The organism is Streptomyces sp. NBC_00876, from assembly GCF_045207435.1.
In the GTDB taxonomy this organism is placed as follows: domain Bacteria; phylum Actinomycetota; class Actinomycetes; order Streptomycetales; family Streptomycetaceae; genus Streptomyces.
This window is the reverse complement of the sequence record NZ_CP108800.1, coordinates 1258609-1489294: the sequence shown is the minus strand read 5'-3', so window position 1 is coordinate 1489294 and position 230686 is coordinate 1258609. Positions and strand designations below refer to the sequence as shown.

General features: G+C 71.1%; 197 protein-coding genes, 7 tRNA genes and 1 riboswitch (2 of these 205 running past the window's edge). Of the genes, 137 read left to right on the top strand and 67 right to left on the bottom strand.

Features of this window, described 5'->3' with window-relative positions:
* Positions 1–722: the 5' portion of a LysR family substrate-binding domain-containing protein gene (locus tag OG782_RS06485; protein ID WP_406448433.1), read on the bottom strand. Its footprint begins 82 nt before the window's first position; 722 of the gene's 804 nt are visible here — the first part of the coding sequence; the start codon lies at positions 720–722; its stop codon lies beyond the left edge, outside the window.
* 58 nt (positions 723–780) lie between these two features.
* Here OG782_RS06485 and OG782_RS06480 point away from each other — a divergent pair, with 58 nt between their 5' ends.
* Positions 781–1185, top strand: a complete 405-nt coding sequence (locus tag OG782_RS06480; protein WP_406448432.1) for a DUF5997 family protein — start codon at positions 781–783, stop codon at positions 1183–1185.
* Positions 1186–1308: 123 nt separating this feature from the next.
* Here OG782_RS06480 and OG782_RS06475 read toward each other — a convergent pair whose 3' ends face one another.
* The 3 genes from OG782_RS06475 to OG782_RS06465 form a co-directional block, all read right to left on the bottom strand.
* On the bottom strand, positions 1309–2763 hold the full coding sequence (locus OG782_RS06475; RefSeq protein WP_406458879.1) for an FG-GAP and VCBS repeat-containing protein: 1455 nt from the start codon (positions 2761–2763) through the stop codon (positions 1309–1311).
* Positions 2764–2956: 193 nt separating this feature from the next.
* Complete coding sequence (gene gap, locus OG782_RS06470) at positions 2957–3955, bottom strand: type I glyceraldehyde-3-phosphate dehydrogenase (protein ID WP_406448431.1); 999 nt, start codon at positions 3953–3955, stop codon at positions 2957–2959.
* A gap of 105 nt (positions 3956–4060) precedes the next feature.
* Entirely contained in the window at positions 4061–5017 is a 957-nt protein-coding gene (locus tag OG782_RS06465; RefSeq protein WP_406448430.1) for a GlxA family transcriptional regulator, read from the bottom strand.
* Positions 5018–5167: 150 nt separating this feature from the next.
* On the opposite strand from OG782_RS06465, the gene OG782_RS06460 reads away from it, so the two are divergent.
* Both OG782_RS06460 and OG782_RS06455 read left to right on the top strand, forming a co-directional pair.
* Positions 5168–5845 carry a HEAT repeat domain-containing protein gene (locus OG782_RS06460; protein WP_406448429.1) on the top strand — a complete coding sequence of 226 codons (678 nt, stop codon included), beginning with the start codon at positions 5168–5170 and terminating at the stop codon, positions 5843–5845.
* 3 nt (positions 5846–5848) lie between these two features.
* Positions 5849–6853 carry a MerR family transcriptional regulator gene (locus tag OG782_RS06455; protein ID WP_406448428.1) on the top strand — a complete coding sequence of 335 codons (1005 nt, stop codon included), beginning with the start codon at positions 5849–5851 and terminating at the stop codon, positions 6851–6853.
* An 82-nt stretch (positions 6854–6935) separates the two neighbouring features.
* Here the strand turns inward: OG782_RS06455 and OG782_RS06450 are convergent, their stop codons facing one another.
* Complete coding sequence (locus OG782_RS06450; protein ID WP_406448427.1) at positions 6936–7688, bottom strand: VOC family protein; 753 nt, start codon at positions 7686–7688, stop codon at positions 6936–6938.
* A gap of 212 nt (positions 7689–7900) precedes the next feature.
* On the opposite strand from OG782_RS06450, the gene argC reads away from it, so the two are divergent.
* From argC to OG782_RS06425, 5 genes are read left to right on the top strand one after another with little or no spacing between them, the layout of a single operon-like run.
* Positions 7901–8929: an N-acetyl-gamma-glutamyl-phosphate reductase gene (argC, locus tag OG782_RS06445; RefSeq protein WP_406448426.1), complete on the top strand. Its 1029-nt coding sequence runs from the start codon at positions 7901–7903 to the stop codon at positions 8927–8929.
* On the top strand, positions 8926–10080 hold the full coding sequence (argJ, locus tag OG782_RS06440) for a bifunctional glutamate N-acetyltransferase/amino-acid acetyltransferase ArgJ (protein ID WP_406448425.1): 1155 nt from the start codon (positions 8926–8928) through the stop codon (positions 10078–10080). Before argC ends, argJ begins: the two co-directional genes overlap by 4 nt.
* Positions 10077–10979, top strand: coding sequence for an acetylglutamate kinase (argB, locus tag OG782_RS06435; protein WP_406448424.1), 903 nt, complete (start codon positions 10077–10079; stop codon positions 10977–10979). The genes argJ and argB overlap by 4 nt, the downstream gene beginning before the upstream one ends.
* Positions 10976–12172 (top strand): acetylornithine transaminase, encoded by a 1197-nt coding sequence (locus OG782_RS06430; protein ID WP_406448423.1) that lies wholly within the window; start codon positions 10976–10978, stop codon positions 12170–12172. The genes argB and OG782_RS06430 overlap by 4 nt, the downstream gene beginning before the upstream one ends.
* Positions 12173–12182: 10 nt before the next feature.
* A complete protein-coding gene (locus OG782_RS06425) occupies positions 12183–12719 on the top strand; it encodes an arginine repressor (protein ID WP_351074245.1) in 537 nt (178 codons plus the stop codon).
* Positions 12720–12721: 2 nt separating this feature from the next.
* On the opposite strand, the gene OG782_RS06420 is transcribed toward OG782_RS06425, so the two are convergent.
* The 3 genes from OG782_RS06420 to OG782_RS06410 form a co-directional block, all read right to left on the bottom strand.
* Complete coding sequence (locus tag OG782_RS06420) at positions 12722–13429, bottom strand: L,D-transpeptidase family protein (RefSeq protein WP_406448422.1); 708 nt, start codon at positions 13427–13429, stop codon at positions 12722–12724.
* A 64-nt stretch (positions 13430–13493) separates the two neighbouring features.
* The gene (locus OG782_RS06415; protein WP_406448421.1) at positions 13494–14087 is read right to left on the bottom strand and encodes a pyridoxamine 5'-phosphate oxidase family protein; all 594 of its coding nucleotides are present in this window, start codon (positions 14085–14087) and stop codon (positions 13494–13496) included.
* 43 nt (positions 14088–14130) lie between these two features.
* Positions 14131–15537 (bottom strand): hypothetical protein, encoded by a 1407-nt coding sequence (locus OG782_RS06410; RefSeq protein WP_406448420.1) that lies wholly within the window; start codon positions 15535–15537, stop codon positions 14131–14133.
* A gap of 261 nt (positions 15538–15798) precedes the next feature.
* Here OG782_RS06410 and argH point away from each other — a divergent pair, with 261 nt between their 5' ends.
* Positions 15799–17232 (top strand): argininosuccinate lyase, encoded by a 1434-nt coding sequence (gene argH, locus OG782_RS06405; RefSeq protein ID WP_406448419.1) that lies wholly within the window; start codon positions 15799–15801, stop codon positions 17230–17232.
* Positions 17233–17297: 65 nt separating this feature from the next.
* Positions 17298–18269, top strand: a complete 972-nt coding sequence (locus OG782_RS06400; protein WP_406448418.1) for an aldo/keto reductase — start codon at positions 17298–17300, stop codon at positions 18267–18269.
* 34 nt (positions 18270–18303) lie between these two features.
* Here the strand turns inward: OG782_RS06400 and OG782_RS06395 are convergent, their stop codons facing one another.
* Positions 18304–18825, bottom strand: coding sequence for a hypothetical protein (locus tag OG782_RS06395; protein ID WP_406448417.1), 522 nt, complete (start codon positions 18823–18825; stop codon positions 18304–18306).
* An 83-nt stretch (positions 18826–18908) separates the two neighbouring features.
* On the opposite strand from OG782_RS06395, the gene OG782_RS06390 reads away from it, so the two are divergent.
* Positions 18909–19460, top strand: a complete 552-nt coding sequence (locus tag OG782_RS06390; RefSeq protein ID WP_406448416.1) for a TetR/AcrR family transcriptional regulator — start codon at positions 18909–18911, stop codon at positions 19458–19460.
* Positions 19457–21001 (top strand): MFS transporter, encoded by a 1545-nt coding sequence (locus OG782_RS06385; protein WP_406448415.1) that lies wholly within the window; start codon positions 19457–19459, stop codon positions 20999–21001. The genes OG782_RS06390 and OG782_RS06385 overlap by 4 nt, the downstream gene beginning before the upstream one ends.
* A gap of 157 nt (positions 21002–21158) precedes the next feature.
* Here the strand turns inward: OG782_RS06385 and OG782_RS06380 are convergent, their stop codons facing one another.
* Positions 21159–21830 carry a 1-acyl-sn-glycerol-3-phosphate acyltransferase gene (locus OG782_RS06380; protein ID WP_143626073.1) on the bottom strand — a complete coding sequence of 224 codons (672 nt, stop codon included), beginning with the start codon at positions 21828–21830 and terminating at the stop codon, positions 21159–21161.
* A 233-nt stretch (positions 21831–22063) separates the two neighbouring features.
* On the opposite strand from OG782_RS06380, the gene OG782_RS06375 reads away from it, so the two are divergent.
* From OG782_RS06375 to OG782_RS06365, 3 genes are all read left to right on the top strand, one after another.
* Positions 22064–23233, top strand: coding sequence for a glycerophosphodiester phosphodiesterase (locus tag OG782_RS06375; protein ID WP_406448414.1), 1170 nt, complete (start codon positions 22064–22066; stop codon positions 23231–23233).
* 131 nt (positions 23234–23364) lie between these two features.
* Positions 23365–23913: a sigma-70 family RNA polymerase sigma factor gene (locus OG782_RS06370; RefSeq protein ID WP_406448413.1), complete on the top strand. Its 549-nt coding sequence runs from the start codon at positions 23365–23367 to the stop codon at positions 23911–23913.
* A gap of 37 nt (positions 23914–23950) precedes the next feature.
* Positions 23951–24454 carry a GNAT family N-acetyltransferase gene (locus OG782_RS06365; RefSeq protein ID WP_406448412.1) on the top strand — a complete coding sequence of 168 codons (504 nt, stop codon included), beginning with the start codon at positions 23951–23953 and terminating at the stop codon, positions 24452–24454.
* Positions 24455–24461: 7 nt separating this feature from the next.
* On the opposite strand, the gene OG782_RS06360 is transcribed toward OG782_RS06365, so the two are convergent.
* Together OG782_RS06360 and OG782_RS06355 are read right to left on the bottom strand one after the other, a co-directional pair.
* Positions 24462–24899, bottom strand: a complete 438-nt coding sequence (locus OG782_RS06360; protein WP_406448411.1) for a hypothetical protein — start codon at positions 24897–24899, stop codon at positions 24462–24464.
* Positions 24900–24901: 2 nt separating this feature from the next.
* Positions 24902–25261 (bottom strand): hypothetical protein, encoded by a 360-nt coding sequence (locus tag OG782_RS06355; RefSeq protein WP_406448410.1) that lies wholly within the window; start codon positions 25259–25261, stop codon positions 24902–24904.
* Positions 25262–25909: 648 nt separating this feature from the next.
* On the opposite strand from OG782_RS06355, the gene OG782_RS06350 reads away from it, so the two are divergent.
* The 9 genes from OG782_RS06350 to OG782_RS06310 all read left to right on the top strand — a co-directional run bounded on the left by OG782_RS06350 (position 25910) and on the right by OG782_RS06310 (position 37369).
* Positions 25910–26983, top strand: coding sequence for a methionine ABC transporter ATP-binding protein (locus tag OG782_RS06350; RefSeq protein ID WP_406448409.1), 1074 nt, complete (start codon positions 25910–25912; stop codon positions 26981–26983).
* A complete protein-coding gene (locus OG782_RS06345) occupies positions 26980–27651 on the top strand; it encodes a methionine ABC transporter permease (RefSeq protein ID WP_406448408.1) in 672 nt (223 codons plus the stop codon). The genes OG782_RS06350 and OG782_RS06345 overlap by 4 nt, the downstream gene beginning before the upstream one ends.
* Positions 27652–27724: 73 nt before the next feature.
* A complete protein-coding gene (locus OG782_RS06340) occupies positions 27725–28591 on the top strand; it encodes a MetQ/NlpA family ABC transporter substrate-binding protein (RefSeq protein WP_406448407.1) in 867 nt (288 codons plus the stop codon).
* Between the two features lie 101 nt (positions 28592–28692).
* Positions 28693–29370, top strand: coding sequence for a GNAT family N-acetyltransferase (locus tag OG782_RS06335; protein WP_406448406.1), 678 nt, complete (start codon positions 28693–28695; stop codon positions 29368–29370).
* A 107-nt stretch (positions 29371–29477) separates the two neighbouring features.
* Positions 29478–30716 carry a precorrin-6y C5,15-methyltransferase (decarboxylating) subunit CbiE gene (gene cbiE, locus OG782_RS06330; protein ID WP_406448405.1) on the top strand — a complete coding sequence of 413 codons (1239 nt, stop codon included), beginning with the start codon at positions 29478–29480 and terminating at the stop codon, positions 30714–30716.
* Between the two features lie 333 nt (positions 30717–31049).
* A complete protein-coding gene (cobT, locus tag OG782_RS06325) occupies positions 31050–34577 on the top strand; it encodes a nicotinate-nucleotide--dimethylbenzimidazole phosphoribosyltransferase (RefSeq protein ID WP_406448404.1) in 3528 nt (1175 codons plus the stop codon).
* Positions 34578–34859: 282 nt separating this feature from the next.
* Positions 34860–36113: a uroporphyrinogen-III C-methyltransferase gene (gene cobA, locus OG782_RS06320; RefSeq protein WP_406448403.1), complete on the top strand. Its 1254-nt coding sequence runs from the start codon at positions 34860–34862 to the stop codon at positions 36111–36113.
* 64 nt (positions 36114–36177) lie between these two features.
* Complete coding sequence (locus OG782_RS06315; protein WP_406448402.1) at positions 36178–36996, top strand: TrmH family RNA methyltransferase; 819 nt, start codon at positions 36178–36180, stop codon at positions 36994–36996.
* Between the two features lie 85 nt (positions 36997–37081).
* Entirely contained in the window at positions 37082–37369 is a 288-nt protein-coding gene (locus tag OG782_RS06310; protein WP_406448401.1) for a hypothetical protein, read from the top strand.
* 80 nt (positions 37370–37449) lie between these two features.
* Here OG782_RS06310 and OG782_RS06305 read toward each other — a convergent pair whose 3' ends face one another.
* Positions 37450–38739, bottom strand: a complete 1290-nt coding sequence (locus OG782_RS06305) for a serine/threonine-protein kinase (protein ID WP_406448400.1) — start codon at positions 38737–38739, stop codon at positions 37450–37452.
* A gap of 205 nt (positions 38740–38944) precedes the next feature.
* Between OG782_RS06305 and OG782_RS06300 the strand changes: the two genes are divergently transcribed.
* From OG782_RS06300 to OG782_RS06285, 4 genes are all read left to right on the top strand, one after another.
* Positions 38945–39205: a hypothetical protein gene (locus OG782_RS06300; RefSeq protein ID WP_406448399.1), complete on the top strand. Its 261-nt coding sequence runs from the start codon at positions 38945–38947 to the stop codon at positions 39203–39205.
* A 186-nt stretch (positions 39206–39391) separates the two neighbouring features.
* Positions 39392–39601: a hypothetical protein gene (locus OG782_RS06295; RefSeq protein WP_406448398.1), complete on the top strand. Its 210-nt coding sequence runs from the start codon at positions 39392–39394 to the stop codon at positions 39599–39601.
* Positions 39602–39946: 345 nt separating this feature from the next.
* On the top strand, positions 39947–41014 hold the full coding sequence (locus tag OG782_RS06290) for a phosphotransferase (protein WP_406448397.1): 1068 nt from the start codon (positions 39947–39949) through the stop codon (positions 41012–41014).
* Between the two features lie 68 nt (positions 41015–41082).
* Positions 41083–41367: a zf-TFIIB domain-containing protein gene (locus OG782_RS06285; protein WP_406448396.1), complete on the top strand. Its 285-nt coding sequence runs from the start codon at positions 41083–41085 to the stop codon at positions 41365–41367.
* 104 nt (positions 41368–41471) lie between these two features.
* On the opposite strand, the gene OG782_RS06280 is transcribed toward OG782_RS06285, so the two are convergent.
* The 5 genes from OG782_RS06280 to OG782_RS06260 form a co-directional block, all read right to left on the bottom strand.
* Positions 41472–41546: transfer RNA gene (locus OG782_RS06280), tRNA-Val, on the bottom strand.
* A gap of 23 nt (positions 41547–41569) precedes the next feature.
* A tRNA-Val gene (locus OG782_RS06275) sits at positions 41570–41641 on the bottom strand.
* Between the two features lie 19 nt (positions 41642–41660).
* A tRNA-Val gene (locus OG782_RS06270) sits at positions 41661–41732 on the bottom strand.
* A 1-nt stretch (position 41733) separates the two neighbouring features.
* A tRNA-Cys gene (locus OG782_RS06265) sits at positions 41734–41807 on the bottom strand.
* Between the two features lie 37 nt (positions 41808–41844).
* Positions 41845–41917 (bottom strand) — tRNA-Gly (locus OG782_RS06260).
* Positions 41918–42080: 163 nt separating this feature from the next.
* Between OG782_RS06260 and OG782_RS06255 the strand changes: the two genes are divergently transcribed.
* From OG782_RS06255 to OG782_RS06245, 3 genes are all read left to right on the top strand, one after another.
* Positions 42081–43118: a chorismate-binding protein gene (locus OG782_RS06255; RefSeq protein WP_406458877.1), complete on the top strand. Its 1038-nt coding sequence runs from the start codon at positions 42081–42083 to the stop codon at positions 43116–43118.
* Positions 43115–43936: an aminotransferase class IV gene (locus OG782_RS06250; RefSeq protein WP_406448395.1), complete on the top strand. Its 822-nt coding sequence runs from the start codon at positions 43115–43117 to the stop codon at positions 43934–43936. The genes OG782_RS06255 and OG782_RS06250 overlap by 4 nt, the downstream gene beginning before the upstream one ends.
* A gap of 95 nt (positions 43937–44031) precedes the next feature.
* Positions 44032–44868 (top strand): GNAT family N-acetyltransferase, encoded by an 837-nt coding sequence (locus OG782_RS06245; protein ID WP_406448394.1) that lies wholly within the window; start codon positions 44032–44034, stop codon positions 44866–44868.
* Positions 44869–45003: 135 nt separating this feature from the next.
* Here OG782_RS06245 and OG782_RS06240 read toward each other — a convergent pair whose 3' ends face one another.
* On the bottom strand, positions 45004–45519 hold the full coding sequence (locus OG782_RS06240; protein ID WP_406448393.1) for a DsbA family protein: 516 nt from the start codon (positions 45517–45519) through the stop codon (positions 45004–45006).
* Positions 45520–45698: 179 nt separating this feature from the next.
* Here OG782_RS06240 and OG782_RS06235 point away from each other — a divergent pair, with 179 nt between their 5' ends.
* The 4 genes from OG782_RS06235 (at position 45699) to OG782_RS06220 (ending at position 48789) form a co-directional block, all read left to right on the top strand.
* Positions 45699–46154, top strand: a complete 456-nt coding sequence (locus OG782_RS06235) for a hypothetical protein (RefSeq protein WP_406448392.1) — start codon at positions 45699–45701, stop codon at positions 46152–46154.
* A 228-nt stretch (positions 46155–46382) separates the two neighbouring features.
* Positions 46383–47402 carry a LacI family DNA-binding transcriptional regulator gene (locus tag OG782_RS06230; protein ID WP_406448391.1) on the top strand — a complete coding sequence of 340 codons (1020 nt, stop codon included), beginning with the start codon at positions 46383–46385 and terminating at the stop codon, positions 47400–47402.
* Between the two features lie 72 nt (positions 47403–47474).
* Positions 47475–48446, top strand: coding sequence for an acetylxylan esterase (locus OG782_RS06225; RefSeq protein WP_406448390.1), 972 nt, complete (start codon positions 47475–47477; stop codon positions 48444–48446).
* Between the two features lie 187 nt (positions 48447–48633).
* Entirely contained in the window at positions 48634–48789 is a 156-nt protein-coding gene (locus OG782_RS06220; protein WP_250970762.1) for a hypothetical protein, read from the top strand.
* A gap of 4 nt (positions 48790–48793) precedes the next feature.
* Here OG782_RS06220 and OG782_RS06215 read toward each other — a convergent pair whose 3' ends face one another.
* Positions 48794–49372, bottom strand: a complete 579-nt coding sequence (locus tag OG782_RS06215; protein ID WP_406448389.1) for a CGNR zinc finger domain-containing protein — start codon at positions 49370–49372, stop codon at positions 48794–48796.
* A 345-nt stretch (positions 49373–49717) separates the two neighbouring features.
* Positions 49718–50131, bottom strand: a complete 414-nt coding sequence (locus tag OG782_RS06210) for an SsgA family sporulation/cell division regulator (protein ID WP_003959770.1) — start codon at positions 50129–50131, stop codon at positions 49718–49720.
* Between the two features lie 190 nt (positions 50132–50321).
* Between OG782_RS06210 and OG782_RS06205 the strand changes: the two genes are divergently transcribed.
* The 7 genes from OG782_RS06205 (at position 50322) to OG782_RS06175 (ending at position 57692) form a co-directional block, all read left to right on the top strand.
* Positions 50322–50813, top strand: a complete 492-nt coding sequence (locus tag OG782_RS06205) for a TIGR02611 family protein (protein WP_406448388.1) — start codon at positions 50322–50324, stop codon at positions 50811–50813.
* Between the two features lie 54 nt (positions 50814–50867).
* Positions 50868–50939: transfer RNA gene (locus OG782_RS06200), tRNA-Val, on the top strand.
* A gap of 176 nt (positions 50940–51115) precedes the next feature.
* On the top strand, positions 51116–52399 hold the full coding sequence (locus tag OG782_RS06195) for an ABC transporter substrate-binding protein (RefSeq protein WP_406448387.1): 1284 nt from the start codon (positions 51116–51118) through the stop codon (positions 52397–52399).
* A 12-nt stretch (positions 52400–52411) separates the two neighbouring features.
* Entirely contained in the window at positions 52412–53401 is a 990-nt protein-coding gene (locus tag OG782_RS06190) for a carbohydrate ABC transporter permease (protein WP_406448386.1), read from the top strand.
* On the top strand, positions 53398–54261 hold the full coding sequence (locus OG782_RS06185) for a carbohydrate ABC transporter permease (protein ID WP_406448385.1): 864 nt from the start codon (positions 53398–53400) through the stop codon (positions 54259–54261). The genes OG782_RS06190 and OG782_RS06185 overlap by 4 nt, the downstream gene beginning before the upstream one ends.
* A 7-nt stretch (positions 54262–54268) precedes the next feature.
* Entirely contained in the window at positions 54269–54850 is a 582-nt protein-coding gene (locus tag OG782_RS06180) for a hypothetical protein (protein ID WP_406448384.1), read from the top strand.
* A 97-nt stretch (positions 54851–54947) separates the two neighbouring features.
* A complete protein-coding gene (locus tag OG782_RS06175) occupies positions 54948–57692 on the top strand; it encodes a Tat pathway signal sequence domain protein (protein WP_406448383.1) in 2745 nt (914 codons plus the stop codon).
* 36 nt (positions 57693–57728) lie between these two features.
* Here OG782_RS06175 and OG782_RS06170 read toward each other — a convergent pair whose 3' ends face one another.
* Positions 57729–60239 (bottom strand): SCO7613 C-terminal domain-containing membrane protein, encoded by a 2511-nt coding sequence (locus OG782_RS06170; protein ID WP_406448382.1) that lies wholly within the window; start codon positions 60237–60239, stop codon positions 57729–57731.
* A gap of 83 nt (positions 60240–60322) precedes the next feature.
* Between OG782_RS06170 and OG782_RS06165 the strand changes: the two genes are divergently transcribed.
* The gene (locus tag OG782_RS06165; RefSeq protein WP_406448381.1) at positions 60323–60769 is read left to right on the top strand and encodes an SRPBCC family protein; all 447 of its coding nucleotides are present in this window, start codon (positions 60323–60325) and stop codon (positions 60767–60769) included.
* Positions 60770–60808: 39 nt separating this feature from the next.
* Positions 60809–60880: transfer RNA gene (locus tag OG782_RS06160), tRNA-Val, on the top strand.
* 96 nt (positions 60881–60976) lie between these two features.
* Here OG782_RS06160 and OG782_RS06155 read toward each other — a convergent pair.
* Positions 60977–61702 carry a 3'-5' exonuclease gene (locus OG782_RS06155; protein WP_406448380.1) on the bottom strand — a complete coding sequence of 242 codons (726 nt, stop codon included), beginning with the start codon at positions 61700–61702 and terminating at the stop codon, positions 60977–60979.
* A gap of 190 nt (positions 61703–61892) precedes the next feature.
* Between OG782_RS06155 and OG782_RS06150 the strand changes: the two genes are divergently transcribed.
* From OG782_RS06150 to thrS, 3 genes are all read left to right on the top strand, one after another.
* Positions 61893–62459, top strand: a complete 567-nt coding sequence (locus tag OG782_RS06150) for a DUF4365 domain-containing protein (RefSeq protein WP_406448379.1) — start codon at positions 61893–61895, stop codon at positions 62457–62459.
* Entirely contained in the window at positions 62459–63760 is a 1302-nt protein-coding gene (locus tag OG782_RS06145; protein ID WP_406448378.1) for a hypothetical protein, read from the top strand. Before OG782_RS06150 ends, OG782_RS06145 begins: the two co-directional genes overlap by 1 nt.
* 78 nt (positions 63761–63838) lie before the next feature.
* A complete protein-coding gene (thrS, locus tag OG782_RS06140; protein ID WP_406448377.1) occupies positions 63839–65815 on the top strand; it encodes a threonine--tRNA ligase in 1977 nt (658 codons plus the stop codon).
* Between the two features lie 28 nt (positions 65816–65843).
* On the opposite strand, the gene OG782_RS06135 is transcribed toward thrS, so the two are convergent.
* Positions 65844–66521, bottom strand: a complete 678-nt coding sequence (locus tag OG782_RS06135) for a potassium channel family protein (RefSeq protein WP_406448376.1) — start codon at positions 66519–66521, stop codon at positions 65844–65846.
* Positions 66522–66587: 66 nt separating this feature from the next.
* Here OG782_RS06135 and OG782_RS06130 point away from each other — a divergent pair, with 66 nt between their 5' ends.
* On the top strand, positions 66588–67148 hold the full coding sequence (locus OG782_RS06130; RefSeq protein ID WP_406448375.1) for an HIT family protein: 561 nt from the start codon (positions 66588–66590) through the stop codon (positions 67146–67148).
* A 105-nt stretch (positions 67149–67253) separates the two neighbouring features.
* Here OG782_RS06130 and OG782_RS06125 read toward each other — a convergent pair whose 3' ends face one another.
* Positions 67254–68924 carry a hypothetical protein gene (locus OG782_RS06125; protein ID WP_406448374.1) on the bottom strand — a complete coding sequence of 557 codons (1671 nt, stop codon included), beginning with the start codon at positions 68922–68924 and terminating at the stop codon, positions 67254–67256.
* A gap of 147 nt (positions 68925–69071) precedes the next feature.
* Positions 69072–71297: an elongation factor G-like protein EF-G2 gene (locus OG782_RS06120; protein ID WP_406448373.1), complete on the bottom strand. Its 2226-nt coding sequence runs from the start codon at positions 71295–71297 to the stop codon at positions 69072–69074.
* Positions 71298–71728: 431 nt separating this feature from the next.
* Between OG782_RS06120 and pgsA the strand changes: the two genes are divergently transcribed.
* From pgsA to OG782_RS06045, 15 genes are all read left to right on the top strand, one after another.
* Positions 71729–72370, top strand: coding sequence for a phosphatidylinositol phosphate synthase (gene pgsA, locus OG782_RS06115; RefSeq protein ID WP_406458875.1), 642 nt, complete (start codon positions 71729–71731; stop codon positions 72368–72370).
* Entirely contained in the window at positions 72367–73296 is a 930-nt protein-coding gene (locus OG782_RS06110) for a phosphatidylinositol mannoside acyltransferase (protein ID WP_406448372.1), read from the top strand. Before pgsA ends, OG782_RS06110 begins: the two co-directional genes overlap by 4 nt.
* A 239-nt stretch (positions 73297–73535) precedes the next feature.
* Entirely contained in the window at positions 73536–74696 is a 1161-nt protein-coding gene (locus tag OG782_RS06105; RefSeq protein ID WP_406448371.1) for a glycosyltransferase family 4 protein, read from the top strand.
* Between the two features lie 73 nt (positions 74697–74769).
* Positions 74770–75315: a hypothetical protein gene (locus OG782_RS06100; protein WP_406448370.1), complete on the top strand. Its 546-nt coding sequence runs from the start codon at positions 74770–74772 to the stop codon at positions 75313–75315.
* Positions 75316–75507: 192 nt separating this feature from the next.
* The gene (pdxS, locus tag OG782_RS06095; RefSeq protein ID WP_406448369.1) at positions 75508–76428 is read left to right on the top strand and encodes a pyridoxal 5'-phosphate synthase lyase subunit PdxS; all 921 of its coding nucleotides are present in this window, start codon (positions 75508–75510) and stop codon (positions 76426–76428) included.
* 6 nt (positions 76429–76434) lie between these two features.
* On the top strand, positions 76435–77028 hold the full coding sequence (gene pdxT, locus OG782_RS06090) for a pyridoxal 5'-phosphate synthase glutaminase subunit PdxT (RefSeq protein WP_406448368.1): 594 nt from the start codon (positions 76435–76437) through the stop codon (positions 77026–77028).
* Positions 77029–77089: 61 nt separating this feature from the next.
* The gene (locus OG782_RS06085) at positions 77090–77842 is read left to right on the top strand and encodes a YebC/PmpR family DNA-binding transcriptional regulator (RefSeq protein WP_406448367.1); all 753 of its coding nucleotides are present in this window, start codon (positions 77090–77092) and stop codon (positions 77840–77842) included.
* Positions 77843–77975: 133 nt separating this feature from the next.
* On the top strand, positions 77976–78545 hold the full coding sequence (gene ruvC / locus OG782_RS06080) for a crossover junction endodeoxyribonuclease RuvC (RefSeq protein ID WP_406448366.1): 570 nt from the start codon (positions 77976–77978) through the stop codon (positions 78543–78545).
* Positions 78542–79168, top strand: coding sequence for a Holliday junction branch migration protein RuvA (ruvA, locus tag OG782_RS06075; RefSeq protein WP_406448365.1), 627 nt, complete (start codon positions 78542–78544; stop codon positions 79166–79168). The genes ruvC and ruvA overlap by 4 nt, the downstream gene beginning before the upstream one ends.
* A 79-nt stretch (positions 79169–79247) precedes the next feature.
* The gene (ruvB, locus tag OG782_RS06070) at positions 79248–80321 is read left to right on the top strand and encodes a Holliday junction branch migration DNA helicase RuvB (RefSeq protein ID WP_406448364.1); all 1074 of its coding nucleotides are present in this window, start codon (positions 79248–79250) and stop codon (positions 80319–80321) included.
* Positions 80322–80485: 164 nt separating this feature from the next.
* The gene (gene yajC / locus OG782_RS06065; RefSeq protein WP_406448363.1) at positions 80486–80971 is read left to right on the top strand and encodes a preprotein translocase subunit YajC; all 486 of its coding nucleotides are present in this window, start codon (positions 80486–80488) and stop codon (positions 80969–80971) included.
* Positions 80972–81117: 146 nt separating this feature from the next.
* Positions 81118–82842, top strand: coding sequence for a protein translocase subunit SecD (gene secD, locus OG782_RS06060; protein ID WP_406448362.1), 1725 nt, complete (start codon positions 81118–81120; stop codon positions 82840–82842).
* A gap of 1 nt (position 82843) precedes the next feature.
* A complete protein-coding gene (gene secF, locus OG782_RS06055; protein ID WP_406448361.1) occupies positions 82844–83950 on the top strand; it encodes a protein translocase subunit SecF in 1107 nt (368 codons plus the stop codon).
* Positions 83947–84498, top strand: coding sequence for an adenine phosphoribosyltransferase (locus tag OG782_RS06050; RefSeq protein WP_406448360.1), 552 nt, complete (start codon positions 83947–83949; stop codon positions 84496–84498). The genes secF and OG782_RS06050 overlap by 4 nt, the downstream gene beginning before the upstream one ends.
* Positions 84499–84668: 170 nt before the next feature.
* Complete coding sequence (locus OG782_RS06045; RefSeq protein WP_406448359.1) at positions 84669–87233, top strand: RelA/SpoT family protein; 2565 nt, start codon at positions 84669–84671, stop codon at positions 87231–87233.
* A gap of 77 nt (positions 87234–87310) precedes the next feature.
* Here the strand turns inward: OG782_RS06045 and OG782_RS06040 are convergent, their stop codons facing one another.
* Both OG782_RS06040 and OG782_RS06035 read right to left on the bottom strand, forming a co-directional pair.
* Entirely contained in the window at positions 87311–88540 is a 1230-nt protein-coding gene (locus OG782_RS06040; RefSeq protein WP_406448358.1) for a DUF349 domain-containing protein, read from the bottom strand.
* 194 nt (positions 88541–88734) lie between these two features.
* Positions 88735–89529, bottom strand: coding sequence for a peptidylprolyl isomerase (locus OG782_RS06035; RefSeq protein WP_406448357.1), 795 nt, complete (start codon positions 89527–89529; stop codon positions 88735–88737).
* Between the two features lie 147 nt (positions 89530–89676).
* Between OG782_RS06035 and OG782_RS06030 the strand changes: the two genes are divergently transcribed.
* The 4 genes from OG782_RS06030 (at position 89677) to OG782_RS06015 (ending at position 94185) form a co-directional block, all read left to right on the top strand.
* Positions 89677–90363 (top strand): MBL fold metallo-hydrolase, encoded by a 687-nt coding sequence (locus tag OG782_RS06030; protein WP_385281197.1) that lies wholly within the window; start codon positions 89677–89679, stop codon positions 90361–90363.
* Between the two features lie 13 nt (positions 90364–90376).
* Positions 90377–91639, top strand: a complete 1263-nt coding sequence (hisS, locus tag OG782_RS06025; RefSeq protein WP_406448356.1) for a histidine--tRNA ligase — start codon at positions 90377–90379, stop codon at positions 91637–91639.
* A 425-nt stretch (positions 91640–92064) separates the two neighbouring features.
* Positions 92065–92700, top strand: a complete 636-nt coding sequence (locus OG782_RS06020; RefSeq protein WP_406448355.1) for a vitamin K epoxide reductase family protein — start codon at positions 92065–92067, stop codon at positions 92698–92700.
* 93 nt (positions 92701–92793) lie between these two features.
* A complete protein-coding gene (locus tag OG782_RS06015) occupies positions 92794–94185 on the top strand; it encodes a replication-associated recombination protein A (RefSeq protein ID WP_406448354.1) in 1392 nt (463 codons plus the stop codon).
* Positions 94186–94202: 17 nt separating this feature from the next.
* On the opposite strand, the gene OG782_RS06010 is transcribed toward OG782_RS06015, so the two are convergent.
* Positions 94203–94904 (bottom strand): DUF2470 domain-containing protein, encoded by a 702-nt coding sequence (locus OG782_RS06010; RefSeq protein WP_406448353.1) that lies wholly within the window; start codon positions 94902–94904, stop codon positions 94203–94205.
* Between the two features lie 188 nt (positions 94905–95092).
* Between OG782_RS06010 and rpsD the strand changes: the two genes are divergently transcribed.
* A complete protein-coding gene (rpsD, locus tag OG782_RS06005) occupies positions 95093–95707 on the top strand; it encodes a 30S ribosomal protein S4 (protein ID WP_136327444.1) in 615 nt (204 codons plus the stop codon).
* A gap of 18 nt (positions 95708–95725) precedes the next feature.
* Here rpsD and OG782_RS06000 read toward each other — a convergent pair whose 3' ends face one another.
* Entirely contained in the window at positions 95726–97966 is a 2241-nt protein-coding gene (locus OG782_RS06000) for an ATP-binding protein (protein WP_406448352.1), read from the bottom strand.
* Between the two features lie 229 nt (positions 97967–98195).
* On the opposite strand from OG782_RS06000, the gene OG782_RS05995 reads away from it, so the two are divergent.
* From OG782_RS05995 to nusB, 14 genes are all read left to right on the top strand, one after another.
* Positions 98196–98636, top strand: a complete 441-nt coding sequence (locus OG782_RS05995) for a DUF948 domain-containing protein (RefSeq protein WP_406458873.1) — start codon at positions 98196–98198, stop codon at positions 98634–98636.
* A gap of 7 nt (positions 98637–98643) precedes the next feature.
* Positions 98644–98997 (top strand): DUF6167 family protein, encoded by a 354-nt coding sequence (locus OG782_RS05990; protein WP_406448351.1) that lies wholly within the window; start codon positions 98644–98646, stop codon positions 98995–98997.
* Entirely contained in the window at positions 98997–101666 is a 2670-nt protein-coding gene (gene alaS / locus OG782_RS05985; RefSeq protein WP_406448350.1) for an alanine--tRNA ligase, read from the top strand. The genes OG782_RS05990 and alaS overlap by 1 nt, the downstream gene beginning before the upstream one ends.
* Positions 101667–101674: 8 nt before the next feature.
* Positions 101675–102148 carry a Holliday junction resolvase RuvX gene (gene ruvX, locus OG782_RS05980; RefSeq protein WP_406458871.1) on the top strand — a complete coding sequence of 158 codons (474 nt, stop codon included), beginning with the start codon at positions 101675–101677 and terminating at the stop codon, positions 102146–102148.
* Positions 102149–102243: 95 nt separating this feature from the next.
* Positions 102244–103995, top strand: a complete 1752-nt coding sequence (gene mltG / locus OG782_RS05975) for an endolytic transglycosylase MltG (RefSeq protein ID WP_406448349.1) — start codon at positions 102244–102246, stop codon at positions 103993–103995.
* On the top strand, positions 103992–104828 hold the full coding sequence (locus OG782_RS05970; protein ID WP_406448348.1) for a shikimate dehydrogenase: 837 nt from the start codon (positions 103992–103994) through the stop codon (positions 104826–104828). Before mltG ends, OG782_RS05970 begins: the two co-directional genes overlap by 4 nt.
* Before the next feature lie 118 nt (positions 104829–104946).
* Entirely contained in the window at positions 104947–105429 is a 483-nt protein-coding gene (locus OG782_RS05965) for an acetyltransferase (protein ID WP_406448347.1), read from the top strand.
* A gap of 232 nt (positions 105430–105661) precedes the next feature.
* A complete protein-coding gene (gene aroC, locus OG782_RS05960; protein ID WP_406448346.1) occupies positions 105662–106846 on the top strand; it encodes a chorismate synthase in 1185 nt (394 codons plus the stop codon).
* A gap of 8 nt (positions 106847–106854) precedes the next feature.
* Entirely contained in the window at positions 106855–108501 is a 1647-nt protein-coding gene (gene aroB, locus OG782_RS05955) for a 3-dehydroquinate synthase (protein WP_406448345.1), read from the top strand.
* Complete coding sequence (gene aroQ / locus OG782_RS05950; protein ID WP_406448344.1) at positions 108498–108938, top strand: type II 3-dehydroquinate dehydratase; 441 nt, start codon at positions 108498–108500, stop codon at positions 108936–108938. Before aroB ends, aroQ begins: the two co-directional genes overlap by 4 nt.
* A 138-nt stretch (positions 108939–109076) precedes the next feature.
* Complete coding sequence (locus OG782_RS05945) at positions 109077–109952, top strand: Pro-rich N-terminal domain-containing protein (RefSeq protein ID WP_406448343.1); 876 nt, start codon at positions 109077–109079, stop codon at positions 109950–109952.
* A 101-nt stretch (positions 109953–110053) separates the two neighbouring features.
* On the top strand, positions 110054–111160 hold the full coding sequence (locus tag OG782_RS05940; protein WP_406448342.1) for an aminopeptidase P family protein: 1107 nt from the start codon (positions 110054–110056) through the stop codon (positions 111158–111160).
* 50 nt (positions 111161–111210) lie between these two features.
* The gene (gene efp / locus OG782_RS05935) at positions 111211–111777 is read left to right on the top strand and encodes an elongation factor P (protein WP_406448341.1); all 567 of its coding nucleotides are present in this window, start codon (positions 111211–111213) and stop codon (positions 111775–111777) included.
* A 2-nt stretch (positions 111778–111779) separates the two neighbouring features.
* Entirely contained in the window at positions 111780–112211 is a 432-nt protein-coding gene (nusB, locus tag OG782_RS05930) for a transcription antitermination factor NusB (protein WP_207315353.1), read from the top strand.
* Positions 112212–112412: 201 nt separating this feature from the next.
* Here nusB and bldD read toward each other — a convergent pair whose 3' ends face one another.
* On the bottom strand, positions 112413–112913 hold the full coding sequence (gene bldD / locus OG782_RS05925) for a transcriptional regulator BldD (protein ID WP_311313503.1): 501 nt from the start codon (positions 112911–112913) through the stop codon (positions 112413–112415).
* A 222-nt stretch (positions 112914–113135) separates the two neighbouring features.
* Between bldD and pyrR the strand changes: the two genes are divergently transcribed.
* From pyrR to OG782_RS05855, 14 genes are all read left to right on the top strand, one after another.
* Positions 113136–113720, top strand: a complete 585-nt coding sequence (pyrR, locus tag OG782_RS05920) for a bifunctional pyr operon transcriptional regulator/uracil phosphoribosyltransferase PyrR (protein WP_406448340.1) — start codon at positions 113136–113138, stop codon at positions 113718–113720.
* Between the two features lie 86 nt (positions 113721–113806).
* Positions 113807–114796: an aspartate carbamoyltransferase catalytic subunit gene (locus tag OG782_RS05915; RefSeq protein ID WP_406448339.1), complete on the top strand. Its 990-nt coding sequence runs from the start codon at positions 113807–113809 to the stop codon at positions 114794–114796.
* A 2-nt stretch (positions 114797–114798) separates the two neighbouring features.
* Positions 114799–116085 (top strand): dihydroorotase, encoded by a 1287-nt coding sequence (locus tag OG782_RS05910; protein WP_406448338.1) that lies wholly within the window; start codon positions 114799–114801, stop codon positions 116083–116085.
* Positions 116082–116660: a hypothetical protein gene (locus OG782_RS05905; RefSeq protein ID WP_406448337.1), complete on the top strand. Its 579-nt coding sequence runs from the start codon at positions 116082–116084 to the stop codon at positions 116658–116660. Before OG782_RS05910 ends, OG782_RS05905 begins: the two co-directional genes overlap by 4 nt.
* Entirely contained in the window at positions 116657–117799 is a 1143-nt protein-coding gene (gene carA / locus OG782_RS05900) for a glutamine-hydrolyzing carbamoyl-phosphate synthase small subunit (protein ID WP_406448336.1), read from the top strand. The genes OG782_RS05905 and carA overlap by 4 nt, the downstream gene beginning before the upstream one ends.
* A complete protein-coding gene (gene carB, locus OG782_RS05895; RefSeq protein ID WP_406448335.1) occupies positions 117792–121100 on the top strand; it encodes a carbamoyl-phosphate synthase large subunit in 3309 nt (1102 codons plus the stop codon). Before carA ends, carB begins: the two co-directional genes overlap by 8 nt.
* A 55-nt stretch (positions 121101–121155) precedes the next feature.
* Positions 121156–122265, top strand: a complete 1110-nt coding sequence (locus tag OG782_RS05890; protein WP_406448334.1) for a quinone-dependent dihydroorotate dehydrogenase — start codon at positions 121156–121158, stop codon at positions 122263–122265.
* A complete protein-coding gene (pyrF, locus tag OG782_RS05885) occupies positions 122262–123101 on the top strand; it encodes an orotidine-5'-phosphate decarboxylase (protein WP_406448333.1) in 840 nt (279 codons plus the stop codon). The genes OG782_RS05890 and pyrF overlap by 4 nt, the downstream gene beginning before the upstream one ends.
* A 245-nt stretch (positions 123102–123346) precedes the next feature.
* Positions 123347–123670, top strand: a complete 324-nt coding sequence (locus OG782_RS05880; RefSeq protein ID WP_018524251.1) for an integration host factor — start codon at positions 123347–123349, stop codon at positions 123668–123670.
* Between the two features lie 38 nt (positions 123671–123708).
* Positions 123709–124326 carry a guanylate kinase gene (gene gmk / locus OG782_RS05875; protein WP_406448332.1) on the top strand — a complete coding sequence of 206 codons (618 nt, stop codon included), beginning with the start codon at positions 123709–123711 and terminating at the stop codon, positions 124324–124326.
* Between the two features lie 83 nt (positions 124327–124409).
* The gene (gene rpoZ / locus OG782_RS05870) at positions 124410–124682 is read left to right on the top strand and encodes a DNA-directed RNA polymerase subunit omega (RefSeq protein ID WP_003970369.1); all 273 of its coding nucleotides are present in this window, start codon (positions 124410–124412) and stop codon (positions 124680–124682) included.
* A 144-nt stretch (positions 124683–124826) separates the two neighbouring features.
* The gene (coaBC, locus tag OG782_RS05865; protein WP_406448331.1) at positions 124827–126029 is read left to right on the top strand and encodes a bifunctional phosphopantothenoylcysteine decarboxylase/phosphopantothenate--cysteine ligase CoaBC; all 1203 of its coding nucleotides are present in this window, start codon (positions 124827–124829) and stop codon (positions 126027–126029) included.
* A 229-nt stretch (positions 126030–126258) separates the two neighbouring features.
* A complete protein-coding gene (gene metK, locus OG782_RS05860) occupies positions 126259–127467 on the top strand; it encodes a methionine adenosyltransferase (RefSeq protein ID WP_406448330.1) in 1209 nt (402 codons plus the stop codon).
* 130 nt (positions 127468–127597) lie between these two features.
* Positions 127598–129757 carry a primosomal protein N' gene (locus tag OG782_RS05855; protein WP_406448329.1) on the top strand — a complete coding sequence of 720 codons (2160 nt, stop codon included), beginning with the start codon at positions 127598–127600 and terminating at the stop codon, positions 129755–129757.
* A 564-nt stretch (positions 129758–130321) separates the two neighbouring features.
* On the opposite strand, the gene OG782_RS05850 is transcribed toward OG782_RS05855, so the two are convergent.
* The gene (locus tag OG782_RS05850; protein WP_406448328.1) at positions 130322–130861 is read right to left on the bottom strand and encodes a hypothetical protein; all 540 of its coding nucleotides are present in this window, start codon (positions 130859–130861) and stop codon (positions 130322–130324) included.
* A 230-nt stretch (positions 130862–131091) separates the two neighbouring features.
* On the opposite strand from OG782_RS05850, the gene fmt reads away from it, so the two are divergent.
* From fmt to OG782_RS05830, 4 genes are all read left to right on the top strand, one after another.
* Positions 131092–132024, top strand: a complete 933-nt coding sequence (gene fmt / locus OG782_RS05845) for a methionyl-tRNA formyltransferase (protein ID WP_406448327.1) — start codon at positions 131092–131094, stop codon at positions 132022–132024.
* A gap of 79 nt (positions 132025–132103) precedes the next feature.
* Positions 132104–133537, top strand: a complete 1434-nt coding sequence (locus OG782_RS05840) for an RsmB/NOP family class I SAM-dependent RNA methyltransferase (RefSeq protein WP_406448326.1) — start codon at positions 132104–132106, stop codon at positions 133535–133537.
* Positions 133538–133657: 120 nt separating this feature from the next.
* Entirely contained in the window at positions 133658–134341 is a 684-nt protein-coding gene (gene rpe / locus OG782_RS05835; protein ID WP_406448325.1) for a ribulose-phosphate 3-epimerase, read from the top strand.
* A gap of 166 nt (positions 134342–134507) precedes the next feature.
* Positions 134508–135524: a sugar-binding transcriptional regulator gene (locus tag OG782_RS05830; protein WP_406458869.1), complete on the top strand. Its 1017-nt coding sequence runs from the start codon at positions 134508–134510 to the stop codon at positions 135522–135524.
* Between the two features lie 84 nt (positions 135525–135608).
* On the opposite strand, the gene OG782_RS05825 is transcribed toward OG782_RS05830, so the two are convergent.
* On the bottom strand, positions 135609–136631 hold the full coding sequence (locus OG782_RS05825) for a terpene cyclase (protein ID WP_406448324.1): 1023 nt from the start codon (positions 136629–136631) through the stop codon (positions 135609–135611).
* A 306-nt stretch (positions 136632–136937) separates the two neighbouring features.
* On the opposite strand from OG782_RS05825, the gene OG782_RS05820 reads away from it, so the two are divergent.
* The 5 genes from OG782_RS05820 to OG782_RS05800 all read left to right on the top strand — a co-directional run bounded on the left by OG782_RS05820 (position 136938) and on the right by OG782_RS05800 (position 143461).
* Positions 136938–138404, top strand: coding sequence for a GuaB1 family IMP dehydrogenase-related protein (locus tag OG782_RS05820; protein WP_406448323.1), 1467 nt, complete (start codon positions 136938–136940; stop codon positions 138402–138404).
* A 196-nt stretch (positions 138405–138600) separates the two neighbouring features.
* Positions 138601–140058, top strand: coding sequence for an aldehyde dehydrogenase family protein (locus OG782_RS05815; RefSeq protein WP_406448322.1), 1458 nt, complete (start codon positions 138601–138603; stop codon positions 140056–140058).
* A 138-nt stretch (positions 140059–140196) separates the two neighbouring features.
* Positions 140197–140652, top strand: a complete 456-nt coding sequence (locus OG782_RS05810) for an Lrp/AsnC family transcriptional regulator (protein WP_018103925.1) — start codon at positions 140197–140199, stop codon at positions 140650–140652.
* Positions 140653–140909: 257 nt separating this feature from the next.
* A complete protein-coding gene (locus OG782_RS05805; RefSeq protein WP_406448321.1) occupies positions 140910–141707 on the top strand; it encodes a carbon-nitrogen hydrolase family protein in 798 nt (265 codons plus the stop codon).
* Between the two features lie 53 nt (positions 141708–141760).
* Positions 141761–143461 (top strand): flavin monoamine oxidase family protein, encoded by a 1701-nt coding sequence (locus tag OG782_RS05800; RefSeq protein ID WP_406448320.1) that lies wholly within the window; start codon positions 141761–141763, stop codon positions 143459–143461.
* A 13-nt stretch (positions 143462–143474) separates the two neighbouring features.
* Here the strand turns inward: OG782_RS05800 and OG782_RS05795 are convergent, their stop codons facing one another.
* From OG782_RS05795 to OG782_RS05750, 10 genes are all read right to left on the bottom strand, one after another.
* Complete coding sequence (locus OG782_RS05795; protein WP_406448319.1) at positions 143475–144323, bottom strand: fumarylacetoacetate hydrolase family protein; 849 nt, start codon at positions 144321–144323, stop codon at positions 143475–143477.
* Between the two features lie 49 nt (positions 144324–144372).
* On the bottom strand, positions 144373–145398 hold the full coding sequence (locus OG782_RS05790; RefSeq protein WP_406448318.1) for a hydroxyacid dehydrogenase: 1026 nt from the start codon (positions 145396–145398) through the stop codon (positions 144373–144375).
* The gene (locus OG782_RS05785) at positions 145382–146437 is read right to left on the bottom strand and encodes a dihydrodipicolinate synthase family protein (protein WP_406448317.1); all 1056 of its coding nucleotides are present in this window, start codon (positions 146435–146437) and stop codon (positions 145382–145384) included. Before OG782_RS05785 ends, OG782_RS05790 begins: the two co-directional genes overlap by 17 nt.
* Before the next feature lie 8 nt (positions 146438–146445).
* Positions 146446–147474, bottom strand: coding sequence for an NAD-dependent epimerase/dehydratase family protein (locus OG782_RS05780; protein ID WP_406448316.1), 1029 nt, complete (start codon positions 147472–147474; stop codon positions 146446–146448).
* Positions 147475–147480: 6 nt separating this feature from the next.
* Positions 147481–148428: a carbohydrate ABC transporter permease gene (locus OG782_RS05775; protein ID WP_406448315.1), complete on the bottom strand. Its 948-nt coding sequence runs from the start codon at positions 148426–148428 to the stop codon at positions 147481–147483.
* A 2-nt stretch (positions 148429–148430) separates the two neighbouring features.
* Positions 148431–149336 (bottom strand): sugar ABC transporter permease, encoded by a 906-nt coding sequence (locus tag OG782_RS05770; RefSeq protein ID WP_326668918.1) that lies wholly within the window; start codon positions 149334–149336, stop codon positions 148431–148433.
* 105 nt (positions 149337–149441) lie between these two features.
* On the bottom strand, positions 149442–150695 hold the full coding sequence (locus OG782_RS05765; protein ID WP_406448314.1) for an extracellular solute-binding protein: 1254 nt from the start codon (positions 150693–150695) through the stop codon (positions 149442–149444).
* Positions 150696–150736: 41 nt separating this feature from the next.
* A complete protein-coding gene (locus OG782_RS05760; protein WP_406448313.1) occupies positions 150737–151993 on the bottom strand; it encodes a Gfo/Idh/MocA family protein in 1257 nt (418 codons plus the stop codon).
* Positions 151994–152036: 43 nt separating this feature from the next.
* Positions 152037–154211 (bottom strand): peptidase C14, encoded by a 2175-nt coding sequence (locus tag OG782_RS05755; RefSeq protein ID WP_406448312.1) that lies wholly within the window; start codon positions 154209–154211, stop codon positions 152037–152039.
* 208 nt (positions 154212–154419) lie between these two features.
* The gene (locus OG782_RS05750; RefSeq protein WP_406448311.1) at positions 154420–155277 is read right to left on the bottom strand and encodes an IclR family transcriptional regulator; all 858 of its coding nucleotides are present in this window, start codon (positions 155275–155277) and stop codon (positions 154420–154422) included.
* Positions 155278–155665: 388 nt separating this feature from the next.
* Between OG782_RS05750 and OG782_RS05745 the strand changes: the two genes are divergently transcribed.
* The 6 genes from OG782_RS05745 to OG782_RS05720 all read left to right on the top strand — a co-directional run bounded on the left by OG782_RS05745 (position 155666) and on the right by OG782_RS05720 (position 163293).
* Positions 155666–157036 carry an aspartate aminotransferase family protein gene (locus OG782_RS05745; protein WP_406448310.1) on the top strand — a complete coding sequence of 457 codons (1371 nt, stop codon included), beginning with the start codon at positions 155666–155668 and terminating at the stop codon, positions 157034–157036.
* Complete coding sequence (locus OG782_RS05740; RefSeq protein ID WP_406448309.1) at positions 157036–158223, top strand: mandelate racemase/muconate lactonizing enzyme family protein; 1188 nt, start codon at positions 157036–157038, stop codon at positions 158221–158223. Before OG782_RS05745 ends, OG782_RS05740 begins: the two co-directional genes overlap by 1 nt.
* Positions 158220–159065: an amidohydrolase family protein gene (locus OG782_RS05735; RefSeq protein WP_406448308.1), complete on the top strand. Its 846-nt coding sequence runs from the start codon at positions 158220–158222 to the stop codon at positions 159063–159065. The genes OG782_RS05740 and OG782_RS05735 overlap by 4 nt, the downstream gene beginning before the upstream one ends.
* A gap of 233 nt (positions 159066–159298) precedes the next feature.
* Complete coding sequence (locus OG782_RS05730; RefSeq protein WP_406448307.1) at positions 159299–160138, top strand: SDR family NAD(P)-dependent oxidoreductase; 840 nt, start codon at positions 159299–159301, stop codon at positions 160136–160138.
* A 75-nt stretch (positions 160139–160213) separates the two neighbouring features.
* Complete coding sequence (locus OG782_RS05725; protein WP_406448306.1) at positions 160214–162364, top strand: peptidase C14; 2151 nt, start codon at positions 160214–160216, stop codon at positions 162362–162364.
* On the top strand, positions 162361–163293 hold the full coding sequence (locus OG782_RS05720) for a GNAT family N-acetyltransferase (protein WP_406448305.1): 933 nt from the start codon (positions 162361–162363) through the stop codon (positions 163291–163293). Before OG782_RS05725 ends, OG782_RS05720 begins: the two co-directional genes overlap by 4 nt.
* Before the next feature lie 53 nt (positions 163294–163346).
* On the opposite strand, the gene OG782_RS05715 is transcribed toward OG782_RS05720, so the two are convergent.
* From OG782_RS05715 to OG782_RS05695, 5 genes are all read right to left on the bottom strand, one after another.
* Entirely contained in the window at positions 163347–164723 is a 1377-nt protein-coding gene (locus OG782_RS05715) for an alpha-L-fucosidase (RefSeq protein ID WP_406448304.1), read from the bottom strand.
* On the bottom strand, positions 164723–165559 hold the full coding sequence (locus OG782_RS05710; RefSeq protein ID WP_406448303.1) for a carbohydrate ABC transporter permease: 837 nt from the start codon (positions 165557–165559) through the stop codon (positions 164723–164725). Before OG782_RS05710 ends, OG782_RS05715 begins: the two co-directional genes overlap by 1 nt.
* Entirely contained in the window at positions 165556–166410 is an 855-nt protein-coding gene (locus tag OG782_RS05705) for a carbohydrate ABC transporter permease (RefSeq protein ID WP_406448302.1), read from the bottom strand. Before OG782_RS05705 ends, OG782_RS05710 begins: the two co-directional genes overlap by 4 nt.
* Positions 166411–166521: 111 nt before the next feature.
* Positions 166522–167805 (bottom strand): ABC transporter substrate-binding protein, encoded by a 1284-nt coding sequence (locus OG782_RS05700; RefSeq protein WP_406448301.1) that lies wholly within the window; start codon positions 167803–167805, stop codon positions 166522–166524.
* Between the two features lie 68 nt (positions 167806–167873).
* Positions 167874–169055 (bottom strand): ROK family protein, encoded by a 1182-nt coding sequence (locus tag OG782_RS05695; protein WP_406448300.1) that lies wholly within the window; start codon positions 169053–169055, stop codon positions 167874–167876.
* Between the two features lie 310 nt (positions 169056–169365).
* On the opposite strand from OG782_RS05695, the gene OG782_RS05690 reads away from it, so the two are divergent.
* On the top strand, positions 169366–171645 hold the full coding sequence (locus tag OG782_RS05690) for a discoidin domain-containing protein (RefSeq protein WP_406448299.1): 2280 nt from the start codon (positions 169366–169368) through the stop codon (positions 171643–171645).
* Positions 171646–171716: 71 nt separating this feature from the next.
* On the opposite strand, the gene OG782_RS05685 is transcribed toward OG782_RS05690, so the two are convergent.
* Together OG782_RS05685 and OG782_RS05680 are read right to left on the bottom strand one after the other, a co-directional pair.
* A complete protein-coding gene (locus OG782_RS05685) occupies positions 171717–173105 on the bottom strand; it encodes a uracil-xanthine permease family protein (RefSeq protein ID WP_406448298.1) in 1389 nt (462 codons plus the stop codon).
* Positions 173106–173230: 125 nt separating this feature from the next.
* On the bottom strand, positions 173231–174457 hold the full coding sequence (locus tag OG782_RS05680) for an MFS transporter (protein WP_406448297.1): 1227 nt from the start codon (positions 174455–174457) through the stop codon (positions 173231–173233).
* A gap of 122 nt (positions 174458–174579) precedes the next feature.
* Here OG782_RS05680 and OG782_RS05675 point away from each other — a divergent pair, with 122 nt between their 5' ends.
* Positions 174580–175758 (top strand): ROK family transcriptional regulator, encoded by a 1179-nt coding sequence (locus OG782_RS05675; protein ID WP_406448296.1) that lies wholly within the window; start codon positions 174580–174582, stop codon positions 175756–175758.
* A gap of 506 nt (positions 175759–176264) precedes the next feature.
* Here OG782_RS05675 and OG782_RS05670 read toward each other — a convergent pair.
* Positions 176265–178607, bottom strand: a complete 2343-nt coding sequence (locus OG782_RS05670; RefSeq protein ID WP_406448295.1) for a chitinase C-terminal domain-containing protein — start codon at positions 178605–178607, stop codon at positions 176265–176267.
* Between the two features lie 265 nt (positions 178608–178872).
* A riboswitch (FMN riboswitch) is annotated at positions 178873–179003 on the top strand.
* A 155-nt stretch (positions 179004–179158) separates the two neighbouring features.
* Here OG782_RS05670 and ribD point away from each other — a divergent pair.
* The 10 genes from ribD to OG782_RS05620 all read left to right on the top strand — a co-directional run bounded on the left by ribD (position 179159) and on the right by OG782_RS05620 (position 187692).
* Positions 179159–180259 (top strand): bifunctional diaminohydroxyphosphoribosylaminopyrimidine deaminase/5-amino-6-(5-phosphoribosylamino)uracil reductase RibD, encoded by a 1101-nt coding sequence (gene ribD, locus OG782_RS05665; protein ID WP_406448294.1) that lies wholly within the window; start codon positions 179159–179161, stop codon positions 180257–180259.
* A complete protein-coding gene (locus OG782_RS05660; RefSeq protein ID WP_406448293.1) occupies positions 180260–180877 on the top strand; it encodes a riboflavin synthase in 618 nt (205 codons plus the stop codon).
* Complete coding sequence (locus OG782_RS05655) at positions 180874–181518, top strand: nicotinamide riboside transporter PnuC (protein ID WP_406448292.1); 645 nt, start codon at positions 180874–180876, stop codon at positions 181516–181518. Before OG782_RS05660 ends, OG782_RS05655 begins: the two co-directional genes overlap by 4 nt.
* A complete protein-coding gene (locus OG782_RS05650; RefSeq protein WP_406448291.1) occupies positions 181515–182813 on the top strand; it encodes a bifunctional 3,4-dihydroxy-2-butanone-4-phosphate synthase/GTP cyclohydrolase II in 1299 nt (432 codons plus the stop codon). Before OG782_RS05655 ends, OG782_RS05650 begins: the two co-directional genes overlap by 4 nt.
* A gap of 49 nt (positions 182814–182862) precedes the next feature.
* Positions 182863–183348, top strand: coding sequence for a 6,7-dimethyl-8-ribityllumazine synthase (gene ribH, locus OG782_RS05645; protein ID WP_406448290.1), 486 nt, complete (start codon positions 182863–182865; stop codon positions 183346–183348).
* Positions 183349–183382: 34 nt separating this feature from the next.
* A complete protein-coding gene (locus tag OG782_RS05640; protein ID WP_018524273.1) occupies positions 183383–183655 on the top strand; it encodes a phosphoribosyl-ATP diphosphatase in 273 nt (90 codons plus the stop codon).
* A 64-nt stretch (positions 183656–183719) separates the two neighbouring features.
* Entirely contained in the window at positions 183720–184568 is an 849-nt protein-coding gene (gene hisG / locus OG782_RS05635) for an ATP phosphoribosyltransferase (protein ID WP_406448289.1), read from the top strand.
* A 22-nt stretch (positions 184569–184590) separates the two neighbouring features.
* On the top strand, positions 184591–185043 hold the full coding sequence (locus OG782_RS05630; protein WP_406448288.1) for a PH domain-containing protein: 453 nt from the start codon (positions 184591–184593) through the stop codon (positions 185041–185043).
* 184 nt (positions 185044–185227) lie between these two features.
* On the top strand, positions 185228–186598 hold the full coding sequence (locus tag OG782_RS05625; protein ID WP_406448287.1) for a hemolysin family protein: 1371 nt from the start codon (positions 185228–185230) through the stop codon (positions 186596–186598).
* Positions 186595–187692, top strand: a complete 1098-nt coding sequence (locus tag OG782_RS05620; RefSeq protein ID WP_406448286.1) for a hemolysin family protein — start codon at positions 186595–186597, stop codon at positions 187690–187692. Before OG782_RS05625 ends, OG782_RS05620 begins: the two co-directional genes overlap by 4 nt.
* A 67-nt stretch (positions 187693–187759) precedes the next feature.
* Here the strand turns inward: OG782_RS05620 and OG782_RS05615 are convergent, their stop codons facing one another.
* Both OG782_RS05615 and OG782_RS05610 read right to left on the bottom strand, forming a co-directional pair.
* A complete protein-coding gene (locus OG782_RS05615) occupies positions 187760–189676 on the bottom strand; it encodes an AAA family ATPase (RefSeq protein WP_406448285.1) in 1917 nt (638 codons plus the stop codon).
* Between the two features lie 359 nt (positions 189677–190035).
* Positions 190036–190665 (bottom strand): uridine kinase, encoded by a 630-nt coding sequence (locus OG782_RS05610; RefSeq protein WP_406448284.1) that lies wholly within the window; start codon positions 190663–190665, stop codon positions 190036–190038.
* Positions 190666–190837: 172 nt separating this feature from the next.
* Here OG782_RS05610 and OG782_RS05605 point away from each other — a divergent pair, with 172 nt between their 5' ends.
* On the top strand, positions 190838–192208 hold the full coding sequence (locus tag OG782_RS05605) for a peptidase C39 family protein (protein ID WP_406448283.1): 1371 nt from the start codon (positions 190838–190840) through the stop codon (positions 192206–192208).
* Between the two features lie 291 nt (positions 192209–192499).
* Here the strand turns inward: OG782_RS05605 and OG782_RS05600 are convergent, their stop codons facing one another.
* From OG782_RS05600 to OG782_RS05575, 6 genes are all read right to left on the bottom strand, one after another.
* Complete coding sequence (locus OG782_RS05600) at positions 192500–193999, bottom strand: serine/threonine-protein kinase (protein ID WP_406458868.1); 1500 nt, start codon at positions 193997–193999, stop codon at positions 192500–192502.
* A gap of 2 nt (positions 194000–194001) precedes the next feature.
* The gene (locus OG782_RS05595; protein WP_406448282.1) at positions 194002–194808 is read right to left on the bottom strand and encodes a serine/threonine protein kinase; all 807 of its coding nucleotides are present in this window, start codon (positions 194806–194808) and stop codon (positions 194002–194004) included.
* Positions 194809–195193: 385 nt separating this feature from the next.
* On the bottom strand, positions 195194–197212 hold the full coding sequence (locus tag OG782_RS05590) for a glycosyl hydrolase family 32 (RefSeq protein ID WP_406448281.1): 2019 nt from the start codon (positions 197210–197212) through the stop codon (positions 195194–195196).
* Between the two features lie 55 nt (positions 197213–197267).
* Positions 197268–198737 (bottom strand): hypothetical protein, encoded by a 1470-nt coding sequence (locus OG782_RS05585; RefSeq protein WP_406448280.1) that lies wholly within the window; start codon positions 198735–198737, stop codon positions 197268–197270.
* Between the two features lie 37 nt (positions 198738–198774).
* The gene (locus OG782_RS05580) at positions 198775–200295 is read right to left on the bottom strand and encodes a peptidoglycan DD-metalloendopeptidase family protein (protein ID WP_406448279.1); all 1521 of its coding nucleotides are present in this window, start codon (positions 200293–200295) and stop codon (positions 198775–198777) included.
* A 14-nt stretch (positions 200296–200309) separates the two neighbouring features.
* The gene (locus tag OG782_RS05575; protein WP_406448278.1) at positions 200310–201299 is read right to left on the bottom strand and encodes an alpha/beta hydrolase-fold protein; all 990 of its coding nucleotides are present in this window, start codon (positions 201297–201299) and stop codon (positions 200310–200312) included.
* 834 nt (positions 201300–202133) lie between these two features.
* Between OG782_RS05575 and OG782_RS05570 the strand changes: the two genes are divergently transcribed.
* Positions 202134–202286 (top strand): SCO1431 family membrane protein, encoded by a 153-nt coding sequence (locus tag OG782_RS05570; protein ID WP_406448277.1) that lies wholly within the window; start codon positions 202134–202136, stop codon positions 202284–202286.
* A gap of 69 nt (positions 202287–202355) precedes the next feature.
* Here the strand turns inward: OG782_RS05570 and OG782_RS05565 are convergent, their stop codons facing one another.
* A complete protein-coding gene (locus OG782_RS05565) occupies positions 202356–203630 on the bottom strand; it encodes a glycoside hydrolase family 18 protein (RefSeq protein WP_406448276.1) in 1275 nt (424 codons plus the stop codon).
* A gap of 371 nt (positions 203631–204001) precedes the next feature.
* Here OG782_RS05565 and OG782_RS05560 point away from each other — a divergent pair, with 371 nt between their 5' ends.
* A complete protein-coding gene (locus OG782_RS05560; protein WP_406448275.1) occupies positions 204002–205174 on the top strand; it encodes an acyl-CoA dehydrogenase family protein in 1173 nt (390 codons plus the stop codon).
* Between the two features lie 452 nt (positions 205175–205626).
* Here OG782_RS05560 and OG782_RS05555 read toward each other — a convergent pair whose 3' ends face one another.
* Positions 205627–206022: a hypothetical protein gene (locus OG782_RS05555; protein WP_406448274.1), complete on the bottom strand. Its 396-nt coding sequence runs from the start codon at positions 206020–206022 to the stop codon at positions 205627–205629.
* Positions 206023–206225: 203 nt separating this feature from the next.
* Between OG782_RS05555 and OG782_RS05550 the strand changes: the two genes are divergently transcribed.
* The 4 genes from OG782_RS05550 to fxsA all read left to right on the top strand — a co-directional run bounded on the left by OG782_RS05550 (position 206226) and on the right by fxsA (position 210293).
* The gene (locus OG782_RS05550; RefSeq protein WP_406448273.1) at positions 206226–206666 is read left to right on the top strand and encodes an Lrp/AsnC family transcriptional regulator; all 441 of its coding nucleotides are present in this window, start codon (positions 206226–206228) and stop codon (positions 206664–206666) included.
* A gap of 47 nt (positions 206667–206713) precedes the next feature.
* Complete coding sequence (locus OG782_RS05545; protein WP_406448272.1) at positions 206714–208354, top strand: amidohydrolase; 1641 nt, start codon at positions 206714–206716, stop codon at positions 208352–208354.
* A 527-nt stretch (positions 208355–208881) separates the two neighbouring features.
* Positions 208882–209649, top strand: a complete 768-nt coding sequence (locus OG782_RS05540) for a polyprenol monophosphomannose synthase (protein WP_406448271.1) — start codon at positions 208882–208884, stop codon at positions 209647–209649.
* Positions 209650–209717: 68 nt separating this feature from the next.
* Entirely contained in the window at positions 209718–210293 is a 576-nt protein-coding gene (gene fxsA, locus OG782_RS05535) for an FxsA family membrane protein (protein ID WP_406448270.1), read from the top strand.
* Between the two features lie 377 nt (positions 210294–210670).
* On the opposite strand, the gene OG782_RS05530 is transcribed toward fxsA, so the two are convergent.
* The 4 genes from OG782_RS05530 to OG782_RS05515 all read right to left on the bottom strand — a co-directional run bounded on the left by OG782_RS05530 (position 210671) and on the right by OG782_RS05515 (position 214162).
* Positions 210671–211045 carry an RNA polymerase-binding protein RbpA gene (locus tag OG782_RS05530; RefSeq protein ID WP_007262928.1) on the bottom strand — a complete coding sequence of 125 codons (375 nt, stop codon included), beginning with the start codon at positions 211043–211045 and terminating at the stop codon, positions 210671–210673.
* Between the two features lie 274 nt (positions 211046–211319).
* Positions 211320–212693: an MFS transporter gene (locus OG782_RS05525; protein WP_406448269.1), complete on the bottom strand. Its 1374-nt coding sequence runs from the start codon at positions 212691–212693 to the stop codon at positions 211320–211322.
* 45 nt (positions 212694–212738) lie between these two features.
* Positions 212739–213503 carry a glycerophosphodiester phosphodiesterase gene (locus tag OG782_RS05520; RefSeq protein WP_406448268.1) on the bottom strand — a complete coding sequence of 255 codons (765 nt, stop codon included), beginning with the start codon at positions 213501–213503 and terminating at the stop codon, positions 212739–212741.
* A complete protein-coding gene (locus tag OG782_RS05515; RefSeq protein ID WP_406448267.1) occupies positions 213500–214162 on the bottom strand; it encodes a YitT family protein in 663 nt (220 codons plus the stop codon). The genes OG782_RS05520 and OG782_RS05515 overlap by 4 nt, the downstream gene beginning before the upstream one ends.
* A gap of 102 nt (positions 214163–214264) precedes the next feature.
* Between OG782_RS05515 and OG782_RS05510 the strand changes: the two genes are divergently transcribed.
* Positions 214265–215764, top strand: a complete 1500-nt coding sequence (locus tag OG782_RS05510) for a PLP-dependent aminotransferase family protein (protein ID WP_406448266.1) — start codon at positions 214265–214267, stop codon at positions 215762–215764.
* A 68-nt stretch (positions 215765–215832) separates the two neighbouring features.
* Here OG782_RS05510 and OG782_RS05505 read toward each other — a convergent pair whose 3' ends face one another.
* Positions 215833–217425 carry a hypothetical protein gene (locus OG782_RS05505; RefSeq protein WP_406448265.1) on the bottom strand — a complete coding sequence of 531 codons (1593 nt, stop codon included), beginning with the start codon at positions 217423–217425 and terminating at the stop codon, positions 215833–215835.
* Positions 217426–217463: 38 nt separating this feature from the next.
* Positions 217464–217658: a hypothetical protein gene (locus OG782_RS05500; RefSeq protein WP_018103962.1), complete on the bottom strand. Its 195-nt coding sequence runs from the start codon at positions 217656–217658 to the stop codon at positions 217464–217466.
* 314 nt (positions 217659–217972) lie between these two features.
* Here OG782_RS05500 and OG782_RS05495 point away from each other — a divergent pair, with 314 nt between their 5' ends.
* From OG782_RS05495 to OG782_RS05470, 6 genes are all read left to right on the top strand, one after another.
* Positions 217973–218365: an ankyrin repeat domain-containing protein gene (locus OG782_RS05495; protein ID WP_406448264.1), complete on the top strand. Its 393-nt coding sequence runs from the start codon at positions 217973–217975 to the stop codon at positions 218363–218365.
* Positions 218366–218583: 218 nt separating this feature from the next.
* Positions 218584–220005 carry a HEAT repeat domain-containing protein gene (locus OG782_RS05490; RefSeq protein ID WP_406448263.1) on the top strand — a complete coding sequence of 474 codons (1422 nt, stop codon included), beginning with the start codon at positions 218584–218586 and terminating at the stop codon, positions 220003–220005.
* A 182-nt stretch (positions 220006–220187) separates the two neighbouring features.
* A complete protein-coding gene (locus OG782_RS05485; RefSeq protein WP_406448262.1) occupies positions 220188–223802 on the top strand; it encodes a hydantoinase B/oxoprolinase family protein in 3615 nt (1204 codons plus the stop codon).
* A gap of 166 nt (positions 223803–223968) precedes the next feature.
* The gene (locus OG782_RS05480; RefSeq protein WP_406448261.1) at positions 223969–225495 is read left to right on the top strand and encodes a hypothetical protein; all 1527 of its coding nucleotides are present in this window, start codon (positions 223969–223971) and stop codon (positions 225493–225495) included.
* Positions 225496–225625: 130 nt separating this feature from the next.
* Entirely contained in the window at positions 225626–226543 is a 918-nt protein-coding gene (locus tag OG782_RS05475; protein ID WP_406448260.1) for a hypothetical protein, read from the top strand.
* Positions 226544–226621: 78 nt separating this feature from the next.
* Positions 226622–230686 carry the 5' portion of a hypothetical protein gene (locus OG782_RS05470; RefSeq protein WP_406448259.1) on the top strand. It continues 786 nt past the right edge of the window, so the window shows 4065 of its 4851 coding nt (coding positions 1–4065); it begins with the start codon at positions 226622–226624; its stop codon lies off the right edge, out of view.

The window sequence follows — 230686 nt, the reverse complement described above, 5'->3', positions numbered from 1 at the left end:
CCGGAACCGCTGCGGGCGCCCTTCCCGGCCGGTGAGCCGGCCCCGGGCTTGCGCCGGGCGCCGCCGGTGTCCGGGGCCTTGCCCTTCGTCTTCGCGGGCGCGGGCGCCGTGCTGCGGCCGCGGGTGCTGTTCACGGTCCGGCCCCGGACGATCCCGATGAAGTCCTCCACGAGATCGGTGGTCCGCTCCTGCGGCCACGACAGCGCGATGCGCGACTCGGGGGCGCCGGAGAGCGGCCGGTACGTGAGGTCCTTGCGGTGGTACAGGCGGGCGAGCGACTGCGGGACGGCGAGGACGCCCACCCCGGCCGCCACCAGCTCGATGGCGTCCTCCGTCGTGGCCGGGCGCTCGATCGCGGGACGGCCCGGCAGCCGCTCCCAGCCGAGGGTGTCGTCCAGCGGATGCAGCACGATCTCGTCGGCCAGGTCCTCGACGGAGACCTCGTCGACCGCGGCCACCACGTGGTCCTTGGGGATCACGACCACGGTCGTCTCGGTGTACAGGGGGATCGCGCTGAGATCCTCCCCGTCGACCGGCAGCCGTACGAAGCCGGCGTCGGCGTCACCGCCGCGCAGCAGGGCGGACGCCTCGGCGGCGGGGACCGCGACGAGCGTCAGGGGGATGCCGGGCAGGCGCTCGTTCCAGATCCGCACCCACTTGGTGGGTGTCACCCCCGGGACGTACGCGAGCCGGAACGAAGGGGTTGCTTCCGGGCCTGTCACCCCGCCAGGTTACCGGTCGTGGTCAGCGGCGGCGCACACGCTCGATACTCTTGACACCATGACGTCGCACCAGAGCGCCCAGACAATGAAGCCCGCGACCGCGGCGAAGAAACTGGGTGTGTACCTCGAGGCCACCCCCACCGAGTTCCAGGAGGGTGTCGTCTCGCGCACCGAGCTGGCGGCACTCCAGAGCGATCCGCCCCAGTGGCTGCAGGATCTGCGGAGCACGGGCCCGCACCCCCGGCCGGTCGTCGCGGCCAAGCTCGGCATCTCCATCTCCGGTCTCGCACGCGGTGGCGTCACGGACGCCCTCACCACGGAGCAGATCGACGCGCTGAAGCAGGACGACCCCGAGTGGCTGCGGAAGGAACGCGCCACCCAGGCCGAGGTCCGCAAGGAAACGGTGCGCATCAAGGAGCGGAACGCGGAGCGCAGCGGCAAGGCGCAGGAGCCCCGTTCCTGACCCGCCGCTGAAACCGCGATGTGGGTGGGCCCCGTTCCCTTCGAAGGGAACGGGGCCCACCCCTGTGTCATCGCGGGGCCGGGGAAACACCGCCGGCGGCTGTGGCCCCGTGCCCTCACGGGCTCAGCCGAAGTTCGGCCCGTTGTCGCCGGACAGGTCCAGGCCGAACCGGGCCCCGGGTACCGGAGCGCCCAGGTCGACCGGGTTGAAGGCGAGGGCACCCGTCGTGGTCAGGCCCGTGGAGGCGCCGCGCAGGGACCACACCGCACCGCCGTCCGCGACCGCGCCGAGGTTCTCGTCGGGTGCGCCGGCCGAGAGGTCCGCCTTCCCGTCCCCGTCGGTGTCCAGCAGCCGGACCGATCCGCCGAAGTGGTCACCGCTCTCCGCCACGCCCGGCATGCCCGCGCTGTCCTGGTGGAAGGACTTCGCGCCGGTGCCGCTCAGACCGCCCGGACCGCCCTTCAGCAGCACCACCGCGCCCGCTCCCCTGACCGACTCGATGGCCTCGAAGGGCACCCCCACGGCGAGGTCGGCGTACCCGTCGCCGTTCACGTCACCCGCGTTGAGCCGCGCCCCGAACTGGTCGCCCTTCTCGCTCGCCCCGGGCACGCCGGTGGTGTCCTGCGTGATCGTCTTCGTCCGGGTGGTGCTGGGGCCGGTCGCGGAGCCGTAGTAGACCTTGACGGTGCCGGGGTCGGTGGGCAGGTCCTCCGTGATGCCGTTCGGGATCACCCGGGTGGCGAGATCGGCCTTGCCGTCCTTGTCGAAGTCACCGACCGCGGTGGCCGCGGCGCCGGGGAGCCGGGTGGAGACCGACGACAGGCCCTGCGGGGTGCCCAGCCACAGCTTGCCGCCCTCGGCGTGGTTCTCGTACACGTAGAAGGTGCACAGGTCGTCGATACCGTCGCCGTTGAAGTCGCCGGCCGCGGTGTTCGACATGGAGTTGTCCGTGTCGAACATGTTCACCTCCTGCTCGCGGGAGGGTGCCCCGGCGCGGGTGAACGGCCCGTACAGCACGCTGCGCAGGTCCCAGTCGCCGCTGTGGGACATCATCAGGTCCGTGTTGCCGTCGCCGTCGAAATCACCGGCGGTGAGGTTCTCGCCGATGATGGCGGCGGCCGGAGCCGCTACCCGCACGGCGCCCTGTCCCGTGATGCCGCCGCTGCGGCCCCACAGGACGACGACCGAGCCGAAGTTGTCCGTGGCCGCGATCGACTCGTTGGTCACGAGGGCGAGGTCGGTCAGGCCGTCGTGGTCCAGGTCCTCGGCGAACATCCGGTAACCGAAGCCGTGATCGTCGCCGGGATCGCCGGGGACGCCCGGGGTGTCCTGGTCGATGACGGTGGTGTGTGCCGTGCTCAGCCCCTGGTCGGAGCCGTAGGCGAGGGTGATGTAGCCGGCCCAGGAATGGCCGTTGACGGTGCCGGCGGGAGCGGCGACGGCCACGTCCTGGTAGCCGTCCCCGTTGAAGTCCTCGCGCACGGTGGTGGTCGCCGTTCCCCCGGCGGTACCCGCTGCCGTCGCGGCGGCGGCGCCGCCCGTAAGTGCCGTGACCGCGCAGACGGTCACGGCCAGCATGGTGCGTATGCCCACCATTCCTCCTTGGTCGCGTACGTCGAGCCAGTGGCGTACGAGGTGTGAGGGCTCATGGGTGAGACATGCGCGAGGGGCGGAAGGTTGTCCGGTGAACACGGGGTGAACTCGGCCGGGCGGCAAGGGAGTCCACGCCGGGGGCCGCCGGCAGGGGCGGTGGGACCGCCCCCGCGGCCGTTCAGCGGGTGGCGAGCAGCGTGAGCGTGTCGATCACACGGTTGGAGAAGCCCCACTCGTTGTCGTACCAGGCGGCCACCTTGATGTGGCGTCCGTCGACACGGGTGAGCTCCGAGTCGAAGATCGACGAGGCGGGGTTGCCCGTGATGTCGGACGACACCAGCGCGTCCTCCGAGTACTCGAGCACGCCGGCCAGCGGCCCCTCGGCGGCGGCGCGGTACGCCTCCAGCACCTCTTCGCGGGTCACGTCGCGGGCGACGGTCGTGTTGAGCTCGACGATCGAGCCGACCGGCACCGGTACGCGGATGGAGTCGCCCGACAGCTTGCCCTCGAGGTTCGGCAGCACGAGGCCGATCGCCTTCGCGGCGCCCGTCGTGGTCGGCACGATGTTGACCCCGGCGGCGCGGGCGCGGCGCGCGTCGCGGTGCGGACCGTCCTGGAGGTTCTGCTCCTGCGTGTAGGCGTGCACGGTCGTCATGAAGCCGTGCTCGATACCGGCGAGATCGTCCAGCACCGCGGCCAGCGGGGCGAGCGCGTTGGTCGTGCACGAGGCGTTGGAGATGACGGTGTGCAGGGCCGGGTCGTACGCGTCGCTGTTCACGCCGTACGCGAGCGTGACGTCCGCGCCGTCCGACGGCGCGGCGACGAGCACCTTCTTCGCCCCTGCGTCGAGGTGGGCGCGGGCGGCCTTGGCCGAGGTGAAGCGGCCGGTCGCCTCCAGCGCGATGTCGACACCGAGCTCCGCCCACGGCAGCTGCGCCGGGTCGCGCTCGGCGAGCACCTTGATGCGGCGGCCGTCGACGACGAGGGTGTCCCCGTCCACGGTCACCGGGCGGCCGAGCCGGCCCGCCGTGCTGTCGAAGGCCAGCAGCCGCGCGAGTGCGGCGGGCTCCGTGAGGTCGTTGACGGCGACGACCTCGAGGTCGCTGCCGCGCTCGAGCAGCGCGCGCAGCACGTTGCGTCCGATGCGGCCGAATCCGTTGATGGCGATGCGAGTCATGTGAGAGTCCCTTCTCTTCGCCCCTTCAGCATCGCGCTCGCCCGACGCCCCTGACAGCGGCGCGATCGCCATGGTCCGTAAGGATCCCGCCACCCGGGCTGCGGGCTATTCGCCCTGGGCGAAGGTGCGCCGGTACTCGCTCGGCGTGGTGCCGAGGATCCGCTGGAAGTGCAGCCGCAGATTCGCACCGGTGCCGAGGCCGACATCGGCGGCGATCTGCTCCACACCCCGCTCCGAACGCTCGAGCAGTTCACGGGCCACATCGACCCGGGCCCGCATGACCCACTGCATCGGCGTGTACCCCGTGTCCTCGGCGAAGCGCCGCGAGAACGTGCGCGGCGACACCGCCGCGTGCCGGGCGAGCGCGTCGAGGGTGAGGGGTTCGCCGAGCCGGTGCAACGCCCACTCGCGGGTGGCGGCGAACCGCTCACCGAGCGGCTCGGGCACGCTGCGCGGCACGTACTGCGCCTGGCCGCCGCTGCGGTACGGGGCCGCGACCAGGCGCCGGGCCGCGTAGTTGGACGCCGCCACCCCGAGGTCGCCGCGCAGGATGTGCAGGCACAGGTCGATGCCCGAGGCGGCACCCGCCGATGTCAGGACGGTGCCCTCGTCGACGAACAGGACGTTCTCGTCGACCCGGACGAGCGGATACTTCGCCGCGAGCGAGCGTGTGTAGTGCCAGTGGGTCGTGGCGCGCCTGCCGTCGAGGAGGCCCGTGGCCGCGAGTGCGAACGCCCCCGTCGAGATGGCGGCGAGCCGCGCGCCCCGGGCATGGGCGGTGACCAGCGCGTCGATGACGGCCGGGGGCGGGTCCTCACGGTCCGGGAACCGGTAGCCGGGCACGAAGACGATGTCGGCCCATTCGAGCGCGTCGAGGCCATGGGTGACGTAGTACGACAGCCCGTCGCCGCCGGTCACGAGGCCGGGCGCCGCGCCGCACACCCGTACCTCGTACGGCATGCTGGCGCGGGTCGTGAAGACCTGCGCGGGAATGCCGACATCGAGCGGCTTCGCACCCTCGAGCACGAGGACCGCGACGTGATGCAGGCGGGAGGCTGGCATGGGGCACGAGGGTACCCAAGAGCGCCCCTGACCCGTTCCTTCCTGCCTCCGCGCGTCGGGCCCGCTGCGAGCGGTGACGCCCGGGGGGTGGCCCGGCTTGACCTTGACACGGTGACAAGGCCTTCACTGCATCGCGAGGAGGTGGTCTCGATGACGGTCACGAGGCAGAACACGGATGCGGAACGAGCGCTCCAGGCGCTGGAGGACGACCGTGCGTCCGTGCGGTTGCGGGCTGCCCTCGCGGTCGGTACGGAACCCGACCCGCGCTTCGTCGACAAGCTCGTCGAACGGAGCGCGATCGAGCCCGAGTTCTTCGTCCGCGACATGCTGACCTGGGCGCTCACCCGCCACCCCGTGTCCCTCACGCTTCCCGAACTGGTCCGAGAGGTCCGCTCGGAGCGTGCGCAGGCCCGGAGCCAGGCCCTGCACACGCTGTCCAAGATCGGGGACCGCCAGGCGTGGCCGGCGATCACACGGGCCTTGTTGTCCGACGCCGACGACGAAGTGGCGCGGAGCGCTTGGCGGGCCGCGGTCGTGCTCGTACCGGAAGGCGAGGAGCCCGGCTTGGCCGCGGCGCTGGCGACGCAGCTCGGGCGCGGTGAGCGGGAGACGCAGCTGAGTCTCAGCCGGGCGCTGGTCGCACTGGGAGAGGCCGTCGCGCCGGCTCTGTGTGCCGCTGCCGCGACGACGGTCGCCGACCCGCGCGTGCGCGCCCACGCGCTCGCCACACGACGGCTGCTGCGCGACCCGGACGCCGGATTCGAGTTCGCTGTCGAGGAGGCGAAGCGCGCCGTGGCCCTCGGCGGGTCCGGCGAGGAGGGACGATAGGGCGTGTTGATCGGTGAGGTGGCGCGACGGTCCGGGGTCAGTTCCCGCATGCTCCGGCATTACGAGTCGCTCGGCCTGGTGCGGCCTGCCTGCCGTACCGGCGCCGGCTATCGGGAGTACTCCGGACAGGACATCCGGCGGATCTTCCATATCGAGAGCCTGCGGTCGCTGGGGCTGTCGTTGAGTGAGGTCGGGCGGGCACTCGACGATCCGGACTTCACGCCCGCGGCGCTCGTCGGCGACCTCATCGGTCAGGCGCGCGAACGCATCGCGGCCGAGACCGAGCTGCTCACCCGGCTGCGCCGGATCGATGCCGCGGACCCTTCGGGCTGGGAGGACGTTCTCCAGGTCGTCGCTCTCCTCCAGGCACTGGCCTCGAAGAACCCCGACGCGCGCCAGGGAGCGGCCCTTTCCTCGGGCAACGAGGTTCCGGTGCCGGTGGAAGCCCTGGTCGAGGCGGTACTGAGCGAGACGGAACCGAACGTCGCCGGAGCGCTTCGATGGGCGCTGGCACGCTCGGGCGACGGCGGCGCGGAACTGCTGGCGGAGGGCCTCGGCTCACCGGTGGCCGCGGTGCGGGAACGTGCCGTCCAATCCCTCGCCGAGATGCCGGGCGACGAGGCGACCGCGCTGCTGCGGCAGGCCCTCGCGAACCCCGACGGCGTGGTCCGCAGGTACGCGGCTCTGGAGCTCGGGACACGTGGAGTGGCCGATGCCGTTCCGGCGCTGATCGACACGATCGTGGAGGGAAGCAACGACACCGACGCGGCCGATGCTCTGAGCGTGCTGGCGAGAGACACCGCGACGGCGGACCGGATCGCGACCGGGCTCGTCGAACGCCTGGCTCACGTCACCGCCGGAGCCTCTGCCCGCGGCCGGCTGACCCAGGCACTGGCCGCTGTTCCGGGGGCAGAGGCGTCCCGTGCCCTCGTGGAGCTGTCGCGCGACCAGGACCGTGCCGTCGCACTGACCGCGACGTACCTTCTTCAGCTGCGCGACGCAGGGTGACGCGGCCTTCCTGGCATGTCACGCAATCGGCTCGTGGGCCCGGTCCCGGACACATCGCCGTCAGCGTGTCGTCGACGCTCCGTCAGGACGGGGCCGAGGACGGGCTGAGGACGCAGAACTCGTGACCCTCCGGGTCGGCCAGGCACCTCCACGGGACATCGCCCTGACCGAGATCGATGCCGGTGGCGCCCAGGGCCATCAGCCGGGCCACCTCCGCGCCTTGATCGTCACCGGGGTACGGAAGCAGGTCGAGATGGACACGGTCCGGCACGGTCTTCACGCCCTTGCGGAGGAACTCGAGGTACGGGCCGACACCCTCGGCGGAGCGCAGCACCGCGGACTCGTCGGTCACCTCGTGCAGGGTCCAGTCCACCGCCCCGTCCCAGAACCGGGCCATCGCCCGCGGATCCGCGCAGTCCACGACCACCGCGGCGATCGGCCCGGTGTCCCGGTAGATCTGCCGCGGCTCCAGCACACAGAACTCGTTGCCCTCGGGGTCGGCGAGGACCGTCCACGGCACGTCGCCCTGCCCCACATCGGCATGCGTGGCACCGAGAGCCAGGAGGCGCGTGACCAACTCCTCCTGATGGGCCGCCGAGCTGGTGGCGAGATCGAGGTGCACACGGTTCTTCGTCGCCGCCTTGGGTTCCGGTACGGCGACGACGTCGATGCAGACGGCGACCGGGTCCGGCCAGACGAACCCGCCGCCGGGTTCCACGTTGGTCACGCCGGGCCCCTCGCTGGAAACGCCCCAGCCGAGCGCCTCCGCCCAGAACCGGCCGACCGCCGCGTCGTCGAGAGCCTTGATGTTCACCTGGACAGGTCGCAGTGCCATGCCGGCGATCCTATGCACCCGCTCCGCCGTGTCCTCCCGGCACCGGAGCCGGCGCCGTCCCCGTCCGGCCCGGGGGCGCCCCGACCCGGGCCCCGGCGATGGCCGGCCGTCGGATCGGCTGCCCGGTCCCGGCCGAGCGGCCGCGCCGATCCATTCCTTTGCATAAAAGTGCAAGGATGCGTATAGTCATGCCATCGACGAGGAGGATTTCGATGGTGGTACGTGCAGCAGTGGCAGGGGCGAGCGGATACGCCGGCGGGGAGCTGCTCCGCCTTCTGCTGGTCCACCCCGAGGTCGAGATCGGGGCTCTCACCGCGAACTCCAACGCGGGACAGCCCCTCGGAGCATTGCAGCCGCATCTGCGGCCGCTCGCCGGACGGGTGCTTCAGCCGACCACGCCCGAGGTGCTCGCCGGGCACGACGTGGTCTTTCTCGCGCTGCCGCACGGGCAGTCCGCCGCCGTGGCGGAGCAGCTCGGTGACGAGGTGCTCGTGGTGGACATGGGGGCCGACTTCCGGCTCGAGGACGCCGCCGACTGGGAGAAGTTCTACGCCTCGCCGCACGCGGGAACCTGGCCGTACGGGCTGCCCGAGCTGCCCGGTGGGCGGGCCGGGCTGGCGGGGACCAAGCGTATCGCGGTGCCCGGCTGCTACCCCACGGCCGTGTCGCTCGCGCTCTTCCCGGCGTACGCGGCCCAGCTCGCCGAGCCCGAGGCCGTGATCGTCGCCGCTTCCGGGACCTCCGGCGCGGGCAAGGCGGCCAAGCCGCATCTGCTCGGGTCCGAGGTGATGGGCAACATGTCGCCGTACGGTGTCGGCGGCGTCCACCGGCACACGCCCGAGATGATCCAGAACCTCAGCGCCGCGGCCGGCGAGCCGGTCACCGTCTCCTTCACCCCGACCCTCGCGCCGATGCCCCGCGGCATCCTCGCCACGTGCAGCGCGAAGGCGAAGCCGGGCGTGAGCCCCGAGTCGCTGCGCGCCGTGTACGAGAAGGCCTTCGCGGACGAGCCGTTCGTCGATCTGCTGCCCGAGGGGCAGTGGCCCGCCACCGCCGCGGTGTACGGCTCCAACGCCGTGCAGATCCAGGTCGCGTACGACGAGTCGGCGGGCCGGATCGTCGTCATCAGCGCCATCGACAATCTCGCCAAGGGCACCGCGGGCGGCGCCCTGCAGAGCATGAACATCGCCCTCGGGCTCCCCGAGGACACCGGACTTTCCACGATCGGAGTGGCACCGTGAGCGTCACGGCAGCACAGGGATTCTCCGCGGCGGGCATCGCCGCCGGAATCAAGGACAGCGGCAACCCGGACCTGGCCCTCGTGGTCAACAACGGTCCGCGTCGCGCCGCCGCGGGCGTCTTCACCTCCAACCGTGTCAAGGCCGCCCCGGTCCTGTGGTCGGAGCAGGTCCTCAAGGGCGGCGAGGTCTCCGCCGTCGTGCTCAACTCCGGTGGCGCCAACGCCTGTACCGGGCCGCAGGGCTTCCAGGACACCCATGCCACCGCCGAGAAGGCGGCCGAGGTCCTTCAGGGCCACAGCGCCGGTGAGATCGCCGTCGCCTCGACCGGGCTCATCGGCCTGCTGCTCCCCATGGACAAGCTCCTGCCGGGCATCGAGAAGGCCGCGGCCGCCCTGAGCGAGCACGGCGGCGAGAAGGCCGCCATCGCCATCAAGACCACCGACACCGTCCACAAGACCGCCGTCGCCGGCGGAGAGGGATGGACCGTCGGCGGCATGGCCAAGGGTGCGGGCATGCTCGCACCGGGCCTGGCCACCATGCTCGTCGTCCTCACCACCGACGCCGACGTCGCCGCCCCCGCGCTCGACGCCGCGCTGCGCGAGGCCACCCGGACCACCTTCGACCGGGTCGACTCCGACGGCTGCATGTCCACCAACGACACCGTGCTCCTGCTGGCCTCGGGGGCCAGCGGAATCACCCCGGAGCAGGGGGAGTTCGCCGAGGCCGTCCGGGCCGTCTGCGACGACCTCGCACGGCAGCTGATCGGTGACGCCGAGGGCGCCTCCAAGGACATCCGGATCGAGGTCGTGAACGCGGCGACCGAGGACGACGCCGTCGAGGTGGGCCGCTCCATCGCCCGTAACAACCTCCTCAAGTGCGCCATCCACGGCGAGGACCCCAACTGGGGCCGGGTGCTCTCCGCGATCGGCACGACGAAGGCGGCCTTCGAGCCGGACGAGCTGAACGTCGCGATCAATGACGTGTGGGTGTGCCGCAAGGGCGGGGTCGGCGACGACCGCGACCTCGTCGACATGCGCTACCGGGAGGTCAGGATCACCGCGGACCTCGCCGCCGGCACCGAGTCGGCCGTCATCTGGGCCAACGACCTCACCGCGGACTACGTCCACGAGAACAGCGCGTACAGCTCATGAGCACCGCGCGGAAGCACACCGCACTCCCGAAGGCGCAGATCCTCATCGAGGCGCTGCCCTGGCTGACCCGGCACAACGGCAGGACCGTCGTCATCAAGTTCGGCGGCAACGCCATGATCGACGAAGAGCTGAAGGCCGCCTTCGCCCAGGACGTCGTCTTCCTGCGGCACGCCGGCCTCAAGCCCGTCGTCGTGCACGGCGGCGGCCCGCAGATCAGCGCCCAGCTGGACAAGCAGGGCCTGGTCAGCGAGTTCAAGGCCGGGCTGCGCGTCACCACGCCCGAGGCGATGGACGTCGTACGGATGGTGCTCGCCGGGCAGGTCCAGCGCGAGCTCGTCGGCCTGCTCAACCAGCACGGCCCGCTCGCCGTCGGCATGACCGGCGAGGACGCCCACACCATCACCGCGGTCCAGCACCGCCCGGTCATCGACGGCGAGGCCGTCGACATCGGCCGGGTCGGCGAGATCACCGCGATCGACACCGGGGCCATCCAGGCACTGCTGGACGACGGCCGCATCCCGGTCATCTCCTCCATCGCCCGCTCCGCCGACGACAACCACGTCTACAACGTCAACGCCGACACCGCGGCCGCCGCACTCGCCGCCGCGCTGAACGCCGAGACGCTGATGGTCCTCACCGACGTCGAGGGCCTGTACGAGGACTGGCCCAACAGCGACGACGTGATCAGCCGCATCACCGCCACCGAACTGGAGAAGCTCCTGCCGGAGCTCTCCAGCGGCATGGTGCCCAAGATGCAGGGCTGCCTGCACGCCGTGCGCAACGGCGTGGAGACCGCCCGGGTCATCGACGGCCGGGTCCAGCACTCGATCCTGCTGGAGATCTTCACCGACGAGGGAATCGGCACGATGGTCGTGCCCGACGCACAGGGGGAAGCATGACCAACGCCGAGCTCTCGCAGCGCTGGAAGTCCGCGCTGATGGACAACTACGGCACCCCGAAGGTGTCCCTCGTCCGCGGTGAGGGCGCCCGTGTGTGGGACGCCGACGGCACCGAGTACCTCGACTTCGTCGGCGGTATCGCGGTGAACGCGCTGGGCCACGGCCACCCCGCCGTCGTCGAGGCGGTCTCCACCCAGATCGCCTCCCTCGGCCATGTCTCCAACCTCTTCATCGCCGAGCCGCCCGTCACGCTCGCCGAACGGCTGCTCCAGCTCTTCGGCCGCACCGGCAAGGTCTACTTCTGCAACTCGGGGGCCGAGGCCAACGAGGCCGCGTTCAAGATCGGCCGGCTGACCGGGCGGACCCACATGGTCGCCACCGACGGCGGCTTCCACGGCCGGACCATGGGCGCCCTCGCGCTCACCGGCCAGCCCAAGAAGCGCGAGGCCTTCGTCCCGCTGCCCGGCGACGTCACGCACGTCCCGTACGGGGACGCCGAGGCGCTGCGGGCCGCGGTGACCACCGACACCGCGCTCCTGATCATCGAGCCGATCCAGGGCGAGAACGGTGTGGTCGTCCCGCCCAAGGGCTATCTGGAGGCGGCCCGGGAGATCACCCGGGCCACCGGCACCCTCCTCGTCCTCGACGAGGTGCAGACCGGCATCGGCCGCTGCGGCAACTGGTTCGAGCACCAGGCCCACCAGGGCGTGGAGCCCGACCTGGTCACCCTGGCCAAGGGGCTCGGCGGCGGACTGCCGATCGGCGCCACGGTGGCGTTCGGCGCGGCCGCGGATCTTCTCGCACCCGGTCAGCACGGCACGACGTTCGGCGGCAACCCGGTCGCCTGCGCCGCCGGTCTCGCCGTCCTGGACACCCTGGCCGCCGACGGTGCGCTCGACAACGTCAAGCGGCTCGGCGAGCGGATCCGCGACGGGGTGGAGGGCCTGGGGCACCCCCTGGTCTCCCATGTCCGCGGCGCCGGTCTGCTGCTGGGTATCGTGCTCACCGAGCCCCGGGCACCCCAGGTGCAGGCGGCGGCTCAGGGAGCCGGACTGCTGGTGAACGTGCCCGCCCCCGATGTCGTGCGGCTGATGCCGCCGCTGATCATCGGTGACGCGGAGGTGGACGCGTTCCTCCAGGCGCTGCCGGCCGCTCTCGACGCGGCATACGGGGACGGACGATCCGGAGAATGAGGCGACGACGATGACCGAGGCGCAGGAATCCGAGCACGGCGGGCCGTCCGTGCCGCAGACCCGCACGGCGCGCCACCGCCGGATCGTGGACATCCTGAACCGGCAGCCGGTGCGCTCGCAGAGCCAGCTGGCCAAGCTCCTCGCGGACGACGGGCTGAGCGTCACCCAGGCGACGCTCTCCCGGGATCTGGACGAACTGGGTGCGGTGAAGATCCGTAACACCGGCGGCGAGCTGATCTACGCGGTGCCGAGCGAGGGCGGATTCCGTACCCCGCAGGCGCCGCTCGGCGGGTCGGCCAAGGAGGAGCGGATGCGCCGCCTCTCCGCCGAACTGCTCATCTCGGCGGAGGCCTCGGCCAACCTCGTGGTGCTGCGTACGCCGCCGGGCGCGGCCCAGTTCCTCGCCTCGGCGATCGACCAGGCCGAACTGCACGACATCCTCGGCACCATCGCCGGCGACGACACCCTGATGCTGATCAGCCGCGACCCGGCCGGCGGGCAGGCGCTCGCCGACCATCTGCTGCGGCTCGCGCAGAACGAGCGCTGACGTCAGTAGCGCGTGATCGCGGTCGGGCCCGAGCGGGTCCCGATCGCGAGGTGCGGACGGCGGGCCGGATCGGCCCAGGCCAGGATCCGGTCCATCGCGGCCGCCGGCACGGACACACAGCCGGCGGTCGCTCCGCGCCCGTTGACGTGCAGGAAGATCCCGGCGCCCCGGCCCCGTACCGGCCGGTCGTAGTTGAAGCCGACGACGAGTGCCCGCGCGTACTGCGCCGGATACGCGATCAGGTGCTCGGCCTCGGCGGCCCGGCAGTCGGCGGGCCGCGGTTCCACCCACCGGTTGTATCCGCGCGCCGCGTTGTCCTGGCACCACCACGAGCGGTCGTTGACCCGGCGGTACGGATAGCGCGTGCCGGCCGGGGCCGCCTTCACCCCGAAGGCGTACGGCAGACCGTACAGACCGGTGGGCGTGGTGTCGGTCCCCTGCTTGCGCGAAGCCCCCTCGGTCAGCCCGTTCGCCCCGAAGCGGGCGGGCGCCGACCCGGCCGCCACCCACCGCCCCTCGCGCAGACTCCACCAGGTGACCGTGCCCGTGGTGGACCCGGTGGAGGACGCCAGGGCCGTGATGAGCTGGCTGCCGCCGCCCGTGTCGGCCAGCCGCACGGGCAGCGGCGCCGTCGCCAAGGGGGGCCGCCCGGCGCCGGTCAGACCGGCGAGAGCGAGCAGGACCGAACCGGTCACCAGAAGTCTGCGCATGCCCCGGACCGTAGACCGCCCGCCGCCGGGCCACACGCGCGCATGCTCCGTACGGCCCAGCCGCTCACATGGCCTGCGGCATGGCCGGCAGCGGGAGCGGCAGCCCCGGCAGCCCGTCGATGCTGGTGGCGATGTGGTCCTTCTTCTCGAAGTAGGCGCTGAGCGAGGCGTCGTCGTCCCGCGCGAACCGCTGCCCGTGCAGGGCCCTGTCCTCGTCGTACGTCATATAGGGGACGGCGAACCCGCAGCTGTCCCGGATCAGTTCGGCCGTCACCACGATGACGGCCCGCAGCCCGTGCCGCGAGGGATCGACGCCGTCGAAGCGCCCGAGCAGTTCCGGGAACCGGGGGTCGTCACGGAAGACCGGCTCACCGCGGCCGTGCACGCGCACGATGTTCGGCGGTCCCTGGAAGGCGCACCACATCAGGGTGATGCGTCCGTTCTCGCGGAGATGGGCGACGGTCTCGGCCGTGCTCCCGGCGAAGTCGAGATACGCCACACGCTGCTCGTCCAGCACGACGAAGGAACCGCTGACACCCTTGGGGGAGAGGTTGACCGTGCCGTCCCCGTCCAGCGGCGCGGTCGCCGTGAAGAAGATGTGCTGCTCCTCCATGAAGGTGCGCAGCCGCCCGTCGATGCGTTCGTGCGTTTTTCCCATGGAACGAATTATCCGTTGCCGAATGCCGTTGCACGTAACGATTTCATCCACCGGAACCGGCGGGCGGCCGTTCGTAGCGGGCGCGTTGGGCCTCGTGGGCGACTTCGGGGTCCTCGTCGTCCTCCAGTTCGGCCAGTACGCGTTTGCGCAGGGCGGGGCTGTGGGCGCAGAGCAGACGCAGACCGGACCGCCGCAGGTGCCGGGGGCGGCCGGGGGCCACCAGGCCTGCCAGCCACTCCTCCGGGACGAGCAGGACGTACGGGACGAGCGCCTTGCGGGCGGTGCGCACCACCGGTGGATGGGGGTCTTCCATGGCGGCCATCAACTCGTCGGGGGAGACCGCGTCCAGCATGCGCAGCGCGGCGAGAGCCGCTGCGCGCACCCGGCCCTCCTGATGTGCCGTCAGCGGCCGCAGCAGGGCTGCGGCGTCGGGCGCGGCGGTTTCGGCCAGGCCGAACAGCGCTCCGGGCGGCAGGCCGGGAGCGGCGGGGCCGGCGCACAGGGCGCGGTAGTGCTCCCGGGGGTCCTGGCCCTCCATCCGCAGGACCAGGCGGGCGGCGGCGCGCACCCGGGCCGATGGATCGGTCAGGTGGGACACGGCCTCCGGGCCGCGGTCCGCCCGGTGCAGTGCCGTGACCGCGGAGGACCGTGCCACGGCCGAGGAGGCGGTGAGCAGGGGGTCGAGGAGCCGCTCGGGATCGCCTGAGGTGACCCGGGCCAGCAGTGCGCCGGTGCACAGGTGGCGGACGGCCGGGTCCGGGGCGGTGAGGACGAGGTCCGTGAGCTCCAGGGGCGTGAGCAGCTCCAGCTCCAGGGACAGCCGTGCCCCGAGGATCCGGACCTGCGGCATGTGGCTCGCGCGGAGCAGGTCCGGCAGTCCGGCCGGGCGGGGTCCGGCGGCGGCCAGGATCCGCTTCAGGGCCCAGCCTCCGTGCGGGCGCGGGCCCAGGCGCAGTGCGAGGGGCGCCAGTTCCGCGGGATCCGCCCCCGGCTCGCGCAGGGCCGCATCCAGCATGCGGCGGGCCCGCTCCCGTACCCCCTGCTGCTGATCGGCGCAGCGGACCAGCAGCAGAGGCAGGAGGGCGGGCCGTCCCGGGGCGAACGCCAGGGCGGCCCCGCGCACCTGCCACCGGTGGTGACAGAGGGCGATCGCGGTCTCCGCCTCACCCGGCGGGAAGTGTGACCAGGTGACGTCCCGGGCCTCCTCGTCCCACTGGGGTGCGGTGGCCCAGTCGACCGATCCGTGCCCGCCCCCACGACGGTCCTGTACCAGGGACCGCAGCGGCAGGACGCCAGGGCGCCGCGCGGTCGCTGTCGGTACCTCCCGGCCGAGGTCGGCCCACGCCTCCGGATCGGCCGTGTCCAGGGCCACGGCCAGGGGTTTGCCCCGCAGGAGGCGGTCCCGCGGGGGGAGGTACAGAGTGGGGGACAGGGGGATGAGGTGTCGCATGAGCGCAGCCTAGAGAGCGCCGGGGTCTCTCGTTTGGGTCAGGCCGGATCCAAACGAGAGGCCCTGGCCGCTCCCACCAGCAACTTTGACAATTCATGCAGAGGACTGCATAGTTATGCCTTGTCGGGATCGTCGGTCCTTCCCCGAAGATCGCGGCCGAGCGCGACCTCGCCCGATTCCCGGCGTCACCGCCGCATCCCCTCCGTACGCGTGCGGGGAAGCAGCCGCGCATTCAACCCTTGCACTCCCGAGGAGCACGCAGTGAGCAACGGCAACGGCAACGGCGACGTACGTCTGTGGGGCGCCCGCTTCGCGGACGGTCCGGCCGAGGCGCTGGCCCGCCTGTCCGCGTCCGTCCACTTCGACTGGCGGCTCGCGCCGTACGACATCGCCGGCTCCCGCGCCCACGCGCGCGCCCTCAGCACGGCGGGCCTGCTCACCGAGGACGAGCTGAACCGGATGACGGCCGGGCTCGACCAGTTGGAGGCGGATGTCGCCGACGGCTCGTTCACCGGCACCATCGCCGACGAGGACGTCCACACCGCCCTCGAGCGGGGACTCCTGGAGCGGCTCGGCCCCGACCTCGGCGGCAAGCTGCGCGCCGGACGGTCCCGCAACGACCAGATCGCCACGCTCTTCCGGATGTACCTGCGCGACCACGCCCGCATCATCGGCGGCCTGATCGCCGAACTCCAGGACGCACTCGTCGGCCTCGCCGAGGCCCACCCGGACGTGGCCATGCCCGGCCGCACCCACCTGCAGCACGCCCAGCCGGTGCTCTTCGCCCACCATGTCCTGGCCCATGTGCAGCCCCTGTCCCGGGACGCCGAGCGGCTGCGGCAGTGGGACGAGCGCACCGCGGTCTCGCCGTACGGCTCCGGCGCACTCGCCGGCTCCTCGCTCGGGCTCGACCCCGAGGCGGTCGCCGCCGACCTCGGCTTCGAGCGCGGCTCGGTGGGCAACTCCATCGACGGCACGGCCTCGCGCGACTTCGTCGCCGAGTTCGCGTTCATCACCGCGATGATCGGCATCAACCTCTCCCGGATCGCCGAGGAGATCATCATCTGGAACACGAAGGAGTTCTCCTTCGTCACCCTCCACGACGCCTTCTCCACCGGCTCCTCGATCATGCCGCAGAAGAAGAACCCCGACATCGCCGAGCTGGCACGGGGCAAGTCGGGGCGCCTCATCGGCAACCTGACCGGGCTCATGGCCACGCTCAAGGCCCTGCCGCTCGCGTACAACCGCGACCTCCAGGAGGACAAGGAGCCGGTCTTCGACTCCTGCGACCAGCTCGAGGTCCTGCTCCCCGCCTTCACCGGCATGATGGCCACCCTCACGGTCAACCGCGAGCGCATGGAGGAGCTGGCCCCGGCCGGTTTCTCGCTCGCCACCGACATCGCCGAGTGGCTCGTCAAGCAGGGCGTGCCGTTCCGTGTCGCCCACGAGGTCGCCGGTGAGTGCGTCAAGGAGTGCGAGCACCACGGCATCGAGCTCGACGAGTTGACCGACGAGCAGTTCGCGAAGATCTCGGAGCACCTCACCCCGGAGGTCCGCACGGTCCTCGACGTGGCCGGCGCGCTCGCCTCCCGCAGCGGCCGCGGCGGCACGGCGCCCTCGGCCGTCGCCGTCCAGCTGGCCGAGGTAAAGGCGGACCTGGCGACGCAGCACGCCTGGGCGGCGGCCCGTAAGTAGCCGGACCGGCATCGCGGGCTACGTTGGGGGCAGTCGAGTTTCCTGCCGACCACAAGGAGCCCGCGATGCCGTTCGCCCGACTCGCCACAGCGACCACCCCGACCGCCCACATCGGGCTCGGCCTGGCAGCGGTCGGCAGGCCCGGCTACATCAACCTCCACCGCGACCGGGACCTGCCGGACGACCGTTCCGTCGAGGCGCTGCGCGCGCGTACGCACGAACTGCTCGACGCGGCCTACGCGCAGGGCGTCCGCTACTTCGACGCGGCCCGTTCCTACGGCCGCTCCGAGGAGTTCCTCGCCGAGTGGCTGACCGCGCGGCCGGAGATCGGCGACGTCGTGGTCGGGAGCAAGTGGGGCTACACCTACACCGCCGACTGGCGCGTCGACGCCGAGGCGCACGAGGTCAAGGACCACAGCCTCGGTACGTATCTGCGGCAGCGAGCCGAGACCGGTGCGCTGCTCGGCGACCGGCTCGACCTCTACCAGATCCACTCGGTGACCCCCGACAGCCCGGCGCTCACCGACAAGGAACTGCACGCCCGCCTTGCCGCGCTCGCCGCCGAGGGGGTCAGTGTCGGCGTCTCCACGAGCGGGCCCGCGCAGGCCGACGCCATCCGGGCCGCCCTCGCCGTCACGGTCGACGGCGAGCCCCTCTTCCGCACGGTCCAGGCCACCTACAACGCGCTGGAGACCTCGGCCGCACCGGCTCTCGCCGAGGCCCATGACGCGGGGCTCACCGTGATCGTCAAGGAAGCCATGGCCAATGGCCGGCTCGCGGGAACGGAGGCCCCCGCCGTGATGCGGGAGATCGCCGGCGAGGAGGGGCTGGGCAGCGACGCCGTCGCCCTGGCACTGGTGCTGCACCAGCCGTGGGCCGGGGTCGTGCTCTCCGGCGCGGCGACCGTCGGCCAGCTCGCCGGCAACCTCCACGCGGCCGTCCCCGTCCTGGACGAAGAGCGGCGGGCCCGGCTGGACGCGCTGGTCGAGGAGCCGGAGGCGTACTGGCAACGCCGCGCGTCGCTGCCGTGGGGCTGAGCGCGTCCGGCAGGTCCGCCGCGGGCAAGGCCTGTCAGCCGGCTGCCCGGCCGTCCGCCCAGGCGGCCAGGGCGTCGAAATCGGCGCGCTCCAGACCGACCCGTGGGTCTATCCGCAGCAGCAGACTCGCCCCGCCCGCTCCCTGGCCGGCGACCCACGTCCGGTCCCGGTCGCCGATCTCGTCGTCGACCCACGCGAACGGCCGCCCGGCCGCGTACTCCACGACGTACTGCGTCTTCCAGTACGTCCCGTCCGGAGCGCTGCCGTGCATGGCCGGCCAGTCGATGTACGGCAGCGGGGGCAGCCCGAGATGCGGACCGATCCACTCGTTCGCCTCGTCCTTCCAGGTCGTCGCCCAGATCAGCTCGTAGCGCCCGGCCAGGGCGAGCAGCTCCTGGCCGTGGCCGTGATTGAGCAGGACCGGCAGCGGCGGCCCGGAGGTCCACCCGGTCGGCCGCATCCGGTGCCGGGTGTATCCCTCCGGCGTCCGGCGCCGGGACAGCGCTGCGTACGGATTGAGCGGACCGTCGATATCGATCAGCAGCAGCGGCTTCATGACGCCATGGTCCCCGGCCCCGGCGGCCGGGGCGAGAGGTTAACGATGAGACATTGATGTCTCAAATGGGTTAGTGTCGTCTCATGACTCTTGATCGTGAGCAGGTGCTGCGCAGCGCCGCCGCCCTGCTGACCCGTAAGTCGACCGCCACCATGGACGAGGTCGCCAGAGCCGCAGGCATCGGCCGGGCCACCCTGCACCGCCACTTCGCCGGACGGGACGCCCTGGTCAGGGCGTTGGAGGAGCTGGGGATCCAGGAGTTCGAAGCGGCGCTGGACGCCGCGGCGCTCGACGAGGGCACCTCGCACGAGGCGCTGCACCGGTTCGTCGTCGCCGTCGAGCCGAGCGCCGGGCTGCTCTCCTTCCTCGTGACCGAGAATCAGCTCTTCGAGGGCGACGAGCAGAACGCCGGCTGGGACCGGCTGGACGCCCGCGTCTCCGCCTTCTTCCGGCGCGGCCAGGAACGCGGCGAGCTCCGCATCGACCTGACCCCCGCCTGGCTGACCGAAGCCCTCTACGGGCTCATCAGCAGCGGCGCCTGGGCCGTCCAGGTGGGCCGGGTGGCCGCACAGGACTTCCCGTACATGATCGTCGAGTTGCTGCTCGGCGGCGCACGCCGGAGCGTGGAGCAATGAGCAGCATGGAACAGCAACCGGAGCCGGCGCCCGAGCTGTACCGCCCCGGGCGGTGGATCGCGCTGTCCGTGCTCGTGCTCGCCGTGCTGCTGGTGGCGGTCGACGCCACCGTGCTCGGCCTGGCGACCCCGTTCCTCAGCGAGGACCTCGAGCCGACCGCCACCCAGCTGCTCTGGATCGGCGACATCTACTCCTTCGTGATCGCCGGGCTCCTGGTCTCGATGGGCAGTCTCGGTGACCGCATCGGCCGCAAGAAGCTCCTGCTCTGCGGCGCGACCGCCTTCGGTGCGGTCTCGGTGCTCAACGCGTACGCGAACTCGGCCGAGATGATGATCCTGGCGCGGGCCCTGCTCGGTGTCGCGGGTGCCACCCTGATGCCGTCCACCCTCGCCCTGATCCGCAACCTGTTCCACGACCCCCGCGAGCGCAGTCTGGCCATCGGCATCTGGGGCGCGATGGCCTCGGCCGGCGCGGCCGTCGGGCCCGTCGTCGGCGGATTCCTCCTGGAGCACTTCTGGTGGGGCTCGGTCTTCCTGATCAACCTGCCGGTCATGGCCGTGCTCGTGGTGGTCGGGATCAAGATGATCCCCGAGTCGAAGAACCCGGCGCCCGGACCGTGGGACGTGGCGAGCGTGGGGCTCTCCCTGGTCGGCATCATCGGCGTCGTCTACGCCATCAAGGAACTGGCCGCACACGGCGTGAGCTGGGAGGTGGCGCTGTCGGGCGTCGGCGGCGCACTGGCACTCGTCTGGTTCGTACGCCGGCAGTTCCGGCTCCCCGCACCACTGCTGGACATGCGGCTCTTCCACCACCGGGGCTTCTCCGGCGCGGTCCTCGCCGACCTGCTGACCATCCTCGGTCTCTCCGGCCTGGTCTTCTTCCTCTCCCAGTTCCTGCAACTGGTGCAGGGGCGCGGACCGCTGGAGGCGGGCCTCGCGGAACTGCCCGCGGCCATCGGCGCGGTCACCGCCGGTCTGCTGGCCGGAACCACCGCCCGCCGCTTCTCCGTACGGGTGGTGGTGACCGGCGGTCTCGGCGCGATCGGCCTGGCGCTGGCGGCGGTCGCCGCCGTCCACAAGGACACCGCCTATCCGCTGATCGGCGCCCTGCTGCTGGTCGTCGGCGTGGGCGCGGGATTCGCCTTCACCGTGACGTCCGACGTGATCCTCTCCAGCGTCCCCAAGGAGCACGCCGGCTCCGCGTCGGCGGTCTCCGAGACGGCGTACGAGCTCGGCGCCGCCCTCGGCATCGCCCTGCTCGGCTCCATCGTCACCAGCGTCTACCAGGACTTCACGGCACCCGCGGGAACGCCGCCCGATGTCGCGTCCGCCGCCCATGAATCACTGGGCGGCGCCGTCGAGGCATCCGCGGCCCTGCCCGAACACCAGGCGACCGATCTGGTCTCAGCCGCCCAGGACGCCTTCGTCCACGGACTGGGACTCGCCTCGAGCATCGGCGCGGCCGTCCTGCTGGCGACGGCGGTCGCCGCCTGGTTCCTGCTGCGCGGCCAGGAACTGGAGGAAGGCATCGTGCACGACTGACCACCCCGTGCGCGGCCGTCGTGAGCGTGGCCGGCGAGGCCCGATGTCACCCGTCCGGCGGCCCGGCGAACGGGAACGGACACGCCGAAGGGCCCGTACCACCAACCGGGGTACGGGCCCTTCCCTGTCGTTCTGTGCCACGCCGTCGGGCTCCGGTTCAGGCGGCCTTGGCCTTCGTCGCATACATGTCGACGTACTCCTGACCGGACAGCCGCATCACCTCGGCCATCACGGAGTCCGTCACCGCCCGCAGCACATAGCGGTCGCGGTCCATGCCCTCGTAACGCGAGAACTCCATCGGCTCACCGAAGCGGACCGTGACCTTGCCCGGCCGGGGCAGACCGGAGCCGCCCGGCTGCAGCTTGTCCGTACCGATCATCGCGAACGGCACCACGGGGGCGCCCGTCATCAGGGTCAGCCGCGCGATGCCCGTACGGCCCCGGTAGAGCCGGCCGTCGGGGGAGCGGGTGCCCTCCGGGTAGATCGCGAAGGCCTTGCCCTCCTCCAGCACCCGGCGCCCCGTCATCAGCGCCGCCACGCCGCCGCGGCCGCCGTCCCGGTCCACCGGGATCATGCCGACGCCCGTGAAGAACCAGGCCATCAGACGGCCCTTGAGCCCCTTGCCCGTGACGTACTCGTCCTTGCCGATGAAGAACACCGGACGGTCGCAGCAGATCGGCATGATCATCGAGTCGATGAACGTCAGGTGGTTTCCCGCCAGGATCACCGGCCCGGAGCCCGGAATGTTCTCGATGCCCTCCATCCGCGGACGGAACATCAGACGCAGGATCGGTCCGAGCACTGCCTTGATGAGTGCGAGTCGGGACAACGGTTCCTCCGGTGTAGTGGCCGGGCCGGCCGAGCGACGGATTGAGAGGGTCCATGCAGGTGAGGACGATACTCGCGGGTACTCGCTGATCGCACATCGGGTTCACTCAGTGGATACGCAGTGTTGACCTGTGTTTGCGCCATGTTCGTCCAGGTGCCGCCGTCCGGACCATACCGCTGCTTACGCTCGGTCCTCGCCCGACAGGTGCCGGACATCACATGCGAGGAGTATTCATGACAGAGCGTGCGCAGGCCGGTCCCGGACGACGGACCGTCATGGGCGTGGGGGCCGCGGTACTCGGCAGCGCGGCCCTCGGCCTCACCGGGACGGCGCAGGCAGCGCAGAACACGGCGGGGAAGTCCGGCGGGCACGGCGGCGGTCACCGCCTCGACCTGCCGGTGCCGACCGTCATCGGGCACCGGGGCACGAGCGGCTACCGCCCCGAGCACACGCTGGGCTCCTACCAGCTGGCCCTCGACATGGGCGCCCATGTCATCGAGCAGGACCTGGTCCCGACCAGGGACGGACACCTCGTGTGCCGCCACGAGAACGACATCACCGCCACCACCGATGTCTCCGCCCACCCCGAGTTCGCGAGCCGCAGGGCGACCAAGACGGTCGACGGCATCCCGCTCACCGGCTGGTTCACCGAGGACTTCACTCTGGCCGAGCTGAAGACACTGCGGGCCAAGGAGCGCATCCCGGGCAACCGCCAGAAGAACACCCTGTACGACGGCCGCTGGGAGATCCCCACCTTCGAGGAGGTCCTGCGCTGGGCCGACCGCGAGGGCCGCCGGCGCGGAAAGCCCGTCTGGCTGTACGTCGAGACGAAGCACCCCACCTACTTCCGCGGCCTCGGCCTCGGTCTGGAGGAGCCGCTCGCCAAGCTGCTGCGCCGCTACAACCGCCACCGTGCGCAGTCTCCGCTCATCCTCCAGTCCTTCGAGCCCGGCAGCATCCAGCGGTTGTCGAGGCTCGTCGCCACCCCGCGCGTCGTGCTGCTCTCGGGCGCCGGCACCAGGCCCTGGGACTTCGTCGCCTCCGGTGACCCGCGCACCGTCGACGACCTGGTCAAGCCGGCGGGGCTCAAGTGGATGGCGTCCTACGCCCAGGGCATCGGCCCCACCCTGGACCTGATCATCCCCAAGGACGGCGCCGGCCGGCTCACCACACCCACCACCCTGGTACGGGACGCACACGCGCAGGGCCTGATCCTGCACCCGTACACGATGCGCAACGAGAACACCTTCCTGCCCGCCGACTTCCGGCGCGGCACGGACCCCAACGCGTACGGCGACGCGTTCGGCGCCTTCGCCGCCTACTTCGCCACCGGCATCGACGGGATCTTCTCCGACAACCCGGACACGGCGCTGCTCGCGGCGGCGGACTTCACCGGCAAGTAGCGCTCACGCCCCGGCCGTCGTTCGACACCGGGGCCTGCCGGGGACGTCAGCATCCGGCCGGGGCGTGCCCCGGTCGGGTGGTGCCCGCCCGGTTCGGAAACCGGTGGCCGGTGCCGGACGTCGGGTGGGGCATGACGCTTCTCGATCTTCCGGTCCCCGCGACCGTTGTCAGCGCCCTCCGTCCGCTGGTCAGCGCGGAGGCGACGGCGGAGGCCGCCGCGGCCGCCACCGGCGCGGCGGTCGACCCCGCCGATCTCGAACAGGCCGTCTGGCTGCGGCTGCTGGAACGGCTGGCGGACCAGGGGCCACCCGCGGACGCCGCCCGCTGGGTGCGGGACACCGTGCGGGCGGAGGCCCGCCGGGCGCGGCGCACCACCCGTCGCGAGCGCCCCTACCGCGACGAGCACACCCCCGATCCGGCCGGCTGCCCGGAACGTGCCGCCGTCGGCGCGGACGAACGCCGGGTCCTGCGCGCGGCGGTGGAGCGGCTCCCCGGCCGCTGCGCACAGTTACTGGGTGCCTTCCTCGCGCCGGGCGATCCCACCTACCGCCAAATCGCAGGGAAGTTGGGTATGTCACAGGGGAGTTTGGGTCCGATCCGTTCCCGATGCCTTGGATGTCTGCGCAGAATGCTGGCGGCGGAGGTTGTAGCTCCTGAACTGCGGGGAAAGGAGCGGTAGACAACCGGCGGATCAGGTGAGCGGGAGGCATGCGCACATGGGCATGAGCGTGATCATCTCGGCGGCGAGCGCACAGGACGCCGAAGAGATCTTGAAGCTCCAGTACCTCTGTTTTCAGAGTGAGGCGGAGCTGTACGGGAACTACCGGATCGACCCGCTCGTCCAGACCCTCGACTCGGTGCGCGCCGAGATCGCCACGGACGTGGTGCTCGTCGCTCGGCTCGGCGAGGAAGTCGTCGGTTCGGTACGCGGGTCGGCGGATCAGGACGGCACCGGCCGGATCGGCAGGCTCTGCGTCCACCCCCGGCTCCGGGGCCACGGCCTCGGCGCCCGGCTGCTGGGCGCGGCGGAGGCCGGACTCGCCGACCAGCGGGCGGCCACCCGCTTCCGGCTGCACACCGGACACCGCAGCGAGGGCAATCTGCGGCTCTACCGGCGGGCGGGATACGCCACCGTGGGCAACGCCACCGGCCGGGACGGGGTCAGGATGATCCTCCTGGAGAAGGAGGCCTCCGCGCCCGCCTACGTGGCCAGCGCGTAGGAAGGACCTACGCGGTCCTCGCGCGGCGCAGCCACATCATCCCGGTGACCGGCAGGATCACCGGGATGAACAGGTAGTCCCTGCCGAAGTACGACCAGACGGTGGCGTCCGAGAACGCCGAGGGCTCGATCATGGTCCACGTACCCACGATCAGCACCCCGGCGAGCTCGGCGGCGCAGCACACCAGCGCCGTCCGCCGAGCCTTCTCGCCACCGCGCACCAGCGAGTACGTGATGAAGCCGTATACGGCCGCGGCGCCGGCCGACAGGACGTAGGCCAGGGGGGCCTTCCCGAAGTCCAGGATCATCTGGACGACCGCCCGGGACGCCGCCGCCACGGTGAACACGCCGTAGAACCAGACCAGTACCCGGCCCGGACCGGTGCCCAGATCGAAGGGCTGCCTCTCGTCGGCGGCCGCTGCGGGGGTGCGATCGGTTTCGGTCACGGTCAGTTTCCCCAGATGTCGTAGAGCCGTACTTCGAGGACGGCCAGCACGACCGCGCCCGCCGCCACCGTCACCGAACCCCACCGGGTCCGCTCGCTCAGCGACAGGAAGCCTGCCGCCGGTACGGCGAGGAAGGCGCCGATCAGATACGCGATGAAGATGGTCATGCCCTGCTCCGGCCGCTCGCCGCGGGCCATCTGCACGACGCCCACCACCAGCTGGGCCAGCGCCAGCAGCGAGACCACGCCCATCCCGATGAAGTGCCAGTCCTTGGTGGGCTGGTCCCGGTAGGCGGCGAATGCGCACCAGGCGGCAAGGGCGAGGGCGGCCACGCCGACCGCGATCGTCAGGGCGTCAAGCATGAACCGAGGGTATTACGGGCCGAAGCGCCCGCTGCGTGCGCCCCCGTGCCCGGCCGCCGGGACCCGCGGGACGGGCGGCCCGCGCGCAGAGAGACCCGCGGGGCGGGCGGCAGGGCGGGCGGAGCCGGGGCCGTGGTCTTGGCCACAACGCCACAAAGTTCCGGACTGGCGGCCAGGGGTGTCACCCAGGGTCACTGCATCCGTATCAATGCAGGTCACAGCCGTGTGGTGGTGACGTGTCGCAGCGGGTCGGGCGGCACCGCCGCGCCATCCACGGCTGTCCGCTATCCGGACGGCGGGTTCAGGCGGAACGTTACGTCTGTTTTACTTGGGCCCATGACCACGACGAGCAGCCGCATCCTTGCGACCGAGGCGATCACGACGCCCGGTGCTCGTTGTATGGGTCGAATGCGCGCCTTCTGAGGGCCCCCGCCTGAGCCTCGCGCCCCGAAGCGAGACCGAGCCCGTGCCGTCCGCACCCAGCGGAACGAGCCCGTCCGAGCACGTCGCCCCGCGGCCGTCGCCGCGCCGGGCTGTGCCGGACCCCGCTCGAACGTCCGATCGAAACGTCCGAAGAGCCTCATACCGGACGCATGCCCCGTGCCCGGCGGACACCGCGCCGCGCACTCGACAGTGACGGAAACCCCTGTGATCACCACTACGGGCCTCACGAAGGTCTACCAGTCGCGCGACCGCGAGGTCACCGCTCTGGACGGCGTCGACCTGCATGTCCGCGAGGGCGAGGTGTACGGCGTCATCGGTCAGAGCGGCGCCGGCAAATCCTCCCTGATCCGCTGCGTCAACCTGCTCGAGCGCCCCACCTCCGGCACCGTCACCGTGGCCGGCCAGGACCTCACGGCCCTCGCGGGCCGGGGCCACCGGGCAGGCAGGGAACTGCGCGAGGCGCGCAGCCGCATCGGCATGGTCTTCCAGCACTTCAACCTGCTGGCCTCCCGCACGGTCCAGGGCAACGTCGAGCTCCCCCTGGAGATCCTCGGCGTCACCGGCCGCGAGCGGTCCCGCAAGGCGCTCGAACTCCTCGACCTCGTCGGCCTCGCCGACAAGGCCAAGGCCTACCCCGGTCAGCTCTCCGGCGGTCAGAAGCAGCGCGTCGGCATCGCCCGCGCACTCGCCGGCGACCCCAAGGTGCTGCTCTCCGACGAGGCCACCTCGGCCCTGGACCCCGAGACCACCCGCTCCGTTCTCCAGCTGCTGCGCGACCTCAACCAGCAGCTCGGCCTCACCGTCCTGCTCATCACACACGAGATGGACGTCGTCAAGACGATCTGCGACTCGGCCGCGCTGATGCAGAAGGGACGCATCGTCGAGTCCGGCACCGTCGGCGACCTGCTCGCCACTCCCGGCTCCGAACTCGCCCATGAGCTGTTCCCGGTCGGCGGCAGCGCCTCCGGCCCCGACGCCACGGTCGTCGACGTCACCTTCCACGGCGACGCCGCCGCCCGCCCGGTGATCTCGCAGCTCTCCCGTACGTACAACATCGACATCTCGATCCTGGGTGCCGCGATGGACACCGTCGGCGGCAAGCAGATCGGGCGGATGCGCATCGAGCTGCCCGGCCGGTTCGAGGAGAACGTCGTCCCGATCGGCTTCCTGCGCGAGCAGGGCCTGCAGGCCGAGGTCATCGATGACGCGCAGAGCACGGACGCCGCCGCCGAACCCGCACTCATTCCCGCACCGCTCACCAAGGAGGTGACGAAGTGACCTGGTCCGAAATGCAGCCGCTGCTGACGCAGGGCACCGTCGACACCCTCTACATGGTCCTGTGGTCCGCGGTCGTCACCGTCCTGGTCGGACTGCCGCTCGGGGTCCTGCTCGTCCTCACCGACAAGGGCGGACTTCTGCGGAACACCCCGGTGAACAAGGTCATCGGCGTGATCGTGAACATCGGCCGCTCGCTGCCCTTCATCATCCTGCTGATCGCCCTGATCCCCTTCACCACCTGGGTCGTCGGCACCTTCATCGGCCCGACCGCGATGATCGTGCCGCTCGCCGTCGGCGCCATCCCGTTCTTCGCCCGGCTCGTCGAGACGGCGGTCCGCGAGGTCGACCACGGGCTCGTCGAGGCGGTCCAGTCCATGGGCGGCTCCATCCCGACGATCGTCCGCAAGGTCCTGCTCCCGCAGGCGCTGCCGTCCCTCGTCTCCGGCGCCACCACCACCGTCATCGTGCTCATCGGCTACTCCGCGATGGCCGGCGCGGTCGGCGGCGAAGGGCTCGGGTCCAAGGCCGTCACCTACGGATTCCAGCGCTTCGACAACCGGTTCATGCTCATCACCGTCGCGCTGCTGATCGTCATCGTGACCGTGATCCAGCTGATCGGTGACGGAGCGGTACGCCTGCTGGCCCGCCGCGGCCGCACCACCTCCTGAGACTTCCTTTCCCCACAAGCCCGCACTCCTTGTCCGGGCGCACCACCATCACCACCTGAAAGAGGCACTCTTCGTGCGTAAGAACATCAAGATCACCGCTGCTGCCGCCGCCACCGCCGCACTCGCCTTCGGCCTCACCGCCTGCGGTACGGACTCCGACCCGGCGTCCAAGGCCGGGACCGGAGCCAAGGCCGACACGTCCAAGGCCCTCGTCGTCGCCGCGTCCCCGACGCCGCACGCCGACATCCTGGGCTTCGTCAAGAAGAACCTGGCGGCCAAGGCCGGGCTCAAGCTGGAGGTCAAGGAGTTCACGGACTACGTCCTGCCGAACACCGCCACCGAGACCGGCCAGGTCGACGCCAACTTCTTCCAGCACCAGCCCTACCTCGACGACTTCAACAAGAAGAACGACACCCACCTCGTCTCCGTCGGCACCGTGCACCTGGAGCCCCTCGGCCTCTACTCCAAGAAGGTCAAGGACCTGGGCGACATCAAGTCCGGCCAGACCATCGCCGTGCCGAACGACACCACCAACGAGGGCCGCGCGCTCCAGCTGCTCGCCGAGAACGGCCTGATCACCCTCAAGGACGGCGTCGGCACCAGCGCCAAGCTGAGCGACATCACCGACAAGAAGGGCCTGGAGTTCAAGGAGCTGGAGGCCGCAACCGTCCCCCGCGCCCTGAACGACGTGGACGCCGCCGTCATCAACGGCAACTACGCCATCGAGGCCGACCTCAAGCCCGCCACGGACGCGCTGGCGCTGGAGAAGGCCGACGGCAACCCGTACGCCAACATCATCGCCGTGAAGAAGGGCAACGAGAAGGACGCCCGCGTCCAGAAGCTCGTGAAGCTCCTCCACTCCGACGAGGTCAAGAAGTTCATCGAGGACAGCTACCAGGGCTCGGTCATCCCGGCCTTCGGTACCGCAGCCAAGTCCTGACCCCCGCACGGCACTTGCCCGACGAGCCCCGTACACCCCGCCCGGGTGTGCGGGGCTCCGTCGTGCGGACCCGCCCATGCGCAGGGCCCGTGTGATGCTGCATGCTGTGCCTTTACACGGTCTTCGGCATGGAGCTGCGCATGACTTCCATCTTTCCGGACATCTCCATCAGCACGGATCGGCTGGTGCTGCGCCCGTTCGACATGGCCGATCTCCCCGCGTACATCGAGATGATGAACGACGAACTGGTCACCGCCTGGACCGACGCACCCCACCCCTACACCCAGGTCGACGCCGAACGCTGGGTCCGCAGGATCGCTCCTGCACAGCGCACCAAGGGTGACGGCATCGTCCTGGCCGTCACCGAGTTCCTCACCCAGCGCCTCGTCGGCTCTGTGCGGCTGCGCAACACCGACTGGCGCACCCTCGCCACCGAGGCCGACTACATCACCGCCCCGTGGGCGCGCGGCGAGGGTTACGCCACCGAGTCCGTGCTGGCGCTGGCCCAGTGGCTCTTCCGCGACCGGGGCTTCGAGCGGATCGAACTGCGCACCGCCGCCGACAACACGGCCTCCCAGCAGGTCGCGCAGAAGCTCGGCTGCATCAGCGAGGGCATCCTGCGCAACGCCCGCATAGCCCGGTCGCAGACCGAGGACGGAGGATGGACCGACATCAGGACCGACCTGATCGTCTGGGGTCTGCTCCCCGAGGACCTCGAAGGCGTAGCCGAACAGCTCGCCGACGCCGGCGGGTACGGCACGTACAACGACTGGAACTGACCTGCGCCGGGGCCCCGGAGCCGCACTGGTACGGACCAGGTAGCCTCACCCTGCCCATCCCGGGCAACCAGCCCCCACCTGCGACGACTCCAGGAGACTGACAACAGATGGCCGACCGGGTCACAGTGATCGGCTGGGACGGCTCACCGCTGACCAGAGCGGCCACCGCCGCGCTCTCGGCCGCCACCCTGGTCGCCGGAGCCGCCCACCACCTCGCACTGCCCGAAGTACCGAAGGCCGCGGAACGCATCCGCCTCGGCTCGGTCGACCTGGCCGCCCGCCGCATCGCCGGCCACCGCGGCAGCGCCGTGGTCCTCGCCGACGGCGACCCCGGATTCTTCGGCGTCGTACGCACGCTGCGCGCACCCGAACACGGCCTCGAGGTCGAAGTGGTGCCCGCCGTCTCCTCCGTCGCCACCGCCTTCGCCCGGGCCGGCATGCCGTGGGAGGACGCCCAGACCGTCGTCGCCCACCCCCGTACCCTGCGCCGCGCCGTGAACGTCTGCCGCGCCCACCACAAGGTCGCCGTCCTCACCTCGCCCGGCGCGGGCCCCGCCGAACTCGCCCTGCTGCTCGAAGGTGTCCACCGCACCTTCGTCATCTGCGAGGAGCTCGGCACGGACCGCGAACAGGTCACCGTCGTCACCTCCGACGCGGCGGCCGATCACGTCTGGCGCGACCCCAACGTCGTCATCGTCATCGGGGGCGGCCCCGAGCGGCGGGCCGAAGGGGCCTGGATCGCGGGCCGTCACCCCGCCTACCCGCAAGGCGTACGCGGCTGGGCGCTGCCCGCCGACGCCTACCGGGGCGCCGGGCAGGACGCCGAGGGGGAGAGCGGCGAGGGCGAGGCCCCCGGACTCCGCGCCGCTCAGCTGGCCCATCTCGGACCCCGCACCGGCGACCTGCTCTGGGACATCGGTTCCGGCAGCGGCGCCCTGGCCGTGGAGGCCGCCCGCTTCGGCGCGGCGGTCCTGGCCGTCGACAGCGACCCGGCCGCCTGTGCGCGTACCGCCGCGGCCGCACGGGCCTTCGGGGTCCAGCTCCAGGTCGTCGAGGGGCGGGCCCCGCATGTGCTGGAACGGCTGCCGGAGCCCGACGTCGTACGGATCGGGGGCGGCGGTGTACCCGTCGTCACCGCCGTCGCCGACCGCAGGCCCGAACGGATCGTCACCCATGCCTCGACCCGCGACGAGGCCGAGGCGCTGGGAGCAGCCCTCGCCGAGAACGGATATACGGTCGCCTGTTCGCTCCTGCAGTCCGTCGAACTCGACACGTCCGCATGGTCGGAGCGCGAACGCTCGGTCGTCTTTCTGCTCTCCGCACTGCGTTCGGACCTCGCCCCCTGACCCTGCCCGGACACGGCGCGAGGTAGGCTGGCCGATCGTTGCACCGCGCCCGGACGTTCGTCGCTTCGTTCGTCAATGTCCGGAAAAGGGGACCGTTTTGGCCCTCGTTGTGGTACGGCAGAACCGGGGGACGCGCAACGTGGCGCAGTCCACAGCGAGCCGTGGCGAAATGACATGCCGCGGCGGCGAACGAGCGCGAGAATGCAGTATGTCCGCGACCGATTCGTGCCGCGCGGCGCACCCGCTCGTTCCACTGGACGAGCACCGGCGTGCCGTGTTCGGGCGTCCCGGGCGAAGGGCCGAAGGAGCACTGACGATGGGCGAGGGGTACGCATGAGTGACACCGGCCAGATCCCGGGCGAGGGACTGCCGGAGAGCGCAGGCATGGTGGAGCAGCCGGGCATCCCCGCCCCGGATGCCTACACCTTCCTCGATCCCTCCGAGCACGCGTCCGAGGACGACGACCTTCTGCTGATGCCGAGCTCCCAGGGCGCCTGGAGCGAACCCCAGGGCGCCCCGGTGCCCCTGCCCGAGCAGGGCGGCGGGTTCCAGGCCGTGCCCGCCCCGCAGCCGCAGTACCAGGTGCAGGGCGACGCGCAGGCCCAGGGCCCGGTGCAGTTCCAGGAGCAGGTTCCGGCGTACGCCATGCAGCAGGCCGCCGCCGGACCGCTCCAGGAGACCGGCCGGGGGACCCACGAATCCGGTGGCCGCGACTCCGGCCATGTCGACCTCGGCGGCGTACGCATCCCGTCACCCGTCCCCGCGCACGCACAGGCCCAGGTTCCCGTGGCCCAGGCCCAGGCACCTGCGCGCCGCCCGCTGCACCGCGGCCCGGCCTCAACCGAATCCGGCCCCTCCTACGGGGGGACCTCCGGCGGCGGTGTGGTCCGTTCCCTGGCCGACCGCGGCCCGGCGGGTGCGCCCCAGCCGCAGGCACAGCCCCAGGTGCAGGCAGCCGTCCAGGCGCCGGCACGGCACGCCGGCCCGGCCACGGCCGAACCCGAACCCGAGTACTACGAGCTGCCGGCCGACGACGCGGCCGCGCTCCCGGGCCCCCAGCTCGGCGAGATCCCGCCGCAGGGCGCGAGCCAGTGGGCGGCCCAGACGCCGCAGCAGGCCGCCGTACCGGCCGCGGCGGAGACGACCGCAGCAGAAACGGTCGTGCCGGAGCAGGCCGCGCCCGAGGCCGTGGCTCTTGTGCAGACCGAAGAGCAGAGCCAGACGGAAGCGCAGAGCCAGACCCAAGCACAGATTCAGACCGAGGTGCAGGCGCCCGTCGAGCCCGTGACCGAGTCCCCGGCCGTGGTGCAGGCCGTGCAGGCGGAGGTACAGACCGAGGTGCAGGCAGTGGAGCCCGCGCCCGTCGTCGTGCAGCCTCAGCCTCAGCCCTCCGAGCCCGTGGCCGTCGTCGAGGAGCCCGTACCCGCGCCGGTGGCGGCAGCGATTCCGGCCGAGGCTCCCGCCGGAGCGACCGGGGCCGAGGCCCCGGCGGAACCCGCATCCGTGTACGCGGCACCGGTTGAGGCCGCGCCCGCCGAAGCCGCGCCGGTCGAGGCCGGGGCTGTCGAAGCCGCAGCAGTGGTGGAGCCGTCGGCCGAGCCGGTTGCGGACGAAGCGTCCCAGGGCCGGCCGGCCCGTCGGTTCGTACCGGTGTCGGAACTGCTGCCGACCACCCCGCACCCGGCCCCGACGCCTGTGGCGGAGCAGCCGGCGGAGCCCGCTCCGCAGGCCGTGGCACCGGTCGCGGAGATCGCGGAGCTCGCGCCGGCCGATGTGGTGGAGGCGGCAGCGGCCGTCGAGACCGCCGCTCCGGAGCCGGTGGCCGTGCTTGAGCCGGAGACGGGCCCGGAGTTCATCGAGACCCCGGACCTGACGGACAGCCTGCCCGTGGCCGAGGAGCAGACCGCTCCGGAGCCCGCACCGGACGAGACCGTCGCCGGGCCCGGGACGGAACCCGAGGCCCCGGTCGCCGCACTCCCGGAGACCACCGGGCCCGTTCCCGAAGCGACCGCACCGGCCGAAGGCGAGAACGCTCCCGCCGAGGTCTCAGAGGTCTCAGAGGTCTCAGAGATCTCCGACCCCCCGGCCCCCGAGGCCGCGGCCGAGGCCGAGGAGGAGCCCGTCAGCTCACCCCCCGCCCCCGGATACGACGACGCCGAGCGCGAAGCCGTACTGCGTGTCATGCGGGAACGCCGCGACATCCGCAACGGCTTCCGCAGCGATCCCATCCCTCACGAGGTCCTGCTGCGCGTCCTGGAGGCCGCGCACACGGCGCCGAGCGTGGGGCACTCCCAGCCCTGGGACTTCGTCGTCATCCGTTCCGCGGAGACCCGGCGTTCCATGCACGAACTGGCGCAGCAGCAGCGTGACGCGTACGCCAAGTCGCTCCCGAAGGCCCGGGCGAAGCAGTTCAAGGAACTGAAGATCGAGGCGATCCTCGACACCCCGGTCAACATCGTCGTCACCGCGGACCCGACTCGCGGCGGCCGCCACACCCTCGGCCGGCACACGCAGCCGCAGATGGCTCCGTACTCCTCGGCACTCGCTGTCGAGAACCTGTGGCTCGCCGCCCGCGCCGAAGGGCTCGGGGTCGGCTGGGTCAGCTTCTTCGACGAGCGGGAGATGGTCCGTGCCCTGGGCCTGCCCGAGCACCTCGAGGTCGTCGCGTACCTCTGTGTCGGTTACGTCGACGAGTTCCCGGAGGAGCCCGAGCTGATGCAGGCGGGCTGGTCCAAGCGGCGGCCGCTGTCCTGGGTCGTGCACGAGGAGACGTACGGCCGTCGCGCCCTGCCCGGCGAGGAGCCGCACGACCTCCTCCAGGAGACGATCTCCAACATCCGGCCGCTCGACGCCAAGGCGCTCGGTGAGGCGTGGGAGCGCCAGAAGCGGATGACCAAGCCCGCCGGTGCGCTCGGCATGCTGGAGATCATCTCGGCGCAGCTCTCCGGGCTGTCCCGGATGTGCCCGCCGCCGATCCCGGAGCCCGCGGCCGTCGCGATCTTCGCGGGCGACCACGGGGTGCACGCCCAGGGCGTCACGGCCTGGCCGCAGGAGGTCACCGGCCAGATGGTCGCCAACTTCCTCGGCGGCGGCGCCGTCTGCAACGCCTTCGCCGCCCAGGTCGGCGCCGAGGTGTGCGTGGTCGACGTCGGTGTGGCCTCCGAGCTGCCCGCGACGCCCGGTCTGCTGCCCCGCAAGGTGCGCGCGGGAACGGCGGACTTCACGACCGGACCCGCGCTCACCCGTGAGGAGGTCCTCGCGGCGATCGAGGTCGGCATCGAGACCGCCCGCGATCTGGTCGCGGCAGGCAACAAGGGCCTGCTGACCGGCGAGATGGGCATCGCCAACACCACCGCGTCCGCCGCCCTGATCTGCGTGTACACGGGGATGGACCCGGCCGAGGTGACCGGCCGCGGCACCGGCATCAACGACGAGATGCACGCCCGCAAGGTCGACGTGGTGCGCCGTGCCCTGGATCTGCACCAGCCGGACCCGGCCGACCCGATCGGCGTCCTGGCTGCCGTGGGCGGCCTGGAGCACGCCGCGATGGCCGGGTTCCTGCTCGGCGGGGCGTCGCTCCGTACGCCGGTCATCCTGGACGGGGTGAGCGCGGGCGCGGCGGCCCTGGTCGCCCGCGCCATCGCGCCGGAGGCCCTGGCCGCCTGCATCGCGGGCCACCGCAGTGCCGAGCCCGGCCATGTCGCCGCGCTCAACAAGCTGGGCCTGCGCCCGCTGGTCGACCTCGACCTCCGCCTCGGCGAGGGAACCGGCGCACTGCTGGCGCTGCCGATCGTGCAGAGCGCGGCCCGTGCGATGCACGAGGTGGCGACGTTCGACTCGGCGGGCGTCACGGAGAAGTAGCGCAGCCGCGGGGGTTTTCGGGGGCACCGCCCCCGGACCCCCGCTCCTCAATCACCGGAGGGGCCTGAAGTACGCAGCCTCGCCGGCGTTTGAGGTACCGGGGTCCGGGGCGGAGCCCCGGTAACGGGAAGGGGCGAGTAGGGGAACAAGCCCGCCGCAGGCGCCCCCGCCCACCCCCGCACCGCACCCCGTATCGTGAACCCCGCCCCACACCCGCACGTCACAGCCGCTCCACCGCCGCAGCGGCCGCAGCCCCGCATCGCACGAGGAGCCCGCACCGCCATGGCCGAGCACGCCGATCGCCCCGCCTACCCCGTTGGACTCCGCCTGAGCGGGCGCCGCGTAGTCGTCGTGGGCGGCGGTCAGGTCGCGCAGCGCCGCCTGCCCGCACTCATCGCGGCCGGCGCCGACATCGTCCTCGTCTCGCCGTCCGCCACCCCGTCCGTCGAGGCGATGGCCGACGCCGGCGAGATCCGCTGGGAGCGCCGCCCGTACGCCGACGGGGACCTGGCCGACACCTGGTACGCCCTCATCGCGTCCGACGACACCGCGGCCAACGACGCCGCATCCGCCGAGGCCGAGCGCACCCGCACCTGGTGCGTCCGCAGCGACAACGCGGACGCCGCCACCGCCTGGACCCCCGCCACCGGCCGCAGCGAGGGCGTGACCGTCGCCGTGCTCACCACCGACGCGCACGGCCGGGACCCGCGCCACTCCGCCGCCGTCCGCGACGCCATCGTCGAGGGCCTGCGCGACGGCACCCTCGCCGCCCCCCACCACCGCACCCGGGCTCCCGGCGTCGCCCTGGTCGGCGGCGGCCCCGGCGACCCCGACCTGATCACCGTCCGCGGCCGCCGCCTCCTGGCCGAGGCCGACGTCGTCATTGCGGACCGGCTCGGCCCGCGCGACCTGCTCGACGAACTCCCGCCGCACGTCGAGGTGATCGACGCCGCGAAGATCCCGTACGGCCGCTACATGGCGCAGGAGGCGATCAACAACGCGCTGATCGAGCACGCCAAGGCGGGCAAGGCCGTCGTCCGGCTCAAGGGCGGCGACCCGTTCGTCTTCGGGCGCGGCATGGAGGAGGCCCAGGCGCTTGCCGCCGAAGGCATCCCGTGCACCGTCGTCCCCGGCATCTCCAGCTCGATCTCGGTGCCCGAAGCGGCCGGCATCCCTGTCACCCACCGCGGTGTGGCCCATGAGTTCACCGTGGTCAGCGGCCATGTCGCCCCCGACGACGAGCGCTCACTGGTCGACTGGGCGGCCCTCGCCCGGCTGCGCGGCACCCTGGTTCTCCTGATGGCCGTCGACAAGATCGGTGCCATCGCCGCTACGCTCATCGCCCATGGGAGGTCCCCCGAGACCCCGGTCGCCCTCGTCCAGGAAGGGACCACGGCGGCCCAGCGCCGCGTCGACGCGACGCTCGCGACCGTCGCCGAGCGGGCCGTGGCCGAGGACGTCCGCCCGCCCGCCGTCATCGTCATCGGCGACGTCGTCGCGGTCGGCCCTGCGACCGCCGGCCGATCCGCCGAGTAACCAGCGGTAACGGATCTTCCTCCAGACCGTTGGCACCACACACCGGACAAGGCAGTATCAACCTGTGGCTGATCTCATCACCGTCGACGACCCCGACGACCCCCGCCTGAGCGATTACATCGGTCTGACCGATGTCGAGCTACGACGCCGGCGGGAGCCGGCCGAGGGCCTCTTCATCGCCGAGGGGGAGAAGGTGATCAGACGCGCCCGGCACGCCGGGTACGAGATGCGCTCCATGCTGCTCTCGGCGAAGTGGGTCGACCTGATGCGCGACGTCATCGACGAGGTCCCGGCGCCCGTCTACGCGGTCAGCCCCGAACTCGCCGAACGCGTCACCGGCTACCACGTGCACCGCGGCGCCCTCGCCTCCATGCAGCGCAAGCCCCTGCCGACCGCCGACGAACTGCTGCGCACCACGCGCCGCGTGGTCGTCATGGAGGCCGTCAACGACCACACGAACATCGGGGCGATCTTCCGCAGCGCCGCCGCGCTCGGCATGGACGCCGTCCTGCTCTCCCCGGACTGCGCGGACCCGCTCTACCGGCGCTCCGTGAAGGTCTCCATGGGCGCGGTCTTCTCCGTCCCGTACGCCCGCCTCGACACCTGGCCCAAGGCTCTGGAGACCGTACGGGAAGCGGGCTTCAAGCTGCTCGCGCTGACGCCCGACGAGAAGGCCCGCAGCATCGAGGAGGCGGCGCCGCACCGCATGGACCAGGTGGCCCTGATGCTCGGCGCGGAGGGCGACGGACTGTCCACCCAGGCCCTCGTCGCAGCGGACGAATGGGTACGCATCCCGATGGCCCACGGCGTCGACTCGCTGAACGTGGGCGCGGCGGCCGCGGTCGCCTTCTACGCGGTGGCCACGGGCCGCCCGGAGAACTAGGGCCTCTCGTTCGGATCATGCGGGGCTCAGCCCGGGCTCGCGCCTGTGGCGGCCGCCTCCGGCGCTCGCGTGAGATCATCCGTCCATGAGCGGCGACCTGGAAGTAAGTGCTCTGGCGATCAATGTCACGATCCCGCAGTCGCTCCGCTGGACGGACACCCGACGCGGTGAAACGTTCACGCTGACCACACTCAACGTCCGGCTCCTCCCCGACGGCCGCCTCGCCGCGAAGGCGTACGGCCGGCCGGTCAGCGGTGGCCGGGGCGGATACGTCTCGTTCACCGTCCCCGACAGACCCGAGCTGGCGGCCCTGATCGCCGACGCCGCCGGCCGTGCCGGGGCACTGTGGGCCGCCCACCGCGGTCTCGGCTGAGCTCGGTTCGACGCCCGGTCCGACGCCCGGTTCGACCTGAAGCCGGACGGTGGCCCGTTCCGGACGGCAGGGCCCGGCGGTTACCGCTCGCTCTGGGTCTGGCTCTGGGGCTGGCCGTGGCCCGTGCCGAGCCCGCGCGCCGGCCCCTGGCAGCCCTGGGCCGCCGCGATCCCCAGCGCCACCAGCAGCGTCACCACGACGAAGACGACGAGCCGCTGCCGCAGCAGCCGCGGATTGGCCGGACGCCGGCCGGTCGAGGTGGTACGCGGCCCCGGCCGGGTCCCCGGCCTGGCGTTCGTCCCCTTGGCTCCCTGCGGCCGCCTGCCCGAACCCGTCGTCCCGCGCGACTGCTGCTGAGCCGGGCGCGACCCCCCGGTACGGGGCGAGGCGGGACGGGGCGCCGCCGGCCGGTTCTGCGGACGCGCCGCCGGAGCCGGACCGGCCGCCCGACGGGTCTGCTGCTCCGTGTACGGGCCGTCCAGACGTCCGGTCGGCCGGTCCGCCTCCTGCGCCGAACGCTGGGCGGGCGGCCGGCTCTCGTGCAGCCCCTGGGCCTCCCTCGCCGCGATCTCCTTGAGGCGCATGGAGAGCTGGAGCGTGCTCGGCCGCTCCTCGGGGTCCTTCGCCAGACAGGCACTCACCAGGGGAGCGAGCGCGTCGTGCACGTCGTACAGCTGAGGCTCCTCGTGCACCACGCGATAGAGCATGACCTCGGAACTGCCGTGCCCGAAGGGCGAATCGGCCATGGCCGCGTACGCCAGCGTGGCCCCGAGGGAGAAGACGTCCGTCGCGGGCGTCACCGCCGCGCCGCGCACCTGCTCGGGCGCCAGGAACCCGGGCGAGCCCACCGCCGTACCGACATGCGTGAGGGTGGACGCCCCGGTCGCCCAGGCGATCCCGAAGTCGATGATCCGCGGGCCCTTGGGGGAGAGGAGGATGTTCGACGGCTTCAGGTCACGGTGGACGACACCGGCCTCGTGCACCGCCACCAGGCCCTCGGAGAGCGCGGCCCCGATCGAGGCCACCTCGGCGGCCGACAGCGGGCCCTCCTCGGCCACCTTGTCGTGCAGCGAGGGCCCCGGTACGTACTGCGTGGCGAACCACGGGCGGTCGGCCTCCAGATCGGCGGCCACCAGCCGTGCCGTGCAGCCACCGCGGATCCGCCGGGCGGCGGACACCTCGCGCGCGAACCGCGAACGGAACTCCTGATCCTCCGCCAGGTCAGGGCGGATCACCTTGAGCGCCACCCGCTGGCCCCGCCGGTCCGAACCCAGGTACACGACACCCATGCCGCCCGCCCCGAGCCGCCGGTGCAGCCTGAACGAGCCGACGACACGCGGGTCCTCGCGCCGGAGCCGCATCATCGCCATGTCTGCCCATCCCCGCTGCCTGGTCCGCCTGACGAGGCACAGCTTACGTACCCGCCGCCCGGGGCGCTCAGAGGCCGCGCCCTCGCCGGAGAATCGATTGTCAGTGCCGGGTGGGAAACTTGAGGAGTGGTCAGGGAGCCGCAGATCCACGCTCCCGGGCCCGTGCGAGATCTCAAAGGTCCGTCGCAGAAGGGGGATTGGATCAATGAAGGGCGATCGAGTCGAGATAGTCGTGGACGCCGGGGACACGACCCGTACCTACGAAGTGGTGGCCTCCAGAGCAGGCCGGCGGGTGGAGACCGCGGTCCGCCGAGGGGTCGTCGAAGTGAGTGAAGTCACGAGGAACGGGTCGGTGGTGCGCACCGCCCGCTTCATGGCGACCAGGGTCCTCGCCCTGGTCGAACAACCGATACCCAGGGAGGACACCTCCGAGCGTTCCCTCGGGGATGACCCCAACGCCGGGTAGTCCCGTCTCCACCCAGGGGAGTACGCCGACCACCCACGGCTCATCCTCCGGGAGGCCCGGCATTCGGTACGCGGGCATGACGCCGCCCGCCCGCCGGATACCTAGTGTTGAAGTCAAGCAGCGGGCGTTGCACTCGTCCCCCGAGGTCACACGCCCGCTGCTCCAGATCAGGTCAGGAGAGGAACCATGGCGGACACGGCAACGCGGACCATGATCCGCGCGCAGGGACGCAGGGCCTACGCCTCGTTCGGCAGCCGTCCGTCCTCCGGCAAGCGCCACCCCTTGGTGGCGACGGCCATGGTTCTTCCTCTGGCGGCCCTGCTCGTGGTCGTCTTCGGCGGCTGGGAAGCGGTGGTCACACAGGCGTCGTCCGTGGGCGTGATGCTGGGGCGCTGAGCGGCGCCCCGGGTCCGGAAGAGCGGTTCGGACCGGGACATCCGGCCAACAACCCCGTGGGGACGGGGGTGCGGCGGGCGGCAGCGTTTGTCCGGTCAGCTGGGGAGCTGACCGGACATCGCGCTGTCCGGGGCCGAACCGATTCGCACGGTCGCCGACGCGTCGCAGGCGTGCGCCAGGGAAGGCGACCGGTTCCATCGAGCGGTTCCGGGCCGGACCGGCTCGCGTGGTCGCCGGCGCAGCGCACCCGGGCCCCGGGCAGGCCTCTGCCCCATCCGCGTACGCTCGGCGGGTCCGGGCGAGGCGCCGCCCGGACCCGCCGAGCCCGCGCCACCGGGGGAGACCGTGACCACCGCAGTCGTACGCGCGCTGGGCGTCCTCGCCCACGAGGCGGCCCACAGCCACCATGGCCCCGGCTGCTCCTGCCCTCCACCGGCCGTCCTCGCCGACCGGGCGGACGGCACCGTGGTCCGCAGCGGTCCGGTCGTCGCCAAGGCCCACGCCCCCGGCACGGACACCGCCGCCCTGGCCGCACGCCTCCGGCTGGCGGCCGATCCGGCCCTGGCCGGCATCCTGCTCGCGCCCCTGCCGGTACGGCCCGCCCCGGACCCGTCGCCGGCCGCCGGGCCCTCCGCCGGCCCGCCGCACCTCACCGAACTGCACGGCCGCCCGGTCACGCTGTGGCCCCACGGGGAGCCGGTGAATCCGGACGACCCGGACAGGGCTCCGTGGGAGGAGGCCGCCACGCTTCTGGCACGCCTCCACCGCACCGCGATCCGGCCGCCCCACCCCTCGCCGCTGCGCCCCGCGGCAGCGCCCGGACCGTCTGCGGTGGCATCACCGGCGGGACTCCCCGCCATGCGGGGGCCGGCGAAGGCCGCCCTCGCCGTGGCCCGGATGCGCGCCGTACCGGCGGCCGGTCCGGCCGCCGCCCCCGTGCTCGCCGCCTGGCGCGGGCTGCCGGCCTGGGCCCGCGACGAGGCGCCCGCTCCCGCACACCGGGCGCACCACCTCTGCCACGGCGATCTGCACCTGGGCCAGCTCGTCCGGCACCCCGCGCCGCACGGGCCCTGGCTGCTGATCGACGTCGACGACGCGGGCCTCGGTGACCCCGCCTGGGACCTCGCGCGCCCCGCCGCCTGGTACGCGGCCGGGCTGCTGCCCCCCGAGGTCTGGCTCCGCTTCCTGGACGCCTACCGGACCGCGGGCGGTCCCGCGGTACGCGCCGAGGGGGACCCGTGGCCCGAACTGGACGCCGCCGCCCGCGCGCTGACCGTACAGACCGCGGCGCTGGCCCTGGCCAAGTCCGCGGCGGAGGGGCGCACTCCGGATGAGGTGGAACAGGTGATGATCGACGCCTGTGCCCGAATTGCCTCTCTCCCGCCCGAGTTGGCCGCCGAACACTCGTCGTAGGGTGAACCGACCGTCGGCGGGCACGCATTCCGGCGACGGCTACCCGACGGCGAGGAGTGAGCCCGAACATGCAGTGTCCCAAGTGCCACGCACAGATGCACACGTACAACCGCAACGGCATTCAGATCGAGCAGTGCAGCGGCTGCCGGGGGATATTCCTGGACTACGGCGAGCTGGAGTCCCTGACCCGCATGGAGTCGCAGTGGACCCAGCAGGCCCCGCCCGCGCCGCCGGCCCCGCAGGCCTACCCGGCCGCCCCCGCGCCCGCCTGGGGCGCCCCGCAGCAGCACGGCGGTCACCACCAGGGGCACTACCGGCAGAAGAGCTTCGGCCGGATGCTCTTCTCGTCCTGACGCAGCTCGCCGCACTGCGGCCCGGACGCGTGCCGTCCGGGCCGCAGTACCGGCGTGTGCGGCAACGACGAAGCCCCGGTCGTCGAGACGACCGGGGCTTCAGATGGTGCGCGATACTGGGATTGAACCAGTGACCTCTTCCGTGTCAGGGAAGCGCTCTCCCGCTGAGCTAATCGCGCAGGGTGAACCTGCGTGTAATGCGTGCGCGATACTGGGATTGAACCAGTGACCTCTTCCGTGTCAGGGAAGCGCTCTCCCGCTGAGCTAATCGCGCGGGGATCCTTGCGGATCAGTGGACGATACTGGGATTGAACCAGTGACCCCTTCCGTGTCAGGGAAGTGCTCTCCCGCTGAGCTAATCGTCCTTGGAGGTGGAGACGGGATTTGAACCCGTGTAGACGGCTTTGCAGGCCGTTGCCTCGCCTCTCGGCCACTCCACCAGGGGTAGGGGCTCGGGAAGATCCCCTACCTTCTGCGAGCGGACGACCAGGTTCGAACTGGCGACCTCAACCTTGGCAAGGTTGCGCTCTACCAACTGAGCTACGTCCGCGTGTCGGTTCCGGTTCACTTGCGTGTCCCGGCGACGTGTTGAACTCTAGCGGATTCCGGGGCCAGCACAAAAACGCGTTTGTGCAGCGTGCTGAGGTGCGCTCGGCCCGGCGCACGTCGCCGCGCGCCGATTTAGACTCACCGACGTGCACGACCTCGCTCCAATGGCCCGCTTCGGCGGCCTCGTCGCCTCCGATCTGCAGGACGTGACCAGTGATCCCGCAGCCCTCGACTCGTCCGGCTTCTGGGCCGTATGCGCCGATTTCGAGGGCCGTCTCGTCTGCGCCCGCTTCGCCACCGTGCGCACCGCCGCCGTGCCCGCGCCGGTGCGGGGTGCCTGGCGCGGCCCCGCCGCCGACGACTGGAGTTCGTCCCTCGACCGCGTCGCCTACACGGCGGGAGTACGCCGCATCCGTGCCTGCATCGCGAAGGGTGAGGTCTACCAGGCCAACCTCTGCCGCGTGATGACCGCGCCGCTGCCCGATCCGGCGGCGGCGGATGTGGACGCCCTCACCGCACTGCTGGCCCGCGGCAACCCGGCCCCGTACGCAGGAACGATCCGGCTGCCCGGTCACGGCGTGGAGATCGCCACCGCCTCGCCGGAGCTGTTCCTGCGCAGGGACGGCCGTACGGTCGAGTCCGGGCCCATCAAGGGCACCGGCCGCACCGAGGCCGATCTGCTGGAGAAGGACCACGCAGAGAACGTGATGATCGTCGACCTGGTACGCAACGACCTGGGCCGGGTCTGCGCCACCGGATCGGTCACCGTTCCCGACCTGTGCGTCGTCGAGAAGCACCCGGGCCTCGTCCACCTCGTCTCCACCGTGCGCGGCCGGCTCGCCGACGGCGCCGGCTGGCCGGAGCTCCTGGCCGCCGCCTTCCCGCCCGGCTCGGTCACCGGGGCGCCCAAATCCAGCGCGCTGAGGATCATCGAGGAACTGGAGACCGCCCCGCGCGGCCCGTACTGCGGCGGCATCGGCTGGGTGGACGCCGACCGGGCCACCGCCTCCCTCGCCGTGGGCATCCGCACCTTCTGGACCGACCGCACCGGCGACGTACCGGTGCTGCGGTTCGGCACCGGGGCCGGCATCACCTGGGGGTCCGATCCGGAACGTGAATGGGAGGAGACCGAGCTGAAGGCGTCCAGGCTGCTCGCTGTAGCGTCGGGCGCATACGAAGCAACCGGAAGGACCGCACCATGAGGATCTGGGTCAACGGCGCGCTGCGGGCCGCCGACGACGCCCGGGTGTCCGTGCTCGACCACGGGCTGACCGTCGGCGACGGAATCTTCGAGACGGTCAGGACCACCGGCGGCAGGCCCTTCGCGCTCACCCGCCATCTCGACCGGCTCACCCGCTCCGCCCGGGGCCTGGGCCTGCCGACGCCCGACCTCGACGAGGTACGCCGGGCCTGTGCCGCCGTCATCGAGGCCAATCCGGCCGCGCTCGGCAGGCTCCGCATCACCTACACCGGCGGGATCTCACCGCTCGGCTCGGACCGCGGCACCGCGGGACCCGGCCTGGTGGTCGCCCTCGGCGAGGTGGCGCGCCGCCCGGACACCACGGCCGTCATCACCGTTCCCTGGACACGCAACGAACGCGGCGCCCTCACCGGGCTCAAGACCACCTCGTACGCGGAGAACGTCGTCGCCCTCGCCCGCGCCCACGAGCAGGGCGCATCCGAGGCACTGTTCGCCAACACCGTCGGACAGCTCTGCGAAGGCACCGGATCCAATGTCTTCGTCGTCCTGGACGGGCAGCTGCACACGCCGCCGGTCGCCTCCGGCTGCCTGGCCGGGATCACCCGGGCACTGGCCGTGGAGTGGACCGGGGCGCAGGAGACGGAGCTGCCGTTCGACGTCCTGGACCGGGCCGAGGAGATCTTCCTGACCTCCACCCTCCGCGACATCCAGGCCGTCCACCGGGTCGACGGCCGGGAGCTTCCCGGCGGGCCGGGGCCGGTGACCGCCAAGGCCATGCGCGTCTTCGACGAGCGGGCCGGCAACGACCTGGACCCGTGACGGGAACGCCTGCCGGTGCCGCCGTCGCCGCTGGAGCGGCCGGCCGGCCCGTAAAGCGGATGACTGGTCAGCGCCCAGCGGGTAGAAATCCTCTGATGACCACCACACTCCGGCCGTCCGGGCCGATCGAGTCAGGCGCCGACGGCGCGCAGAGCCGCGCGTACGACGTGTGCGACAACGGGCGCCCGGTCGGCTCCCTCGTGATCGGCACCGAGGCCGGGGCGGCCGGGCGAACGGGCCTGCTGCGGTCCCTGCGGATCGACGAACCCGTCCGCAGGCGTGGCCGCGGCACCATCGCCGCGCTGGCGGCCGAAGAGGTTCTGCGCGGCTGGGGGTGCACCCAGGTGTGCGCGGAGGTCACCGCAGGCAACACCGCGGGGCAGCGTCTGACCGCCGCACTCGGCTACACCGAGCGCAGCAGGAACATGGTCAAGACGTTGCCCTCCGGCCCGGTGCCCCTGGCGGACGGGCTCACCGCACGCCCGATGACGCCCGAGGAATTCGCGCGGTGGGAGGCCGGGGCCATCTCCGCGTACGCGCAGAGCCTGGTGGCCCGGGGCGCCCCGCAGGAGACGGCCCTGGCGGCGGCCCGAGCCTCCCACGCCCGGCATCTGCCGCACGGCCACGCCACCGAGGGGGCGCGGCTGCAGTACCTGGTCCTCGAGGGCGAGACGGTCGGGTACCTGTGGGTGGCGCCGTTCGAGATGCACCCCGGTCTGCTGGTCGGTTACGTCTTCGACGTGGAGGTGGACGAGCGGTTCCGGGGCCGGGGGTACGGAAGGGCTCTGATGCTCCAGGCCGAGCGGATCGCTCTCGAGGCGGGCGACGAGAGGATCGGCCTGCACGTCGTCACGGCCAACACCCCGGCGGTCCGGCTCTACGAATCGCTGGGCTATGCACCGACCCAGTACAACCTGGCCAAGCCGCTGTAGGTGTGATCCGGGCAGCCTGTCCGAGCCGCTGTAGGTGTGATCCGGGCAGCCTGTCCGAGCCGCTGTAGGCGTGATCCGGGCAGCCTGTCCGAGCCGCTGTAGGCGTGTTCCGGCCGGGCCGGTGCCGGCCGCCGCTCAGTCCTGTTCTGCGAGCAGCCGGTCGGCGATCTGCTCGATCCGCTCCCGCAGCCCGTCCTGGCTCCTGCCGCCGTCCAGCCGCTCGCCGCCGATGACATAGGTGGGCGTGCCGGTGACCCCGATCGCCTTGCCCTCGGCCTGGTCGGCGTCGACGATCAGCATGTGCCGGCCGTCGATCAGTGCGGTGTCGAACTCCTCCGCGTCCAGGCCGAGTTCACCTGCAACCTCGATCAGCAGCGGCTCGCCTGCGCGGGCGAGGCCAGCCGTGCGGGCGAGCACCGCCTCGATGTACGGCCAGTCCTTGCCCTGCGCCGCGGCCTCCTCGACGGCCTGCGCCGCGGCGTAGGCGTGCTTGTGCTTCTCCAGCGGGAAATGCCGCAGCCGGATCTCCATCCGGTCGCCGTACCGGGCGCGCAGGGCGTGCACATCGGCGAGGGCCTGGTGGCAGTCGGGGCACTGGAGCTCGCACCAGATGTCGAGGACGACCGGTGTTGCGGAGGTGGAATCGCTCATGGGGCCAGTCTCGCAGGGAGCAGGCGGGGATACCGACCGGCACCGGCCGGGGCCGGTCCTACGGCACCTGGGGAGGATCCCGGCCCTGAAATGTCCCTGATGCGGGCCGGGAGCGTGGCCTCCCGCCCGGTGACCGGTGCAGGATGGAAGGGACGTTTCCCCTGCGCCTGGAGGCACTGATGCTTGCCGAGACGATTTGTTCCGCGGCGTCCGCGGCGGGCCTGGGTATCGCCGCCGTCACCGCGTACCGGAAGCGGTTCCTCACTGCGGCCAGGATCGCCGCGTACTCACTGGTCCCGATCGGCCTGGTGCTGACGGGGGTCGTCGAGTGGCTGGCGGGCATCGCCTTCAAGCCGAGCGTCTGGCTGGGCTTCGGGGTGCTGGGGGTGGCCTGGCTCCTGTTCATGACCACCCGCGCGATCGAACGCCGCGGCGGGGGCAGCCGCAAGGAACGCAAGGCGGCTGCCCGTGCCGCACAGGGCGACGCCGTGGCGCCCACCGCCTCCGCCCCGACGCTGGGGGCGGGCGCCCCCGCCGGCCGGACCCGGCCGCAGCCGAAGAAGCAGGCCGCCTCGGCAGAGCAGGGTGAGGACTTCGATGACATCGAGGCCATTCTGAAGAAGCACGGCATCTGACCGCCGGCCCGTCCCCGCACCCGTCCCGCATCCTTCGGGTGCGGGACGGGAGCCGTTGGGCGCCGGACGGGAACCATGTGTTATGAATCGATTCAGTCATGATCCTTGACGGTGCCCGGTGATCGGGCTAGCGTCCCGAGCGCGTTGAAACAATTCATTCACGCCGTCCGTACGATGGGGTGACGCCGCTTGACGAGTGCGGCCAGGGGCACCAGTGGGGCAGGACGAGTGGCGCGTGTGGCAGGGATCAAGGATGTGGCCCGGCAGGCCGGGGTCTCCGTGGGCACGGTCTCCAATGTGATCAACCGGCCCGAGGCCGTGCTGCCCGAAACCCGTGCCCGGGTGCTGGCCGCCATCGAGGAGCTCGGATACGTCCGCAGCGAGTCCGCGCGGCAGCTCAGGGCGGGCCGCAGCCGGATCATGGCGCTCCTCGTCCTGGACATGGGCAACCCCTTCTTCGTCGACGTGGCCCGCGGCGCCGAGCGCGCCGCCCGGCAGGCGGGCCTGGGCGTCATGGTCTGCAACAGCGGTCAGAGCCCCGCGGAAGAGGCCGAGTACCTCGGCCTCTTCGCCGAACAGCGCGTGTGCGGGGTGCTGGTCACACCGGCCGACGCCTCCGGCCGCAACCTCGAGTCCTTCGCCCGCCACCGGATTCCCTACGTCCTGGTGGACCGCGTGGCCTCCGGCACGGGGACCTGCGCGGTCTCCGTCGACGACGTGCGGGGCGGCGCGCTGGCCGTCGGGCATCTGATCGCCGCCGGCCATCGCTCGGTGGCCTACGTCAGCGGACCGGGCGACCTGCACCAGATCAGGGACCGACGTGAGGGCGCGCTGACGGCCCTCGCCGAGGCCGGGCTGGATCCCGCGGCACTCGTCGAGATCCCCTCCGACCGCCTGGACGTGGCGGCGGGCCGTGACGCCGGGGCCCGGCTGCTCGGACTCGTGCCACGCCCCACCGCCGTGTTCTGCGCCAACGACCTGCTCGCCCTGGGTGTGCTGCAGGCCCTGTATGCCGCCGGGGTGCGCGTGCCGCAGGACATCGCCATCGTCGGATACGACGACATCGAATTCGCCGCCGCCGCTGCCGTACCGCTCACCTCGGTCCGCCAGCCCGCGGTCGTGATGGGCCGGATGGCCGCCGAACTCCTGCTGGAGGAGGCCGACGACGAGGACGGTCACCACGAGCACCGAAGCGTGGTGCTCCAGCCGGAACTCGTCGTGCGCGCATCGAGCTCCACACCCCGCTGAGGCCCGGCCTGCCTCGCCTGTGCCCCCTGGCCGCCGATCCCTTCCCTTCCGCATGCCCGAAACGGAGATGCCGTGACCCTGTTCGACCTCCCCCTGGATGAACTCCGCACGTACCGGCCCGAGTCCGGTGAGCCGGACGACTTCGACGCCTTCTGGCGGCGCACCCTCGACGAGGCGGCCGCGCACCCGCTGGACGCCGATTTCACCCCGTACGACGCGGCGTTGAGCACCGTCGACACATATGACGTGTCGTTCGCCGGCTGGGGCGGACACCGCATACGCGCCTGGCTGAACGTGCCCGCGGGCGCCGATGGCCCCCTGCCGACCGTCGTCCACTACCTCGGCTACGGCGGCGGCCGCGGACTGCCGCACGACCACCTGGTCTGGCCCGCCGCCGGCTGGGCCACCCTCCTCGTGGACACCCGGGGCCAGGGCGCCGTCAACGCTCACTCGGCAGGCTCCACCCCCGACCCGCACGGCGGCGCCAATCCGCAGGCGCCCGGATTCATGACCCGCGGCATCCTCGACCCCGACGAGTACTACTACCGCCGGGTGTTCACCGACGCGGTGCGCGCCGTCGAGGTGGCCCGCACCCACCCCTCGGTCGACCCGGACCGGATCGTCGTGCACGGCGGCAGCCAGGGCGGCGGCATCGCGCAGGCGGTGGCGGGGCTCAGCCCCCACGTCACGGCCGCGCTCGTCGACGTACCGTTCCTGACGCACTACCGGCGGGCCGTCGAGATCACCGACAGGGACCCGTACCAGGAGATCGTGGGCTTCCTGTCCACCCAACACGGCGCCGCCGACCAGGTGTTCCGGACCCTCTCGTACTTCGACGGCATCAGCTTCGCCGCCCGGGCGGACGTTCCTGCGCTCTACTCGGTGGCCCTGATGGACCCCGTCTGTCCGCCGTCCACGGTCTTCGCCGCCTACAACCACTGGGCGGGCCCCAAGGAGATCGAGGTCTACCCCTGGAACGGCCACGAGGGCGGCGCCTCCGCCCACCGCCAGGTGCAGCTGCGCATGCTGCGCGACCTGGGCTGACACGACAGGGGGGCGGGGGGAGCGCGACCGGGGCCGGGGGAGGGCGTACGGGGTCCGGCGGTTCCGAAAATATGCCGGGTGATCGGACGCCGGAGCGAATCGGCTCGCCCGGCGAGGAGTGAACTCCCGTCACAAAAAGGCGTGTTGATCGTCGGCGGGAGCCGCTCTGCGTCATGATCGTCCCGAGATGGTGGACACCTCCCGGGGCGATGCCCCCGCACCCCCTGCCGAAGAGCCGCGTGGCTGCCTCTTCGCGCTTTCCCAGCCCCCTCTGATGATCTTCCTCACGGTGATCGGCAGCCTGCTGCTGATGGCCGCGTTGCACGATCTCTTCGTGCTGTGAACGGTCAGCCGGCCGCTTCCCTGCGACGCGCCCGGTACGCGGCGACGTGCAGGCGATTACCGCAGGTGCGACTGGAGCAGTAGCGCCGCGAGCGGTTGCGCGAGAGGTCGACGAACGCGTGCCGGCAGTCCGGCGCCTCGCAGCGCCGCAGCCGCTCCGTCTCGCCCGCCACGATGATGAAGGCGAGAGCCATCCCGCAGTCGGCCGCCAGGTGGTCTGCGATCGAGGCGTCCGGCGCGAAGTAGTGCACATGCCAGTCGTAGCCGTCGTGATTGCTGAGCTGCGGTGTGGTGCCCGCGGCGGCCACGAGGGAATTGACGAGCGGTGCGGCGGTCCGCGCGTCCTCGGCGGCGAAGACCTCGGCGAACCGTGCCCGTACGTCGTGGACGGCCCGGAGGTCCTTCTCGTCGAGCTCGCCCACCCCGCTCACCCGATGGCGTCCGGCGAACGCGTACAGCGCCGCGGTGTCGGCGAGCCCGTCGGCCGGTGAGGAGCCGCCCTCCGGCTGATCGCTCTCCGGCGCGGTGTTCACCAGATCGACCACCATGTCGAGGGCGATCCGGGTGTCGTGGGGGATCAGCACGCTTCCGCTCCCTGGCCTCCGGCGGGCGGGTGTCCGCCGATGCCGGCTGACTCTACTGGCTCGGCAGTGGCGGACAGGGGGCCTGAGGGGCTCCTGGGGCTCCCGGGGCGCACTTACCGGCCAATCCCCCGGTGCGACCGGTCCTCGGGCGCCTGGCGGGGCCGCGGATGCCTCGGCGGGGGCGCCCCGCGAGCGGGTGGGCGCGGAGATGTGCGGGCGGGTGAACGCGGACGGCGCCGCCACCACGGTGGATTCCGTGGTGGCGGCGCCGTGTCTGCCGTATGAGGTTGTCTGCGCGGCGCCGTCTCCCCGAGTCGGACGGCGCCGTGCAGCTCTCGGCCTGGCTCAGCTCTCGGCCAGGATGTGTGAGAGCTCCGTATCGAGATCGAAGTGACGATGCTCGGTGCCAGGCGGTACCGCGGCGTCGGTCCTCTTCAGGAACGACTCCAGGGCCCTTGCCGGGGCCTCGAGCAGCGCTTCGCCCTCTGGGGAGCTCAGTGCGATACAGACGACGCCCTGGCCGTGACTTCGGGATGGCCAGACGCGGACGTCTCCGGTGCCGGTGGGCCGGTGCAGCCCCTCGGCAAGGAGGTCGCGGGCGAAAACCCACTCGACCGTTTCCTCCGCTCCGGTGTGGAAGGTGGCGTGCACGGCATACGGATCGGCCGTGTCATACCGCAGGCCCGCGGGTACAGGCAGTGAGGACTCGCTCGACACAACGAGGCGCAGGTGCAGCTCGCAGCTGACCGTGGTGTTCATAAGCGCCAGGGCCTTTCGCTCAGTGTGCGCTCGGGGATTCGCACGTCGGCGAAATCGACATGCCACCTACGGTGGCGTTGTAAACCCCTCTGACCGTTTTGTGATCCTTCAGGTAGCTCGTACAGCGGTGTGTAACTTTGGGTTATGCGGCCATTCCGGTGACGGCGGGCGTTCCGGTAGGTTGGCGACCATGAATGCGGAGAGTGACGAGCGGGACGGGGCCGCCGCACCGGCGGATCCGGCGCCCGTAACGGGGGATGTGCCGGAGAGCGTGACGGGGGACGTCACGGAGGGTGTGACGAAGGAGGACCGGGAGCTCGGCTCCAGGGCGCCGGGGTTCATCAAGGCGTCCAGGACGCTGCACCTGAGCTGGCAGGTCGGTGTGTTCGTGGTCGGCCTCGCCGTGGTGGGGGCGGGCATCGTGATGCTGCCGCTGCCCGGTCCGGGCTGGCTGGTGATCTTCGGCGGCATGGCGATCTGGGCGACCGAGTTCGTCTGGGCGCAGCTGGTGCTGCGCTGGACGCGGCGGAAGGTCACCGAGGCTGCCCAGCGTGCGCTCGATCCCAAGGTCAGACGGCGCAACATCGCGCTCACGGTGATCGGGCTCGTGATCATCGCGGTGCTGATGGGGATCTATCTGTGGAAGTTCGGAATCGTCATGCCGTGGAAGATCCACGAGTGACCCGGAGGTGGTCGGGGGGCGCCGCTGACATGGGGTAATGTTTGGCCTGCGCCCGGGCGATTAGCTCAGTGGTAGAGCGCTTCGTTCACACCGAAGAGGTCACTGGTTCGAACCCAGTATCGCCCACCCCGGACCGACGGCCCGGAAGCTTCTTGAAGCTTCCGGGCCGTCGGCGTTTCCGGGTGTCCCGTTCAAGCGCTTCGATCGATTTTCGTCCCAAGTGTTGACGTCGCCGGTGGCGCTCCCTACTTTGACCCGGCAAGCGCTTTCTAAAACGATTCAATCAAGCGTAGGGGCGAACTATGTCTCGGAACCAGGGCATGGACCGGCGGCAGATGCTGAAGCTCGCGGGCTTCTCGGCTGCCGGTCTCGGGCTGACCGCGGCCGGCTGCGGTTCGGGCGGCGGCTCGAACGGGCCGGTCACCATCCGGCACGCCTGGTGGGGCGCCGACGACCGGGCCAAGAAGGTCCAGGAGTGCGTCAGGCTCTTCGAGAAGAAGCACCCGAAGATCAAGGTGAAGACGGACTTCCAGCAGTACCCGGACTTCTGGAAGAAGTTCAACACCCAGGCGGCCGGCGGCAACCCGCCGGACGTCATCCAGAACGCGGTGACCTTCCTGCGCAAGTACGAGGCGAAGAACGTCCTGCTCGACCTCGGCCCGCAGGCGAAGAAGGGCAACCTCCAGCTGGACGGCTTCCGCGCCGGACTGGAGAAGTTCGCCGAGATCGACGGCAAGCTCCTCGGTGTCCCGGTCGGCAGCAACTCGATGGCCCTGGTCATCGACGAGAAGGTCTTCGAGAAGGCCGGCGTCGACCACAGCCTCGGCTGGACCTGGGACGACTGGTACGCCGGACTGCGGAAGATCAAGTCCGGTCAGGGCGTCGCCGGCGACTCCGGCCCGCACGGCGTCATGTACCTGTACGACCTGGTGCTGCGGCAGAACGGAAAGGCGTTCTTCACCGAGGACGGCATGGGCTTCGGCGAGAGCGAACTGCTGCCCTACTGGACCGAGGCGCTCGCCCGGGTCAAGTCCGGCATCTACGCCGACCAGAAGAAGGTCGAGCAGATCAAGCCGGCCTCCGCGCTCGCCAAGGGCCTCTCCGCCGGTGAGTTCACCTGGGACAACTTCTCCGTCCGCTACAGCGCGGAAGGCAAGAGCAGCTACAGCCTCGCGCCCATACCGAGCACCGACGGCAAGAAGACCGGCCAGTACCTCGGCTCCCTGATGCTGAGCGGCACGGCCCGCACCAAGCACCCCGCCGAGGTCGCCACCTTCATCAGCTTCATGACCCACGATCCCGCGGTCGCCCGGATCATGGGCTACGACCGCGGAGTCCCCGCCACCACCGCGCAGTTCGAGGCCTTCCAGCCCACCGACGCCCCGAGCAAGGCCATCGGCGCGTACGAGACCGAGATCGCCGAGGCGGGCGTGCTGGAGCCCATCACCCCGCACCCGGCCGGCGCCGATGTCGTCGAGGCGGCGTTCCTGCGCATCGCCGGTGACATGTCCCTGGGCAAGGCCTCACCGGAGGACTCCGTCAAGCAGTTCTTCTCCGAGGCGAAGACCGCCCTCGCCTCGAACTGAGAGGAGAACGCGGTGACTCACATCCAGACGTCCACGAGCGGCCCGGTCCTCGACACGGACCTCGCCGCCGTGGAGCGGAGCGGCGCGGGACGCAAGACCCGCCCCGCGCCGCAACCGCGGGGCCGCCGCGAGAATCTGACCGGCTATCTCTTCATGTCGCCCTGGATCGCGGGCTTCCTGTTCCTGATCGCCGGGCCCATGGTGTTCTCGCTGTACCTCGCCTTCACCGACTACAACCTGTTCGACGCCCCCAAGTGGGTCGGTCTGAAGAACTTCACCGACATGTTCGCCGACCCCCGCTGGCGCCAGTCGGTCAAGGTGACCTCCTGGTACGTGGTGATCGGCACCCCGGTCAAGCTGGCCGCCGCCCTCGCCGTGGCCATGCTGCTGGCCCAGAAGCGCTGGGGCCAGTCCTTCTACCGGGCGGCGTTCTACGCACCGTCACTGATCGGGGCGAGCGTCTCGGCGGCCATCGTCTGGCGCGCGCTGTTCTCGGACGGCGCCGTCGTCGACCGGGGGCAGCAGCTGTTCGGCATCGACGCGGGCGGCTGGATCGGCGACCCGCAGATGATCATCTACGCGCTGGTGGCCCTCACGGTCTGGCAGTTCGGCGCCCCGATGGTGATCTTCCTGGCCGGCCTCAAGCAGGTCCCGAGGGAGCTCTACGAGGCGGCGAACGTGGACGGCGCGGGCTCCTGGCGCAAGTTCTTCAACATCACCCTGCCGATGATCTCGCCGGTGCTGTTCTTCAACGTCCTGCTGGAGACCATCCACTCCTTCCAGATCTTCGCCTCCGCCTACATCGTCAGCAACGGCAGCTGCGGCCCGGCCGACGCGACGCTCGTCTACACCTGTTACCTGTACGACCAGGGCTTCGCGAACAGCCGGATGGGCTTCGCCTCGGCCATGGCATGGCTGCTGCTCGTCGCGGTGGGCCTGGTCACCGCCGTGCTGTTCTGGTCCCAGAAGCGCTGGGTGCACTACGAGGAGGGGGGCCGATGACCCCGATGGACACCACTGCCGTACGACGCCGGCTTCCCGCCTCCCTCGCCTGGCACATCGGCGCGCTCGTCCTCCTGGTGGTGATCCTCTACCCGGTGGTGTGGACGATCGGCGCCTCGTTCAAGCCGAGCGAGGACATCGTCGGCGCGCTGAACCTCTTCCCGGCCGACCCGGTCACCGACAACTACCGGCGGCTCGCCGACGGCATCGCCGACATCCCGATCTGGAAGTTCTTCCTGAACTCCGCCTACATATCGGTCGGCTCGGTCATCGGTGTCGTCCTCTCCTGCTCGCTCACGGCGTACGCCTTCACCAAGGTCCGCTTCGCCGGGCGCAACGCCATGTTCGCCATCATGATCGGGACGCTGCTGCTCCCGTACCACGTACTGATCATTCCGCAGTACGTGATGTTCCAGAAGCTGGAGCTGATCAACACCTTCACTCCGCTCTTGATCGGCAAGTACCTGGCCACCGACGCCTTCTTCGTCTTCCTGATGGTCCAGTTCATGCGCGGACTGCCCAAGGAACTCGACGAGGCCGCCCGGCTGGACGGCTGCGGGCACCTGCGGATCTACTGGTCGATCGTGATGCCGCTGTGCCGGCCCGCGCTCATCACCAGCGCCATCTTCACCTTCATCCAGGCCTGGAACGACTTCATGGGCCCGCTGCTCTATCTCAATGAGCCGGACAAGTACACCGTCTCCATGGGGCTGCGGATGTTCATCGACCAGGACGCCGTCGCCGACTACGGCGGCATGATCGCGATGTCGCTGGTGGCCCTGCTGCCGGTGCTCGCCTTCTTCCTCGCCTTCCAGCGCTACCTCATCGACGGCATGGCCACCTCCGGCCTGAAGGGCTGAGCACCCCGTGGCGACCAAATCCGGTACCGCGCCCAGGACCTCCTTCGTCCGGGAGCGATTCAGCGTCTTCTCCGAGTGCCTGCTCACCGGCGTGTGGATCACCGTCGCCGCCCTGCCGCTGGTCACGTTCCCCGCGGCGTTCGCCGCGGGGAGCAGCCACCTGCGCCGCTATCTGGACGGTGAGGCGGGCGGGGTGCGGGAGTTCGCCGCCGACGTACGGGAGGCCTTCCGCGGCGGCTGGCGGATCTCCCTGCTGTGGTGGGCGGCACTCGCCCTGCTCGCCTTCGACTGGCAGGTCGCCCGCTCCGGCCTGCTGCCGGGCGGCCCCGCGCTCGTCGCCGTGAGTCTGCTGGGACTTCCGGCCGTCGCCGTCTGGGGGTTGCGTACGGCCGCTGCCTGGCAGCCCGGTACACCCTGGGCGCAGACCGTACGGACTGCGGGACGTCGGACCTTCACCGACCCGGCCGGATCTCTGCTGCTCGTCGGCGGGTTCGTCGCCCTGGCCCTCACCGCCCGGCAGATCCCGCCGCTGGCCGCACCCGCACTCGGCTGCCTGGCCGCTGCGGCGGTCGCCGCCGACCGCCGCTGACCCGGTCCCACCTACCGCACCACATCTCACCACGCGTCAGCGTGCGATCAGTCATGCCCATTTTCGCCACGCATTCTCGCCACGAACTGGAGTCGTGATGTCCCCGATCCCCCGCCGTACCGTCCTCAAGGCAGCCGCCGTCGCCGGCGCGGCCACCCCCTTCTCGTGGGTGCTGAGCGACACCGCCCAGCAGGCCACCGCCGCCACCGGGAAGGCCGATGAAGGCCCCGTCGAGATCGGCTGGCTGGAGGAGGCCGGCCTCGGTGCGGCGCCCGGCTCCACCTTCGGCGTCCCGTGGGCCAAGGGCCGCTTCCCCGCCGACCAGAAATTCGCTCTCGCCACCGCCGACGGCAAGGACATCCCCGTCCAGACCTGGACCACCGCCAAATGGCCCGACGGCTCCCTGAAGTGGACCGCTCACGCGGTCGGCCCCGAGGCGGGCGGCGCCAAGAAGTTCACCCTCACCGCCGGTGAGCCCGCCACCCCTGCCGGCAAGGTCACCGTCAAGAACAGCGGCGGCTCGATCACCGTCTCCACCGGAGTCGTCACCGCGAAGATCGGCAAGAGCGGCTCCTCGCTCATCACCTCCCTCACCCGCGGCTCCACCGAGATCGCCAAGGACGGCCGCCTCGTCCTGATCCGCCAGGGCGAGATCGAGGACGGCGACCAGGGGCAGGAGAAGTACGAACGTTTCGAGAGCGCCATCAGCAGGACGGAGGTCGAACAGAGCGGCCCCGTCCGCGCCGTCGTCCGCATCGACGGCAAGCACCGCCGCGGCAACCGCTCCTGGCTGCCGTTCTCCGTCCGGCTCTACTTCTACGCGGGCGCCGAATCGTTCCGCATGATGCACACCATCACCTTCGACGGCACCCAGGAACCCGGAAAGGCGAGCGGCGACTTCATCCGCGGCCTCGGCGTCCGCTTCACCGTCCCGATGCGCGACGAGACGTACGACCGGCACATCCGGATCGGCGGCGACGAGACCGGCATGCTCCGCGAGGCCGTCAAGGGCATCACCGGACTGCGCCGCGACCCCGGCGCGGCCGTCCAGGCAGCCCAGTTCGAGGGCACGAAACTGCCCGACCCGGCCACCTGGGACCAGCGCGTCACCAGCCGCCTCCCGCTCATCCCCACCTGGGGCGACTACACCCTCAGCCAGCTCTCCGCCGACGGCTTCTCGCTGCGCAAGCGGACCAAGAAGGGCCACGGCTGGATCGCCGCGGGCGGCGGCCGGCGTGCCTCCGGCTTCGGGTACGTGGGCGGTGCGAGCGGCGGACTCTCCTTCGGGCTGCGCGACTTCTGGGAGAAGTACCCCGCCCAGCTCGACATCCGCGGCGCCGACACCGACGCCGCCGAGGTCACCATCTGGCTCTGGTCGCCCGAGGCCGAACCGATGGACCTGCGCTTCTACCACGACGGGCTGGGTCAGGACACCTTCGCCGAACAGCTCCAGGGTCTCGAGATCACCTACGAGGACTACGAGCCCGGCTTCGGCACCCCGTACGGCATCGCCCGTACCAGCGAACTCGTCTTCTGGGCCAATGACTCCACCCCCAGTGCCGAGGCGCTCGCCCGGCAGACCCGCACCGTGCGCACCCTCCCGCAGCTCGCCGCGCCGCCGTCCCAGCTGATCGGCGCGGGCGTCTTCGGCGGACTCTTCTCCCCGGTCGACCGCTCCACCCCCGCAAAGGCGAAGATCGAGGACCACCTGGACTTCCTCTTCACGTACTACAAGGACCAGGTCGAGATGCGCCGCTGGTACGGCTTCTGGGACTACGGCGACATCATGCACTCCTACGACCCCGCCCGGCACCAGTGGCGCTACGACGTCGGTGGCTATGCCTGGGACAACTCCGAGCTCTCGCCCGACCTCTGGCTCTGGTACGCCTATCTGCGCTCCGGACGCGCCGACATCTTCCGCTTCGCCGAGGCCATGACCCGCCACACCGGCGAGGTCGACGTGTACCACCTCGGCGACTGGGCCGGCCTCGGCACCCGCCACGGGGTCCAGCACTACGCGGACAGCGCCAAGCAGCAGCGCATCGCCAACACCACCTACCGGCGCTTCTACTACTTCCTCACCGCGGACGAACGCGTCGGCGACCTGATGCGCGCCAACGTCGACTCCGACGAGACCTTCCTCGGCCTCGACCCGCTGCGCAAGATCCGCACCGAGCCCTACACCCCGGACCGGCACGCCCTGTCCGTCGGCTTCGGCACCGACTGGAGCGGACTCGTCTCCGCCTGGCTCACCGAATGGGAGCGCGGCGGTCCGCAGGCCGAGAAGGCCAGGGCCCGGGTGCTCGGCACCATGGAGACGATCGCCGCGCAGCCCAACGGATTCGTCCAGGGCAGCGGCCTCTACGACCTGGACACCGGGAAGTTCGCCGTCGCCACCGAGCCCGTCGTCAGCGTCTCCCACCTGTCCGGCGTCTTCGGGCTCAACGAGCTGTGCGCCGAACTCATCGGCCTGGTCGACATGCCGGAGTTCAAGGAGGCGTACCTCGACTACTGCCGCTACTTCAACGCCACCAAGACCGAACAGGCCGCCCGCTACGGCTCCAACTTCGGCACCCTGCTCCTGTTCCAGGGCCACTCCCGGATGGACGCGTACGCCGCCGTGCAGACGGGCGACGAGAAGCTCGCCGCCCGTGCCTGGGAGAAGTTCTACAACAGCGACGGATACAAGGAATCCGCCCCCTGGAAGACCGAGAAGGTGAGCGGCCCGGTCACCACCGTCCCGGGCAGCGAGGCCAACTGGGTCTACACCAACGACACCGCGCTCTACGGACTCGCCGCCATCGAGAACCTCGCGCTGGTCGGCGACCGCATGCCGGGCTGAGGCCCGTGAGGGCGCCCTGGGCCGGCATGCGGAACCTCACCGCATCCGGCCCAGGGCGTCCCTCAGCCGACGGGCATCGCGCAGCCTCTTCTCGTACGTCGCCCCGACGGCGAGCAGCAGCACCCCGGCGAGCGCGGGCGCCACCCAGCGCGGCATCGCGCCGACGACCTGGACCACGTACGGCGCGAGTTCGTGCACCGCGTCCAGGGCCAGCACCGCACCGCCCAGCACCAGAAGCGCCTGGAGCCCCATCCGCGCACCCAGCAGTGTGATCACCAGCGCCGCCGCCCCGAGCAGCAGCGGCCGCAGCCAGTGCGGATCGGCCCAGGCGGCGAGGAGCGAAGGCACCAGCGTCGCCGCCAGGCCCGCCCCGTACGCCGTCCACGAGGACGCTTCGGGATCGCGTCGCCGGCGAAGCGCACCGATCACCAGCGCCGGCACGGTCACCGGCAGGGTGTACGCCTCAGGGGACGACACCCCGGCCGCCGAAAGCCTGACCCACGCCGCCAGCACGAACAGGGCCGTCGCCAGATACCCGGCCACCGGCCGCCGCTCGGCGCGCAGCGCCGTGCCCGCGGCCAGCACCCCGCACAGCGCCAGCACGAGGGCCAGGAACCGCCCGTCGCCCAGGGCCATGCCGACGGCCACCAGCCCTGCCGCCGCGCCGGTCAGCTCGACCGGCAGCGCCACCGATCGCCCCTTCGGCCAGGCACCCAGCAGCACCGTGACGGCAGGAACGGCCAGCAGAAGGGGCGCCGCCTCGTACACCGCCAGCTCCAGCGACGCGCCGAGCGCACCCGCCGTCACCGCTGCGCAGACCACGGCCGCGCACGCCGCGACCGCCTGCACCGCCACGAGAGCCGGAGTCCTGGACGCGACCACCGGCGCGTCCAGCGCCGCCGCCGCACCGGCGAACACCAAGAGCAGCACACCGAACACGGCGTACGTGGCCGGCTCCGTGCCCAGCGACAGTAGAGCCACTCCCACCGCACCGGCCGCCCCGATCACCCCCGCGGTCAGCGCCGCCCCTGTCAGGCCGCGCCGCAGTCCGTACACGGAGAGGGCGAACACCGCCGCGACCAGGGTCAGCTGCACAGCGACGGCCGCCGCGTACGAGAGGTCCAGAGCGGCCGGCAGGACGGTCAGCCCCGCCCAGCCGAGCACCACGGCCCCCGCACCGGCCGAGCCCCGCCACGTGGGCCCGGGGCCGATCGCGGACCCGGCCCACCGCACCACACCCTCCCACGACCGGTACACGGCCCCGAGTGCCGCGGCCACCAGCAACAGCACCACCGGGGCCGCCGCCATCTGGGACCACGGCAGTCCGGTCGCACCGACCGCCTCCCGGGCCCCGCCGCGCGGCGTGCCCGCCCACATCCGGCCCAGCTGCGTCACCGGGCCCACCAGCACCACGGCGACCGGGGTGACCGAGAACAGCACCGAACCCGCCGTCACCAGCCCCGAGGCCCACACCAGACCCTGACGGGCCGGACGCGCCAGCGGAGCCCGCACCCCCGGCAGCAGCGCCACGCCGCACAGCAGATACCCCACGACGTCCCAGCCGCCGGACAGCCCGGCGCCCAGCACGCCGCCCACCGCGGCCACGGCCGCCAGCCCGGCCACCGTGCCACCGGCCACCGCGAACCCCGCCGGGGCCCACCGGGCTCCCGTCAGCGCGATGACCGCACCGGCCAGCAGCAGCGCCCCCGGCGCCACCGCCCCCGCCGGCCCCCCGGCCGACAGGGACTGCGCCAGGGCCACCAGCAGCCCCGCGGCCCCGGTCACCGCGAGACCCGCACACGCCGTGATCCGTACCGCGACACCCTTGAACCGCACGGCGATCGCGCAGTCCAGCGCCGCCGTCGCCAGCAGCGCACCGGAGAACACCAGCGGGCCCGCCCCTTCGGCCCACGCCCACAGCACCAGCGGCAGCTGCGCGCTCAGCACCGCCAGCGGCAGTGGCAACCGCAGCCGGCCGAGGAGCAGACCGTAGGCCGCCCAGAGCACGGCCAGTACGGCCGAGGCGGTCGCCGCGTAGCCGAGCCCGCCCGTCTCCGGCACCGCCACCCGGTGCAGGGCGTAGGCGTCGAGCACCATCAGGACCGACGCGAGGGCCGCGAGCGACTCGGCCGTCGCGGACAGCCCGCGGCGCAGCAGCGCCGCCGGCGCCGCCAGCGCACCGGCCGTCACGGCCGTCAGGACCGCACTGCGGCCGCCGATCCCCATGTGACCCCAGCTGACCAGCGTGAACGCGAGTGCCGCGATCGTCAGCAGAAGACCGCCGAGCGTCAGCAGCACATTCTGTGCGCTGCGGGAGCGGGCCGGGGGAGCGGCCGGCGCGAACGGGGGCGTGAACGGGGACGACGCCCGGCCCGGAGGCGGCGGGAACGACGGTCCGGGCGGCGCGGCCGGCAGCGGCCCGGGCGCCTGGAGCACGCTCACCAGCCAGACACGACGGGTCAGCAGCTGGGACCGGCGCTGGTCCAGCCGGGCGAGCTCGCGATCGAGGAGCGCCAATTCCTCGGCAGGTGGCGGCACATGTTCCATGGACGCGAGTGTGGCGGGACCCACGGAATCGGACATGCGCACGGGTACTCAGTTCCCGGACTGAGTATGGGCATCCTGGGGACATGGACTGGAGTCACTACCGATTTGTCAGCGTCTGGGACCTGTCCGCACCGCCCGGCACCGTCTACGAGCACCTCGAACGCGTCGAGCACTACCCCCAGTGGTGGCCCCAGGTCCGGGAGGTCACGCCCGTCGACGACACCTCCGGCACCACCCGGATCCGCTCCCTGCTGCCCTACGACCTCGTCGTGACCGTGCGCGAACGCCGCCGCGACGCACCGAACGGCGTCCTCGAAGTGGCCCTCACCGGCGACCTCGAGGGCTGGGCGCGCTGGACCGTCACCCCGCACGGCACCGGGAGCCGGGCCACGTACGAACAGGAGGTGGTGGTGCGCCGCAGGCTGATGCGCGTCCTCGCCGTGCCGGGACGCGCCGTGTTCCGGGCCAATCACGCCCTGATGATGCGGGCCGGCCGCCGCGGACTCGCGGCCCGGCTGGAAGCGGTTTGAACCACACCCGCCCGGCCCTGTATGGTTCAACCCGTTCCCGGGCGATTAGCTCAGTGGTAGAGCGCTTCGTTCACACCGAAGAGGTCACTGGTTCGAAACCAGTATCGCCCACCCCGGGAGAGGCCGGTCCGTCAGCAACAGCGACGGACCGGCTTCTGCGTGTCCGGCTGCCGGACCCCGCCCGTACAGTCCGGGCGGAGCACCCGCTCACGCCGCCGCGCGCAGCTCCGGGCGCAGCGGCCAGGCCGGATCCACCGTCTCCGGCGTCCCGCTCCTGGTGAACCAGGCCTGCAGACCACGGGCCTGGGCGGCGTGCCACACCGCCTGCAGTGTGTGCAGCTCCGCCGGCGACAGCCGCTCAAGACGCGTGGCGAACCGCCGCCCCACCGCCCGGACCAGCTCCAGCGAGGCCGCGGCGTCGGCCGCCGCGTCATGCGCCCCGTCCAGCACCACCCCGTACAGCTCGCACAGATCCGTGAGCGTGCGCCGGCCCTTGCGGTAGCGGTCCAGGTGCTTGTCGAGCACCCGCGGATCCAGCACGCACAACGACGACTGCTCCAGATACGCGGCCAGCGACGACGTCCGGTGCCGCTTCAGCTCCCGGTCCAGCAGCGTCAGATCGAACGGCGCGTTCATCACCACCAGCGGCCGGCCCGCCGCGCACTGCTCGGCCAGCGCCCGGGCTATCTCCTCCACCACCGGCGCGGGCCACCGCCCGTTGCGCTGGAGGTGGTCATCGGTCAGCCCGTGGATCTCCGTCGCCCCCGCGGGCACCGGCACCCCCGGATTCACCAGCCAGCGGGTGACGCGCATCCGTCCGCCCGCACTGTCCTGGACGACGAGGGCCGCCGAAACGATCCGGTCCTCCTCGACGTCCACTCCCGTCGTCTCCGTGTCGAAAGCGGCCAACGGCCCTTCGTACCAATGAGTCATCCCCGAACTCCTCGCACCCGCGCGGCAGATGGCGTGATTCCCCTGCCCGGTTCGGTGATACCCGCACCCTTTGCCTGATACGCCGTTTGCGGGGCGCTCGCTGCGGTGACAACACAGGTGACGGGGACGGAAGTTGACACACCTCCGCCTCCGGCAACCCATCGGCACAGCCCGGAAGGCATACGGAGCCATGGCGCTCGCGCAGCCCGAACCGAGTGGGCTGCTGCCCCAGCGGACCGCACCGCTGCGCGGCGCACTCGCCACCACCGCCTGCATGGAGACCCTCCAGGTGGGCTACTTGCACGCGGTCGCGGCCGCGGCGGGGTGCTCCCTGTCGCAGCCCTTCCCCGACAACGGCATCGACTGGCACGTCAGCCACGGCGCCCCCGGGCACGTCGTCGACGACGAGGTGACCATCAAGGTCCAGCTGAAGTGCACCTACCAGATACCGGCCCGCCCGCCCGGCGCGACGTTCGCCTTCACGCTCGACAACGCCCACCTCGTGAAGCTCGCCCGGACGCCCGTGTCGGTGCACAAGATCCTGGTCGTGATGCTCGTCCCGCGCAGCCAGGACGACTGGCTGCGGGCCGGGCACGACCGCCTCGACCTGCGGCACTGCTGTTACTGGACCAACCTGGCCGGCCACGCCGTGACCGGCCGGCACCGGACCACGGTACGGATCCCGACCTCGCGCATCTTCGACGACCGAGCGCTCTGCGAGATCATGACCCGTGTCGGGGCGGGAGGGAGACCCTGATGCACCGGCCGATGGACGAGTCCGTCAACGAAGCGATCCCGTCAGCCATCCGACCCCACCCCACCGGGCCGGCCGGACCCTGGCCCGCCGGTTCACCGCCGGCCGGGGGCCTCCCCGACCCGGCGCGCGTCGACCCCGTGGTGCTCGCCACCCTGCTCGCCCGCCACGGCTGGCAGCGGCGCGGCGGCGCCGCCGGACGCTACAGCCGCTGGACCCCGCCCGGACCGCCCGCCCCGGCCGGCGGGCCCACGAGTCTGCTCCTGCCCGACACCACCGCTTTTCCCGACAGCGCGGACCTGCTGGGGGAGGCGCTGACCGCCCTCGCCCGCAGCGCCGCCCCCTCCGCCCGCGACATCCTGGTCTCCCTCACCGTCCCCAGCGACGAGATCCGCTGGTGGCGCGAGGTGCCCGAACCGGCCGCCGGAGCCGCCGGAGCGGCCAGCTGGACCGGGGCCGAGCAGCTGCACGGCGCGGCCCGGCAGATCCTGCTGGCCGGGGCGCTCGCCGTGCGGGGCCGGGCCGGCTACCACGGTGCCCGCCACCGTCGGCGCGCCCTCGCGGCGCTCGGCTCCGTCCTGATAGGACCCGCACCCGGCGGCCGCGACCTCACGGCGTTCGTCCCCGTGGAGGCGGGCCGTCCCGTCGCCGTACGGCTCTACCACGCCCTGCACGCCGCCCGGGAGGCCGTCGACTACCAACGCGCAACCGGCGGCATGGAGGCCTTCGACACCGCCGTGGAGGCGGGCGTCAGCCGTGAACTGACCGAGGCCGTCGTCGCGCTCGTCCGGGGCTCGGAAGGAGCCGGGATCGCCCTGGAATGGGCGCCCGCCGCGGGAACTCCCTACGGCTGCCCGGCACGCCCCGAGCCGGTCGAGTTCTCCCCGGGCGACCTGCCGGCCCTGCGCCGGGCGGGCGCCCGTTACCTCAGGGACGAGCCCGCGGTGCCGGTACGGATCACCGGCGCCGTCGTGCGGATGCGCCGCTCGGGACCGCGCGGAGCCGGAATCGTACGGCTGCGGGTGCTCGCCGGAGCCGAGGTGCCGCACGTACGGCTGGAGCTCGACGAGGAGGCGTACCGGATCGCGGGCCACGCCCACCTGGTGGGGCTGCCCGTCCGGGTGGAGGGCAGGCTGGAGAGCCGGGGCGGCTTCCGGCGGCTCACGAGGGCCTCGCAGGTGGTGCCGGTGCAGGTCGACGAGGAGGAACGGGACCGGCTGATGAAGTCGCTCCAGGAGAACGTCGACTATTTCGAGGAGGCGTGCACGGGGGAGCAGCGGGGCGCAGGCGGTCCATTTCGCTAAGGGGGCCGTCGGCTCGGTACGATTCCCCTTGCGTCCGCCATGGGAATGCGGGTGCGCCCCCTCAGTCAGGAGAGACCGGTGTCAGACGTCCGTGTGACCATCCAACGCGATTCCGAGCGGGAAGAGCGCGTGGTGACGACGGGCACTACGGCAGCCGAGCTCTTCCCCGGCGAGCGCACCGTCGTCGCCGCCCGCATCGCCGGTGAGCTGAAGGACCTCGCGTACGTCCTCGCCGACGGCGAGACCGTCGAGCCCGTCCTGATCTCCTCCGAGGACGGCCTCAACATCCTGCGGCACTCCACCGCGCACGTGATGGCGCAGGCCGTGCAGGAGCTCCACCCCGAGGCCAAGCTCGGCATCGGCCCGCCGGTCAAGGACGGCTTCTACTACGACTTCGACGTCGAGAAGCCGTTCACGCCCGAGGACCTCAAGGCCATCGAGAAGAAGATGCAGGAGATCCAGAAGCGGGGCCAGAGGTTCTCCCGCCGGGTCGTGACGGACGAGGCGGCCCGCGAGGAGCTCGCCGACGAGCCGTACAAGCTGGAACTCATCGGCATCAAGGGCTCCGCCTCCTCCGACGACGGCGCGGACGTCGAGGTGGGCGGCGGCGAGCTGACCATCTACGACAACCTCGACCCGAAGACCGGCGAGCTGTGCTGGAAGGACCTCTGCCGGGGCCCGCACCTGCCGACCACCCGGTTCATTCCGGCGTTCAAGCTGATGCGGAACGCGGCTGCCTACTGGCGCGGCAGCGAGAAGAACCCGATGCTCCAGCGCATCTACGGGACTGCCTGGCCGACCAAGGACGAGCTGAAGGCGCACCTGGAGTTCCTGGAGGAGGCCGCCAAGCGCGACCACCGCAAGCTCGGCAACGAGCTGGACCTCTTCTCCTTCCCGGACGAGATCGGCCCCGGCCTCGCCGTCTTCCACCCCAAGGGCGGCATCATCCGCCGGGCCATGGAGGACTACTCGCGGCGCCGCCACGAGGAGGAGGGCTACGAGTTCGTCTACTCGCCGCACGCCACCAAGGGCAAGCTCTTCGAGAAGTCCGGCCACCTGGACTGGTACGCCGACGGCATGTACCCGCCCATGCAGCTCGACGACGGGGTGGACTACTACCTCAAGCCGATGAACTGCCCGATGCACAACCTGATCTTCGACGCGCGCGGCCGCTCGTACCGCGAACTGCCGCTGCGTCTCTTCGAGTTCGGCACGGTGTACCGGTACGAGAAGTCCGGCGTCGTGCACGGTCTGACCCGCTCGCGCGGCTTCACGCAGGACGACGCGCACATCTACTGCACCAAGGAGCAGATGGCCCAGGAGCTCGACAGGACGCTCACCTTCGTCCTGAACCTGCTCCGCGACTACGGTCTGACCGACTTCTACCTGGAGCTCTCCACCAAGGACCCGGAGAAGTACGTCGGCAGCGACGAGACCTGGGAAGAGGCCACGGAGACGCTCCGCCAGGTCGCCGAGAAGCAGGGGCTGCCGCTGGTCCCGGACCCGGGCGGGGCCGCGTTCTACGGCCCGAAGATCTCGGTGCAGGCGCGGGACGCCATCGGCCGGACCTGGCAGATGTCGACCGTGCAGCTCGACTTCAACCTGCCGGAGCGTTTCGACCTGGAGTACACCGGCCCCGACGGCACCAAGCAGCGCCCGGTCATGATCCACCGAGCCCTGTTCGGTTCCATCGAGCGCTTCTTCGCCGTGCTGCTCGAGCACTACGCGGGTGCGTTCCCGGTGTGGCTGGCGCCCGTCCAGGCGGTCGGCATCCCGATCGGCGACGCGCACATCCCGTACCTCCAGGAGTTCGCGGCCCAGGCGCGGAAGAAGGGTCTGCGCATCGACGTGGACGCTTCGTCGGACCGGATGCAGAAGAAGATCCGGAACCACCAGAAGGCCAAGGTTCCGTTCATGATCATCGCTGGTGACGAGGACATGGCCAACGGAGCCGTCTCCTTCCGCTACCGCGACGGTTCGCAGGAGAACGGCATCCCCGTCGAGGACGCCATCGCCAAGATCGCCAAGGCCGTCGAGGACCGCGTCCAGGTCTGATCCGTGCCCGGCAGGGGCCCCCGGTGAGCTACGCGCTCGCCGGGGGCCCCTTCTCGTCCTCCCGCCGGAACACCTGGATCAGCCACGACGAGAACGAACCCGTCACCGCCCCCAGCAGGGCCAGCCCGCAGACCATCAGGAACGCGGCGATGACCCGGCCGACCGGGGTCACCGGCACGGCGTCCCCGTACCCCACCGTCGTGAGGGTCGCGCACGCCCACCAGGCCGAGTCGCCGAACGTACGGATCGAGGCGCCCGGTGCGTCGTGCTCCTGGTGGTAGACCGCGAGGGAGGCGGAGAGGCCCAGCAGCAGGGACGTCAGGCCGGCGTACGACATCACCCGGGCGTACAGGCTCAGCCGCGGTTCGTCGCGGCGTTTCTGGACGGCCGTGTAGACCTTGATCAGGCGCAGCGGGCGCAGCAGCGGCAGGAGGAGCACGATCGTGTCGAGCCAGTGCACCCGGACGAAGCGGTGTCCCAGGCCGCTGAGCCGGATCCGTACGGCGTAGTCGATGGCGAAGAGCAGCCAGGTGGCGCCGACCAGGGCGAGGGCGAGGTCGTGCCACGGTTCGGCGTCGTGGGGGGCGAGGACTCGGGCCGCGTAGCCGAGCATGAACAGCAGTGAGGCGGCGAAGAGCGGTACCTCGGTGCGCTGCTCCCAGAGGGTCAGGGCGGGTGAGGGCCGGTCCGGGGTGCGGTCGCTCATCGGCCCAGCATCGCGGTGGGTGAACGGGATCGGCCCCGGCGACACGCTTCTCGCGGGGTACGCAATATGCTGATCGGCATGACGAGTGAGCCGGAGCAGCAGATCGGAGTGGGGACGCCCGACGCGTTCCAGCGCCTGTGGACGCCCCACCGGATGGCGTACATCCAGGGCGAGAACAAGCCGACCGGTCCGGAGGCCGGCGACGGCTGTCCGTTCTGTGCGATTCCGTCGAAGTCGGACGTGGACGGGCTCGTCGTCGCGCGCGGCGAGAAGGTCTATGCCGTGCTGAATCTGTATCCGTACAACGGTGGGCATCTGATGGTGGTGCCGTACCGGCATGTCGCGGACTACACCGAGCTGGACGGTCCCGAGACGGTGGAGCTCGCCGATTTCACCAAGCGGGCGATGACGGCGCTGCGTGCGGCGTCGGGGGCGCACGGCTTCAATATCGGGATGAACCAGGGTGCCGTGGCCGGTGCGGGTATTGCCGCGCATCTGCACCAGCACCTGGTGCCCCGCTGGGGCGGTGACACCAACTTCATGCCGGTGGTGGGTCACACCAAGGTGCTGCCGCAGCTGCTGGCCGACACGCGGGCGATGCTGGCCGACGCCTGGCCCGCTGCCTGATCCCTGATCTGTTCCGCGTGGGGCGCTCCGGTTCTCCGGGGCGCCCCACGGGTGTTCGCGGCGGTACGAGAGGCCGGCGGTACGCGCTGCCGACGACGAAAGGCCCTAGACGTCGTACAGGTCGGCCTTGCGCGGGGTGGGGTCCTGGACCAGTCCGCTCAGTATCGTCGAGCGGTTACCGAAGCGTTCGGTGTCGACGCCGTTGTCGTCGAGGACCTTCATGGCTGCGTTGTGCACGACGCGCAGTACGGGTGTGGCGGCGCGCATCGCGTCGTCGGCCATGAAGCGGTGGCGCCACGGCTTCTCGGCCCAGGCGTGCCGCAGTCCGAAGGGTTCGGGCAGGGCGATCTTGCCGCCGAGGTAGTCCAGGAGCGGCGGGTACCAGGTGAACGGGGCGCGCAGGGCCAGGCGGACGACTTCCCTGGACTCCACGAGTGCCAGTGTTATGTCGCGGGTCTCCCAGAACCTGACGGTCTTGTTGACCGTCTTCTTCTTGGCTTCGGGCTTGCTGGTGAACAGGGAGTGCACCGGTCCGAGCGCGTGCCCGGTCACTTCGATGCGCAGGGTCTCGAAGAGCACCGTGACGGTGATCATCATGGTGATGACCAGCTGGCCGTCCCAGAGGGTGAACTGGACGCCGAGGTAGTGCCGGTCTCCGCCGCCGAACTGCTGGTGGTTGCAGATGCGCTGTATCTCGTGGGGTTTGACCTGGAAGGTCGCGACGTCCTCGCCGGCGGGGCGGGAGACCGAGTCCGCGTTCTCGCCGACGGGCGAGACGATCCAGTGGGTGACCGAGGGAGTGGGGAATCCGCCGGTGTTCAGCGGGCCGCGTTCCAGCATCTTGAGCTGGTCGTGGATGACGCGTATCAGGTCCCAGCTGCGGAACTGGTGGAACTCCTTGCCCGGCTCCTTGGACACGAGGTCCTCGGCGAGCTGCCAGCTGCCCCAGCGGGTGCCCATGCCCAGGATTCCCTTGGGGCCGGCGTAGAAGACCGAGTTGGACTGCTGTTCGGCGGAGAGCTTCTCCAGGCCCTGGCGGAGTGCCTCGCGGGCGGTTTCGTTGGGGTTCTTCGGTACGGCTTCGGGGATCTTGGCGACGACGCCGCCACCGGAGAGGAGCCCTTCCCACCGGGCGCGCATGTCCTGGGCGGACTTCTCGGCGATCCGTTTGGCGATGAGCCAGCCGATGACGGGGGCGATGACCATCGCCCGTACGTACAGCCCCAGGAGTCCGTTGAGGGGTGCCTTGATCAGCAGGAAGAGGGCTGCGATGCCGATGATGGGCAGCAGGGCGTTACCGAGGGCGCCGAGGGCCTTGTCCTTGGTGTTGCCGAGGCCGTCGCGCAGGCGGAACGCGATGACCCACATCAGCATGCCGGGGAGGAAGGCGAAGCCGAACAGGGCGGTCACGGCGGTGAGTTTGGTGTCGCGGGCCTTGCGGAGCCGGGTCGCGGAGAGGCAGTGCTCGACGACGGTCTGCGGGTCGCTGCCGAAGGACTGGATGAGGGCCTTGCGGGCGCCGCCCAGGGTGCGTTCCTGGACGGCGCGGGAGAAGGCCTCGCCGAGGTTGGGCTTGAAGTAGTCGGACTTGAGGATCTTCGAGCTGCCCGCCTTCACCTCGGACTTGTGCCACTCGCTGTTGGCTTTGAGGATCTCCTCCACCGGGCTGTCGCGGTACGCGGCGGAGGCGAGGGCGTTGGTCGCCACCGCCGCTCCTGCCGACCCCTGGAGCGGAATCTGCGCTCCGGGAGAGAAATCGAATCCGTTGCTGGCCACTGTCGCCCCCCACTCGCCGTCGACGAACCGCTCCTGCGGCTGTTTCCCAACTGCCGTGCCCGGCACACTTTCTGAGCTGGCACCACAGCGTATCGTCCGGATCAATAGGCCGTCGGGACCTGTGGACAACCAGGGTGCTCCGGTGGCTCATGAGTCGTTCGTGGCGTCTTCCTGCTGTTCGCGGATGCGGTCCGCGAGCTGTGGGGGCATGGCCTCGTGGCGGGCGTAGGAGCGGTCGAAACGGCCGGTGCCGTGGGACAGGGAGCGCAGATCGACCGCGTACCGGCCGATCTCCAGTTCCGGTACCTCGGCCCGTACGAGGGTGCGTCCGGGCCCGGACTGCTCGGTGCCGGTCACCCGGCCGCGGCGGCCCGAGAGGTCGCTCATGACCGGGCCGACGTAGTCGTCGGGGACCAGGACGCGGATCTCGGCGACGGGTTCGAGGAACCGGATCCGGGCGTCGGCGGCGGCCTCGCGCAGGGCCAGGGCGCCCGCTGTCTGGAAGGCGGCGTCGGAGGAGTCCACGGAGTGGGACTTCCCGTCCCGCAGGGTGACCCGGACGTCGACGAGCGGGTGTCCGGCGGCGACGCCGCGGGCGGCCTGGGCGCGGACACCCTTCTCGACCGAGGGGATGAACTGGCGGGGGACCGAACCGCCGACCACCTTGTCGACGAATTCGATGCCGGATCCGGGCGGCAGCGGCTCGACGTCGATCTCGCAGATCGCGTACTGGCCGTGGCCGCCGGACTGTTTGACGTGCCGGCCGTGTCCGGTGGAGGGCCCGGCGAACGTCTCGCGCAGGGCGACGCGGTGGGGGACGGCGTCGACCTGTACGCCGTAGCGGCTGCGCAGCCGGTCGAGCGCGACTTCCAGATGGGCCTCCCCGAGGCACCACAGGACCACCTGGCGGGTGTCCTGGTTCTGCTCGAGCCGCATGGTGGGGTCCTCGGCGACGAGCCGTGCGAGGCCGTGGGAGAGCTTGTCCTCGTCGGCCTTGCTGTGCGCCCGGACGGCGAGCGGAAGCAGCGGATCGGGCGTCGGCCAGGGTTCCATCAGCAGGGGGTGGTCCGGGGCGGACAGGGTGTCGCCCGTCTCGGCGGTGTCCAGTTTCGCGACGCAGGCGAGGTCTCCGGCGATGCACCGGGTGAGGGGGCGCTGGTGTCTGCCGAAGGGGGAGGAGAGGGCGCCGATGCGGGTCCGGGCCTCGTGGAGGGGGCGGGGATCGTGGCCGGGGCCGGTGAGCCCCTGGCCGCAGACGTGCACCGTGTCGTCGGGGTGCAGGGTGCCGGAGAAGACGCGTACGAGCGAGAGCCGGCCGATGTAGGGGTCGGAGGTGGTCTTGACGACCTCGGCGACCAGGGGGCCCTCGGGGTCGCAGTCCAGGGCGGGCAGCGGGGCGCCGTGCAGGGTGGTGACGGCGGGCAGCGGGTGTTCGAGAGGGGTCGGGAAGCCGCCGGTGATCAGGTCGAGGAGTTCGACGGTGCCGATGCCCTGACGGGCTCCGTCGGCCGCGGGGGCCGCGGTGAGGACGGGGTGGAAGGCGCCGCGGGCCACGGCGCGTTCCAGATCGTCGACGAGTGTCTTGATGTCGACGGTGGCACCGGCCAGGTAGCGGTCCATCAGGGTCTCGTCCTCGCTCTCGGCGATGATCCCTTCGATCAGGCGGTTGCGGGCTTCGGTCAGCGATGCCTGCCGGGCCTCGGCGGGCGGGTGCTCCTGCCGCTCGCCGCCGGCGTAGTCGAAGACCCGTTGGGAGAGCAGTCCGGTGAGCCCGGTGAGCGGGGCGTGCCCGTCGGGGGTCTCGGGGCCGTGCACCGGCAGGTAGAGGGGCACCACGGCGTCGGGGTCGTCGTGGCCGAAGAGCTCGGAGCAGACCCGGGTCATCGCGTCGAACGGGGTGCGTGCGGTGTCGAGGTGGGTGACCACGATGGCGCGGGGCATGCCGACGGCCGCGCACTCCTCCCAGACGGCGCGGGTGGTGCCGGCCACGGCGTCGGCCTCCTGGGCCGCCGAGACGACGAAGAGGGCCGCGTCCGCTGCCCGCAGACCGGCCCTGAGTTCCCCGACGAAATCGGCGTAGCCGGGGGTGTCCAGCAGATTGATCCTGAAGCCGCCCCATTCGACGGGGACCAGTGAGAGCTGGACCGAGCGCCGGCGGCGCTGTTCGATCTCGTCGTGGTCGGAGACCGTCGCGCCGTCCTCGACCCGGCCCGCCCGGTTGACCGCGCCCGCGGTCTGCGCGAGTGCTTCGACGAGAGTGGTCTTGCCGGAGCCGCTGTGGCCGACCAGTACCACGTTGCGTATGGCGCGGGGGTGATCGGCCGCCGCTGCTCTTCCGGCGGCGCCGGTGTGTGCGTGTGCCCTGTCGCCCATGGTTCGTGCCTCCCGGGTGGTGGCGTGGGCGGGAGCACCGCCGACGCGGGGTGGGGAGCTGACGCACGGGCACGGGGGAGCCGCCGCGGCGGCTACGGCGACGCCCGCGGTATTCCGAGCTTTCCACTCCCCGCCGGATGCGTCCATACGTCGCACGGCGCTGCACGGGGCCCGGGGTGCCCGGACGGTGGAGTGCCGCGGGCGTGACTACGATGGGCCAGGAGGGTGCTGAAGGTCCTGGCCGGGCTCGCGGCGCCCGGCACGCACGTCTGCGGCGTTGCCGAATCGTCCCGATGGTCCTGCCATGGGGAGGTTCCGGCGCCTTGCAGCCGCACGCACCGGACGCCGCTCCCTGATCCGGCGGGTCCGTCAGCACCCTCCAGCCGGTGGCCGATGGGGCCATGCGGCCCACCCCGACCCTCGGGAAGGCCATGCTGAACAAGTACGCGCGTGCATTCTTTACGCGTGTCCTCACGCCGTTCGCCGCACTGCTGCTCCGTCTCGGCGTGAGTCCTGACGCGGTCACTCTGATCGGCACGGCCGGGGTGATGGCAGGTGCGCTGGTCTTCTTCCCCATGGGGGAGTTCTTCTGGGGCACCATCGTCATCACGATCTTCGTCTTCTCCGACCTCGTCGACGGCAACATGGCGCGGCAGGCCGGCATCTCCAGCCGGTGGGGCGCGTTCCTGGACTCGACCCTCGACCGGGTGGCCGACGGCGCGATCTTCGCCGGTTTCGCCCTCTGGTACGCGGGCAGCGGCGACGACAACGTCCTGTGCGCGGTCGCCATCTTCTGCCTCGCGAGCGGTCAGGTGGTCTCGTACACCAAGGCACGCGGTGAGTCGATCGGCCTGCCGGTGGCGGTCAACGGGCTCGTGGAGCGCGCCGAGCGGCTCGTGATCTCGCTGGTGGCCGCAGGTCTGGCGGGTCTCCACAAGTTCGGTGTGCCGGGCATCGAGATCCTCCTGCCGATCGCCCTGTGGATCGTCGCCGCGGGCAGCCTGGTGACGCTGGTGCAGCGGGTCGTGACCGTGCGCCGCGAGTCCGCCGAGGCCGATGCGGCCGCGCAGTGAGCGGCGCGTCCGGGGAGGCGAAGCCCGGTCCGAAGGAACGGCTCAGCGACGGGCTGTACGGGCTGGGCTGGGCCGCGGTGAAGAAGCTTCCCGAACCGGCCGCGCAGGCGCTGTTCCGCACCATCGCCGACCAGGTGTGGAAGCGGCGCGGCCGGAGCGTGCTGCGGCTGGAGTCCAACCTGGCGCGGGTGGTGCCGGACGCGAGCCCGGCCCGTCTCGCGGCGCTGTCCAAGGCCGGGATGCGCTCGTACATGCGCTACTGGATGGAGTCGTTCCGGCTGCCCACCTGGAGTCCGGAGCGGATCAAGGCGTCCATCGACGTGACGGACGCGCACCGGCTGACCGAAGGGCTGGACGCGGGACGCGGTGTCATCCTCGCCCTGCCGCACCTGGGGAACTGGGACCTGGCGGGGGCGTGGGTCACCACGGACCTGAAGGTTCCGTTCACCACGGTCGCCGAGCGGCTCAAGCCCGAGTCGCTGTACGACCGGTTCGTGGCGTACCGCGAGGGCCTGGGCATGGAGGTCCTGGCGCACAACGGCGGGACCGCGTTCGGGACGCTGGCGCGCCGGCTGCGCGAGGGCGGCCTGGTCTGCCTGGTGGCCGACCGCGACCTGTCGGCCTCCGGCGTCGAGGTGACGTTCTTCGGAGATACGGCCCGGATGCCCGCGGGCCCGGCCCTGCTGGCCCAGCAGACCGGTGCGCTGCTGCTGCCGGTGACCCTCTCCTACGACGACACGCCGGTGATGAAGGCGCGCATCCATCCGCCCGTCGAGGTGCCCGGCTCAGGTGACCGGACGGAGCGGACGTCCGCGATGACACAGGCCCTCGCCGACGCGTTCGCCCTGGGTATCGCCGAGCACCCGGAGGACTGGCACATGCTGCAACGGCTCTGGCTCGCCGACCTCGAACCCCGTGGAGACTAGGGCCTCTCGTTTGGATCATGCCGGGCCCACGCGGTCCGGCACGCGCTCCCCCGAGGTCTCGGCTTCGCTCGACCAGGGGGACCCCTCCGGCGTTGTCGTCGGTCGCCAATGCTCCTTCCCCGAGCTCTCGGCTTCGCTCGAGCGGGGGAGACCCCATCCGACTCCCTCCTCCGCCTCGCAGCTGCACGCACCGGACCCCGCTCCCTGATCCGGCCTGACCCAACCGAAAGGCCCTAGCAGTGAAGATCGGCATCGTCTGCCCGTACTCCTGGGACGTCCCGGGCGGCGTGCAGTTCCACATCCGTGATCTGGCCGAGCACCTGATCCGGCTCGGTCACCAGGTGTCCGTGCTGGCCCCGGCCGACGACGAGACGCCGCTGCCGCCGTACGTCGTGTCCGCGGGCCGGGCCGTACCCGTCCCGTACAACGGTTCCGTCGCCCGGCTGAACTTCGGCTTCCTGTCCGCGGCGCGGGTGCGGCGGTGGCTGCACGACGGCACCTTCGACGTGATCCACATCCATGAGCCGACCTCGCCCTCGCTGGGGCTGCTGACCTGCTGGGCCGCCCAGGGGCCGATCGTCGCCACGTTCCACACGTCCAATCCGCGCTCCCGGGCGATGATCGCCGCCTACCCGATCCTCCAGCCGGCGCTGGAGAAGATCAGCGCCCGCATCGCGGTGAGCGAGTACGCGCGAAGGACCCTGGTCGAGCATCTGGGCGGCGACGCGGTCGTCATCCCCAACGGGGTGGACGTCGGGTTCTTTGCCGCGGCCGAGCCGAGGCCCGAGTGGCAGGGGGGAACCATCGGGTTCATCGGGCGGATCGACGAACCCCGCAAGGGCCTGCCCGTCCTGATGCGGGCCCTGCCCGCGATCCTGGCCGCACGGCCGGACACGAGGCTGCTGGTGGCCGGCCGGGGCGACGAGGAGGAGGCGGTCGCCTCGCTGCCGAAGGAGATGCGCTCGCGGGTCGAGTTCCTCGGCATGGTGAGCGACGAGGACAAGGCGCGGCTGCTGCGCAGCGTCGACGTGTACGTCGCGCCCAACACCGGCGGCGAGAGCTTCGGCATCATCCTGGTCGAGGCCATGTCGGCGGGTGCGCCGGTCCTGGCCAGCGATCTGGACGCCTTCGCGCAGGTCCTGGACCTGGGCGCGGCGGGCGAACTGTTCGCCAACGAGAACGCCGACGCGCTGGCCGCGGCGGCCGTCCGGCTGCTCGGCGACCCGGAGCGGCGCACGGAGCTGCGCGAGCGCGGCAGCGCACATGTGCGGCGCTTCGACTGGTCGACGGTCGGGGCGGACATCCTCGCGGTGTACGAGACGGTGGCGGACGGGGCGGCATCGGTGGCCGCGGACGAACGCACGGGGCTGCGGGCCCGGCTCGGGCTGGCCCGGGAGTGAGAGTTTCCCCGGACGGCACCCGCGCCGCCCGGGGACGCTGTGCGGCGCCCGCTCCCCGGTAGCCTTGCCGCCCGTGACCGAAACCCTCATCTGGACCGCCGTCGTGATCATCGCGATCGGCCTGTATCTCAGCTGGACCGCCGGCCGTCTCGACCGGCTGCACACCCGTATCGACGCGGCCCGGGCCGCCCTCGACGCGCAACTGCTGCGCCGCGCCTCGGTCACCCAGGAACTCGCCACGTCCGGTGTCCTCGACCCGGCCGCCTCCATCGTCCTGTACGAGGCCGCGCACGCCGCCCGCCAGTCGCCTCAGGAGCACCGCGAGGTGGCCGAGAGCGAACTGAGCACCGCCCTGCGCGCGGTGTTCGGCGAGACGGCCCAGGTGGAGGCGGTGAAGGAGATCCCCGGCGGCGAGGAGGCCGCGTCCGAGCTGGCCGCGGCCGTGCGGCGGGTCCCGATGGCGCGCAGGTTCCACAACGACGCGGTGCGCGCCGCACGTGCGCTGCGCCGCCACCGCACGGTGCGCTGGTTCCGGCTGGCCGGGCACGCCCCGTTCCCGCTGGCCTTCGAGATGGACGACGAGCCGCCGGTCGCCCTGGCGGACCGCCCCGTCAGCTGACACCGGCGGCCCGGGGGCGAGGTGACATCGGCGGGCTCGGGGTGCGCGGCCTGCCCGCGTCCGCCGCCGTACCGGGCCAAAACGATCCACCGGCCTTCCATTGGCCCTTGCTGTGGACTGGTGCCGGAGAGTTTGCTCAGCAGTGCATCACCCCTGCACGTTCAGCATCTTTTCTCCGAGTGAGGTCGATCCGTGTCCACGCTTCCCACCACCCCGCAGTCCGCCGACGCCCCCGCCACCGGCACCGCCCGCGTCAAGCGCGGCATGGCCGAGCAGCTCAAGGGCGGCGTGATCATGGACGTCGTCAACGCCGAGCAGGCGAAGATCGCCGAGGACGCGGGCGCCGTGGCCGTCATGGCCCTGGAGCGGGTGCCGGCCGACATCCGCAAGGACGGCGGCGTGGCCCGGATGTCCGACCCGAACATGATCGAGGAGATCATCGAGGCGGTCTCCATCCCGGTGATGGCCAAGTCCCGCATCGGGCACTTCGTCGAGGCGCAGGTCCTGCAGTCCCTCGGCGTCGACTACATCGACGAGTCCGAGGTCCTCACCCCGGCCGACGAGGTCAACCACAGCGACAAGTTCGCCTTCACCACCCCCTTCGTCTGTGGCGCCACCAACCTGGGCGAGGCCCTGCGCCGTATCGCCGAGGGCGCGGCCATGATCCGCTCGAAGGGCGAGGCCGGTACCGGCAACGTCGTCGAGGCCGTCCGTCACCTGCGTCAGATCAAGAACGAGATCGCCCGGCTGCGCGGCTACGACAACAACGAGCTATACGCCGCCGCCAAGGACCTGCGCGCCCCGTACGAGCTGGTCAAGGAGGTCGCCGAGCTCGGCAAGCTGCCCGTCGTCCTCTTCTCCGCAGGTGGCGTCGCCACCCCGGCCGACGCCGCGCTGATGCGCCAGCTCGGCGCCGAGGGCGTCTTCGTCGGCTCCGGCATCTTCAAGTCCGGCGACCCGGCCAAGCGCGCCGCCGCCATCGTGAAGGCCACCACCTTCTACGACGACCCGAAGATCATCGCGGACGCCTCCCGCAACCTGGGCGAGGCCATGGTCGGCATCAACTGCGACACCCTGCCCGAGGCCGAGCGCTACGCAAACCGCGGCTGGTAGTCACTGATGAGCGACACCCCTGTGATCGGCGTCCTGGCTCTCCAGGGCGACGTACGGGAACACCTGATCGCCCTGGCCTCGGCGGACGCCCTGGCCAGGCCGGTCCGGCGTCCCGAGGAACTCGCCGAGGTCGACGGCCTGGTCATCCCCGGCGGCGAGTCCACCACGATGTCCAAGCTGGCCGCCCTGTTCGGCATGCTCGAACCGCTGCGCGAGCGGGTACGCGCCGGGATGCCGGTCTACGGCACCTGCGCCGGAATGATCCTGCTCGCCGACAAGATCCTCGACCCGCGCTCGGGCCAGGAGACCGTCGGCGGCATCGACATGATCGTGCGCCGTAATGCTTTCGGGCGGCAGAACGAGTCGTTCGAGGCGGCCGTGGAGGTCGCGGGTATCGACGGCGGGCCGGTGGAGGGCGTCTTCATCCGCGCCCCCTGGGTCGAGTCCGTGGGCGCGCAGGCCAAGGTGGTCGCCGAGCACGGCGGCCATATCGTGGCGGTACGGCAGGGAAACGCCCTCGCCACGTCCTTCCACCCGGAATTGACCGGGGACCACCGGCTTCACGCGTACTTCGTCGACATGGTGCGCGCAGTCACCTGACTCGACCCCGGTAGGATCTCTCGGGTTCGTACGGAATTTGGTGACGCGAAGGAGAAGGCAGATGTCCGGCCACTCTAAATGGGCTACGACGAAGCACAAGAAGGCCGTGATTGACGCCAAGCGCGGCAAGCTCTTCGCGAAGCTGATCAAGAACATCGAGGTCGCTGCCCGCACCGGCGGTGTGGACCCCGAGGGCAACCCGACCCTTGTGGACGCGATCCAGAAGGCGAAGAAGAGCTCGGTCCCGAACAAGAACATCGACTCCGCGGTCAAGCGCGGTGGCGGTCTCGAAGCGGGCGGCGTCGACTACCAGACGATCATGTACGAGGGCTACGGCCCGAACGGTGTCGCGGTGCTCATCGAGTGCCTCACCGACAACCGCAACCGCGCCGCCTCCGACGTGCGTGTCGCCATGACGCGCAACGGCGGTTCGATGGCCGACCCCGGCTCGGTCTCGTACCTGTTCAACCGCAAGGGCGTCGTCATCGTCCCCAAGGGTGAACTCTCCGAGGACGATGTGCTGGGCGCGGTGCTCGAAGCCGGCGCCGAGGAGGTCAACGACCTCGGTGAGAGCTACGAGGTCGTCAGCGAGGCCACCGACATGGTCGCGGTCCGCACCGCGCTCCAGGAGGCGGGCATCGACTACGACTCGGCCGAGGCCAACTTCCTGCCGACGATGCAGGTCGACCTCGACGAGGAGGGCGCGCGCAAGATCTTCAAGCTGATCGACGCGCTGGAGGACAGCGACGACGTGCAGAACGTCTTCGCCAACTTCGACGTCTCCGACGAGGTCATGGAGAAGGTCGACGCCTGAGCGTTACCGGGTGACCTGCGCAGCTTCTGCGGGGACGGGCCGACGGGGACACACCCCGTCGGCCCGTCGCATTGTCAGTGCGAGCCGATAGCCTGCCAGAACAGTTGACCGATCGGCAGGGAGGGGGCGAACCATGCGAGTTCTCGGGGTGGACCCAGGGCTGACCCGGTGCGGTGTCGGAGTCGTCGAAGGCGTCGCCGGCCGTCCCCTGACCATGATCGGCGTCGGAGTCGTGCGCACCCCGGCCGACGCCGAGCTCGGCCACCGGCTGGTGGCCATCGAGCGCGGCATCGAGGAGTGGCTCGACGAGCACCGGCCCGAATTCGTGGCCGTGGAGCGGGTCTTCGCCCAGCACAACGTCCGTACGGTGATGGGCACCGCCCAGGCCAGCGCGGTCGCCATGCTCTGCGCCTCCCGGCGCGGCATCCCGGTGGCCCTGCACACCCCCAGCGAGGTCAAGGCCGCCGTCACCGGCAGCGGGCGTGCGGACAAGGCGCAGGTCGGCGCCATGGTCACCCGGCTCCTGCGACTGGACGCCCCGCCGAAACCCGCCGACGCGGCGGACGCCCTCGCCCTCGCCATCTGCCACATCTGGCGCGCCCCCGCGCTCAACCGCCTCCAGCAGGCGCACGCGGCCGCCGCGGCCCGTACCCCGCGCGTCCCGCGCACCGCAGCAGTCCCCGTCCGGAAGGTCCCCCGATGATCGCCTTCGTCAGCGGCGCTGTCGCCGCACTCTCCCCGACCACGGCCGTGATCGAGGTCGGCGGCATCGGCATGGCCGTCCAGTGCGCGCCGAACACCCTCGCCGCCCTCCGTATCGGCAAGGAGGCCAAGGTCGCCACCTCCCTCGTCGTACGGGAGGACTCACTGACGCTCTACGGCTTCGCCGACGACGACGAGCGGCAGGTCTTCGAGCTGCTCCAGACGGCCAGCGGGGTCGGGCCCAGGCTCGCCCAGGCCATGCTCGCCACGCACAGCCCCGACACGCTGCGCGTCGCCGTGGCCACCGGCGACGAGAAGGCGCTCACCGCCGTCTCCGGCATCGGCAAGAAGGGCGCCCAGAAGCTCCTGCTCGAACTGAAGGACCGGCTCGGCGAGCCCGTCGGCGCCCAGATCGGCCGGCAGGGCATCGGCGCCGCGGTCTCCTCCTCCTGGCGCGACCAGCTCCAGGCCGCGCTCATCGGTCTCGGCTACGCGACCCGCGAGGCGGACGAGGCGGTGTCCGCGGTGGCACCGCAGGCGGAGGCGGCCCTCGCCGAGGGAGCCCAGCCGCCCGTGCCGCAACTGCTGCGCGCCGCCCTGCAGACCCTCAACCGCGCGCGCTGAGCGGGCCCGGGCACCACCCTGACGCCCGGCCCGGCACACCGCGGCCCGGCACCGAGACACCCGAGGCGGGACTGACGAGATGAACTGGGACGAGACCGGACCCGACACCGACGAGCTCCTCGACGAGCGGCTCGTCGACGCCGTCGCGGACGGCGAGGACACCGCGGTCGAGGCCGCGCTGCGCCCCAAGGACCTCGACGAGTTCGTCGGCCAGGAGAAGGTGCGCGAACAGCTCGACCTGGTACTCAAGGCGGCCCGCGCCCGCGGCGCCACCGCCGACCACGTACTGCTCTCCGGCGCCCCGGGGCTGGGCAAGACCACCCTCTCCATGATCATCGCCGCCGAGATGAACGCGCCGATCCGGATCACCTCCGGTCCGGCCATCCAGCACGCCGGGGACCTGGCGGCGATCCTGTCCTCGCTCCAGGAGGGCGAGGTCCTCTTCCTCGACGAGATCCACCGCATGTCCCGGCCCGCCGAGGAGATGCTCTACATGGCGATGGAGGACTTCCGGGTCGACGTGATCGTCGGCAAGGGCCCCGGAGCCACCGCCATCCCGCTGGAGCTGCCGCCCTTCACCCTGGTCGGCGCCACCACCAGGGCCGGACTGCTGCCGCCCCCGCTCCGCGACCGCTTCGGCTTCACCGGGCACATGGAGTTCTACGCCCCCGCCGAACTGGAACGGGTGATTCACCGCTCGGCCCGCCTCCTGGACGTCGAGATCGACGTCGAGGGCGCCGCGGAGATCGCCGGACGCTCCCGCGGCACGCCCCGGATCGCCAACCGGCTGCTGCGCCGCGTACGGGACTACGCGCAGGTCAAGGCCGACGGCCGGATCGACCGGGAGATCGCCGCCGCAGCGCTCCGGGTGTACGAGGTCGACGCCCGGGGGCTCGACCGGCTGGACCGCGCGGTGCTCGGCGCCCTGCTGAAGCTCTTCGGCGGCGGCCCGGTCGGCCTGTCCACGCTCGCGGTCGCCGTGGGGGAGGAGCGCGAGACGGTCGAGGAGGTCGCCGAGCCGTTCCTCGTAAGGGAAGGACTGCTGGCCAGGACGCCGCGGGGACGGGTCGCCACACCCGCTGCCTGGGCCCACCTCGGCCTGGTTCCTCCGCAGCACGGCGGAAAGGGACAACAGGGCCTGTTCGGGGCGTGATGCGTCACAGGTTGGCCCGCAGAGGAACCCCGGTGCCATGCTGGGCGTTGTTCCATCGATGCGGACTCGCTTAGACTCCGCCGATGCCGCCCTTAAAGGTCGGTGTACCCACCCCCGTAGACCAGGCCGCCTTCCAGCGCGGTCGTGCGAAGGAAACTCGTCCCGTGAATCCCGTGACTCTCCTCCCCTTCATCGTGCTCATCGGGGCCATGTTCCTGATGACGCGGTCCGCCAAGAAGAAGCAGGCGGCGGCTGCGAACATGCGCAATGAAATGCAGCCCGGCACCGGCGTCCGGACGATCGGGGGCATGTACGCCACCGTCAAGGAGCTTCACGACGACACGGTCCTCCTTGAGGTCGCCCCCGGCGTCCACGCCATCTACGCCAAGAACGCCATCGGTGCCGTCCTCGACGACGCGGAGTACAACCGCATCGTCCACGGCGACGAGGGCGAGCTCGACGGCGCGGTCGTGCCGGACGACGCCTCCTCGCTGACCGAGGCCGACGCCGCCGACGAGGACACCTCGGACGACGCGAAGACCGACCTGGTCAAGAAGACCGGATCCGACGCGGACGACACCGTGAAGGCCGACGACGAGGGCGACAAGAAGTCCGAGGGCAAGGCCGACGGCGAGGCCGACGCGAAGTAGCACACGACCCGGGGATGCCGTGAGCCCACAGGCATCCGGCCATCCCCGGACCGTGCGGTCTTCTGCGGGGGCGGGTCCCCACTAAACTTCGTGGCCGCTCGGGCGCGTACCCGGCGCGGGGCGGTTGGACAGGGAGATACGAGAAGGTGGCAGCACCGAAGAAGGGCCGAGGACCGGCCGGCGGTCAGGGCAGGCCGGGGCGTGCCCTGGCTCTGATCCTGATCGTCATGGTCGCCCTCACCGGCGGGATGTTCCTGGCCGACCAGCCGACGCCGCGACTCGGCATCGACCTGGCGGGTGGCACGTCCATCACGCTCGAGGCGAAGGCCGAGCCGGGCCAGGAACAGGCGATCAACCAGACCAACATGGATACAGCGGTCGAGATCATGAACCGCCGTGTCAACGGACTGGGGGTCTCCGAAGCAGAGGTCCAGACGCAGGGCAAGAGCAACATCATCGTCAACATCCCCAAGGGCACGAACTCCGCCCAGGCCCGGGAGCAGGTCGGTACCACGGCCAAGCTCTACTTCCGGCCGGTGCTGACCGTCGCCCAGGGGACGCCCACCCCCGCGCCCAGCGCCTCGTCCTCCGACAAGGCCAGCCCTTCGGCGACGCCGAAGGCATCGTCGAGCGACAAGGCCGCCAGCCCGTCCTCGACGCCGAGCACGACCGCCACCACCCAGGGCCGCGCGGTCACCGGCGCCCTGAAGGCCGACTCCTCGCCCACGCCGAAGGCGAGCACCACCCCCACCGCCTCCGCGGAGGAGCAGGCGGCCGCGGCCAAGCTGCAGAAGCAGTTCGAGACGCTCGACTGCTCCAGCCAGGCCTCCCGCGCCAAGGCGGCCCAGGGCGCCAAGCCCACTGACACGGTCGTCGCGTGCAGCTCCGAGGGCGACGCGAAGTACGTGCTCGGCCCGGCCGAGGTGTCCGGCACCGAGGTCGACAGCGCCAAGGCCAACTTCGACCAGCAGCGCGGCATGTGGATCGTCTCCATGGAGTTCTCCGACAAGGGCTCCAAGCAGTTCCAGACGATCACCAAGAAGCTCTCCGCGCAGCAGTCCCCGCAGAACCAGTTCGCCATCGCGCTGGACGGCGAGGTCGTCTCCGCACCCCAGGTCAACGAGACGCTCAGCGGCAGCGCCGAGATCTCCGGCAGCTTCACGCAGCAGTCCGCCGAGGACCTGGCCAACGTGCTCTCCTACGGAGCGCTCCCGCTCTCCTTCAAGGAGCAGAGCGTCACCACCGTCACCGCCGCACTCGGTGGCGAGCAGCTCAGGGCCGGCCTCATCGCCGGCGCCATCGGTCTGGCCCTCGTGGTCATCTACCTGGTGGCCTACTACCGCGGGCTGGCGCTCATCGCGCTCCTCAGCCTCCTGGTCTCCGGCATCCTGACCTACACGATCATGTCGTTGCTCGGCCCGGCCATCGGATTCGCGCTGAACCTGCCCGCTGTCTGCGGGGCCATCGTGGCCATCGGTATCACCGCGGACTCGTTCATCGTGTACTTCGAACGCATCCGGGACGAGATCCGCGAGGGCCGCACGCTGCGTCCGGCCGTCGAGCGGGCCTGGCCGCGCGCCCGGCGCACCATCCTGGTCTCCGACTTCGTGTCGTTCCTGGCCGCGGCGGTGCTCTTCGTGGTCACCGTCGGCAAGGTCCAGGGATTCGCGTTCACGCTGGGACTCACCACCCTGCTCGACGTGGTCGTGGTGTTCCTGTTCACCAAGCCCCTCATGACGATCCTGGCCCGCACGAAGTTCTTCGCGAGCGGCCACCCGTGGTCCGGGCTGGACCCGAAGCGGCTCGGTGCCAAGCCGCCGCTGCGTCGTTCTCGCCGTGTCAACGCCCCCACCGACCCGAAGGAGGCGTGAGATGTCGCGACTCGGCAATCTCGGCGCCCGTCTCTACCGCGGCGAGGTCGGCTACGACTTCATCGGCAAGCGCAAGATCTGGTACGGCGTCTCGATCCTGATCACCATCACGGCCATCGTCGGCCTGGCGGTCAGCGGCCTGAACATGGGCATCGAGTTCAAGGGCGGTGCCGTCTTCACCACCCCGAAGACGAGCGTGTCCGTCTCCGCGGCGGAGGACCTGGCGACTGAGGCCTCCGGGCACCAGGCGATCGTCCAGAAGCTCGGCAACGGCGGTCTGCGCATCCAGATCACCGAGGTCGACACCGCGAAGTCCGACCAGATCCAGGACAAGCTCGCCGGGGACCTCGGCGTCCCCCGCGACAAGATCGCCGCGGACCTGGTCGGCCCCAGCTGGGGTGAGCAGGTCGCCAACAAGGCATGGACCGGTCTCGGCGTCTTCATGGTCCTCGTGGTCATCTACCTGGCCATCGCCTTCGAATGGCGCATGGCCATCGCGGCCCTCGTCGCGCTGATCCACGACATCACCATCACGGTCGGCGTCTACGCCCTCGTCGGCTTCGAGGTCACGCCGGGCACCGTGATCGGTCTGCTGACGATCCTCGGTTACTCCCTCTACGACACGGTCGTCGTCTTCGACAGCCTCAAGGAGGGCACGAAGGGGATCACCAAGCAGACCAGGTGGACGTACAGCGAGATCGCCAACCGTTCCATCAACGGCACGCTGGTCCGCTCGATCAACACCACGGTCGTCGCGCTGCTGCCGGTCGCCGGTCTGCTGTTCATCGGCGGTGGCGTCCTGGGCGCCGGCATGCTGAACGACATCTCCCTGGCCCTCTTCGTCGGCCTCGCCGCCGGCGCGTACTCCTCGATCTTCATCGCCACCCCGCTCGTCGCCGACCTGAAGGAACGCGACCCGCAGATGAAGGCCCTGAAGAAGCGGGTCCTCGCCAAGCGCGCGGCCGCCGCCGCCAAGGGCGAGGACGCCGAGGCGGAGCAGGAGCAGGACGAGTACGAGCCCGAGGACGCCGCGCCCGCCGGTGCGGTCGTCGGCCAGCGCCAGCAGCCCCCCAGGGGCCACGGCCGGACCCCCGGGAAGCGTCGATGACCAGCACCACCGAGAGCACGAGGGAACTCCTGCTCAGCCGGATCCGTGACGTCGCGGACTACCCGAAGCCGGGCGTGATGTTCAAGGACATCACGCCGCTGCTCGCGGACCCGGTCGCTTTCACGGCCCTCACCGACGCCCTCGCGGAACTGTGCGTACGGCACGGCGCCACGAAGGTCGTCGGCCTGGAGGCCCGCGGCTTCATCCTGGCCGCACCGGTAGCGGTGCGGGCCGGCCTCGGCTTCGTACCCGTCCGCAAGGCGGGGAAGCTCCCGGGGGCCACGCTCAGCCAGGCGTACGAGCTGGAGTACGGCACCGCGGAGATCGAGGTCCACGCGGAGGACCTGTCGGCCGACGACCGGATCATGGTCATCGACGACGTCCTGGCCACCGGCGGCACCGCCGGTGCCTCGCTGGAGCTCATCCGCAGGGCCGGAGCCCGGGTCGCCGGCGTCGCGGTCCTCATGGAGCTGGGCTTCCTGGCAGGCCGGGACCGACTGGCCCAGAGCCTTCAGGGCGCTCCGCTGGAGGCCCTGATCACGGTCTGAGCGGCCGCAGGAACCGGCGCGGACACCGCGCACGCGCAACGACGGGCACCCGGGAAACAACCGGGTGCCCGTCGCGCATGGTGAGGGCTGTCACGGTCCCCGGGGGAGGACCGGCGCCGAGGTCGATACGATGGCCTTTCCGGGTGTCCGGATCCGCACGAGGAGCGCTCTTGCCAGACGAGGCCCAGCCAGTCGCCGCCCCGCAGCCCGACAAGCCCGCGGCGGCCTCCGTCACGCCCGCGAAGCAGCAGCCCGCGGAGAAGCCGAAGCCCCCGGCGCCCGAGCCCGGCACGGGACCGGCGCCCGCCGGGGCGAACGGACCCGCCCCCCTTTCACCCGCCCAGCCCGCTGTCCCCGCCTCCCCGGCCCCGACGGCGCCCAAGCCTCCTGGGAAGCCCGCGGCGGGGTCCGCGTCCTCGGGCCCGGTGTCCCGCGCCGGCGGCTCCTCCAACCGGGTCCGGGCCAGGCTGGCCCGCCTCGGCGTCCAGCGCTCCAGCCCGTACAACCCGGTGCTGGAACCGCTGCTGCGCATCGTCCGCAGCAACGACGCCAAGATCGAGACCGCCACGCTCCGCCAGATCGAGAGCGCCTACCAGGTCGCCGAACGCTGGCACCGCGGCCAGAAGCGCAAGAGCGGCGACCCGTACATCACGCATCCGCTCGCCGTGACGACGATCCTCGCCGAGCTGGGCATGGATCCGGCCACTCTGATGGCGGGGCTGCTGCACGACACGGTCGAGGACACCGAGTACGGCCTGGACACCCTGCGCCGTGACTTCGGCGACCAGGTCGCCCTGCTCGTCGACGGCGTCACCAAGCTGGACAAGGTCAAGTTCGGCGAGGCCGCGCAGGCCGAGACCGTGCGCAAGATGGTCGTCGCCATGGCCAAGGACCCCCGGGTCCTGGTCATCAAGCTCGCCGACCGGCTCCACAACATGCGCACCATGCGCTACCTCAAGCGGGAGAAGCAGGAGAAGAAGGCCCGCGAGACGCTGGAGATCTACGCCCCCCTGGCCCACCGCCTGGGCATGAACACCATCAAGTGGGAACTGGAGGACCTCGCCTTCGCGATCCTCTACCCCAAGATGTACGACGAGATCGTCCGCCTCGTCGCCGAGCGGGCGCCCAAGCGCGACGAATACCTCGCCATAGTGACCGACGAGGTCCAGTCCGACCTGCGCGCCGCCCGCATCAAGGCCACCGTCACCGGGCGGCCGAAGCACTACTACAGCGTCTACCAGAAGATGATCGTGCGCGGCCGCGACTTCGCCGAGATCTACGACCTGGTGGGCATCCGCGTCCTCGTCGACACGGTCCGCGACTGCTACGCGGCGCTCGGCACGGTGCACGCGCGATGGAATCCGGTACCCGGCCGGTTCAAGGACTACATCGCGATGCCCAAGTTCAACATGTACCAGTCCCTGCACACCACGGTGATCGGCCCCAGCGGCAAGCCCGTCGAGCTGCAGATCCGTACGTTCGACATGCACCGCCGTGCCGAGTACGGCATCGCCGCGCACTGGAAGTACAAGCAGGAGGCCGTCGCGGGCGCCTCCAAGGTGCGTACCGACGTCCCCAAGAACACCGGCCGCGGCCAGGACACCGTCAACGACATGGCGTGGCTGCGCCAGCTCCTGGACTGGCAGAAGGAGACCGAGGACCCCAGCGAGTTCCTGGAGTCGCTGCGCTTCGACCTCTCGCGCAACGAGGTCTTCGTCTTCACACCGAAGGGCGACGTCATAGCGCTCCCGGCAGGGGCGACACCGGTCGACTTCGCGTACGCCGTCCATACGGAGGTCGGCCACCGGACCATAGGAGCACGGGTCAACGGGCGGCTGGTACCGCTGGAGTCGACGCTCGACAACGGTGACCTGGTGGAGGTCTTCACCTCCAAGGCGGCCGGCGCCGGGCCCTCGCGCGACTGGCTCGGCTTCGTCAAGTCGCCGCGGGCCCGCAACAAGATCCGCGCCTGGTTCTCCAAGGAGCGCCGCGACGAGGCGATCGAGCAGGGCAAGGACTCCATCGCACGGGCCATGCGCAAGCAGAACCTGCCGATCCAGCGCATCCTGACGGGCGACTCACTGGTCACCCTCGCCCACGAGATGCGCTACCCCGACATCTCCTCCCTCTACGCCGCGATCGGCGAGGGACATGTGGCGGCGGCCGGCGTCGTGCAGAAGCTGGTCCAGGCGCTCGGTGGCGAGGACGCGGCCAACGAGGACCTGGAGGAGAGCACACCGCCCTCCCGCAGCCGCAACAAGCGCCGCTCCAACGCCGATCCGGGTGTCGTCGTCAAGGGCGTCGACGACGTCTGGGTCAAACTGGCCCGCTGTTGCACCCCCGTCCCCGGCGACCCGATCATCGGCTTCGTCACCCGCGGCAGCGGCGTGTCCGTGCACCGCGCCGACTGCGTCAACGTCGACTCGCTGTCGCAGCAGCCGGAACGGATCCTGGAGGTCGAGTGGGCGCCGACCCAGTCCTCGGTCTTCCTGGTCGCCATCCAGGTCGAGGCGCTGGACCGCTCCCGGCTCCTCTCGGACGTCACCCGGGTCCTGTCCGACCAGCACGTCAACATCCTGTCGGCGGCGGTGCAGACCTCCCGCGACCGGGTGGCCACCTCGCGCTTCACCTTCGAGATGGGCGACCCCAAGCACCTGGGGCACGTCCTGAAGGCCGTACGCGGCGTGGAGGGCGTCTACGACGTCTACCGGGTGACCTCGGCCCGCAGGCCGTAGGACACGCCCCAGGACATGGAGCGGGCCCCGGTACGCAATGCGTACCGGGGCCCGCTCCATGTCCTGCCGGGGCCGGATCAGCCGCCGAACTCCTCCAGGCCCTTGAGCGCCTGGTCCAGGAGCGCCTGCCGGCCCTCCAGCTCACGGGCCAGCTTGTCCGCACGGGCGTTGTTGCCCGAGGCGCGGGCCGTGTCGATCTGCGTACGCAGCTTGTCGACGGCCGCCTGGAGCTGCCCGGTCAGACCCGCGGCACGGGCACGTGCCTCCGGGTTGGTCCGGCGCCACTCCGACTCCTCGGCCTCCTGGAGCGCCCGCTCCACCGCCTGCATCCGGCCCTCGACCTTCGGGCGGGCGTCACGCGGTACGTGGCCGATGGCCTCCCAGCGCTCGTTGAGGGCCCTGAACGCGGCCCTGGCCGCCTTCAGGTCCTTCACCGGCACCAGCTTCTCGGCCTCGACGGCGAGCTCCTCCTTGAGCGTGAGGTTCCCGCCCTGCTCCGCGTCCCGCTCGGCGAAGACCCCGCTGCGGGCGGCGAAGAAGACGTCCTGGGCGCCGCGGAAACGGTTCCACAGGTCGTCCTCGGCCTCGCGCTGAGCGCGGCCCGCCGCCTTCCACTCCGTCATCAGGTCGCGGTAACGGGCGGCCGTCGTGCCCCAGTCGGTGGAGCCGGAGAGCGACTCGGCCTCGACGACCAGCTTCTCCTTGGCCTTGCGGGCCTCCTCGCGCTGGGCGTCCAGCGAGGCGAAGTGGGCCTTGCGGCGCTTGGAGAACGCCGAGCGGGCGTGCGAGAAGCGGTGCCACAGCTCGTCGTCCGACTTGCGGTCGAGCCGCGGCAGCCCCTTCCAGGTGTCGACGAGGGCGCGCAGCCGCTCGCCCGCGGAGCGCCACTGCTCGCTCTGCGCCAGCTCCTCGGCCTCGACGACCAGAGCCTCCTTGGCGTGCTTCGCCTCGTCGGTCTGCTTCGCCTTCTGGGCCTTGCGCTCCTCGCGTCGCGAGTCGACCGTCGCCACCAGGGCGTCCAGCCGCTTGCGCAGCGCGTCCAGGTCGCCGACGGCATGGTGCTCGTCGACCTGCCCGCGCAGATGCTCGATGGCGGTCGTCGCGTCCTTCGCCGACAGGTCGGTGGTCTTCACCCGCCGCTCGAGGAGGCCGATCTCGACCACAATGCCCTCGTACTTGCGCTCGAAGTAGGCCAGGGCCTCCTCCGGAGAACCGGCCTGCCACGATCCGACAACCTGCTCGCCGTCGGCTGTACGCACGTACACGGTGCCCGTCTCATCGACACGGCCCCACGGGTCGCTGGTCACAGCGCCTCCTCCACCTGATGCCCCCGAGAGGGTTCGCCCCCCTGGCATCGTCCACAGTTTCCTGGGGCGGGCAGCGCCCGCCCTGCACAACGCCAATCTAGGCGAAGGGCCGCCCGGCTGTCCGCACTCAGCGCGGCCGAAATTATTCGACCGCGCCGAGCGCCTTCGTACGGATCAGGCCGGGCCCGACGGGCTCACGCCTTGCCGACCGCCGCCTTCGTGATGTTCACGGCCTTCTTCGGCGCACCGTCGGCGGCGCCGCCGGTCACGCCCGCCTTGCCGATGGCCTCGACGGCCTTGAGCGAGTCCTTGTCCATCGTGCCGAACGGCGTGTAGCTGGGCGGCAGTTTGCTGTCCTTGTACACGAGGAAGAACTGGCTTCCGCCGGTGTGAGCCTGACCGGTGTTGGCCATCGCCACCGTGCCCGCCGGGTAGGTCACCGTGCCGTCGGCGCCCGCCTTGCCCAGCGCGGTCAGGTTCTCGTCGGGAATCGTGTAGCCGGGACCACCGGTGCCGTCGCCCTTGGGGTCGCCGCACTGGAGGACGAAAATGCCGCTCGTGGTCAGACGGTGACACTTCGTGCCGTCGAAGAACTTCTTGTCGGCGAGCGACTTGAAGGAGTTCGCGGTGTGCGGAGTCTTCGCCGCGTCCATCGTGAACGCTATGTCGCCCTGGCTCGTCTTGAGCGACATCGTGTACTTCGCCTTTTTGTCGATCTTCATCGCCGGCTCGGGCGCGCTCTTCTCGCTCGCCGAGGGCGACGGCTCCGCGGACGGGCTCTGGCTCGCGGCCGCGTCCGCCTTGTCGTCCTTGTCGTCGCCGCTGGTGGCGAAGTACGTGGCGCCGCCGATGACCGCCACCACGGCCACCGCGGAAGTGATGATGAGCGTCAGCCGCCGCGTCCTGTGGCGGGCCTCCTCCCGGCGCTGCTGCTGCCGCTCGAACTTCTCCCTGGCGAGCTGCCGCCGCCGCTGATCGCTGCTGACCACCGGGTGATCTCCTTGACGTCGTGTGATCGGGCCTGGGTTGCCCCGTACCGTATATGGGTTAGCTGTGGAATGAGGAGCGCCGGTAGGCTCTGAACTGCTGCGACCTCGCGGCAGCCCTCTCCCGTCGGACGACCATTAAGGACGATCGTGCTCATTGCCGGGTTCCCCGCCGGGGCCTGGGGGACCAACTGTTACCTGGTCGCCCCCGCCGCAGGCGAGGAGTGCGTGATCATCGACCCGGGCCACCAGGCCGCGTCCGGGGTCGAGGAAGCGCTGAAGAAGCATCGGCTGAAGCCCGTCGCGGTCGTGCTCACCCACGGCCACATCGACCATGTCGCGTCGGTCGTCCCGGTGTGCGGCGCACACGATGTCCCTGCCTGGATCCACCCCGAGGACCGGTACATGATGAGCGACCCGGAGAAGGCCCTCGGCCGCTCCATCGGGATGCCGCTCATGGGCGAGCTGACGGTGGGGGAGCCGGACGACGTCAAGGAGCTGAGCGACGGCGCCCGGCTGCTGCTGGCGGGCATGGAGTTCGGCGTCTCGCATGCGCCCGGCCATACCAAGGGGTCGGTGACGTTCAGGATGCCCGAGGCCGCGGAGGTTCCGCAGGTTCTCTTCTCGGGCGACCTGCTCTTCGCCGGCTCCGTCGGACGCACCGACCTGCCCGGCGGCGACCACGCCGAGCTCCTCGAGTCGCTGGCCCGCGTGTGCCTGCCGCTCGACGACTCGACCGTGGTGCTGTCCGGCCACGGCCCCCAGACGACCATCGGCCGCGAGCGCGCCACCAATCCGTATCTGAGCGGTATGGACGCGCCCCGACGAGGAATGTGACGAGAGCGACATCGTGAGCACCTTCAAGGCCCCCAAGGGCACGTACGACCTGACCCCGCCCGACTCCGCGAAGTACCTCGCGGTGCGCGAGGCGATCTCCGCACCGCTGAAGAACTCCGGCTACGGCTACATCGAGACCCCCGGCTTCGAGGACGTGGCCCTCTTCTCGCGCGGTGTCGGTGAGTCCACCGACATCGTGTCCAAGGAGATGTACACCCTCACCACCAAGGGCGGCTCCGAGCTCGCCCTGCGCCCCGAGGGCACCGCGTCCGTGCTGCGCGCCGCGCTGGAGGCCAACCTCCACAAGCTCGGCAACCTGCCGGTGAAGCTCTGGTACTCCGGCTCGTACTACCGCTACGAGCGCCCGCAGAAGGGCCGTTACCGGCACTTCTCGCAGGTCGGTGCCGAGGCGATCGGCGCCGAGGACCCGGCGCTCGACGCCGAACTGATCATTCTTGCCGATCAGGCGTACCGCGCCCTGGGCCTGCGTGAGTTCCGCATCCTGCTGAACTCGCTGGGTGACAAGGAGTGCCGGCCCGTCTACCGCGACGCGCTCCAGGGCTTCCTGCGCGAGCTCGACCTCGACGAGGAGACCCGCCGCCGCATCGAGATCAACCCGCTCCGGGTCCTCGACGACAAGCGCCCCGAGGTCCAGAAGCAGCTGACCGGTGCGCCGGTGCTGCGCGACTACCTGTGCGACGCCTGCAAGGCGTACCACGAGGAGGTCCGGGACCTGCTCAACGCGGCAGGCGTCGTGTACGAGGACGACGAGAGGCTCGTCCGCGGCCTCGACTACTACACCCGCACCACCTTCGAGTTCGTCCACGACGGACTGGGCTCGCAGTCGGCGGTCGGCGGCGGCGGCAGGTACGACGGACTGTCCGAGATGATCGGCGGCCCGGCGCTCCCGTCGGTGGGCTGGGCGCTCGGCGTGGACCGCACCGTGCTCGCCCTGGAGGCGGAGGGCATCGAGCTCGAACTGCCCTCCACCACCAGCGTCTTCGCCGTCCCGCTCGGCGAGGAGGCGCGCCGGGTGCTGTTCGGCGTCGTGACGCGGCTGCGCCGCGAGGGCGTGGCCGCGGACTTCGCGTTCGGGGGCCGCGGTCTCAAGGGTGCGATGAAGAGCGCCAACCGCTCAGGCGCGCGGTTCACGATCGTGGCCGGCGAGCGCGATCTGGCCGAGGGGATCGTCCAGCTCAAGGACATGGAGTCCGGCGAGCAGACGGCCGTGCCGGTCGCCGATGTGACCGAGGCGGTCCGCGCGCGCCTCGGATGACCGAATCCGGGTCGTGGGCGGGCCGTACAGCCCGCCCGCGACCCGGTGAGCCACCCGGCCCGCCCCGCTCCCGGCGCCGGAGGTCCGGCAGTGCGCCAACGGGCGCGGTGCGTCACGACTTTCCGTACCGTCAACCCGGCGAGCGCCCGTTCACCCTGCCGGACGTTTCCTTGCGCAGGCGCGGTGACGCCCGGCCCGGTCCGGAACATGCCCGAGGGCACGGCCGGTTCGCCGCGGCGCCGTCGCAGTCCGCGTACGTCACCTGCGCGTTCGGCCCTGACCCGGAAGGCCTCCGGGCAGCCCGCGCCCCGTGCCCCGCGGGCCTGTTTCCGGTACAGGTCTTTATCCGCATCGAACGGGAGACCGGCGGACGCGTACGGCAGAATGACCGTGCCCAGCAGGCTACTCACTGACGGAACGGCGATATGACGACTGCAGCAGTTGACCATCCCTCCTCCGACCAGGACGAGGACGGCGGCAAGAGGACCATCGGCGGCAGTCGCGCGTTCGCACTGCTGCTGGTGATCACGGGCGCTGCGGGACTCCTTGCCGCGTGGGTCATCACGATCGACAAGTTCAAGCTTCTCGAGGACCCCAACTTCACCCCGGGCTGCAGCCTCAACCCGGTGGTGGCCTGCGGCAACATCATGAAGAGCGAGCAGGCGGCGGCCTTCGGCTTCCCCAACCCGATGCTCGGACTCGTCACCTACTCCGTGATCATCGGCATCGGACTGGCCCTGCTGGCCGGAGCCCGCTTCCGCAGCTGGTACTGGCTCGGGATGAACGCGGGCACGCTGTTCGGGGTCGGATTCTGCACCTGGCTCCAGTACCAGTCGCTGTACAGCATCAACTCGCTCTGCCTGTGGTGCTGCCTGGCCTGGGTCGCCACGATCTTCATGTTCTGCTACGTCACCACGCACAACATCAAGCACCGGATCATTCCCGCGCCCAGCTGGCTGCGCAACGGACTCACCGAGTTCCACTGGGTCCCGCCGGTCCTGTGGATCGGCATCATCGGGATGCTGATCCTGACGCGCTGGTGGGACTTCTGGACCAGCTGACCCGCCCCGCCGCCGGGCCCGCCGGCCCGGCGCAGACGTCGTGCGGTGACCGGCCCGGCGGGGATGTCGGTGCGGTGACATAGGCTTCAAAACGTGGAGCCCGACCTCTTTACCGCAGCTGCCGAAGACCGCCAGGAGAAGGACCCGTCCAGCAGCCCCCTCGCTGTCCGGATGCGTCCGCGTACCCTCGACGAGGTCGTGGGCCAGCAGCATCTGCTCAAGCCGGGCTCGCCGCTGCGCCGCCTCGTCGGCGAAGGAAGCGGGGGACCGGCCGGCCCGTCGTCGGTGATCCTCTGGGGCCCGCCCGGCATCGGGAAGACGACCCTGGCGTACGTGGTCAGCAAGGCCACCAACAAGCGCTTCGTCGAGCTCTCCGCGATCACCGCAGGCGTCAAGGAAGTCCGGGCCGTGATCGAGGGGGCCCGCCGCGCCACCGGCGGCTACGGCAAGGAGACCGTCCTCTTCCTGGACGAGATCCACCGCTTCTCCAAGGCGCAGCAGGACTCGCTGCTCCCGGCCGTGGAGAACCGCTGGGTGACGCTGATCGCCGCGACCACCGAGAATCCGTACTTCTCGATCATCTCCCCGCTGCTCTCGCGTTCACTGCTGCTGACGCTGGAATCGCTGACCGACGACGATCTGCGCGGGCTGCTCCACCGGGCCCTGACCGACGAGCGCGGACTCGGCGGAGCGGTGACGCTGAACGAGGACGCCCAGGCACATCTGCTGCGCATCGCGGGGGGCGACGCGCGACGCGCACTGACGGCCCTGGAGGCCGCGGCCGGTGCAGCGATGTCCAAACAGGAGGAGGAGATCACCCTCCTCACCCTGGAGGAGACCGTCGACCGGGCGGCCGTGAAGTACGACCGCGACGGCGACCAGCACTACGACGTGGCGAGTGCCCTGATCAAGTCGATCCGCGGCTCCGACGTCGACGCGGCGCTGCACTATCTGGCCCGGATGATCGAGGCGGGGGAGGACCCCCGGTTCATCGCCCGGCGGCTGATGATCTCGGCCAGCGAGGACATCGGCCTCGCGGATCCCACGGCGCTGCCCACCGCGGTCGCGGCGGCCCAGGCCGTCGCGATGATCGGCTTCCCGGAGGCGGCGCTCACCCTGGGCCACGCCACGATCGCGCTGGCGCTCGCCCCGAAGTCCAACGCGGCGACACTGGCGATCTTCGCGGCCCAGGAGGACGTGCGGAAGGGGCTGGCCGGCCCCGTCCCGGCCCATCTGCGCGACGGCCACTACAAGGGCGCGGCCAAACTGGGCCACGCCCAGGGCTACGTCTATCCGCACGACGTCCCGGGCGGCATCGCCGCTCAGCAGTACGCCCCGGACGCCGTCCGCGACAAGCGCTACTACCGGCCCACCCGCTACGGGGCGGAGGCGCGGTACGCGGATGTGGCGGACCGGGTCCGTGAGCGTCTGGGCCGTGCGGGCGACGACGACGGCGGCGCCGCGAGCGCGCCCGACAGCCCGTAGACCGCAACCCACGGGTATCAGTGCGCGGCCGCTTCGAAGAGGGTGTGCATGGCGTGACTGAGCTCCACCACGTCGCGCACCGGCTCGGGGAACTCGAAGCGCGCGTCGAAGCACCCGCCGTTGCGTTCGAAGAACCGGACCCGCAGCCCGAGACGGTCCAGCGCGACCGGCACCACGGACGGCCGGCTCGTCGCGCAGGCACGGGCCGCCCGCTCGCCGAGCAGCTCACACAGGGTCTGAAGCTGTTCGCCGTGTGCCGCGTGCAGATGCTGGAGCAGTTCCGTCTCGTGCTCGACGAGCGGGTCGGCGGCCGCATCCCGGAAGTCCTCGGGATCCACCGGCTCCGCGCCCCAGAGGTCCTCGACATGGGCCTCGCCCGTCTCCAGCCGCAGCAGCATCCGGCCGGGACCCGCCATGCCGGGCACGGAGGTGAGCCAGCCGCAGACGCGGGCCCGGCCGCGGATACGGTGGGGTACGGAGACCGGGGCGACGTCCGTGATCTCCAGCACGGCCGACAGCTCGTCGTCCTGGGCGTGCGTCGCGGCCCGTACGGCCGGGGAATCCAGGGGGAACTCGAGGAAGAGATCCCCTTCGGGACCCACGCTGCGGGACAGCGGCATCAGCTGGTCCGAGCCCGCCCTCTCCAGCCCGGGGATGAGCAGTACCGCGGAGCAGGTACTCTGTACGAGAGTTCGTGTGCGCTCGGCTGCTGACGGCATCCGTGTGTTTTCAAGCCCGCTGGGACGCGGCTGACCACGATCAGATCGGCCTTCCGTCGTAGCAGCACCTTCATGTGTGCTGCCGCTGTCTGTGCTGTCCGTGACGTGTGTGGTGTTCCCAGGGCGAGACATGCGATCTCCTTGAGTAAGGTGAGCCTAACCTAACCTACAACGGAGGTCTGGAGAACGTGCCTAATCAGTCGCGTCCCAAGGTCAAGAAGAGCCGCGCGCTCGGCATTGCGCTGACGCCGAAGGCCGTCAAGTACTTCGAGGCCCGCCCCTACCCGCCGGGCGAGCACGGCCGCGGCCGCAAGCAGAACTCGGACTACAAGGTCCGTCTGCTCGAGAAGCAGCGTCTGCGCGCCCAGTACGACATCAGCGAGCGCCAGATGGCGCGTGCCTACGACCGCGCCAAGAAGGCCGAAGGCAAGACGGGCGAGGCACTCGTCGTCGAGCTCGAGCGTCGCCTCGACGCCCTGGTTCTTCGTTCGGGCATCGCCAAGACGATCTACCAGGCCCGCCAGATGGTCGTCCACGGCCACATCGAGGTCAACGGTGGCAAGGTCGACAAGCCGTCGTTCCGTGTCCGTCCGGACGACATCGTCATGGTCCGCGAGCGCAGCCGCGAGAAGTACCCCTTCCAGGTTGCCCGCGAGGGTGGTTACGACACCGACGGTGAGACCCCGCGCTACCTGCAGGTGAACCTGAAGGCCCTGGCCTTCCGCCTTGACCGGGACCCGAACCGCAAGGAAATCCCCGTGATCTGCGACGAGCAGCTCGTCGTCGAGTACTACGCCCGCTGATTCAGGCGTAGTCGCTCTTCACCAGCGCTCAGGCCCGCCCCTTCCCGATGTCGGGGAGGCGGCGGGCTTTCGCGTTCTCGCGGGCGCCGGCACGGCGGCGGACGGTTCGCCGTCACCGGCCTCCGCCGCCCCGGGCCGCTTGCCGGGCCGCGCCGCCAGCGCCCTGGCGACCACCGCGTCCGCCCCCAGCGCCCTGCCCGCGCGCAGACCCGACGCGTACCGCACCTCGCCCAGCTCGTGGAGGGCCAGCTCCGAGCAACGGGCGCGCGGCGCTCCGTAGTACGCCGAACCGAACAGCGGCAGCCCGACCGATGGCCAGATCCGGTCGGCGGCGCCCTGGAGCAGCGCCGCCTCGGCCGCCTCGCCCTCGACCACCGTGACGAGCGCCAGCAGTTCCAGCGCGAGCACCGTGCCGAGCAGGTCGTGGAAGGCGTGGCTGATGGCCAGCGACTGCCCGAGCAGCTCCCGCGCCCGCTCCGGGCGGCCGCGCTGCAGCGTGGCGAAGGCCAGCACGTACAAGGCGTAACTGAGCGCCCACCGCTCCCCGTGGTCCTCGCAGATGTCCCGGACCTCTTCGCAGATCACCACCGCACGGTCAAGATCGCCCCGGAACCCGATCGCCATGGCCAGCTCGACCTGGGCCATCAGCACATTGCTGTTCAGCTCGCCGAGTTCCCCGTAGCGGCCGAGCGCGTCGTGCAGGAGGTCCTGCGCGCGCGCCATGTCGTCCGTGACGAGGGCCAGGCAGCCGGTGCGGTGCACGGCGTACGCGGCCGCCGTGGCGTCGCCCGCCAGATCCGCCTCCTCCCGGCACTCCGTCAGCGCCGAGATCGCACCCACCGGATCCCCTTGCAGCACCGCGACGTAGCCGAGCACCCACAGCGCCTTCAGCCGGGAGGCGTCGTACGGGGTCTCCTCCTCCAGCACGTGGTCCAGCCAGTGCCGCCCCTCCGAGAGCCGCCCGCAGCCGACCCACAGGAACCAGAGCGTGCCGGCCAGGTACTGCGCGAGATGCGCCTCGTCCGGGCTGTCCAGCGAGCACTCCATGGCCCGCCGCAGATTCGGCAGTTCGCTCTCCACCCGGGCCGCCACCTCGGCCTGCCGTGGGCTGAACCAGTCGAGTTCGCACCAGGTCGCGAGCCCGAGGAACCAGTCCCGGTGCCGTCGGCGCAGCCGCTCGGTGTCGCCCGTGGCCGCGAGCCACTCGGCTCCGTACTCGCGCACGGTCTCCAGCATCCGGTAGCGGGTGCCCGCCGGTGAGTCCTCGCGCAGGACCACGGACTGCGCCAGCAGCCCGGAGAGCACATCGAGCACCGAATCGGCCGGCAGATCGGGGCCGCTGCAGATGTACTCGACCGCCTCCAGGTCGAACTGTCCGGCGAAGACGGAGAGCCGTGCCCACAGCAGCCGCTGCTGCGGGGCGCAGAGCTCATGACTCCAGCCGATCGCCGTGCGGAGCGTCTGGTGGCGGGCGGGTGCGCTGCGGCAGCCTCCGGTCAGCAGCCGGAAGCGGTCGTCGAGGCGCTGCAGCACCTGTTCGGCCGACAGGGCGCGCAGCCGGCCGGCCGCCAGTTCCAGCGCGAGGGGGATCCCGTCCAGCCGCCGGCACAGTTCCCGGGCCGGGCCGCGGGTGTGCTCGGTGAGCCGGAAGTCCGGCCGCACCGCCGCGGCGCGCTCGGCGAAGAGCAGGAGCGCGTCCTCGTCGGTCATGGTCGCGAGTGAGTACGTGGCCTCACCGGCGAGTTCCAGGGGCAGCCGGCCGGCGGCCAGAACCCGCAGCCGAGGGGCCCGGCGCAGCAGGTCCCGTACCAACTCGGCGCAGGCGTCCACGAGATGCTCGAAACCGTCGATCACCAGCAGGAGATGGCGATCGGCGCAGTGTTCGAGGAGTGTCGTGCGGGGCGGCCTGTTGGTGTGGTCGGTGAGTCCCAGCGCGTCGACCAGGGCGTGTTCCAGCAGTGCGGCGTCGTGGACGGCGGACAGCTCCACCAGCCATACCCCGTCGCAGTACCGTTTCTCCATGAGCGCCGCCGCTCTGGTGGCCAGCCGGGTCTTGCCGACCCCGCCCACTCCGGCGACCGTGACGAGCCGGGACCCCTCCAGCAGCCGTACAAGATCGGCCAACTCGCTGTCGCGCCCCACGAATCTGTTCAGCTCGGCCGGCAGATTGCCCCGGAGCGTGGGCGCGGGGCCGCTCGGGGCGCTGTCCGGGTAACCGGAGTCGTCCGGGTGGGGGAAGGGGCGCTGGGAGCGTCGCATGAAACACGCAGAGTACTGGCTTGAAAGCTCTCCGTACAATCTCGTTGCGGGAACTCCCGCCGTGCACGCCGGTAATGCGGTACAGGGCCTCGGCCCCGGCGCGATAGGCTCGGGGGACGGTGATCGGCTGCCGCGACGGCCGTCACCGAACGAGCAGAGCAAGCAAGACAGAGATCAAGACAGAGACAGACGACAAGCCAGAGAGCGGTGCACTGTGTCCGGTGGTGAGGTGGCCGGGATCCTGGTGGCCGTCTTCTGGGCGATCCTGGTTTCGTTCCTCGCCGTCGTGCTGGTGAGGCTCGCCCAGACGCTCAGGGCGACCACCAAACTCGTGGCGGACGTGACCGAACAGGCCGTCCCGCTGCTCGCCGACGCCTCCGCGACCGTACGCTCCGCGCAGACCCAGCTCGACAAGGTCGACGCGATCGCGACGGACGTGCAGGAGGTCACCTCCAACGCCTCGGCGCTCTCCACCACTGTCGCCTCCACGTTCGGCGGCCCGCTGGTCAAGGTCGCGGCGTTCGGTTACGGGGTCCGGCAGGCCATCGGCCGCAGGGCCGCACCCGAACCGCAAGCGCGTTCCCGGCGCTCGGTGATCGTCGGCCGGACCGTGCCGTCCGCGCGTGGCAGGAAGCGCGACGGCAGAAACTCCCGCGGATCGAAGGACTGACGCAGCGATGTTCCGCCGTACGTTCTGGTTCACCGCCGGCGCAGCCGCCGGGGTCTGGGCCACCGCCAAGGTCAACCGGAAGATCAAGCAGCTGACCCCCGAGAGCCTCGCGGCGCAGGCCGCCGACAAGGCGCTCGTGGCCGGTCACAGGCTCAAGGGCTTCGCCCTGGACGTCCGCGAGGGCATGGTCAGGCGCGAGGCCGAACTGGGCGAGGCGCTGGGGCTTCAGGCACCCGTCGATCCCGACCTCCCCGTGCAGCGCCACTTCGCCGTCGAGGCGGCCGAACCGGACGGGCGCAAGTCGCCCGCCACCTACCGCAAACTCCCCTACAACTCGTACAACCGGAATGAGGACCACTGATGGAGTCGGCTGAAATTCGTCGCCGCTGGCTGAGCTTCTACGAGGAGCGCGGTCACACCGTTGTCCCTTCGGCGTCGCTCATCGCGGACGACCCGACTCTGCTGCTGGTCCCGGCCGGCATGGTGCCCTTCAAGCCGTACTTCCTCGGCGAGGTCAAGCCGCCCGCCCCGCGCGTCACCAGCGTGCAGAAGTGCGTCCGCACGCCGGACATCGAAGAGGTCGGCAAGACCACCCGGCACGGCACCTTCTTCCAGATGTGCGGCAACTTCTCCTTCGGCGACTACTTCAAGGAAGGCGCCATCGAGTACGCCTGGGAGCTGCTCACCGCCTCCCTGGCCGACGGCGGCTTCGGACTCGACCCCGAGCGTCTGTGGATCACGGTCTACCTCGACGACGACGAGGCCGAGGCCATCTGGCGCGACAAGATCGGTGTCCCCGCCGAGCGCATCCAGCGCCTGGGCAAGAAGGACAACTTCTGGTCCATGGGCGTCCCCGGACCCTGCGGCCCCTGTTCCGAGATCAACTACGACCGCGGCCCCGAGTTCGGTGCCGAGGGCGGTCCGGCCGTCAACGACGAGCGGTACGTGGAGATCTGGAACCTGGTCTTCATGCAGTACGAGCGCGGCGCCGGCGACGGCAAGGACGACTTCCCGATCCTCGGCGACCTGCCGTCCAAGAACATCGACACCGGTCTCGGCCTCGAACGCCTCGCGATGATCCTGCAGGGCGTGCAGAACATGTACGAGACCGACACCCTGCGCGTCGTGATGGACAAGGCCACCGAGCTCACCGGGGTGCGCTACGGCGCCGCCCAGGGCACGGACGTCTCGCTCCGCGTGGTCGCCGACCACATCCGTACCTCCGTCATGCTCATCGGTGACGGCGTCACCCCCGGCAACGAGGGCCGCGGCTACGTGCTGCGCCGCATCATGCGCCGGGCCATCCGCAACATGCGGCTGATGGGCGCCACCGGCTCGGTCGTCAGCGAGCTGGTCGACGTCGTGATCAACACGATGGGCCTGCAGTACCCCGAGCTGATCACCGACCGCAAGCGCATCGAGACCGTCGCCCTCGCCGAGGAAGCCGCCTTCCTCAAGGCCCTCAAGGGCGGCACCAACATCCTCGAGACCGCTGTCGACGAGACCAAGGCCGCCGGCGGCCGGGTCCTCGCCGGTGACAAGGCGTTCCTGCTCCACGACACCTGGGGCTTCCCGATCGACCTCACCCTGGAGATGGCCGCCGAACAGGGCCTGTCCGTGGACGAGGACGGCTTCCGCCGCCTCATGCAGGAGCAGCGGGACAAGGCCAAGGCCGACGCCAGGGCCAAGAAGTCCGGTCACGCCGACCTGTCCGCCTATCGCGAGGTCGCCGACAACTCCGGCGTCACCGAGTTCACCGGCTACACCTCCATCGAGGGCGAGTCGACGGTCGTCGGCCTCCTCGTCGACGGCGTCCCCTCGCCCGCCGCCTCCGAGGGCGACGAGGTCGAGGTCGTCCTGGACCGCACCCCCTTCTACGCCGAGGGCGGCGGCCAGCTCGCCGACCAGGGCCGGATCCGGCTCGACACCGGCGCCGTCATCCAGGTGCGCGACGTCCAGCAGCCGGTCCCCGGTGTCTCCGTGCACAAGGGCTCGGTCCAGGTCGGCGAGGTGACGGTCGGCGCCTCCGCCCTGGCCACCATCGACAACACCCGCCGCCGCGCCATCGCCCGCGCCCACAGCGCCACCCACCTCACGCACCAGGCGCTGCGCGACGCCCTGGGCCCGACGGCCGCCCAGGCCGGCTCGGAGAACTCCCCGGGCCGCTTCCGCTTCGACTTCGGTTCGCCCGCCGCCGTTCCCGGCACGGTCCTCGTCGATGTCGAGCAGAAGATCAACGAGGTCCTCTCGCGGGAGCTGGACGTCCAGGCCGAGGTCATGTCGATCGACGAGGCCAAGAAGCAGGGCGCCATCGCCGAGTTCGGCGAGAAGTACGGCGAGCGGGTCCGCGTCGTCACCATCGGCGACTTCTCCAAGGAGCTGTGCGGCGGCACGCACGTCCACAACACCGCCCAGCTCGGCCTGGTGAAGCTGCTCGGCGAGTCGTCCATCGGCTCCGGTGTGCGCCGTATCGAGGCCCTCGTCGGCGTCGACGCGTACAACTTCCTCGCCAAGGAGCACACGGTCGTCGCCCAGCTCCAGGAGCTGGTCAAGGGCCGCTCCGAGGAACTCCCGGAGAAGATCGCCTCCATGCTCGGCAAGCTGAAGGACGCCGAGAAGGAGATCGAGAAGTTCCGTGCGGAGAAGGTCCTTCAGGCCGCCGCCGGACTGGCCGACTCCGCCAAGGACGTACGGGGCGTCGCCCTGGTCACCGGCCAGGTGCCGGACGGCACCTCCGCCGACGACCTGCGCAAGCTCGTCCTCGATGTCCGAGGACGCATCCAGGGCGGCCGGCCGGCCGTCGTGGCCCTGTTCACCACGGCCAACGGGCGCCCGCTGACCGTCATCGCCACCAACGAGGCCGCCCGCGAGCGCGGCCTCAAGGCCGGTGACCTGGTCCGTACCGCCGCCAAGACGCTCGGCGGCGGTGGCGGCGGAAAGCCGGACGTCGCCCAGGGCGGCGGCCAGAACCCGGACGCCATCGGCGACGCCGTCGCCGCTGTCGAACGCCTCGTCACCGAGACGGCGTGACGCCGGACATGACGCAGATGCGCCGCGGTCGCCGGCTGGCGATCGACGTCGGGGACGCCCGGATCGGGGTCGCCTCGTGCGACCCCGACGGGATCCTCGCCACGCCGGTGGAGACCGTGCCGGGACGCGACGTCCCGGCCGCCCACCGGCGGCTCGGGCAGATCGTCGCGGAGTACGAGCCGATCGAGGTCGTCGTCGGCCTGCCCCGCTCCCTGGGCGGCGGAGAGGGCCCGGCCGCGGCCAAGGTCCGCGCTTTCGCCGATGTGTTCGCCCGCGCGGTTGCACCCATTCCGGTGCGATTGGTGGACGAGAGGATGACCACAGTGACGGCCACTCAGGGGCTGCGCGCATCGGGCGTGAAGTCCAAAAAAGGCCGATCCGTCATCGATCAGGCTGCCGCTGTGGTGATCCTTCAGAACGCTCTGGAGTCCGAACGGGCTTCGGGCAATCCTCCCGGCGAGGGCGTCGAAGTGGTTGTCTGATCGCGATACGGTAACGTTCCGCGCGATGCGGCGGTGTTCGAACAAACACCGCACAGCAAAGAGACGGAACGTCGTCTCGCGGCTCAAGGGGATCGATGACTGAGTATGGCCGGGGCCCCGGCTCCGAACCGTGGCATCCCGAGGACCCCTTGTACGGGGACCAGGGATGGGGAGGCCAGCAGCCTGCCCACGGCCAGAGTCAGTACAACGGCGGGCAGCAGCCCTACCCGCAGGACCCGTACGCCCAGCAGCAGCCGCAGGACCCGTACGCGCAACAGCAGCAGCAGCACGACCCCTACGCGCAGCAGCAACAACAGGATCCGTACGCCCAGCAGCAGGCGCAGCAGGATCCGTACGCGCAGCAGCAGTACCAACAGCAGCCGCAGTACGGAGCCCAGCAGGACCCGTACGCCCAGCAGCCCCCCTACAACGGAGGCTGGGACACCGGTCAGCAGCCGGCCGCGATGCCGTACGAAGGGCAGCCCGCCGCCCCGTACGGCTACGACGGGACGAACGACTACTACGGCACCCCCGAGGCCTACCCGCCTCCGCAGCCCCCGGGCCGCCGTGAGGCCGCGCCCGCGCAGGCGGAGGCTCCCACGCAGCAGCCGGACTGGGACCCGGAGGTCCAGCCCGAGGAGACGCACCCCTTCTTCACGGGCGCGGACGACGACGGCGACGCCAGGGACGACGACTACGACGACGATCCCCGCGAGTCCCGCCGCGGCGACGGCGGAGGCGAGCGCCGAGGCAAGGGCAAGAAGAAGAAGGGCCGCAGCGGCTGCGCCTGTCTGGTCGTCTCCCTCGTCCTGGTGGGCGGTCTCGGCGGAGTGGGCTACGTCGGCTACTCGTACTACAAGGACAAGTTCGGCGAGGCACCTGACTACGCGGGCAGCGGTTCGGGATCCGTCGAGGTGGAGATCCCCAAGGGCTCATACGTCTCGGACATCGGCAACATCCTGAAGAAGCGGGGTGTGGTCAAGAGCGTCGACGCGTTCGTGTCCGCACAGAGCGAGAACCCCAAGGGCAAGTTCATCCAGGCCGGCGTCTATCTCCTCCACGAGAAGATGTCCGCGGCCGAGGCCGTGAAGATGATGGTCGACCCGAAGAGTCAGAACCTTCTGATCATTCCCGAGGGCACTCCCAACCGTCTGGTGTACGCCTCGATCGACAACAAGCTGGGCGTCAAGAGCGGCACCACCCGTGCGGTCGCCAAGAAGCAGTCCGGCAGCATGGGCCTGCCGGACTGGGCGGGTGGACATCGCGACATCATCGACCCCCTGGAAGGGTTCCTCTACCCGGCGGCCTATCCGGTCACCAAGGGCATGAAGCCGGAGGCCATCCTGAAGAAGATGGTCTCCCGCGCCAATGAGGAGTACGACAAGGCCGACCTCAAGGCCAACGCCGCGAAGCTCGGGCTCAAAGACCCCTGGCAGTTGATCACGGTCGCCAGCCTCGTCCAGGCCGAGGGCAAGTACAAGCACGACTTCGACAAGGTCTCCCGGGTCGTCTACAACCGGCTCAAGCCCAACAACACCGAGACCAACGGTCTGCTCGACTTCGACTCCACCGTCAACTACGCGAAGAAGTCGAGCACGCTCGATATCGGTCCGGTGTCGGAGCAGCGGAACTTCAAGCACCCGTACAACACGTACTACATCCACGGTTTGCCACCTGGCCCGATCAACAACCCTGGCGATGCCGCACTCCAGTCGGCGATCAAACCCACCCCGGGGCCCTGGTACTACTTCGTTTCGGTGACCGAGGACAAGACCTTGTTCGCGGTCACCAATGCCGAGCACGAACGGAACCGGGAGAAGTACGAGAAGGAGAAGTCCGGCCAGTGAGCAATCCGCACAGGGCGGCCGTCCTCGGCTCGCCCATCGCCCACTCCCTCTCCCCGGTCCTGCACCGGGCCGCGTACGCCGAGCTCGGCCTCGACGACTGGTCGTACGACCGGTTCGAGATCGACGAGCAGGCGCTGCCCGGTTTCGTCGAGGGGCTGGACGACTCCTGGGCCGGGCTCTCGCTGACCATGCCGCTGAAGCGGGCGATCATTCCGCTGCTGGACGAGGTCAGTGAGACGGCGGCCTCGGTCGAGGCGGTCAACACTGTGGTGTTCACCAAGGATGGCCGAAGGGTTGGTGACAACACGGACATCCCCGGCATGGTCGCGGCGCTGCGCGAACGCGGTGTGAACAAGGTGGAGTCCGCAGCCATCCTCGGCGCTGGTGCGACTGCATCCTCGGCCGTCGCGGCCCTTGCCGAGATCTGTACAGGGGCGGTTACTGCCTATGTGCGTAGCAGGGGGCGCGGTGACGAGATGCGGGTCTGGGGGGGCCGCCTTGGCGTGGACGTCCGGATCGCGGATTGGGCGGAAGCGGAGCAGGGCCTTCATGCCCCTCTGGTCATCGCCACCACGCCTGCAGGTGCGACGGACGTCCTCGCGGATGCCGTACCTGAATATCCCGGCACGCTATTCGACGTCCTCTATGAGCCGTGGCCGACCGCGCTTGCTTCTCGTTGGGCGTCGACGGAAGCGTCCGTGGTGGGTGGGCTTGACCTCCTGGTGCATCAGGCCGTGTTCCAGGTCCAGCAGATGACAGGGGTGCCGGTTGCCCCCCTGGCCGAAATGCGATTTGCGGGGGAGCGTGCACTGAATGGTAGATCGGCTGTATAGCCGGGCTCCCGAATCCGGCGTTTACGCAAAGCGCGGAAGGCTTCATTCCGGATCTTCGTGATTGTCTTCGAATGTCCGCCTGCTCTTGATTGGTGACTTGCACGCGAATAGTATCGCCTTGCTTATTCCCATTCGAGAGGATGAAGTAATGCGAAGAAGCCTATATGTCGCAGGCGTCACCGCAGGTTTACTCGGTGCGGCTACGTTGGCTGGAGCTACGCCCGCCGCTGCGGCCGCCTCGACGCCGCAGGCCGCCTGTGGATCGGGTTATAGCGTGCTCGAATCCAAAACCGTGGGATACGACAAGAGCACGGTCAGCCCTGCCGCTCGTGTGTACCTACTGTACAACTCCTCGAATGGGTATAACTGCGTCGTCACGATGCATATCAATGGGTATGTCGGCTTTGGCGCTCAGACCGAAGCGGGGATTCTCGTCGAGGGCGGCAGCTGGAAGCGCGACAAGGCTGATTACAGTTATTACGCTGGCCCTGTCTATGCTTATGCGGCCAACAAATGCGTGAAGTACACCGGCGGCGTTGAGTACTATGCAGGCGGAATATTCTGGGACAGTTACACCAGTAGTTTCGGCCACTGTGGCTAATCCTGGCACCGGGTCGGACGCGCCCTTCGCGCGCCATTGCGGGGGCCTCATTCGGATCCGTGCCTGACTCACGCCTGACGTGGCAGCAGGCTGCCGGCCACCCACCCGTTCAGTCCGACGTCTGGACGGGTGGGTGGCCGGCCCGCATGTCGTGGGAGGATCGGGGGCGGCGGGCCAGGGCCGCGCAGCCGGTCGCGCCGTTGGATTTCAGGCGCGAGCATGAGGAGCACCGTTGAGCAGGTTGCGCTGGCTGACCGCGGGGGAGTCGCACGGCCCCGCACTGGTGGCGACGCTGGAGGGTCTTCCCGCCGGTGTCCCGGTCACCACGGAGATGGTGGCGGACGCGCTCGCCCGGCGGCGGCTCGGTTACGGCCGCGGTGCCCGGATGAAGTTCGAGAAGGACGAGGTCACCTTCCTCGGCGGTGTCCGGCACGGGCTGACCATGGGTTCGCCGGTCGCCGTGATGGTGGGCAACACCGAGTGGCCCAAGTGGGAGCAGGTCATGTCGGCCGACCCGGTCGACCCCGAGGTGCTGGCCGCGCAGGCCCGTAACGCCCCGCTGACCCGCCCCCGGCCCGGTCACGCCGACCTTGCCGGCATGCAGAAGTACGGCTTCGACGAGGCCCGGCCGATCCTGGAGCGCGCCAGCGCCCGGGAGACCGCGGCCCGCGTCGCGCTCGGCGCCGTCGCACGGTCGTACCTCAAGGAGACCGCCGGCATCGAGATCGTCAGCCACGTCGTGGAGCTGGCCGCGGCCAAGGCGCCGTACGGGGTCTACCCCGTCCCCGCCGATGTCGAGAAGCTCGACGCCGACCCGGTGCGCTGCCTCGACGCCACCGCGAGCAAGCAGATGGTCGCCGAGATCGACCAGGCGCACAAGGACGGCGACACGCTCGGCGGCGTCGTCGAGGTGCTCGCGTACGGAGTGCCGGTCGGCCTCGGTTCGCACGTGCACTGGGACCGCCGCCTCGACGCCCGCCTCGCCGCCGCGCTCATGGGTATCCAGGCCATCAAGGGCGTCGAGGTCGGTGACGGCTTCGATCTCGCCCGGGTGCCGGGCTCCAAGGCGCACGACGAGATCCTGGTGACCGAGGACGGCATCAAGCGCGCCTCCGGCCGCGCCGGTGGCACCGAGGGCGGTCTGACCACCGGTGAGCTGCTGCGCGTCCGCGCCGCCATGAAGCCCATCGCGACCGTGCCGCGCGCGCTCGCCACCGTCGACGTGGTGACCGGTGAGCCCGCCAAGGCACACCACCAGCGCTCCGATGTCTGCGCCGTCCCGGCGGCCGGCATCGTCGCCGAGGCGATGGTCGCCCTGGTCCTCGCCGACGCGGTCGCGGAGAAGTTCGGCGGCGACAGCGTCGCCGAGACCCACCGCAACGTCCAGTCGTACCTCGACCACCTCGAGATCCGATGAGCGATCCGATGAGCGATCCGACGAGCGGTCCGCTGATCGTCCTGGTCGGGCCGATGGGCGTCGGCAAGTCCACCGTCGGTGAACTGCTCGCCGCCCGCCTGGGCACCGGCTACCGGGACACCGACGCCGATGTCGTCGCCACGGCCGGCAAGCCCATCCCGGAGATCTTCTACGACGAGGGCGAGGAGCACTTCCGCGCGCTGGAGCGCCAGGCGGTCGAGGCCGCCGTCGCCGAGCACGGGGGAGTCCTCTCGCTCGGCGGCGGCGCCGTCCTCGACGAGGCCACGCGCACCCTGCTCGCCGGGCACACCGTCGTCTATCTGTCGATGGACGTCGACGAGGCCGTCAAGCGGGTCGGGCTGAACACCGCGCGCCCGCTGCTCGCCGTGAACCCGCGCCGGCAGTGGCGCGAGCTCATGGAGGCCCGCCGCCACCTCTACACGGAGGTGGCCCGCGCGGTCGTCGCGACCGACGAGCGCACACCGGAAGAGGTCGCCCAGGCGGTCCTCGACGTACTGGAGCTGCCGGACGCACCGTCGTCCGGCCGGGAGAACACACGTATGACGGAGCAGGCATCCACCCGCATCCAGATCGCCGGCAGCGCGGGCACCGACGCGTACGAGGTGCTGATCGGCCGGCAGCTCCTGGGCGAGCTGCCCACGCTCATCGGTGACCGCGTCAAGCGCGTCGCGGTCCTGCACCCCGAGGCACTCGCCGAGACCGGCGAAGCGGTCCGCCAGGACCTCGCGGACCAGGGCTACGAGGCCATCGCGATCCAGCTGCCGAACGCCGAGGAGGCAAAGACCGTCGAAGTCGCGGCCTACTGCTGGAAGGCGCTCGGCCAGACCGGCTTCACCCGCACCGATGTCATCGTGGGCATCGGCGGCGGCGCCACCACGGACGTCGCGGGCTTCGTCGCCGCCTCCTGGCTGCGCGGGGTGCGGTGGATCGCCGTGCCCACCACCGTGCTCGGCATGGTCGACGCCGCCGTCGGCGGCAAGACCGGCATCAACACCGCCGAGGGCAAGAACCTCGTCGGCGCCTTCCACCCGCCCGCCGGTGTCCTCTGCGACCTGGCCGCGCTGGACTCGCTCCCGGTCAACGACTACGTCTCCGGCATGGCCGAGATCATCAAGGCCGGCTTCATCGCCGACCCGGCGATCCTGGACCTCGTCGAGGCGGACCCCCAGGGGGCTCGTACACCCGCCGGACCGCACACCGCCGAACTGATCGAGCGGGCCATCCGGGTCAAGGCCGAGGTCGTCTCCAGCGACCTCAAGGAGTCCGGGCTCCGCGAGATCCTCAACTACGGCCACACCCTGGCCCACGCGATCGAGAAGAACGAGCGCTACAAGTGGCGCCACGGTGCCGCCGTCTCCGTCGGCATGGTCTTCGCCGCCGAACTGGGCCGCCTCGCCGGACGCCTCGACGACGCCACCGCCGACCGGCACCGCGCCGTCCTGGAGTCCGTCGGACTGCCGCTCACCTACCGAGGCGACCAGTGGCCCAAGCTGCTGGAGAACATGAAGGTCGACAAGAAGTCCCGCGGCGACCTGCTGCGCTTCATCGTCCTGGACGGCCTCGGCAAGCCCACCGTCCTGGAGGGCCCCGATCCCGCCGTGCTGCTCGCCGCGTTCGGGGAGGTGTCGGCGTGACCCGCCGGGTCTTCGTCCTCAACGGCCCCAACCTCGGCCGGCTGGGCTCCCGCGAACCCGATGTCTACGGAGCGACCTCGTACGCCGGACTCGTCGACGCCTGCCGCACCCTCGGCAAGGAGCTCGGCTTCGACGTCGACGTCCGGGAGACCAACGACGAGGGGGAGCTGATCCGCTGGCTCCACGAGGCCGCGGACGGATCAATTCCGGTCGTTCTCAACCCGGGTGCCTTCACGCACTATTCGTACGGGATGCGGGACGCTGCAGCCCAGCGCACCGCCCCGCTGATCGAGGTGCACATCTCGAACCCGTACGCACGGGAGGAATTCCGCCACAACTCCGTGGTCGCGCCCGTCGCCACCGGGACCGTGGCCGGATTCGGCATCGGTTCCTACCGGCTCGCCCTGCGCGCTCTCGCGGACGAGCTGACGGACTGAAGCACCACCGCACCGGACGGCCGACCGGCCGCCGGGGCACTCCGCAGCGCCCCCGGCCGTTGCCCCTGTGGCGGCCGGGGACGGTACGGTTGCCGTTCCACCAGCGCCAGTTGCCTGCACGAGACGGAGTGCCACCGGATGCCGCACGCAGTGGGGGCCCCGCTGCCGCCGCCCCAGGGACCCGGAAACGGACCCGTCGGCTGGTCGCACCAGGCCCAGCACCCCGGCCACCCCGGTCCGCCGGTCCAGCCCCCGAGCGGTCGCCCGGGTCCGCCCCCGGCCGGACACCCCGGACCGCCGCCCCCCGCACCGCCCGCCCAGCAGGGCCAGGGCTGGGCCGGTCCGGCGCCGCACCAGGCCCCGGCCCCGGTCTCCAGGGAGACCACCGGACACATCCAGCTGCCGCCCGGCGGGCCCGTCCCGCTGCCCGCACCGCCCGCCGAGCCCGGCACCGGCGCCACGACCCTCGCGGTGCTCCTGATCGGCCCGGCAGGCGCCGGGAAGACCACCGTGGCCAAGCTCTGGGCCAGCCGGCGCCGGGTTCCCACCGCACACGTCAGCCTCGACGACGTCCGCGAGTGGGTCCGCACCGGCTTCGCCGACCCGCAGGCGGGGTGGAACGACCAGTCCGAGGCCCAGTACCGCCTGGCCCGCCGCACCTGCGGCTTCGCCGCCCGCAATTTCCTGGCCAACGGAATCTCCTGCATCCTCGACGACGCCGTCTTCCCCGACCGGCCCGTCGTCGGCCTCGGCGGCTGGAAGCGCCATGTCGGCCCCGGACTCCTGCCCGTCGTCCTGCTGCCGGGCCTGGAGATCGTCCTGGAGCGCAACGCCGCCCGCAGCGGCAACCGCCGGCTCTCCGACGAGGAGGTCGCCCGGATCCACGGCCGGATGGCCGGCTGGTACGGCTCCGGCCTGCCGATCATCGACAACTCCACGTACGACGTGGAGACCACCGCCCGCGTCCTGGACGACATCCTCGCCCGTTCCATAGCCAGCCCCCCGGCCTGGTGAGCCGGCCGGGGACGGCGCCGGCCGCCCGCCGGCGCCCGGCCACCCCCCCGGTCGGATGCGCTGACCGGGCGGGCCGGCCGCTCCGCTCGTAGGCTCGACGCATGTCAGAGGTGTACGCCGTCCGCCGCGGGCTGCTCCGCGACCGGTGCGCCGCAGTCGGATCCGCGGCCGCCCTGGTCTCCCGCCCCGCCAATGTCCGCTACCTGGCGGGAGCGGCGCCCCCGGGCGCCGTGCTGCTGCTCGGCCCCGACGAGGACGTGCTGCTCTGCCCCCGGCCACCGAGCGGTGACCCGGCCGACGGCCGCGCCGATGAACACCTCCGGGTGGGCCTGCTGCCGGTGAGCGGCGGTGATCCGGTGGTAGCGGCCGCGGATCTGGCCACGTCCAGCGGTGCGGAGTCCCTGGCCGTCGAGGAACACGACCTGACGGTCGCCCGGCACCGGGCCATGGGTTCCGTCGCACCGAAGCTCCGGCTGGCCGATCTCGGCGCCACCGTCGAGCAGTTGCGCATCGTCAAGGACGAGGAGGAGATCGGCTGTCTGCGGATCGCCGCCGAGATCACCGACCAGGCGCTGGGCGAACTCCTCGAATCGATCCTGGTCGGCCGCACCGAACGGCATCTCGCCCTGGAACTGGAACGCCGGCTGGTCGACCACGGCGCCGACGGCCCCGCCTTCGCGACCTCCGTCGCCACCGGCCCCAACTCCGGCCGGGGCCGTCACCGGCCCTCGGACCGACGGGTGGAGGAAGGAGATTTCCTCTCCGTCTGCCTCGGTGCGAGCTACCGCGGCTACCGCTGCGAGATCGGCCGTACCTTCGTGATCGGTACGGCTCCGGCCGACTGGCAGATCGAGCTCTACGACCTGGTTTTCGCCGCTCAGAGGGCCGGACGCGAGGCGCTCGTGCCGGGCGCCGCCTACCGCGACGTGGACCGTGCGGCCCGCCAGCTCCTGGAGACCGCGGGCCACGGTGAGGGCCTCGCACCCTGGACCGGGCACGGGGTCGGGCTCGAAATCGACGAGGACCCGCAGTTGGCACCTGCAGCCATGGGTAAACTGGACGCTTGTGTGCCGGTCACCGTCGAACCGGGGGTCCACCTCCCGGGCCGGGGCGGAGTCCGGATCGATGACACGCTCGTCGTGCGCCCCGAGGCGGACGGCGGACCCGAGCTACTCACCATTACGACCAAGGAGCTGCTCGCGCTCTAGCGCGCATCCTCGGCCGTTCCACCAGCTTCAGTCCAGGAGATTCCGCAACCGTGGCTTCCACGAACGACCTCAAGAACGGCCTGGTGCTCAAGCTCGACGGAGGCCAGCTCTGGTCCGTCGTCGAGTTCCAGCACGTCAAGCCCGGCAAGGGCCCGGCCTTCGTGCGCACCAAGCTCAAGAACGTGCTGTCCGGCAAGGTCGTCGACAAGACGTTCAACGCCGGCATCAAGGTCGAGACGGCCACCATTGACCGGCGCGACATGCAGTTCTCGTACATGGACGGCGAGTACTTCGTCTTCATGGACATGGACACCTACGACCAGCTGATGGTCGACCGCAAGGCCGTCGGCAACGCCGCCAACTTCCTGATCGAGGGCTTCACCGCCAACGTCGCCCAGCACGAGGGCGAGGTGCTCTACGTCGAGCTGCCGGCCGCCGTCGAGCTGACCATCCAGCACACTGACCCGGGCGTCCAGGGCGACCGTTCCACCGGTGGCACCAAGCCCGCCACGCTGGAGACCGGCTACGAGATCGGCGTCCCGCTCTTCATCACCACCGGTGAGAAGATCAAGGTCGACACCCGCTCGGGCGATTACCTCGGCCGGGTGAACAGCTAACCGTGGCTGCCCGGAATACGGCCCGCAAGCGAGCCTTCCAGATCCTCTTCGAGGCCGACCAGCGCGGTGAGTCCGTGCAGACGGTCCTCGCGGACTGGGTCCGGCACTCGCGGTCCGACACCCGTCAGCCGCCGGTCACCGAGTACACGATGGAGCTCGTCGAGGGGTACGCGCAGTACGCGGACCGCATCGACGACCTCATCATCACCTACGCCGTGGACTGGGAGATCGACCGCATGCCGGTCGTCGACCGGAACATCCTGCGGCTCGGTGCGTACGAGCTGATCTGGGTGGACGCGACCCCGGACGCGGTGGTGATCGACGAGGCGGTCCAGATCGCCAAGGAGTTCTCCACCGATGACTCCCCGTCCTTCGTGAACGGCCTGCTGGCCCGTTTCAAGGACCTCAAGCCGAACCTTCGCCGGGAGCAGTAGCCCCGGCGGTGCTTCAGCCGACGAAGGGCCCACGGCCGCCGGCCGTGGGCCCTTCGGCATACCCCGCCCCGCCCTGGTCCGCCCTGCCCTGTTCCGGCCCGCACGGCTCCGGGAGACCTGCCCGGAAAACGGAAACGCCGGGTCCGGCGGGGCGCCCGGAAAGGGCCCCGCCGACCCGGCGGTACGTTTCTGCTGGGCTGGTCAGCCCTCGTCGTGGCCGACCGCACGGCGCGCGTCCGCGTCCAGCACGCCCCAGCTGATCAGCTGTTCCGTCAGCACGGACGGCGACTGGTCGTAGATCACGGCCAGGGTGCGCAGGTCGTCCTGGCGGATCGACAGCACCTTGCCGTTGTAGTCGCCGCGCTGGCTCTGGATCGTCGCCGCGTAGCGCTGCAGGGGTCCGGCCTTCTCCGGCGGCACGTGGGCAAGGCGCTCGAGCTGGAGAACGAGCTTCGGCGGCGGCTCGGCAGCCCCGCCGGGCGTCGTGCCGGGCAGGAGCTCCTGCACCGGAACACCGTAGAAGTCCGCCAGCTCGGCAAGGCGCTGCACGGTCACGGCACGGTCGCCGCGCTCGTACGAACCGACCACGACGGCCTTCCAGCGGCCCTGGGACTTCTCCTCCACGCCATGGAGGGAGAGGCCCTGCTGGGTGCGGATGGCGCGGAGCTTGGCTCCGAGCTGTTTTGCGTATTCGCTGGACATAAGGCTCCCCGGACGCTGGAACGTTTTGCGGCTCCGCCGCGTGGCTTGGTAACTCACTGTGAGGTTACGCAGCGTTACTTGGGTGCGTCAAGCTGAATGGTCCGTACCGGCTCCTCCCGGGGGTGCGGCCAGGGCCCTGCGCAAGCCCTGGTAACGTTGATGACGCAATTTCGACGTCCTTTAAGATCCGTCCAGTGAGGCGGAGAAGGAGGTCCGTTTCTTATGGACGCACAGCACGACGCCACCGGCAATGCGGCACGCCCCGTTCTCGAGGCTCCCGACATCGCCCGGGTACTGACCCGCATCGCCCACGAGATCGTCGAACGCGCCAAGGGCGCCGACGACGTGGTACTTCTCGGCATCCCGACCAGGGGCGTCTTTCTCGCCCGGCGGCTCGCCGACAAGCTCGAGGAGATCACCGGCCGGAAGATGCCGGTCGGCTCCCTCGACATCACCATGTACCGCGACGACCTGAGGATGCGCCCGGCACGGGCCCTGGCCCGCACCGAGATCCCCGGCGAGGGCATCGAGAACCGTTTGGTCGTCCTCGTCGACGACGTTCTCTTCTCCGGCCGCACGATCCGCGCCGCTCTCGACGCGCTCGGCGACATCGGCCGGCCCCGTGCGGTACAGCTCGCGGTCCTCGTCGACCGCGGCCACCGCGAACTCCCGATCCGCGCCGACTACGTCGGCAAGAACCTCCCCACGTCGCTGCGGGAGACGGTCAAGGTCCAGCTCGCCGAGGAGGACGGCCGCGACGCCGTGCTGCTGGGCGTCGAGCAGACCGGTCCGGCGGCCGAGCGGTAGCTGCACGTCCGTACGGCTCATCCGCCGTACGACGGCTTCCGCACGCCCGCACGCCCGAATCCTCCAGCAACCCGGAGAACACCCAGATGAAGCGTCACCTCATCTCGGCCGCCGACCTCACCCGCGACGACGCCGTCCTGATCCTCGACACCGCCGAGGAGATGGCCAGGGTCGCGGACCGGCCGATCAAGAAGCTCCCGACCCTGCGCGGCCGTACCGTCGTCAACCTCTTCTTCGAGGACTCGACGCGTACCCGCATCTCCTTCGAGGCGGCGGCCAAGCGGCTGTCCGCCGACGTCATCAACTTCTCCGCGAAGGGCTCGTCCGTCTCCAAGGGCGAGTCGCTCAAGGACACCGCCCTGACCCTGGAGGCGATGGGCGCGGACGCCGTCGTCATCCGGCACGGTGCCTCCGGCGCCCCGTACCGACTGGCCACCTCCGGCTGGATCGACGGCGCGGTCGTCAACGCCGGCGACGGCACCCACGAGCACCCCACCCAGGCCCTCCTGGACGCCTTCACCATGCGCCGCAGGCTGGTCGGGGCCGACACCGGACTCGGCAAGGACCTGAACGGCCGCCGGATCACGATCGTCGGCGACATCCTGCACAGCAGGGTCGCCCGCTCCAACGTCCACCTGCTGACCACCCTCGGCGCCCACGTCACCCTGGTGGCCCCGCCCACCCTGGTCCCCGTCGGCGTCGAGCAGTGGCCCTGCGACATCAGCTACAGCCTCGACGAGGTGCTGCCGAAGTCGGACGCTGTGATGATGCTCCGTGTGCAGCGTGAGCGGATGAACGCCGCGTACTTCCCGACCGAGCGCGAGTACTCCCGCCGCTACGGCCTGGACGGCGAGCGGATGGCGAAGATGCCCGAGCACGCCATCGTGATGCACCCCGGCCCGATGGTCCGCGGCATGGAGATCACCGCCGAGGTGGCCGACTCCGACCGGTGCACGGTCGTCGAGCAGGTCGCCAACGGTGTCTCGATCCGCATGGCCGTGCTCTACCTGCTGCTCGGCGGCTCCGAGCCCGCCCCCACCGCCCCTGCCGCCGCCCGTACCGAGGAGAACAAGTAACCATGAGCAAGATCCTTATCCGCGGCGCGAAGGTCCTCGGCGGCGAACCCCAGGACGTCCTCATCGACGGCGAGACCATCGCGGCGGTCGGCACCGGGCTCGACGCCGCTGACGCCACCGTGATCGAGGCGGCCGGCCAGGTCCTGCTGCCCGGTCTGGTCGACCTGCACACCCACCTGCGCGAGCCCGGCCGCGAGGACTCCGAGACCGTCCTGACCGGCACCAAGGCCGCGGCGGTCGGCGGCTTCACCGCCGTGCACGCCATGGCCAACACCTTCCCGGTCGCCGACACCGCCGGCGTCGTCGAGCAGGTCTGGCGGCTCGGCAAGGAGTCCGGCTACTGCGACGTGCAGCCCATCGGCGCCGTCACGGTCGGCCTGGAGGGCAAGCAGCTCGCCGAGCTCGGCGCCATGCACGACTCCGCCGCCGGAGTGAAGGTCTTCTCCGACGACGGCAAGTGCGTCGACGACGCGGTCATCATGCGCCGCGCCCTGGAGTACGTGAAGGCGTTCGACGGAGTCGTCGCCCAGCACGCCCAGGAGCCCCGCCTCACCGAGGGCGCCCAGATGAACGAGGGCATCGTCTCGGCCGAGCTCGGCCTCGGCGGCTGGCCCGCCGTCGCCGAGGAGTCGATCATCGCCCGCGACGTCCTGCTCGCCGCCCACGTCGACTCCCGGGTGCACATCTGCCACCTGTCGACCGCCGGCTCCGTCGAGATCGTCCGCTGGGCCAAGTCCAAGGGCTGGAACGTCACCGCCGAGGTCACCCCGCACCACCTGCTCCTCACCGACGAGCTCGTACGCTCCTACAACCCGGTCTACAAGGTGAACCCGCCGCTGCGCACCGAGGCCGACGTCCTGGCCCTGCGCGAGGCGCTGGCCGACGGCACCATCGACTGCGTCGCCACCGACCACGCCCCGCACCCGCACGAGGACAAGGACTGCGAGTGGGCCGCGGCCGCCATGGGCATGGTGGGCCTGGAGACCGCGCTCTCCGTCGTCCAGCAGACGATGGTCGAGACCGGTCTGCTCGACTGGGCGGGCGTCGCCGACCGCATGTCCGCGCGCCCCGCCGCCATCGGCCGGCTCGAGGGACACGGCCGGCCCGTCTCGGCGGGTGAGCCCGCCAACCTCACCCTGGTCGATCCGGCATACCGTGGAGTCGTGGACCCCGCGGGCTTCGCCTCCCGCAGCCGCAACACCCCCTACGAAGGGCGCGAGCTGCCGGGCCGAGTGACCCACACCTTCCTGCGGGGCCGTGCCACGGTCGTCGACGGGAAGCTCGCGTGACAACACTCACCCACCTGTACCAACTGGCCGCCGAGCGCAAGTCGGCGGACGTGACCGACTGGTCCGCCCGCATCAGCTGGGTGATCGGACTGCTCGTCCTCATCGCCTTCGTCTACTGGCTGATGCGCCAGGGATGGAAGTGGCGCGCGAGCCTCCAGTCCGGTCTGTCCGACCTCGCGACCACCCCCGACGGCTACGCCGACGGCGAGAAGCTGCTCACCCTGACCGGGCGCTACCACGCCTCGACGACGGCCGGACAGTGGCTCGACCGCATCGTCGCCCACGGCCTCGGCACCCGCAGCCGCGTCGAGCTCACCCTCACCGAGCAGGGCCTGGACGTCGTACGGCCCGGCGCGGCGGACTTCTTCGTCCCCGCCGCCGATCTGCGCGAGGCCCGGACCGACAAGGCACTCGCGGGCAAGGTCCTGCCCGAGGGCGGTCTGCTGATCATCACCTGGGCGCTCGGCGACCAGCTGATCGACTCCGGATTCCGCTCCGACCACTCGGCCGAACACCCCGCCTGGGTCGAAGCCGTCAACCACCTCACCAGCACTACGGAAGGCACCGCACGATGACGATCTCCACCCGGGGAGCCGCCAAAGCTCCCGCCGTACTCGTCCTGGAGGACGGCCGCGCCTTCCGCGGCCGCGCCTACGGGGCTGTGGGGGAGACCTTCGGCGAGGCGGTGTTCTCCACCGGCATGACCGGCTACCAGGAGACGCTGACCGACCCCTCGTACCACCGCCAGGTCGTCGTGATGACCGCCCCGCACGTCGGCAACACCGGTGTGAACGACGAGGACCCCGAGTCCAAGCAGATCTGGGTCGCCGGCTACGTCGTGCGCGACCCCGCCCGGGTGCCGTCCAACTGGCGCTCGCAACGCTCGCTCGACGAGGAGCTCGCGAGCCAGGGCGTCGTCGGCATCAGCGGCATCGACACCCGCGCCCTCACCCGCCACCTGCGCGAGCGCGGCGCGATGCGCGTCGGGATCTTCTCCGGCAACGCACTCGCCGACGAGGGCATGCTCCTCGCGAAGGTGCGCCAGGCGCCCGAGATGAACGGCGCCGACCTCTCCGCCGAGGTCGCCACCAAGGAGACGTACGTCGTCCCCGCGATCGGCACCAAGAAGTTCACCGTCGCCGCGATCGACCTCGGCATCAAGGGCATGACCCCGCACCGGATGGCCGAGCGCGGCATCGAGGTGCACGTCCTGCCCGCCACCGCCACCCTGGAGGAGGTGTACGCGGTCCGGCCCGACGGAGTCTTCTTCTCCAACGGCCCCGGCGACCCGTCCACCGCCGACCACCCCGTCTCCGTCATGCAGGGCGTCCTGGAGCGCCGGACCCCGCTCTTCGGTATCTGCTTCGGCAACCAGATCCTGGGCCGCGCGCTCGGCTTCGGCACGTACAAGCTGAAGTACGGCCACCGCGGCATCAACCAGCCCGTGCAGGACCGCTCGACCGGCAAGGTCGAGGTCACCGCGCACAACCACGGTTTCGCCGTCGACGCCCCGCTCGACAAGGTCTCCGACACCGCCTACGGGCGGGCCGAGGTCTCCCACGTCTGCCTGAACGACCAGGTCGTCGAGGGCCTTCAGCTCCTCGACCGGCCGGCCTTCAGCGTCCAGTACCACCCCGAAGCAGCCGCCGGCCCGCACGACGCCGCGTACCTCTTCGACCGCTTCGTATCCCTGATGGAGGGCCAGCGTGCCTAAGCGCTCCGATATCCAGTCCGTCCTGGTCATCGGCTCCGGTCCGATCGTCATCGGGCAGGCCGCCGAGTTCGACTACTCCGGCACCCAGGCCTGCCGCGTCCTCAAGGCCGAGGGCCTGCGCGTCATCCTGGTGAACTCCAACCCGGCGACGATCATGACCGACCCGGAGATCGCCGACGCCACCTACGTCGAGCCGATCACCCCCGAGTTCGTCGAGAAGATCATCGCCAAGGAGCGCCCCGACGCGCTGCTGCCGACACTGGGCGGCCAGACCGCGCTCAACACCGCGATCTCCATGCACGAGAACGGTGTCCTGGAGAAGTACGGCGTCGAGCTCATCGGCGCCAATGTCGAGGCCATCAACAAGGGCGAGGACCGCGACCTCTTCAAGGGCGTCGTCGAGGCCGTCAAGGCGAAGATCGGATACGGCGAGTCCGCCCGCTCCGTCATCTGCCACACGATGGACGACATCATCGCCGGCGTCGACACCCTCGGCGGCTACCCCGTCGTCGTCCGCCCCTCCTTCACCATGGGCGGCGCCGGCTCCGGCTTCGCCCACGACGAGGACGAGCTGCGCCGCATCGCCGGACAGGGCCTCATGCTCTCCCCGACCACCGAGGTGCTCCTGGAGGAGTCCATCCTCGGCTGGAAGGAGTACGAGCTGGAGCTGATGCGCGACAAGAACGACAACGTCGTGGTCGTCTGCTCCATCGAGAACTTCGACCCGATGGGCGTCCACACGGGTGACTCCATCACCGTCGCCCCGTCGATGACGCTCACCGACCGCGAGTACCAGCGGCTGCGCGACGTCGGCATCGCGATCATCCGTGAGGTCGGCGTCGACACCGGCGGCTGCAACATCCAGTTCGCCATCGACCCGGTCGACGGCCGGGTCATCGTGATCGAGATGAACCCGCGTGTCTCCCGCTCCTCGGCGCTGGCGTCGAAGGCCACCGGCTTCCCGATCGCCAAGATCGCCGCCAAGCTGGCCGTCGGCTACACGCTCGACGAGATCCCCAACGACATCACCGAGAAGACCCCGGCCTCCTTCGAGCCGACCCTCGACTACGTCGTGGTCAAGGCCCCGCGCTTCGCCTTCGAGAAGTTCCCCTCCGCCGACTCCACCCTCACCACCACCATGAAGTCGGTGGGCGAGGCCATGGCGATCGGCCGGAACTTCACCGAGGCGCTGCAGAAGGCGCTGCGCTCCCTGGAGAAGAAGGGCTCGCAGTTCGCCTTCACCGGTGAGCCCGGCGACAAGGCCGAGCTGCTGGCCGAGGCGGTCCGCCCGACCGACGGCCGGATCAACACCGTCATGCAGGCGATCCGGGCCGGCGCCACCCAGGAAGAGGTCTTCGACGCCACGAAGATCGACCCCTGGTTCGTCGACCAGCTCTTCCTCATCAAGGAGATCGCCGACGAGCTGGCCGGCGCCGACAAGCTCGTTCCCGAGCTGCTGGCCGAGGCCAAGCGCCACGGCTTCTCCGACGTCCAGATCGCGGAGATCCGCGGTCTGCGCGAGGACGTCGTCCGTGAGGTGCGGCACGCGCTCGGCATCCGCCCGGTCTACAAGACGGTCGACACCTGCGCCGCCGAGTTCGCCGCGAACACGCCGTACTTCTACTCCTCGTACGACGAGGAGAGCGAGGTCGCGACCCGCACCAAGCCCGCGGTGATCATCCTCGGCTCCGGTCCCAACCGCATCGGCCAGGGCATCGAGTTCGACTACTCCTGCGTCCACGCCTCCTTCGCGCTGAGCGACGCGGGCTACGAGACCGTGATGGTCAACTGCAACCCCGAGACGGTCTCCACCGACTACGACACCTCCGACCGCCTGTACTTCGAGCCGCTGACGCTCGAGGACGTGCTGGAGATCGTGCACGCGGAGTCCCTCGCGGGCCCGATCGCCGGCGTCATCGTCCAGCTCGGCGGCCAGACCCCGCTGGGCCTGTCGCAGGCGCTCAAGGACAACGGCGTGCCCGTCGTCGGCACCTCCCCGGAGGCGATCCACGCCGCCGAGGACCGCGGCGCCTTCGGCCGCGTGCTCGCCGAGGCCGGCCTGCCCGCCCCGAAGCACGGCACCGCCACCACCTTCGCCGAGGCCAAGGACATCGCCGACGAGATCGGCTACCCCGTCCTCGTCCGCCCGTCCTACGTGCTCGGCGGCCGCGGCATGGAGATCGTGTACGACGAGACCCGGCTCTCCTCGTACATCGCCGAGTCCACCGAGATCAGCCCCACCCGGCCGGTCCTGGTCGACCGCTTCCTCGACGACGCCATCGAGATCGACGTCGACGCGCTCTACGACGGCACCGAGCTCTACCTCGGCGGCGTCATGGAGCACATCGAGGAGGCCGGTATCCACTCCGGCGACTCCGCCTGCGCACTGCCCCCGATCACGCTCGGCGGCCACGACATCAAGCGGCTGCGCGCCTCCACCGAGGCCATCGCCAAGGGCGTCGGCGTACGCGGACTGATCAACATCCAGTTCGCGCTCTCCGGCGACATCCTCTACGTCCTGGAGGCCAACCCCCGCGCCTCGCGCACCGTCCCCTTCACCTCGAAGGCGACCGCGGTCCCGCTCGCCAAGGCCGCCGCCCGGATCTCGCTCGGCGCGACCGTCGCGGAGCTGCGCGAGGAAGGCCTGCTGCCGAAGAACGGCGACGGCGGCACCCTGCCGCTGGACGCGCCGATCTCCGTCAAGGAGGCCGTCATGCCGTGGTCGCGCTTCCGCGACATCCACGGCCGCGGCGTCGACACGATCCTCGGCCCGGAGATGCGCTCCACCGGTGAGGTCATGGGCATCGACTCGGTCTTCGGCACGGCGTACGCCAAGTCGCAGGCCGGCGCGTACGGCCCGCTGCCCACCGAGGGCCGCGCCTTCATCTCCGTCGCCAACCGCGACAAGCGCTCGATGATCTTCCCGGCCCGCGAACTGGTCGCCCACGGCTTCGAGCTCCTGGCCACCTCCGGCACCGCCGAGGTCCTCAAGCGCAACGGCATCAACGCCACGGTCGTGCGCAAGCAGTCCGAGGGCGAGGGCCCGGACGGCGAGAAGACCATCGTCCAGCTGATCCACGACGGCGCTGTCGACCTCATCGTCAACACGCCGTACGGCACCGGCGGCCGTCTCGACGGCTACGAGATCCGTACCGCGGCCGTCGCCCGGTCCGTGCCGTGCCTGACCACGGTCCAGGCACTCGCCGCGGCCGTCCAGGGCATCGACGCCCTCAACCACGGGGACGTGGGCGTGCGATCGCTCCAGGAACACGCGGAACATCTGACCGCGGCCCGCGACTAGCAGCCCAGCAGGGGGACACCGGAAACGGTGTCCCCCTCTTCATGAGGACACCGTGATGTACAAACTCTTCTTCCAGCTGGTCTTCAAGCGCATGGACCCGGAGCGCGCCCACTACGCCGCCTTCCGCTGGATCCGCCTCGCCGCCCGCGTCCCCGTGCTGCGCACCTTCGTCGCCGCCGCGCTCGCCCCCCGGTACAAGGAACTGCGCACCGAGGCCCTTGGCCTGCGGATGCACGGCCCCTTCGGCCTCGCCGCCGGCTTCGACAAGAACGCCATCGCGATCGACGGCATGGCCATGCTCGGCTTCGACCACGTCGAGATCGGCACGGTCACCGGCGAACCGCAGCCCGGAAACCCCAAGAAGCGCCTCTTCCGCCTCGTCGCGGACCGCGCGCTCATCAACCGCATGGGTTTCAACAACGAGGGCTCGGCCGCCGTGGCCGAGCGCCTGGCCGCCCGCAACCCGGTCTTCCGGACCACCGTCGGCGTCAACATCGGCAAGACGAAGGTCGTCGCCGAGGCAGACGCGGCCGCCGACTACGTGAAGTCCACCGAGCGGCTCGCCGCGCACGCCGACTACCTCGTCGTCAACGTCTCCTCGCCCAACACGCCCGGACTGCGCAACCTCCAGGCCACCGAGTCGCTGCGCCCGCTGCTGACCGCCGTGCGCGAGGCGGCCGACCGGACCGTCACAGGCCGCCGGGTTCCGCTGCTGGTCAAGATTGCCCCCGACCTCGCGGACGAGGACGTCGACGCGGTCGCCGACCTCGCCGTGGAACTGGGCCTGGACGGCATCATCGCCACCAACACCACCATCGCCCGCGAGAGCCTGGGGCTGAAGTCCCCGGCCTCCCTGGTCCAGGAGACCGGCGGCCTGTCCGGCGCACCCCTCAAGGAGCGCTCCCTGGCGGTCCTGGGCCGCCTCTACGCGCGCGTGGGCGACCGGATCACCCTGGTCGGCGTCGGCGGCATCGAGAACGCCGAGGACGCCTGGCAGCGCATCCTCGCCGGCGCCACGCTCGTCCAGGGCTACAGCGCCTTCATCTACGAGGGCCCGTTCTACGCCCGCGCGATCCACAAGGGCCTGGCCGCGCGCCTGGCCGCCTCCCCGTACGCCACCCTCGCCGACGCGGTCGGCGCGGAAACCAGGAAGGCAGCGAAATGACCCCGGAACCCTTCGGCGCCCGTCTGCGCCACGCCATGGACACCCGTGGCCCGCTCTGCGTCGGCATCGACCCGCACGCCTCCCTGCTCACCTCCTGGGGTCTGAACGACGACATCGCGGGCCTGGAGCGCTTCACCCGTACGGTCGTCGAGGCGCTGGCGGACCGGGTCGCCGTGCTCAAGCCGCAGTCCGCGTTCTTCGAGCGCTTCGGCTCGCGCGGCGTCGCCGTCCTGGAGAAGGCCGTCGAGGAGGCCAGGGCGGCCGGCGCGCTGGTCCTGATGGACGCCAAGCGCGGGGACATCGGCTCCACGATGGGTGCCTACGCCGCGACCTACCTGGACAAGGACTCGCCGCTGTTCTCCGACGCGGTCACCGTCTCGCCCTACCTCGGCTTCGGCTCGCTGCGGCCGGCGCTCGACGCGGCGGCCGTCTCCGGATCGGGCGTCTTCGTGCTGGCCCTCACCTCCAACCCGGAGGGCGCCGAGGTGCAGCGCGCCACCGCGGCCGACGGCCGCTCGCTGGCCCAGCTGATGCTCGACCACATGGCCGCCGAGAACGAGGGGGCCACCCCGCTCGGCTCGGTCGGCGCCGTGGTCGGGGCCACGCTCGGCGACGCGGGTGTGAACCTCGCGATCAACGGCCCGCTGCTCGCCCCCGGCATCGGCGCCCAGGGGGCCACGCCGGCGGATCTGCCGGGTGTCTTCGGCGACGCGGTGCGCAACGTGGTGCCCAGCGTCAGCCGGGGCGTGCTGCGCCACGGTCCGGACGCGTCAGGGCTGCGCGAAGCCGCCGGACGGTTCGCGGACGAGGTCCGTGCGGCCGTCTCGGACCGCTGACACTGCCACGTAACAGCGTGTTGACGGAATCCTGACCAAAAAACTCGGTTGTTATGCCTGGAATGTCCTGGTCGGCTAAGGCTGACCAGGACTTTTAGTCCGTTCTCGCTGACTCGAGCGGCCCTGGCCGCTAGTCTCCGTCGAGAGCCAACGAGCACAGGTTGTTCGCGGCTCACCAGGTGAGGGGCGATCCAGTCGCCTCACCGGTCCGTATCCGACAGATCGACATCCGAGGTGACGTAGGCGTGGCTCTTCCGCCCCTTACCCCTGAACAGCGCGCAGCCGCGCTCGAAAAGGCCGCCGCGGCTCGCCGGGAGCGGGCCGAGGTCAAGAATCGACTCAAGCACTCCGGCGCCTCCCTCCACGAGGTCATCAAGTCGGGCCAGGAGAACGACGTCATCGGGAAGATGAAGGTCTCCGCCCTGCTGGAGTCCCTGCCCGGCGTGGGCAAGGTCCGCGCCAAGCAGATCATGGAGCGGCTCGGCATCTCCGAGAGCCGCCGGGTCCGGGGTCTCGGCTCCAACCAGATCGCATCCCTGGAGCGTGAGTTCGGCGGCAGTGCCGCCTGACGGTCTCAGGCACTCCTGAGAACCGGGATAATCGCTCCATGGCTGCAACATCCCGGGGGACGTCCCCCGTACCCCCGGACGTACGTCCGCGGCTGACCGTGCTCTCCGGCCCCTCGGGGGTCGGCAAGAGCACGGTCGTCGCGCATATGCGCAAGGTCCACCCCGAGGTATGGCTCTCCGTGTCGGCGACGACCCGCAAGCCCCGCCCCGGCGAACGCAACGGTGTCCACTACTTCTTCGTGGACAACGAGGAGTTCGACAAGCTGATCGCCAATGGTGAGCTGCTGGAGTGGGCCGAGTTCGCCGGCAACCGCTACGGCACGCCGCGGCGTGCCGTGCAGGAGCGGCTGGAGGCCGGTGAGCCGGTGCTGCTGGAGATCGACCTCCAGGGCGCCCGGCTCGTCCGCCAGTCCATGGCCGACGCCCAGCTGGTCTTCCTCGCCCCGCCGAGCTGGGACGAGCTGGTGCGCCGGCTCACCGGCCGCGGGACCGAGGCGCCCGACGTGATCGAGCGCCGTCTCGGCGCGGCCAAGGTCGAACTGGCCGCCGAATCCGAGTTCGATACGACGCTTGTCAACACCTCCGTCGAGGACGTGGCACGTGAGCTGCTAACCTTGATGCTGGAGGCTTCCGGCCACCGTGCCGGCGGCGAATGAACGCACCGACACGGGGGCACCGGCCACAAAGCCCCTGAGTGTCAAAGATTTCTTTGATCTTCACCCCCTTCGGAAGGCAGAGAGTGTCCTCTTCCATCACCACGCCCGAGGGCATCATCAACCCGCCGATTGATGAGCTCCTCGAAGCAACCGACTCGAAGTACAGCCTCGTGATCTACGCCGCCAAGCGCGCGCGCCAGATCAACGCGTACTACTCGCAGCTCGGTGAGGGACTCCTCGAGTACGTCGGGCCGCTCGTCGACACACACGTGCACGAGAAGCCGCTTTCGATCGCGCTCCGCGAGATCAACGCGGGCCTGCTCACCTCCGAGGCCATCGAGGGCCCCGCGCAGTAAGCAGGAAACGCACCTTCACCTCAGGCCCGGCGGTCACCACCGCCGGGCCTGAGGTGTGTCCGGGGCGACGGGCCAACGGCTGCGGCGGTGAGGCAGCATGGTGGATGTACGGAGCGCGTACGTATCCGAGTGCGGGGAGACGCAGTGGACAAGCCGAAGGTCGTCCTGGGGGTCAGCGGGGGCATCGCCGCCTACAAGGCGTGCGAGCTGCTGCGCCGGCTGACCGAGTCCGGCCACGACGTACGGGTCGTCCCGACCGAGTCGTCGTTGCACTTCGTGGGCGCCGCCACCTGGTCGGCGCTCTCCGGCCACCCGGTCTCCACCGAGGTCTGGAACGACGTCCACGAGGTCCCGCACGTACGGATCGGCCAGCACGCCGACCTCGTCGTCGTCGCCCCCGCCACCGCCGACATGCTCGCCAAGGCGGCCCACGGACTGGCCGACGACCTGCTCACCAACACCCTGCTCACCGCCCGCTGTCCGGTCGTCTTCGCGCCCGCCATGCACACGGAGATGTGGGAGCACCCCGCCACTCAGGAGAACGTCGCCACGCTGCGCCGCCGAGGCGCCGTCGTCATCGAGCCCGCCGTCGGCCGTCTGACCGGCGTCGACACCGGCAAGGGCAGGCTGCCCGACCCGGCGGAGATCTTCGAGGTCTGCCGCCGCGTCCTGGCCCGCGGCCCCGTCGCCCCCGACCTCGCCGGCCGGCACGTGGTGATCAGCGCGGGCGGCACCCGCGAGCCCCTCGACCCGGTCCGCTACCTCGGCAACCGCTCCTCGGGCAAGCAGGGGTACGCGCTCGCCCGCACCGCGGTCGCCCGGGGCGCGCGGGTCACGCTCGTCGAGGCCAACACCGGACTGCCCGATCCGTCCGGCGCCGACATCGTCCGCGTGGGCACCGCGGTGCAGTTGCGCGAGGCCGTGCTGAAGGCGGCGGCGGACGCCGACGTCGTGGTGATGGCCGCGGCGGTCGCCGACTTCCGCCCCGCGGAGTACGCCCAGGGGAAGATCAAGAAGAAGGACGGCCTGGAGCCCGCCCCCGTCGCGCTCGTACGCAATCCCGACATCCTCGCCGAGGTGTCGGCCGAGCGCGCCACGCCGGAGCAGATCGTCGTCGGATTCGCCGCCGAGACCGACAACGTCCTCGCCAACGGCCGCGAGAAACTCCGCCGCAAGGGCTGCGACCTGCTGGTGGTCAACGAGGTGGGGGAGCTCAAGACCTTCGGCTCCGAGGAGAACGAAGCCGTGGTGCTCGCGGCAGACGGCAGCGAGACCCCCGTGCCGTACGGGCCCAAGGAGGCACTGGCCGACACGGTCTGGGATCTCGTGTCTGCGCGTCTCGGGTGAATTTCTCGTGTCCGGGCCGCGACGGCCCGATCCCTTGCAATACGGGTGGGAACGGCGTCCCGGGCGGCTTCCGGCGGCCGGTGGGGCATGTCACAGAACTCCCAAAGGGCGAGACACGTTGTCCGGCAGCCGGAGCCGACCGATAAACTGGTCCCGGACCGTACCGGGCGCAGCTCCCGGCCGTCCGCCCAATGATCAGCCAGCAGCCGCTGCAACCCCAGGGAGCGATGTGTCCCGCCGTCTCTTCACCTCGGAGTCCGTTACCGAGGGTCACCCCGACAAGATCGCTGACCAGATCAGCGACACCATTCTCGATGCACTCCTGCGTGAGGACCCGACGTCGCGTGTCGCCGTCGAGACCTTGATCACCACCGGTCTGGTGCATGTTGCGGGTGAGGTCACGACCAAGGCCTACGCCGACATCCCGACGCTGGTCCGCAACAAGGTCCTGGAGATCGGCTACGACTCCTCGAAGAAGGGCTTCGACGGCGCCTCCTGCGGCGTCTCGGTGTCCATCGGCGCACAGTCGCCCGACATCGCGCAGGGCGTCGACACCGCGTACGAGAAGCGGGTCGAGGGCGACGAGGACGAGCTCGACAAGCAGGGCGCCGGCGACCAGGGCCTCATGTTCGGCTACGCCTGCGACGAGACGCCCGAGCTGATGCCGCTGCCGATCCACCTGGCGCACCGGCTCTCGCGCCGCCTCTCCGAGGTCCGCAAGAACGGGACGATCCCGTACCTGCGTCCCGACGGCAAGACCCAGGTCACCATCGAGTACGACGGCGACAAGGCCGTCCGTCTCGACACGGTCGTCGTCTCCTCGCAGCACGCCAGCGACATCGACCTCGACTCGCTCCTCGCGCCCGACATCCGCGAGTTCGTCGTCGAGCACGTGCTGGCGCAGCTGATCGAGGACGGCATCAAGCTGGACACCGAGGGCTACCGCCTGCTGGTCAACCCGACCGGACGCTTCGAGATCGGCGGCCCGATGGGTGACGCCGGTCTGACCGGCCGCAAGATCATCATCGACACCTACGGCGGCATGGCCCGCCACGGTGGTGGCGCCTTCTCGGGCAAGGACCCGTCGAAGGTGGACCGCTCGGCCGCGTACGCGATGCGCTGGGTCGCCAAGAACGTCGTCGCGGCGGGCCTCGCGGCCCGTTGCGAGGTGCAGGTCGCGTACGCGATCGGCAAGGCCGAGCCGGTGGGCCTCTTCGTCGAGACCTTCGGCACCGCGGCGATCGAGCCCGAGAAGATCGAGCACGCCATCGGCGAGGTCTTCGACCTCCGTCCGGCCGCGATCATCCGCGACCTCGACCTGCTCCGCCCGATCTACGCCCAGACCGCGGCGTACGGACACTTCGGCCGCGAGCTCCCCGACTTCACGTGGGAGCGCACGGACCGGGTGGACGCGCTGCGCACGGCCGCAGGCCTGTAGGCCCGGGGCCTTCCCAGTCGTACCGCCGGAGCCCGGACACCGTCACGGTGTCCGGGCTCCGGCGCGTTCGTGTCCGGGCCGTCCGTCCGTGGGGACCCCGCTGTCAGAGGCATCTGGTAGGAATTTGGCTGTGAGCAGCGACAACGAGCAGTCCGACCGGCCCGAAGCCGGGGCGCCGGAACAGCTTGCGCTGATCCGGGAGACCGTGCGCCGGGCCGACGTGCCGCGCGCCAAACCCCGGACCTGGCGAGGGGCCGCGCTCGCCAGGGAGCTCCCCGTCGCCCGCGTGCTGGTCAACAAGGGCGCCCTCCACCTCGACCAGTACTTCGACTACGCCGTGCCCGAGGAGCTCGACGCCGAGGCTCAGCCCGGTGTGCGCGTGCGCGTGCGGTTCGGGGCCGGAGGACGCAATGTGCGGGGCGGGCGTCGCGAGGGCGGCGGGCTGATCGACGGATTCCTGGTCGAGCGGCTGGCCGAGTCCGACTACAGCGGAGCGCTGGCCGCGCTCGCCTCCGTCGTCTCGCCCGAACCCGTCCTGGGACCGGAGCTGCTGGGCCTCGCGCGGGCCGTCGCCGACCGGTACGCGGGCAGCCTCGCCGACGTCCTGCAGCTCGCCGTGCCACCCAGGAACGCCAAGGCCGAGTCCAGACCGTCCCCGCAACCGCTCCCCGCGCCCGCTGCGCCGTCGCCCGGGACCTGGGAGCGGTACGGGCAGGGGGCGGCGTTCCTGACGGCTCTGGCCGGCGGCGGCGCCCCCCGGGCCGTGTGGACCGCGCTGCCGGGACCGCACTGGCCCCAGGAGATCGCCACGGCCGTCGCCGCGACCCTCGCCTCGGGACGCGGCGCGCTGGTCGTGGTCCCCGACGGGCGGACCGCGGGACGGGTCGACGCCGCGCTCACCGCGCTGCTCGGTGAAGGCCGCCACGCCCTGCTGACCGCCGGCTCGGGACCCGAGAAGCGGTACCGGGAGTGGCTCGCCGTACGGCGCGGGTCCGTCCGGGCCGTGGTGGGGACCAGGGCCGCGATGTTCGCGCCCGTCGCCGATCTCGGCCTGGTGGCGATCTGGGACGACGGGGATTCCAGCCACAGCGACGACCACGCCCCCTTCCCGCATGTGCGCGAGGTCCTGGAACTGCGGGCCGCGCACGGCCGGTGCGCCTTCCTGCTGGGCGGGACGAACTGCACCGTGGAGGCCGCGCAGCTCGTCGAGAGCGGCTGGGCGCTGCCGCTGCGCCCGGACCGGGAGCAGCTGCGGATCGCGGCGCCCCTGGTGCGCACCGTCGGCGACGGCGAGCTCGCGCGGGACGGTGCCGCCCGCGCCGCCCGGCTGCCGAGCCTCGCCTGGCAGACGGTGCGGGACGGGCTGCGCAGCGGACCGGTGCTGGTGCAGGTGCCCCGGCGCGGCTACGTCCCCCGGCTGGCCTGCGAGCGCTGCCGGGAACCCGCACGGTGCCGGCACTGCGCGGGGCCCCTGGAGGCGCCCGACCAGCAGGACCTGAACTGTGCCTGGTGCGGCCGGGCCGAGACCTCCTGGCACTGCGTCGCCTGCGGCTCCTTCCGGCTGCGCGCTCAGATCGTGGGCGCCCGCCGGACCGCGGAGGAGCTCGGCCGGGCGTTTCCCGACGTGCCGGTGCGCACGTCGGGCCGTGACCACATCCTGGACTCGGTGCCGGACCAGCCCGCGCTGGTGGTCAGCACGCCGGGGGCGGAGCCGGTCGCCGAGGGCGGGTACGCGGCGGCGCTGCTGCTGGACGGCTGGGCGATGGTCGGCCGCCCCGACCTGCGGGCCGGGGAGGAGGCGCTGCGCCGCTGGACGGCCGCGGCCTCACTGGTACGGGGGCAGCCTGAGGGCGGCACGGTGGTGATCGTGGCCGAGCCGACGCTGCGGCCCGTGCAGGCACTGGTGCGCTGGGACCCGGTCGGCCACGCGCGGCGTGAACTCGCGGAACGGGCCGAGCTGGGCTTTCCGCCGGTGTCCCGGATGGCGTCGGTGACGGGGGCGCCGGAGGCACTCGCCGGGTTCCTGGACGCCGCACAGCTGCCGCCGGACGCCGAGGTGCTCGGTCCGGTGCCGGTCCCCGGGGGTGAGCCGGGACGGCCCCGCAGACCCTTCGAGGCGCCGGCCGGGGAGACCTGGGAGCGGGCGCTGATCAGGGTGCCACCGGGCAGCGGGGCGGCGCTGGCGGCCGCGCTGAAGGCGGCACAGGCGGCACGGATGTCCCGGGGGAGCGGCGGGGGCGGCGCCGGCGGTGCGGTACGGATCCGGGTGGACCCGCCGGATATCGGGTGACGGTGCGGGGCCCTTGGGCGGGCGGCAGCGGGGGTCTTGACCTTGCCCAGGTCCGGGGCTGGGGGTTCCGTCCTCAATCGCCGGACGGGCTTGGTGCGGGTGCTCCGCGACGCGGAGGCGCGTTCCCCCGGTGGTGGGGGTCCGGTGCCCCTCCGGGGAGACTCCTCGGACGACGAACGTTCGGCGGGTACGCAAGCGACCCGGGTCGATGTTCGTCGTCCTGCGGGGACTCCCCTGCACGGCCCCGGACCGGCCGCCCTGCGTCTGCGGCAGTACTACCGCCGGCGTGCAGACGCGATGGCGGCCGGGTGGGGACGTGCAGGGGAGTCCCCGCAGAAAATGGCGTACGACCCGGGTCCCTTACGGACCGGGGTGCACACGCCATTTTTGAGGAGTCTCCCCGGAGGGGCCCCACCCCCACCCACCGGACAAGGCGATCCGCGGGGCACCCGCACAAAAGCCCGTCCGGCGCTTGAGGACGGAACCCCGCACAAACGGAACCCCGCACAAACGGAACCCCGCACCAAGGGGCCCCGCGCAGGTGTGCCGGGCCGCGTGGAGGGCTCAGCCGTTGCGCGGTCCCGGGAATGCGCCGGGGCGCAGTTCCTCGCGCAGCGACGGGTGGTCCGCCGACGGCTGCGGCGGCATCGAGCGCGCGGCAGGCACCGCGGGCGCGACGGGGGAGCCCGGAACCATCGGCACCGGTCGCTGCGCCACGACCTCGGCGGCGCCCTCGGCCGTCACCGGCTGAGGGGCGGCGCGCCGTGCGCCGTAACGGCGGTGGACCGCCTGCTTGGTGACCCCGAGCGCGGAGCCCACGGCGTCCCAGGAGAAGCCCAGTGAACGGTCGAAGTCCACTGCCGCCGTGACCAGGGTCTCGACGCTGTCCCGCAGTTCCTGGGCCAGCCTGACGGTGGGGGCCGGGGCCCTGCCGTAGACGACGAAGCCCGTGGAAGGGCCGGAGCGGCGCGGACGGTAGACGTTGCCCAGTTGGGCCGTGAGCGTGCGCAGTGCGTCCACCTGCCGCCGGACCCGCTCGATGTCCCGCACCAGAAGATGCAGGCTGGCCCGCGCTTGGGCGTCGTGGGTTGCGTGGTCGGCCATGAAGAAGCCTCTCGAACCGGCGTTGAAAGGGATCGGGCCGCACCAGGGCGGCTCGCTTCGGTCAATCTCTCTTGACCAACGCCTCACCCGGGGATCTGGTCACGCTCCGGGGGCGCATATGCACATGCAAGGGGCGCGCAACCGTGCGTACGCCCCCCGGGCGCCGGGCCCATAGACTTGTGCGTTGCTCGTCACCGTAACGTTTCGGCCTGAGAGGCAGTCAGCCACCCATGAAGCTCGTCTTCGCAGGCACCCCCGAGGTAGCCGTACCCGCACTGGACGCCCTGATCGCCTCCGGTCGCCATGACGTGGCCGCCGTCGTGACCAGGCCCGACGCCCCCGCGGGGCGTGGGCGCCGGCTGGTGGCCAGTCCCGTCGCCGAGCGGGCCGAGGAGGCCGGGATCGAGGTGCTCAAGCCGGCCAGGCCACGCGACGAGGACTTCCTGGCGAGGCTGCGGGAGATCGCACCGGACTGCTGCCCGGTCGTCGCCTACGGGGCCCTGCTGCCCAAGGCCGCACTCGACGTCCCCGCCCGCGGCTGGGTCAACCTGCACTTCTCGCTGCTGCCGGCCTGGCGCGGTGCCGCGCCCGTGCAGCACGCGGTCATGGCGGGCGACGAGGTGACGGGGGCCTCGACCTTCCTCATCGAGGAGGGGCTCGACTCCGGACCGGTCTACGGCGTCCTCACCGAGGAGGTGCGGCCCACCGACACCAGCGGCGACCTGCTGACCCGGCTGGCGTTCGCCGGCGCCGGGCTGCTCGTCGCGACCATGGACGGCATCGAGGACGGCACCCTGCACGCGGTACCGCAGCCCGCGGAGGGGATCACCCTCGCGCCGAAGATCACCGTCGAGGACGCCCAGGTCCAGTGGGCGGCGCCCGCCCTGCGTGTCGACCGGGTGGTCCGCGGGTGCACCCCGGCCCCCGGCGCGTGGACGCTCTTTCGCGGCGAGCGCCTCAAGCTGATCCAGGCCGTGCCCGTCGTGGACCGGGCCGACCTGGCACCCGGCGAGCTGTCCGCGGCCAAGAACAACGTGTACGTGGGCACCGGATCCCACGCGATCGAGCTGCTCTGGGTCCAGCCCCAGGGCAAGAAGCCGATGCGCGCCGCCGACTGGGCGCGCGGGGTACGCATCGTTCCCGGCGAGCTCGTGGGCATCTAGCCCGCGCGGACCGGCGGGCCGGGGCGGGGACGTAGGCTGGGAGGGTTCGTCCTCTCACCATCAGCGGAGCACCTTTCACGTGAACGACCAGCCGCGTCGCCGTCCCGCCAAGCCGCACCGCCGTCCGCAGAAGGACCCGGTCCGGTTCCTTGCCTTCGAGGCCCTCCGGGCCGTCGACGAGCGTGACGCGTACGCCAACCTCGTGCTGCCCCCGCTGCTGAAGAAGGCCCGCGCCAAGGGCGACTTCGACAACCGGGACGCGGCGCTGGCGACCGAGCTGGTCTACGGCACGCTGCGCCGCCAAGGCACCTACGACGCGATCGTCGCCGCGTGCATCGACCGGCCCCTGCGCGAGGTCGACCCGCCGGTCCTGGACGTACTGAACATGGGCGTGCACCAGCTGCTCGGCACCCGTATCCCGACCCACGCCGCCGTCTCCGCGAGCGTGGAGCTGGCCCGCGTGGTGCTCGGCGAGGGGCGCGCCAAATTCGTCAACGCCGTCCTGCGCAAGGTCTCCGCGGACGACCTCGAGGGCTGGGTGGCCAAGGTCGCGCCCTCCTACGAGGACGACGCGGAGGACCACCTCGCGATCGTGCACTCGCATCCGCGATGGATCGTCTCGGCGCTCTGGGACGCGCTCGGCGGCGGGCGCGCGGGGATCGAGGACCTCCTGGAGGCCGACAACGAACGGCCCGAGGTCACCCTGGTCGCCCGCCCCGGCCGCTCCACCACCGATGAACTGCTCGACGCCCTGGGCGAGGAGAACGGCCTGCCGGGCCGCTGGTCGCCCTACGCCGTGCGGATGGCCGAGGGCGGCGAGCCCGGCGCCCTGAGCGCCGTTCAGGACAGCCGCGCCGGTGTCCAGGACGAAGGCAGCCAGCTCGTCGCCGCCGCCCTCGCCAACGCCCCGCTGGAGGGCAGCGACACCCGCTGGCTCGACGGCTGCGCCGGCCCCGGCGGCAAGGCCGCTCTGCTGGCCGCTCTGGCGGCGGGCCGCGGCGCCGCCCTGCTGGCCGCCGAGAAGCAGCCCCACCGGGCCCGTCTCGTCGAGCGCTCACTGGCCGGCAACCCCGGCCCGTACCAGGTGATCACGGCCGACGGCACCCGCCCGCCGTGGCTGCCCGGCACCTTCGACCGGATCCTGATGGACGTCCCGTGCTCCGGCCTCGGCGCGCTGCGCCGCCGGCCGGAGGCCCGCTGGCGCCGCCGCAAGGAGGACCTGGAGAGCTTCGCCCCGCTCCAGCGCGGACTGCTGCGCGAGGCCCTGAAGGCCGTACGGGTCGGCGGCGTCGTCGGGTACGCGACCTGCTCGCCGCACCTGGCGGAGACCAGGGTGGTCGTCGAGGACGTGCTCAAGGGACGCGGTGGCGAAGCCATCCGGGCCGAGTGGGTGGACGCCCGTCCGCTGATGCCCGGGGTGCCCGCCCTGGGCGACGGTCCGGACGTCCAGCTGTGGCCGCATCTGCACGGCACGGACGCGATGTACCTCGCGCTGCTGCGGCGTACCGCCTGATCGCCCCGGAGGAGCTGGGCCGGGGGCGAAACGCCGGGAATGCGCGAACCGTAATGATCCCGTGAGGCTTTGGGGCGCACCGAAGCGGGGAAGTGCCGCAGAACATGGCAGGCTTGGGCCATGGCCCAGATCAACCCCAGCATTCTCTCCGCCGACTTCGCACGTCTCGCCGAGGAGGCGCAGGCCGTCGAAGGCGCCGACTGGCTCCACGTCGATGTCATGGACAACCACTTCGTGCCCAATCTGACCCTCGGCGTTCCGATCGTGGAATCGCTCAGCAGGGCCACGGCCACGCCGCTGGACTGCCATCTGATGATCGAGGACGCGGACCGCTGGGCCCCGCAGTACGTCGAGGCGGGGGCGGGATCCGTCACCTTCCACGCGGAGGCCGCGGCGGCCCCCGTGCGGCTGGCGCGGGAGATCCGGGCCAAGGGCGCCCGCGCGTCCATGGCGCTCAAGCCGGCGACGCCCATCGAGCCGTACGAGGACCTGCTCCCCGAGCTCGACATGCTGCTGATCATGACGGTGGAGCCGGGCTTCGGGGGCCAGTCCTTCCTCGACATCATGCTGCCGAAGATCCGCCGCACCCGTGAGCTGATCTCCAGGCACGGACTCGAGCTGTGGCTCCAGGTCGACGGCGGCGTCTCGGAGTCCACCATCGAACGGTGCGCGGAGGCGGGCGCCGATGTCTTCGTCGCCGGTTCCGCCGTGTACGGCGCCAAGGACCCGGCCGAAGCCGTCCGGGCCCTGCGCGCGAAGGCCGACGGGGCCATCGCCTCGGCCGGGTGGGCGTGCGGCCACTGACGCCGGTGACCCGGCGCAGGCGTCCGCTCCGGCCCCCGATCGCAGGGCGGCCGGGCCAAGGGCAGATGAACGCGGTCCGACGGGACCGATCAAGGATCGCCGTATCTGACAGGATGAACGGCGTATCGAGAGTGTGAACAGCAGTGAGGAGAACGCGGTGTCTGCAATGTCGGCGGGCCGGTCCGCCCTGCGGATGGGGCCCGCGGAGCTGGTGCAGGCGGCGGCCATGGCCCGCCGCTTCTACCTCGAGGGCAAATCCAAGATCCAGATCGCCGAGGAGTTCGGCGTCAGCCGCTTCAAGGTGGCCCGGGTCCTGGAGACGGCCCTGGAGCGTGACCTCGTACGGATCGAGATCCGCGTCCCCGCAGAGCTCGACGCCGAGCGTTCCGACGCGCTCCGCGCCCGCTACGGGCTGCGCCACGCGGTCGTGGTCGAATCCCCCGCGGAGGAGCAGGACGACGCCGCCGACCCGGAGAACCTGGGCGAGGTCGCGGCCGACCTGCTCGGCGAACTGGTGAACGAGGGCGATGTGCTCGGGCTCGCCTGGGGGCGGTCCACGATTCACATGGCTGCGGCCCTCGACCGGCTCCCGCCGTGCACGGTCGTGCAGCTCACCGGGGTCTACGACGCGGGAACCGCCGAGCGCGGTTCGGTGGAGGCGGTCCGGCGGGCCGCCCAGGTGTCCGGCGGTGAGGCCCACCCGATCTATGCCCCGATGCTGCTGCCCGACCCGGCCACGGCCGCCGCGCTGCGCCACCAGACCGGCATCGCCCGCGCCTTCGAGTACTTCGACAAGGTGACCGTCGCGGCCGTCTCCATCGGCTCCTGGGAGCCCGGCATCTCGACCGTCCACGACATGCTCTCCGACGAGGAGCGCGCGCACTACGCCTCGCTCGGCGTCGCCGCCGAGATGTCGGCGCATCTCTTCGACTCGGAAGGGCGCCGGGTCGGGCGCGACCTCGGCGAGCGCTGCATCACCGTCGAGGCGGACCGGCTGCGCCGGATCCCCGAGGTGGTGGCGATCGCCGGCGGCCAGCGCAAGGCCGCGGCGATCGGGGCGGTCCTGCGGTCCGGCCTCGTCACCAGCCTGGTGACGGACACCGCGGCGGCCGACTACCTGCTGACCGAGTCGGCCGCGCCGCGCCGGCCCGCACTGGAGCGCGCCGACCCGGACGGCGACTGAGCCGGAACGGAACGGGATGGAAGAGGGGGGCGACGGTGATATCACCGTCGCCCCCCTCTTCCATCCCGTTCCGGTGCGACCCGGTCAGTCCTGCCGCAGCCCCAGGACCGTCGCCTCCAGATACTGCTCCGGCTCCTTGTACTGGCTGACGTCGGCCGGGTTGTAGCGAGGGGTCTGCCGGGACCAGTCGAGGTTCCCGCGCATCCAGCTCCGCATCCCGTCCAGATACGGCTCCAGCATCGGGGCGAGCTGCGGGTGTGCGGCCAGCAGCTCGGCCTCCGCGGTCAGGAAACGCTCGGTCTCGGTGGCGATCTCCGCGCAGACGTGCTCGAGGGCCTGCTGCTTGCCGTAACCGCGGTGGTGGCGGACCAGATGGACGAGATTGTGGATCTCGCCGAGCACCTGCTCCTTCTCGTACGAATACACGTCGTTGGCCCAGCACACGACGTTGCACGAGGCCTCGAGGGCGGTGATGAAGCGGGGATCGTTGTGGATCGACTGCGGAGCCTCGATACCTGCCACGATCTCTATCAGGTCCATGCACACGTGTATCGCGCCGGTGTGGCGGCGCTTCTCGATGTACGTGTCCTCGGCCGGGACCGTGCCCTCGGCCCGGTTGCCGGCCTCCCAGGTGGTGGTCGTCGTGAGGTACGTGATCAGGTGCCAGGCGAAGCGGCGCCGCCAGTGGACGGCGGCGGTCGGTGTCGTGCGTCCCCACAGATCCGCGAGGGCGACCACCGCGGCGGGCAGTTCCTCGTTCGCCAGGGTGCCCGTGCGGGTGCCCTCGACCACGGAATGCATCAGTCCGACCACGTCGCGTACCCGGTCCGGGCTGCGGCCGAGATGGCCGTCGTCGAGCTGGTCATCGACGAGAAACAGCCAGACGAACCAGTCGGCGACGAGGTCCAGTTCTTCGCTTTCGGCGGTCGGGTACACCATGCCGACGAAGGCTCCGAAGTCCGCCTGCTCGAAGCGCTCCCTGGCTGAATCCCGGTGTACCAGGCCGGTGTTGCGGGTCCAGGTGTCGAGATGGTCCCGTACGTGCGGGACGTGCGGGTTCGTCCGCTGCGGGAACGGACAGTAGATGTCGGGCAGTTCGCTCTCCACGGGCGGGTCGTGATCCTCTCCGGTCGTACATGTGACGGAAGTTGGGGCCGTTCCGTCTGTTCTCCGGGGCGTTGTGGTGACCCACGGGACCTGCGGGTTTTGAAGCTACCTGACCCCTTGTCACCAGGTCCAGGGGAGATGATCGCGAATGATTGACAGGCGTTCGGGTAGGGTCCGTGGGTAAGGCAGGTTCCACTTGCCCGGGACTCCCGAACTTGTTCCTTGGAGGAACATACGAAGGCGGGAGTCGTTTGCTGTGTCTTCGTGGAAACGACCTGCGCCATTTCGTGTGAAAAAATGAGTGTTATGCGTTTTCTTGAGCCCGGCACCGGTCGATACACAGAGTCCCCCTCGGTCCCGTACGACCTCACGTACGACGATGTCTTCATGGTTCCGGGCAGGTCGGCGGTCGGATCCCGCCAAGGTGTGGACCTGTCCTCGCCCGACGGAACAGGCACCACCATTCCGCTCGTCGTCGCGAACATGACCGCCATCGCGGGCCGCCGGATGGCCGAAACGGTCGCCCGTCGCGGCGGGCTCGTCGTCATCCCGCAGGACATTCCGATCGAGGTCGTCACCGACGTCATCACCTGGGTGAAGACGCGCCACCTCGTGCTCGACACCCCCATCGAGCTGTCCCCGGGCCAGACGGTCGCCGATGCCCTGTCCCTGCTGCCCAAGCGCGCGCACGGCGCCGGGGTCGTCGTCGACGGCGAGCGCCGCCCCGTCGGCGTGGTCACCGACCACGACCTGACCGGCGTGGACCGCTTCACCCAGCTCTCCGAGGTCATGTCCAAGGACCTGGTGCTGCTCGACGCGGACATCGACCCGCGCGACGCGTTCAACAAGCTCGACGGCGCCAACCGCAAGCTCGCCCCCGCGGTCGACGCGGACGGCCGGCTCGTCGGCATCCTCACCCGGAAGGCCGCACTGCGCGCCACCCTCTACACCCCGGCGACCGACGGGGCGGGCAGGCTGCGGATCGCGGCCGCCGTCGGCATCAACGGCGATGTCGCGGGCAAGGCCAAGCAGCTTCTCGACGCGGGCGCCGACACCCTGGTCGTCGACACCGCGCACGGCCACCAGGAGTCCATGATCAGCGCGGTGCGCGCGGTCCGGGCACTCGACCCGCACGTGCCGATCGTGGCGGGCAACATCGTCGCCGCCGAAGGGGTGCGCGACCTCATCGAGGCCGGCGCGGACATCATCAAGGTCGGCGTCGGTCCCGGGGCCATGTGCACCACCCGGATGATGACCGGCGTGGGCCGCCCGCAGTTCTCCGCCGTCCTGGAGTGCGCCGCCGAGGCGAAGAAGTACGGCAAGCACGTCTGGGCCGACGGCGGCGTCCGGCACCCGCGCGATGTCGCCATGGCGCTCGCCGCGGGCGCGTCCAACGTGATGATCGGCTCCTGGTTCGCCGGGACGTACGAGTCCCCGGGCGACCTCCAGCAGTCCGCCGACGGCCGCTTCTACAAGGAGTCCTTCGGTATGGCCTCCGCGCGCGCCGTGAAGAACCGCACGTCCGACGAGTCGGCGTACGACCGGGCCCGCAAGGCGCTCTTCGAGGAGGGCATCTCCACGTCGCGGATGTTCCTGGACCCGGCCCGTCCCGGTGTCGAGGACCTGGTCGACTCGATCATCGCGGGCGTCCGCTCCTCCTGCACCTACGCCGGTGCGGCCTCCCTCGCGGAGTTCGCCGAGAAGGCGGTCGTCGGCGTGCAGAGCGCCGCCGGTTACGCGGAGGGCAAGCCGCTGCACGCCAGCTGGAGCTGATCGGGCACTCCCGCACCGACCGTGCCCCTTCCGGCTGTTCACGCCGGGAGGGGCACCGGTGTTTTCCGGAGGCCGGCAGGCCCGCGATGTGGCCGGAAACGGCGCCTGGGCGGGGCTGGGATTCATTCCAACCGGGTTGGAAAATAAGTAATATGAATCCCCGTCAACTGCCCGCCACTCTGCGGTAAGGGATCTCATGTCCTTCTTCACTGACCTGGCCCATCAGTACATCGACGGCGAGTGGAGGCCGGGCAAGGGGTCGTGGGACATCATCGACTTCAACCCGTTCAACGGCGAGCAGCTCGCTTCCATCACGGTCGCCACCGCCGACGAGGTGGACCAGGCCTACCGTGCGGCCGAGACCGCTCAGCAGGCGTGGGCCGACACCAACCCGTACGCCCGGCGGGCCGTACTGGAGAAGGCGCTGCGGATCGTCGAGGACCGCGAGGACGAGATCGGTGACGCGATCGTCGCCGAGCTCGGCGGCACGCGGCTGAAGGCGGCCTTCGAGCTGCACCTGGCGAAGGAGTTCCTGCGCGAGGCGATCCAGCTCGCGCTGCGCTCCACCGGGCAGATCCTGCCCTCGCCGACCCCGGGCAAGGAGAACCGGGTCTACCGGGTGCCGGTCGGCGTGGTCGGCGTCATCAGCCCCTTCAACTTCCCCTTCCTGCTGTCCCTGAAGTCCGTGGCGCCGGCCCTGGCGCTGGGCAACGCCGTGGTGCTCAAGCCGCACCAGAACACCCCGGTCTGCGGCGGCACCCTGGTGGCCAAGGTGTTCGAGGACGCAGGGCTGCCGGCGGGCCTGCTGAACGTCGTCGTCACCGACATCGCGGAGATCGGTGACGCGCTGCTGGAGCACCCGGTCCCGCAGGTCATCTCCTTCACCGGCTCCGACAAGGTGGGACGCCACGTCGCGACGGTGTGCGCGGCGAACCTCAAGCGCTCCGTGCTCGAACTCGGCGGCAACAGCGCGCTCATCGTGCTCGACGACGCCGATGTCGACTACGCCGTCGACGCGGCTGTCTTCAGCCGGTACGTGCACCAGGGACAGGTCTGCATGGCGGCCAACCGGATCCTCGTCGACCGCGCGGTGGAGCAGGAGTTCACCGAGAAGTTCGTCGCCAAGGTCGCCTCGCTGCGCGTGGGCGACCCGGCCGACCCGGCGACCCAGATCGGCCCGCTGATCAACTCGACCCAGGCCGAGGCCATCTCCACCCTCGTCGACCAGACCGTCGAGGCCGGTGCGACCGCGCTGCTGCACGGACGCGCCGACGGGAACCTCGTCAGCCCCTCCGTACTCACCGGGCTGCCGGCCGATTCCCCGGTGCTCTCCCAGGAGATCTTCGGCCCGGTCGCCCTCCTCGTGCCCTTCGACGGCGAGGACGAGGCGGTCCGGATCGCCAATGACACCCCGTACGGGCTGAGCGGCGCCGTGCACACCGGCAACATCGAGCGCGGTGTCCGCATCGGGCAGCGCATCCGCACGGGCATGATCCACATCAATGACGGCACGGTCCACGACGAGCCCATCGTCCCCTTCGGCGGCGAGAAGAACTCCGGGCTCGGACGGCTGAACGGCGACTCGATGCTGGAGGCCTTCACCACCCAGAAGTGGATCTCCGTGCAGCACGGGCGCTCGCAGTTCCCGTTCTGACCCGGCGCCACCTGCGGTGAGCACGCCCTGCGGGGCGGGCCCATGGTCTACTTCCGGGGGCGGCACGGCCGCCCCCGGAACAGCCGTGCCCTGCCTCGAACCCGGGCCTCGCCATCGCAGAGAAGTGATCCGTACGACGTGCGACTGAACGACCTCGACGAACGCATCGTCCACGCCCTCGCCGAAGATGCCCGCCGCTCCTACGCCGATATCGGGTCGATCATCGGGCTGTCCGCACCCGCGGTGAAACGCCGGGTGGACCGGCTGCGCGCCGAGGGGGCGATCACGGGGTTCACCGTGCGGGTGGATCCGGCGGCGCTCGGCTGGGAGACCGAGGGCTACATCGAGATCTACTGCAGCCGCAACACCTCACCGGAGTCGATCAAGCAGGGCCTCGCCCGGTATCCCGAGGTCGCCTCGGCGTCCACGGTGACCGGGGACGCGGATGCGCTGGTCCAGGTGTTCGCGGCGGACATGCGCCACTTCGAGCAGGTGCTGGAGCGGATCGCGGGCGAGCCGTATGTCGAGCGGACCAAGTCCGTGCTGGTGCTCTCGCCGCTGCTGCGGCGCTACTCGTCGGGGTCGCCGGGATAGCGGTGCGGCAGTCCGGGCAGCGGGGCCTGTGCGTCGGCCGGTCCACGCACAGGCGGCCGGGTGCCCCGGCAACGGTTGCGTCCTCGAACACCGGACGGGCTGGATTCTGCCACCGCGTGCAATGAATCGCTGCCCACCCCCGATCCCGCGCAACGGATCGACGGTCGGTGCGCAACGCTCGCGCCTTGTCCGGGGGGAATCGCGGAACGTACCGTCGATACGTCTCCCCGCCCCGCCCGTATCGTCCGAGGTCAGCCATGCCGCCGTTGCGCACCGCCCTGCTCCAGAGCTCCGGAACCCCGGGGTCGGTGGCCGGCAGTCTCGACCTGCTCGACGACGCCGCGCGGCGGGCCGCCGCGGACGGCGCCCGGCTGCTGATCTGCCCCGAGATGTTCCTGACCGGGTACGCGATCGGCGGCGACGTGCCCCGGCTGGCCGAGGCCGCCGACGGGCCCGCCGCCCGTGCTGTCGCCGGCATCGCCGCACGGCACGGGATCGCCGTCCACTACGGCTACCCGGAGCGCGACGGCGAGACCCTGTACAACGCCGCGCAGCTCATCGGGCCCGACGGGACCTCCCTGGCCAACTACCGCAAGACCCACCTCTTCGGTGAGTTCGAGGAGCGGTGGTTCACCCCCGGTGACCGGCCCGTCGTCCAGGCCGAGCTCGACGGCATCCGCGTCGGGCTGCTGATCTGCTACGACGTCGAGTTCCCGGAGAACGTACGGGCGCACGCACTCGCCGGCACCGATCTGCTGCTGGTCCCGACCGCGCTCATGCACCCCTTCCCGTTCGTCGCCGAGTCCCTCGTCCCGGTCCGCGCCTTCGAGAACCAGCTGTACGTCGCCTACGTCAACCGGACCGGCACGGAGGACGCGTTCGAGTTCGTCGGTCTGAGCTGCCTGGCCGCTCCCGACGGCACGGTCCGCACCCGCGCCGGGCGCGGCGAGGAACTCGTCATCGGTGAGGTCGACCCCGGCCTGCTGGCCACGTCCCGGGCCGGCAACCCGTATCTCCGCGACCGCCGCCCCGGTCTGTACGGCTCCCTCGTCTGAGACCGCCGCCCCTCACCGTTCACCCGCCTGTTCCCGCAAGGAGTCCGTACCCCATGACGTCCACGGTGCCCCCGGCCGTCCCGCACACCGACGCAGCCCCGCCGATCACCATGTTCGGGCCGGACTTCCCCTACGCGTACGACGACTTCCTCGCGCACCCGGCAGGACTCGGACAGATACCGGCGACCGAGCACGGCAGTGAGGTCGCCGTCATCGGCGGCGGGCTCTCCGGCATCGTCACCGCCTACGAGCTGATGAAGATGGGGCTCAGGCCCGTCGTCTACGAGGCGGACCGCATCGGCGGACGGCTGCGCACCGTCGAGTTCGACGGCTGCACCACGGACGGCGAGCCCCTCACCGCAGAGATGGGCGCGATGCGCTTCCCGCCGTCCTCGACGGCGCTCCAGCACTACATCGACCTGGTCGGGCTGGAGACGAAGCCGTTCCCCAACCCGCTCTCCCCGGTCACCCCGTCGACCGTCGTCGACCTGAAGGGCGAGTCGCACTACGCCACCACCATCGACGACCTCCCGCAGGTCTACCGCGATGTGATGGACGCGTGGAACGCCTGTCTGGAGGAGGGGGCGGACTTCTCCGACATGAACCGGGCGATGCGCGAGCGCGACGTGCCGCGGATCCGGGAGATCTGGGCCCGCCTCGTCGAGAAGCTCGACAACCAGACCTTCTACGGCTTCCTCTGCGACTCCGACGCCTTCAAGTCCTTCCGGCACCGCGAGATCTTCGGACAGGTCGGCTTCGGCACCGGCGGCTGGGACACCGACTTCCCCAACTCCATCCTGGAGATCCTGCGCGTCGTCTACACCGAGGCGGACGACCACCACCGCTCCATCGTCGGCGGCAGCCAGCAGCTTCCGCTGCGCCTGTGGGACCGCGAACCCCAGAAGATCGTCCACTGGCCGCTCGGCACCTCACTGGCCTCGCTGCACGGCGGTGAGCCGCGCGGAGCCGTCACCCGGCTGCACCGCACGGCCGGCAACCGGATCACCGTCACCGACGCCACGGGCGACATCCGCACCTTCCGCGCCGCCGTCTTCACCGGACAGTCCTGGCTGCTGCTCTCCAAGATCGCCTGCGACGACGCGCTCTTCCCGATCGACCACTGGACGGCGATGGAGCGCACCCACTACATGGAGTCGTCCAAGCTGTTCGTCCCCGTCGACCGGCCGTTCTGGCTGGACAAGGACGAGACCACCGGGCGCGACGCCATGTCGATGACGCTGACCGACCGGATGACGCGGGGCACGTACCTGCTCGACGACGGACCGGACCGGCCGGCCAGCATCTGCCTCTCGTACACCTGGTGCGACGACAGCCTGAAGTGGCTGCCGCTCTCCGCGACCGAACGCATGGACGTCATGCTGAAGTCGCTCGGCGAGATCTACCCCGACGTGGATATCCGGGGGCACATCACCGGCAACCCGGTGACCGTCTCCTGGGAGAACGAGCCCTATTTCATGGGCGCGTTCAAGGCCAACCTGCCCGGCCACTACCGCTACCAGCGGCGGCTTTTCACCCACTTCATGCAGGACCGGCTGCCCGCCGACAAGCGGGGCCTGTTCCTCGCCGGTGACGACATCTCCTGGACGGCCGGCTGGGCCGAGGGGGCCGTACAGACCGCGCTGAACGCCGTCTGGGGCGTGATGACCCAGTTCGGCGGTGCGACCGACGCGACCAACCCCGGCCCCGGTGACGTCTTCGACGACATCGCCCCGGTCGAACTCCCGGAGGACTGAGACCTCTTACGGGTTACGCGGGCCGGCAGACGCTGCGCTGCCGGCCCAGGCCCGAGATCTCGACCTCCATCACATCGTCCGGACCCAGGTACGGGAAACGGCCGGACAGGGCCACCCCCTGCGGCGTACCGGTGTTGATGATGTCGCCGGGCTCAAGCACCAGGTACTGCGACAGATGGTGCACCAGATGCGCCACGCTGAAGATCATGTCGGCGGTGGACGAGTCCTGCCGGGGCTCACCGTTGACGAAGCTGCGCAGCCGCAGCTGCTGCGGGTCGCCCACCTCGTCGGCCGTGACCAGCACCGGGCCCAGCGGGTTGAAGGTGGCGCAGCTCTTGCCCTTGGACCACTGGCCGCCCGACTCCTCCAGCTGGAAGGCGCGTTCGGAGACGTCGTTGCTGACCGCGTAGCCCGCGATGTGGGCGGCGGCGTCGGCGGGCGAGTCCAGGTAGGAGGCGCGGCGGCCGATCACCACGGCCAGCTCCACCTCCCAGTCGGTCTTCTTCGAGCCGCGCGGGATGAGGACGTCGTCGTACGGACCGACCACGGTGTTCGGCGACTTGTAGAAGAGGATCGGCTGCTCCGGCGGCTCGGCACCGGACTCGGCGGCGTGGGCCGCGTAGTTCTGCCCGATGCACAGGAGAGCGGAGGGGCGGGCCACCGGGGCGCCGATGCGCTGCCCCGTGATGTCGGTCTCCGGGAGCGTCGGTTCGGCGGGGATCAGGTGGGGATTGGCGGCCAGCGCGGCGAGGAAGGCGCCGTCGATGTCGTCCGTGATGCCGGACAGGTCGTAGTGGCGGCCCTCGGGGCAGACGGCGACCGGGCGCTCATGGCCCGGCTCGCCGATGCGCATCAGTCGCATGACGGTGAGATCTCCTGACGGGTAAGGGGGTTCGGGGAGTCGGCGAAGGTCAGTGCAGGCGGGTGAGGGCGTCGGCGGTGACGGCGTGGACCGGCGGGCGCCCGGCGAGCAGCCTCAGCACCTCGTTGACGGCGCTGGTGCCCAGCCGCTGCCGGCATTCGACGCTGCCCGCGGCCTGGTGCGGGGTGAACAGTACGTTCGCCAGCGCGCGGAAGGGGTGGTCCACGGGCAGCGGCTCGGCGTCGAAGACGTCGATCGCCGCGTCCAGCCGGCCCGTGGACAGTTCGGCCAGGAGCGCGTCCTCGTCGACCAGCCACGACCGGGCCGTGTTCACCAGGCCGGCCCCGTCCGGCATCAGCGCCAGCTGCGCCGCGCCGATCATCCGGTGGGTCTCCTCGGTGACCGGGGCGTGCACGGCCACGATCCGGCTGCGGGAGAGCAGTGTCTCCAGCGGTACGGACGTCACGCCGAGCTCCCGGGCCTCGGCCTCGGAGAGGAACGGGTCGGTGACGCTCACCCGCGCCCCCATCGCCCGCACCAGCCGGATGTAGGCGCGTCCGGTGCGGGAGGCGCCGATCACGCCGATGTCGCTGCCGTGGATCTCGTGGCGCGGCGGGGCCTCGCTCGCCGCCGCCCACTCGAGCCCGGCGTGCAGGGCGTGGTCGAAGCGCTGGATGCGGTGGAGCAGCGAGAGCGTGAACGCGAGCGCCACCTCGGCGACCGGGCGGGCCATTTCGTCACCGGCCTGGGTGACCCGGATGCCGCGCCTGAACACGTCCTCGGTGACATAGGGCGCGACCGCCGAACCGGTGTGCGCCACCAGCTCCAGCCGGTCCGCGTGCGCCAGCAGTTCCGCGTCCACCTTGGGCGCCCGCCACGAGGTGATCAGCGCACGGGCGCCGGGCAGGGCCGCCGCGACCGCCGCCCGGTCCGAGTGCTCGTCGACGACGGTGAGTTCGGCCGCCCGCTCCAGTTCCTGCCACACCTCGGCGGTGAAGAACTCGGCACGCAGGCCCGGTGGTACGGCGACGACGACCCGTGAGGAGCGGTCGTCGGATTCAGGAGAGCCAGGCATCGAGGTGCTCCGCAACGAAGGCGTCATCGGTCAGCCAAGGGTAGGCCGCGGCCACCCGGGTGATCTCGTCGGCCTGTCCGGGGGAGAGGGTCTCGGCCGGGTCCAGGCAGCGGATGTTCGCCAGCAGGCCCTGGCGGCGCAGCACTTCGTGCACACCGGCGATGCAGCCGCGGAAGGCGCCGCGTACGTCGAAGACCGCACTGTTGGCGTCGGTGAGCTCGGAGCGGCGGGCCAGGCAGCGGACCATCGCCGCGTGGTCCCCGGCGCGGGCCAGGCGGATGTCGTCGAGCAGGGTCACGGCGGAGCTCGTCCAGACGGCCCACTGGCCGAGCAGCCCGCCCGCGAACCAGCGCGGGGTGCCGGCGGCCGTCTCGTACGGGGTGAGCAGATCGCCGATGATGTCGTCGTCGTTGCCGGTGTACAGCGCCACCTCGTCGGCCCGGTCGGCGGCGGCCACCGCCCGGATGACATCGGCGGTGCGGTAGCGGTCGAACGGGGCGATCTTCACGGCGGCGGTGTTCGGCAGGTCGGTGAACGCCGACCAGAAGGCGGGCGACAGGTACCGCCCGCCCACGGCCTCCTGGAGGTAGAAGCCGATGACCGGAAGCACCTCGCCGACCGCCCGCGCCCGCTCCAGCAGCCCCTTCTCGTCGGCTCCGGGGACGGCCGGGCTGAGCAGCACCGCGTCGTAGCCGAGCGCGGCGGCGGTCTCCGCCTCGGCGACGGCCTGCGCGGTGTAGCCGCAGGCACCGGCGACCTTCACGAACGGGCGGCCGGCCTCGGCGTCGATCGTCTCGGCGGCGAGCTCCAGCACCGGCCGGAACAGGCCCACCTCACGCTCGCGGATCTCGAACTGGGTGGTGTGCACGGCCACGGCGGCGCCGCCCGCGCCCGAGGCGAGGTAGTACCGGGTCAGCGCGCGCTGCCGGCGCTCGTCGAAGGTGCCGTCCGCGTGCAGGGCGAGCGGATGGGCGGGGATCGCCGCGCCGCGGGCGAGCAGCTCCAGCGCGGGTGTGGACAGGGCGGAGGGAGTGGACATGGAGTGGATCAGAACCTTCCGTCACGTACCTGGAACTTGGTGGGCTTGCCGGACAGCGGCAGCCCGCGGCGCAGCCAGTCGGCCTGCCACTCGACGAGGGTGCGCAGCGCGACATCCGGGTAGCCGAACAGAGCATGGCAGCGGCTCGCGTCGGAGAGCAGCGCGGTGGGCGCCTCCTCGCCGGCGAGGACCGGCTCCTTGCCGAACTCCTCGCCGAACCACTGGGCGATCCGGCGCACCGAGGCGGTCTCGGGGCCGGTGAGGTTGAGCGTGAACGCCTCGCCGTCGGTGGCGTGCAGCAGGGAGCGCAGGGCGACCTCGTTGGCGTACCCCTGCCACACCACGTTGGCGTGACCGGTCGTCACATCGACGGGCTCGCCCGCCTGGACGCGGTAGGCGATGTCGGCGAGGACGCCGTAGCGCAGGTCGACCGCGTAGTTGAGGCGGATGTTGGCGACCCTGGTGCCCCGGGTCAGCGCCGCGTGGCCGAAGATGCGCTCGCGGCCCAGGCACGACATCGCGTACTCGCCGACCGGGCCGACCGGGTCGCTCTCGGTGCAGCCGCCGGAGGCGACGGGCACCAGCGGATACACGTTGCCGGTGGAGAACGCGGCGATCCGCGCATCCGGCCAGCGCCGGGCCACCCGGTCCGGCATGGCGGCGTTCACCGCCCAGGCGTGCGAAGGCGCCCCGGCGGAACCGAACTTGGCGCCCACCATGAAGACGATGTTCCCGGCGTCGGGCAGTGCGGACAGATCGCCGGCCGGGTCCATCAGGTCGAAGGCGACGGTACGGACCCCGTCGGCCTCCAGTTCCCCGGCGGCGGCCTTGTCGGACCAGCGGGAGACCGCGTACACGGTCGCGTCCGTGCGGCCCGCGGCGTCCAGTGCCCGGCGGGCCAGCCGGCACAGGCTGGGGCCCATCTTGCCGCCGGCGCCGAGCACCAGCAGATCGCCTTCGAGGCGGCCGAGGTCGGCGATGAGCGCGGGGGAGGGGGTGGCGAGCCGCTCTTCGAGTGCGGCCTCATCGGTGAACATGTGTGGCTATCCCTTGATTCCGGACGCGGTGACGCCCTCGGTGAAGTAGCGCTGGCCCACCATGTACGCGGCGAAGATGGGCACGAACGCGATGACGGAGCCGGAGAGCACCACATTGAGCGGCACGTTCTGCTGCTGGAGCGAGGCGATGCCGACGGTGAGGGTGCGCATGTCGGTGGACTGGCCGATGACCAGCGGCCACAGGAAGTCGTTCCAGTGCCACAGGAAGACGAAGACGCCGAGCGTGGCGAGGATCGGCTTCAGCAGCGGCAGCACGATCCGGTAGAAGATCTGCCACTCGTTGCAGCCGTCCAGCCGGGCCGCCTCGAAGAGTTCGTCCGGCAGGCCCTGGATGAACTGCCGCATCAGGAACACCGCCTGGGCGTTCGCCAGGGTCGGCACGATCAGACCCCAGTACGTGTCGACGCCGCCCAGCTTCGCGATCATCGCGAACGTCGGGATCATCGTGACGTGGTACGGGACCATCACCATCGACAGGAACGACCAGAACATCGTCTCCCGGCCCGGGAAGCGCTTCTTGGCGAAGGCGTATCCGGCCAGCGAGGCGAGCAGCAGTACGCCGACGACGGAGACGACCGAGTAGATCAGCGTGTTCAGCAGCCAGCGCGGCACGTCCTGGGCGCCCATGACGGTGTCGTACGCCTCGCCGGTCAGCGGCCACGGCAGCAGACTTCCGGGGAAGTCGACCGCAGCGGACGGCTTCAGGGAGAGCACGACCATCGCGTAGAACGGGAAGACCGTGACGAGCGCGGCAACCGTCAGGAGCACGCCGCGTGCGATCTTTCCGGTCCGGGTGGGGCGCATGCCGTACGGGACGGTGTCCTGCTCGGAGAGCTTGCGCAGTCTGCGTTCCGCCCGGCGTGCGGCCCGGTCCGGCGGTGCGGGAGCCCGGCCGGCGGGCGGGGTCTTCGTCTCTGCGGGTGCTGCGGTCATGGTCACTGGTCCTTCCCGATCACGAGCCGCTGGATCACCGCGACCACCACGGTCAGCACGAAGAGCGCGACCCCGATGGCGGAGGCGTAACCCAGGTCGAAGTACTTGAAGCCCGCGTCGTAGAGCTGGAAGACGAGCGTGTAACTGGCGTTGGCGGGGCCGCCGCCCGTCATCGTGTACACGGCGTCGAAGACTTGGAACGAGGCCGTCGTCTCGATCACCGCGAGGAAGAACAGGGCGGGCTTGAGCTGCGGCAGCACGATGTACCGGAACCGCTGCCAGGGGCCGGCCCCGTCGGTGAGCGCGGCCTCCTCCAGCTCCCGCGGGATGTCCTGCATCCGGGCGAGCAGGATCAGCATCCCGTACCCGAAGCGGGACCAGACGCCGACGATCGCGAGCGCGGGCAGCACCAGCACGTCGTCGGAGAGCCAGGAGCCCTCGGACATCCCGAACCAGCCCATCAGGGTGGACCACGGGCCGCCGGTCGAGAAGATCCACACGAAGACGGTCGCGGCCAGCACCAGCGAGGTGACGACCGGCAGGAAGAACACCGAGCGGAAGAACTTGGCGCCGCGGAACGCGCGGCGGGTGATCAGTGCCAGGGACACCGACGCGATGAGCGTGCCCGGCACGGCGAGCACCGTGTAGAGGACGGTGACCTTCAGCGCCTGCCAGAACAGCGGGTCGTCCCACAGGCGGGTGAAGTTGTCGAGTCCGATGAAGCTGCCGCCGCCGGTGAGGGAGTAGTCGGTGAAGCTCATCAGCACACCGGCGACGCCCGGACCGAACCGGAAGGCGAGGAACAGCAGGAAACACGGGAGGACGAAGAGCAGGCCGATCCGGGCCTCGCGGCGCGCCTGCGGCCCGCTGCGACGGCCCCGGCGGGTGGGTTCCGCGACGACTGCCACGGGGATCTCCTTGCGGTACGGGGGAATTGCGGGGGGTTGGGGGAGTGCCCCAGGGGGTTGCGGGGCCGGGGTCCGGATGCGGCCGGACCCCGGCCCCGCGACGGATCAGCGGCCGAGCATCGCCTGTGCGGCCTTCTGCGCGGCGTCCAGTGCGTCCTGCGGGCTCTTCTTGCCGAGCAGCGCCGCCTGGATCTCCGGTGCGAGCACGCCCTGGACCTCACGCGCCTTGTCCTGGAGCGGGCCCACGGTCATGCTCGGCAGCGTGGCGCCGACGGCGGTCTGGAGCGCGTCGTCCGGGTACAGGTCGCCACCGGACTTACGGGCCGGGAAGTAGCCCGCGGCCTTCTGTAGACCGGCCGCGTTCTTCGACTCGGCGACGAAGTTCAGCCAGTCACCGGTGTTCTTCTTGTCGGCGCCCTTGAGCATCGACAGCGCGCCCACGGTGCCGTAGCCGATCGACTCGGTGTCCTTCAGCGGCGGCTGGACGACGATGTTCTCCTTGCCCCAGAACGGCTCCACGTCCGCCGGGGTGTTCTGCCAGGTGCAGGCCACCTTGCCCTTGGCGACCGGGGTCTGCTCCAGCTTGGGCGTGGTCGTGACCAGGTCCTTGTCGGTGTAGCCGCCGTCGACGAGCTTCTTCAGGTACGTCAGCGCCTTGACGCCGGCCGCGTCGTTGAAGGTGACGTTCTTGCCGTCCTCGGAGAAGACGTCGCCGCCGGCCTGCCACAGCAGCGGGTAGAACGTCATGTTCAGCGTCTGCTGGGTGTCCCCGCTGTAGCTGGTGGCGTAGTAGCCCTTCTTCTTCAGCTTCGGGGCCAGCGCGTCCAGGTCCGCCCAGGTCGTCGGGTACGTCTTCTCGCCGATGGCGTCGAACACGCGCTTGTCGCAGATCAGCGGGTTGGCGCTGGTCAGGATCGGGGTGGCGAGCGCCTTGCCGCCGACCGTGACGGAGGTCAGTGCGAAGTCCGTGTAGTCGGACTTGGCGTCGGCCGGCATGTACTCGTCGGCCGGGACGATGTTCTTGGCGTACTTCGGCAGCTGGTCCGGGATCAGGTAGACCGCGTCCGGGCCCTTGCCGGAGGCGATCGCGGTGGCCAGCGCGGTGTCGCGGTTGGCCCACGGGAAGGTCTCGACCTTCACCTTGACGCCGGAGTGCTCCTTCTCGAAGGCCTTGACCAGGCCGTCCCAGTACGCCTTGTTCTTGGCCTCGTCGAAGATGACCGGGTAGGTCCACATGGTGACGGTGTTGCCGTCGTCGCTGCTGGAACAGCCGGCCAGCACACCGGCGGTGAGCGCGGTGACCAGGACGGGGGCGGCGAGTGCACGGACTCTGGAACGGCGGGTGAGCAGACGGGACATGAGGTGGTCCTCCGAGGACGTGAGGGCGGTGGGAGAGGGAGTCACTGCGCCGGGACCGTCTGGACGGTTCCGGTGTGCCGGGCACGCTCGGCGGCGAACGCCGCGAGATGACTGCCCAGCGAGGTGGCGGGGCCGGAGCGGACGGCCCCGGAGTCGCCGGTGGCGACGGCGGTGACGAACGCCTCGACGAGCGCGGCGTCCCCGCCGCCGTGCCCGTCGGCCGCGTTCGAACCGGACGTGCCGAGTTCACGGACGGTGGACTCACCGGTCCGGAAGTCCTGCACCGTGACCCGCTCACCGTCACCGATGAGCCAGCCGTGCGAGCCGAAGATCCGGGTCTGTCGGTGGGTCTGCTCGGTGAACGCCACCATCTGGAAGGTCGCGGTCACCCCGTCCGACAACTGCATGGCGAGGACCTGGTGATCCACCACGTCGTTGTCGCTGCGGTACGCGCAGACCCCGTACGGGCCCTCGCGCAGCGCCTGCACGAGACCGGCCTCGTCGGTCGCCTCGGTGACATGGGTGACCGGCCAGACCGCGCCCTTCTCGCGCAGCGTCGGCATGTACAGCTTCAGTGCGCTGTAGGGGCATTCGTGCTCGACCGCACAGTCGAGGCAACGGTCCGCGGACCCGGCAGGGGCGTTCTCGGGCTTGAAGTGCTTCAGCCCGCCGAACCCGGTGACCTGCTCGATCCGGCCGCCCATGATGTACGTGATCCAGTCCAGGTCGTGACAGGACTTGGCGAGCAGCATCGGCGAGGAGTCCTTCTCGCTGCGCCAGGGACCGCGTACGTAACTGTGGGCGTAGTGCCACCAGCCGACCGGCTCCAGATGGTCGATCGACACCAGCTGCCCGAGGACGCCGGAGTCCACGACCTCCTTCACCAGGTCGGTGTACGGGGTGTATCGCATGACGTGGCACACCGCGAACAGGACCCCGGCCCGCTCCACCCCCTCGACGATCCGCCGGGTCTCCTCCTCCGTCGGGGCCAGGGGCTTCTCGGCGAGGATCGCGTAGCCGGCCTCGGCCAGGGCCAGCACCGGCTCCACATGGAAGCGGTCCTGGGTGGCGACGATGACGGCGTCCGCGATGCGGCTGTCGACCAGTGGCCGCCAGTCGTCGAACTCGACCGGCGCACCGGCGGCGGCGCGCGCCGCGGGGCGCGGGTCGGCGACGGCGACGAGTTCGGCGCGCTCGGGGTGCGCCTTGATCCACTCGGCGTACGTCAGACCGCGGTTGCCGGCGCCGACGAGGGCGACCCGTACGGGCCGGCCGGTGATCGGGGTATGCGTGGACACGGGGAATCCCTGGTGCTCGGTGGTGCTCATTGGGCGGGGGTGGTCAGAAGCGCAACGTGGCCGCGGTGTGGGCGACGCGGGCGCCCTCGTCCGGCAGCGCGGTGCGCTCGGTGCCGTCCTCGACGCAGCCGGTGTGCAGCAGATGGCCGGCGGACGAGGAGAACGCCGCGGGGCGCAGTTCGAGGCGGCCGCCGGTGAACGTGGAGCCGGTGGCCCGGTAGCGGTTGGTGCCCTCGGTGAGCAGCACATGGGCGGTGCCCTCGGGCGCGCTCGAGTCGAGGCCGGTGAGCTGCCAGTCGACGGTCCTGCCGGAGCCGGTACGGGCGAGCAGGGCGCCGTCCTTGTTGGTGCCGGACAGACGCGTGCCGTCGATGCGCAGCCGCTGGTCCTTCGCCGCGTTCAGCTTCAGCCCGGTGTTGCGGAGTTCGCCGCCGAGCACGGTGATGTCGCTGTGCGCGAGCGAGACCGGGGCGGTGTCCTCGGACCCGGTGAGCGTGCACTGGTCGAGGACGAGCGGCCCGGTGCCGTTGAACGCCGCGCCGTCGACGCCCTTCAGCGAGGTGCGCTGGAGGGTGAGCGGGACGGTGACACCGGCCTGGGTGACTTCCGCGCCCGCCGCGAACGCGAAGGAGGAGTCGGCGATGACGTTGGGGCGGGCGGAGAGGTCGGAGGCCCGCGAGACGATGAGCGGACCCGTCGCCGTACAGCCCCGCATCTGCACACCGTCCGCGTTGACCCAGAGCATCCCCGAGCCCGCCAGCGACTTCTTGCCGATGACCAGGACGTCCTCGAGCGTCAGATCGGTGATCTTGACGCGGGCGACGAACCAGGAACAGGCGTGGCGCCGTACGGTGATCCGCTTGGCCCTGCCGCCCCAGGCCGCGCCCGAGTTGGCGAAGGTCATCAGGCCGGAGTTGCCGGTGTAGACGAGGTCGTGCTCGAACTGGCCGTGCGTCACGAACGGGCCCTCGTCGTCACCGTCGCCGTGGCAGTTGGTGACGTAGCAGTAGGCGGAGGCCGTGAAGTCGTTGAGATGGCGGGCGTTGGAGGTGTGACAGTCCTCCACGTGCCCGTACAGACAGTAGATCTGCTGGGTGAGATAGCCCGCGCCGCCGTACGTGACGGACTTCGGGTTGGTGAGCGAGCACTGCTCGGTGCGGTAGTACGTGCACCAGCGGCGCATCACCACCGGCCAGAAGGTGCCGATGGCCTCGATGCCCGAGACGTCGCAGCGCACCGCGTACTCGTAGGCGACCGGGTGCGAGCCGGTCATCTCGTCCTCGCCCCAGCCCTCGAAGACCATGTTGCGGACGTGGGCGCGCTCGACGGGCTCGATCCGGGTCCAGGTCAGGGTGCGGCCGGCGGCCAGGTCCCAGCCGATCTGGTAGTTGACCCGGATGTGCGAAGCGTCGACGACGCCGGTGACCTGGACGAGGCGCTGGATCTCCTTCTCGTACTTCCCCGCCAGGGCGTTGATCTCCACGGCCCACCACTGGCCGACGGAGAACTTCGACGAGTCACCCACCTCGAACAGGTCCGACAGGTCCGGCATCGCCGCGCTCAGGCTGTGCTCGACGGTGGTGTCGGTGACGGTGCCGCGGAAGGAGAGGACGGCGCCGAAGGGGTTGTCGTGGGTGTTCTTCTCGATGTTCTCGGTGCGGATGTGGTGGCCGCCGAAGTCGAGTTCGATGTTGGAGCGGTCGAAGAGGTGGCGTTTGGTGAAGAGGAGGTCGGTGTGGGCCTCGATGCGGTGGACGCTGTGGTCGTTGATCATGGCGTCGAGTGCGGCGTCGGCGGGGGTTTCGGCGTCGAAGTGGCCGAAGGTGCGGAAGTCGAGGGTTCCGGTGTGGAGCTGGTGCCAGCGTCCGGTGCCGGGCGTGCCGTTGGGGGCGATGACGGTGCCGGCGTTGTGCGGGGTGGTGGACTTCTTGTTCCAGCGCAGGGCCATGGTGCCGCCGTCGCCGGGGGCGTTGTATCCGGCGACGATGACCTGGGTGCCGTCGGTGAGGGGTTTGGTGTTCAGTGCGCGCAGGGCGGCGACGGTGTCCAGGTGCAGGACGTCACCGGTGTGGGCGGGTGCGGCCTGCGCGGACCCCGTGGTCACGGCCGTACCGGCCATGACCAGACCGGCCAGACCCGAAGCCCGCAGCAGATTCCGGCGGGACGAAGCGGAGGACGGGACAACGGGCGCGACAGGGGTGTGGTGCGGAACGCTCATGCGGACTTCGCCTTCCGAGAAGTGCGACGAGGGAGGGAGCGTTCCTGCGGTGGACTGCCATGAGGCGGATGGCTGAAAAGGGTCCGGCCGTCGGGTGTTCACGACGCGGTGGGCAGGCGTCGGAAGCGGACCGGAAGGGGTAAATCAGGGGTGACCGGTGAAAGTCACCTCAGTTGGCAGGGAACATACGTCCGGTTAAGGCGATCGGTCAAGGCTTGATTCCGTCGGAATCCGTCGTGTCGGATTCCGGCGCGGTGACGTCCGGGTCCTCGGCCCAGCCCAGCGAGACGCTGATCCGCCGGGCCGCCTCCCGTACCTGGCCGCCCAGTTCCTGGTAGCGCCAGGCCGGCAGACCGAGCTTGAGGCCGGTGATCGAGACGGCCCCCGCGCACACCGAACGGTCGTCGAAGACCGGGGCGCCGATGCAGATGATGCCCTCGGCGTCCTCCTCGTCGTCCAGCGCGTAGCCGACCCGGGCGATATCGCGCAGATGGGACAGGAATGTCGCCGGATCGGTGATGGTGCGGGACGTGCGCCGCGGCAGGCCGAACCGTTCGATGACGGAGGCGGCCTCGCTCGGCGGTACGGCGGAGAGCAGTGCCTTGCCCAGGCCCGTGCAGTGCGGGAGTTCCCGCTGCCCCATCCGCAGATCGAGCCGGACGCGCTGGTCGAGCTCGACCTGGTCGACCACGACCGCGTGGCCGTCCTCGGGCACGGCGAGACGGGAGGCCATGCCGGTGGCGCGGGTGAGGTCGCGCAGGACGGGATGGGCGACCCCCCGCAGCGAGACCTGGGACCTGGCCCGGTCACCGAGCCGGGCCAGGCTCATGCCCAGCCGGTAGCGGCGGTTCATGCCCTCGCCGTCGTCCGAGACGAGGCCGTAGGCGCGCAGGGTCTGGAGCATGCCGAAGGCGGCGCTCTTGGAGATGGAGCACGCCTGGCCGACCTCGGTGACGCTCAGGCCGTTTCCCTGGGAGGGGGCGGCGAGCGCTTCGAGGATGTCCGCTGCCCTCGCCACGCTCTTGACCCAGTACTTCGGCTCTTCTGGGGCAGCACTGTTCGTCATAGCAGAACAGCTTAGTGCCTGAGGGGAGGCGCGAGTGCCTGTCGACCGCTTCCGCGGCAAAGGGTGCCCGACGCGCGGGGCTTGAAGGCGCCCAAAGGGGTTGACCGGCCCTGGGGGCGGACGTAATATCCAGGCACTGTTCTGCTCTACAGAACAGTGTTCTGAAAAAGCGAAACGCTCCACCGAGCACCACGCATCACCGAACACCACGCACGACTGAGCAACCACGCACGACTGAGCAACCACGCACCACCGAGCAACCACGCACCACCGAGCAACCACGGATCACCTCCTTCCTGCGGCGACTGCCGGGCGGATGGCGCCAGGGACTCACGGGCCGGGCAGGGCCCGCGAAAACCGACGACTCTCGACGCAAGGAGCAAGCACCATGAGTTCAGGCCCGGTAGGCAACGAATCCGGAGCCCGACTCGCCGAGCGCGCCCGCCAGGTCGTACCCGGCGGCGTGAACAGCGGTCAGCGCAGCGTTCCCGGACTGACGGACCTGGTGGTCACCGGAACCGACGGCGCACGGTTCCGTACCGCCGACGGACGCGAGTACACCGACTTCCACTCGGCGTTCGGCCCGCCGCTGCTCGGTCACAACGACCCCGACGTGGCCCGCGCCACCGCGGAGGCCGGCGCCACCCTCGGCCACATGGGAGTCGGCGTCACCGAGGGCGAGGTCCTCCTCGCCGAACAGCTCACCGAACTGATCCCGTCGATCGAGAAGGTGCTGCTCACCAGCACCGGCAGCGAGGCCACGTTCCACGCGCTGCGCGTCTCCCGCGCCGCCACCGGCCGCCGCCTGGTCGTCAAGTTCCAGGGCTGCTACCACGGCTGGCACGACTCGGTCAGCCTCAACGTCATCTCCGACCCGTCGAAGGTCGGCGGCCACGACCCGATCTCGACCGGCATCCTGCCCGAGGTCCTCGAAGCCACCCTCGTCCTGCCGTTCAACGACAGCGAGGCCGTTCGCCGCACCTTCGCCGAGCACGGCTCCGACATCGCCGCCGTCATCGTCGAGCCCGTCCCGCACAACGTCGGCGCGCTCCTGCCGTACCAGGAGTTCCTCACCACGCTGCGCGAGGAGACCACGAAGGCCGGCAGCGTCCTGATCTTCGACGAGGTCATCACCGGCTTCCGCCACGACATCGGCGGCTGGCAGAAGATCTCCGGTGTCACCCCCGACCTCACCACCCTCGGCAAGGCCATCGCCAACGGCGCCCCCGTCGGCGCGATCGGCGGCCGCGCCGACCTGATGGACCTCTTCTCCACCCGCCCCGGCGCCCCCGCCTTCTTCGCCGGCACGTACAACGGCCACCCGTCCGTCGTCGCCGCCGCCCTCGCCACGCTGCGCAAGCTCCGCGAAGAACCGGTCCACGACCATGTCTTCCGCCTCGGCGACCGCGTCCGCACCGAACTGACCGGACTGTACGAGCGCCTCGGCGTCCCCGCCGTCGTCACCGGCTACGGCTCGGTCTTCGTCAGCTACTTCATGCCGGGCGAGGCCCCCCGCACCTATACGGACCTGCTGGCCAACGACGCCTCGCTGTTCGTCGGCTACCGCCGCAAGCTCCTGGACCACGGCCTGTTCGAGCTGCCGCTCAACCTCAAGCGCAGCCACATCAGCTACGCGCACACCGATGCCGACGTGGACCGCCTGATCGAGGGCACCGAGGCAGCCGTCAAGGCCGTCCTCGCCGACGGTGGCGCCCGCGACCTGGAGAACACCTCGACCATGGGCGGAGCGACCCGCTGATGCTGACCGTCAACCGCACCCGCCCCGCCGGCCCCGCCGGACGGATCACCCGCGTCGAGACCCTGATGCTCGGCACCTCCTGGCGCGACTTCGGCTATGTCCGGGTCCACACCGACGAGGGCCTGACCGGCATCGGCGAGATCACCCACCCGTACCGGGTGAGCGAGGTCTGCGCCCTCACCGAGGCACTGGCCCAGCGCCACCTGATCGGCGCCGACCCCTTCGACATCGAGGAGCTCTGGCTCCGCGTCTACCAGGGCGACTTCCTGCGCGGCGGCGACATGGGCGGCATCGTCCTGTCGGGCCTCGACCAGGCGATGTACGACCTGATGGGCAAGGCGCTCGGAGTTCCCGCGTACCGGCTGACCGGCGGCGCCTGCCGCGACGACGTCCGCGTCTACGCCAACGGCTGGTACACCGGCGAACGCGAGCCCGAGACCTTCGCCGCCAAGGCGAAGGAGACCGTGGCCAAGGGCTACACCGCCCTCAAGTTCGACCCCTTCGGCCCCGGACTGCACGAGCTGGAACGGGCCGAACTGCGCCGCTCCATCGACCTCGTGGCCGCCGTCCGCGAGGCCATCGGACCGGACATCGACCTCTTCATCGAGGGCCACGCCCGGTTCGCCATGCCGACCGCGGCCCGTCTCGTGCGGGAGCTGGAGCCCTTCGACATCGGCTGGTTCGAGGAGCCGATGCCCTGGACCCACATCGAGCGGTACGCGGAACTGCGTCAGCGCGCCGCGTTCCCCATCTCCGGCGGTGAGCACTTCCACAACCGCTACGAGTACAAGCAGCTCTTCGCGACGAACGCCGTCGACATCATCCAGCCCGACCTCTCCATGGCCGGCGGATTCACCGAGGTCCGCAAGCTCGCGGCGATCGCCGACACCCACGGCATGCTCGTGGCCCCGCACAACTCCAACTCCCCGCTCTGCACCACCGTCTCGGTGCACGCGGCGCTCGGAATCCCCAACTTCAAGATCCTCGAGACCTTCGACGGGCTCCTGGAGCCGTTCGTCTTCGACGCCCTGAAGGGCACCCTCCCGATGAAGGACGGCCGCATCGGCCTGCCGACCGCCCCGGGACTCGGCGTCGAACTCGTCGACGAGGTCTTCGAGGAACACCCGCCCAGCCACCGCTTCTGGAACATGTTCGCGGACGGCTGGGAGAAGCGGAACCGTACATGATCGTCGACGTTCATTCGCACCTCTTCCGGCACAGCCACGACTTCACCGACCCGTTCATGTCCGACTCCGCCCGCGCCCACGCGGGAGAGGTCGACCTCACGGTCAAGTGGGAGGAGTACGCGGCCACCGCACCCGAGGGCACCCGCACGATCGTCGTCGGCGGCAAGGCCCGGCGCAGTGGTCTGTGGGTCGACGACGCCGCCGTCGCCGCGTACGTCGGAGAACACCCCGACCAGCTCATCGGCTACCTGGCGCTCGACCCCACCCAGCCCGGCTGGCAGGAGGAACTGCGCTACGGCCACCAGGAGCTGGGGCTGCGCGGCATCAAGCTGATGCCGATGTACGCGGGCTTCGACCCGGCGGCCGAGGAGTACGACGAGCTGTACGCGTACGCCGAACGCAACGGGCTGCCGCTCCTGGTGCACACCGGAACGACGTTCGTCTCCAGCGCACCGCTGGAATGGGCGATGCCCCGGCACCTGGACGCCGTCGCCATCCGCCACCCGGAACTGCGGATGGTCCTCGCGCACCTCGGCCACCCCTTCGAGGGCGAGTGCATCGCGGTCATCCGCAAGCACCCGCACGTGTACGCCGACCTCAGCGCCCTGCACTACCGGCCCTTCCAGCTCTGGCACAGCCTCCGGCTGGTCCAGGACTACGGGGTCTTCCACAAGGTGCTGTTCGGCAGCGACTACCCGTTCACGACGGTCGACGACTCGGTGAAGGGGCTGCGGGAGATCGCCCGCATCCCCGGCATCCCCGGACTGCCGCCGCTCGACGCGGACGCGGTCGAGGAGATCATCCACCGGCCCTCTCTCGATCTGCTGGGCCTGAACGGCTGACCCGGCCGCTCTCCCCGAACGGCCGGGCCCGAACAGCCGGCCCCGGCCGTTCCCCCGAACTGCCGGTACGGTGCCCGGGCCACCCCCCGGTCCACGGGCACCGGCCGGCAGCCGGGCCGCCGCGCATCCCCCTGTGTCCCCGCGCGGCGGCCCGTCCCTCTCTCCTTGTCTCCGCCTGTCCCTCTCCGCCTGTCCCTCTCCGCCTGTCCCTCTCCGCCTGGAGGCAACGCGCCATGACCGCAGCCGTCCCGCCCCGCGGCACCGACCGCTTCGACCTGACCGGCCGCACCGCGCTCGTCACCGGAGCGGCCCGGGGCCTCGGCCGGTCCTTCGCCGTCGGGCTCGCCGAGGCGGGCGCCGATCTGGTCCTGGTCGACCTGCCCGGGGCCGAGGGCGTCACCGAGACCGCCGCGGCGGTCGAGGCGCTCGGCCGGAGCTGCCGTGTGTACGGGCAGGACCTCGCAGACATCGACGCGCTGTCCGCCTTCGTCGACACCGTGCGCGCCGGGGCCGGGCCGCTGCACATCCTGGTCAACAACGCGGGCACGGCGGCCCTGGAACGCTTCAACGAGATCACCCCGGCCAGCTGGTCGCACATCATGCGGGTCAACGTCGACGCCGTGTTCTTCCTCAGCCAGCGCGTCGCCGAACACATGACGGCCGACGCCGTGGCCGGCCGCATCATCACCATCACCTCGAAGAACGCCCTGGTGGCGGAGGCCGGCCTGGCCCACTACAACGCCTCCAAGGCCGCTGCCCAACTGCTCACCGAGACCCTGGCGGTCGAACTCGCCCCGCACGGCATCACCGCCAACACCCTCGCCCCCGGCATGGTCGAGACGCCCATCGACGGCGAGTTCCCCTTCGACCGGGAGGCCTTCGAATCCGCCTACCGCGAGCGCATCCCGCTCGGCAGGTATGCACAGGCCGACGAATGCGTGGGCGCACTGCTGCTGCTCGCCTCGGACGCGGGGGCGTACCTCACCGGGGCGCGCCTCGTCGTCGACGGGGGAGTGCTGGCCGACCAGATGCCGCGGATGCGTTTCATGCCGCCGTACCGCAACACGATCTGACCGAGACCGGTCGCCGGTTCGGTTCCCACCGATCCACATCGAGCACGCATCGACAACGCGAGGAGCACCTCCGTCATGCCCGTCAATGCCTCGTCCTCCGCTTCGTCCCGCCGGAATCTGCTGCGGGCTTCGGGTCTGGCCGGTCTGGTCATGGCCGGTACGGCCGTGACCACGGGGTCCGCGCAGGCCGCACCCGCCCACACCGGTGACGTCCTGCACCTGGACACCGTCGCCGCCCTGCGCGCACTGAACACCAAACCCCTCACCGACGGCACCCAGGTCATCGTCGCCGGATACAACGCCCCCGGCGACGGCGGCACCATGGCCCTGCGCTGGAACAAGAAGTCCACCACCCCGCACAACGCCGGCACCGTCATCGCCCCCAACGGCACGCCCGGCACCGGACGCTGGCACCAGCTCCACACCGGAACCCTCGACTTCCGCACCTTCGGCCACTTCGACGCCGAAACCTCCGCCGACGCCGCACTCGACGCCATGATCAACGACCACAGCGTCCACCGCATCGAGGCCCACACCGACCTCCTCTTCACCAAACGCCACCTCTTCGACCGCTCCAACATCGAACTCGACTTCGGCGGCCACCACATCCGCACCGAGAACATCGAGAAGAACACCCACGACAACCCCTTCGGCGCCGTCCTCTCCTTCCGCGGCACCGTCACCGACACCACCGTCCGGCACGCGCTCTCCGGCAAGGTCATCGAACTCACCGACACGTTCCCGGTCCCCGACGCCAAGGCGTTCGAGGTCGGCCAGTGGTGGGCCGTACAGGTCGACCCGGTCGCGGGCGGCGGCGGCGACGAGCGCGAGCTGCAGAAACTGGTCGAGATCACCGAGATCCTCGACGCGGACCGGATCCGGATCGGCTACCTCAACGGCTGGGAACTGGCCGAGGGCCGAAATCTCACCTGGACCCGGATCGAGCCGGTGCACAACACCCATATCCGCAACATGGTCTTCGAGGGCGCGGGACCCGACGAGTACACCGGATCGCACCCCGTCAGCTTCGAGTACGCAGTCGGCTGCGATGTCTCGGGCATCCACGCCACCGGCTCCTTCTGGCCGGTCATCATGCGCCGCTGGTGCACCCGCTTCCGTACCGAGGACTGCTCGCTGAAGAACCCGCCCACGGTCGAGTACGGCGGTGCGGGCTATCTCACCCAGCAGATCTACTGCCTGTACGGGCGGGTCGCCGACTGCACGACCAGCAATGTGCGTCACCTCAACGACCTGACCGCCTCCGCCTACTGCACCGTGGTGAACTGCCACGGCGACGGCGACGACGCGGGCGGCAACCCCTTCACCACCCATGGCCAGTACGAGCACGACCTGCTCTTCGACGGCAACTCGGGGCTGATGGACATCGCCAACTCCGGGGCCCAGTGGGGCATTTCCGCCAAGCGGATCACCGTACGCAGACACGTCTGCTCCTGGTTCACCGCCAACACGAAGATCACCGATCTGACCCTCGAGGACATCACGGTGATCGCACGGCCCACCTTCGACCAGGCCGGCACGCTCACCGTGAACGCCGACGGGGCCCAGGTACGCGGCTGCACCGCCAAGACCTTCGCCGTCGCCCAGCGCTCCGCCCGCTCCACCCGGCCGACCACCATCAGCGACTGCTCCTTCGAACCGCCTGCCGGAGCCGTCCTCGTCCAGACCCCGGTCACGGCGCCCGTCCACTTCGTGCGCTGTACGTTCAAGGGCGTGGACGGTGCGATCCTGCGCGGTGCCGGCCCCGTGCACTTCACCGACTGCACGGTCACCGGCGCCGAGAACGCGGCCCCGCTCTCCGTCGGTTCCGCGGACCTGCGGATCGACGGTGGTACGTACGACAACACCGGCATCGAGCTCAGCGGCGTGCGCGACCAGCGGATCACCGTGACCGGCGGGGTCAGGTTCACCGGCAGCAACAAGGCCAAGGCGCTGCTCGGCCGCGCGGCCGGTCCGGGGAAGGCGACCTGGGACATCACCGGCCTCGGCAGCGCGGCAGCCGGGCCCGACACCGCGCACGTCCGGATCGCCGACGGCACGAACCACTACGCGGCCACCGGCAGCCGCTTCACCGGTGGCGCCCTCCACCTCGCCCCGGACGCCCTCGCATCGGTTCTGCACACCACCTGCGTCGAGGACGGCACGCGACGCAGCGCGATGCCCCCGGCCGGCGACACGGTGCGCACGGACGGGAACCTCATCCTGTGAGCGCCAACATCCGCACGGCGACCGCCGCAGACGATCCCGCCCTGGCCGCCTTGTGGCGTCGTTGCTTCGATGCCCCGCACATCGCCGCCCTGCATGCCCTCGACCCGGAACGCCACCGTCACACGTTCGTCGCGCAGAACGCCGCGGGCGACGGGATCGACGCGGTCGTCGTCTATGTGCCGCGGCTGATCCGCGACGCGGCCGGCACCCCGCAGCGCGTCGGCGGTATCGGCAGTGTCGCGACCCGCCCCGAGGCCCGCGGCCAGGGACTGGTACGGCGGCTGCTGGCGGCGGCGGAGCGCACCATGACAGCCGAACAGTGCGCCTGGTCACTGCTGTTCACCGGCACGCCCGGCGTCTACCGGGGCTCGGGGTGGCAGGAGTTCGGCAGTACGTACACCGAGGGGACACTCGCCACCGCGGCCGGCCCCGACACGTTCCCGGTCCGTGAGGCCACGGCTCAGGACGCTGTGGAGGTGGCCGCGCTGCACCACGCGTACAACGCGAACCGACCGCTCAGCTCACTGCGGGCGCCCGAGGACTGGGCGGTGCGCGTGCCTGCCTGGTACGGCCCGGCCGAGCAGCCGCTCGTGGCGGTGGACCCCGGCTCCGGGGCGCTCACCGGCTGGATCGTGGCGCAGCACGTGGGGGACCGCGTGGAGGTGCGCGAGTTCGCGGGCGCGGACGGAAGCCTGGAGACGCTGCTCGCCGCGGCCGGTTCGCGTGGCCGGGCGGCGGGGCTGACCCGGGCCCGGGTCCGGCTGCCCGACGCCCCGGGGGTGGCGGCCGCGCTGCCCGCCCTGCTGGCGGATGCCCGGCAGGTGACGGAACACGTGGGAATGGCGCGGCCGTTGCACGCCACGGCCGAGTCCGTGCGGGCCACGGTCACGGCGCCGGGCGCGGTGCACTGGTACGGCGACTGCTTCTGACCCGTACGGCCGCCCCGCCCCGCCCGGCGCCGTGACAGAGACGGTGCCCGCGTTCAGGCCGGCCGCTCCTCCCGCAGCTCGATCCTGATGACCGTGTCCACGGGGTCGGGCAGCGGATAGGTGTGGTGGCCGATCTCGCCGAACTGGACGAACGGGAGGTTCGGGTAGGAATCGATGACCCAGGAGTCGCACAACTGGAGTTCACGGCCGTCGGCGAGTGACGTCATCCGGGCGATGCGGTCCTTGGGGATGCCCCCCGAAAGGGCCAGCGGTCCGATCGGGGCGCGCAGGACATGGGCGTAGACCGCGTTCGCGGTACGGGTGTAGTAGCCCCATTCCGGTGTGCCGAGCCCGGCCGGGCCCGCGCCGCGGATCGATTCACCGTTGGTGTCCAGCCAGGCGCCGATCGCACGCAACCGCTGCTCGGCCTCGGGCTGGAGCGTGCCGTCGGGCCTGGGCCCGATGTTGAGGAGCAGGTTGCCGCCCTTGGCCACGCACTCGACCAGCTTGGTGATCAGCTGCTGGGGGGTCTTCCACAGGCCGTCGTCGGCGCAGTGGCCCCAGCTGTTGTTGAGGGTGACACAGGCCTCCCACGGGACGGGCATGCCGTCCTGGCCGCGGATCCCGTCGACGGGGATGACCTGCTCGGGAGAGACGAAGTCGCCGCTGTAGGGGTTCGGCGTGTTGGTGGCGATGGATCCGAGGCCGCCGCCGCTGGTTTCCAGGCGGTTGTCGATCAGGACGTCCGGCTGGAGGTCCCGGACCATGTCGACGATCTCCTGGGCGCCCCACTGCGCGGGGCCCATGTCCGGGTAGGAGAAGTCGAACCACAGGATGTCCAGCGGGCCGTAGTCCGTGCACAGTTCACGGATCTGGCCGTGCAGAAAGCGCCGGTAGGAGTCCAGGTCGGCCACGTGGCCGGCGTGGGCGGGATCGTCGCGGTGCGGGTGGTGCTCGTCGCCGTAGTGCGGGTAGTCCGGGTGGTGCCAGTCCAGCAGCGAGTAGTAGAGGCCGACCCTGATACCGCGCGAGCGGAAGGCGTCGAGGAACTCCCGGACGAGGTCGCGGCCGATTCCGCTGTGCAGGCTGGTGTAGTCGGTGAGGGCGGAGTCGAAGAGGCAGAAGCCGTCGTGGTGCTTGGCGGTCAGCACCGCGTACTTCATGCCGGCGGCCACGGCAAGATCGGCCCAGGTCTCCGGGTCGAAGTGCTCGGCGCCGAACCGGTCGACCGCGTCCTGATAGGTGCCGGCGTCGACCTTCTCGTGCGAGCGGACCCATTCGCCCCGCGCCCACACCGCGTAGGCGCCCCAGTGGATGAACATGCCGAACCGGTCCTGACGGAACCAGGACGAGCGGGCGAACCGGTCGGGGACGCCATCGGGTCCGGGCGGGACCGGCCCGGGATTCAGCGGGGTGGTCGCCGTCGTCATCACTTCACCGCCCCGGAGGCCAGGCCGCTGACGATGTACTTCTGGGCGAACAGGTAGACCGCCACCACCGGCAGCATGGTGATCACCAGGTCGGCGCAGACCAGGCTGTAGTCGAAGCTGTAGGTGGTCTGGAAGTTGAACACCGACATCGGCAGCGTCCAGCGGTCGGAGTCGGGTATCAAGAAGAGCACGTTCTGAAACTCGTTCCAGGCATAGGTGAAGACCAGGATCAGCGCGGTGGAGGTGACCGGCTTGAGCAGCGGGAAGACGATCCGGAAGAACAGACGGAGGAAGCCGGCGCCGTCCAGGAGGGCGGCTTCGTCGATCTCGCGGGGCACCTGGCGGATGAATCCGACGAAGATGAGCGTGATGAACGGGATCTGGATGGCGATGTCGGTGAGGATCAGGCCGGTGTAGGAGCCGCCCAGGCCGAGGACCTGCTGCATCTTGATGGCCGGGATGAAGGCGAACGGGGCGATGAGCCCCGACAGCAGGTAGTTGTAGACACTGCCGGTGACCCGGCCCGGCCGTCTGGCGATGATGAACGCCGCGAGCGAACACACCAGGACGGTCCCCGCCGTCACCGCGACGGTGATGAGAGCGCTGTTGAGGGTGGCGCGGGCGACGCCGCCCGACTTGATCACCTCCAGGTAGTTGTCGAAGTGCCAGGTGCCGGGGAGAGCGAAGCTCATGGTCTTGGTGTCGCCGGCGCTCTTGAGACTGGTCAGGATCACCAGGTAGAGCGGCGCGAGGAAGACCAGGGCGACGAGGGCCGCGGCGGCGTAGGTGGCGGCCGGGGCGAGGAGCCTGCGGACACGGACGGAGCGTGGGTTCATGTCTGGGCCTCCACCCGGCGGACGAATCGGTTGATCACCAGGGCGATGACGGTGATGAGGACGAACTGGAAGACGTTCACCGCGGAGGCGTAGCCGAGCGATCCGGTGTTGAGCTGCTTGTAGACGAAGCTGGTCAGCACCTCGGTCGCGGTGCCGGGGCCGCCGCCGGTGGTGGCGTAGATCATGTCGAAGGCCTTCATGCCGCTGATGAACGTGAGCAGCGCTGCCAGGCTGATGGCGTGCCGCACCAGCGGGAGCTTGATGCGCAGGGTCGTCTGCAAGGGGCCCGCGCCGTCGATCTGCGCGCTCTCCAGCACATCGGCGGGAACGGCCTGCAGGGCGGCCAGCACCAGGACCGCGGTCCAGCCGACACCCATCCAGGTGTCGACCAGGGTGACGCTGTAGAGAGCCAGGTCGAAGTCGCCGAACCAGTCACGGGCCAGGCCCAGCGGCTCCAGCAGGGCGTTGACGGGCCCGTCGGCCTTGAGTATGTAGCCGAAGAGCATGCCGACCACGATCGTGGAGAACATGACCGGCAGGTAGACGACGGTGCGCAGCGACTTGTGGCCCTTGAACGCCCTGTTCAGCAGGAGGGCCAGCATGATGCCGATGACGGTCTTGAGGACCGTCACGACGATCGCGTAGACGAACTGATTACGGACGGACTGCCACAGGACACCCCCCTCGGAGAACATCAGCCGGTAGTTGTCGAGGCCGACGAACCGGGTTTCGGGGACGAAGGTGGAGGCGTCGGTCAGTGACAGGTACATGCCGAAGATCGCCGGCAGGAGGAAGAAGACGGTGAAGACGACCACCGCCGGCAGGAGGTAGGCGTACCGGTAGGTACCCATGACACCGCCCTGCCGCCGCCGGGATGGGCGCCGAGTGGGCGCGGGCTCGCTCTGTTCGACGTCGGTCCGCCGCATGGTGGCCGTGCTCATGTGTGTCAGCCGCTCTTTCGGTCAGAAGCCGGTGACGCCGGCCTTGGCGCCCGACTTCTGCCAGGCGGACTGGACCCGGTCGGTGAACTCCGGGACGTCGATCCGCTTGCCGATGAGCTCCTGGTAGGCGGCGATGATGTCGTCCTGCGGCTGCGGGACCGTCGACTGCTGATCGAAGGGGGTCACCGTGGCGCCGCCCTCGACGAGCTTGCGGAAGTCACCGACGGCGCTGGTCTCCTTGGTGACGGTGACGTCGGAGAACGGCGAGACACCCGGGTTCGCGTCGATGAACCTCTGCGCCTGCGGCCGCTCGACCATGAAGTTCAGGAAGTCCTGGGCCTGGGTGGCGGCCTTGGAGAAGGAGGCGACCTTCAGCAGGTTCGGCTTGGCCAGACCGATGGTGTTCTTGCCGTCGGCCGAGGGCAGCGGGAAGAAGCCGATGTCCGCGTTCTTCTTGACCGTGGTGATCGCGGAGAACGCCCAGGTGCCGTTGATGATCGCGCCGCAGGAGCCGTCGGCGAGTGCGGCGTTCTGGGAGTCGAAGGTCGCGGTGAGCGCGTCCTTGTTGATCAGGCCCTTGCCGACCCAGCTCGCCAGGGCGTTGTACTCGGCGGTGAAACCGGAGGCGTCGCCCCACTCGCTCTTGTTGGCGTCCAGAGTGGTGACGAGATCCGGGGTGGTGCCGAGGAGACCGGAGTTGACGGCATTGCGGTGCTGAAGCAGCGTCCAGCCGTCCTTGCCGCTCAGGCACAGCGGGGTGGTGCCGTCGGCCTTGACCTTCTCAAGGCCGGCTTCGAAGGCGGCGAGGCCGGTGGGCGGGGAGGTGACGCCCGCCTTGGTGAAGACGGCTTTGTTGTAGATGACGCCGTAGCCGGCGAGCCCGTCGGCGCTCGGGGTTCCGTAGATCTTCCCGTCGGTGCCGGTGATGGCCTTGCGCACGCTCGGGGTGAGCCGGTCCACCCACGGGCCGGACGCCGGCCGCATGATCGCCGCCTTGTTCTTGACGGTGTCCTGGCCGCCGAAGATGTCCACCCCGCTCTTGGCGGCGATGCGCGCCTGGATGAGGGCGTCGTAGTTGGCGTCGGGTACGGGGGTGAGTTTCACCTTGTTCCCGGTCCTGTGCTCCCAGGCGGCGACGTTGTCCTTGAAGCCGGCGACGCCGACCCAGGACGAGGGGAGCATGAAGGTGACCGTGACGGATCCGGCCGAGCCCGACGACCCGTCCTGGTCGTCGGAGCCACAGCCGCTCAGGACGAGGGCGGCCGTAACCGCTCCGGTGGAGGCGAGGATTCCGATTCTGCGCATGGCGATTTCCTCTGGGTGTGCGGTGGTTGGGGGAGACGATGGCCGGCGGCCCGGCAGGGCCGGGCGGCTCAGACGGTGACGGCCGAGCCGCGCCGATGGTGGTGGTCCGCCGCCGCGAGGCGGCTCAGGGGACGTACATCGATTCGGGCGTGGAACGAGCCATCGCCCAGGAGGTCCCCGAAGGCTCCGTTCAACGCCAGTTGCAGGGCGCCGAGGGAAGGACCGAGACGGGGGAACCGGGTGATGGCCAGGTCCAGGGGGTAGGCGCGGCGCAGCAGCGTCTGCACCGTCCTGCCGACTCGGTCGGTGAAGGCCGGGCTGTGTACCAGCGGACCTCCAAGAACGACCAGATCAGGGTCGATCGCCAGGGCCAGATAGGCGATCTGACGGGCCGTGGCGTCGGCGAACGCGTCCAGCTCGGCGGCGCTCGCGGCATCGCCGCGCGCCGCGGCCTCCACCACCGGGAGGAACGTGGTGATGTCCTCCCAGGACGCGGGCGCCGGGGAACCGTCGTCGAAATGTCCGAGTTCACCGGCCAGATTGCGGCTTCCCCGGTGCACCCGCCCGTCGAGCACGATCCCCGCGGCGATCTGATGCCAGGCCAGCACATGGGCGAAGGTGCCGGCGCCGCGCGCCGCACCGTACACGTACTCGGCCATGGCCGCGGCGTTCAGGTCGTGCTCGACCCGGAGGGGCACGTCGCCGAAGGACAGCCCGGCTTCCGCCGGAGTGGACCCCTGAAGGTCCGGGAAGTCCGGTGAGAAACCGATCCAGCCGTCCGCGCCGATCCCCCCGGTGAGGGCGAGCCCGACACCGAGCCAGCGTTCGTGCCCCGTGCTGAGCCGGGACACGATGTGGTTCAGACGGGCCTTGAACGCCGCGATGCGTTCCCGGCCCGGCAGCGTCTCGGCATCGTGATGCTCGCTGTAGTGGCATATCCGGCCCGCGATGTCGCAGACGACGATCCGCTCGTCATGGCGGGTGATCTCCGCACCGACGACGAAGCCGTACTCGCCGCGGAACCGGAACCGGGACGCGGGCCGGCCGCCGCCGGGTGTCGGCGACTCCCGGTGATCGGCACCGGAGGTGATCTCGACCAGGGAGCCGAGCTCGTTCAGCCGCTCCCTGACCGTCGGCCTGGACAGACCGGTGGTACGCGACAGCTCGGTGAGTGTCGCCTCCCCCAGGGAGTGCAGGGCGGCGGCACACGCCACAACGGTGGTCCCGCCCTCGCCGCTTGTCGTCGGCACAGTCACTTCCCCCTCCCGGTGCCCAGGTTCCGAACGCTGGTTTCGAAGCCTCGTTCCGAAACGCGCTTTCATAACGGTGGGAGGAAGTTATGCGGCCCCGGGAACGTGACGCAAGCCTTATGAAAATCTCGTCCCGGATCTTTCATAAGTGGCTCCGTCGCAGCTCAGCGCGGGCTGCGACGGGGTTATGAAGAACCTCGCCGATTCCCTCCAGAAGACTTCCCCGGCGTGATCGCCGTCACCTACCTTGCCGTTGCCTCACCCGTAGCACGGCCCTGTGACGGGCCGGTGAACCCGACAGGAGACAGCGGTGGCAGGTCAGGAACGTAACCCAGTGCCCGTCAACGGCCCCGGACGGCGCGGATTCCTCAAGTCGATCGCCGCCATCGGTGCGGGCGCCGCCGCGCCCGGCCTGATCGGCGCCTTCATGAACACCGCCTCCGCCGCACAGGCGGTTCCCCTGCGCGCGACGATCGACGCGGCGCACCCGGCGCACCTGATCAACTTCGGTCAGGACGACCAGCTCAACGGCGACACGACCGCCAAGCTGTGGAGCACCGTTCCCGACTACCTGAAGCCGTACGTCTACATCAACCTGATCCCCGGCGCGAACATCCACAACGTGCCGGCGCAGACCGACTGGATCGCCGCCGAGCTGGCCTTCGCCACCGCGCACCAGATCCCGGTCACCGTGCAGGTCGCCCACGGCCAGACCGGCACCACCGACCGTATTCCGGTCGCCCAGTGGGAGACCTGGGCCGCGGCCAACCCGGTCTCGCTCAAGGGGTTCAACGCCGCCGAGCTGTACAACGGACCCGACCAGAGCGGCTATCTGATCGACCTGTTCAACCTCGCCGGCCGGCAGGGCATGTTCTTCTTCTGGACCGACACCAACATCTTCGGCACCAACGGCATGATGCTCGACTACATGCAGAACAACGGCGCGTTCCTGCCGGCGATGAAGGCCAACGCCGCCAACCTGGTGCTGCTCAACAAGGAGTCCTTCGCCACCGACACCACCGACGCCCTGCTCAAGGGCCTGTGGCTGACGGGCCACATCGGCAACTGGGGCGGCTCCACCGACTGGTGGAAGTGGGGTCTGGACGGCAGGGGAGTCTTCCCCGGCGGCTCCGGCGGCCAGGACTGGAAGTACATCCTCCAGTACCCGCAGGGCCTCCAGATGCAGTCGATCGTCCGCGACATGTCGCAGGGCGCGACCGTGTTCCTGTGCGAGGCCTCGTTCTTCACCAACGGCGCCTGGGGCCACCGCTACGCCGGCGCGCACTTCGGGGTGTACCCGCTGCTGTACGACGTGGTCCGCGGCCGGATCAAGATCCCCACCCGCGCCCAGGTCGCCGCCCAGACCCTCACGGTCGCCAAGGGCAAGTCCGCCTACACCACTCCGGGCTGGAACGGATCGGTCAACAACGCGATGGCCTCCGACGGCCGTTACGGGATGCTTCCCCTGGTCCCGACGACGATGCCGGCGGCGGACCTGTCGCCCTTCACCACCGTGACCGCGGCCCAGCCGAAGAGCTACTACGACAACCTCTACCCCGGCTACGCCACCGAGAGCGACGCCTGGCTGGTCCGCACCGACACCGCCGTGCCGCAGTGGTTCTACACCAACCCGTACATGGGCGTGCAGCGCAAGGCGTTCGCCACGTTCACCCCGGCCGGCATCCCGGGCGCGTCCGTGACCATCAGCGCGGACGAGCACTCCAATGTGATCGTCAGTGAGGGAACCGGCAGCCTCGGCTTCCACGCCTACAACCACCGGCTGGATCTCACCAACGCGCTCTCCCAGGTCACCGACAAGCCGACGACGTTCCAGTTCGGGCAGAACTACATGGCGCCGGTCATGGACCCGTCCGGCAACCCGGTGGTCAACGCCGACGGAACCATCCCGACGGTCGGCGGCCACACGCTGCCCGACCGGAGCGCCCGCGACATCCGCAACGTCACCGTCGCCGTCCGGGGAACGTGGAACGGCGGCCGGCCGGTGGTCGTGTTCGACGACTACGCCGGTGTGACCCGCCCCTACACCCAGACCCAGACCTGGGACGCCGGTACCAAGACCCTCACCCTCGCGCTCACGATGAACGGCGTCTGCAACTTCAACGTCAAGGTCGACGGGCCCGGCGCCGCGTTCCTGCCCACCACCGGCTGGAGCGTGAAGTACGCCGACAGCGAGGAGACCAGCGGCGAGAACGGCGCGGCCGCCAACGTCCTCGACGGCGACAGGACGACGATCTGGCACACCCGGTACACGGGCGCGGCCCCCGTACCGGCGCCGCCCCACGAGATCCAGATCGACATGGGCTCGTCGAAGGCCATCACCGGCTTCGCCTACCTGCCCCGCCAGGACGGAAGCGTCAACGGCCGCGTCGGCCGGTACGAGTTCTACGTCAGCTCCGACGGCACCACCTGGGGCTCCCCGGTCGCCGCCGGCACCTTCACCGACGACGCCGGCCGCAAGACGGTCGGCTTCCCGTCCACGACCGCCCGATACCTCCGCTTCCGCGCCCTGACCGCGGTCGACGGCGGACCGTACACCACCTGCGCCACCCTGTCCGTCATCGGTTCCTGACCGGCGGCAACCGGCAGTGGGCGGTGGCATCCCGGGACCCGGGATGCCACCGCCCACTGCCGGTTGCCTCTCTAGCGCGCGGGGGGCTCGTCCTCGTCATACGACGAGGTCCCCGAATCAAGCAGCGGTTCCTCGGTCTTGAGGTGGGCCGGAGCGAAGGCCCGCAGTACGTGGTAGCCGGTGATCACGACGATGGTGCCCAGCGCGATACCGCTCAGCTCGAAATTGTCGGTGATCTTCAGGCTGACCCCGCCGACGCCGATGATGATGCCCGCGGCGGCCGGCACCAGGTTCAGCGGATTGCGCAGATCGACCTTGGCGGTCAGCCAGATCTGGGCGCCGAGCAGGCCGATCATGCCGTACAGGATGACGGTGATGCCGCCGAGCACCCCGCCGGGAATGGCGGCGACGACCGCACCGAACTTGGGGCAGAGGCCGAACAGCAGGGCGAAGCAGGCGGCGGCCCAGTAGGCGGCGGTGGAGTACACCCGGGTCGCGGCCATCACACCGATGTTCTCGGAGTACGTCGTGTTCGGCGGACCGCCGGCCGCGGTCGAGAGCATCGAGGCGGCGCCGTCGGCGGCGATCGCCGTGCCCAGCTTGGAGTCCAGGGAACGGCCGGTCATCTCGCCGACGGCCTTCACATGTCCGGCGTTCTCGGCGATCAGCGCGATGACGACGGGCAGCGCGACCAGGATCGCCGACCATTCGAAACTCGGGGCGTGGAACGACGGCAGCCCGACCCAGTCGGCCTTCCCCACCCCCGAAAGATCCAGCCGCCAGTGGTCCACGGCCTCGGCACCGCCCGCCGGGGAATGGATCTTCCCGAAGACCCGGTCGAGCACCCAGGACAGGACGTAGCCGAAGACGAGTCCCAGGAAGATCGCGATACGGGAGAAGAACCCGCGCAGACAGACCACGGCCAGTCCGGTGAACAGCATCACGAGGAGCGCGGTCCACTGGTCCTGCGGCCAGTACGTCGACGCGGTCACCGGCGCCAGGTTGAAGCCGATCAGCATGACGACCGCGCCCGTCACCACCGGCGGCATCGCCGCGTGGATGATCCGGGCGCCGAAGCGCTGCACCGCGAGGCCGGCGAGGAAGAGCACGGCCCCCACCACGAAGACCGCACCGGTGACGACCGCACTGCTGCCGCCACTGGCCCGGATGGTCGCGGCGACCCCGACGAAGGAGAGCGAACAGCCCAGATAGCTGGGCACCTGGCCGCGCGTGGCCAGCAGGAAGATGGCCGTGGCGACACCCGACATCATGATCGCCAGGTTGGGGTCCAGGCCCATGAGCACCGGGGCGACGAACGACGCCCCGAACATCGCGACCACGTGCTGCGCACCGAGCCCGAAGGTCCGGGGCCAGGTCAGGCGCTCGTCGGGGCGGACCACCGCCCCGGGTGCGGGCGTCTTCCCGTCGCCGTGCAAGGTCCAGCGCACGCCGAGGCCCATGGTTGCTCCCTGTGTGTAGTGCGGAGTCCAGTACCTTGCCGGGCACGGCGCTCACTGCAGAAATGATCAGCGCCATGTTAGGGCCTGGCGATGTCCGGGTCGGTCGGGCCGCGGGCGCGTACGGCTCAGGGGCGCGGCTCCGCCACCGCCTTGCCCGCCGCGTCCGAGGAAGTCACGGTCTTGCGGTCCCCGGCCCGCAGCACCCCGGCACCGAGCACCAGCCCGAACGCCAGCACCGACACCACGCCGAACGAGACGACCAGCGAGGTGGCCTCGGCCAGCGAACCGATGGCCGACGGGGCGATGAGTCCCGAGGTGTACGTGATCGTGGCGACGCCCGCGATCGCCTGGCTCGGGTTCGGCCCGCTGCGCCCGGCCGCCGCGAAGGCGAGCGGGACGACCACGGCGATGCCGAGCCCCAGCAGTCCGAACCCGGACATCGCCACCGCCGCGTTCGGGGCGGTGACCACCATGACCCCGCCGACCGTGGCGAGGACGCCGCCGGTGCGTACGGTCCGCACCGCCCCGAAGCGGTCGACGATCCGGTCGCCTGCGATCCGGGCGATGGCCATGGTCAGGGCGAACGCGGTCGTCGACGCGGCCGCCAGACCGGCCGAACTGTCCAGCACGTCACGGAGGTAGACCGCCGACCAGTCCAGGCTGGCCCCCTCGGCGAAGACCGCGCAGAAGCCCACCGCGCCGATGATCAGGGCCGACCTGGGCGGCAGGGCGAAGCGCGGCGGCGGCTCCTGGTCCGGTTCGCTGTGCAGGTCCAGTACCCGCTGGCAGGCGATCAGGCCCAGGGTGGTGAGGACGAGCGCGACGATCATGTGGTGCAGCCGCGCGTCGGCCTCCATATGGGCGGCCACGGTGCCCGCCGCCGAACCGATCAGGGCGCCGACGCTCCACATCCCGTGCAGCCCGGACATGATCGACTTGTCGAGGCGGTTCTCCACCTCGACACCGAGCGCGTTCATCGCCACGTCCGACATGCCGGCCGACGCCCCGTACACGAAGAGTGCCGCGCACAGCGTGACCAGGTTGGGGGCCAGGGCGGGCAGGATCAGGGCCAGCGTCCACAGGGCCAGCAGCCCGCGCAACGCGGTCCGGGCGCCGAAGCGGTGGCTGATCGTTCCTGCGAGCGGCATCGCGAGCGAGGCGCCGATCGCCGGGAAGGCCAGGGCGATACCGAGCTGCCCGGCGCTGACCCCGGCGTGGTCCTGGATCCAGGGCACCCGGGTGGCGAAACTGCCGGTCACCGCGCCGTGCACGGTGAAGACCGCGGCGATGGCGTACCTGGCCCGCCGCACCTCCTGTGTGCCGAAGCCCGTAGCCGTGGAATCCGTTGTCATCCCGCGTGTCCTCCCCTGGAAAATCTGTACTCCACGATGCGGGCAGTAAACTATCAGGAACCCTGCCTGATAAATAGACCGTCCGGTCCGGCACCGTGACGGAGATCTGGAAGGATCCCGGCATGCCCGCATCACCGAGCACCGCCCGGGCCATCAACGACCGGCTCGCCCTGCGCCTCCTCCAGCAGGACGGCCCGCTGACGGCCACCCAGTTGAAGACCCTGACCGGACTCTCCCGGCCCACCGTCGCCGACCTGGTCGAACGGCTGCAGGGAGCGGGCCTGATCCAGGTGGTCGGCGAGGCCGGGGCCGAGCGCCGCGGGCCCAACGCCCGGCTCTACGGGATCGTCGCCGACCGCGCCCATCTGGCCGGTCTCGACGTACGCACCGACAGCGTCGCCGTGGTCGTCGCCGACCTGCTGGGCGTGACCCTCGCCGAGGCGACCCTGCCGATCGGCGGCTCCACCGCCGTCGACGAGGCGGTGGAACAGGCCGTCGCCCTCCTGGAACGCACGGCGCGCACGGCCGGCACGGCTCCGCTGCACAGCGTCGGCATCGGCGCGCCCGGACTGATCGACCCGGTCACCGGGGAGCTGCGGGACACCACGGGTCTGCCCGCCTGGCACCGCAGCCTGGTCCGGGTGCTCCAGGAGCGGCTGCCCGCGACGGTGCTCGTGGAGAACGAGACCAATCTCGCCGCCGTCGCCGAGCACCGCGTCGGCGCCGCCCGCGACCGCGACACCTTCGTCCTGCTCTGGCTCGGCCACGGCATCGGGGCGGCCGTCATGCTGGACGGCAAGCTGCGCCGGGGCGCCTCCGGGGGTGCGGGCGAGCTGGGTTTCCTGCCGGTCCCCGGCACGACCGGCATCCCCTCGGCCGCCAACTGCGACGGCGGGTTCCACTCCCTGGCGGGTTCGGCCGCCCTGTGCGAACTGGCAGCCGCCCACGGCATCACCGCACCGGCCGGAGGCCGGGAACCCGGCGCGGCCGCCGCCGTGCGTGCGGCCCTGGCGGGGGAGGGGGACGGCGACACCTTCCTCGGCGACCTCGCCGACCGCCTCGCCCTCGGCGCCGCGGCCGTAGCCTCGGTGCTCGACCCCGGCTGCGTACTCCTGGCCGGCGAGGTCGGGCACGCGGGCGGCGACGAGCTGGCCGCGCGGGTCGAGGAGCGGCTTGCGGCGATGTCCCCCCTGCGTACCGAGGTCAGGGCGGGGCTGCTGGGCGGCACGGCGGTCCTGCGCGGCGCGCTTCTCGCTGCGCGCGAGGCGGCCCAGGAGGCGTTGTTCGCCCCGGCGGGGTGAGGGATCTTGCCCCTTCCCGGGGGCGCGGGGTTCCGTCCTCAATCGCCGGACGGGCTTTTGTGCGGGTGCCCCGCGGGGCACCTTGTCCGGTGGGCGGGGGTGGGGCCCCTCCGGGGAGACTCCTCAAAAATGGCGTGTGCACCCGACGACGAACAGGCGCCCGGGTCGTACGCCATTTTCTGCGGGGACTCCCCTGCACGTCCCCACCCGGCCGTCATCGCGTCTGCACGCCGGCGGTACTGCTGCCGCAGACGCGATGGCGGCCGGTCCGGGGCCGTGCAGGGGAGTCCCCGCAGGACGACGAACACCGACCCGGGTCGCCTGCGTACCCGCCGAACGTTCGTCGTCTGAGGAGTCTCCCCGGAGGGGCACCGGACCCCCACCACGCGGGGAACGCGCCTCCGCGTCGCGGAGCACCCGCACCAGTCAAGCCCGTCCGGCGATTGAGGACGGAACCCCGCACCCGGGGACCGGGCAACATCACCCAGCCCCGGGCGCGGGACGCGTCAGCAGGCGCCGAGGTCCTGCCAGACACCCCATTCGCCGGCGGAACCAGGCGTGTCACCCTTCGTCCACCACTTGGCCTTCCACTGGTGCGAACCGTGGCTGACCGTCGCACCCGAGCCGTACTCGGCGGTCGCGCTCCAGGCCGCCGCGGCGCACGTGCCGCCGGTGGGGTCGGGGCTCGGACCGCCCGTGCCGGACGGGTCCGGCGACGGCGTGCTGCCGCCCGGCTCGACGACCGTCGTACCGCGTGCCAGGTCGGCGGCCAGCGCGTAGGACTTTCCGCCGAAGGTCACCGTCCAGTTCGACGGCGTGGACGTCGGCAGGTAGTACGTGAAGTCCACCTGGACCGAGGCGCCGGGCGTCAGCGTCTGCCAGGCCGGCAGCTTCAGGGAGACGCGGTTGTAGTCGCCCTTCAGGCCGCCGATGTTGTTCGCGGCGGTGTGGTCGCTGCGCACGATCGTGGTGCCGAAGCCGGACTGGTCCTTGGCGTTGGCGGGCGCCGAGGTCGAGTAGTCGAACTGGAACTCCGTGCCGCCGGGCAGCGTCGCCTTCGTGTTGTTGGTGATCTTCAGTTTGGGGCTGATCGGGTAGTTGGAGTCGCCGAGCGGGAACTGGTCGAAGGACACGTCGATGTCCAGCGCCTGCGTGGGCAGGTCGATGGTGGAGCGCTTGGCCCCGTACGGCGCGGCCGACTTGAAGGTGTCGTACATCGTCGAGGTGAGCGTGGACCCCGGCTCGTACTGGCCCTTGGCCGCGTTCCAGCCGTAGTCGCCGGCGAGCTCCCAGATCATGGTGCCGCCGATGCCCTTGTCGGCCACGTAGTCCGCCTTGGCCTTCACGGACTGCTCGTCCTCGGTGGAGAGGAAGACCTTCGTCTGCGCGTTCCACAGCCAGGGGGCGACCAGCGTGGAGTCGTACTTGCGGACGTAGGTGCCCGTCAGCTTCGTGTCCGCGGGGAATCCGTAGTCCGTGACGTAGTCGCCGACCACGCCCTTCTCCAGGTTCTTCGCGTGCCACATCGGGTTGGAGCCGGCCGGTGCCTCCTTGCCGTTGGTGTCCAGGTCGTGCCAGAGGTTGTCGATGCCGACGGCGCCGTCCCCGCACTTGGTCAGACCCGCGCCGGCCGGGCAGTCGGTGGTGGCCGCCTTGCCCCAGAGGCCGTCGGTGCCGCCCTGCACGTTCTTGAAGCCGCGCGTGTAGTACGGCAGGCCGATGTTGATCCGGCCGGACGGCATCGAACCGCGGAAGTAGTGGTAGGCCCAGTCGGTGTTGAGGTAGCCGGTGCCGCCGTACTGCGAGGTCGAGTAGACGCTCGCCTGGGCGAGTTCGGCGTCCTTGCCGTCGTCGAACAGTGCCGCGTTCGGGCCGACGTACTCGTTCCAGGCGCCGTGCAGGTCGTACGACATGATGTTGACGTAGTCCAGGTACTTCTGGACCTGGAAGGTCTCCATGCCGCGCAGCAGATAGCCGGAGGAGGGGGCGGCGACGCTGAGCAGGTAGTGCTTGCCGTCGGCGGCGGACGCCCGGTCGAGCTTCTCGCGCAGGGTCTTCATCAGGGCGGCGTAGCTCTTGACCAGGCCGGCCCGGCGGGCGTTGGACAGCGTCCAGTCCAGCGGGTTGCCGGCGTCCTTCATGGTGGTCGGGTACTCGTAGTCGATGTCGACGCCGTTGAAGCCGTACTTCTTGATGAAGTCGACGGTCGAGTCGGCGAAGGTGTTGATCCCGCTCTGGTTGACCGAGCCGTCGGCGTTGGTCGCCATCGAGTAGAAGCCGCCGGAGTCGACCCGCTTGCCGCTGTCGTCGAAGTAGCCGCCGGTCTCGGCCCAGCCGCCCACCGACACCATCGTCTTCACGTTCGGGTACTGCTTCTTGAACTTGTTGAGCAGGTTGAAATGGCCCTTGTAGGGGAGATCCGGGTCCATTTCCGCACCGGCGACTCCCGGCCACGTCATGCCGGTCGAGGCGTTGTCCGGCCCGTCGGCGCCGACCGAGATCTTGTTGGCGCCGTCGACGTGGGCGAACGCGTAGTTGAGGTGGGTGACCTTGTCCCAGGGGATGTCGGAGGCGAGGTAGGCGGGCTTGCCGTCCTTGCCGGTCCGCCAGTTGGTGAAGTAGCCGATGACCCGCCGCGGGTGGTCGGCGCCCATCTTCTCGCGGCCTTCGGAGTCGTACACGGAGCAGTACGGGACGGCGACGCCCGGCGTCTCGTAGAGCCCGTCGGGGCGACAGGACTCCTGGTCGGCGGCTTGCGAGGGGGTTGCGGCGAGCGAGCCGAGCAGCAGTGCGGCGACACTGACGCCGGCTGCGAGCAGCGTGGCTCTCGCACGAGTGGGGGACAGCACGTTCGGTTCCTCCTGGGGAGGTCGGCAGAACACAACTGACAAGGGGGTGGGTCGTGTTGGGTCCCGGGCGTGCGCACACCGCGGGAACCGTTCCTCGGAGGTGACGCAGAGATTAAAAGGACTAGACCACTGCGTCAATAGGTCTGGACCTTTAAGGTGCGGGTGTCCGAAAAGAGCCCTTGTCACGGGCTGTCTGTGAGCCACTCCACAGCGTTCACCCGTATGGCCCGCGGTCAGTCGTGGCACACTGATCGTGTACCAGCAGCAGCGCACTCCGGGGTCGGTGCAATTCCGAACCGGCGGTTATAGTCCGCGACCCGTCCGCATCCAGCGGCCGGTTGACCAGGTGGGATTCCTGGACCGACGGTTAAAGTCCGGATGGGAGGCAGTGCGCGGCGGGCCGTTTCGCGGGTACGCCGCCGTCGGCGGATGGTTTTCGGGCGACCGATCCATCCGTTTTTCGGGCATTCGGCGTCCCTGCCCTGCGTTCCGCTTCATCTGTCGTCATCGACAGGCCCCGGAGTCCGTGCCCGAAGAGGCAGGAGGACCCGGTGGACACCGCAGCCGACACCACCGCCATGCGCCGAGCCATCACGCTCGCCGCCCGCGGCCTCGGCTCCACCAGCCCCAACCCCGTCGTCGGATGTGTCGTCCTCGACCCGGCGGGACACCCCGTGGGCGAGGGCTTCCACCAGCGCGCCGGCGGGCCGCACGCCGAGATCCACGCCCTGCGCGCGGCCGGCGAGAAGGCCCGCGGCGGCACCGCCTACGTCACCCTCGAGCCCTGTAACCACACCGGACGCACCGGCCCCTGCGCCCAGGCGCTCATCGAGGCCGGTGTCACCCGTGTCGTGTACGCGGTCGGCGACCCGAACCCGCAGGCCACCGGCGGTGCGGACACCCTGCGCAACGCCGGGGTCACGGCCGAGCAGGGACTGCTCGCCGAGGAGGCCGAAGCGGTCAACGCCGCCTGGCTGACCTCGGTGCGCCTCGGGCGCCCGCACGTCACCTGGAAGTACGCGGCGACCCTGGACGGCCGGATCGCGGCCGCCGACGCCACCAGCCGCTGGATCAGCTCCGCCGAGTCCCGCGCCGACGTCCACCGGCTGCGCGCCGGGGCGGACGCCGTCGTGGTCGGCTCCGGCACCGCCCGCACCGACGATCCCCAGCTCGGTGTACGGGGCATCGACGGCGCAGTCCAGCCCCTGCGGGTCGTCGTGGACACCGCCGCCACCGCCGTACGGCCCGGCGCCCGGGTCCTCGACGCCACCGCACCCACGGTGATCGCGGTCGCCGGCGACGCCGACACCCGCCACCTGCCCGAGGAGGCGGTCCTGCGGCTGCCCCGCGCGGCGGGCGGCCCCGGCCTGGACCTTCCCGCGCTCCTCGCCGCCCTCCACGGGCGCGGCGTCCGCTCCGTACTCCTCGAAGGCGGCCCGACCCTGGCCGGGGCCTTCGTCGCTGCGGGACTGGTCGACAAGGTCGTCGGCTACCTCGCCCCCGTACTCCTCGGCGCCGGTCCCGCGGCCCTCGCCGACGCCGGAATCTCCACCATCGCCGAGGCGTTGCGCCTCGATGTGACCGAGACCGTTCGCATCGGCCCCGATCTGCGCATCACCGCCGTCCCCGGCCCCGCCCGGAAGGAAAACTGAGTGTTCACCGGAATTGTCGAAGAACTGGGTGAGGTCACCGCCGTCGAGAAGCTCGACGACGCCTCCCGATTCCGCCTGCGCGGGCCCGTGGTCACCGAGGGCGCCAAGCACGGTGACTCGATCGCCGTCAACGGCGTCTGCCTGACCGTCGTGGACCTCGGCGAGCACGAGTTCACCGCCGATGTGATGGCCGAGACCCTGAACCGCTCCAGCCTCGGCGCACTGGCCACCGGCTCCCGGGTCAACCTGGAGCGCCCGATGGCGCTCGGCGGCCGGCTCGGCGGCCACATCGTCCAGGGCCATGTCGACGGCACGGGCCGCATCATCGGGCGCGAGGTCTCCGAGAACTGGGAGATCGTGAAGATCTCCCTCCCCGCGGAGCTGACCCGCTACGTGGTGGAGAAGGGGTCGATCACCGTCGACGGCGTGAGCCTGACCGTCGTGGACGCCGGACCCGACTACTTCACCATCAGCCTCATCCCCACCACCCTCGCCCTGACCACGCTCGGCATCAAGGAGCCCGGCGACCCGGTCAACCTCGAGGTGGACGTCATCGCGAAGTACGTCGAGCGGCTGCTCGGCAACTCCGCCCAGGAGCCGGGGGGGCCGGCGAAGTGAGCGCCCTGCACTGGCTGAACTCGGAGGCGTTCACCCTCTTCGACCAGCACATCATCTGGTCCGACATGATCGGCAACACGATCGGTCTGATCGCCCTGACCCTGGGCTGGCTCCGCTCGGTCTGGACCTGGCCCGCCCAGCTCCTGTCCGGCGTCGTCCTGGTCGCCGCCAACGTCTCCGTCCACCAGGCGGGCAGCGTCGGCAAACAGCTCGTCGTCGTCGCCGTCGCCGTCTGGGGCTGGCAGCAGTGGACCCGGGGCCGGCAGCAGGCCCAGGACGGCTCCATCGCCGTACGGTTCGCCACCTGGCGCGAGCGCGGCTACCTGCTGGGCGGCGCCGCCCTCGGCACCCTCGCGGTCGGCGGCCTGTTCACCGCGTTCCCCTCGCTCTCCTGGAGCCCGTGGGCGGACGCGTACATATTCGCCGGGACGCTCGTGGCGATGCTCGCCCAGGCCCGCGGCATGGTCGAGTTCTGGTTCGCCTGGCTCCTCGTCGACCTGGTCGGCGTCCCGCTCAACTTCCACAGCGGTCTCGCCTTCTCCGGTCTCATCTACGTCGTCTACGGCGCCCTCGTCCTGTGGGGCATGCGCGACTGGTGGCTGCGTACGCGGACACCCGCTCTGGAAGGAGCCACGGCATGACTGCCCAGCCCACCTGGTTGCACCGGGAACACGACGCACCCGCCGAGGACCTCTCCCTCGACCCCGTGGAGCAGGCCGTCCGCGACATCGCCGCAGGCCGGCCCGTCGTGGTCGTCGACGACGAGGACCGGGAGAACGAGGGCGACCTCGTCATCGCGGCCGAGAAGGCCACCCCCGAGATCATCGCCTTCATGATGAGCGAGTGCCGCGGACTCATCTGCGCACCCATGGAGAACGACGAGCTGGAGCGGCTCGAACTCCCGCAGATGGTCGACCACAACACCGAGTCGATGAAGACCGCCTTCACCGTCTCCGTCGACGCCTCCGCCGCCCACGGCGTCACCACCGGCATCTCGGCCGCCGACCGGGCCACCACGCTCCGGCTGCTGGCGGGCGGCACCGCCGGCCCCGGCGACTTCGTCCGCCCCGGCCACATCTTCCCGCTGCGCGCCCGCACCGGCGGCGTACTCGTACGCAACGGCCACACCGAGGCCGCCGTCGACCTCGCCCGGCTCGCCGGGCTGCGGCCCGCCGGGGCGATCGTCGAGATCGCGGGCGAGGACGGCGTCATGCTGCGGCTGCCGCAGCTGGTCCCGTTCGCCCGCAAGCACGGCCTCACGATCATCTCCATCGAGGACCTGATCGCCTACCGGCGGACCTCCGAGCCGACCGTCCGGCGCGAGGCCGAGGTACGGCTGCCGACCGACTTCGGCGCCTTCACCGCCTTCGGCTACCGCTCCACCGTGGACGGCGTCGAGCACGTCGCCCTGGTCCACGGTGACATCGGGGACGGCGAGGACGTCCTGGTCCGGATCCACTCCGAGTGCCTGACCGGCGACATCTTCCAGTCCCAGCGCTGCGACTGCGGCCCCCAGCTGCACGCCTCCATGCGACGCGTCACACAGGAGGGCCGTGGCGTCGTCGTCTATCTGCGCGGCCACGAGGGACGCGGCATCGGACTGCTGTCCAAGCTGCGCGCGTACGAACTCCAGGAACGCGGCGTCGACACCCTCGACGCCAATCTGGAGCTCGGCCTGCCCGCCGACGCCCGGGACTACGCGGCCGGCGCCCAGATCCTCAAGGACCTCGGCGTGCACAGCCTGCGCCTGATGACGAACAACCCCGAGAAGACCGCCGCGGTCCTGCGGCACGGCCTGGCCGTCACCGGCCGCGAGCCGATGCCCGTCAAGGCCGGCGAGCACAATCTGCGCTACCTGCGCACCAAGCGCGACCGCATGGGCCACGACCTGCCCTGGCTCGACGCCGCCACGGCGTCGACCTGCGGCAACCAGTAGCCCGGCACACCCCCAGCAGTCACCCGAGGAAATGAGCGGTAGGAGACACATGAGCGGCAAGGGCGCACCCGAACTGTCCGTACGCAACTGCGGTGACCTGCGTGTGGCGGTCGTCGCCGCGCAGTGGCACGAGAAGATCATGGACGGTCTCGTCGACGGCGCCCTGCGCGCCCTGCACGAGCTGGGCATCGACGAGCCGACCTTGCTGAGGGTCCCGGGCAGCTTCGAACTCCCCGTCGTCGCCAAGGTGCTGGCCGGACGCGGCTACGACGCGATCGTCGCCCTCGGCGTGATCATCCGCGGCGGCACCCCGCACTTCGAATACGTGTCCCACGGCGTCACCAACGGCCTCACCCAGGTCGCCGTCGACACCGGCGTCCCGGTCGGCTTCGGCGTCCTCACCTGTGACACCGAGGAGCAGGCACTCGACCGGGCAGGACTCGAGGGGTCCAACGAGGACAAGGGGCACGAAGCGGTCACCGCCGCCGTCGCCACCGCCACCACACTGCGCTCGGTCAGCGAACCCTGGCGCTGAGTGCCGGCCGGGGACCCCGTATTCTAAGGACATCATGGCGAACAAAACCTTCGAAGAGCTCTTCGCCGAGCTGCAGCTCAAGGCCGCCAACGGCGACCCCTCCACCTCGCGTACCGCCGAACTGGTGGACAAGGGCGTGCATGCCATCGGCAAGAAGGTCGTCGAGGAGGCCGCCGAAGTCTGGATGGCCGCCGAGCACGAGAGCAAGGACGCAGCGGCCGAGGAGATCTCCCAGCTGCTGTACCACGTCCAGGTGATGATGGTCGCGCGCGGAATCTCGCTCGACGACGTCTACGCCCATCTCTGAGCACGACCTCCGCACTCCGCCCGTACGTCTCCAGACACCCCTTTCGCAAAGGAAACCCGAGCTCATGCTGCGCATCGCCGTCCCCAACAAGGGTGCTATCTCCGGGCCTGCGATGGCGATGCTCCATGAGGCGGGCTACAAGCAGCGCAAGGAGTCCAAGGAACTCGTCCTCGTCGACCCCGACAACCAGGTCGAGTTCTTCTACCTGCGCCCGCGCGACATCGCGATCTATGTGAGTTCGGGCCGCCTCGACATCGGCATCACCGGCCGCGATCTGCTGCTGGACTCCGGCGCCGACGCCGAGGAGATCCTCCAGCTCGGCTTCGCCCGCTCCACCTTCCGCTACGCCACCAAGCCCGGCACCGCCGTCGGCCCGCAGGACTTCGACGGCATGACGATCGCCACCTCCTACGAGGGCATCGTCGCCAAGCACCTGGCCGAGACCGGCGTCAACGCCTCCGTCGTCCACCTGGACGGCGCCGTCGAGACGGCCATCGAGCTCGGCGTCGCCCAGATCATCGCCGACGTCGTCGAAACCGGCACCAGCCTGCGCAACGCCGGACTCGAGGTCATCGGCGAGCCGATCATGAAGTCGGAGGCGGTCGTCATCCGCCGCACCGGCGCCCCGGACGACGAGCCCAAGGTCCAGCAGTTCCTGCGCCGCCTCCAGGGCGTCCTGGTGGCCCGCAGCTACGTGATGATGGACTACGACTGCCGCGTCGAGCACCTCGAGCGCGCCGTCGCCCTCACCCCGGGCCTGGAGTCGCCGACCATCTCCCCGCTGCACCACGAGGGCTGGGTCGCCGTCCGCTCCATGGTCGCCGCCAAGGAGGCGCAGCGGATCATGGACGATCTGTACGACCTCGGCGCCCGCGCCATCCTCACCACGGCCATCCACGCCTGCCGCCTCTGACGGCGGGAGACAGAAGAAGACCATGTCAGCCCCCGCACTCCCCGACCTTCCGGTCACCTTCCGGCCCACCCGCACCCGGGTGGTCCTGCTGAGCGTCGGGGCGGCGATGTTCGCCGTCATCACCGTCGTCGCCTTCACCCTGGAACAGCTCAGCGGGGGAGAGCGGGCCAGCTTCATCTTCACCGCGCTGCTCTTCTTCGGCGTCCTGGCGCTGCTCAGCCGCCCCAGGATCGTCGCGGACGAGGAGGGGGTGACCGTGGTCAACCTCACCCGGACCCGGCGGCTGTCCTGGGCGGAGATCATCCGCGTCAACCTGCGCGCCGGGGACCCGTGGGTCTTCCTCGACCTCAGCGACGGGACCAGCATGCCCGCCCTCGGCATCCAGCCCGGAATCGCCAAGCAGCGGGCCATCCACGACGCCCGTACGCTCCGCGCCCTCGCCGAGAACCGCGGCACCGGCACGGACAACGGCTGAGCCCCCTGCCCCGTACGGCCTCTTGTTGATTACTCTGGAGAGCGGCGGCGCCCTGTGCGCCCCGCCCCGCACCAGAGGTCCCCGAGGCCCGCGGGGCTTTCCTGCGACCCAAGGAGTGACTCCCTCCAGCAATGGACGGATCGTCCGGTAGTACCTGCGCCGCCCCTTCTGCGGAGGCGGCGGTATGACCACCCCCCTGCTGCTGCTCAGCGCGGCATTCCTTCTCATCCTCGCCAACGGCTTCTTCGTGGCGGCCGAGTTCGGGCTCGTCACCGTGGAACGGGCGGACGCCGAGCGCGCCGCCGCCGGTGGGGACCGGCGGGCCCGCACCGTCGTCGACGCCCTGCGTGAGCTCTCCTTCCAGCTCTCCGGCACCCAGCTCGGCATCACCATCACCTCACTGGTGGTCGGCATGCTCGCCGAGCCGGCGCTCGCCCAACTGCTGCACGGCCCGCTCGCCCTGACCGGCCTGCCCGAGGGTGCCCTGCCCGGCATCAGCGTGGTGACCGGCATGCTGATCGCGGCCGCCGTCCAGATGGTCATCGGCGAACTCGTGCCGAAGAACTGGGCGGTCTCCCGGCCGCTCCAGGTCGCCCGGTTCGTCGCCGGACCCCAGCAGCGCTTCACCCGGGTCTTCCGCCCGGTGATCGGCCTGCTGAACACCGTCGCCAACCGGCTGGTGCGGCTCCTGGGCGTCGAGCCGACCGAGGAACTGGCCTCCGCCCGCACCCCGGGGGAGCTGGTCTCCCTCGCCCGGCACTCCGCCGAGGCGGGCACCCTCGAACAGGACACCGCGGACCTCTTCGTACGGACCCTGTCGCTCGCCGGGCTCACCGCCCAGCACGTCATGACCCCGCGCGTGAAGGTCAGCGCCCTGCAGACGTCCGCCACCGCGGCGGACGTCCTCAACCTCACCCGGGCCACCGGGCTCTCCCGCTTCCCCGTCTACCGGGAGCGCATCGACGAGGTCGTCGGCATGATCCATCTGAAGGACGCCCTGGCCGTTCCCGCCGCGGAGCGGATGCGCACCACGGCCGGCCGGATAGCGGTGCCGCCGCTGCTGGTGCCCGAGACCCTGCCCGTCGAGCAGCTGCTCCAGCGGCTGCGCAAGGAGCAGCCGATCGCCGTGGTGGTCGACGAGTACGGCGGAACCGCCGGCGTCGTCACCCTCGAGGACATCATCGAGGAACTCGTCGGCGAGGTCAGGGACGAGCACGACGCCGAAGGCGCCGACCGCCCCGAGCTGGCCCCGGCCGCCCCCGAGGACGGCAGGCCCGCCTGGGACGCCGAAGGCAGCTGCCGGGTGCTGACCCTGCGCCGGATAGGCCTCGACGTACCCGACGGCCCGTACGAGACCGTGGCCGGACTCGTCGCCGATCTGCTGGGCCGGATCCCGGCCCCCGGTGACCGGGCCGAACTGCCCGGCTGGCGGATCGCGGTCCGCCAGGTCGGCCACTACCGGGCCGAGAAGGTCCGATTCGTGCGGGCGGCCGACGCCGGCGGCCCGGCCGCCGCGGAACAGCCGTCCCGCGGTGTCCTGGAGGCGGCGCGATGAGCCTGGTCCAGTTGCTCCTCGCCGGACTTCTCGTCCTGGCGAACGGCTTCTTCGTCGGGGCCGAGTTCGCTCTCGTCTCCGTGCGCCGCAGCCAGATCGAACCGCTCGCGGCAGCCGGGTCGGGCCGGGCCCGTCAGGTCCTGTACGGCCTGGAGAACCTGCCGCAGATGATGGCGGCCGCCCAGTTCGGCATCACCATCTGCTCACTGACCCTGGGCGCCGTCGCGGAACCGACCGTCGCCCACCTCCTGGAGCCGGTCTTCCATGCCGTGCGTCTGCCCGAGGGGCTGATCCATCCGCTCGGCTACGTACTGGCGCTGGTCTTCGTCGTCTTCCTCCACCTCGTCATCGGCGAGATGGTTCCGAAGAACCTGGCCATGGCCGCGCCCGAGAAGACCTCGATGTGGCTCAGCCCCGGCCTCGTCGGCTTCGCCCGGATCTGCCGGCCGGTCACCGCCGCACTGGGCGCCTGCGCCCGGCTGGTGCTCCGGCTCTTCGGTGTCGAGCCCAAGGACGAGGTGGAGGCCGTCTTCACCAGCGAACAGCTCAACCGGCTCGTCGAGGACTCCGGACAGGCCGGCCTCCTGGAGCCGGAGGCGCAGGAACGGCTCGAGGACGCCCTGGAGCTCGGCAGCAGGCCCGTCACCGACGTGCTGCTGCGCCGGGCGTCCCTGGTGACGGTGGACCCCTCGGTCACCCCGCACCGGATCGAGGAGCTCACGGTACGGACCGGCTACTCGCGCTTCCCGGTCTGCGCGGAGGGCGGCGGCCCGTTCATGGGCTACCTGCACGTCAAGGACGTCCTCGACCTGGAGGACGGCGGGCGGGCCGTTCCGCAGCACGTGTGGCGCCCGATGGCCACCGTGCGGGCCGAGCTCCCCCTGGACGACGCCCTGACGGTGATGCGCCGCGCGGCGACACACCTTGCGCAGGTCGCCGACGCGTCGGGCCGGGTCCTCGGCCTGGTCGCCATGGAGGACGTGCTGGAAATGCTGGTCGGAGAGGTACGGGACCCGGCCCACCGGGTCTCGGAACCCCGCCGCACCGAGGAGCCGGCCATGGAACCGGACGAACTCACGGCCCTGGTCGGCTGACCCGCACCGTCCCCCGGCCGCCGGTCCTCCGGGATGCCCCGGCGGCCCGGGGGACACCTTCACCCGCTCACACGGCCGGGGGCTCCTGCGGCCCGCGCCCCACCGGCCCCCGCCCCGACAGCACCTCGCCGTACGCCTGCATCAGATCAGGCAGCCGCAGCGTCGCCAGATCGTCCCGCGTCGGCACCGTCATGTAGCCGGACAGCCGCAGATCGCGATAGGCACAGCTCTTCTCGTACAGCGTGCGCAGGAACCGCCCGTTGCCCAGCTCGTCGAGCCAGCCCTGGTCGACGACGTGGCCGCTGATGGAGCGCAGTTCCTCCAGCGACTCCTCGTCCCAGGCGTCCCCGTTGTCCGAGGCCAGCACCTCACCGATCGAGGTGAGCTCCAGCGGGCGGTAGCTGGGGAAGTCCACCCGGGTGGTGAAGCGCGAGGAGAGCCCGGGGTTGGTCGACAGCAGCCGGTCCATGCCCTCCGGGTACCCGGCCAGGATGACCACGAGATGATCCCGGTTGTCCTCCGCGCGCTTGAGGAGGACCTGGAGGGCCTCGTCCCCGTACGCGTCGCCCTTGCTGTACCCCGTGTTGGAGAGGCTGTACGCCTCGTCGACGAAGAGCACCCCGCCCAGCGCCGAATCGATCAGTTCATTCGCCTTCACCGCGGTCTGGCCCAGGAACTCGCCCACCAGGTCGGCGCGTTGTGCCTCGACCAGATGATCCCCGCCGAGCAGGCCCAGCGCGTAGAACACCCGGCCCAGGATCCGGGCCACCGTGGTCTTGCCGGTGCCGGACGGGCCCGAGAAGACGAAATGCCGCTTCGGCGGCTGTACGGGGAGCCCCTGGCCGGCCCGCAGCCGGGCCATGTTCAGCTGTGCGGACAGGGCCTTCACCTGCCGCTTGACCGGCTCCAGCCCGACCATCCGCTCCAGCTCGGCCAGCGCCTCGGCCAGGAGCTCCGGATCACTGGGACCGGCCGGGAAGAGCTGCGGCGCCGACTGACCCGGGACCGCCGTCTTCTCCCGCGCCCCGCCCGGCGCTGCGGTCACCCCGACGACCGGCAGATCCTGCGGCTCACTGCCCGGCCGCAGCTCCCGGCCGTCCACCAGATCGGTGCCCAGCAGCGAGTCGCCGTCCGGCTGGGCCTCGGCGAAGGTGCCGTCCGCCTCCAGGCCGGTCAGCGAGACGGCGGCCAGACCGGACGCCTCCTCGGATCCGTCCAGGCCGTCGTAGTCCGCGATCGCGGCCAGCCGGGCCGAGGTGTCCATGAACGCCGGGTCGATCCGGTGCACGGCCCGGTACAGGGGAAGCGCGGCCGCGCTGCGGCCGGTGCCCTCATGGGCCCGGGCCAGCCAGTAGCGCAGCTCCTTGCGCTGCGGCTGCTCGCTGCGGCAGCGCATCAGCGCGGTGGAGAGCAGCGGCTCGGCCTGCCCGTACATCTCCAGCCGTACCCGTGCCATCCCGCCGAAGAGCCCCGCCTCGATCCCCAGCAGCGGATCGTCGATCAGCTGCTCCGTATGGCGTACGAGCTGCTCCCAGTCCTTGACGAGGTAGGAGCGGCAGGCGTGCAGGAAGCGGACCTGAGGGTCGGCGTCCACCGGCGGCAGTCCGGCCAGCGCCCGGTCCAGCTCGGGCACATGCCGGCCGTCCAGCCAGTGCGAGGCGTGCGCCAGCAGCAGATCACGCGGGCTCTCCAGCACCGGCTGCACCCACCAGCCCAGCCAGTACCAGGAGTTCAGCGTGCGCCGGTGCCGGCCGCGCTGCTCGCCGAAGCGGTCGCGGTGGCGGTACATGTGCAACAGCGCCGCCGTCGTGTCGACCCGCAGCGCGTGGAGGCCGAGCCAGGCGTCCGCCATGCCCTCATCAAGGCGTACCGCCGCTCTGAATTCCTCTTCGGCCTGTGGGTAGGCGCCCATCGTGTAGGCGTCCATGCCGCGCAGCCACGCGAGGTCGGCCGGGGCCTGTGCGCCCTGCGTGCCGATGTCCATCAGGTCCCCCACAAACCGTGCCCCCAGGAAGTCCCGCCGCACGACTGCCCGCCGAGGCGCGCCGAATCACTGTGCCGTGGACGGGAATTGACCGCACCGAGAGGCATCGTACCTGCGCAGGGAGTGTCCGACTAAGGGTGCCGCAGGCCGAAGGCCTGTCGTGACCCAGGGTGAGCGCAAAGGGGTCGGCCGAGGTCGTGCGTGAGGATCGAGCACAGAACGAAGCCCCCGATCACGGGGGAACAACCGGGGGCTTCGCGTCTGCGGGGGCTCCGAAAAGCCGCACATTGAGAACGTAAGACCTGTACCGCCCTCGGGTCAAGCAGAGTTGAGGCACTTCCGAGCCGACTTCCGACTGTTCAGTATGGCGGCGCGAGGTGATCACGTTGGGTGACGGAATGATCCATTCCTGCTGTCGCGCCGGGTCCCTCCAGCAACTCGTACCCCACAGGCAACTGCCGTACCAGCGTGTCCGCCGAAGGGCGTGAGGGATCGGCCGAGAAATGTGCCGTCTCGGCGGCCGTCCAGCCGTCCCAGAAGGCGGAGAGTGCGATTCCGTCGCGCCGGCGGCCCCGTTCCCAGGCCTCCTCGGCGGTCAGATCCATCCACAACAGGTGGGCCAGGAAGGGGCGCAGGGCCCGCCGGCCGGCGCCGACCCCCTCGATCAGAACCACCGGGGCGGGTTCCAGTCCGCGGGCCGGGCCGAAGGTGCGGTCCGTCCAGTCGTACGGCGCGTAGCGGCCGTGCTCGCCGCGCGACAGCGGCCCCGTCACCTGCTCGCGGAGCCGGCCGGTCCAGGCGAAAGGCTCCTCGTGGGTGGCCAGATCGTCCAGATGCAGCACGGGTGCCCCGCCGAGTGCGGCCGCGAGGCGGCCGGCGAAGGTGCTCTTGCCCGATCCGGCGTGGCCGTCGACGGCGATCAGCCGGACCGGCCCGCAGGACGGCGTCAGAGTGCGCAGCCGCGCGGCGCGGAGCGTGAGGTCGTTCATGCGTCCAGCGTACGAGCCGTCCGGACAGTCGCAGGTCACGCCAGTGGTCCAGACCCATATTGGTTGACCGGCGCGAGCCGAATCGCTGGCCGAACCGGGGGACGACCCGCAATAGTTGCCCCACTGTCGTGTACCTGCAGCCCCATTCCGCTTATGACCGGGGGTCTCGCCCATGCCCAGTCCGACCTCACGCAGAACCGTGCTCACCGCCGCGATCGCGGCAGCGGCCGGCGCCGGAGCGGTCTCGTCGGCCGCCTCCGCGGCGGCCGCCGCTCCGTCCGGTACCCGGCCCCCCGCGCCCGCCGCGGCGGCCTCGCTCGTTGACAACCACGCCTGGACCACCTACACCGACTGGCGCTGCGGCTCCGGCGCCGGGACCCGGGCCACTGCGGGCCGCCGGGCGGGACTGGTGATCGGCCACTCGCTGGGAAGCACCGACTACACCGACCCGCACACCGGTACGACGGCGGCCTGGGAGTACGCGACCTGGACCTCGCCGGTCCACCGCTCCGCCGTCCCGGCGACCGAGGTGATCGCCTCCTGGAACGCGGACACACCGGCCGGCACCTGGATCCAGATCGAACTGCGGGGCAGCTACTCGGACGGCACCGAGACGCCCTGGTACGTCATGGGCCGCTGGGCGGCCGGCGACGGGGACATCCGCCGCACGTCCGTCGACGACCAGAGCGACGGCAAGAGCTCCATCTGGACCGACACCTTCTCGGTGGACGACGCGGCGAGCGGTCTGCGCCTGCTGTCCTACCGGCTGCGGCTGACGCTGTACCGCACCCCGGGCACCCGGCTCACGCCCACGGTGTGGCGCCTGGGCGCGATGGCCTCGGACATCCCCGACCGCTTCACGGTGCCCGCCTCCGTCCCCGGCCTCGTCCGCGAGCTGGCGGTGCCGCGCTTCTCGCAGAACGTGCACGTGGGGCAGTACCCCGAGTACGACAACGGCGGCGAGGCGTGGTGCAGCCCCACCTCCTCGCAGATGATCATCGAGTACTGGGGGCGTAAGCCCTCCGCGGACGACCTCGCCTGGGTCAAGCCGGGACTGGAGGACCCGCAGGTCTGCCACGCGGCGCGCTTCACGTACGACAACCAGTACGAGGGCTGCGGCAACTGGCCGTTCAACGCCGCCTACGCGGCGACGTACGAGGACATGAGCGCCATGGTGACCCGGCTGGGCTCCCTGAGTGACCTGGAGACCCTGGTCCGGGCGGGCATCCCGGTCATAACGTCGCAGTCGTTCCTCAAGACGGAACTGACCGGTGCGGGTTACGGGACCTCCGGCCACCTGATGACGGTGATCGGCTTCACCGAGGACGGCGACGTGATCGCCAACGATCCCGCGTCACCGAGCGACGAGGCGGTGCGGCGCGTCTACCTCCGGCACGAATGGGAGACGATCTGGCTCCGCACCAAGCGCTATGACGCGAACGGCCAGGTCAGAAGCGGTACGGGCGGTGTCTGTTACGTCTACTGGCCCGCTGACCCGGCACCGAGCCAGCGACGGGCTCTGAAGTCGCTCGGGCTGCTGTGAGCATGTAGGGGCCCACGGCCACCTCGACCACCTGGCGGCAGCGCTCGTGGCCGTCCTGCGCGAGGTGGCCGGAGTGGACCACCGTGACCTTGACCGAGCGATGCCCGAGCCGGCGGGACACCTCGTGGCCGGACACGCCGCTCGTCGAGGTCGCGGTGGTCCACGTGTGCCGCAGGGTGCCGCCGTGAACGTCTTCCGGGGTCGGCGTGCATCCCATCTCGCCTGCCGTTCTTCGCCTCGACGGCGAAAGCGGCCGTGTGACGCCCGACGAGCCGCGTCCGACCCAGCCGGTCAGTGGGCCGGCGTGGGGTGCGGACAGCGTGGGAGCGCCGGGCGCCCCTTGGTCCGAACAGCGGGTAGCCAGGCCATGGCCCGTACGCCCGCCTGTGGAAGGCGAACACGGAACCAGAGGGCGGACTGCAGGTCCTCCTCGTCCGTGATGGGCTCGCCGTCGGGCAACCTGCAGTAGGCGTCGAGGACATCACCGTGCCAGACCCGTGTCGGGACGACGTTGTCGGCGGTGTACGGCCGCAGCGGATCGATCGCCAGGCCGAGACTGCACTGCGGATCCCGGTCCGTACGGTTCTGGCAGCCACGTTGGGCGTTGAAAACCCTTATCTGGAGCGGGTGTTCGCCGACTCCGCCCGGCGACCCGGGCGACCCCTCCCGTCCGGCGGACGACCAGATCGCCGCGCCCACCGCTGCGAACACCGTGACGACCAGGACCGCGGCGCGGATCCAGCGCCGCAGGCGGGACGAGCCTCTCCCGGAAGCACGGCCCGGCCTTCCGGACTGCTGGGCCGAGATCCGAGCCAGCAGGCTGTCGGCCGAATGGGCGGCGCGCGCGGCGTGGGTGGGGGCGAGGCAGTCGGCGGCCAGGGCGCGCCAGAACTCCGGGACCGCGTTGTCCATCCGTAACGGAGCGCGACCCTCGGCGTACTCCTGCACGGCGGCACCCCGCGCCAGCGGTGTCGCGCCGGGGAACGGCGAGGAACCGGACGCGAACACCTCGTGGATCACGATGCCGAGGGCCCAGACATCCGCACTCGGCCGGATCTGCACCCCCAGGTCCCCGAGCGGGGCCTTCCACCGCTCGGGCGGGAGATAGTCAGGGGTGCCCATCGGCGGCGCGTGACCGTGCGTCCCCGTCAGTTCGGTGGCGAGCCCGAAGTCCGCGAGTTTCACCGAACCGTCCTCGCCGATGAGGACGTTCTCGGGCTTGAGGTCGGCATGCACCCAGCCGGCCCGATGCAGATGGGCCAGCCCCTCGCAGATGCCCGCGATCAGCCGGCCGCCTTCGGCTTCCGTCACCAGGGCGCCTAGGAGGTCCCGCAGCGTGCACCGGCCACGCTCCATGACCAGGACGATCGCGCCGTCCAGGGACGGGTGTTCCGGTGCGCCGAGGACGACGTGGTCCAGCAGCCGGACGAGCCGTGGATGCTCTGCCCGGCGGCCGATCTCGACCTCGCGCCTGGCGGCTTCGGCCACTCTGCGGGCCTGGCGGGGCGCGAGTCCGGCGGTCGGCATGATCTTGAGCGCGACCTCACCCCGTACCGGGGGCCGGTCCACCGCCGCCCGGCCCGCCGTGGTCACTGCCTCGTCCGCGGCCCGGCCCGCGCCGTCCGGGCGGTGCGGGCCGTCCGGTTGATCATGGGAGGGCCGTCCGGCGTACACGGTCGCCCAGCCACCGGACCCGATCGGCTCGATGACCACCCAGTCGCCGATCCGGTAGCCCCGGGGCAGGTAGTCCGTCCGGTCGCTTCCCCATGACGCGCCTCGGCTCGGCACCATCGTCACGCCCTCCACTGTCCCCGCGGGGCGGGTTCGGCCCGAAGGGGTAACAGCGCCAGATGCTCCTCCCGGACGATGCCGAACCGCAGGGCGAGTCCCACGACGGCTTCGCGTTTGCCGTTCCGGCGGTCCCCCCGGCGAACCTCGGCCTCCGTGGGGGAGCCGATCCTCAGCTTCTCCTCGGCGAGGTAGTCGATGTGCGAACTGACGGCACGCGACGTCAACTTGACGCAGGACGTGTGGCCCCTGAGCCGCTCGACGACCTGGGGGGTGGTCGGTATCGCGACCGGCGACTCGTCACGCAGCCATGGTTCGCAGAGCGCGACCAGCACCAGGAAGTACGTGGCTGTCTCGTCCAGGGAGTACGCCGTGACCGTGAGGCTCTCCCCTGAGCCGCCGGCGCCCTCCGGGTCCAGGTAGACGTGGGCGGGCGCGAACACCTGGAAGGAGACCGTGGTGTCGTGGCGCGTGGGCAGCACCACCCGGGAGAACTCGAACGGGATGGGTGCTCCTACGCGCCGTGGCGGCACCCGCAGATACTCGCCCGCCCCTTCCGGATTCTCCACGAGATAGCTGTGGGTCGAGCTGTGGTTGGTCAGCTGCCAGTGGTCGTCGGTCACCCGGATCTCACCCGCGAGGCGGGATATGGCCGCATCGGCGAGACGCAGCTCGACCGGCGTCCTTGAGGAGCCGCGGCCGAAACGCGCACCTTCCCCCGGGCCGAGTCTGAAGGTCACCGCGTCGCCGTACGGCTCTCCGTCGACGACACCGCCGCTCCCCCGCGGCAGATGAACGACAATGCCGCTCACCACACCCCCTGTCACACGCGTGATCAGTTGCCCTGCACAACGAACGCTACCGCGTGTGTGCGGGAATTCACCGTCTCGCATTGGCCACTTCTGTGACCGGCCGCCCGGCCGGCAAGAGCCCGGACCGGGGCGAAAGGGCTCGTTCGGTACGCGGCACAGGGGGCGGAACCCGATGAGAGCGTCGAGGCCGTCCTTGCTCTCCTCCACCGGTTCAGGCACGGCGGCGTCGGCGAAGATCCCGGAGTGCCGGCCCCGGCCGCGCGGGACGAGGGCGACGCCGGCCGGTGACGGCGTGAGCGAGCGGGTCCCCAGTGGGCCGGTGCCCTCGGGGCCGGCCCGGGCCCGGCCGTCCGGAGTCCGTCAGTACGCCGGCGCCTACAGCCCGTCAGTAGCCGGGACTGCCCGAACGGGCGGGTGTGACCGGGTGATCGCCGAACGCCGTCCACGGGCGCCAGCCCCCGCTGGGCTGTGCCTGCACACGGGTGCGTACCTGGCCGTCGGTGGTGACGGCGAAGAGGTGGATCCGGCCGGTGGCGTCGGCAGCGGCAGCCGGTGCGGCGGCGAGGCGGACTCCGGGCTCGCCGAAGCTCTCCTCGGTACTCCAGCTGCCGCCGGGCGCGACCTGCCACCGGTGGCTGAGGAGCTCGCCGCCGGGGGAGAGCGCGAAGGCCTCCAGCCTGCCGTCGGCACCAGGAGCGAGCACGGGGGTCACCGCCGTCCAGCCGAAGAGCGGTTGCCAGTCCTCCCAGGCACCGCTCGGCACGGCCTGTCGCCGGCAGAAGGACGCCACGCCGGACGGGGCCATCGCCACGACGGTGAGTCTGCCGCTTCCGTCGATGCTCACGCGCGGCGTGGCGCCGGCCGCGGTGCCGAAGCTGCGCCATGCGGACCAACCGCCACTGGGTGACTCCTGCCAGCGGTGCATGATCCCGGAGCCACCGGGCGAGAGGGCGAAGACCTCCAGGCGGCCGTCGGCGTTGGCCGCGACGACCGGCGGTCCGCCCGCCGCCCCACCGAATCCCGGGTCCCACGCCTCCCACGTCAGCGATCCGGGCGACCACTGCCGCCGCCGCGCGACGGCGGAGCCGCCGGGGCTCAGCGCGAAGACCTCCAGGCGGCCGTCGGCGCCGCGCCCGACCGCGGGGGCGGCCCCCGCCGGGCCGCCGAACTCCTCCCAGTCGTGCCAGCCGCCGTCGGGCCGCTGGACCCTGTGGTGCAGGCCGGTGCCCCCCGGGGCGAGGGAGAACACCTCCAGCCTGCCGTTGGTGTTGCGGCCGAGGGAGGGAACCGCTCCGGCCGGTCCGCCGAAGGGCTCCCACGCCGACCATGCGTCGGAGGCCGGGTCGAGCTGGACGCGCCGAAGCACCGAACGGTCCACCGCGTCGAGCGCGAACACGGTCAGCCGGCCGTCGACGTCCGGGGCAGCGACCGGGTTGTCCGCGCTCTGCCAGGGAGGTGGCGTGTTCCGCCAGTACAGGGGCGCGAGGTGCAGGCCCTGCTGGAACCATCCCGCGGCGCTCGCGAACCAATCCTGCCCGTCGGTGACCGGTTCGACCGCATGACCGGGCACGTGGCCCGCGTAGCCGTCGAGGGTGAAGTGGAACGGGTCCCGGGACGCGAGGACGTCGGTGCCCTCGTAGCCGTTGCGCGGCCCGATGAACAGGTGGTACCAGCCGTCCCGTTCGACCACGAACGGCGACTCGGTGACCGACACGGTGGCTTCGGTGGTCTCGTCGGTGTAGGCCGTGCCCGGCTCGCTCCAGTGCACCAGGTCGTCGGACCGGCGGAAGGACACGACGTGCCGGCCGCCGGGGCCGGACAGTTCGGTGTAGTACATCACCCACGCGCCGCCGATCCGCAGCACCATCGGGTCACGTGCCACGAGCCCCCGGAACAGCGGGCCCGACGGAACACGGGTCCACACGAACAGGTCGGTCGAGGTGGCGAGGTTGATGGCGGCCCCGTCCCGGCCGCCGGCGGCGTAGAACATCCAGAACGTGCCGTTCGCCTCGACGACGTGCGGTGCCCACAGGTGTTCCTCCCCGTGGTACGAGGGATCGACGGTCAGCGCGTCGGGGTGCGTGGTCCACGGGCCGTGCGGGTCCGGTGCGGAGGCGTGCGCGAAGGAGATCTCGGAGGCACTGTCCGGGACCTCACCGGGGGGCGCGCTGTCGCCGACGATGCTGAACAGGTGCCACCGGCCCGCTGCCTTGATCAGAGTGTGGTCGTTGAGATAGCGCCGCCGTCCGGGCAGGGAGGGGTCGTAGACGTGGGTGAAGGGACCGGCGCCGATCCACTGGTGGGGCGGGTCGGCCTGGGCAGCGGATGCGGGCCGTCCCGTGCACAGGAGCGCGCCCGCTGCCGCCGTCGCCCGCAGCACGTGCCGTCTGCTGATCGGATGCATGTCGTTCTCCAGTGAGGACCGCGGCCGGCCGAACCGGCCGGCCGCGGTGTCGGGGTCAGTTGACGGGTGGTCCGGCGGTGTTGTTGAGCCAGGACCAGTCGGACCATGTGGAGAATCCGGTCTGCCATCTGTGGTAGATGCCTGCGTGGCTTGTTCCGAATACTTCGATGCGGCCGTCGGCGTTGGTCGCGGTGGTGATTTCGGTGCCGGCTTCGCCGAAGTTCTCCCATGTTCCGTAGGGTGCGTTCACTCCGGTCTGCCAGATGTGTTGTGCGACGTTGTTGTTGATCGCGAATACTTCGACGCGGCCGTCGGGTGTCCGTTCGCTGGTGAGTTGGGAGTCGGCGGGGCCTCCTGTGCTTTCCCAGTCCGACCAGGTCGTCGGGTTTGTTTGGTATTTGTGGAAGACGCCTACGGGGCCGGATGCGAAGATTTCGAGTCGGCCGTCGGCGTTGTGGTCCACGGTGAGGTCGTGTCCGCCTTCGCCGAAGGTTTCCCAGGGTGACCAGCCGCCGTTGACCGCTGTCTGGTATTGGTGCTGGAATACGTCGCCGTTGAGTGCGAATGCTTCGAGTCGTCCGTCGGGTGATTTGCCCATTTCGACTCGGGCGTTGGCCGGTCCGCCGCCGGTCGGTTCCCATTCGCTCCAGCCGCCGCTGGGGGCGGTCTGGTATTTGTGGAAGAGGCCGACGGGGCCGGATGCGTAGACCTCGATCCTGCCGTCCGCGTTCACGCCGGCGGCGATGTCGTGTCCGCCTCCGCCGAATGTCTCCCAGCCGGACCAGTTGCCGGAGGGTGAGACCTGGTAGCGGTGCTGCAGTGTGTTGCCGTTGACGGCGAACATCTCCAGGCGCCCGTCCGCGTTCGGTGCGATGGCGAGTTCCGCGCCGCCGGGGCCGCCCAGCGGTTCCCATGCCGACCAGTCTCCGTTGGCACGGAGCTGCCAGGCGTGATGCACGCCGTCCGCACCGGCCGCGAACGCCTCGAGCCGTCCGTCGGCCGACCGCGCCGACACCACCCGGCCCGACTCCGCCGGATACACCAACGGCGTGGGACCGGGGCCGCCCGGATGCCCGAGGCGCTCGACCGCAGCCCGCGCCTCGTCCATGTGCCGCCAGTGCATGCCCTGGTTGTAGGTGGACCAGGGCTCCCAGTTCGCACCGCCGGAGGAGATGCCGAAGGCCGCGTTCGCGTTGCACTGGGCGTCGTATGCGCACGCGTCGTCGACCTCGGCGTGCCAGTAGCTGTTGATCTGCCACAGACCGCGGTCCGTGGAAGGGGGCGTGTTGTTCTGGACGTTGGACGCCGACGGGTTGCAGCTGGACTCGGCCAGGGCGACGGCGACGGCGGTGACCAGACCGTCGCCCCGGAAGCCGGCGTTGTAGCCGACCTGGGCGCACAGGTCACTGGGGGCGGCGTACGCGGGCGAGGCGCCGACGAGAGCACCCGCCGCGAGAAGTAACGAGGCGAGCGTCGACAGGATGATGCGACGGGGAGCTCGGGAGGAGCGCCGACTGCTGCTCAACTGCTGTCTCCTTCGAAGGTGGTGCCGAAATGCCGGGTCAGTTGACGGGTGGTCCGGCGGTGTTGTTGAGCCAGGACCAGTCGGACCATGTGGAGAATCCGGTCTGCCATCTGTGGTAGATGCCTGCGTGGCTTGTTCCGAATACTTCGATGCGGCCGTCGGCGTTGGTCGCGGTGGTGATTTCGGTGCCGGCTTCGCCGAAGTTCTCCCATGTTCCGTAGGGTGCGTTCACTCCGGTCTGCCAGATGTGTTGTGCGACGTTGTTGTTGATCGCGAATACTTCGACGCGGCCGTCGGGTGTCCGTTCGCTGGTGAGTTGGGAGTCGGCGGGGCCTCCTGTGCTTTCCCAGTCCGACCAGGTCGTCGGGTTTGTTTGGTATTTGTGGAAGACGCCTACGGGGCCGGATGCGAAGATTTCGAGTCGGCCGTCGGCGTTGTGGTCCACGGTGAGGTCGTGTCCGCCTTCGCCGAAGGTTTCCCAGGGTGACCAGCCGCCGTTGACCGCTGTCTGGTATTGGTGCTGGAATACGTCGCCGTTGAGTGCGAATGCTTCGAGTCGTCCGTCGGGTGATTTGCCCATTTCGACTCGGGCGTTGGCCGGTCCGCCGCCGGTCGGTTCCCATTCGCTCCAGCCGCCGCTGGGGGCGGTCTGGTATTTGTGGAAGAGGCCGACGGGGCCGGATGCGTAGACCTCGATCCTGCCGTCCGCGTTCACGCCGGCGGCGATGTCGTGTCCGCCTCCGCCGAATGTCTCCCAGCCGGACCAGTTGCCGGAGGGTGAGACCTGGTAGCGGTGCTGCAGTGTGTTGCCGTTGACGGCGAACATCTCCAGGCGCCCGTCCGCGTTCGGTGCGATGGCGAGTTCCGCGCCGCCGGGGCCGCCCAGCGGTTCCCATGCCGACCAGTCTCCGTTGGCACGGAGCTGCCACGCGTGATGCACGCCGTCCGCACCGGCCGCGAACGCCTCGAGCCGTCCGTCGGCCGACCGCGCCGACACCACCCGGCCCGACTCCGCCGGATACACCAACGGCGTGGGGCGCGGACCGCTGCCAGGGGTGCAGGGCAGCACCACGCCGCGCCCGGCGAGGTAGGGCTCGGGGTCGATACCGTACGAGGCGGACGGGTCCCCCCAGATCCGCAGATGCAGGTGGGGACCGGTCGAGTTGCCCTCGGAGCCCATCAGAGCGATCCGCTGACCGGCCGTGACGTGTTCGCCGGCGAACACGTCACGCTGGTACATGTGCCCGTACTCGGAGATCCGGCCGTCGGCGTGCTGGATGCGGATCCACTGACCGTAGCCGCTCGCGCTACCGGAGTTGATCACCTCGCCATCACTCACGGCGTAGATCGGCGTTCCGTAGTCGTTGGCGATGTCGACGCCGTTGTGGTCGCCGCCGTAGTGCTGGGACACGATGCCGGCAGCCGGGCACGCCGCGAGGTCGACGGCGTGGGCCGCCGTCGACGACGTCAGTACCAGTGCGGGTACCAGGGCCGCGGTCGCGGCGAGCAGGACGCGCAGCGCGCGTCCGGAGAGTAGTCGGGAGTGACTGAACAGCATGTCAGTTCCTCCCGTCACGCCTTGCGAAGGTGGGCGACGACGCCGTCGATGTCGGTCTGCAGCAAATCGGGCCGGATGACGTGGCCTCCTCCCACTTCCCGGCCGTCGAAGGGGATCCCCGCGTTCTGCAGCAGGCTCTTGAACTCCTGCTGGCCACGCAGCACATGACCCTCGTTGGCCACGTCGGCCCAGTTGATCGGGTCGGGACTGGTGCCGGCCACCAGGAAGATCCGCTTGTTCCGGTAGCTCTCGATGCGTTGCACCGGGTTGTCGGCGTTCACCCGGGCCTCGTCCCACAGCGGCACGCCGTAGATCGTGCCGCCGCCCAGGTCCACGGCCGCGGAGGAGAGGTTGGCCCAGTGGGCCACGATGCCGCCTTCCCGGCGGAGGCTGGCCGGGCCCGAGTGGGCGCTGACCGAGGCGAAGTGGCCGTAGTACTTGGCGGCGTACTTCAGCGCGCCGAAGCCGCCCATGGAGAACCCTGACACGGCACGGCCGTTGTACTCGGCGTAGGTACGGAAGTTCGCGTCGATCCACGGGATCAGCTGGGACATGTGGAAGGTTTCCCAGTTCCGCGGGCCGACGTTCGAGCTGACCGGGTTGGAGTACCAGCCCGTGTGGCCGCCGTCAGGCATGACCACGATGAGCGGCCTGCCCGCGGTCATCTCGCGGATGCCGTGCCGGTCGAACGTGATGAAGTCCTGGTCGAGACCGCCGCCGTGCAACAGGTAGAGAACGGGATAGCGGCGGCCGCTGGTGTGGTAGTCGTCGGGCAGCAGCACGTTGACAGCGGGATTCCAGCCGACCGCGCTCGTCTGGAACCGGTAGTACCACATCCGGCGGTCGTCCTCGTTGTGGTCCACGATGTGCAGGCCGAAACCGTCGCCGGCGGCCGCGGCCGGTGACGCCGCCGAGAGCATCCCTCCGGCACCCAGCGCCATCGCGGCAGTGAGCCCGCCGGCGGACTTGAGGAGGTTTCTGCGGGTGGGGTGCTGCGCGGTCAAGGTGACCTCCTGGTCGGAAGTTCGATGAGGGTGAAGTGGGGCCCTGTGAAGGGTGGTTCGGAGGGTAGCGAGGGGACGGCGGCCAAAGAATCCGGAACCTTACGGACTGACAGCCACCGTCGCTTACGGTAGGCGTGGAGCCGGCTCCGCCCGCCCGGTCCGTGCTGTCACGTCAACCACTGTGGATCCGGCCACAGCGACCGGTACGCCGCCGGTCGATGACGGTCCGGCTGGGAGACAGGGCCGTCCCGGCCTGGCCGACGGCCGTCTCCCCTCCTGCACGAAGTGGTCGAACGCCTCGCGCGGATCCTCGTGAAGTCCGGTCCTCGCGACCTGACCGCTGCTGTCGTGTACTCCTTCGGCCGAGGCCTGGCCGTTCCCGGCCGCGGCATCCGCGCGGCGGTTGGGCAGCACGGTGCTGTGCACCCGGCACCGGATCGGTACGAGCGCCTGAGGGATCGATTCGTCGTCCGTCTTACGCGCCTGTGACCTGCATGTTCGTGCAGGAGGTGTCGCGTGACAACCGGCACCCACCTGGCCGGGGAGGTGTCGCGTGACAACCGGCGCCCACCCGGCCGGGGTCGATCCGGCTCCGCGCCGAGCGTATCCACGCATACGGCAGTGTGGTCTCGGGCACAGGCGGCGTCGGCCGCCTGCGCTACGCCGTGCCCCCGACACCCGACCGGCGCCGGGCTCCGGCGTCCGTCGGCGTCCGCCGGCAGGGCGCGGCGCCCCGGGGCAGTGACGGAGGTCTCTACCCCTGGGGACCGTCCGGCTGGCACTGTGGTCGGGTCCTCGGGGGACACCGACTGCCGGCCGACCGAACGAGATGCCATGACCGCGACTGCCGCCGCAACCACCACCCCTGCCCGCCGCCGCGCGCGGACCGGCGGGCCCGGGGACCGTTCCAAGCTGTTGGAGAACCTCGCGGGCTGGACGCTCGTCGTCGTCATCGCCATGCTCGTCACCCAGCTCGGCCTCATGTGACCTTCCGCGGACGCGACGGAGGCGGGGAGCCCCGCCCGGCTCCCCGCCTCCGTCATACCCGCTGCGACGTCAGTTGATCGCCTTGATCAGCTCGCCGTCGGTGGTGTCACCGCTGAGCTCCCAGAAGAAGGTGCCGCCCAGGCCCTGCTGGTTCTTGTACGCCATCTTGGTGCCGATGGTGGCCGGGGTGTCGTAGCTCCACCAGTTGGTGCCGCAGTGCGCGTACGCCGTGCCGGCGACGGTGCCGGTCGTGGGGCAGCTGTTCTTGAGGACCTTGTAGTCCTCGATGCCCGCCTCGTACGTACCCGGGGCCGCGCCCGTCGCGGTGCCGCCCGGGGCGTCCTGCGTGACGCCGGTCCAGCCGCGGCCGTAGAAGCCGATGCCGAGCAGCATCTTGGAGGCGGGGACGCCCTGCGCCTTCAGTTTGTCGATGGCGGCCTCGCTGTTGAAGCCCTCCTTGGGGATCCCCGTGTAGGAGGTCAGCGGGGAGTGCGGGGCCGTCGGCCCCTTCGCGTCCCAGGCGCCGAAGAAGTCGTACGTCATCGGGTTGTACCAGTCGACGTACTTCGACGCGCCGCCGTAGTCGACGGCGTCGAGCTTGCCGCCCTCGGAGCCGTCCGCGCTGATCGCCGAGGTGACCAGGTTGCCGGTGCCGAACTTGGACCGGAGCGCCGACAGCAGGTTGCCGTAGGCGTCGCGGCCGCTGGTGTCACAGGTCAGACCGCAGGCGTTGGGGTACTCCCAGTCGATGTCGATGCCGTCGAAGACATCGGCCCAGCGCGGGTCCTCCACCAGGTTGTAGCAGGACTCGGCGAACGCGGCCGGGTTCTTGGCCGCCTCACCGAAGCCGCCCGACCAGGTCCAGCCGCCGAACGACCAGATCACCTTGAGGTCGGGGTGCAGTTTCTTCAGCTTGCGCAGCTGGTTGAAGTTGCCGCGCAGCTCCTGGTCCCAGGTGTCCGCGACACCGTCGACCGACTGGTCGGCGGTGTAGGCCTTCTCGTAGTCGGCGTAGGAGTCGCCGACCGTGCACTTGCCGCCCTGGACGTTGCCGAAGGCGTAGTTGATGTGCGTGAGCTTGTCGGCCGATCCCGAGGTCTCGATGTTCTTGACGTGGTAATTGCGCTGGTAGACACCCCAGTTGGTGAAGTATCCGACCACCTTGTCGCCGGCCGCTGTGGGGGCGGCGGGCGCTGCTGCCGGGGCGGCGGCCGGCTGGGCGGCGGGGGCCGCGCCGGCGGATCCGGTGCCCGCGACGCCCAGCAGGGCGGCGCCCAGGGCGGCGGTACACGCGGCAGCGGCGAGAGCCCGGAGCCGGGCTCCCGGGCGATGCAGTCCGGTCATGGTTGCTCCTCGTGGGGGAGGGGACTTGCCAGTGGACGACCGGCTTTCGGCGTTCAGTCTGAGTTGGCATGAACGCGGAAAGCCGGTTCGCTGGGAACCGTAGATGGACTAGACCAGTCGGGTCAATGGTTCGGACCAATTTCGATGATCGCGCCGTCCCCGCCGTGCGTGTTCTGTCAACCGGTGACGGATACCGTCCGATCGGGCATACTCGACCCGCCACAGCCGCCGGCCTGCATCTCTCGTAATCCGAGGGCAACATCGGCTGGACAGCTGTGTTTTCCGGGCATAGTCCGGAGATCCCCCGGCGGCGCCGCTCACACCCCGCGCGCGCGACCGCCGCAACGCCCGACAGGGAGGAGAGCGCCGTCATGTCCGACCGTGCCCCGCAATTGGTGGAACGCCGTCTGCCCACCGAGGAGTCCAGGCAGCTCATCGCGCTCGTCCGCGACATCGCCCAGCGGGAGATCGTGCCGCACGCGGCCGAGGAGGAGGACACGGGCCGCTTCCCGCGCGAAGTGTTCACCCTGCTCTCCGAGTCCGGCCTGCTCGGTCTGCCGTACGACTCCGCCCACGGCGGCGGCGACCAGCCGTACGAGGTCTACCTCCAGGTCCTGGAGGAACTGGCGGCCGCCCGGCTCACCGTCGGCCTCGGCGTCAGCGTCCACTCCCTCGCGTGCCACGCGGTCGCCGGGTACGGAACCAAGGACCAGCAGGCCGAACACCTCCCGGCGATGCTCGCGGGCGGTCTGCTGGGCGCCTACTGCCTCTCCGAGCCCGCCTCGGGATCCGACGCCGCCTCGCTGCGCACCAAGGCCGTACGGGACGGGGACGACTGGGTCATCACCGGTACCAAGGCCTGGATCACCCACGGCGGCATCGCCGACTTCTACACGGTCCTGGCCCGCACCGGTGTCGAGGGCGCCCGCGGCATCACCGCCTTCCTCGTCCCCGGCGACGCCGAGGGCCTGAGCGCCGCCGTCCCCGAGAGGAAGATGGGGATGAAGGGGTCGCCCACCGCCCAGCTGCACTTCGACGGCGTACGTGTCTCGGATGCGCGGCGGATCGGCGAGGAGGGCCAGGGCTTCGCGATCGCGCTGTCCGCGCTCGACTCGGGCCGGCTCGGCATCGCCGCCTGTGCCATCGGCGTGGCCCAGGCCGCGCTGAACGAGGCCGTCGACTACGCGACCGGGCGCAAGCAGTTCGGCCGCCCCATCGCGGACTTCCAGGGGCTGAGGTTCATGCTCGCCGACATGGCCACCCAGATCGAGGCGGGCCGGGCGCTCTACCTGGAGGCCGCCAGGCTGCGGGATGCCGGCAGCCCGTTCTCGCGGCAGGCGGCCATGGCCAAGCTGTTCTGCACGGACGCCGCGATGCGGGTCACGATCGACGCCGTCCAGGTGCTCGGCGGATACGGCTACACGCTGGACTTCCCCGTCGAGCGGCTCATGCGCGAGGCCAAGGTGCTGCAGATCGTCGAGGGCACCAATCAGATCCAGCGAATGGTCATCGCCCGCCACCTCGCGGGTCCTGAGACGCGCTGACCCGCAGCGGCCGGTCCGACCACACGGGCGTCGTCATGATCCGGTTCCACTCCTGGTCATGGCGGCCCGGCAGGGTCCTGCCGGTGCTCTCCCAGTGCCGCAGCAGCGCCCGGTAGAGGGGTGGATCGCTCGAGTGGGGCGCCGGGCGCGGCACCGCGCGGGACGGGTCGGGCTGCGGCGACGGTGCGGAACCACGTCGCGGAACCGATTCTTCGGAGGGCGGAGCGGCCAGCCGGCGGCGACCGGGGCCGGCCGTGGAGTGCAGCAGGGTCATGCCACGCCAACGCCGCGGGACAGGGCGGGGTCACTGCCCTGCCGATTCGAGCGATTGTTCGCCAGGTTCTCCCCGGAGGGCGAGGCGCCGGGCGGCCCCGCGAGCCCGGCATGATCCGGACGGGAGTCCCAAGCCCGCACCGCACCGGCCGGTGCGGGCTTGGGACTCCCGTGGAAGCTCAGGCGGCGTCGCGGCGCGGCTGGTCCGCAATCCGCAACGGGCGCGAGGCGCCGGCGTGGGAGAAGGGCTGCATCCTCCAGTCGAGCCCCTGAGGGAGCGTCAGCAGCAGGGCCGTCTCCTGCTCCTGGGCATCGGCCGTCTCGTCCGCGGGCCGCGCCTTCGAGGCGGCACGCCCCGTACCGGCGCACACCGTGAGCACGAACGGGTTCCACGGGGTCGGGCACAGCGCGTGCTCCGGCAGCACGTCCTCGTCCGCCAGGAGCGCGATGGGCTGCGCGCAGTCCGGGCAGATGACCCGGTACATCTCGAACGTGTCGTACGCGTCGGGAGCGGTGTCCTCGAAAGGATCAACGGGCTCCGGTTCGGTACGTCCGGTGAGCTTCAGGCTCTGCATGGGAAATTCCCCCCTCGGGTGGGCCGACAAGGCGCCGCGGCCTCGACCACAGCAAGCACTTCCCGTCGCGCATCGGCCGTAACCGCGAGGTGTCCGGCTACCGACCCGTAAACCTGTGGCATTCGTCACATGCCTGCCGCAGATGCCCTTCGCGAGCCCCCACGGCTGTGCCTGGAGGGACCCGGGGCCATAGATTGATCCATATGGAGGAGTTGGACCGTCAAATCGTGGAATTGCTCGTCAGGGACGGGCGGATGAGCTACACCGACCTGGGCAAGGCCACCGGCCTGTCCACCTCGGCCGTTCATCAGCGCGTCCGCAGGCTTGAGCAGCGCGGGGTGATCCGGGGCTATGCCGCGGTCGTCGACCCCGAGGCCGTCGGCCTGCCGCTGACCGCGTTCATCTCGGTGAAGCCCTTCGATCCGAGCGCCCCCGACGACATCGCGGAGCGGCTCTCGGGCGTCCCGGAGCTGGAGGCCTGCCACAGCGTGGCGGGTGACGAGAACTACATCCTCAAGGTGCGGGTCGCGACCCCGCTGGAGCTCGAGCACCTGCTGACGCGGATCCGTTCGCTCGCCGGCGTCTCCACCCGCACCACCGTCGTCCTCTCCACCCCGTACGAGGCGCGGCCGCCGCAGATCTGAGGGGGTCGCGCACGAGCCGGTCCCCGGCAGGCGGGAGACTGGTCCCCATGACCGAGAGCACCGCCCCCCAGAGCGAACACCGCACCGTGCTGCTGCGCGGTGGAGACGTCCACAGCCCCGCCGACCCCTTCGCCACCGCCATGGTGGTCGAACGGGGCCATGTCGCCTGGGTGGGCTCGGAAGGGGCCGCCGACGCCTTCGCGAGCGGCGTCGACGAAGTGATCGACCTCGAGGGGGCCCTGGTCACTCCCGCGTTCACCGACGCCCATGTCCACACCACCGCCACCGGTCTGGCCCTCACCGGCCTCGACCTCTCCGGGGCCCGGAACCTCGGCGAGGCGCTCGCTCTCGTGGCGGCGTACGTGGCGGCGCACCCCGCCGACCGGGTGGTTCTCGGGCACGGCTGGGACGCCGCACGCTGGCCGGAGCAGCGCCCGCCCTCGCGCGCCGAGCTCGACGAGGCGGCGGCGGGCCGGCCGGTCTATCTGCCCCGGATCGACGTGCATTCGGCGGTCGTCACGACCGCGCTGCTCGACCTCGTGCCGGGGATCGCCTCGATGAGCGGATACCGGCCGGAGGAGCCGCTGACCGGCGCCGCCCACCACGCGGTGCGCGCGGCCGCCCACGGCGCCGTCTCGCCGCGGCAGCGGGCCGGCGCCCAGCGCGCCGCGCTGGCCCGCGCCGCGTCGCTCGGGATCGGCACGGTCCATGAGTGCGGCGGGCCGGACATCTCCGACGAGGAGGACTTCACCTCGCTGCTGGAACTGGCGGCCGGCGGGCCGGGGCCGCGGGTCTTCGGCTACTGGGCCGAACAGGTCGGCGACGAGAAGGACGCCCTGCGCATCCGGGAGCTCGGTGCGGTGGGTGCGGCGGGGGACCTGTTCGTCGACGGCTCGCTCGGCTCGCACACCGCCTGCCTCCACGAGCCGTACGCCGACGCACCGCACGCCGGCGCCGCCCATCTGGACGCCGCGCAGATCGCCGCCCATGTCGCCGCCTGCACCGAGGCCGGACTCCAGGCAGGCTTCCACGCCATCGGCGACGCGGCGCTCACCGCCGTCGTCGACGGCATCAGGACCGCGGCCGAGAAGGTCGGCCTCGGCCGGGTCCGGGCCGCCAGGCACCGCATCGAGCATGCGGAGATGCTCACGCCCGAAACCGTCGCCGCCTTTGCCGAACTAGGCCTCACCGCCTCCGTCCAGCCCGCTTTCGACGCCGCCTGGGGCGGCGAGGAGGGCATGTACGCCCAGCGGCTGGGCGCCGGGCGGGCCGGGACTCTCAATCCGTACGCGGCGCTCCTGCGGGCCGGTGTGCCCCTCGCCTTCGGCTCCGACAGCCCGGTGACCCCGCTGGACCCGTGGGGGACCGTGCGGGCCGCCGCCTTCCACCGGACGCTCGAGCACCGGATCTCCGTACGGGCGGGGTTCACCGCCCACACAAGGGGCGGCTGGCGGGCCGTGGGCCGTGACGACGCGGGGACCCTCGTGCCCGGTGCCCCGGCCGACTACGCGGTCTGGCGCACCGATGACCTGGTGGTCCAGGCCCCGGACGACCGGGTCGCCCGCTGGTCGACGGACCCCAGGTCGGGGACGCCCGGACTGCCCGACCTCAGCCCTGGGGCCGAACTCCCGGTCTGTCTGCGCACGGTCGTCCTCGGACAAACTGTCTACGTACGGCCGAACGAGTGACGTACGGACATTTCGTACCGCCGATCGAAGGGGCCCTCGCTCTCCCGCGACCTGGGGATCTTCGGTACTGACCAGGCAAGTTCAGTAAACGATGCAGGTCAGGCAAGTATTGACAGAATGCGCCCACCGGCCGGTAGGTTCGGCCGAGTCCACCACAGGACGTCCGACCGGTTAAACCTCCACGCAGTCGTCGAACGCCGCTGGGTCATGGGGTGGTGTGCCGCACCGGCGCACCACCACTGACAGCCAGGTTCAGCGCCCGCGCCTCGGGGGCGAGGGAAGGTTTCAGCCGGACGGAGGGTGCGACCCGGGTGGGGCCCGGACGTTCAGTAGACAACGGCTCTAGGTCGACCCGCAGCCGGCGGGTCCCAGGTCGGCCCGAAGGACGCCGGGCCCCGATCCGCAGTTCTGTCCGCACTTCGGCACTTCTGTCCTCCGCCGCTTCCCCCACTGCCCGACCGGGTCGGCCTGAGGCCCCTCCGCGCTCGATATGGTGTGCATCTGCGTACGGACGTGAGGGGCAGTAAGTGAACGACGGCGGTCAGAGGCGATACGGCCCGCTCGGCAGAGCCTTGGTGATCATTCCGACCTACAACGAGGCCGAGAACATCAAGCCGATCGTCAGCCGGGTGCGCGCCGCCGTGCCGGAGGCCGACATCCTCGTCGCCGACGACAACAGCCCCGACGGCACCGGCAAGATCGCCGACGAGCTGGCGGCTGCCGACGACCGGATCCACGTGCTCCACCGCAAGGGCAAGGAAGGGCTCGGCGCGGCCTACCTCGCCGGCTTCCGGTGGGGCATGGACCACGACTACGGGGTCCTCGTCGAGATGGACGCCGACGGCTCCCACCAGCCCGAGGAACTGCCCCGGCTGCTCACCGCCCTCAAGGGGGCCGACCTGGTGCTCGGCTCCCGCTGGGTGCCCGGCGGGCGGGTGGTCAACTGGCCCAAGTCCCGCGAGATGATCTCCCGCGGCGGCAGCACGTACTCCCGGCTCATGCTCGGGCTGCGGACGCGGGACGTCACCGGCGGCTACCGCGCCTTCCGCACCGAGACCCTGAAGGGCATCGGCCTCGACGAGGTCGCCTCCCAGGGGTACTGCTTCCAGGTCGATCTGGCCCGCCGCGCGATCGAGGCCGGATATCACGTCGTCGAGGTCCCGATCACCTTCGTCGACCGGGAGATCGGTGACTCCAAGATGAGCCGGGACATCCTCGTCGAGGCGCTCTGGCGCGTGACGGCCTGGGGTGTCACCAGCCGCACGAACCGGGTGCTCGGCCGCCGGACGCCCTGACGCGACCGGGGCCCGCCGTCCCTCACCCCCTTACCGCGTCCGGACGCGCGCCCAGGCACACTGGGGGCATGACGACCGGCACACCGCCCCCGACCGCCCGCAGGCGCTCCCGCGCCCGGACCTTCGTACCTCTCGCCATCGCCGCCTGGGCGGTGCTGGAGATCTGGCTGCTCACCGTGGTGGCGGACGTCGCGGGCGGGTTCACCGTCCTGCTGCTCCTGGCCGCCGGGGTCGTCCTGGGGGCAGTGGTGATGAAGCGGGCCGGCCGCCGCGCCTTCCGCAATCTCACCGAGACGCTCCAGCAGACGCCCGGGCAGCCGGGCGCCGGCGGCTCCCCGCCCGCGCCTTCGGGCACCAGGGGCAACGGCTTCCTGATGCTCGGCGGGCTGCTGATCATGATCCCGGGGATGATCTCGGACGTGGCCGGACTGCTGCTCCTCATTCCGCCGGTCCGCTCGGCGCTCAGCAGGTACGCGGAGCGCTCGCTGGAACGGCGGATGCGCGCGGCGGCCCCCGGAGGCCTCTCGGACGCCTTTCAGCAGGCCCGTATGCACCGCCCGGACGGAAAGGTCGTCCAGGGTGAGGTCATCCGCGACGAGCCCTCCCACCCGGACGACAACCCGCGCCCGCCGCTGACGAAGTAACCACGCCCGGCGACCGCCCCCGGCGTCTCAACCGCCGAGCCCGGCCAATACAAACCCGAGCCCGGCAACCTCAAGCCCGAGCCCGGCCAAATCGAGCCCGAGCCCCGTGTCTCAACCGCCGAGCCCGGCCAATACAAGCCCGAGCCCGGCAAAATCAAGCCCGTCCGGCGATTGAGGACATCTCTGACCGCGGCCGAAAGCGACCGAGCCGAACGGCGACCGAGCCGAACACCACCCGGCCGGGCCCAGGCCCAAGAGGGCAGCCCGCACCGCAACCCCCGCAGCCGGCCGCCAAGGCCAACGCACAGAGCCGCGGGCCGCGACACACACAATGTGTGTCGCGGCCCGCGGCTCTGTCTCGGTGCGGTGCTACGCGGTCAAGCAGACTTCCTGCTGTCCCGCGGATGCACGGCGATATTCATGGCGCCGGAGCGCAGAACCGCCAGCCTCTCGGCCAGCACCTCTTCCAGCTCCTCGCGTGTGCGCCGCTCCATGAGCATGTCCCAGTGCGTGCGCGCAGGCTTGCCCTTCTTCTCCTCGGGGCCATCCCCGTCCACCAGGAGTGCCATGGCGCCACACGCCTTGCACTCCCACTCCGGCGGAATTTCCGCCTCTACCGAGAACGGCATCTCAAATCGATGTCCGTTCTGGCATGCGTACTCCACCGCCTGGCGCGGGGCCAGATCGATGCCGCGGTCCGTCTCGTAGCTGGTAACCACGAGTCGCGTGCCGCGGAGAGCTCGCTCACTCATGAATCGTGCCTCCCGGGCTTGTCGCCCACAGGACAGGTGTCGCTGTCGTCGTCATCCGGTCAACGTCCGGTCGGCGGCAAAGATTCCCGTTGCCGGTCATGCGTCGCCCGTCGTGCCGCTGCATTTTCAGGTTTCCCTGGGTTCAAGTACCCGCCAACGCCCGGTTTGTCACATCTGGCAGAAGTTGTCACCCAACGGTTTGGAATCTTCCACTCGCAGTAACGGTCCTCCGGGCAGGCCAAAGGCGTACACTACCGGCCTTTCACTTCAACGTCTAAATCCGTTCGGGAACGGGATTGCCGGCCGCCGCCACAGCCTGCCGGACCGGCACCCTCGCGAGCAGTACCGAACCGACCACGAAGAAGATCACCAACGAGATGATGGCATCCCGATAACTGCCGGTCAGCTGGTACGCGAGACCGAACACCAGTGGCCCCAGCCAGCTCAGTCCGCGGTCGCTCATCTCGTACGCGGAGAAGTACTCGGCCTCCTTGCCGCGCGGCACCAGATGAGAGAAGAGCGAGCGCGACAGCGCCTGGCTGCCGCCGAGGACCAGCCCGATCGCCGCGGCCAGCGCGTAGAAGAACGCCGGCGCGTCGGCGGGCAGGAAGTATCCGGCGATCAGGATCAGCGTCCAGACGACCAGGGACACGAGGATCGTGCGCTTCGCGCCGTACACCCGGGCGAGCCGCCCCATCCCCAGCGCCCCGGCGACCGCCAGCACCTGGACCAGCAGCACCGCGGTGATCAGCGTCGTCTGATCGAGGCCCAGTTCCTCGGAGCCGTACACGGACGCCTGGGAGATCACGGTCTGCACGCCGTCGTTGTAGACGAGGTAGGCAAGGAGGAAGGACAGCGTCAGCGGATGGCGGCGCATGTCGCGCAGCGTCGCCCTCAGCTGCCGCCAGCCGGAGCCGACCGCGCCGTCCCCGCCCGGCGCCGCCTTCCGGTCGCGCAGCCGGCGCAGCGGTATGACGGTGAACGCGCCCCACCACACCCCGGCCGAGGCCAGACAGATCCGTACGGCGTCCGACTCGGACAGGCCGAAGGAGTCGTGGCCGGTGTACAGGATCAGGTTGAGGACGAGTACCAGTGCCCCCGATGTGTAGCCGAAGGCCCAGCCACGCGACGAGACCGCGTCGCGTTCGTCGGGCTCCGAGATCTGCGGCAGATAGGAGTTGTAGAGCACCATCGACACCGATATCGCCGCGTTCGCCACGATGAGCAGGAAGGCGCCGAGCAGATAGCGGTGGCCGTCCAGGAAGAACATCCCGGCCGTCGCGGTGGCGCCCGTGTACGCGGCGGCGGCGAGGAGGGGCTTCTTGCGGCCCGAACGGTCGGCGGCGGCGCCCACGACGGGCATCACGATCACCGCGACGATGACGGACACCGAGACCGCGTACGCGAACAGCGAACCGGCGCGGACCGGGATGCCGAGCGGGTGGACGAAGCCGTCGGCGTCGGCGGCGGCCTTGGCCACCGATGTCAGATAGGGCCCGAGGAACACCGTGAGGACGCTCGTCGAATAGACGGAGCAGGCGAAGTCGTAGAAGTACCAGCCGCGCTGCTCCCGCCGGCGGTCCTCCGGGCCGTCGGGCCCGGCCGGACTGTGCGTCGGATCAGCGGTGTCCGCGGTCTCGGCGCTCATTGCGCTCCCCTTGTCTCTCCCCGTGGAGACGTGACCGGGCCGGCGTCAGGCCCAGGCCCCCCGCTCGCTCAGCACCGTGCGCAGCGTCTCGATGTGATCGGTCATGATGCCATCCACACCGAGGTCGAGGAGGGCTCTCATGCGCTCCGGCTCATTCACCGTCCAGACGTGCACCTGGAGCCCCCGTGCGTGCGCCTCGCGGACGAAGCGCCGGTCGACGACCCGGATGCCGCCCTGGCTCTCCGGGACCTGTGCGCACACCGCGCCCGCGCGCAGCGCCGCCGGGAGGCCGTACGAGCGCAGCCGCAGGCCCACGACGCCGCGCACGCCGTAGGAGGTCGCGAGCCGTGGGCCGGCCAGCCGGTGCGCGCGGGCGACCCGCGCCTCGGAGAACGAGCCGACGCACACCCGGTCCCAGGCGTCCGTTCTGCGGATCAGTTCCACGAGCGGCGCCAAGGCCGGCCCCGCCTTGATGTCCACGTTCCAGCGGGCCCGGGGGAACGCCTCCAGCAACTCCTCGAAGAGCGGAAGCGGCTCACGGCCGGCCACCCTGGCCCGCCGTATCTCGCTCCACGGCAGCTCCGCTATCCGGCCCCGGGAGTCCGTCACCCGGTCCAGCGTGGCGTCGTGGAAGGCCACCAGCCGCCCGTCCGCCGAGGCGTGCACATCGGTCTCGAAGTAGCGGTACCCGGCGTCGGCGGCCCGGCGGAAAGCCGCTTCCGTGTTCTCGATCCCGTCCGCGGCCCCGCCGCGGTGGGCGAACGCGAGCGGGGCGGGGTGGTCCAGATAGGGGTGGCGTACGGAAGTCACTGCGGCAGTATGGCCTGCCCGGATGTCCGGCCGGCGACGGTGGTGCCACCGTTGTCCGTGATCTCGAAGAAGCGCAGGAAGAACTGGGCGAGCGGGCCGATGGCCAGGGCGTAGAGGACGGTGCCCACGCCCAGCGAGCCGCCGAGCAGGAAGCCGGTGGCCACGACCGCCACCTCGATCGCGGTGCGCACGAGCCGGATGGAACGGCCGGTCCGCCGGTGCAGCCCGGTCATCAGCCCGTCGCGCGGCCCGGGGCCGAACCGGGCGGCGATGTAGAGCCCCGTCGCGATGCCGTTGAGCACGATCCCGGCCGCCATCACCGTGGCCCGGGCGGCGAGCCCGTGCACCTCGGGGACGAGCGCGAGAGTGCCGTCCATCGCGAGACCGACGGCGAAGACATTGGAGACCGTGCCCAGGCCCGGCCGCTGCCGGAGCGGGATCCACAGCACCAGGACGATCGCGCCGATGATGATGGAGACGACCCCGATGCTGATCCCGGTGCGCTCCGCGAGCCCCTGGTGCAGCACACCCCAGGGCTCCAGCCCCAGGCCGGCGGCGACCAGCAGCGCCGAACTGGCCCCGTACAGCGCCAGACCCGCGTACAGCTGGATCAGCCGACGGGTGAGGTGCGCCCCGCGCGGGGCGGCGGTGACGGACAAGAGGTGCCCCCTGGTGTGGTGGTGTTGGACTGCTCCATGTCACTCTGTGGCAGGGGATTGGTTGCCAACTATGGCCAATCCGAGGAAGGTGGACTGATTCTCATGGCGCAGTGGACTTCAGCGGTAGGGGCGGCCCAGCTCGCCCGGCAGCTCCACGCACAGCAGCCCAGGCCCGCGGGCCCGGGCAGCCGCAGGCCGCCCGCCTACCGCGCGCTCGCCGACGGTGTCCGCCTGCTCGTCCTCGAGGGCCGGGTCCCGGTCGCCGCCCGGCTCCCCGCCGAACGCGAGCTGGCACTCGCCCTCTCCGTCAGCCGTACGACGGTCGCCGCCGCCTACGAGGCGCTGCGCGCCGAGGGGTTCCTGGAGTCCCGGCGCGGGGCCGGGAGCTGGACGGCCGTGCCCGCCGGCAACCCGCTGCCCGCCCGCGGCCTGGAACCGCTGCCGCCCGAGGCGCTCGGATCGATGATCGACCTGGGCTGCGCCTCGCTGCCCGCCCCCGAACCATGGCTGACCCGGGCCGTCCAGGGCGCCCTGGAGGAGCTGGCCCCGTACGCGCACACCCATGGGGACTACCCGGCGGGGCTGCCCGCCCTGCGGCAGATGATCGCCGACCGGTACACCGCCGACGGCATCCCGACGATGCCCGAGCAGATCATGGTCACCACCGGGGCGATGGGTGCGATCGACGCGATCTGCCACCTCTTCGCCGGGCGCGGCGAACGGATCGCGGTGGAGTCCCCGAGCTACGCCAACATCCTCCAGCTGATGCGGGAGGCGGGCGCCCGCCTCGTCCCGGTGGCGATGGAGGAGGGGCTCGGCGGCTGGGACATGAACCGGTGGCGCCAGGTGCTGCGGGACGCGGCCCCCCGGCTCGCCTATGTCGTCGCGGACTTCCACAACCCCACCGGCGCGCTGGCCGACGAGGACCGCCGCCGCGCGCTGGTGGAAGCCGCCCGCTCCGCCGGCACGGTCCTGGTCGTCGACGAGACGATGCACGAGCTGTACCTCGACGACGAGGTGCGGATGCCGCGCCGGGTCTGCGCGTTCGATCCGGCGGGCAGCACCGTCCTCACCGTCGGATCGGCCAGCAAGGCCTTCTGGGCCGGCATGCGCATCGGCTGGGTGCGCGCCGCGCCGGACGTGATCCGCAGCCTGGTGGCCGCCCGCGCCTACGCCGACATGGGCACCCCGGTCCTGGAGCAGCTGGCCGTCAACTGGCTGATGCGTTCCGGCGGCTGGGAGCAGGCCGTGCAGATCCGCCGGGAACAGGCCCGGGACAACCGGGACGCGCTCGTCGCGGCCGTGCGCCGGGAGCTGCCGGACTGGGAGTTCGCCGTGCCGCGCGGCGGGCTGACCCTCTGGGTGCGCACCGGCGGCCTCTCCGGATCGCGGCTGGCGGTGGCCGGGGAGCGGGTCGGGGTGCGGGTGCCGTCGGGACCCAGGTTCGGTGTCGACGGGGCCTTCGAAGGCTATGTACGGCTGCCGTTCACGGTCGGCGGGCCGGTGGCGGACGAGGCGGCCCTGCGGCTCGCGGCCGCCGCCCGGCTGGTCGGTTCGGGGGCCGGCGCCGGGGCGGAGGCACCGCGGACCTTCGTGGCCTGAGCAGCTGACGCAGTACGGGCAGGAGCCCGCGGATCAACGGATCCACGGGCTCTTCCTGCCGTTCCCGGTCAGTCGCTGAGGGCCAGCCCCTCGACGGCCACCGACGCGGTGACGGTGTCCGCCATCACCGGGTCGGGCACGCTCGCCTCGATGGCGGTGCGCCGCTCGGGCAGCAGGCCGAGCACCGCCTGCCGCTGCGCCTCGCTGGTCGCGTCGTCGTACGGATCGGGGGTGGCCGGTACCTGGATGCGCAGCACCTGGCCGGTGCCGAGCCGCGCGTACCCGCGGCCGGGCGGGACGTCCGGGGGCGGGGTCGTGTGCGGCTGCGCACCGAGCACGGACTCGATCTGGCCGGGGGAGCAGTGGCCGAGCACCACCCGGGCCCTGGTGTGCGTCCGTACGGTCTCGCTCAGGCCGTCCAGGCCGTCGAACTGCTCGGTCATCACCACGGTGACGTTGGCGGCCCTGCCGTGCCGCAGCGGGACCTGGAGCAGCTCCTGCGGATCGGGTCCGCCGTCGGCGGCGGCCAGGTGGCCGAGCACGCTCGGCCGGTCCAGCAGGATCCAGAGCGGCCGCCTGGTGTCCTCGGGGACGGCGTGACCGGACTGCCGGGCCCGGTTGGCCTCGATCAGACGGCGCTCCGTCTCGCTGGCCGCCCATTCCAGGGTGCCCAGCGCCCCGGCCAGGCCGCACTCGACGGCCAGCACACCCTCGCGCCCCGTGAAGCAGGCGTACTCGCCGGTGCCGCTGCCCTCGATGATCAGGACGTCGCCCTGGTGGAGGGCCTGAAGGGCGATGGAACGCATCAGTGCGGTGGTGCCGCTGCCGGGCAGTCCTGCGATGAGCAGATGCGGTTCGGTGGAGCGGGCGCCGGTGCGCCATACGACGCCGGGGGCGTCCCGGGTCTCGTCGCCGTCGCTCACCGGAACGGTGCGCTGCACCGCGTCGTCGTCGGTGAACCCGAGGACGGTCTCGCCGGGCGCGGTGACGAAGCGCTGGGCGGTGATCGAGGTGGGCAGGGCGTCCAGCACGTTCATGACGAGCCGGTTGCCCTCCTCGTCCCAGCTGAAGTGGTACTCCCGGCCGCGGCCCGACTTCGCGTGCAGCAGCTGTTCGATCCGTGTGCGGGAAGCGGCCTCGCTGTCGGTGAAGTACGCGGGATACGTGACGTGGAGCCGCGAGACACGGCCGTCGCCGTCGAACTCGTATCCGCTGAAGACCTTGTCCCAGTCGCCGCCGTGGGTGAACAGCGGACTGGGGTCGTCGGCCATGGAGAAGTAGGGCACGAGCGCGTCGTACAGGGCCTGGAGGCGCGCGGTCTCCGCCTCGTCGGGCCCCGTTCTGACGGGCGTGCGCTCGCGTCCCTTCCATGCGGCTGCGCCCATCACCATGACGAGGGCCAGCAACGGCCCGTACGGGATGAGCGCGACCACGAGCACGCAGGCCGCGACGAGGAACAGCGTGGGACCACGCCGGTCCTTGGGCGTCGCGGCCCACTTCTGCCGTCCTGCACCGGCCAGCAGCCGCAGACCACGAGTGATCGTGATCAGCGGATGGAGTACGTCGGTGGCGCTGTCGGCGGCCGTGCGCGCGAACTCGCGACTGCGAGTGATCGAAGCGCTGCCGCTGCTCAGAATGCGGGGGAGTGGTCGCCGGGCCACGTCTGTCTCCTGGAGGGGGTGGGAGCGGGAGCGGAGGGTCAGAACTTGATCCCGCCCAAGAGGCCGGCGAGGCTCGCTCCGCCCGCGGTGATGCTCGGTGCGATGGCGGTGCCGGCCAGGTAGAAGCCGAACAGGGCGGTGACGAGGGCGTGCGACGCCTTGAGGCCGTCCTTCCTGAAGAACAGGAAGACGATGATGCCGAGGATGACGACGCCTGACATGGAAAGAATCATGAGTGGTTCTCCTGGTTGGGGGGACAGTCACCATGAGTCCTTCCAGGCTCACCCGAAGTATCTATAGGATAAAAGGTGCAATTGGGTGAAAAGTCTGGTTTTTCACTGGACTGGCGGACAAGTAAGCGCAGTCCGGAGGGATTTCCGGAGCGCTGTCCCTCCCCGTCGTCACTCGACGTGATCCTTTGCCAAGGGTGGGCCGGGTCATGTGTGCCCCCGGGCAGTACCCTGTCGATTCACTCGTACGGCCCCCACCGCGTACCTCCCGGCTGGCCGGCGGCGGCGCGAACGGTTAATGGAAGGCGGTTCCCCCGATGAGCGAAACCCCTGATCCCGAGGTGGTGGAGCTGGCTGCCAAGGTCTTCGACCTGGCGCGGCGCGGTGACGCCGAGACGCTCGCGGCCTACGTCGACGCCGGCGTCCCCGCGAACCTCACGAACGACCGGGGCGACTCGCTGCTGATGCTCGCGGCCTATCACGGGCACGCCCCCGCGGTCACGGCACTGGTCGGCCGTGGCGCCGACCCGGACCGGGCCAACGACCGGGGGCAGACGCCCCTTGCCGGAGCGGTCTTCAAGGGCGAGGACGCCGTGATCAGGGCCCTGCTCGGAGCGGGGGCCGATCCGGCGGCCGGAACACCCTCCGCACTGGACACCGCACGCATGTTCGGCAAGGCCGACCTGCTGGAACTCTTCGGCGCCCGCTGAACGGGTTCGCCGTAAATGTGGTCGCGGTGGCGAAATGGCTGGGTCATCATGACGTCGCAGGCCCGATCCGGGCCACCGACGAGAGGTAGAGGAAGATGGTCTGCACCAGGCAGAAGACGGCGGTCGGCCGATCATGTTGCTGCGCGGCCTAGTGCCTACCCGGCACGTGGAACTGCACAGTCCCGGTTGCGTCGACAGCTTGATGTGAGGCTATCCCCATGTTCGATCCGTTCATAGCGCCGAGCGGCACCCTGCTCGGCCTGCTGCAGAGGGGCCGCGGCGACGGCACGCTCCACGCACTGGCCGCACCGCGGCCCGAGGCCCTGGCGGCTCTCAACCACTGCGTTCTGAGTGATCCGCGCCACGACTGGCAGGTGGAGAACCGCTCCCTGTACTACGCACGCCTGTACCTCGACCTCGACGGCGGCATCGAGGAGATCGAGCGGCACCTGTGTGACCCCGACGACCACCTCGACACGGACGACTCACGGACCGGGCTGGCCCTGGCGGTCCTCGGCCATCTCGCCTCGTACGGACGGGACGACGCCCTGACCCTGCTGCGGCGCTACGCCGCGACCGGTTCCAACTGGGCCTGGGCACTGGACGAGCTCGCTCTGCGTGACGACGACGCCGGGCTCCGCTCCCTCGCCGTGCCCGTGCTGGCCCGGTTCCCGGACGACGCCGAGGGGCGGGCCGAGCTCGCCGCCACCGTGCGGGACGCCTTCGAGCCCCGCCCCTGGCGGCTCTGGGCCGACGATCCTCGCGAAGCGGTCGGCGCCCGGGTCAGGGCCGCCTCGGAACAGGGCTCGTTCGACCGCTGGCAGCGCCAGATGCGGCCGGGCGGCCCCCGGCCCGGCTGGAGCGTCCAGGCCGTCTTCGACTGGGCCCAGGACGGCATCGACCGCGGCAGCGCCCTCCACGTCCCCGCTGCCCGCTGCCTGTCGGCGGTGGCGGGACCCGAGGACCGGTCCGTGATCGTCGAGGCCGCCCGCAGCGGTCCGGAAGGCGCCCGCTGCGCCGCGCTGCACTATCTCGCGGCCGAGGTCAGGGACCCGGCCGTGCTGGACCTGATCGAGACGGCGGCCGCCGACGCCTCGCACACCGTCGCCGACGCGGCCGTCGCCGCCTTCGAGCGGATGTGCGGCGAAGCGGCCGTGGACCGGGCCCGCCGCTGGGCCCGCCGGCCCGACGCGCTCGGCGCCAGCGCGGCCGGTGTGCTGGCCGGCCGCGGCGGCGCACAGGACACCGAGCTGGTCCTCGGCGCCCTGCGCGACGCCGTACGCGGCGACGGGCCCGACGCGCCACGTCTGTGGACCCTGGTCGACGGCACCGGGCGGCTGGGCATCGCCTGCGCGGCTCCCGTGCTGCGCCACGTCTACCGGGAGACGTCCTCCTCCCACCTGCGCGGCAGGGCCGCCCGGGCCCTCGCTGCAACCGATCCGTCCTTCGCCACCGGGTTCGCCGTCGAATGCCTGTGGGACTGCGAGGAGACGACGCGGGAGGTCGCGGCACTCCACGCCGAGACGGGCGACATCAGGGTGGCCGAGCGCCTGCGCCGGCTGGCCGCCGACCCGGCCGAGGAGGCCGAGGTGCAGTCGGCCGTACGCAGCAGGATCGGCCCGGACGCACCGGCGCTCTGACCGCGAGGCACGCCCCGCCGCAGGGCGGCCGCACCACAGGAGAACCGCAGGAACGCAGCGCGTCGGGGGCGCGCCGCGTCACGCCGCCCGTCACCGGGCCGGGCCCCTGCCGCGCCTTGTGAGGGACGATCCTTGATCGTGCCCTGTTCCCCGTTCCCCGGACCGCACGCCAGTATGGGGACATGACCGGGCGCTGGGAGTTCTGGATCGACCGTGGCGGCACCTTCACCGATGTGGTGGGCAGGCGCCCCGACGGACAGCTCGTGACCCGCAAGCTGCTCTCGCACGATCCGGACCGCTATCCGGATGCCGCCGTGGCCGGAATCCGGCTGCTGCTGGGGATCGGACCGGACGAACCCGTTCCAGCCGACCGGGTCGCCGCAGTGAAGATGGGCACCACCGTCGCCACCAACGCCCTGCTGGAGCGGCGCGGCGAGCCGACCGTCCTGGTCATCACCGAAGGGTTCCGGGACGCCCTGCGCATCGCGTACCAGAACCGCCCCCGTCTCTTCGACCGGCGCATCCTGCTCCCCGAAGCCGTCTACGAGCGGGTCATCGAGGTCTCCGAGCGGATCGACGCCCACGGGCGGACCGTCACCCCCCTGGACACCGACGCGGTGGCCGGGCAGCTGCGGGCCGCGCGGGCCGACGGGCTGAGCAGCGCCGCCGTCGTCCTGATGCACGGCTACCGTCACCCGGACCACGAGAAGGCCGTCGCCGCCGAAGCCCGGACGGCGGGATTCACCCAGATCAGCTGCTCCCACGAGGTCAGCCCGCTGATCAAGCTGGTGCCGCGCGGCGACACCACGGTCGTCGACGCCTACCTCTCGCCGATCCTGCGCCGGTACGTCGACTCGGTCGCCGCCGAGCTCGAGGGCATCCGGCTGCAGTTCATGCAGTCCAACGGCGGCCTGCGCGAGGCCGCCCACTTCCGCGGCAAGGACGCGGTGCTCTCGGGACCCGCCGGCGGGGTCGTCGGCATGGCCCGTACCTCCGCGCAGGCCGGCCACGACCGCGTCATCGGCTTCGACATGGGCGGTACGTCCACCGACGTCTCGCACTACGCGGGCGAGTTCGAACGCGAACCGGGCACCGAGGTCGCCGGTGTGCGAATGCGCGCCCCCATGATGAACATCCACACCGTCGCGGCGGGCGGCGGCTCGGTCCTGCACTTCGACGGGCGGCGCTACCGCGTCGGACCCGACTCGGCGGGAGCGGTGCCGGGCCCGGCCTGCTACCGCCGAGGCGGGCCGCTGACCGTCACCGACGCCCAGGTGATGCTCGGCCGGATCCGGCCCGCCCACTTCCCCGCCGTCTTCGGGCCCGACGGCGACCAGCCCCTCGACGCGGACCTCGTAAGAAGACGCTTCGAGGCACTTGCCGACGAGGTCGCACGCGCCACCGGAACCCGGCGGACAGCGGCCGAGACCGCCGCCGGATTCCTGGAGATCGCCGTGCTCAACATGGCGAACGCGGTCAAGAAGATCTCCGTGCAGCGCGGGCACGACATCACCCGGTACGCCCTCACCGGCTTCGGAGGCGCAGGCGGCCAGCACGTCTGCGCCGTCGCCGACGCCCTCGGCATCGACACGGTTCTCGTACCGCCGCTGGCCGGAGTGCTCTCCGCGTACGGCATCGGTCTCGCCGACGCCACCGCGATGCGCGAGCGGTCCGTCGAGGCCCCGCTCGACACCGCGGCCCACGCCCGGCTGCAGGACCTGTGCGGTGAACTGTCCGCCCGTACCCGGGCCGAACTGCGCGCCGACGCAATCCCCGACAGCGCGATCACCACGCGGGCCAGGGTGCTCCTTCGGTACGAGGGAACCGACGCGAGCCTCTCCGTCGACCTGGACACCGCGGCCGCCATGACCGAGGCGTTCACGAGCGAGCACCGCGCGCGCTACGGCTTCACGATGGACCGGCCCCTGGTCGTCGAGGCGGCCTCCGCCGAGGCCACCGGAACCTCGGGGGAGCACGGCACGCTCGTGCCGCCCGCGCGGGAGCCGGGCGGCGCCACCGCACCGCGGCCCCACGACACCGCGAGGATGTTCACGGACGGGCGGTGGCAGGACGCCCCGCTCCACCGCAGAGCGGATCTGCGGCCCGCCGACACCGTGACCGGCCCCGCCGTCATCGCGGAGGCCGACGCCACCACCGTCGTCGACGCGGGCTGGCAGGCCGTCCTCGGCGCCACCGGCCACCTGATCCTGACCCGGGCCCGCCCGCGCCCCGCCCGGCAGGCCATCGGCACCCAGGTCGACCCGGTGATGCTGGAGGTCTTCAACAACCTCTTCATGTCGATCGCCGAGCAGATGGGCGTACGTCTGGAGAACACGGCCCACTCCGTCAACATCAAGGAGCGGCTCGACTTCTCCTGCGCGCTCTTCGACGCGGAAGGCAACCTGATCGCCAACGCACCGCACATCCCGGTGCACCTGGGCTCCATGGGCGAGTCCATCAAGGAGGTGCTGCGCCGCAACGACGGCTCCATGCGCCCCGGGGACGTGTACGCCATCAACGATCCCTACCACGGCGGCACCCACCTGCCCGATGTGACCGTCGTGACACCGGTGTTCGACGAGGCGGGCGATGCTCCCGCACTGAGATTCCTGGTGGCCTCGCGCGGCCACCACGCGGAGATCGGCGGCATCACCCCGGGCTCCATGCCGGCCTTCAGCCGCACCATCGACGAGGAGGGGGTGCTCTTCGACAACTGGCTCCTCGTGCGGGACGGCACCTTCCGCGAGGCCGAGACCCGCGAGCTGCTCACCACCGCCGCGTACCCCTCCCGCGACCCGGACACCAATCTCGCCGACCTGCGCGCCCAGACCGCCGCCAACGAGAAGGGCATCGCCGAACTGCGGCACATGGTCGAGCAGTTCGGGTCCGATGCCGTGGACGCGTACATGGGCCACGTGCAGGACAACGCCGAGGAGTCCGTGCGCCGCATCGTCGCGGAACTGCACGACGGCACCTGCCGCTACGAGACCGACAACGGCGCCGTGATCGAGGTGACCCTGACGGTGGACCGGGACGCCCGCAGCGCGGTGGTCGACTTCGCCGGCACCTCACCGCAGCAACCGGGGAACTTCAACGCGCCGAAGTCGGTGGTCATGGCCGCCGTGCTGTACGTGTTCCGGACCCTGGTGGACGACGACATCCCGCTCAACAGCGGCTGCCTCACCCCACTGGAGATCAGGGTCCCGGAGGGATCCATGCTGGCGCCCGCCCATCCAGCGGCCACGGTCGCGGGCAACGTGGAGACCTCGCAGGCCGTCACGGGAGCGCTGTACGCGGCCCTGGGCATCCAGGCCGAGGGATCCGGCACCATGAACAACCTCACCTTCGGCAACGACCGCGTCCAGTACTACGAGACCGTGGCGAGCGGATCGGGCGCGGGCGAGGACTTCGACGGAACCGACGCCGTACAGACCCATATGACCAACTCACGGCTCACCGACCCCGAGATCCTCGAATGGCGATACCCGGTGCTGCTGGAGAGCTTCCGGGTACGGGAGGGGAGCGGAGGCACCGGCCGCCGGCACGGCGGCTGCGGGGTGGAGCGCCGGATCCGCTTCCTCGAACCGGTCACGGTGGCCCTGCTCACCGGGCACCGCCGGGTCCCTCCGTACGGCATGGCGGGCGGCGGCCCCGGCGCCCTGGGCAGCCAGCACATCGAGCGCGCCGACGGCAGCCGGACCGACCTGAAGGGCTGCGACACCGCCGGGCTGGAGGCCGGGGACGTACTCGTCCTGCGCACACCGGGCGGCGGGGGATACGGGACCCCGGACCGCTGACCGGGCGCTTCGGGGAGCGGCCGCCTCGGCGATGCCTCGGGGCGGCCACGGCGGCCCTTCGGGGACGCCTCCGGGACCGCGCGGCGGGGCATGACCGACTCCGGGGCAAGCAGGCGCTTCTGCGCCGTTTCGACCGTTGTCGGTGCGAGGACCTAATCTGTGCAGCGTGACTTCGCCTGCCTACACGGACAACGCTGCGCCCCAGCTCAGCGCGGGGCCGCGGCCCGCCCCGGGCCCGGCCGCCGACGAGGGGCTCTCGCGACGGCTGCGCGCGCTCGCCTGCACGGCGCCGCTGCACGACCTCGACGTGCGCAAGGCGAACCTCGCAGGTGAGTACAGCGTCTACGCGATGGCCGAGGTCGCGCTCGCGGCGATCGACCACGTCACGCTCAACATGGACTTCGACACCGGCGCGGACCACGACCAGATAGTGGCCAGACTCCTCCCGCGCGTCGCCGCGCAGGCCCCGCGCCGCCCCGCCGCGGAACACGAACGCGTCGCCCGCTGGGTGCTGGAGAACCTCATCAACGTCGGCAGCGTGGACCGCGGCTTCCGCGCCGTCTACGGGACCTTCGGGCCCGACGGCCTCTACGTCCGCCGGGACTACGACTTCAAACTGATCGAGGAAGTCCCCGGATACGGCGGCAGCGTCTTCCTGCGGGCCACCGACGAAGCGGTCAACGTCCTGGTCGGCGCCCTCGACACGGACGTCACCAGCGCACAGATCGCCGCCGAGGTGAAACTGGAGGTCCTGATCAGCCGAGGCCGTCTCGCCGACGCGCAGCTCGCCGCGGAGCAGGCCCGCTACCGGACCGTGCAGTACGCGGAGACCCTCCGCAAGACGCTCGACGCGACCCGGCGCAACGTCCGCGCGGTCGACTGGCTCAATGCCGTGCCCGACATGATCGCCGAGGCGCTCGACCACGTCGCCGACCGCTACCGCCACGAGAACGCGATCCTCACCAACATCCGCAAGGCCCGCGACGAGGCCGAGGACCCCGAGCACAAGCGGCGCGCCGCCGAACTGGTCGACATCGTCAAGGACTGCATCCGCCGCCACACCCAGTTGCAGTCCCGCCTGCTGGAGGCCGGACCGCTGTTCCGCGCCGAGCAGGACCGGCAGGCCTTCGCCGCACCCGCCGCCCGCTCCGGCCTCGACCTGTACGGACAGCTCCTGGCCCCGTTGCTGCCGCTCCCCATGGAACGGGGCATCCGGGCCACCGACGCGTTCTTCGCGCACGGCACGGGCCTGCGGACCCCCACCTCGGTACGGGTGGGCGACCTGGTCGAGATGCTGCTCACCCCGCCCCTGGAACGCGAACACCTCGGCGCCGAAATGCCCGAACCCGACCTGATCGCCACCCCGGACGACAGCCGGTTCAGCGAGGAGCAGCTGGCCGCCGCCATGGAGCTGCTCGATCTGGAACACGACGCGCCGCGCCGCCTTTCCGGACTCCTGGCCGAGGCCCGGCGGAGCGACCCGGACCTGCCCTACCTGGTCGCCCTGCTCGCGGTGCACGCCGCGAGCCCCCCGGTCGGCACCGCCTACCGGCAGGGCGAGCGCCGGCTGCTGTTCTCCGTCGACGACGGGACCCCGCTCGACGACCACGAGTTCGGCGGCGCCGACCTGATCGTCGGCACGGCCCTGCTGGACGCCGTCGGCATGGCGGCGGACCGCTCGGAGGCGACATGAGCACCTCCCGGCACACACCTGGCCCCCTCGCTCCCGAGAGACCGGCCGCCACCCGTCCGCACCGCACAGCCCCGGACAGCCGGGCCGGCCACCCCGTACCGAAGACCTTCCGCAGCAAGGAGCAAGCGTCGTGAGCGACCCCCGCGCAGAGCACGCCGACGCGTGGAGCGAGCCCACCGCCGCGTACCCGGCCGACCGGACCGCGACCGCACCGCAGGCCGCCCCCGCCGTCACCCCGGCCGACGCCGCCGACGCCGCCCGGCTCGTCGCGTTCGGGCTCCAGCCCAAGCTGCTGCCGGCCCGCGACGCCGAGTACGCCGAACTGCTGCGCCGCTACCGGGAGGAGACGGCCTTCGCACGGCTCGCCGACGCCGTCGCCACCGGACTCGGTCTCGTCGTGCTGGAGGTGTCCACCCGGGCCGGCATGGCCGTCACGGCGGGCGAGGACTCGGTCTTCGCCGTCCGCATGGGCGACTACGCCCGCCGGGCCTCGTCGGACTCCGCCGACCGCTTCCTGCACGGGCTCGCCCACCTGGCCGTCGCAGCGATGGCCTTCCCGCGGCCTGAGGACCTCGCCGACGACGCCTACATCGGCCGGATCACGGTCAACGGGGTCGACGCCTTCGTCCGCCAGGCGTGCCACCGCCTGGAGGAGCACGCCGAGGAACACGGCGACAACACCGACCCGGCCAGCGACGCCCCGGGACTGGAGGCCGGCTGGCGGATCTACGCCCGGCGCAGCGCCACCGGAGCCACCAAGGACGCCCGCCGCCTGGCCGGCTCCACCACCGGCATCGTCGGCAAGGCCGTGGCCTTCCTCACCGACTCGGGCTTCCTCCAGCGCACCGGGGACGACTCCGGAGGCGCCTTCCGTACCACCGCGCGCTACCAGCTCCAGGTCCGCGACATGGCGGGCAGCGCCGCCATGGCCGAACTCCTGGAACTGGGAGTGGTGGCGGTCACCGACGGAACGGCGACGCTGCTGCCGCCACCCGACCCCGACGACCTGGAACTGGCGGCCGGCGCAGGCCTGCCGTTCCACGGCTGACCACCGCCGCGGCCGGCCCCGGCCGGCCCCGCCACCGACGCCTCCCTCCCGCTGCCTGAACGACGAGAGTCCGCCGCCATGTACGAGCTGTCCCGGGTCCGCCTCTACTCCATCGGGCCTGCCGGTGCGCGCTACGCCGACACCGTCCTTGACCTGCGCGGGGTCGGCGAGCCCGTGCCCCACCCCGCACCGGCACAGGCCGAGTTCTTCGAGGAGGAGCCGGTCGGGCCGCCGCGCCGCCCCGCCCCCGCGGGCGTGCTCTTCCTGGAGAACGGCGGCGGCAAGTCCGTTCTGCTGAAACTGATCTTCTCGGTGATGCTGCCCGGCCACCGCAACACCCTCGGCGGCGCCAGCTCCGGCGTCCTGCGCAAGTTCCTGCTGGCCGAGGACTGCGGCCATGTCGCGCTGGAGTGGCAGCACACCCTCACGGGCGAGTGTCTGGTCGTCGGCAAGGTCAGCGAATGGCGCGGACGCCAGGTCTCCAACGACCCCAGGAAGTTCGCCGAGGCCTGGTACTCCTTCCGGCCCGGACCCGGACTCAGCCTCGACTCCCTGCCCGTCGCCGAGGCCACCTCGGTCGGCCGCCCCGCCGAAGGGGTCTCCGGTGCCCGCGGCAGGCGCCGCACCATGAAGGGCTTCCGCGACGCGCTCACCGAGGCGGGGAAGTTCTACCAGCACCTCGACGTGCACTGGGAAGAGATCCACGACCGCTGGAACGAACACCTCGGCGACCTGGGCCTGGACCCCGAACTCTTCCGCTACCAGCGCGAGATGAACGCCGACGAGGGCGAGGCCGCCGGTCTCTTCGCGGTGAAGAAGGACTCCGACTTCACCGACCTGCTGCTGCGCGCCGTCACCGACACCCGCGACACCGACGGCCTCGCCGACCTCGTCAGCGGCTTCGGCAACAAACTGGGCCGCCGTTCCGAACTCACCGCCGAACGCGACTTCACCGCAGGCTCCGTCGATCTGCTCGGCCGCATCGTCGAGGCCGCCGGGACGCGCTCCAGGGCCCGGGACATCCACGCCGGCGCCGAACGCCGCACCCGCACCCTGGCCCGCAGACTCTCCGCCCGCGCCGGCGAGGAGCGCGGCCGGACCGCCGAGCTCGCCCAGCAGGTCACCGGCGCCGCCCACACCGTCACCGGCGCCGAGGAGATCCGCGGCCGCAGCGCCCTCATCGCCGCCGAACTCGCCTACCGGCACGCCTCCCTGGCGCTCACCGCGGCCGAGAAGAGTGCCGCGGCCCAGCGCCGGGAACTGGGCGACGCCCGCACCCTGCACTCCGCCTGGCAGGCCGCCGAGGCCGTGCTGCGCCACCGCGCGGCCGCCGACCGCTCCGCGCGCGTCGCCGTCGCGATCCGCGAGGCCGAGCGCGACGCCGCCCCGGCGCTCGCCGCCCGCGCCACCGCCGCCGGCGATCTCGTCCGTGCCCTGCACACCGCCGCCGAGGCGGGCGAGAGCGTGGCCAACGAGGAGGAGGAGCGCTCCGACACCCTCCAGAGTGCTGGCGAGGCCGCCCACCGGGACGCCACCACCGCCGCCACCGAGGCGCAGCGCGCCCGCAGCGAGGCCGGCCATCTGCGACAGCGCCTCGCCGAGGTGGAGCAGGAGACCGCCGAGGCCGTCCGGGCCGGATGGCTGGACGACACCGCGCCGAACGCGGATCCCGCCCGCGCCGCCCTCGCCGCGAACGACGCGGAGAAGTCCGCGGTGGCCGCCTGGGACACCGCACGCGAGGCAGCCGGGGCCGCAGCCGACCGGTCCAGGCAGGCCGCCGCCACCGAGAGCCGGGCCGAGCTCGCCGCGGCGAGGGCCGCCGACGCGGCGAGGGCCGCCGACGGGGCCCATGAGGCCGAGCTCAGGGCCGCCGAGTCGATCGCCGCCGAACACCGCCTCGCCGAACTGCTCGGCCTGCCCACGGGGCAGCCGGGCGGCGTACCCCGGCCCCGGCGGGGCGCGGCCGGCGCGGACGGGTCAGGGCCCGGGGAAGGTCCGCAGACCCAGTCGGCGGGCTCCGGCTCCGCCGCCACGGACGGTCCGGGAACGGACGGGGCCGAACCGGCCGCGCACGGCGCCCACACCGTCACGGCCGCACAGCCCGGAGGCGCCGAACAGCCGCTCACCAGCGATGAGTTCGACCGCAACGCCGACGACCTGAGGGACCTCCTCGACCAGAGCGTCGCCGCCGCGGAACGACGCCTCTTCGAACTGCGCACCGCGGCCGCCGACGACGCGCGCATCCTGGGCGCGCTCGGCGACGGCGGTCTGCTGCCGCCGGGACCCGATGTCCTGGCCACCGTCGAATACCTCGGCGAGCACGGCATCCCGGCACTGCCCGGCTGGCGCTACCTCGCCCAGGCCGTCGACCCCGCCGACCACGCCGCCGTTCTCGCGGCCCGTCCCGAACTCGTCGACGGCGTGGTGATCACCGACCCGGACGCGCACGCCCGCGCCCGCGAGGTGCTCGGCGCCGCGGCCCTGCTGCCGCGTTCCGCCGTCGCGGTCGGTACCGCCGCCGCGCTGCTCGCACCCGTGCCGGACCCCGGTACCGGCTCGTCCGCGAGCACCGACGGAGTCTTCCTCGTCTCGCCGAACCCGGCGATGCACGACGAGCACGCCGCCGACGAGGAACGCCATGCGCTCCGGAGCCGGACCGCCGCCCGCGACGAGGACATCCGCGCACTGGCGGCCCGCCTCACGGCCGACCGCTCGCTCGCCGCCCGGATCGGCTCCTGGCGCGCGGACTGCCCGCCCGGCATGCTCACCGAACTCGCCGAAGGCGCCCGCACCGCCCGTACGGCCGCCGAAACGGCCGAGGCCGCCCTCGCCGAAGCGCGCACGGTGCGTGCCGAGGCGGACGAGGCCGCCGCGGACACCGCCCGGGTCCGCGACGAACGCCAGGAGGCCGCCCAGCGCGCCCGCCGGGCCGCCGACGCGCTCGCCGGCCTCGCCTTCCGGCTCCGCGAACGCGCGGGATGGCAGGCGAAGCTGCGCGAACTCGTCGACGAGGCGGCGGAGTCCGAGGCCCGCGCCACCGTCTTCCTGGAGCGCGCCCGGGCCGCCGACGAGGACCGCCGGGCCGCCCAGCGCGCCGCGGACGACGCCCGCCGCACCGCCCGCGCCCTTCGCGCGGAACGAGCCGAGATCGCCGGCGCCCCCGAACACCTTCCGGAACCCTCGCCGAACGCCCCGCGCCACGCGCTGCCCGCCCTGCGCGAGGCCTACCGGGCGGCGTCCCAGCTCTACGAGAAGGTCGGCGTCGGCGCCGATCTGCGTGCCGAGCAGGCCCGCGCGGAGAGCGACGAGAGCGCCGCTCTGGCCGAGCTCGACCGGCTGACCAACAAGGTCCGCACCCGGGCCGCCCAGCTCCTGGAGGGCACCGACGGCGCCGACGGCCCCTCCCGGCAGGCGGCGGCCGCCCGCGCCGAGTCCCTGGTCCAGCTGCTGGAGACGCGCGCGTCGGCCGCGAGCGAGCAGCTGGGCCGACTGCGCGGCGAGGCCGAGCGGCTGGCCCCCGCCGACGGCGAGGGCCTGCACACCGAACTCTCCGGCGACCAGGTCCCCGCCGACGCCGAACAGGCCCAGGCGCTCCTGCGTACCGCCACGGCCGAGCTCGCCTCCAGGGCCGCGGCCCTGGACACCGCCCGGGCCGCCCACGCAGAACTGCTCCACGCCCACCGCACCGCGGAGGACTCGGCAGGCGGCTTCGACGAGACCGCGGCCCTGCTGCGCGACCTCCTGAGGGACCACGGCGCCGACGACGACCCCGAAAGCCCCGAGCCGTACCCCGGCACTCTGGAGGAGGCCCGGCAGTCCGCCGCCGAGGCCCGTCGTTCCCTGCGTGGCTGCGCCGCCGACCTGTCCACCGCGGAAGCGGCCGTACGGGAGGCGAGCGACGTACTCGTACGGCACGCCAACTCCACCCGCTACGAGCAGGTCCGCACCCCCGCCCGCCAGCAGATCCGCGAACTCCCGGCCGCGGCGCTCCCCGAGCACGCGGAGAAGTGGGCCACGGCCTTCGCGCCCCGGCTGCGGGTCCTCACCGACGAACTGGCCCAGCTGGAACGCAACCGCGACTCCATCGTGGACCGGCTGCGCGGCCTCGTGGACTCCGCCCTCACCACGCTCCGCTCCGCCCAG

Coding starts and splice junctions, on each gene's coding strand:
- OG782_RS06480 (WP_406448432.1), top strand. CDS start 781: ATGACGTCGCACCAGAGCGCCCAGACAATGAAGCCCGCGACCGCGGCG.
- OG782_RS06475 (WP_406458879.1), bottom strand. CDS start 2,763: ATGCTGGCCGTGACCGTCTGCGCGGTCACGGCACTTACGGGCGGCGCC.
- gap (WP_406448431.1), bottom strand. CDS start 3,955: ATGACTCGCATCGCCATCAACGGATTCGGCCGCATCGGACGCAACGTG.
- OG782_RS06465 (WP_406448430.1), bottom strand. CDS start 5,017: ATGCCAGCCTCCCGCCTGCATCACGTCGCGGTCCTCGTGCTCGAGGGT.
- OG782_RS06460 (WP_406448429.1), top strand. CDS start 5,168: ATGACGGTCACGAGGCAGAACACGGATGCGGAACGAGCGCTCCAGGCG.
- OG782_RS06450 (WP_406448427.1), bottom strand. CDS start 7,688: ATGGCACTGCGACCTGTCCAGGTGAACATCAAGGCTCTCGACGACGCG.
- argC (WP_406448426.1), top strand. CDS start 7,901: ATGGTGGTACGTGCAGCAGTGGCAGGGGCGAGCGGATACGCCGGCGGG.
- argB (WP_406448424.1), top strand. CDS start 10,077: ATGAGCACCGCGCGGAAGCACACCGCACTCCCGAAGGCGCAGATCCTC.
- OG782_RS06430 (WP_406448423.1), top strand. CDS start 10,976: ATGACCAACGCCGAGCTCTCGCAGCGCTGGAAGTCCGCGCTGATGGAC.
- OG782_RS06425 (WP_351074245.1), top strand. CDS start 12,183: ATGACCGAGGCGCAGGAATCCGAGCACGGCGGGCCGTCCGTGCCGCAG.
- OG782_RS06420 (WP_406448422.1), bottom strand. CDS start 13,429: ATGCGCAGACTTCTGGTGACCGGTTCGGTCCTGCTCGCTCTCGCCGGT.
- OG782_RS06415 (WP_406448421.1), bottom strand. CDS start 14,087: ATGGGAAAAACGCACGAACGCATCGACGGGCGGCTGCGCACCTTCATG.
- OG782_RS06410 (WP_406448420.1), bottom strand. CDS start 15,537: ATGCGACACCTCATCCCCCTGTCCCCCACTCTGTACCTCCCCCCGCGG.
- OG782_RS06400 (WP_406448418.1), top strand. CDS start 17,298: ATGCCGTTCGCCCGACTCGCCACAGCGACCACCCCGACCGCCCACATC.
- OG782_RS06395 (WP_406448417.1), bottom strand. CDS start 18,825: ATGAAGCCGCTGCTGCTGATCGATATCGACGGTCCGCTCAATCCGTAC.
- OG782_RS06390 (WP_406448416.1), top strand. CDS start 18,909: ATGACTCTTGATCGTGAGCAGGTGCTGCGCAGCGCCGCCGCCCTGCTG.
- OG782_RS06385 (WP_406448415.1), top strand. CDS start 19,457: ATGAGCAGCATGGAACAGCAACCGGAGCCGGCGCCCGAGCTGTACCGC.
- OG782_RS06375 (WP_406448414.1), top strand. CDS start 22,064: ATGACAGAGCGTGCGCAGGCCGGTCCCGGACGACGGACCGTCATGGGC.
- OG782_RS06370 (WP_406448413.1), top strand. CDS start 23,365: ATGACGCTTCTCGATCTTCCGGTCCCCGCGACCGTTGTCAGCGCCCTC.
- OG782_RS06365 (WP_406448412.1), top strand. CDS start 23,951: ATGGGCATGAGCGTGATCATCTCGGCGGCGAGCGCACAGGACGCCGAA.
- OG782_RS06355 (WP_406448410.1), bottom strand. CDS start 25,261: ATGCTTGACGCCCTGACGATCGCGGTCGGCGTGGCCGCCCTCGCCCTT.
- OG782_RS06335 (WP_406448406.1), top strand. CDS start 28,693: ATGCTGTGCCTTTACACGGTCTTCGGCATGGAGCTGCGCATGACTTCC.
- cbiE (WP_406448405.1), top strand. CDS start 29,478: ATGGCCGACCGGGTCACAGTGATCGGCTGGGACGGCTCACCGCTGACC.
- cobT (WP_406448404.1), top strand. CDS start 31,050: ATGAGTGACACCGGCCAGATCCCGGGCGAGGGACTGCCGGAGAGCGCA.
- cobA (WP_406448403.1), top strand. CDS start 34,860: ATGGCCGAGCACGCCGATCGCCCCGCCTACCCCGTTGGACTCCGCCTG.
- OG782_RS06310 (WP_406448401.1), top strand. CDS start 37,082: ATGAGCGGCGACCTGGAAGTAAGTGCTCTGGCGATCAATGTCACGATC.
- OG782_RS06305 (WP_406448400.1), bottom strand. CDS start 38,739: ATGGCGATGATGCGGCTCCGGCGCGAGGACCCGCGTGTCGTCGGCTCG.
- OG782_RS06300 (WP_406448399.1), top strand. CDS start 38,945: ATGAAGGGCGATCGAGTCGAGATAGTCGTGGACGCCGGGGACACGACC.
- OG782_RS06295 (WP_406448398.1), top strand. CDS start 39,392: ATGGCGGACACGGCAACGCGGACCATGATCCGCGCGCAGGGACGCAGG.
- OG782_RS06285 (WP_406448396.1), top strand. CDS start 41,083: ATGCAGTGTCCCAAGTGCCACGCACAGATGCACACGTACAACCGCAAC.
- OG782_RS06255 (WP_406458877.1), top strand. CDS start 42,081: ATGGCCCGCTTCGGCGGCCTCGTCGCCTCCGATCTGCAGGACGTGACC.
- OG782_RS06250 (WP_406448395.1), top strand. CDS start 43,115: ATGAGGATCTGGGTCAACGGCGCGCTGCGGGCCGCCGACGACGCCCGG.
- OG782_RS06245 (WP_406448394.1), top strand. CDS start 44,032: ATGACCACCACACTCCGGCCGTCCGGGCCGATCGAGTCAGGCGCCGAC.
- OG782_RS06240 (WP_406448393.1), bottom strand. CDS start 45,519: ATGAGCGATTCCACCTCCGCAACACCGGTCGTCCTCGACATCTGGTGC.
- OG782_RS06235 (WP_406448392.1), top strand. CDS start 45,699: ATGCTTGCCGAGACGATTTGTTCCGCGGCGTCCGCGGCGGGCCTGGGT.
- OG782_RS06220 (WP_250970762.1), top strand. CDS start 48,634: ATGGTGGACACCTCCCGGGGCGATGCCCCCGCACCCCCTGCCGAAGAG.
- OG782_RS06210 (WP_003959770.1), bottom strand. CDS start 50,131: ATGAACACCACGGTCAGCTGCGAGCTGCACCTGCGCCTCGTTGTGTCG.
- OG782_RS06205 (WP_406448388.1), top strand. CDS start 50,322: ATGAATGCGGAGAGTGACGAGCGGGACGGGGCCGCCGCACCGGCGGAT.
- OG782_RS06195 (WP_406448387.1), top strand. CDS start 51,116: ATGTCTCGGAACCAGGGCATGGACCGGCGGCAGATGCTGAAGCTCGCG.
- OG782_RS06185 (WP_406448385.1), top strand. CDS start 53,398: ATGACCCCGATGGACACCACTGCCGTACGACGCCGGCTTCCCGCCTCC.
- OG782_RS06175 (WP_406448383.1), top strand. CDS start 54,948: ATGTCCCCGATCCCCCGCCGTACCGTCCTCAAGGCAGCCGCCGTCGCC.
- OG782_RS06170 (WP_406448382.1), bottom strand. CDS start 60,239: ATGGAACATGTGCCGCCACCTGCCGAGGAATTGGCGCTCCTCGATCGC.
- OG782_RS06165 (WP_406448381.1), top strand. CDS start 60,323: ATGGACTGGAGTCACTACCGATTTGTCAGCGTCTGGGACCTGTCCGCA.
- OG782_RS06155 (WP_406448380.1), bottom strand. CDS start 61,702: ATGACTCATTGGTACGAAGGGCCGTTGGCCGCTTTCGACACGGAGACG.
- OG782_RS06150 (WP_406448379.1), top strand. CDS start 61,893: ATGGCGCTCGCGCAGCCCGAACCGAGTGGGCTGCTGCCCCAGCGGACC.
- OG782_RS06145 (WP_406448378.1), top strand. CDS start 62,459: ATGCACCGGCCGATGGACGAGTCCGTCAACGAAGCGATCCCGTCAGCC.
- OG782_RS06135 (WP_406448376.1), bottom strand. CDS start 66,521: ATGAGCGACCGCACCCCGGACCGGCCCTCACCCGCCCTGACCCTCTGG.
- OG782_RS06130 (WP_406448375.1), top strand. CDS start 66,588: ATGCTGATCGGCATGACGAGTGAGCCGGAGCAGCAGATCGGAGTGGGG.
- OG782_RS06120 (WP_406448373.1), bottom strand. CDS start 71,297: ATGGGCGACAGGGCACACGCACACACCGGCGCCGCCGGAAGAGCAGCG.
- pgsA (WP_406458875.1), top strand. CDS start 71,729: ATGCTGAACAAGTACGCGCGTGCATTCTTTACGCGTGTCCTCACGCCG.
- pdxT (WP_406448368.1), top strand. CDS start 76,435: ATGAGCGACACCCCTGTGATCGGCGTCCTGGCTCTCCAGGGCGACGTA.
- OG782_RS06085 (WP_406448367.1), top strand. CDS start 77,090: ATGTCCGGCCACTCTAAATGGGCTACGACGAAGCACAAGAAGGCCGTG.
- ruvC (WP_406448366.1), top strand. CDS start 77,976: ATGCGAGTTCTCGGGGTGGACCCAGGGCTGACCCGGTGCGGTGTCGGA.
- ruvA (WP_406448365.1), top strand. CDS start 78,542: ATGATCGCCTTCGTCAGCGGCGCTGTCGCCGCACTCTCCCCGACCACG.
- ruvB (WP_406448364.1), top strand. CDS start 79,248: ATGAACTGGGACGAGACCGGACCCGACACCGACGAGCTCCTCGACGAG.
- secF (WP_406448361.1), top strand. CDS start 82,844: ATGTCGCGACTCGGCAATCTCGGCGCCCGTCTCTACCGCGGCGAGGTC.
- OG782_RS06050 (WP_406448360.1), top strand. CDS start 83,947: ATGACCAGCACCACCGAGAGCACGAGGGAACTCCTGCTCAGCCGGATC.
- OG782_RS06020 (WP_406448355.1), top strand. CDS start 92,065: ATGACGACTGCAGCAGTTGACCATCCCTCCTCCGACCAGGACGAGGAC.
- OG782_RS06010 (WP_406448353.1), bottom strand. CDS start 94,904: ATGCCGTCAGCAGCCGAGCGCACACGAACTCTCGTACAGAGTACCTGC.
- OG782_RS06000 (WP_406448352.1), bottom strand. CDS start 97,966: ATGCGACGCTCCCAGCGCCCCTTCCCCCACCCGGACGACTCCGGTTAC.
- OG782_RS05990 (WP_406448351.1), top strand. CDS start 98,644: ATGTTCCGCCGTACGTTCTGGTTCACCGCCGGCGCAGCCGCCGGGGTC.
- alaS (WP_406448350.1), top strand. CDS start 98,997: ATGGAGTCGGCTGAAATTCGTCGCCGCTGGCTGAGCTTCTACGAGGAG.
- ruvX (WP_406458871.1), top strand. CDS start 101,675: ATGACGCAGATGCGCCGCGGTCGCCGGCTGGCGATCGACGTCGGGGAC.
- mltG (WP_406448349.1), top strand. CDS start 102,244: ATGACTGAGTATGGCCGGGGCCCCGGCTCCGAACCGTGGCATCCCGAG.
- aroB (WP_406448345.1), top strand. CDS start 106,855: ATGAGCGATCCGACGAGCGGTCCGCTGATCGTCCTGGTCGGGCCGATG.
- OG782_RS05945 (WP_406448343.1), top strand. CDS start 109,077: ATGCCGCACGCAGTGGGGGCCCCGCTGCCGCCGCCCCAGGGACCCGGA.
- OG782_RS05940 (WP_406448342.1), top strand. CDS start 110,054: ATGTCAGAGGTGTACGCCGTCCGCCGCGGGCTGCTCCGCGACCGGTGC.
- bldD (WP_311313503.1), bottom strand. CDS start 112,913: ATGTCCAGCGAATACGCAAAACAGCTCGGAGCCAAGCTCCGCGCCATC.
- pyrR (WP_406448340.1), top strand. CDS start 113,136: ATGGACGCACAGCACGACGCCACCGGCAATGCGGCACGCCCCGTTCTC.
- OG782_RS05915 (WP_406448339.1), top strand. CDS start 113,807: ATGAAGCGTCACCTCATCTCGGCCGCCGACCTCACCCGCGACGACGCC.
- OG782_RS05910 (WP_406448338.1), top strand. CDS start 114,799: ATGAGCAAGATCCTTATCCGCGGCGCGAAGGTCCTCGGCGGCGAACCC.
- carA (WP_406448336.1), top strand. CDS start 116,657: ATGACGATCTCCACCCGGGGAGCCGCCAAAGCTCCCGCCGTACTCGTC.
- OG782_RS05890 (WP_406448334.1), top strand. CDS start 121,156: ATGTACAAACTCTTCTTCCAGCTGGTCTTCAAGCGCATGGACCCGGAG.
- pyrF (WP_406448333.1), top strand. CDS start 122,262: ATGACCCCGGAACCCTTCGGCGCCCGTCTGCGCCACGCCATGGACACC.
- gmk (WP_406448332.1), top strand. CDS start 123,709: ATGGCTGCAACATCCCGGGGGACGTCCCCCGTACCCCCGGACGTACGT.
- OG782_RS05850 (WP_406448328.1), bottom strand. CDS start 130,861: ATGGCCGACCACGCAACCCACGACGCCCAAGCGCGGGCCAGCCTGCAT.
- fmt (WP_406448327.1), top strand. CDS start 131,092: ATGAAGCTCGTCTTCGCAGGCACCCCCGAGGTAGCCGTACCCGCACTG.
- rpe (WP_406448325.1), top strand. CDS start 133,658: ATGGCCCAGATCAACCCCAGCATTCTCTCCGCCGACTTCGCACGTCTC.
- OG782_RS05830 (WP_406458869.1), top strand. CDS start 134,508: ATGTCGGCGGGCCGGTCCGCCCTGCGGATGGGGCCCGCGGAGCTGGTG.
- OG782_RS05820 (WP_406448323.1), top strand. CDS start 136,938: ATGCGTTTTCTTGAGCCCGGCACCGGTCGATACACAGAGTCCCCCTCG.
- OG782_RS05815 (WP_406448322.1), top strand. CDS start 138,601: ATGTCCTTCTTCACTGACCTGGCCCATCAGTACATCGACGGCGAGTGG.
- OG782_RS05805 (WP_406448321.1), top strand. CDS start 140,910: ATGCCGCCGTTGCGCACCGCCCTGCTCCAGAGCTCCGGAACCCCGGGG.
- OG782_RS05800 (WP_406448320.1), top strand. CDS start 141,761: ATGACGTCCACGGTGCCCCCGGCCGTCCCGCACACCGACGCAGCCCCG.
- OG782_RS05795 (WP_406448319.1), bottom strand. CDS start 144,323: ATGCGACTGATGCGCATCGGCGAGCCGGGCCATGAGCGCCCGGTCGCC.
- OG782_RS05790 (WP_406448318.1), bottom strand. CDS start 145,398: ATGCCTGGCTCTCCTGAATCCGACGACCGCTCCTCACGGGTCGTCGTC.
- OG782_RS05785 (WP_406448317.1), bottom strand. CDS start 146,437: ATGTCCACTCCCTCCGCCCTGTCCACACCCGCGCTGGAGCTGCTCGCC.
- OG782_RS05780 (WP_406448316.1), bottom strand. CDS start 147,474: ATGTTCACCGATGAGGCCGCACTCGAAGAGCGGCTCGCCACCCCCTCC.
- OG782_RS05775 (WP_406448315.1), bottom strand. CDS start 148,428: ATGACCGCAGCACCCGCAGAGACGAAGACCCCGCCCGCCGGCCGGGCT.
- OG782_RS05765 (WP_406448314.1), bottom strand. CDS start 150,695: ATGTCCCGTCTGCTCACCCGCCGTTCCAGAGTCCGTGCACTCGCCGCC.
- OG782_RS05755 (WP_406448312.1), bottom strand. CDS start 154,211: ATGAGCGTTCCGCACCACACCCCTGTCGCGCCCGTTGTCCCGTCCTCC.
- OG782_RS05750 (WP_406448311.1), bottom strand. CDS start 155,277: ATGACGAACAGTGCTGCCCCAGAAGAGCCGAAGTACTGGGTCAAGAGC.
- OG782_RS05745 (WP_406448310.1), top strand. CDS start 155,666: ATGAGTTCAGGCCCGGTAGGCAACGAATCCGGAGCCCGACTCGCCGAG.
- OG782_RS05740 (WP_406448309.1), top strand. CDS start 157,036: ATGCTGACCGTCAACCGCACCCGCCCCGCCGGCCCCGCCGGACGGATC.
- OG782_RS05735 (WP_406448308.1), top strand. CDS start 158,220: ATGATCGTCGACGTTCATTCGCACCTCTTCCGGCACAGCCACGACTTC.
- OG782_RS05730 (WP_406448307.1), top strand. CDS start 159,299: ATGACCGCAGCCGTCCCGCCCCGCGGCACCGACCGCTTCGACCTGACC.
- OG782_RS05725 (WP_406448306.1), top strand. CDS start 160,214: ATGCCCGTCAATGCCTCGTCCTCCGCTTCGTCCCGCCGGAATCTGCTG.
- OG782_RS05715 (WP_406448304.1), bottom strand. CDS start 164,723: ATGACGACGGCGACCACCCCGCTGAATCCCGGGCCGGTCCCGCCCGGA.
- OG782_RS05710 (WP_406448303.1), bottom strand. CDS start 165,559: ATGAACCCACGCTCCGTCCGTGTCCGCAGGCTCCTCGCCCCGGCCGCC.
- OG782_RS05705 (WP_406448302.1), bottom strand. CDS start 166,410: ATGGGTACCTACCGGTACGCCTACCTCCTGCCGGCGGTGGTCGTCTTC.
- OG782_RS05700 (WP_406448301.1), bottom strand. CDS start 167,805: ATGCGCAGAATCGGAATCCTCGCCTCCACCGGAGCGGTTACGGCCGCC.
- OG782_RS05685 (WP_406448298.1), bottom strand. CDS start 173,105: ATGGGCCTCGGCGTGCGCTGGACCTTGCACGGCGACGGGAAGACGCCC.
- OG782_RS05680 (WP_406448297.1), bottom strand. CDS start 174,457: ATGACAACGGATTCCACGGCTACGGGCTTCGGCACACAGGAGGTGCGG.
- OG782_RS05675 (WP_406448296.1), top strand. CDS start 174,580: ATGCCCGCATCACCGAGCACCGCCCGGGCCATCAACGACCGGCTCGCC.
- OG782_RS05650 (WP_406448291.1), top strand. CDS start 181,515: ATGACTGCCCAGCCCACCTGGTTGCACCGGGAACACGACGCACCCGCC.
- ribH (WP_406448290.1), top strand. CDS start 182,863: ATGAGCGGCAAGGGCGCACCCGAACTGTCCGTACGCAACTGCGGTGAC.
- OG782_RS05640 (WP_018524273.1), top strand. CDS start 183,383: ATGGCGAACAAAACCTTCGAAGAGCTCTTCGCCGAGCTGCAGCTCAAG.
- hisG (WP_406448289.1), top strand. CDS start 183,720: ATGCTGCGCATCGCCGTCCCCAACAAGGGTGCTATCTCCGGGCCTGCG.
- OG782_RS05630 (WP_406448288.1), top strand. CDS start 184,591: ATGTCAGCCCCCGCACTCCCCGACCTTCCGGTCACCTTCCGGCCCACC.
- OG782_RS05625 (WP_406448287.1), top strand. CDS start 185,228: ATGACCACCCCCCTGCTGCTGCTCAGCGCGGCATTCCTTCTCATCCTC.
- OG782_RS05620 (WP_406448286.1), top strand. CDS start 186,595: ATGAGCCTGGTCCAGTTGCTCCTCGCCGGACTTCTCGTCCTGGCGAAC.
- OG782_RS05615 (WP_406448285.1), bottom strand. CDS start 189,676: ATGGACATCGGCACGCAGGGCGCACAGGCCCCGGCCGACCTCGCGTGG.
- OG782_RS05610 (WP_406448284.1), bottom strand. CDS start 190,665: ATGAACGACCTCACGCTCCGCGCCGCGCGGCTGCGCACTCTGACGCCG.
- OG782_RS05605 (WP_406448283.1), top strand. CDS start 190,838: ATGCCCAGTCCGACCTCACGCAGAACCGTGCTCACCGCCGCGATCGCG.
- OG782_RS05600 (WP_406458868.1), bottom strand. CDS start 193,999: ATGGTGCCGAGCCGAGGCGCGTCATGGGGAAGCGACCGGACGGACTAC.
- OG782_RS05590 (WP_406448281.1), bottom strand. CDS start 197,212: ATGCATCCGATCAGCAGACGGCACGTGCTGCGGGCGACGGCGGCAGCG.
- OG782_RS05580 (WP_406448279.1), bottom strand. CDS start 200,295: ATGCTGTTCAGTCACTCCCGACTACTCTCCGGACGCGCGCTGCGCGTC.
- OG782_RS05570 (WP_406448277.1), top strand. CDS start 202,134: ATGACCGCGACTGCCGCCGCAACCACCACCCCTGCCCGCCGCCGCGCG.
- OG782_RS05565 (WP_406448276.1), bottom strand. CDS start 203,630: ATGACCGGACTGCATCGCCCGGGAGCCCGGCTCCGGGCTCTCGCCGCT.
- OG782_RS05560 (WP_406448275.1), top strand. CDS start 204,002: ATGTCCGACCGTGCCCCGCAATTGGTGGAACGCCGTCTGCCCACCGAG.
- OG782_RS05555 (WP_406448274.1), bottom strand. CDS start 206,022: ATGCAGAGCCTGAAGCTCACCGGACGTACCGAACCGGAGCCCGTTGAT.
- OG782_RS05550 (WP_406448273.1), top strand. CDS start 206,226: ATGGAGGAGTTGGACCGTCAAATCGTGGAATTGCTCGTCAGGGACGGG.
- OG782_RS05545 (WP_406448272.1), top strand. CDS start 206,714: ATGACCGAGAGCACCGCCCCCCAGAGCGAACACCGCACCGTGCTGCTG.
- fxsA (WP_406448270.1), top strand. CDS start 209,718: ATGACGACCGGCACACCGCCCCCGACCGCCCGCAGGCGCTCCCGCGCC.
- OG782_RS05530 (WP_007262928.1), bottom strand. CDS start 211,045: ATGAGTGAGCGAGCTCTCCGCGGCACGCGACTCGTGGTTACCAGCTAC.
- OG782_RS05525 (WP_406448269.1), bottom strand. CDS start 212,693: ATGAGCGCCGAGACCGCGGACACCGCTGATCCGACGCACAGTCCGGCC.
- OG782_RS05510 (WP_406448266.1), top strand. CDS start 214,265: ATGGCGCAGTGGACTTCAGCGGTAGGGGCGGCCCAGCTCGCCCGGCAG.
- OG782_RS05500 (WP_018103962.1), bottom strand. CDS start 217,658: ATGATTCTTTCCATGTCAGGCGTCGTCATCCTCGGCATCATCGTCTTC.
- OG782_RS05495 (WP_406448264.1), top strand. CDS start 217,973: ATGAGCGAAACCCCTGATCCCGAGGTGGTGGAGCTGGCTGCCAAGGTC.
- OG782_RS05490 (WP_406448263.1), top strand. CDS start 218,584: ATGTTCGATCCGTTCATAGCGCCGAGCGGCACCCTGCTCGGCCTGCTG.
- OG782_RS05485 (WP_406448262.1), top strand. CDS start 220,188: ATGACCGGGCGCTGGGAGTTCTGGATCGACCGTGGCGGCACCTTCACC.